Consider the following 230,686-nt stretch of genomic DNA (forward strand, 5'->3'; position numbering starts at 1 on the left):
GGCGCCCGAGTAATAGAGCAGGGCTATATCACCATTTTCGTTTGTCGCCAGAATATTACCTGCTTTATCTTGGCGTAGATTGTGCCAATTATGCTTTAAGATCTCTTGGTTGTTCTCTATCTGACGATCGTGTTTTATATTGCTGTAATACACAGACCAGCTTGTTAGCATGCCCTCGAACTCGCCGCCGCGCATACCTACGATACCAAAACCATAGCCGCCTCTTGAGAATGGGGTGGCATATGCTGATGTCACACCTTTCACCACTGGTTTGATTTTCTCCGGTGCGTGTTGTGTCCAGCAGTTTAGGGTGTCGTCAGTGGTTAAGCCGCAAACATCAATATTGTTGTATCCACCGAGCAATTGACGATATTGGCCTTCGATGTGGACAGCTTTTCCGTTCGCACCCCACTGCCAAATATCGCCATTTTGAGTCAGTGCGGCAAAGCTACCTTCTAATGCGGCTATATCAACCACACCTTGTTGCATAGCACGATAGGGCGCGAGTAATTCTTGCCAGTTCTCGGCTTGCTCTTCATGCCATTGAGCTTCTTCAATTAGGTAGCCGCCAATTTGTCTGCCTCCCCAAGTGATGACTTGGTTATTTTTGAGTAGTACCGCTGTGGCACCATGATTATGGACAACCTTGTTAACCCCATGCTCATATAAGAGCTCGAGCTCTTGATCACTAGGTTCACACCAAGGTTTAGATTGATGCACCGCGACTGTTGCCTCTCCGGACTCACGCTGGATCACCCAGCCGCAATGGCTTGGCCAAACTTGTTTGATATTAGCTTGCAGGTATTTATTACTGCCATCAAAAATCAGCGTGTGATCTTTAGGCAAAATAAATGAGCCATCTTTTAACAGTTTGCCAGAAGGTAACTTGAGCGACAGATAACGATGCTCGGCTAGCCAGCGCTTTGCTTGTTTACTGCCTTGATCCGCTGCCCGTTGATACCAAATACCTGCGTAAGCTAACTTTGACAAATGAGTTTGGTAATATTGCGCCAGTTCAATTTGTGAATCTATGTCGCCTTCAATAGCTGACTCTTTTAGCCAGAATAGGTAGTTATCTTCATCTGCTACAGATTTAGCTTGTTTTGCCACCCACACTGAAGCTTCAACGCTACCCATTTCTGCTGCCATTTTGATAAGGCGTACACGTTCATCTTTCTCGAGTTTAGCCGCAGAGTAGTGTGTGAACATTGCATCAGGATGGCCACTGACGGCTGCACGTTGCAGGTAAGCTTCAGCCTTTGCGCTATTTCTTGCTACGCCTAAACCCTTTGCGTACTGCTGATACAGTTGGTAGTAGGCCTCTGAGTCAGCGCCTGCAGATTGTGCTAAAGCCAACGCTTTTCGATACCGTTTGTGCTGGAAATAATAAGTTGCCAATTTAGTACGTAAACTTGAGGCTAATGCAGTGTCTGAGCCTATGAGTTGCTCGTACAGTGATACACCTTCAGCCTGCTGATTTGGCTTGCTTGAAGCTAACAAAAGCTCGCCCAGATACTGCTTGCTGTTTGGTACGCCAATTTCGGCGGCCTGTCGATAATAATCTATGGCCTTAGCTTGATCTTTTGTAACATGCCAGCCGTTTTCGTAAGCAATCGCAGCCCCAAGCAGTGCGTAAGGGTTTTGAGTATTGGCATTGGGTAACAGGATTTTTTCAACGCAGGTTTTATCCATGCGGTAATTGAATGTTGAAAGGCAATACCAAGCTTTAAAATCAACATGTTCTTCTGGGATATAGAGTATCGATGTTTTAGGAATAAAAGGTATTTGCAGATCATCATTGCCATCTAAAAACAGGTTGGCAACTTGAGTTTGAGCCCACTCATTATTCAAGTTCGCGGCCATGCGCAGGTAATGATAACCTTTGATTTTATCCGCATTAGGTAATCCACCGGTTAAGTGCTGATTCGCTACGTAGGCCATAGAGTTTGCAGAGAGATAACCCTCCTCAAACGCTTGCTCGTAGAGGGGCAATACTTGTGACTTATCTTGTTGGCTAGCTTCTGTTTTGTTGTACAGGTTAGCAAGGCTTGCTGTTGCCCAAGCGCTTCGAGACTCAGACTCTTCGAGTTGTTTTTTTAGGGTTTGTGTTTGCTGCTCTGTTGGAGATTCGATTTGACGATACTCTTTGAGCTCATCATCTAGAGCTTGCTCTGGGGCTACTTGTATGGCGCAGCCGGAGAGTGTAACTAAAGCTGCAGTTATCGTAAGGGCAAGTGAGCGTCGTATAAAAGTAGGTCGAGGGAATAATTGCATTGCTTGGTTCTTAGTTGTTTTGTTGAGTGTTCACGGCATTTCTATATTGCGACTAACTTTCCCTATCCCGCAGCTTCAAATCAGCGATTATAGCAGTGCGTCATCTCCGCTAGATAGCCAGTCACAATAGGAGAATGTTATTGATTCTACAGATATCTCTCTCGTGATGGGTAGCATAATGATTACCTGCTGACTTTGCTATTTTCAATCAAGTACGAGTTTGAGATTGTTTGTCACAGATACAATACAGCTTGATTTTGTTAAGCCAGTTTTGGCTATGCTGATTTGATAAATGCCTGTTAGAAAAATCGTTTATAAAGCTGAATATCTTAGGTCTACATCAGTCAAACAGTAGAATTCATTATGACTCTATGGGATATCAATATTAACTAAGGTATCTTACTGCGGTGGTTTTGTTTGAAATTATACCCATCATCTGTGTTAGTTTTGGTTCCCTTAAAGTAAAAAGGATTTTATGAACATCTTGTATAAGCTATCTGTAGCGTTAAGCCTCTTTATTTCGGTATCCGCACTCGCTGCTGAGCCAGCTAAGCGCATTGTTGCGTTGTCACCACACTCGGTGGAGATGCTGTATGCCATTGGCGCGGGAGATTCTATTGTGGCAACCACTGAATATGCAGACTTTCCCGAGGCCGCACTTAATATCCCGCGTATTGGTGGTTATCATGGCGTACAGATTGAGCGTATTTTAGAGTTAGAACCTGATTTAGTCGTGGTATGGGCAAGTGGTAATAAGCTTGAAGATATTCAGCGGATTAAAGAGCTAGGTTTCAAGGTGTTTGATAGTAACCCTAAGACTTTAGAGGCGGTAGCGGATGAGCTTGAGGCGTTAGGTGAACTGACTGGCAGTCAAGCTCAAGCGAAACAAGCCGCTGATGATTACCGAGCTAAATTGGCACAACTGCGTAGTGACAATTTTGCAAAGCCTGAAGTAAAAGTATTTTATCAACTGTGGTCGACGCCACTTCGAACAGTCGCTAAAGACAGCTGGATCCAACAAATAATAGCAGTTTGCCATGGCGATAACGTATTTGTTGATGCGGCAAGCGATTATCCGCAGGTGAGCCTAGAAACCGTGGTATTAAAAGATCCACAAGTGATTTTGCAAAGCCAAGACGAGGGCAACATTATCGGCATAAACTGGAACGAGTGGCCAGAGATCCCAGCGGTTAAAAATCAGCATATCTATCAGCTTAATGCCGATCTACTTCACCGCGCAGCACCAAGAGCATTACTCGGTGTTGAAGCATTATGTAATGCTTTAGATAAAGCCCGTTAAGCCTTCCTATCTATACAGCGGTATGTCTTGCAAAGGTTTGCCGCTTTATCATTACTGGCTAGTCCATTTCCTGAAAACGTTTGTTTTAGTATTTACCTTAATTATCACTAGGCATTTTGTTGACGACAAAATAGGTCGCGCAAACTAGTTATATCTCTAATGCTGACCAATACTTAGAAGCGGGTAACTTAGGGGAAAACTGATGAATAATCCTGTCAATGCGATGCTGAGTAAAGGTTGGAAATGGTTTGTTATGGTTGGGGCCGTGGTTACGCTAGGTGGCATTTTTGCCATTAGCTTACCGGTTGCTGTGGGCGTGACTATTACCACTATTATTGGCGCTATTTTCTTAGTGCTTGGCATAGTGCAGCTTTATCACATCTTCAGTGTTCCCAAATGGAAAGCCAATTTCTGGTATGTGATTAGCGCACTGTTCTACTTGATTGGTGGCATCATGATTATTGCCGAGCCTTATGTCGGCTTATTCACCATTACGATTATGATGATTACTATTATGTTGTTTAATGGCGTCACACGGATGTTTTTCGGTTTTAATAGTCGTAGTAATTTAGCGGGTTGGCGCTGGATTGTGGTGAGCGGCTTAATCTCAACGCTGATAGCGGGTTACTTTTTTAGCTTGATGGGCAACCCTGAATTCTCACTGTCTATTCTAGGTGTTTTCATTGGGGTTTCGTTTCTGTTTGAAGGGCTTAGCTTTATTTTTATTGGTTTGCAGATGAAAAAAGCTGTTGCTGAATAATCGTCACCGTTAGCTGTAAAGTGGGCGCGACAGGGACTTTACCTGCCGCGCCTTTTTATGTTTAAGTGGTGCACGTTAGCTATATTAGTTTTTATCAATCAATTGCTTGGGCTAGAGAAAATAATAAGAAAAGGACTTAACTATGACCACATTACTTATCTGTTTGTTTATTGCTATGTTGCTGCCCTATGCGGCTAAAGGGCCGGTGGCTGTAGCGATGGCGAAACTGGGGGGATATGACAACAATCACCCAAGGGAGCAGCAATCTAAACTTACAGGCTTTGGGGCGCGCGCTGTTGCAGGTCACCAAAATGCGTTCGAGTCTTTGCTTATTTTTGGGCTGTCGGTATTAGCAGTTATTGCGACTGGTAAGGTGAATGCGCTTGCTGAAACCGCGGCCATGGTGCACGTGATTGCTCGGGTTTTTTATCACCTTTTATATTTAATGGATAAAGGAACGCTGCGCTCTTTATCTTGGTTTGTAGCCATTTTTGCTTCATTTACCGTATTTTGGCAGGCGGTTTAAAAGAAGGTTATAGGGTTAAGATAAGGTAGGAAAAGCAAAGACGGGTAAAGCTGAGACGGTAAGAGCCGAACGGCCTACGGCCTAGGGAACGTGACGTAGTCACTACGGAACGCTGCGCTTACGGAAAAGAAAAGATAAATGGCCTGCGGCATAGAAGCGAGCGACTAGAACCTATTTTTTAGTAGGTTGTGCTTTAGCCCATCAATGTGCAAAATCAAAGCTAATAAAAAGCCACGCTATTGTTTAGCGTGGCTTTTTGCTACTAAAACCTAGCAGTTAACGCTTCATTTCTGGGTATTCAAACTCATGACACTGGTTACAGTAAACCTTACTTTCTTTGTGCTCCATATGGCAGTAAGTACAAGGTAAGTCAGTACCGTAATGTAGGCTGTCGTGTGGGTTTGGCTCTACATCATGACCTGCATCAGCTGGGCGTTTAGTTAGCTCGGCAATATCTTCAACGCTGCCGTGGCAGCTTTCACATGCACTAGCGTCAGGAATGGTTTTACGCTTTGCATCACCGTGACAGGCGCTACATTCAACTTTACCGTTATCACCTGTCATGATCTCTTGGTGGTAATCTTTAATCTTCATTGCATTGGCATTTGGGATAGCCATCAGCATTAACATGCAGATAGTCGATAATACTTTTAACATCTTTAATCCTTGTTGGGCATAGCGCCCGATAACTTGTATAACATCTTGCTTAAATCGCTGCTGCGTTGTGACACTATTGCGACTTACTCAGCGCTACCAAAGGGAGCGGTATTGGTAACGCTGAGCAAGTGCAAAAGTATCTTGCGAGTGGTACTTATTGTGCTTAGTACTTACTCTTGGTACTAAAAGTTAGTACTGGGCGATAAACGCTTTTGATGCCTTAATATCTGGTGTGAATGGACGGTCGATTTCAACGAATGGCACTTGCTTACGGAAACCTTCGTACATGGCTTTTGTTGCTTCACCTTGTTTTAAGTCTTTATTAGCAAGTTTACGTAAATCGATTGCTTGAGTTGAGTGCATTAGCTCAAGACCGTACATAACGTTCGTGTTATCAACGATTTGAATTAGTCTTTCTGAAGCAAGCTTTAAGTTAGTGAAGGTGTCTTCAATGTTACCTGCAATCGCAATACCGTCGAATGATACTGGGTTAGCTAACGCCTTGTTGCGTACTTGCATATCAACAAATGTCTTTTGGATTGCACCAAAAGCATGGCCGTTGTTACCTGGCGCGCTTAAGAAACGTGGTAAGCGAGTAAAGTGGTCATCTGACAAGTGAATCGTACGCATAGCACTGTTGTGTGATACGTGAGTCAGCGCAATGGCTAACTGCTGTACTGCAAGTGCAACAGGTAATGGCTCAAAGTTAGTTGTTGGGAACACACCGCCTTTGCCTTCAACTAAGTACTTAGATACTTGAGAGTTATTACCGTAATCAATACCTGCACCTACGATAACACCTGGGTTATCGTCTGAGTGGTTGATTTGAATATCAATCACTTGGTCAAGATCAGCAAGCGCTTTGTAAGCGCTAGCAAAAGTGTAAGCTGTAGTGCGGTAGCTTAGCGGATCTTGTAGTGGGCGCTCTGGGTTTGCATCCCATAAGTAACTACCGGTTAAGTCGTTACGAATTTCGCTGGTGGCTTCTTTTAAGAATGGGAACGGACGGATATCGTTAGTCTGTGGCAAGAATGGCGATACGTTACCGTTTAGGCCTTCAAGACTTAAGCTAAATACCGTTGGCGATACTTCTAGCAGATGCTTAGCATCGCGGTAGCCTTGCATCGCATAAGCTACACCTACAGAGTTGTTTGACAGAATCGACAGCGCATCTTTACCTACTGGATCAAGCGCTTTAATACCGGCTTTTTTCATTGCTAGCGTGCTATTCATACGCTCGCCTTTGTAGATCACATCCCACTCACCGATCATGGCTAGACCAACGTGCGATGACAGCAAGATATCCGCTTCGCCCACAGTGCCCTTAGATGGAATGATCGGCGTGATATCGTTGTTTAAGTAAGCTTGGTAAAGCTCGGCAACATAAGGTTGAACACCTGTGTGGCCAGACAAAATAGTATTTAAGCGTACAGCTAGCGCAACACGCGTTAACTTAACAGGCATAGCTTCGCCAACACCAGCGCTGTGGGCGCGTAGAGTGCTGTAGTTAAATGACTTTGAAGCTTTCATGACTTCAGGGCTAAGTTCGCCATTGGCGTCAAATAGCTTGTGGTCTTTGTTTAAGCCCACGCCTACAGTTAGGCCGTATACAGGCTTACCTAAACGCGCAGCTTCCATTAGTAGTTCATGAGACTTAACAAGTGCAGTTGCTGATTGCGCAGCAATTTTTACTTTAGCGCCATCAGCGATTTGCCACGCTTGCTCTTGAGTTAAACTTTTACCATCTAGTACTACAGTATCAGCAGCCATTGCTTGGCCTGCGGTAAGTGCTAGAGCAAGAGTTGTTAGCGCAACATTTTTAGTGGTTTTCATTTTCATCATTCCTATAATTTTATTATTAAATTTAGTAGCGACTTATTAAGCAAGTTTTAGGGTCACAGCTTGGCTGTCTGCACAGTGACGACCCGCATTACGGCCGGTTACAACGCCTTCGGCAACAGCACATGCGCCTAAGCGACTTGCACCGTGAATGCCGCCAGTGGCTTCACCAGCTGCGTATAATCCTGGAATTGGTTTGTTGGTCACTAGGTGTAGTACTTCAGATGCGGTGTTTACCTTTACGCCGCCCATGCAGTAGTGCACTTTTGGCCACATACGCACGCCATACCAAGGGCCTTTATCAAGCAGCATGGCCTTTTGCATTGGGCGACCAAACTCACTGTCATTGCCTTTAGTCACTGATTCGTTCCAGCGCTCAACTTGAGCAATTAGCGCTTTTGCCGGCATGTTGTAGATTTTTGCAAGTTCTTCTAGGGTGTCCGCTTTCTTAATAACGTTGTATTTCAAGCCCCAATCTAAAGTTTGCGCGTCTTTTGCCCCTTCAGCGTTAGTGAAGCCGATTGGGTAAACAGGGTTACCTTCAGCGTCACGACGGGTCATGATGGCATCAGCGCGAGCCTTACGGTCAGCAAGTTCGTTAAAGAAACGCTCGCCAGTGCGCACATCAACTACGATGCCGCTTGGGTAAGTCGCAATCGTGTTAAACTGAGATGCCGTGCCAAAGCCTTTTTCATCAGGAGATGCCCAAGGGCCTAATTGGATTTGATCTAAGTGAATAGGGTTAGCGCCCAGTAACATCATCTGCTTTAGGGCTTCAGATGTCGCACCTGCGTGGTTAGTCGAATCTAATTGGTTAGTGTATTCAGGCTGTTGCATTTGACGATATTCGATATCGTTACCAAAGCCACCAGTAGCCATGATGATGCCTTTACGGGCACCGATTTTAACCATTTTGCCAGTACGTTCTTTCGGGAAGTAATAGCCTTGGCGTACATCAATACCAATTACGCGGCCATTTTCATCTTTAATGAAACCTTCAAGCTTGGCTTGATTACGCATGTCGATGCCGTTCTTTTTGGCAACTTTGATCAGCGGACGGATAATGCCTGCGCCAGAGCTTTGTACGGTTTGTAGTACGCGAGGGATAGAGTGACCACCAAAGTGCTGTACAAAAGGCTTCCATTCAACGCCATGAGCAATCAACCAATCACAAGATTCAGAAGTACCGTTACACACTAGTTTAAGCATTTCGACATCGTTCATGCCACGGCCTGACTCAAGCATATCGGCAACCATTACATCAACAGAATCTTCGATACCTTCTTTCTTTTGTAGTGGCGAACCGGCAACAGCCATGGCGCCGCCGTTAATGGTTGAGTTGCCGCCAAATACTGGCATTTTGTCGATGATCATAACGCTAGAGCCGTTTTCTCTAGCTTGTAGTGCTGCTGACATACCCGCAAAGCCACTACCAACAACGATTACATCAACAATTTCATCAAACTTTGCATCAGCTTGGGTTACGCATGCTGCATTTGCAGATAAGGCTACAGTGCTACCTAGTCCTGCAACTGCCATTGCTGCACCGCCTTTTAATAGCTGGCGTCTGCCTAGGCTAACTTGTTCTTTGTCGTTCATCTCTTGGTTCCCTATCTGTATTTTATTTGGGTATCTGAGCTATCTGTGCCCAATTTGATACAGGTAAAGTTGCAGCGACTATGCCAACTCGAGATTTGATGCTTTATTCCTATTTATTTATGAACAGGAACATAAAACCACGAAATATCATGGTAAGTCGTCTTGATATTTCGTGGTTATCTTGAGATATCAATGGCATTGATGTTAAAAAATAAAGCAATGAGAGCTAGCTTTAACTATTCGCTAATAATATTTTTTGATTGAGTTTTTATTTATGTTGTTATCTTTTTTTTGTTGTTGAATATTAACTGTACGTTTTATATGTTTTTATAGTTTTTTATTTGTGATGTTTATCTTGTTTTCTTTGTTTTAGCTATGTTTTAGTTTCTATTTTTATGGTGCTGAGCGTTATTAGCTTTGCTGTTTTAAAGCTTGGTTTATTAACGTTATTATTTGCGAGTATTAGTTTTATGATGTTTTTACTAGCAAGTACCTATTTGTAATGTGCAATTAAACGGCAAGTTATAATGTGAGTTTTTAGCCCTGCATAGTAAGTCTTTGTCGGATTAAGCCTTTTGCAGACTGAGATTACCGCTGCATCATTGAATGAATGCGGGCTAGAACGAATTAAATATAACTAACCCGATTTATTTTACGCAGTTTGTTTTGCTTATTATGTTTTAAACCATGTTTTTGTGAACTTGGATTCAGTTTTATGTCTACGGAACTGAATTTTTGACTGGATAATTGTATTAGCTTTATAGAGTGTTACAGCATCACAGATATTAGTTAAATTTAAAATAATTCACATATTTTTATATATTACTGACGATGTCACATATTTGCGTTAATTTGTCGGCTAGGTAGTGCATGTTAGCTAAATAAGGATTTGTTAATTGGGACGCAGAATAGTTTGAGCGGGTAATTTAGCCACTGTTTACATTAATTTATGAACAGGGGCACAGATTCACTATATGCAATGATTTACCATCTTGAAACTTCGTGATTAACTCGAGATTTCAATGAAAGAACAATTTTATTATCAGGCGACTCATTGCTTATGCTGTAGTTTATCACTCGAAGTCGCTCTGCAACGTTATTACGAATTTATCAAACAGCATTTGCCGATAGACGGTATTTTTCTAAATATCTATCGCCCGGAGCATGGTGATATCCAGTTCCTGTCCCATGTAAATGAGCATCAAGCTGTAGCACTTGAAAAGCAGGTAAAAATTTCGCCTGAAATGGAGTCGGTTTTACAGCAGAATGACCGCCCGATAATTCGCATTATTAATGATATCGAGCACGATCAAGTGACTCACTTTGTTGCGCCGCAAGCGATCCCTGAAATCGCATCGGTGATTTTATTACGCATGGTGAGCAGCAATACGCATCTTGGTGTTGTAGGTTTTTACTCTAAAACACCTGGACAATTTAAACCAATCCATGCCGATCTTATTGAACCTCATAAAGACACTTTGTCGTTAATCACAGCCTTTAACCTGCGTGGGCGTAATTTACTTAAGGCTAATCAAGTACTCAGTCAAGAGAACGATAACCTTAAGCGCGGTGTGTTTTCCGCCGATGGTGTGGTGGGCTCAGAAGGTGGGCTGAAAAAAGTGATGGTGCAGGTTGATGCCATTGCGGGGTTAAATACTAGCGTATTAATGCAAGGTGAAACTGGCTGCGGTAAAGAGGTTATTGCCAATGCGATTCATGCCAAATCGAACCGAGCTGGTAAGCCTTTTATTAAGGTAAACTGCGGTGCGATCCCTGAAACTCTGATTGACTCTGAGCTGTTTGGTTATGAAAAGGGCGCCTTTACTGGTGCAGAAAATCGCAAAGCCGGTTACTTTGAACAAGCTAACGGCGGTACTATTTTTCTTGATGAAATTGGTGAGTTGCCATTGTCTGCACAGGTGCGCTTATTACGTGTTTTGCAAAATAGCACTATCACCCGAGTCGGCGGATTTGAAAGTGTTGATCTCGATATTCGGGTCATTGCTGCAACCCATAGAAACCTACAAGCTATGGTGCATGAAAAAACCTTCCGTGAAGATCTTTGGTATCGACTCGCGGTTTTTCCTATTGATATTCCAGCACTGCGACAACGTCGCAGTGATATTCCGCTGCTGGTACAACACTTCATTGAAACCTTAGCTGCTAAATTCAATTTAGAAAAATTACCGCGAGTGATGCCAGAGCAATTATCCGTGCTTAATAATTATGCTTGGCCGGGTAACGTACGTGAATTGATAAATGTACTGGAGCGGGCAATCATTCAAAATCCATCGGGGCCGCTTAGCTTTGACTTATTAACTGCGGCAGCTAAAGAAGAAGTGCCGACTCAAAGCGGGCAAACCATTATTGTCGATCCTAGTCATGCCAGCGATAAATTAGTACCACTTGATACTATGATCAGTAAATACATCAACCATGCAATGCGCATTACTGGCGGCAAATTATATGGCCCTGGCGGCGCAGCTGAGCTACTTGATGTCAATCCGAACACACTAAAGAGCAAGATGAAAAAGCTGGGTTTGTGTTAGTTGCTGCTGTATTGGAGCTATTGATAACTTAATAAAAAAACACTTCCGAGGAAGTGTTTTTTTATTGCAGGGAACTTATGTTACAGGGCATTGAGAATGATGAGGACTCAATGGCTTTTAGGGGATGAGCTTTATAATACTCAAACGCGCAGTAAAGGGGGAAAGCGCGTTTGAGTCATTGCGCTAAGTTAGAAGAAGTAACGAATACCTACTGAGTAGCTATTGTCTTGCAGATCTTCATAGCTCTTATCGTCCATGTCGCTAAAGTCGAATTTAGCTTCAACAAACATAATGGTGTCGTTGCTGTAGCGGTAGTGAAGGCCTGCTACTGCAAATTGACGGGTCCAATCACCTTTGATTTCAGTTGATGCATCTGTGTCTAAGTCTTGGTAAGACAACAAGAAGCTAGGCACAAAACCATTTTCATATTGGTAAGCAATCAAAAATTCACCGCCTGTAGAGTCGTAAAGCTCACCACCTACTAATTCATTTTGCTTACTCTTATGAGCATTGAAACCAACATAGAAACCATCAGCTTCGCGATTTGGTGCGTATTGGTAGAACGAGCCGTACTGGGCACCGATACCGATGATCTCATTTGTATCGTCAACTCTTTCACCCGCTAGTTCACCTTTAAAGTCACCACGGTTAATAGCTGCAAGGATCTTGAACTTGTCGCTAAAGTGATAAGCAACGTTAGCACCATAGCTAGTATCGAAATCTACGTGTGAACCGTCGTTAATAGGCATGCCATCTTTGTCATACAGTGCCACATCACCATTTTGCTTAGCAGCGTATTGCAGTGCAAAGCTTAAGTTGCCAAATGAGTTGCGGTAGATAAAGGCTGAATCGGCACGACCTGCACCAGTTAGGCCGCCGTCACCAAAGGTATAAGCACCAACAGAGTAACCGGTGTAAACGTTTAGCACGTCGGTTGTGTAGGCCACATCATAGTATACGCCCCATTGCTTACCGAACGTTAAGCTACCCCATTTGTCATTAGATAGACCCACATAACCTAGGCGGTTAAACAGAAAGTCAGAGCTCTTTTCTGCATCTAATTGACCGCCAGTATAATTTAACGAGTCATCACTGGTCACCATATTGATGCCCCACTCTGTGTGAGCAAAGCTGCGCCAGCCGTTTTTCTCTTGGCGGTCAAAGCGAAAACCTACACGAGAGAAGTTATCAACTACTGCAGTGTCGTGAGTGTCATTGATGGCAGCAAAACCCAACCAGCCCATCATTTTGATGCTGTTAGTTTGGTCATTGTAAATTTCAACCGCTTGGGCCGAACCTGCCATAAGTATGGATGGAATTAGCAATGCTAACAGTTTCTTATTCATATCATTTTCCCTATTTCTATTTTTACTAAAGCTATGTTGCTTTTGATTTATTTTTAATTACTCCCTAAAGAGCAGTTAGCATGCCAAGGCGAAAAATAAGGGGATTAGCAGGAATAAGTTGGAGCAAGATCGACCAACCACGAAATATCGTTAAAGCAGGCCTTTAAATATCGTGTTGAAAGTGAAATATCGTTGTTAATGCTTGGTTGTGGTTAAGAGGTTTTTGAGTTGAGTTTTATAAGGGGGGGGACTGGTTCAGCAATTAAAAAGCCAGCATTAGTGCTGGCTTTAGTGTCTTACCTGCTATGGTTTTAACTAAACAGGGTGTTTTTAAGTTCTGAGGCAGGGACTTTAAATGGCTCAATCAGTCTTGGTGGCCTAAGAACAAGGGCACCTTGGCAATTTTTGCAGGTGAAGTGCAGTTTTTCACTGCAGCTCTTGCAATAGGTGCACTCGAATGAGCAAATATAGGCAACGGCTTTACGTGCCAGTTTAGCTTTGCAGAGCTCGCATTCAGTTTTCATTCTTAACATATTCACTCCTTTGAATATCACGTCTATTTGTCAGCTGTTGGTTCATGCTTATAAGGCTTAATCACTTAGCTCAACAACTGTAGCAAGGCTCATCCATGATTTTGCTATTGGCTAGTGTATTAGGCTTTCATTGCATTCCAGAACATCGAAAAGCTAGCCTGTTTATGTTCATCGTTTTCCCATGTTTCGGGATGGTCGAGAAAATATCGTGTTGCCGCCAAAAACTGGCCATGACAGCTCTCTTGCATCAATGATAGTGGATAATTAGCTAGTTCGCCTGTTTTTTGCCCCTGCAAAATAAGCTCACCCATAAAGCTTAAAATGTCGTTCATAGCTTGTTGACGAATGGCGGCTGGGATCGACGGCGACATAGAGTATTGCTGGAAAAACTCTTGTTTTAGTGGGTTTTCAATCGCCCAATTTATCGCGACTTGCCACAGGTGCTGGGCATCGGATTTTATATCGCCCTTTTGACTGATTTGGTCTTTTATCGCATCAGCAAACTCTTGTTTAATGCCCAGAAACAGCTGTTTCATTAGTTCATCTTTTGAAGTGAAATGATGAAATAGCGTACCGGTTGCGACTCCAGCTTGCTTGGCGATTGATGCTGTAGAAGTTGCATGAAAACCTTGGCTAACAAATAGCGTCAGCGCTGTGTCTAACAGCGCTTGTTTTTTATCGAGACGACTCATGTCAATATCTTATCCAGACTATTTTAATTAGATTTTCGATTGTGTTTGAAACTAACGTAAAAAGAACTTCATCAGTGCACGTTGGATAAAGCCACCATATGGAGGGTGTACAAGCTTACCTGTGTTGAGGTACTTACCACGGCTTAGTACGGTTTTAGCGTGGCTTAAGGTTAAAAAGCCTTCTTTACCATGGTAATGCCCCATACCCGATGGGCCAATGCCGCCAAAAGGAGCATCATCGGCAGCCACATGGAATACGGTTTCATTAATGCATACACCACCAGAGTGAGTATGAGTCAGCACTTGCTGTTGTACTTTGCTATCAAAGCTCATTAAGTAAAGAGCGAGCGGGCGAGGGCGTTGATTAACATATTCAATCGCCTCATTTAAGCTGTCGTATGGGATCACTGGCAACAAGGGGCCAAAAATCTCATCTTGTAGCAGCAACATTTCATCTGAGGTATTTTCAATCAGCTGAGTTGGTACTTTTCGTTTATCGCTGTCAATTGCTTCACCATTGGCGCTAGTGATTTGCGCACCTTTGCTTTTGGCATCTTCTAGCACTTGCATAATACGATCAAATTGGCGCTGATTAATCACGCTGCCGTAATCAGGGTTTTCGCTGACTTTGCTACCGTACATGCTAGTAAATTTGGCTTTATAGGCTTGGATAAAGCTGCTGAGCTTTGCGCGAGGCACGAGAACATAATCAGGAGCGACACAGATCTGCCCTGCGTTGAGGCATTTACCGTAAATCATTCGTTCAACAGCAATATCCATAGCAATGTCATCGGCAATAATGACTGGCGATTTACCACCGAGCTCCAGTGTAACTGGAGTGAGGTTATCGGCTGCAGCACGCATAACATGGCGACCGACGGTTGTTGAGCCGGTAAAAAGTAGATGATCAAAGGGCAATGATGAAAACTCTGCGGCAACTTCAGCTTCACCTTCAATACACACCACATGAGTGTCATCAAAAATGCTGCTCAACATGGCTTTAATGACTTTGTTGGTTTCTGGCGTAAATTCTGACAGTTTAATCATGGCGCGATTACCAGCTGCAAGGGCTGTTATCAACGGTCCAACCGACAACATGATTGGGAAGTTCCATGGCACGATAATGCCTACAACACCTAGAGGTTGATAATGCACCTTAACTTTGGCGGGAGCCAGCAGCAAACCTGCATGGCGCGAGCTTGGTTTCATCCACTTCTTAAGGTGTTTTATGCTGTAATTAATGTTGTTAATACAGGGCATGATATCTGAAATCATACTGTCATCGACTGAGCGATTACCATAGTCGCGGTTTAATGCCTGTACCAGTTGCTCTTGGTACACCAAAATTGCAGCCTTTAAGCTCTTTAAATGTTCGACTCTGGCATCGTATTTAGCTGCGGGCTCATTGAGGTAACTCGTGCGCATTTTAACTAATACTTGGGAAAGAGGTTGCGCTGTTTGATTGTCGATGTGCATGTTCATTGACTGAGCTCCATAGGTGTTGGTTAATTGCCCGACTGATTAGTCAGTTTTACTATAATGAACTTTTTATTAAAGCGCAAATACCGATATAAGATGTGACCGAGATCAAATTTAATTCTCGTAATAGCCCTAATATTGAAGTAGAGACTAAAAGCGTACCGCACAAAAAACATGCGAGTTAAGGATTCAAAATGGCTAATGAAACACACGGGATTTCGGTGGGAATTGAACGCTGTGACAATGAGTTTTATATGACATTTGTCGCCATTGGTAAACTGACTCATGAGGATTATGAATATATGGTGCCCATGCTAGAGGCTGCAATTGCTGGGGTGGATAAGCCAGAGATTAATGTACTGGCAAATATTTCACAGTTAGAAGGCTGGGAGCTTAGGGCTGCATGGGACGATCTTAAAATTGGTATCGAGCATGGTAAAGCATTCAAAAAAATAGCCATTGTAGGCGAAGGCAAGCTACAAGAGTGGATGGCGAAAATTGCTGATTGGTTTACCCCGTATGATGCTAAGTTTTTTGAAAGCAAAAAACAGGCGCGTGAGTGGCTTAATGACTAACCTTACATATTGAACAGGAGTATTAATTAACAAGGTTACCGCGTTATGAGGCGCTTAAATAAGCGCGAATATACGCCGTAAAAAGTTTGCCATGTTGCTTAGTAATGGCAATAGTAAGTCAACGTTTGGAGGAATTAATTATGCGAACTCGTCAAATCTTATGCCCAACAGACTTTTCTGAAACTGCCTCGCATGCGCTTAGGTATGCGATTGAAATGGCAAATTTTTATCATGTAGGGTTAAGAATCGTACATGTGATAGAGCAGCCTGTTGGCGTAGATAACTATCAAATGCTGGTTGTTACACCTGCAGAGTTGGCGCAGAGTATGGAAGACAGCGCGGCAGAAAACATGAAAACCTTACTTAAAGAGCTTAATAGTGAATTATCAGTTGAGTCTGTTATTCGCCACGGTAGCGCTGCAGAGCAGATTTTAAAAGAAGCGGAAGTCTCTGAAGCTGGAATGATTGTTATCGCCAGTCACGGCCGCACTGGGCTCGCTCATTTTTTACATACCAATGTAGCAGAAAGTGTAGCAAATCGTGCTGAATGTCCGGTTTTAGTCGTTAAATAAAGCGCACTATAGTAGGGCGTTTTAATTAAATGATTTTATAGGGTTAGTAGTTGCAGTTTATTATTTAGCAGCCAAGTTAAAACCGGCTTGGTTGAGGAGAGTTTATGCGTACCCGACAAATTTTATGCCCAACCGACTTTTCTGAAACAGCATCCCATGCCATGAATTATGCCATTGAAATGGCAAACTTATATGGCGTGAGTGTAAGGCTTGTGCATGTAATGAGTGAGCCATTAAGTGAGTACCATTATGGTATTGCGATGGAATCGGCTCAGCAATTAGACCGTCAAATAGAAGCCGCAGCTGAAGGCAATTTAGACAAACTCAAATCGCAAATGCTACAAGAGCTAAATGATGGCTTAACCGTGCAAACTGTGGTGCGTAAAGGCGATACATTAGATCAGATCTTGGCCGAATCCAAAGTTGGTGAAATTGGTATGATAGTGATTGCTAGTCATGGTCATCAGGGCATTTCGCACCTGCTTAACCCTAACATTGCCGAAGGGCTTGCCAACAAGGCAAAATGCCCAGTACTTGTGGTTAAATAGCGCTAATTAAGTCATTATTTCACTCAAAGCCAGCTGCCTTTATGGGCTAAGCTGGCTTTTTTGTGAGTATTAAAAACTCGATCCCGGTTGCTGCAAGAAAGCAATTTCTTCAGCTGTCGACTCGCGGCCCAAAATTTTGTTGCGATGTGGGTAGCGGCCAAATTGGTCGATAATGGCTTTGTGCTTTAACTCAAAATCTAAATTAGCTTGAGCCGCTTCGCGATTAAATAGCCGCACGGCAACTTCATGTACAGCGCGAGATTCACTATGCATGTAAGGCATAAATAAAAACGGTACTTGCTTAGCTTTGAGCTCTGAGTCTGCGTTTATGGCAACAGCTTCTTGGGCTAAAACCAGCGCCACAGGATCGGCGGCAAAAGACTTGGGTGTATCACGGTATATATTACGGCTAAACTGATCTAACACGATAATCTCAGCTAGTCGGCCTTTGGGGCTGGCGCGCCAATGGTATAACTCGCCTTGCATGGCTTGTTCAAGTAATGCACCAAATCGCTCAGTAATAAGCTGATCAAACTCAGGATCTTTAATCCACCATTGTTTTGGCTCAATTTCTTCAAACCAAAAGTTAATAATCATGTCTGGGGTAAAAGCATGCTCTAGTGTTGAGGTTGTTGTGTTCATAGCTATATCCAGTTTCGGTGGTCGTTATGAATAAGCGCAAGCGACTGCTCTGCAATGTCTCGCGCGGCAATGACTGAAATATAAGGCAGTGTAACTGTACCACTCGCAAGACCTATTTCAAGGTTTGCTAGGCCGCTGCGTTTTTGATTCGGTGATTGCGAAATGGCAACATGCTGCACCTTACTTAACGCAATAAGTTGCCAGCTATGGCCAAGTAGCCCGGAATGAAACCACAGGTTGTCGCCCTGTTGTACATAGCCATATTGACGGTATTTTAGGTAAATTCCCACACTAAAGAGTGCAGCGGCAATCCACATAATATCGGTGAAAAGATTTAAGCCTAAAGCATAAGTATTAATCGCTGGCACTAGAAAAGGCAATAAACCACGACGCCAAAACCAACCCATATGGATCCCTTGGTAGTGGATTGGCAATAATGTGGCAGTTGCTTCAATCCCTTTAAGCTTTGGCATCAGTGCACTAATATCGGCTCGCGTCATGCTAGGAATCAGCATATTGGTATTACCGCGCCCTTCAACTTCATGGCCTTTGACTTGTTTAAAGTACACTGTCCATAGCTTGAGTAAACGACCAACTATTGGCTGATAAAACTTAATGACTTGAATGCGCTTAATGGCTAAGGCATCGTTTTGCTTAGCAATAATGCCGCCTGTGCGCTGCAAGGTATTACCGCTGCGATTGAGTTTATAGGGGAAGTATTTCAGCACAGCAGAGGCTATAGATAAAATAGAAAACAGCAGGTAAAACAGAATTAAGGCTAATGCGGCAAACAATAACTGCAATAAGATGCTCACCGCAACATTACTGTTGTACCAAGCTAAGAATGATTGCGCTAGTTGCAGGTTTTCCACTGACTCCCAATCTAGCTGGCCAAAAATAGGCCCTAAAATGACAGCAAGCCAAATGGCGTTATTTTGATAAAGGCCAAATAGCAGTAGCTCGATAAAATTCTTGCGGCTAAGGGGGCTGATTTGTTTTGACTCTATAGCACTAATATCACCGGTAGCTGAATTCTCAGCTTGGGCAATTTGTGAGTCATGCTCGGCCATTAATTGCTTTTTAAGGCTGAGTGCATCTTTATAATCGAGTGCAGACAGTTCTGCTTCATTATTTTTAGAACCCGCAGTTTCAACTATGAGCCGATAAAGCCCCATAGGGCGGAAATACAGTGGTTGTTCTAAGCGTACATTTTGGATCTTAGTAAACGGCAGTTCGTCGGCTTTTTTAAAGATAATGCCGTGGCGAATAATGAGTTTGTCTGTTTCTACTCTAAAGCGAAATTTAAGCCACTGCAGCACGCTAAAAATAAAGATAGCTGCGATTACGCCAACAATGGCCACAATCACCCAAGGGCTACTAAAACCTTGTTTCCATCCTGTATACACGACCGGAATGAGCGCGTAACCGCTGCTGAGTAACTGTTTAGCAGTGAGTAGGGTAAAGCTAATGATTGACCAAGGTGATAGCGATGACCATTGGGAGAATTTATGCGTCATTATCACTATTTCCCAAGGTTGGCTGCTCAGGCTGACTCGATGTAGTGTCTTTTTTTGGTGTTACGCTTGTTTGAGTTGAGTCTGTTTGAGCTGCGGTTGTTGGATTGGCTTTTGCGGCCTGATTTAATAGGTGCTGGCGTAACTGCTCAGCTGTTTGCTGCTCAATTCCTGGTAATTCAATTTCGGCGCTACCGCTACCGGCACTAAAACACTTTAAAGTCGCTAAGTTGAAGTGACGCTCCAGTGGGCCATGGCTAAGGCTAACGTGTTGCAATCTTGAATAGGGAAGCGAAGTGCGTTTAACCCACCAAAAGCCTTGCTGCATAATCAGTTCATGTTCACACACGGCGTAAGCTAGTGACTTAGCATGCCGATAGCGCACATAGCTCACCACACTAATGATTAATAGTGCACTTAGGCTGACAGCGAGCACTTTTGCAGGATAGAAATCGCCGGGAAGGATGAGCACTAATGAAGCGACAACCAATAATAAACAGCTAAATATTAGGCTTTCGGTATTCACTTGGGTGTAGTGGTTAGCGTGGACAGGGTCGAGCGGAACTTGCTCAAAGCTTTGCCATTGCTGCAGATCAACTCGCTGATGATTGGCTGCCGTCTGGCTAGGTTCTACTGCGCTGCTAGATTCTGCTGCGCAGCTGTGTTCTGTTGTGGCTGTGTCTGACGGCTCTGGCTTTGTTGCTAGCTCTGGTTTTGTCGCTAACTCAGGTTTTGGGCTGGGCTGTTTGGAATTGAGAGCTGGGCTGACGTCATGCTCAGTCGCTTGCTCAAGCTTAGCTGCATGTTGCTCTGAATGGAGTTGATTTAGAGCGTCATGCTCTAGTTTACTGTCCTTATGATTACTCATGTGCCACCGTTTCAGTTATCACTAATTTAAGCGTTTTGCTTAATTGACTATATCAGCATGGCAGAGGTTGCCGCTATAGCGAGACATATTTGGCAACATATTGTGTTGAATGTGCTCTGTATACACTTGTTATTTGTCGTTAATCGCGTAGTTTATCGCTAACTCTTTTTAATAATAACAATAGCGAAAAATATGAGCCTGAACCTTACTGAATCGAAACAGCAAAAAGCTTTTTTACGCAAGCTCTACATCGCCTACTTAATTGATAATGAAAGACATAACCTATTATCACTGCACAAGTTAACCAATATGCCGCGTCGAACCCTACAAGATGCCATTGCGGTATTGGGCGATTTAGCAATTGAATGTGAGTTTGTGCAAGACGGTGAGCGCAATAATGCGGGGTTTTATCGTATAAACCAGTGGGGAGCAATCAACCGTGAATGGGTTGAGTTACATCTTGCAGAGATTGAGCTGCAGTTAGTTTAAGCTGTTATTCACCCAACTAGGGCGCTATGAATGCGCCCTAATTGTTTACAAATATAGCAAGTCAGCAGAGACTCACTATAGGGTTAGTGTTTCGCCATCCAGTGGGATCAGCACTTTTTGTTGAAGTTGCTCCACGGCGAGTGCGCTGGCTAAATCAGCACGTGTTGTCGGGCAATGATTGAGTGCCTCCATATGGTTAGCAATAACTTTGCCTGGCGATAAACGAATAAACTCCATTATCTCAGTTCTCGACATTAATAGTGGTTGACCCACATCCATTTGGGCTTCGCCAGCAGCGACCACTGTAATATCGGGCTTAAACTCAGTTAATGCACGCTTAACCTCTGCTGTAAGCACTGTATCACCACTAATGTATAAGCTTGGCTCATTAGGTAGCGATAAAATAAAGCCGTAGCCATTTGCCATCAGCTTGTGGATCCAGCCGTGGCCATGCTGCGCTGGGACCGCTGTCAGTGTACCGCCGAGAAAGTCGATGCTCTCCCAAGCTTGAATGCCATTTTCAACCCGTAAACCATACTTTTCTAAGTAAGTTTTATCTTTCGCTGGAGTGGTGACAGCAACATTATTGTTAATTAAAAACTGCTCGCCACTAAAATCTAAATGATCGCTATGTTGCAGTGGTTTAAAACCAAAACTCTGACTGTGAGTTAATAAACAGTGAGTGACTTTACTAAGCAACACATCGGCATTGAGAGGTAAATCTATCGTTGGGTTTTTCTGCGCTTTAAAGCGTAAAACACTAAAAGGCGGAATAGAGCCTTTAGCGCCTAACATAGGATCAACCAAAATAAAGTGGTCGCCAGATTCAATTATAAATGTGGCACTGCGTAGATGATGTATTTTCATAGTTCGTTTCCGAGCGGTTTACTTAAGCCTATTATCTCTGGCTTACTCAATGTGTCATACTGTCCTAAAGGACACCTTTCGCTCATATTGGGTCAACTCCATGGTTCAGCCAAAACAATACAAGCTTGCACTGCTGGCATTTGATGGGATCAGTGCATTTCATCTGTCAGTGCCAAGTTTAGTCTTTAACGATGTGTTTGTTACTAAAGCCTCACCTTTTGAGGTGGTGCTGCACAGTATTGAAAAAACTGAGATGCGCAATAGCGCAGGACTGCTGTTAGCAGAGCCAGCCAGTGTCGAATCGATTGTCGATGCTGACATAGTGATCCTTCCGAGTTGGCCAGATGATGTGCCAGTGGCATCTGATTTACTGGTTGAGACATTGAAACTGGCGCATGCCAATGGCGCGCTGATAGTTGGCTTATGTCTTGGGGCATTTGTACTCGCCCAAGCAGGGCTGTTAGATGGCAAAAGAGCAACCACTCATTGGGCATACAGTGACTTATTTCAGCAACGTTTTCCTAAAGTGCTGTTTGACAGTGAGCCGTTATTTATTGAAGAGGCGCAGTTAATTACTTCGGCAGGCATAGTTGCTGCGCTGGATTGCTGCTTGCATATTTTACGGCGCTTTATGGGCAATGATGTGGCGGCAGAAATGGCAAGGTTGATGGTTGCCGCGCCCTTTAGAGCGGGTGGGCAGCAGCAATATATTCCGACACCGTTACCTGCAAAAATAAGCGGTGATACCAGTTTTGCTGCGGTAATGTCACTTATTGAAGCCGAGGTCAATCAAAGTTATAGCATTGATGATGTGGCCGAGCGCTGTGCTATGAGTCGGCGTACCTTTACTCGCAATTTTAAAGCGGTTTATGGCAGTACATTTGGTGAATGGTTGCTGCATAAGCGTTTACAGTTGAGTCAGACCTTACTGGAAACATCGACGCTATCAATCGCTAATGTGGCATCATCTGCGGGCTTTGGCTCAGAAAGTGTCTATCGTAAGCATTTTAAGCAAGCTTTTAATGTGTCGCCGTCGCAATGGCGCAGTACCTTTTGCGGATGAAGGTGCATGAGATACTGTATTAATTAACACAAAATTAAGCCTTGCTTATTAAACTGCGCGATCTTTTGTTTTTACAGGCTAACTCTTGGCTTGGTTAAGCTAACTTTTGGCTTGAGTTGCCTTGCTACACCCATAATCTTAATTTATTGCATATATAGGAGCACAACGTGCTTGCGAATGTTTCTGGCTTACAGTCAAAACTAAAAAAAATTGATAATAGTAAGTTTTTTCAAGGCTTCATTATTTTCGTTATTGTGGTTTCTGCCCTGTCTATTGGCGCGCATACCTACCATTTACCAAGCTGGATGGAGCAAAGCTTAGCGCTGTTAGATATTGGTATTACGGTGTTTTTTGCCATTGAAATTGTGATCCGCTTCTTAGCTAGCGATGGCCCGAAACGTTTCTTTAGTAACGGCTGGAACGTATTCGATACCATTATCGTGATTGGTAGTTTAGTGCCAGCGGGTGGCTCAGCTATCTTGCTGGCACGTTTGCTGCGGATCTTCAGAGTGCTGCGTCTAGTGTCGATGATTCCAGAGCTAAGAATGCTAGTGAACGCCCTGTTAAAAGCCATCCCTCGTATGGGCTATATCGCATTATTGATGTTTGTGATTTTCTATATTTATGGCGCGATTGGCAGCATGTTCTTCGCCCATGTGAATGACTTTTTATGGGGCGATGTGTCGGTTGCCATGCTGACTCTATTTAGGATCTCTACCTTTGAGTCATGGACTTCAATCATGTATGAAACTATGGCGGTTTATCCACTTAGTTGGATCTACTATCTAAGCTTTATCTTTTTAACTGCGTTCGTATTTTTGAATATGATGGTGGGCGCAGTGCTAGATGTAATGACTCAAGAAACCGCTGCAATGCGTGGTGAAGATGCGCCTGAAAATGAACAAGATAAACCTGCTAGTGCTGCTGATGTTGCGGAGTTAAAACAGCAAATTGAAGAGCTAAAAGGCTTACTAATGAGTAAAGCTAGTTAATAGGCTTGTTCCTGTTACTTGGATTCCTTTTGTTCATATTTTTTCATATTGTTGGTTTTTTAATTCATATCTACTCTCAAGGTTGTTAATAACTTGAGAGTACGCTTTACCCAATTTAGATAAAAGCTTAGATGAAACCTAGGTTGAAAGCTGAGGTAAAAAAGTAAATTAGTACAAGCTAAAGCTGGTAAGCTTAGACTAATTAATACCTTAAGTTGAATATTTAGTTTAATAACTTAGATCGAAAATATTGGGATAATGATTATGAAGTTTACACATGCACTTATGTTAGGCAGCTTAGCAATGGCAAGTGTTGGCTCTGCAGTGGCTGCAGATGACAACGAACTATTGGGCGGCCAAATTAGCGGTAACGTAAAATTTGCGACTGACTATGTTTTCCGTGGTGAATCTGAAACTATGGACGGCGATGTGCCAGTGGTACAAGGTACCTTAGGCTGGGCAAATGATGACGGCTGGTACACAGGTGTATTTGCATCAAACATTAAGTTTGCTGACCCAAATCTAGAAATCGTTACCGCGCCATACATTGGTAAAGCGGGTGCATTTGGCGACAGCGGCTTTACTTACGATGTTATGGTCTTCTCATATCTTTATCCTGGCGCTTCATACTCAAATTACACTGAGTTATGGGTGCGCGTGGCTAAGCAATTTGGCCAAGCTAACATTCAGTTAGAAGTGACTCCAACATTAGATGATTGGTTTGGCGTTGATGGTTGGCAAGGCGTGAACTATGCGGTTCATCCGAGCTATGATTTCAACAATGGCGTAAAACTATCAGGCTCATTCGGCTATCAAGATCTTGATGGTGAAGGTGCAGAAGGTTGGACACACTGGAACTTAGGTGTTGAGGCAAACTATGTCGGTCTAACGTTCGATTTACGCTACCACGGTAGTTCAGTTGACGAATCGCATCTTGTTTATGGCACTCAAACCGAAATCTTTGATGACCGCGTTGTTTTCGGTGTTAGCAAAAGCTTCTAATCTTAGCTGCTAGATAAATTATTAAAGCCAACTTAAGTTGGCTTTTTTGTATCTGGATTTTGCCTTTTATCTCTTTGACTTTGTGACGATTTATTACTTGCTACCGCAACTGCTCGCTTTACGTGCTAACTTGTGTATATTATGTGCCGCGTTTATGCAGACACTTTTATAGATAAAAGCGGTTTAGGGTTGAGGTGATATATGGCATACCGGGTACTGGTTGTTGATGATGAAGCCGTCATTAGAGCTAGGTTAAAAGGTTATTTTGAGAAAGAGGGCTATGAAGTGCTCGAAGCTCAAGATGGCGATCAAATGTGGTACGAGTTTAATCGTCAGCACATTGACTTGGTGATGCTGGATATTAATCTGCCGGGCGTTGACGGCTTAAGCTTGGCGCGCGAGTTGCGCAGTAAAAGTCATGTGGGGATTATCTTGGTGACAGGCCGAGATGAAACTATCGACAAGATTGTTGGCCTTGAAATGGGTGCCGATGATTACGTAACAAAACCGTTTGAACTCAGAGAGTTATTGGTCAGAGTTAAGAATTTACTGTGGCGCATGTCTTTAGTGAAAAAAGCCGTTGCTGATAGCGCTGAGCAAGACGACCCGAATGATAATATCATCGCATTTAACGACTATGTGTTAGAGCTTAATAGTCGCCAATTGAGCCATAACGGTGAGCAAATCAAGCTGACCAAAGCGGAGTTTGAACTGTTAACTGCATTTTCACTGCATCCGCAACAAGTGTTATCCCGTGAGCGTTTAATGATGCAAACAAGTCACCGAAATCAAGACGTTAACGACCGTACGATTGATGTAATTATTCGAAGGCTACGTAATAAGTTGTCTGCCGAGTTGTTTGTTACTGTGCACGGCGAAGGCTATTTATTTGCCGCTAAGGTTAAAGATTAAGGCTTAGTCGGTCGAATAAGCTTAATCAGTATTTACCCGATAAATAGGGTAATAGTCAGCTGGCGGTAAACTGGTTTTTAGCACATTTGGGTTGATGTGATTGGGATAAAGGCTTTGGATCTCAGGTCCTATATCGCCAAAAGGCTTTGCGCCTTGCAGCTCCCTGACAGTGATATCAACAGCCAGTTTACCTTGTAACACGACTTGATCGTCATTGCTAAACTCAACCTTGCCGCGATAAATCCCTCGAAGTACCGCAGGTGATAAATAACTGCTGATAAGCTTAACTTTATCTGTGAGTTGATATTGCCTAACAATGCTAATTCCCGCCTCAACAGCAACTGCGCTACCTAGAATATAGTCTGGTGTTTGTTTATCTAATAGCGCTTCGAGCTCATCTCGATACAGGTTGCGATTATTATCAGCATGGTGCACAGCACTAACTGTTACTTGGCTTCCCTTTAACGTATCGATAAGTCCTTGTTCAACCGAGTCGCTGCCACCTAATTTGTCTGGCCCGGTTAATAAGGCGATAGTCAGAGGTTTATTGCTCACTTGCTTAACATGTTCAGCAGCTTTTACGCCCATTTGATACCAGTTTACGCCGATCCGAGTGGTAACTTTATCGTGACTTAAACGGTTCACTAACGCTGTAATAGGTTTAGTGATTGGCTTAGAGTAATCTTTTAAAAGGTTTGGGCTTACGCTGCCAATAATAATGGCGTCAAAGTCTTGCTGCATGCAGTTATCTAGTTGGCTTAGCTGCTTATCTAAACCATAGTAACTGCCCGCTTCGTAGAGAGATAATTGTAAATCTAGCTTTTTAGCTTGCTGCACTAAACCGTAATTTATACCGGTCCAATAAGTATCTTTAAGGTGCGGCACTAACACGCAGATCCGCCAAGCTTGCTGAGCTTCTTTTAGTGGGCTTAGGCTCAGCGCTTTGCTTTGCTGAATGGTTTTTCCATAAGGGGTGCGTTGCTCTAACGACCAAGCCTTGGTTTCTACTGCGTTAACCAGCGGACTTAATATGATTAAGCCTACAAGAAATATTTGCTGCTGTAGAAGTTTGACCATGGTGAGCATCCCTATGAATCGCCAATTGGGCTTAAATTGAAAAAGTATTAGCCCATTGGAATTGATTAAATCTTTAATGCAATTGGTATAGTATTGTATCAGCTTAATAGATAACAGTGAGTGTATTGTTTTTGCTTAAATCCTCTTTGCCGAAATTGTCCTTATCAAGAAAAAGCCTGATTGGTCGACTCATGTTGGCATTTGGTTTGTTGGGCTCATTGTTATTACTGTTAGTGACGTTAGGAAGCATTAGCTTACGTGGCTTGCAAGAGGCTGATAAGTATCTATATAACCGAGCGTTACCGGCATCAGAAGCCGCAAGTCAGTTGGCGTTATCGAGTAGCGCATTGGCTGAAAACGCCAAGCAGTTAGGGCTGACAGAAGATGAATCTCAGCGGCAGTTTGTTGGCCGCAAGCTGTCAATTGAAAGTGCCACCATGTTAGGTGAAATCAAAATTTTAAAGGAGCTTGAGGTCAATTTTGACTTTAGCTTGGAGCAAAGCGCGTCTGAGATCATTGTCGATATCTCCAAGCTTGGCGAGCAGGTGGGGCGTCGTATTGCGGTGAGTCGTGATCTGCAGCAGCAAGGTAAAGCTTTAGTCGATGCGGCCAATAAAAGTACCGAGCTATTACTTGCCGAGCTAGCGATAGTCGATTCAGGTATTTTATCGAAATTGAGTTTGGCTTACCCCGATGCTGTTGGCAGCGAAAAAACTGCGCAACTGCTCGATACCCTAATTGAGCAAGATCTTGATACTCAAGAACGGTTAAATCGCGGCCTTAAAATTGTGCACAACATTGCCTTGATTGGACAGATGTTTCAGTCGCCGGAGCTTGAGTCTGGTATTTACACATTACTGGGTGATATAGGGACGAGCTCAACCCAAGTGGTTTACGACATTCCACCACAACTTGCAGCTCCAAGCGATAAAACAGCCAGTCAACATCAGCAGGATAAATTTGCTAAGGCGGTAGGCGATGTTGAAGTTCGCTATTTATCATCGCTCACTAGCTTAGCCAAAATTGTGCGCGATCCTAACCGTACCGATGCGCTATTAAAGCAATTTGGCGTACTGCAAAAGCTGCCTGAAAGTATTGCGTTGCAGCAAGAATATACTCAGTTCAACCGAGCGCAAGAGCTGCAATTACAGAAAATCACCGACAAACTCGATGTGCTAAATGAAGTGGTCGCTACAGCCATGCAGTTTCAGCGCCTTGAGGCTGAAAACGCTAGGCACGAATATTTAAAGCAATTGAGCTGGTCTAAAGCCGGGCTTTGGGTTACTGGGCTGCTTATGTTTTTAGTGATTTTTGTGGTGGTTTATAAAGTGATCTATAAAGGGATTGCTTTGAAACTCGATGCTGCCACCAAGGCGTTAGCCCAGCTGAGTTTAGGTAATACGGCAGTAACCATTGATACCCAAGGTGATGATGAGCTAGCGGCTATGGCAAGTGCCATTAAAGCTTTTAAGCAAAAAACTGATCATAACCATAAGTTACAGGCCGAGCTACGAGAGACTGCAGCAGAATTATATGAGCATAAACAAGCGCTTGAAGCCAAAGTTGAAGCGCGAACATTAGAGCTCGCAGAAGCGAATATTCAGCTCGATAAAGAGTCTAAAGGCCATGAGCTTGCCCGTGATATGGCAGAGCAAGCTAACCAAGCTAAATCATTATTCTTAGCCACCATGAGCCATGAGATCCGCACGCCGCTTAATGGCTTATTAGGCACGCTTACTTTACTCGGGCATTCAAACTTGCCACCTGCTCAGCAGCAGATGTTAGCACTGTCGCAGTACAGCGGCACCTTGCTGCAAACGGTATTGAATGACATTTTAGATTTCTCTCGCCTTGAGCAGCGCAAGCTCGCTAATGAACCACGAGCAGTGGATATTAATGAGCTATTAGATCAAGTGGTTGCGATTATGCTTGCCGGAGCAGGCCTTGCTGGTTTAACCCTAAGAGCTATTCATGAAAATCTGCCTAAATGGGTTTTTATTGATGGGCCTAAGCTTAGGCAGGTACTGCTCAACTTACTGGGTAATGCGATCAAATTTACCCCTCAAGGCCGAGTAGAGCTGATAGTTGAAGTGCAAGATAAGCAGCTGTTATTTAAAGTACAAGATACGGGTGTTGGCATTGATTCTGCCGCGATGAAAAAGCTGTTTAAAGCCTACAGCAATGAGTCGAGCAAAGGCCGAGATCGCGGTACAGGATTAGGTCTTGCCATAAGTAAGCAGCTGGTTGAACTGATGAACAGTGATAGCAGCAACTACTGTAATAGCCAAATACTGGCATCAGATGTGGTACTGAGTGACGCAGGGGTATGGGTAAACAGCGAAGTCGGTAAGGGCAGTTGTTTTGGCTTTAGTTTACCGCTAGTAATTTGTGATTGCCCCGATATTGAGTTGCAAACTCAAGCACAAAAAGTCGCGGCAAAACATGTGTTAGTTATTGAAGACAATAAAATTAATGCCATGGTCGCTCAGGGCTTCTTAGCCCATTTAGGCCACAGTTCGGAACTTGCTAAAAGCTGTGAGGCTGCGCGGCAAACTTATACTGTTGCTACTGCCAAGAAGTTTGATGCCATTATGCTCGATATTCAACTTGGTGATGGTTCAGGTGTTGAGCTTCTTGCGGAGCTGCAAACGGTTAATCAACAGGCTGGGCATCAATTGGAAATTGCCGCCTTTACCGCGCAATTACAAGCCGATGATATGCAGCATTATCAAGCAAAAGGCTTTAACTTGGTATTGATGAAACCGCTAGATATGCAGGCGTTATCAAACTGGTTAGGCAGCGCCGACCCTATCGTTGCTAAAGAGCCTTCAGCCAGCAAAGAGCCATCAGCTAGTCATGAGCCATCAGCCAGTAATGAGCCTTCAGCCAATAGAAAGCCATCAGCTAGCAATGAGCTTTCAGTTGGAGAAAAGCTTTCTGTCAGTGAAGAGCCTTTAGCCAGCAAGGAACCCTCAGAACCGCTGCTAGATACTTCTCAGCTTGAGCAAGATCTGGCTTATCTGGGAATAGAAACTGTGCAAGAGCTGGCCCAATTATTTGAACAAAGCAGCGAAGTACATTTTAAAGGTTTGCTGCAGCAAGACGCAGATGTGAAACATATTCTGCATGCATTAAAAGGCAGCAGTGCCAATATCGGCCTTAGTGCACTATCGGCAAGATGTAAGCAATTAGAGCTGCTAGGGTTAAGCCAAAGTGCGTATCAGCAAAATGAACACCAAGCGCTTGATGAGCTAAGAGCGGACTCTATTACTGCTTTGCATATGTGGATAGCACAGCAACAAAGTTAAGCGCTTTAATCCTTATTTAGGATTAAAGCGCTAATATCAGTAATTAAATCGTGGAGTTAGCAGCCGGTATCGACTGAGCTAATAACCGGTGTGCCCGCTGTTTTCCAGCGATAGATAAAAGCTGTGACTAAGCTTGTCGTGAACTAAAAGTAATACATAACAAAAATGCCGCCCATGATGATCATGGGCGGCATTTTATTTGATGCTTTTAATGCGCTAGCTTAGTGGCTTTCGCTTTCAAGCCATTCAGCGTCTGACTTCACCCAAGCATAGGTGAGGCGAACTAAGGCTTGATAAAAATTACCTGTATCAACCTCTGTCACTTTAGTTACAAAGTTGCCTAGCCAGTTAGCTAAGTTAGCCTTTATAAAGCTGAGTTGCTCGGCTTCATCACTATGAGTACAAAGGTGAGCAATATAAGCCAGAATCACAGCAATGTGGTCTGCAGGCTCTGGAAACTCACTTTGTACTTGCAGTTGACTCTGTTTTAAAAACTGAGTCATCTGCTGATGCTGTTCACCAAAGAGCAGTGGCTCATCGCCTTTCTTAGCTGGCTTATCTGTTAAATATAAGCTGGCGTAAGGTGATGCACTGTATTTAGTCCCGACTAAGAACAGACCGCAATAATCAGCAGCAAGTTCCAGTAATGCTTTATCTGTATTGAGCTTAGCAAGCTCAGCGACTAAAACATCCACGTCAGCTTTAAATTCAGCTTCGCTACCCAGTTGCGCCCAAAATTGTTTGGCTTGATCACTGGTTAAATCGTGTAGCGTTTTATGGTCAATTTCTTTGGCAAATAATGACGAAAGTAATTGATAAATCGTACTTCTAACCTGATCTACTGGGTTAACTTCAACTGTCTCTGTGTTCACAGCATCTTTTATCATAATGCAATCTCAACCGGGCCGCTAAATGAACTTACTGCAGGTACTTTACCTTGATACTTTTCGTAGTCAACAAGACAAGTATAAGCAGAACAAGCCTGTGCAAGCTTAGAGGTACCAATGTCTAAAGTTAAGGTATTTGGATCGCCGTAACTACAGATTGCACCAATTTTTGCGCCGCCTTCTTTGCTGCCGTCTTCACCCACAGGGCCGTACCAAGCACCCTCTTCGATACGGATAACGCCACGAGGGAATTTTTCCGATACCACAGCACCAGCCAGTAACTGCCCGCGGTCGTTAAACACGCGTACAATGTCACCTGATTTAATGCCACGTTTCTTAGCATCTTCAGGGTTTAGGTATACAGGCTCGCGACCGTTAACAGTGTAAGTTTCACGGAACTCTTCTGATTCACACATTTGTGAATGCAGACGCTTGTCTGGGTGGCAAGACTGCATCCAAATTGGGTGCTTGTCTGAACCTGGACCGCCATGGCTACGTTCTGCTTTTTCCATCCAAGTTGGGTGGCCTGGGCAGTCATCGTATTCATATTGAGCAATCTTACGGCTGAAGATCTCAATCAAACCTGATGGTGTACCAAGTGGGTTGATCTCTGGATCATCTCTAAATGCCGCGTGACGTACCCAAGGCTTACCTTCGCCAAAGTATACGTAACCTTCTTTCCAGAACTCTTCGAACTCAGGCATTTCAAACTTGCCGGCGTTGGCAGCTTTACAGTCGTTGTATAGCTTCACTAACCAGTCATGCTCAGTCATGCCGCGAGTGTATTCTTTCTCTTTACCCAGTAGTGCAGCAAAGCGAGTGAAGATCTCGAAGTCTGAAAGACTTTCAAATAACGGCTCAACCATTTTCTGCATTGCAAGCAAACCACGGTTTGCATATGCGCCGTAGATGTCGATGTCATTACGTTCAAACGTGGTACATGCAGGCAGTACTATGTCTGAGAAACGACAAGTTGCCGTCCAGTTCATATCGATCGATACGATGCACTCAAGCTTGTGGAACGCTTTCTTCATGCGGTTACGATCTTGGTGATGGTTCCATGGGTTGTTACCTGAGAACACCATCATCTTAATGTCTGGATACGTCACTTTAGAGCCGTTTGAGTCAATGGTTTTACCAGGCTCTAGGATTGAGTCAATCCAACGCGCAACTGGAATAGTGTTGCTCGCGCCTTTGAAATCATTGCTATCAAAAATAGGCTTCTGGCCTTCATCAAGGTTACGTGGGAACGCACCTGGCGCCGCAGCACCTGAAGATGGAACACCAATACTTGAGTAGTGGTGACCATAGCTAATACCGCCGCCTGGTAGGCCGATTTGGCCAATCATGGTTGCAAGTACCGCTGCCATCCAGTAAGGCTGCTCACCGTGTTGTTGACGCTGAATACACCAGCCCATCAACATCTGGGTGCGATCTTTAGTCATTACCTTAGCAAGGTCACGGATGATTTCTGCTGAAACACCAGTGATCTCTGCTGCCCACTCAGGTGTTTTCTCAACACCGTCAGTTTGGCCCTTAATGTAAGGTAAGAACTTATCGAAGCCTAAGCTGTAACCTTCAATGAACTTAGTGTCATGAAGGTTCTTTTCTACCATTTCGTGAGCAATACCTAGCATTAGCGCTACGTCGGTTTGCGGATTAATGTAAAGTTGCTCACAACCTAGGTATTGCTGTGTTTTCGTGACGACAGGGTCAATACTGATCACACGAATTTCGCCTTTGGCTACTTTCTCTTTTAACTGAGCAAGGTAAGCGTAAGACTCATGTGTTTCAGCGTTCCAGCCGACTTGTAGGTTCTTGTATGGATCATTCGACCATAAAATGATGGTTTTAGAATGCTCCAGAATTAACGACCAAGAGGTACCTTGAGCGTAAACTTCAGTAGAACCTAAGATGTAAGGCAAAATGGTTTGGCCTGCACCTGTTGAATAGTCACCAATCTTCTTAACGAAGTTACCGTGCATGCCTACCGCGCGTTGCATGTGGCTGGTGCTTGAGTGCAACTGACCTGTTGCGCGCCAACCTGTTTGCCCTGCGTGTAGTCCTGATGGACCATACTTAGTTTGCACTTCATCAAGTGAATCTTTAAATAGGCGTAATGCCTTATCCCAAGTCACACGTACAAAGCGGAAATCACCGCGTTGTGTGGTATCGCTTTGGTGACCTTTTAATAAAAAGTCTAAGCGTACCATTGGGTAGCGAACGCGTGATGGGTTGTAAACTAAGCCCTTAATACCGTTGATCATATCTGTTGGATACATATCGGTATCGAAAGGTTTAACTTCAGAGATCACGCCGTTCTTGCGCTTCATCTTGAACGCACCGAAGTGCGCTCCTGTGGTTAGCCAGCCGTCAGATGCATCTGCACCAGCTGCCGCTAAAGCGTTTAGTGGCGCAAGTACTGATGATCCGCTAAGTACGACATAAGATGTTCCTACTAAGCCTTTTAGAAAGTCTCTTCTGTTCATTACGCTATGTCCTATTAGTGAGCTGACTTATCGAAAGTTGATGAATGCTCTTGTAAATACTTTTGTACCAAAGCCTGTGTATCTTGATCCATGTTGACGAATGCGATCATGCCTTGGAACATACCTGGCCATGTGTTGGCATCAAAATGCGCTTCAGCTGGCTGAGTGTGACATACACTACATGCTGTGCTGTATGTGCTACGAGCGTAATCCCATAGTGGTTGCAGATCAGTTAGCAAGTAGTCAGTATCAGTCCAGATATCTGCTTCAACACGTTGCCATTTTAGGCCTGTCATTGGATCTTCTTTCTCTTCGAAAGTCTTAATCACACCTTCTTCAAGCGCAGCATCTTTAGTTAGCTGAGCCGATAGAATGTTTAAGCCAAAGTCGTAGTAGATCACGCGGCCTGCACCGATTTTCTTTCTCCAGCCAGTGATACCAATCTTAGCTCGAGTGCCTTTCACTTCTAGTACTTTTACTTTAGTCGCAATGTTAAGTGTACCTGCTTCAACGTCAGTTTTTTCGTTGAAGAATAAAGGCTTAGTTAGTGCAGTAAAGTAAGTTTGACCCACTTGAACACCGCTAACACCACGACCCACTTCTGCGATTAACTCTGGTGCACGAGCGGTACCCATTTCAGGTAGCTTGTGCGCAATACCTTTGTGGCAATCAACACAGCTTTGGTCTAGCTCTGCAGCGCGCTTCATTTGCTTAACGGCTAGCTTAGACATGCTGTCCCAGTCCATTGAATCGTACTGGTGACAGTTTTTACATGCTGCTGACTTATCACGGTCAAAACGTTTCCACTCACGGCTTGCCATTTCAAGACGCTTAGCTTCAAACTTCTCAGGCGTATTGACGGTGTTAAATAACCAACCGTATACGTCGTGAGAGGCTTCTAGTTTACGAGCAATTTTACGGCCATAGTCATGGGGTACGTGACAGTCTGGACATGTTGCACGAACGCCTGAGTGGTTTGAAAAATGCACTGTCTGCTGCAGTTCTTGGTAAGGCTTACTTTCCATGCTGTGGCAGCTGATACAGAACTCTTCAGTGTTAGTCGCTTCAAGTGCAGTGTTAAAACCGCCCCAGAAGATAATGCCCATTAGAAAGGCAGAAATACTGACACTTCCTAAGGTTAGGTATTTAGCTGGTTTAGTCAGTGTGCGCCAGATGTTAAGTAACCATCTCATAACGGCATCCTCGTAATAAATTTAAAAATGTAATTGAAATTAGTGAGACGCAACGCCACTAAATGTAAGCATGATCCAGATAACCAAGCCGTAGGCGCTAACAAATGTGGCGGCTAATGCTGGAAATAGAATGAAGATGATAAAGCCTACAGCCTTTAGTTCATCTTTCTTGTTGCTAACGTGTTCTTTTGGGGGACATTGCTCAGTCATGACTGTGTGCTCCGGCTAATCGATACTTTTTGATTAAGGTAAGTATAGTTAGTTAATGTGAATAGCGATGAGGGCATCAATGAATGAGATAAGACAACTTATGACAAAATATGAATGGATTTCTCATCATGTATTTTATTATTAATTTAGTCTTAATTTTATATCAGTTTTAGCTATATTTTTAAATGCTAAATAATGTTTCTTGCCATAAAAAAGCACCAAAAATAGTCAAGGTAGACTGATTTTTAGTGCTTAATTGTTCGGTTTGTCGAGAAAGAGGATTGCTACAAAGCCAAGCGCTTTATTGCGTAAATACGATGTAGGCGATAAAACCAATCCAACTTAGGGTGAGCAAACCCCAAGGTAGGTAAGGGCTAGCAGCTCTATCTTCAATATTGCTATGGTCTTGTTCGGCGATGTTGGCCTCGCGCGCTTTGGCACGATTTTCTTGTTTGCGTGCTTTATCACGCTCTCTGGCCTTACCTTTTTGCAACTTTTTGTATTCGGCAATGCCTTTTTCAATGCCTTGGGCAATCAACTTAGTTTGCTCTTTGGTTTGTCCAGGCTTCTGTGTCGATTTAGCGACTTGTAGTGCTTCTGTTTTGGTTTCGTCAGAAATTGCTTTTTTTGCGGCTGATGTTTGCGCGCCAGATTTTTTATTGGATGCTTGATTTGTTTGGGTTGTTGCCATGGGTATTTGAATGCTTAGCGAAGAATAAGCGCACTATATCAGCTCTGCTTAGGGATGTGCAGTGCACTGCCAGATGCAAAGATTAAACATGATTTAGAAGCAGTTGTGGATGCTTATTCAAGTGGTGGCCTAAATAAGCATCCAGACAAATATTAACTAATGATGGCAGCTAATTAGTGGCTAATCACATTTGTGTAGCAAGCTAGCTTGCAAGTGATTGTGAAGCTGCCTCTTGTGTCACTGTAATTGGGTTTTCTGCAAGGAACTCAAATAAACCGGTTTGCATATTGACGTTCCAAAAGCGTCCCGCAAGGGTTAGCGCTAAGGTGTTTTTGTGCAAGGTGGCTAAGCCATTTATTTGCCAAGCGCTAAACAGTGGCATCAGATGCTGCGTCATATTGCTGGACAATAAGTTTAACTCTAGTTTACCGCTGTCTAAGCCTCTTTTTAAAATGGCATCTAAACTGGCAGATGGATTAGGGCTCATTAACATGCCGGGTACTTGCACTGGTACTTGCACTGGTACTTGCACTGGTACTTGTACCGGAACAGATGGCGCCTGTACTGCTTGGGTTGATTTAGTTTCAAGCTCTGTTGATGCCTCATCATGAGCCAAATGCCACTGCTTTAAATCGCGAGCGTTCATACAGCCGTGACCATGAATACTGCCGCCGGCGCCAGCACCAAAGGGTAAAATCTCAATACCACTTTTAGCTAGACTGTTATATACACTGCGCTCTCGGCTATCTCGACGCCAATGGCAGCTTGACAGTCGTTGCCAGTTTTGCGATTCAAAGTGATTAGCACCACTGGCGTACATGTTGGCGCGAGCTTGGCTGTCGGCTTGATATTCACTTAATGCAGTGCCGAGGATTTTGCCTTTTTCTCGAGCATGATCAATACGGGTGCCGCTTAAGCCGATGAGTTGGTATAGATCCACGCCATGCACGCCACTATCAATAACCGCTTGTAAGTCTTGCTGCCAAATGTCTGCGGTTTGACCGGGTAGGCCGAAGATAAGGTCAATCACAATACTGGCACTTGGGTGCTGACTAAGTTGGTTTAGTCGATTAAGCAGGAAGTCTTTATCGTCAAAGCGTCCAGCAGCTTGGCGCACTTGAGTGTCAAAGCTTTGTACACCGAATGAAAAGCGATTAAAGCCGTTTGCCGTTGAGTTATGCCACTTATCGTCGTCAAAACCGTTGAGCCTACCTTCTAATGTGACCTCGGCATTTTCTATAAGCGGAAAACGGCTAATGGCTTCACCAAGCAGTTTTACTTCATTACTGCTTATATCGGTGGGCGTGCCGCCACCTACATAAACAGTATTAAACGGCTGACTTTGTGCCAGCGGCGTGTCGGCGGCAATTTTTAGCTGCTCAGTTAAGCGTTGCATATAACGGTTAATGCGCTGCGGATTAGTACCATTTTCAAAGAAGTTACAGAAAGTGCAGCGCTTGCGGCAAAACGGAATATGAATATAAAGCGCACGCTCAGTTGCTTGACTTGGTTGCTGCCACCATTGTTGCCATTGCTCAGGCTGCAGAAACACCGGTCGGCTGCCGCTTCGACCTGCATGGGGGGCACTTTTGACTTTAAAAGCATGTTGCAGGGGATCTGGGCTGGCAATACCCGTCATGGTTGGCGTTAGAATCATCACAGCTCTCAACATAAAAAGTTATTTTGATAATGATAATTATTATCAAATGGTTTTTTAGTGCGTTTGATCAATTAATTCTTCTTTGCAATGTAAAGATGAGCTTTGAAAAACGGTCGTGTCTGGCTGGAGAGTAGGGATCACAATTGCTTGCACCCTCTGTTTATGTTGCTGATAGGGCGGGATTTAACGGTATGATTTGCTTCTTATTTTTGCTGGTGTCACCAGCTTTTTAAATCTTAATAGATGAAGTGCTTGAGACTAATTAAATTAGTCATCGTGTAGCCCGCAGTGACATTTTAATCTGAGCAGGGCATAAAAAAGCCCATGAGAACTGCTCATAGGCTTAATTAGTTCACAGAAAGTGATTTAACAGCTTACAGCACGCTGGCGGATAATAAATGCTCTTGCGTGATCATAGGCAAGGTTATACAAAAAGGCGTAAATGGTAATAAATACTGTGACACCTAAGTCCATAATCAGCGCTTCAATAATACCAATATCTAGCATGTAGGCGATAACGGGTACGGTAAAAAACAGTAAGCCGATTTCAAATAAGCTCACGTGCAGCACACGTATTTTAAAAGGGCGTTTTTCTTTATTGCCAGTAACGACTTGGTCAAATAGCCAGTTAAAAATAAAGTTCCATGTCATTGCCATCGTGGCAATGATTATCATCATACCTGATAAGGAAACCACTTCATGATCAGTAAAGATTGCTAAACCAATAATGGAAAATGTAACTGCTAATACTTCAAACAAAACTGAATGAAATATCCGCTCTATAATACTCATTGTGCGCCTCGAAATACCTAGTTCAAAAAAGAACGACTCTGTAAAGGGACGCAGATTATTGCAGAAATTTGCTATAGATAAAGTTAACAGCTATCACTGTTAATGATAGTCTGCGGCGCATAATCGAATTTAGGTGATAAATATGTACAGTTTTGAGCAGCTAAAGATTTTTGTCACAGTATGTGAAAGTGGCTCTTTCTCAGCTGCAGCACGTAAATTAAAACGGGCTCAGTCGGGAGTGAGTCAAGCGGTGGCTAACTTAGAGATAGCTATCAACCAAGAGCTATTTAACCGCGATAAAAATACCCCAGTACTGACAGAAAACGGCAAAGCCTTACTGCCAATCGCCTATTCGATATTGCATCAGCAGCAGTATTTTGATCAGAAAATAGTCGCGCTGAGTCAAGAAGATGAGCATGAGCTGGTTATCGCGGTTGATGAAAGCCTAATGAGTGATGAGCTGTTGGCGATGTTGGCTCCATTGGCTGATAAGTATCCGGTGACCCATTTTGAAATCATTAGTGCCTCAACTTTTGATGTAGAAGAGCTTGTTCGTAAAGGTAAGGCGCAGATAGGCATTGTTTACGCTGATGGTGAGCTTAAAGTGGATATGGACTTTTTTACTCTTGGGCAAGCGCGTTTTTTAACGATAGCTTCGCCTCAGCACGAGTTGGCCAAACTGCCGTTAGTGCAAGACTCTGATCTAAAGTCTTATCGTCAGTGTGTACACCGTAGCGCCAAGCAGCGCGAATTATGGTTTAGTTATGCGATTAGTTCGAAGCTATGGTATGCCAACACTCATCAAACCTTAATTAAACTTGTTGAACAAGGTGTAGGTTGGGCGGTTGTGCCTGAATCATTAATTGAGGCCAGGATCTCGCGTGGAGATATAGTGCTGCTGCCTGTTGCTCACGAGTATCACGGCTGGCTAACGGCTGTGGGCTGCATAGTATCTCGCAGCCACGGTTCAGGACCTGTGCTTGATAGCGTAATAGAGGTTTTGCAGGATAAGTTTTTAACTAGTGAGCCGGTTAGTTAAGACTGCGTAGGCTGAATCTGTTCAAATAAAGCTAGTCAGATAAAGCGCTAAAGCGAGCTAAGTTAGCTTTTTCTCTATCCATAACCGATAGCTCGTGCTGCATCAATAATTGTAATTTATCAGCGTTAACCGGTGTTGTTGCCTCAAGATAACTTAAGTCTAAACTGGCAAATAGCTGGCTAAAAATTAGCTTGGCTCTAGGCATATGAAACTCTGATGTCACCACGTAAAGCTTATGGCATTTTAGCTTTTTAATAATTTCAATGGCTAAGGTCGCATCTTCAAAGGTAAAGCGGCTCAGGGCTATATCTGCAAATGCAGTTTCAGGTACGCCTTGGCTGATTAAATAGCGCTGGCCATACACTGCGTGTGGTGTGTTAGTTTGATTAAAGTGAGCGCCAAAACCACCTGTCAGTAACAATTTACTTTGCGGTGACTCTCGATAGGCTTTTAGCGCTGTTTGGCAGCGAGAAAGCGCGATATCAGATAAGTTACCTTGATCATCGTTGGGCGCACCAAGCACTATAATGACAGAATGAGCTGTTGAATTAGTTACAGAGCTAGCTGTTGAATTAATTGTTGAATTCGCCACCTGATTGCTACTCACTTTGCATTATTTCCTTATCTAGCCATTGTGGTTTTATCTTTGTCGTACAAAGGTGTTTTGCACTAAATGATCAACTAAGCGCTCAGCCTTAACATGCTTAAACTTAAGCGGTGCTGCCAGCTCCCCGAAAAGTGGAATACCGCCGCCGAGCAAAACTGGGATTGTGGTAATAATCAGCTCATCAATTAAATCATGCTGTAAGAAACCTTGAATGGTTTTGCCCCCGTCGATATAGAGGTTTTGATAGCCTTGGCTGTTCAGTGTTGCAATCACTTCTGTTAGTTCACCTTTAATCAAAAACACTTTGCCTTCGAGTCCCTCAGGGACTTTGGTTAAGGTGTTACTGAGAACAAAAACAGGCTTAGTGTATGGCCAATCAATGCCAAAGCTGAGTACTATCTCTAAGGTATTACGCCCCATTATTAGCGCATCAATCCGCGCCATAAATTCACCAAATCCAAGATCTGAACCATCAGGATTAGGAATGTCATGTAACCAATCCACTTGATTGTTTTTGTCTGCAATAAAACCATCGAGGCTGGTGGCGATATAGACGATATTGGTCATAGTAAGCTCTGTTATCACTTAGGGAAGGTTAATAAAAGAGAGTGTACTTTAAGGCGATAAAAAAGCGAGTCGTAACTGGATTAGTTGTGACTCGCACTATGGGTAATAAGGCTAGATTATTTTAAAATAGCAGCGGTGTTTGCTTGCCAGGTTCCATCACCACCACAGGATCGTAGTGCCACACTTGTCTTATTGTTTCCGCTGTTAGGGTCTCACTTGGAATACCATCACTCACAATACAGCCATTTTCCAGTACCACTAATCTGTCGGCGTAACGCGAAGCTTGATTCAAGTCGTGTAGCACCACAATAACTGCGTAATTTTGCTCATGGGCAAGGCTACGCGCTAAAGCAAGCACTCTGTGTTGCTGAGCCAAATCTAACGCTGAGGTGGGTTCGTCCAGCAACAAAATCGGCGGCAACTCTGATTGCGCTAATTGGGTTAATACTCGCGCCAGTTGCACCCGCTGCTTCTCGCCACCAGAAAGGGTTGGGTAACTGCGCTCTTTTAAGTGTGACAGTGCCACTTGTTCAAGTTGTTCACCAACCAGCCTTTTGCCCTGTTTTTGATTAAGCGATAGCGGGTAAAGTCCCATTTCAACGACTTCTCTTGCCTTAAACGGGAACGTAAGCGATGCGTGTTGTGGCAGCACGGCTAGTGACTTAGCTAATCGTTGGCGATCCCAGTGGTTGATTGCCTTACCGTAGACTTCAATCAATCCTGCTTCTAGCTCAACCTCCTGACAAAAGCTTTTCAGTAGTGTGGATTTCCCCGCGCCATTAGGGCCGAGTAATGCGGTAACTTGGCCGGCTTTTATGGTTAAATTGATGTCCGTTAGCACGGGTTTATGGCCAATGCGCACTGACAAATGGTTGACCTCAAGTACTGGCATTTGTGTGTCTGTTTGCATACTAATAACCTTAAACCAAGCGGTGACGCTGCTTTAACAGCAACACAATAAAGAAGGGGGCACCAAGAAGCGCGGTGACTAGCCCAACAGGTAGCTCAGAGGGGGCAACCAGTGAGCGCGCGCCAATATCAGCCAGTGCCAACAAGGCTGCACCTAGCATGGCGCTAAGTGGTAATAGTTGCTTGTGATCAGGCCCCACCATCATGCGCACTAAGTGCGGAACAACAAGCCCAATAAAGCCGATAATACCTGTGGCTGCCACTGAGATCCCCACACCTATGGCACATAGCACGATTAATCGCAGCTTGAGCTTATCGACATCCAAACCTAAATGACGGGCCTCAGCTTCACCGAGTAACAAGGCATTTAGCGCTTTGGCGCTGCGATTAAACTGCCAACTTACTAGCGCTAAGGCGACTAAGCTTAAAATAACATAATGCCACTGCGCGCCGGCAATTGAGCCTAGCTGCCATAAAGTGAGATCACGTAGCGCCATGTCGTCTGCCATATAGGTGAGTAAGCCTATACCTGCGCCAGCAAGTGCGGCAATCGCGACACCTGCAAGCAGCAGTAATACTACCGATGTACCACTTGGGCTACTTGCCAGACGATACACAATTAGGGTGGTAACTAGGCCTGCAATAAATGCACTTAGCGCTACCATGTATTCGCCGCCCTGTGGGATAAGCACAATGCAGATTGCCGCACCTAACGCCGCGCCTGATGACACGCCAATAATGCCAGGATCGGCTAGCGGATTTCTAAATAAGCCCTGCATAACAGCGCCACATTGGGCGAGTACTGCACCAACAGCTAGTGCCAATAATGTACGTGGCAAGCGCACATTATTTATCACTAATTGCTCGTGGGGCGCAACGCTCCCTATATCAAGCTGAGTAAGCCAATTAACCACAGCATGAAAACTGACCGTGGGGCTAATTTGCAGTGGACCTATGCTGACAGACATCAGGCTCGTTATCACCAGAGCGGCGAGTAAACTGGGCCAAAGCCAACGACGATTATCCATTTAATTATCCTGCTTTTTATCTTAGTGGGCGGACTTTATTCAGTGACAGATTGCTGAGACTAGTACTGCTTGACGTTAATAAAGTCGCTAGCTAGCTTGTCGGCTGCTTCAATAGCACTTAGACCAAGGCCACCTAGAAGTGCTTGTGGTTGTAGCGACTGGATCTGTTTGTTTTTACCTGCTGGTGTATGTTCAAGTATAGGCATCTGCTTAAGTACATCAGCGACTGGGTTTTCAATGGCTTTGTCAGAGCGATTTGAGATTAAAATAACGTCGGGTTGCAGTGATAAAATACCTTCTTGTGACACTGATTTATAACCGCTAAAACCGGCGATATTTTTACCGCCTGCTAACTTAATGATGATGTCAGCTGCAGTGTCGTCACCACCCACTCGAGCTGGTCGATCGGCTTGTAGTAGTAAAAATAACACTTTAGGTGCATCACCTTGTTTGGCTATTTGTTGCTGTTTTTGCTCGATTTGGACAAATGACTGCTTTACCTGCTCTTGTAGGGTGTTAGCTTGCTCTTCACGGTTAAGTAGCTTACCCATTTCATTAATATTGCTGAGTAATTGTGGCTGGGTATGTGCATCAGGTAGCTGGATAACATTGACTTTAGCACCGCTAAGCACATCAAGTGTGGCTTTGGGACCCATGGCGTCAGTGCCAAGCACAAGATTCGGTGATAGCGCTAAAATACCTTCAGCACTTAGCATGCGGTGATAGCCTAACTTTTCTACTTTATCAAAGCCTTGTGGCAATTGGCTGGTGGAGTCCACAGCGACTAACTCGTTACCGGCGTCTAGGGCGAGCACCAATTCTGTTACCCCTGCACCAGCGCTAACGACTCGTGCGTTAGCTGACTTGTTTGCATCGCCATGGTCATGGTCTGCATGAGCAAGTACTGATTGGCTGAATGCTAATGTCGATAGCAAGGCAACGCTGGTTAATAAGCGGTTGTGGCTGTTATTAAAAAATTTCTTACCAAGCATGGGTAACTCCAAATTAATCAAAACGATATAACAAGAATAAGTAATAAAATTAGCGTGTTGGATCGCCAATCAAAATCGAACGAAAAAAAATAAGTAAAAAAATATTGAGACGATTAAGGCTCCATTAAAATCTGCGTATTGGTAATGTTTTGGCGCTGCATTGCGGCTAACACCGTCATTAATGGTTGCACGGGGGCTGTTTTATCTGCAGCAATAATCACTTTAGCTTTGGGGTTCTCCTTAAAAGCTTGTGTAAAAGCGGCTTCAAAGGCACCAAAATCGTTATAGCTTTGGCCATCGAGGGCCCAATGCGGCTCAGTTTGCAGTACATTGATTGCAATATGTTGATCCTGAGACAGCGCGCTGAGATTTGAGTCGGCTTCAGTTGGTACATCAACCGGTAAACTCAATAACTGGGTGTTAGCGGTGAGCAGTAAAAACACCAGTACGATAAAAATAATGTCGATAAGCGGCGTCAGATCTAAACCAAAGTTTTGGCTGCTTTCATCATTGCCTGCGCTAATCATGACGTTGACCCTGCGGCTTGAGTAAATTGCGATTCGTTTTGGTTATGACAGCTTGCTTCTTTGCAGGTTGCGGCTTTTGAACATAACTGCGCGGCTGAATCTGAGCCGATACTTAAGGCCTGATCAAAGCCATCTAGCCAAAGGTTGAGAAGATTAAGTGCGTGGGCGATTTTATTGCAGCGACGCTCAGCCCAAAGCGTAAATAGGTGGGCAAGTGTTATGGCTGGAACTGCAATAATAAGACCTGCGGCCGTGGTGTTCATCGCAAGGCCCAAGCCTGATGCAAGCTGCGATGGTGTTACTGGTCCATCAGATAAACCCAGTTGATCAAACATCTCGATCAAACCTAAAACAGTACCAAGTAAACCTAAAAGCGGGGTGATAACCCCAATGATGTGCAATATCTTTAAGCCTGATAACAACTTAGATTTTTGCTTTACTAACCATAAAGATACGATTTCTTCACGCATAGCACGTGATTGATCTGCATGACTCAGAAGTAGCGCAGTCCCTTTGGCAAGCATGCTGCGGCCTTGGCTTATTTGGGCCATTAGTTCTTGTCTTTGTTCTGGGGTTGCACTGCGCGCTTGTTGGCGCAGCTCGGCTAACCAAGTATCGCGCTTTGGTAATTCAAACAGCATGAGTGCTAAACGCTCTAAAATGATCATCAAGCTGATAAAGGCGCAAATAAATAACGGCCAAGCAAGATAGCCAAGTTGCTCGATAAGTTGCTGGTATAAGGGCTGAGACATGGTGTTTCCTTGACGATGCAAGCGCATCGCATTAACTGTTAAAAAGTAATATTTGTTGCGTTGTCCCTTAAACGCACCGCAGTTAGAGCTAATTTGCTCTTGGTATTACATTCCTCGTAACACCATTTTCAGGATCTTTTGGGCTAGTTCAGCGCAAACTTTACCGGCACTCTTACAGTGTATGCGTAGGCTGTTTGTGGTGTTGGTGCGGCAAATTGCCACTTTTCTACGGCGCTGAGTGCGGCTTTATCGAGTAGACGGTAGCCAGAGCTATCAACCAAGGTGAGTGATAGTTGCTCACCCAGTTGGTTAAACATCACTTCAATAGTGGCTGTGCCTTGAAAGCCACGTTTGCGGGCTTTTTTAGGGTAATGGGGCTGACTCGGTGGTGCAGCGAAAGTTGGCTGACTGAGTGCCACTGACTCTTGGCTGACACCTTGCTTGGCATCAACCTGGTTTTGGTTGTGAGAAGGCGTTTTCGCAACCTCAGTTGTCGGCTCATCGATGACTTTATGCGGTATATCTTTTTCAACCTGCTTGCTGACCGTTTTTTCCACAGGTTGAGGTTTGTGTTCGGCGATTTGAGCGGCTTTAGGGCTGGGTTTTGCCGCAGCTGGTTTAACCTTTTTAGGCTCTACTTTTTGTGGCTTTGCTTTAGCTACTGTTTTTGTCACTGATGGCGTAGGCTGTTTTTCCGGTACTTTTTGTTTAGGTGTTACCGGCTCAGGTATTTCTGCCGCTGCAGTACTCGCTTGCATGGCAATTGACACGCTAACCGCTTGGCTTGATCCCATAGCGCTGCCTGAGCTTAGCGCTATTTCAGGCTGTGTATTTTGTGAGGCGAGCACGCCGCCTTGGATTAACACTGTTAAGCAACCAAAAACAAAATAACGTTTAGGTGTCATGGTGAAAACTCTTACCTGTTAAAAATCGGTTAACTAGTTGAATTCATAATTTTTGTGCTGCTGCGACCTAGACACCTAATCATCACTATCTTTACAAAACTGACAATTGGTGCGCTTATTTACATACTTTACAAAAGGTTATGAACAACAGAGTCATTAGTGTCTAATAAGATATATCAACTTGAATGAGATCGCAAATGATAATGATTTTCATTTGATCTCTTTTTTTATCTCAGGTAAAGTGCCCCAAAATAACAAACAACGGCCTAATTTTTGGTGTGTGCAAACTGCTACATGCCAATTAGGGCGTTATTGATACTGACCTTGAGGATTGAACCAATGATCAAGAAGCCTGTTGTAATCGCAATTGCGATGGCTCTTAGCTCTAGCGCTTATGCTGCACAAACTCAGCAAGCCAAAGAACAACAAGTTACTGAATTTGATGAAGTACTTGTTACGGCAACTCGCGTAAGCGAAAAAGCATCTGAAACTAGCCGTAGTGTGGCGGTAGTGAGTGAAGAGCAACTGCAAGAGTCACAACCTGCATCGGTTGCACAGGCACTTAAAAATGAAGCCAATATTAACGTGAGCAATGGTCCACGAGCTTCATCTCAAGGTGTTGAAATCCGCGGTCTAGGCGGTCAACGAGTATTACAAACGATTGATGGTGCTCGTCAAAACACCAACTCTGGTCACCGCGGAACATATTTTATGGATCCTGAGCTATTGAGTTCAGTTGAAGTGGTGCGTGGCCCAGCAAGTAGCTTGTGGGGGAGCGGTGCAATTGGTGGTGTGGTTGCCCAAAACACCAAATCAGCTGCGGACTTTTTAGAAGAAGAGGACACCTTTGGTGGCTACTTAAAGCAAGGTTATGAATCAAATGGCGATCGCATTAAAACGAGCGGTGCGATTTATGGCTTATCTGAAACAGACTCTGCAGGTAGTGTTGATTGGTTGGTTAACGGCAGTTACTACGATAGCAACAACATCAAAATTGGTAACGATCAAACTCTTGAAAACAGCTCGTCTGAAGGTACAAGTGGTTTAGCTAAGTTTGGCTGGGAGCCAACTGATGATCAACGCTTGCAGTTATCGGCACGTTTTTCAAATATTGACGAACTTGTACCGAGTAACCCAGCAACTCACGTAGGTAGCTCAGTGCCTTTGGTTAAGCGTAAAACAGAAGATCAAAATGTGACGTTGGATTACAGCTTAAATCCAACTGATAATGCGCTGCTAGATTTAAACGCAACGCTTTACTGGAACGGTACCAACTACGACGAAGACCGCGTCACCAAAAACCAGTTCGATAGCACTGAATATGAAACCTTAGGTTTTAGTTTAAATAACAGCTCAACCTTAGGTAATACCGTACTGACATACGGTGTTGATGGCTATAAAGATTCAATCAAAACTGTCCGTGATGACCGCGGCCAAGCTGGCGAGCGTCCTGATGATATTGACGGTGAAACCACTGTTTGGGGCGCTTATACACGGGCAGATATTGAATTGACTGACAGCTTAGCTGTTGACGCCGCAGTACGTTATGACGCGTTCAAAAATGACAGTAACAACCTTAACTTATCATCAGATGATAATGCATTTTCACCATCAGTTGGCCTAGTGTGGCAAACCACTGACTGGTTAACCTTAAGCGCACGTTACGATCAAGCGTTTCGCGCACCAAGCATGGAAGAGATGTACTCAACAGGTACTCATTACTGCATTCCTTCAATTCCAGGTTTCTTACCTAACGGCTTATGTAACACCTTTGAAATCAACCCAGATTTGAAAGCTGAACAAGCGGAAAACAAAGAGATTAAAGCCGATCTACGCTTTGCTAATCTTGCAGGTAACGACGAGTTAGCAATTACCTTAAACGTATTTAGAAACGACGTTGATGACTTTATCGAGCAGTCTGTTTCTGATCCATTAATGGGCATTCCTGGCTTTGAGCAAACCACCTCTTGGAACAACGTTGATGAAGCTAAGCTAACCGGTTTTGAGTTCAGCACTCGCTACCGCTATGAGCAAACTCGCCTAAGCGTGAACTACGGTCAAACCGAAGGTAAAGACAAAGCAACTGACGAGTACCTATCTAACATTCCAGCTAAAAAGCTCGCTATCGACCTTTCACAAGCCATTATGGAAGGCGATATGAAAATTGGTACTCGCTTTAGCTATGTCGCTGAGCAAGACCAGCTACCGCTAGATGATCTTAATCAGTATGACTCATACAAACTTTGGGATGTATACGTGGCGTGGGAACCAGCCATGGGCACATTTGAAGGCTTAAGAGTTGACTTTGCAGTTGAAAATATCGGTGATGAGGAATATCGCCAAGCGTGGCAAACCTTGTATGAGCAAGGCAGGAACTTCAAATTGTCAGCGCGTTATAGCTTCTAAGTAAGCTAATTGAAAACGAGGTCGGCTCATTAATATGCGTCGACCTCTTTGCCGTTTATTTTATAGGAGATATTCCATGTCTGTATCAGTAGAGCAAATTCGTCAACATCTAGAATCTAACCCAGCGGCTATGCCTAGCCAAGTCGCGGCAGAACTCAACATCAGTGAATTTGAAGTGGTATCGGAACTACCAAGCGAGCAATTAAGCATATTACCGCTAGAGCAGAAAGATACGCTGTTAGCTGAGCTACCAGAGTGGGGCAATATGACCACGATTATTTCAGCATCTGGCAGTATTTTCGAGTTTAAAGGCAGCTTTCCAAAGGGCAAATATGCTCATGGTTACTACAACTTAATCACCAAAGGTGATGGACTTCACGGCCACCTAAAGCTAGATGTTATTAGCGCAATTGCTTTGATTAGCAAGCCGTTTAGAGGCACTGAAAGCCACTCAATTAACTTCTTTGGCCCACAAGGTGAAGTGGTATTTAAGGTCTACCTTGGCCGTGACAAAAAGCGCGTGTTATTGCCTGAGCAAGTGGCACGTTTTACTGAATTAAAGCAAAGCGTTAATTCCGAATTGGCTTAAAGCACTAGCTTATTAAGTCGCTAAGCTAGTCATTAAATCAATAAGCATCAGAATAAGAGAGTAGAGCAATGAGCAACGAAAAAGAGCAAAGACTACGAGAGAAATTACTACCTGAAATTGAAGCGTTCAAAGCCGAGCGTTCAACGCTTCAACTTGCTACGCAAGACGCAGACGGTGTGCCAAACGCCAGTTATGCCCCTTTTGCTTTGGCTGACGACGGCTTTTATATCTTGGTTAGTGAACTTGCTCGCCACGGTACGAATCTTAAAGCGTCGAACAGCTTATCTGTGATGTTACTAGAAGATGAAGCCGAAGCTAAAAGTGTATTTGCTCGCAAGCGTCTAACCTTTGATGCAACAGCTGAGCTCGTTGACCGCGACAGCGAAACCTTTACCAAAGGTGTGGCGGCATTATCGGCACGTTTTGGTGAGATGATTGATAACCTAGCTGGGTTAGGCGACTTTAATTTGTTTAAACTAAATCCTCATCATGGCTTATATGTAAAAGGCTTTGGTCAAGCATTTAGTCTATCGGGCTCTGAGCTATTAGATGTTGACTGGAAGCGCGATGGTCACCATGGCACGCCAAAAGCGGAGCTCGTTGAAGAGGCAAGTTAAGCCGATAATTATACTGATTGGTATTAAAATTCAATAAACAATGCCCGCCTTTGCGCGGGTTTTGTTATTCTGCTGTTGTTTTCATTTTAACCTTAGTGGTTAAGGATATTGCATTGGATCAAAACGCTTCTTCAGTCGCCAAAGACGAGCCCTACTCATCGGCCTCTAAGGCTAACAGTACTAAATCATCTCAGTCCCACGTTAGCCAGCGCGCAGTATTGCCGTGGATTGGCGCATTTTTAAAACCTTATCGCGCTAAAGTGATCACTGCGATTATCTTTTTATTTATCGGTTCGCTCGCCTGGCTATCACTTGGTCAAGGCGTTCGCTTTATGGTCGATGAAGGCTTTTTAAAAGATAACGGTTCACGCTTAAATGAAATCATCATGTTGGTGATTGGTATTACGGCGCTCAGTAGTACTGCGATATTTTGCCGATTCTATTTAATGACTTGGTTAGGTGAGCGAGTCAGTGCTGACATTCGTTTAAAAGTGTACGACCATTTATTAAAACTTTCCCCCGGCTTTTACGCCAAGCTAAGAACAGGTGAGGTGATCTCCCGGTTTACTGCCGACTCCACCTTGTTGCAATCAGTGGTGGGTTCAAGCTTATCGATGGCGCTGCGCGCTAGCGTAACAGTGCTCGGCGGCATTGTGATGATGGCGATTACCAGCGTTAAAATGACAGGCTTAGTGCTACTTGCGGTGCCTATGGTACTTGGGCCGATTTTCTTTTTTGGCCGTAAGGTGCGTGATTTAAGTCGTAAAAGCCAGGATAAAGTGGGTGACTTAGGCGCTTATGTGGATGAGACATTGCATGAGATCCATACAGTGCAAGCGTACTCCCATGAAGATCAAGACCGCGCTTTATTTAATCATCGCGTTGAAGCAGTGATGGATGCAGCCAAAGGGCGAATTAAGTATCGTTCAATTCTTATCTCACTGGTGATGTTTTTAAGTATCTTAGCTATCGCCTTGGTGGTTTGGGTTGGCGCTCACGATGTAATGAGCGGGGCGATAAGTGCCGGTGAACTGTCGGCCTTTATGTTTTATGCGGTCATGGTGGCAGGCTCTGTGGCTACCATCAGTGAAGTGATTGGCGAAATCCAGCGTGCAGCCGGTGCGACTGAGCGGTTAATTGAGCTAATCGAAACGCCAATCGATATCCCGGTAGTTGCCAATCCACTTACGCTAGCATCACCGGTTCGCGGCGAGCTCTCGCTTAAAGATGTGCGCTTTAGCTACAGCAATATGAATGATAGTGCTGATATCAGCCTTGAGCGAGTTCCTTATAGCAGCCCTGAGGGTTCAGGAATTAGCCCTGAGCCAGTTTCTAACAGCGAAGTTATTCGCGGTCTCAATATTGATATTAAGCCCGGTGAGCGGGTTGCACTGGTTGGGGCGAGTGGTGCGGGTAAAAGTACGCTATTTGAACTGCTACAGCGCTTTTATGTACTTGATAGTGGCTCAATTGAACTTGATGGTGTGGATATCGCAAAGCTCAGTCCACAAACTTTACGTCAGCAATATGCGTTAGTGCCACAAGAGTCAGTTATCTTCGCCACTAGTGTATTAGAGAACGTGCGTTATGGTCGCCTTGACGCGAGCGAAGCTGAGGTAAAGCAGGCATGTATAGCTGCAAAAGCCGATGAGTTTATTAGTGAGTTTAGTGATGGTTACCAAACCTATTTAGGTGAACGAGGCGTACGTTTATCAGGCGGACAAAAGCAGCGAATTGCCATTGCTAGAGCGATTTTGGCTGATAGACCAATTTTACTGCTCGATGAAGCCACTAGCGCACTCGATGCAGTGAGCGAACAAAAGGTCAAGCAGGCGCTCGATAGTTTAATGGTGGGTAAAACCACCTTGATTATTGCCCACAGGCTAGCAACAGTTATCAATGCCGACCGCATTTTAGTGTTAGATAAAGGCCAAGTTGTGAGCAGTGGTACCCACGGTGAGTTAATGCAAAGCAGTGAGCTTTATCGCGAGTTTGCCAGTTTGCAATTATTAACTGATGATAAGGTGCAACAAGAGTAAACTAAAACAGCGTCTTAAGCGTATAGTAAGGGTATCGTTAGCTAACAGCATAGGTTTATGAGGTTGCTCAATCTCAGCTTATGCATTTAATCACAATAAGAGAGACCACCTATGCGCTTAATAACCATTGCTTGTTTATTGTTGTTATCTGCCTGTACGAGTTTGCCAAGCGGCATTGAGCCGGTTAAAGGCTTTGAGTTGCCGCGTTACTTAGGGACTTGGTATGAAGTGGCGCGTCTTGATCATAGCTTTGAGCGTGGGCTTAATCAGGTGACCGCGACTTACTCGATGAAAGACGATGGTGGAGTGCAGGTGATTAATCGCGGTTTTTCAACTGCTGAGCAAAGCTGGGATGAAGCTGAAGGTAAGGCCTACTTTGTTGATAGCCCTGATATTGGTCATTTAAAGGTATCCTTCTTCGGGCCTTTCTATGGTGCGTATGTGGTGTATGAATTAGATACTAAAGATTACCAATACGCTTTCATCACTAGCTACAATCGTGACTATCTATGGTTTTTATCGCGTACACCGACAGTGGATGACGCGTTAAAGCAGCAGTTTATCGAGCAGGCTAAAAAGCTTGGTTTTGCTACTGAGCAGATTATTTGGGTAGAGCAAAGCTAGTTAGAATAAAAAAATACCGACTAAAAAAGGAGCCTTGGGCTCCTTTTGGATTTCTGCGACTTAAACCGCTGAACTTGGCGCTACTTGCGTAACTTTTTCCTAGGTGCTACTTGCGTAGCTTTTACCTTGGAGCTACTTACGTAGCTCGCGCCTTAAGATTTTGCCGACGGTAGATTTGGGTAGGGCGCTAACAAACTCAATGATTTTTGGTACCTTATAGGCGGTAAGTTGCTCGCGGCAATAAGCTTCGATATCCACTTTAGCCGCTTCAATATCGCTATCTGGTTCGTTAAGGACAATAACCGCTTTTACCGCTTCGCCACTGTGCTCATTGCTTACGCCAATTACGGCACACTCTAAAATACTACTGTGATTTGACAGCACATCTTCAACTTCATTTGGATACACATTAAAGCCAGAGACGATAATCATATCTTTCTTGCGGTCGACAATTTTGTGGAAACCATCTTCGGTCGCAATGGCGATATCGCCGGTTCTAAAAAAACCTGCTTTAGTCATCACTTTGTCGGTCTCGCTTTGATTGTTCCAATATCCTAACATCACCTGTGGACCAAATACCGCCAATTCGCCCGTTTCACCAATAGGCACTTCATTATCATCCATATCGAGGATTTTAACTTGAGTGGCAATAACTGGTTTACCGATAGTACCGAGCTGCTCAAGTCCTGGCGAGTTGAGCGATACTACTGGTGATGTTTCAGATAGGCCGTAACCTTCTGATATGGTACAACCGGTAGTTTGCTGCCAAATAGATGCAGCGGCTTGGGTCAGTGCGGTGCCGCCTGAAATTGTGACCTTTAAATGACTGAAATCGAGCGCTTGAAACGCCGGCTGATGACAAAGGCCAACAAATAGGGTGTTAAGGCCGGCAAAACCGGTAAACGGATAGTTTGCAAGGGTTGAGATTAGGCCTGAAATATCGCGCGGATTTGGAATAAGCACTGAGCAACCACCGCGCTCATAATAAAGCACTAAGTTCACCATAAAGGCATAGATATGATAAACAGGTAACGGCGCAACGAAGATCTCTTCGCCCTCAATTATCTTGCTGCCAAGGCGCGATTTAATCTGCATAGCATTGGCAATTAGATTACCGTGAGTCAGCATCGCACCTTTTGACAATCCCGTCGTGCCACCTGTGTATTGCAGCGCGGCAATCTGTCCAAGCACGCTGATCACTGGTACGTAGTTATGTTGACTACCTTTTGCTAGCACATCATTAAATGTCACTGTGGTAAACGGCACTTCAGGCTGAGGCTGCGGCGCAATCAAGTCCATCGCATGGGTTGAAATTACGGTTTCAATATCGGTATTTGCCACCACTTCAGTTAGCGTAGGTAGCAAATCTGACAGTACCACTAATGCCTTAGCACCTGAGTCATTAAATTGATGAATAAGCTCACGTTGAGTGTACAAAGGGTTAGTGTTGACGAGCACTAGACCTGCTTTAATTGCACCATAAGCCGCGATGACAAACTGAGTGATATTGGGCAGCTGGATGGCAATTCTGTCGCCCTGAACTAGGCCAGTTTCTTGCTGCAGATAAGCGGCAAACTGGCGCGAGTATTCATTGATTTCATTGAAGCTGGTTTCTTTACCTAAACAGGAGTAAGCGGCTTTATCACCGTAGCGGGCACTGGCAAGTTCAATCAGATCGATAAGGGATGCGTAGCGCGAGAGGTCGAGGGTTGAGTCTGAATCGTAAGCCATTGAAGTACCCTTAAGCTAATGTGTTTATGATTAGTCGTTATGGTTATTATAAAATCAAACAGGCGTTTAGATTAGTGTGGTTTATGGGGGGAGGTCAATGCTTTCGCTTGAAAGAAGTTGCAATAAATTGTAGGGATGTTGCTTTTCAATGTGTTGACTATCGCTTTGTAAGATTTAGACTTTTTACTCTAAATGGCTTGGTTATATTACAGCAAGGTTAGCTAAGGCATAATAGTTTGTTTGTGACAGCAGTTAATTCAAATGCTTAAGCGCCAAATGCAATTAAGTGCAATTAAGTGCAATTTGGCGCTTCATTTGTTTAGCACTAATTTGTTATCACTAAGGCTTAAGTTACCTGTTTTAACCCCTGCTTTAAGCAATAAACTTTTGCTTAAAGCAGACAATAAGCTGGTTAAATTGGCGCAAAGAAGCTCGATTCCTGAGAGGCTTGGCTGTAGTTATGCTGCTCGGCGACTGTAAAGGTTATAGCATTGCGAGCACTGCCTAATTGCTCTGGCAGAGCAACTACTGTGACTGGGTAGTCGAGCTGTTCACCGGGGTGAATTTTTAAATCTACTTCACCCATAAGTCGATAAGCACTATTACCTGATACATAAATGCGATAAAGCCTTGTTTGCTGGGTTTTATTACGGATCTTTAACGTGAAACTGTTTTCTATGCCGTCATCTAAGGTTTCACGGTACAGCGATTGTCTATCGCGTAATACATTGAGCTCGATGTTATTACGGTTATAGATATCGACGGCGATAACGCTGATCATAATGAGCGCTGCAATACCATAAGCTAAGAATTTGTAAGACTCGTAAAAAGGCTCTGCTTTACCTGCAAGGGTATTTTCACTGGTATAGCTAATCAGGTTGGGTTGATAACCAAATTTTTGCATGGTTTGATTACAGGCATCGACACAAGCCCCGCAGTTGATGCACTCATATTGCAGACCATTTCTAATATCTATGCCAGTAGGGCAAACATCGACACATAAATTGCAATCAACACAGTCGCCTAATGCGCTAGCTTCATTACGTTTACGTGGGCCGCGACTCTCACCGCGAGCGGCATCGTAGGTAACCGTTTTGGTATTTGCGTCAAACATTGCCGATTGAAAACGCGCATAAGGGCAGCAATGTAGGCACATTTGCTCACGCATCCAGCCTGCGTTTAAGTAAGTGCATATGGCAAAGAACCATACCCAAGCCGTAATCCAAAAGCTGGCACTAAAGCTAAAAATATCGATATAAAGCTCACGGGCCGGAACAAAATAAGCAATAAAGCCACAACCTGTAAGCAAGGCGATTGCGCCCCAAGCTGTATGCTTGAGCACACGTTTTTTGAGCTTATCGCTACCCCAAGGTGCTTTATCTAATGCATATCGCTTGTTGCGATTGCCCTCAATGCGAGTTTCTATCCACACATAAATAAAGGTCCATGCGGTTTGCGGGCAAAGATAACCACACCAAATACGCCCCCAAAACACGGTGACAAAAAATAGTAAGAATGCCGCAGCAATAAATACCCAAGCTAAAATCGTAAAATCTTGTGGCCAAAGCGTCGTGCCAAAAAAGATAAATTGCTGCTGACTAAGATCAAACAAAATTGCTTGGCGACCATCAAAAGAAATAAACGGCAGTAAGAAGAACAGCGCGACCAAAAGGCTGTTCATGCCCGTTCTGAGTTGTTGAAACTGACCTTTTTGTTCACGTATATGAATTTTACGACTCGGCGTTGGTGTCGATATATTTGTTACTGGGATCCGCTGCGCTTTAGTGGCGCTATCTAGCGTGTTATTCACGTTTTTGTTTGGCATAAGGCTTCTCTAGTGGACGCGTTCTTGTTTGCAGTGGCTTTGAGTACTGCAGACGATATCTTTAGCTTGGTATTAGCAAGCCTTAGGCCAATAATTAAATGATGTAAGTTGCTGATTTTTAGTTACATTGTATGTTTTTGATTTTAAGTGTGTAACGATATATCGTGACTTGGCGATATATCGCTACTTTTACTTGGCAAAGCAGAGGAGTGTTGAATTGTGCTTGTTGTTAAATCGGTCTGCTGATAGCAAGTTTATTCATGCGTGAACGTAAGGTACTTGGCGGTAAACCTAACACCGCAGCAGCGCCGCCACTGCCTGAGATCCGCCACTGAGTTTGCTTTAAAATATTAATAATATGCTGGCGTTCAACCTGTTGCAGTGTTTGATTGTTAGTTATGGTGTTAGCGACATTTTCAACTGGAGCAGACATTGTCAGTTGGCTAAACTCCAGCACAGGTCCGTTAGCTAAAATCATTTCGCGCTCAAGTACATTTTGCAGTTCGCGAACATTACCTGGCCAGCTATTTTGCATCAGTTTTTGCATGCCTTTATGGCTAACTTGAGTCACTTTTTTACCAAGCTTACGGTTAAGATCTTCAATTAAATGACTCACTAACTCGGGAATATCGCTGTGTCGCTGTCTTAATGGCGGTACCACAATTGGGAATACATTAAGGCGATAATACAGATCCATTCGAAACAGGCCTTGCTCTACACGTTTTAGTAAATCGTGATGGGTCGCGGTGATCAGGCGAATATCAACTTTAATGGTTTGGCTACTGCCGACTCGTTCAAACTCTTGTTCTTGAATAACTCTTAATAGCTTTGATTGCGCTTCTAAACTTAGTTCAGCCACTTCATCTAAAAAGAGTGTGCCTTGATGGGCAAGTTCAAAACGCCCTTTGCGGCGGCTGGTGGCACCGGTATAAGCCCCTTTTTCATGGCCAAAAAGCTCGCTTTCTAGCAGTGCACTTGAAAAGGCGGCACAGTTAACACTGATAAGCGGTTTATCGGCACGGTTACTTAAACGGTGTAAGTTACGGGCGACTAACTCTTTACCTGTGCCATTTTCGCCGCTGATCAACACAGTGCTTTCAGTATTAGAAACCAACTTAATTTGCTGAATAAGTTGGTTAATGGGCTGGCTACTACCTGATATTTCAACGTCACCAGTGCGGTCTGCGAGTTCAAGCTGTAGGTATTGATTTTCAAAAGACAGCTTTTCAGACAGCGCTTGGACTTGTTCAAGCGCTTGTCTTAACGACTGCTCGGTTTGTTTCTGTATACTTATGTCACGAAATATCGCGACTACGCCAATCATTACACCATCTTTATAAACGGCGGTTGATGTGTAATGTACCGGAAAGCTAGTGCCATCTTTGCGCCAAAACACTTCGTGGGATATCTCACGTGCCATACCATCTATTAAGGTGTTGTAAATAGGGCAGTCGTCTTTATGATAGTGGCTGCCATCGCTATGGCTATGGTGATGACAATCATGAATATTTTTGCCTAGTAACTCAGCAGAGCGCCAACCTGTCATTCGTTCTGCTGCTGGATTAATAAAAACCGCATTACCTTCTAAATCAAACCCGTAAATCCCTTCGCTAACGGCATTTAAGATCAGTTGGTTCTCAGGCAAAAAGTTATCGTGATTGGTTTTATCTTTAAGGTTAATAGCAGACATGTTGCGCCTAGTTCTCAGCAATTTATCATTTCAGTATACGTAAAACGGCTGAGCAAAAAAATAAGGTCACGAAATAACGTGACCTTATTAATATCTTTAGCGATAAATGGCGTTAGATGCTGTTTATTGTGACTAGCCTTTAGCTTTTGCTAAGCCTTGCAGCACAGATTCCATTGTTAGCTGAGTTGGTAAGATAATGCCGTTTGGCGCACCCGGGCCGTACACTTTATTGTAGGGAGTGCCACCACGCCCTTGAGTGCGCATATAGTTTTCAACTACTGCGTTGGGCTCGGTCCAATCGCCAACCATTAAAATAATTTTGTCGTCTGAAAGTGCATTAACGATTTTTTCTCTGTGGGTTACCCCTACTTTATTTGCATAGCAGATATTGCACCAGTCAGCGGTAACATCAACAAATACGGTATAGCCTTCATCTACTAATGGCTGGATTTGTGCTGGTGTAAGAGTCTGCCAATGTAGCTTTTTATAGGCGTCGTAATCTTCACCGAAGTTGATAAAAGCAAACACACCGCCGACACTCATTGCCATAAAACCTAAAACGACAATGACACCGTTAGGAATGATTCGGCCTTTAATTTTAAGCCAGATAAGCGAAGCAATACTTAAGCAAAGCAAGGTAAAAAATATAGCGATGCTAATTGAAATCGTGTCCATCAAATCTCCAAAAGTTATTCTAATCGCTGTTGATAGTTATCAAGCTTTAATGATTTTAGGCGTGCATTACGCCAAGCTAACACTATTGTGCATCAGTTAAATGAAAATAACCTGAGTAGCAGCCACTTACTGAATCACTGATAGCAAACAGTGCAATTAAATTAAGCTTATATTGCGCTGTTTTTACGTTTTCAGTGACACAGCAAGTTGGTCAGCAAGGGGCACAATCATGTATATTATGGCCAATTTTTACTGGCCGCAGGCTAGAGTATAGTTAAGGAATATTATGACATTTAGCGCTTGGCTAGGTTTGCTAGCAATTTGCTGCTTGGGCGCCATGTCGCCAGGTCCGAGTTTGGCCATGGTTGTGCGCCATACTTTGGGCGGTGGTCGCGGCAAAGGGATTATTTGTGCTTGGGCACACTCAATTGGTATTGGTGTGTATGCACTGCTTACATTGCTAGGTTTAGCTGTATTACTTAAGCAAGCGCCAATGGTATTTAACGGTATTGCCATTATCGGTGCGCTTTACCTTGCTTATATGGGCATACAGGCATTGCGCTCAAAGGGCGGAATGTCAGACAAACTGGCTGCAGGTGAGTCTACCGATGCACTTACTGCTGCTCGTGATGGTTTAGCCATTTCACTGTTTAACCCTAAAATCATGTTGTTCTTTTTAGCGCTGTTTAGCCAGTTTGTGATGGTGGCAGACAATATGACTGGTAAGGCGTTGATTGTACTCACACCGCTAATCGTTGACGGCTTATGGTACACACTCATCGCATTAATTTTGTCCCATTCAGCGGTATTGCCAAAGCTGAGAGAAAAGTCGGCGTTGATTGATAAATTGTCAGGTGTGGTGCTGATATTACTGGCAGTACGGGTGATTGTGACCCTATAGCTCATGATTTATAGCAATAAAAAAACGCCATCATTATGATGGCGTTTTTTGTGGGTTCTATCATGCTAATGCGAGTTATCAACGCAACATGTGCGAATTACCACTGTTAACGAGAGCTGCAAATTAAGAGTTAAAAACTTGTACAGCGTCGTCTTTAGCTGGTTCTGGCTCACGTGATTGCACTGGATTCTTGATATGATCTTCAAGGTTGTCATCAAGCATGGCTTTGTATTCATCAGTAAACCATGCAAGTGCATTTTCTTTCTCGGCTGCAAGATCTGATGACTTTAAAGACGCTTCAAATGCGTTAAAGCGAGCGGCTGCAAAACGCATAGCTGTGCCGACTTTACCGACATCTTGCTCTTTACCTGCTAGTTCGTTTGCCAATGCAATGAATTGATCGGCTAGTTCAAAAATGGTGGTTTCTTTTTTAGCTTCTGACATCTTGCTTCTGCTCTTTCTTACCTAGGATAGTGTCTCGATTCTAACTTAAATGAGACATTAATGAATCATTGATATTAACTATTGGGATCTGAATCGGTAATAACGCTGCCATCTCTCGAGTCGTAATAGATAGATAGGGTTTGTTCTGCAAGGTAGAAATAGCGGCATTGGTCAGGGCCAATGTAGGTGGCAAAGTATTCTGCATCATCGGTACTAGGGTTGCTAGTCACAACTGGTGGCTCTTGCATTATGGTGCGCCAAACTGACATGCAATCAGCGACATTATTAAGCCTTGGGCTTGACTCAAACGGAGGGTAGTTTTGCGCAGGAAAGCCCCATTGGTTTATATCAAGCTGGCCATTAGTGCCGTCACCAAACACCTGTAAATTATCGGCCGGCCCTGAGCCGCCTTTAGATGCCCACTTTACATTGGCTAAAGTAATACCACCTTTAAACGCTGCGCCAGTTGCTTTAACTTCGGCAATCTGTGCATCTAGTTTAAGGTTAATAAATTTAGGCGCTGCCACCACGGCTAAAATAGCTAAAATGATGATGACAACCACCATTTCAATCAGGGTAAAACCTAGGCTTGCAGTTTTTGAGGGCATGAATAATTCCTTTATTCTGTCTATCTACGTTTTATCCTAACGAGCTACCACTTCAAATACAATATTAGCAGGATCTACTCAATCAGCTAGCTAGTTGGATCTGAATCTACCACGACGCTGCCATTGTTGGAGTCGTAAGTGATTGATAAATTCATATTATCTGAGTATTGATAGACACACACTGCGGGGATATTACGGTCATAATTTGCTTTGTAGTCGGTCTCATCTGCTTTAGCTGCATCGGAAACTGTTGGCTCATCGTTTTGGAGCACTATTTTCCATACTGAAATACAATCATCAACATTATCAAGCTGAGGTGAGGCTTCATTATCGGTAAAGTAATGCTGCGCAGGCCAGCCATTAGCATTAAAATCAACATGAGCATCATCTGACTCACCATATACTGGTAGGTTTTCAGCAGGGCCACTGCCCACTTTTACCGCCCATACCGAGCGCGCTAAATTGATACCTGACTTAAATGCACCGCCAGTATTTTTGACTTGTGCCACTTGCGCATCTTCAGATAGGTTTAAAAACTTCGGTGCAGCGATTACAGCTAAAATCCCCAATACAATAATGACAACAACCAGCTCTATCAGGGTAAAACCTGCTTGAGCTTGGCTGTGTTTTGGAGAAAATCGCGCGGTAAATGGCATTGCTAGTTGTCCGAGGCATGTAACGAGCGCACATCTTACCACTGACAATATTTAATACAAATGATTGTAGGTTGGTGCGTTTGTAGAAAATGGTGACTAAGTGGATATGTTTGTTGTTAATCGCGGTGCGTTTTTGGCCAGCAAGCTAATTATTCAGCCCTTAAATACGTCGAAGTTAAGCAATTGCACGGCCTAGATTGCAAGCGCTGCAGAGACATTTTAAGCTTGTGTCATACACAGTAAGCCAACTGAATATGGCTTGCCTTTAAATATTTAATACTATGTTGAGAACACAGATGACAGCTACAACTTGGGCAGACTTTATTGCAGAGCAACAGCAGCAGGACTACTTTAGTACTCTGCAGCAATTTGTCAGTGCCGAGCGCACCGCAGGTAAAGTTATTTTCCCGCCAGTAAATGAAGTGTTTGCCGCTTTTGATGCCACACCACTTGATAAAGTTAGAGTCGTGTTGATTGGTCAAGACCCTTATCACGGGCCTAACCAAGCCCATGGTTTATGTTTCTCGGTTAAAAAAGGCGTAAAAACGCCGCCATCTCTAGTGAATATGTACAAAGAGCTCGCCAGTGATATTGAAGGCTTTACGATTCCAGAACATGGCAACTTAAGCAGTTGGGCCGAGCAAGGCATTTTGATGCTTAATACAGTGTTAACGGTTGAGCAGGGTAAGGCGCATTCTCACGCTAAGTCCGGTTGGGAGACATTTACCGCCAATGCCTTAGAGTTACTCAATCAGCAGACACAACCGATTATCTTTGTGCTTTGGGGCGCCCATGCGATTAAAAAGGGCAAGGGGATAAAGGCGCAGCAGCATGAAGTGATATCAGGGCCACATCCATCGCCATTATCGGCTTATCGCGGCTTTTTTGGTTGTAAGCATTTCTCTCATATTAATCAGTTACTACAAGCGCGTGGCGAAGCGCCAATCAACTGGCAGGTTTAATCATTAACAGCCAAGTGAGCTTTGTTAATCTGTAAATTTAAACACAGTGCTAGGCGTAATAATCATAGGTAAGGGCACATCCCAATACTCACAGGATAAGCTTGCTACTTGCTGGCAGTCATGGCTAAAACCGATTGGATAAGGCTTACCTGATTGCTGCCAATTAGCGAGAGTGCGGTCGTAGTAGCCGCCGCCCATACCCATGCGATTGCCTTGTTTATCAAATGCCACTAACGGGGTAATGACTACATCAAGCTCATGGGTAAGTAGCATTTGCGTGATATCGAGTTTAGGTTCCCAAATCTTAAGCGAGTTTTGCACTAACTTAGTGTTTGCTGTGTAGCGTAAAAATACTAAATTGCCGGCGCTAAACGGATGTAACCTTGGCAGGTAAACCTCAATGTTTTGTTGCCAAAGCGCTTCAATTAACGGCTTAGTATCTAGCTCGCCATCGTTAGTTAAATACAGAGCAATGCGGCGAACATTGAGCCCAGATAAAGCTGATATAGCCAACTCGGCTGCAGCGCTAGCGTATAGAGTTTGTTGCTTAGTGCTTAGGCTACGACGAGCTTGACGAATACTGCTGCGCACCAGGGCACGGCTGTCTAGGCTTAGATTTGAACTGCTTGCTTGCATTGACTAGGCTCCTTTAATCACGAGTCAGTCTAACTTTCAGCAAAAGCAAAATCTAGAAAAAACGCCGCTTGCTTAAGGTAAGCAAACGGCGTAATGGGGTTAAGCCTGTCTAAGCGCTACTGTTTAGCGCTCCATATTCATCGACTTAAGTAAAACAGGGCTGTTGTAGTCCGCAACAGCAGTTTTAGCATTAAGCCAAAAGCGGCGGCGAGTTAAGAAATAACTAAACAGCACAGCCAGCAAACCAATCTCAATAAAGTTGTATTGAATATACATTAGTGCTGAGCCGACAATTTGGGCTAACCCTCTAAAGTAGTTTTCATCTGCAGGTACCGTTCCTAGCGCACCATTAAGCATGGCAAATACAAACTGAATACCCAGATATAGTGCTGCTGCAGCAATTAAACCAACAATCTTTAAGTACCATTTCTTTGGCCAACTGATGCCTAAAACCAGTAGATATAAGCCAACAAAAATTGCACCGCCAGCTAAGCCCTCAGCAAAATCTGGCCCTAAATACATCGCAGATAGCGTATTGTAATATAGGCTTAAGCAAACATGGGGCAGTAGCAAAGTGATGCCTAATGCGAGTGCATAGATTTTAGCTTTACCGATATTTTTCCAATAGCAACGTTTAACCAGCTGGTAACTAGCAAAAAATAGACCTATCGCCATGGCATAATTAGCTAAAGGGTGAATGCCAAATAGGGCAAAATCAGCACTTAACACAGCAATAACCCATTCAGGATATTGCATGATTCCCATTCTACCTGGTGCTTCGCTAGCAAAGTCAGGGAAGAACAGTGCAATCAATATTGCTAAGGTGAAGAATAGATAGCCGTACTTGGCTAACGATGCCATCATCTTAGGGATAATCCCTTTAACGCTTTGCTTTTTAAGTTGGCTAACCAAGCTATCGTAATTAGCTCCAACTGCGTCTTTGATATCCGTTGAAACCCAGTTTTCTTCAAGTAATGCAATACTGCTCTTGGTTTCTTTTGCCTCAATAATGTCTTTAATTGCAGGTGTCGCTAGTGCTTTTACATCATCACTTTTGCTGCCAGCACCAAGGTTTTGTGCCACTTTCCACACTGCAGGATCGTATACCCCGCCCGCATCATGAGTACGGTTTTGTTTACCGGCGAAGCACATTTTTGTGTCAACTTTATCTATGCTTGCGGTAAATTGCAGGGTCGGTAGTACAGCGGTAAAGCCATACACAAAGGTGCAGCCATCAAGATCGCCTTCGACATCAATTTCGTTGATATCGTTAAAGCAATGCACGATGTTTAGACCTGTACGTTTAACGAAATCGCCAGTCCATTCATGATAATCATTACTGGTATAGTACCACTTCGTGCTGCGCTTAGCTTCGCCATCAATGGTGTAGCTATAGTATAAAGTGCCGCTACCAGAACATGTGCCGCAAGTGACGTCACCGCTACCGGAGCACGTAGTGCAGGTGTGACTACCACTGCCCCAACAGCTTGAGCATGATTCAGTTGTGTAAACGGTACGCTCGCTGTAGCTGTCGTACTTACTGACACTGATACGGCCTCTGCCACCACAAGAATGGCAGTTTGTTTTACCGCTGCCACCACAGCCCCTGCATCTTACACAGCCAGTTCCGCGACAGTTACTACAAGTGTCTCCACCTATGTAGGCGCTCGGGGCTGAGTTTAAGCTAGTATTTTTGATCAAGAAGTTCTTGGAAACATCAGGTCCAAGAATTTTTAAAAAACGTTCGTTAAACAGCGGGTCTCGGCCGCTAACAAATTCTTCTGCGGCTTTATGTGCATCAGCGCTCGCTTCAGATGACGTGCCGCAGTAAGTCCCCGATGGGCGTTTACCACCGTGTGAATGACGGCTTACGCCAATTTCGACTCGCCAACCAAAATTAAACTTTAGTTGTGCATCTTTAGCCTGCTCATCGCTTAGGACTACTGGCACATCAACGCCAGTAATTTCTTCGCCATTGCTTCTAATGTAATCTTGAAACTGTTGCAATTTGCTCATGTGATACTTCCTATAAAATCACAGGTTAAAGTTTGATCGTAAATTGGGTTTGATCTGCTTTTAGATATACCCATTGACGTACAGGCTGGTGGCCAGGCGCGCTAACTTTAATGTCATATCCGCCTGGTGGAAGCAGCATGCCGGCTTGATATTTCGGTTTAATATTCATAACCGAAATTCTGGCATTGTCGACATTGGTATTTACCGTTAATGGCAGTTTTAAAGTGGGTTTAGCAGCAGTACTTTTTGCACTAGCAACCTCATCATGTTCTGGTAAAACCGCTAGATCAAAACGGTCTAATGGTTCGCTAATCGCATGGAAACCTTGGGTCATGTTAAGCGCGTTATCTATTGATGTACCAATAGGTTGTACTAAGGGCTGAGTAACCAGCAGCCATTTAAGCGCGTAGGAAACGCTGGCAGAATCGTTCTTTTCCATTTGCTCGAAAAAGTAATTCATTGCCGAGTCTTCCATGGTGTATTTATTGCCACCAATAGATAAAGGCACCACAAAAATAGCCGCTAGCAAAGTCGCAGTGATAGCCGGTTTTAGATAAGGTTTACTCGCTTTGTCCTCTTTTGGCTTTGCCTGTTTCGCTTGTACTAACTCTACTAACTTCATAGGTAGTTTCAGTACAGTAAGCAGCACTAGGGCTAAACTTATCGACATTGAAATTGGTGGAATAATGGTTGCGCGAAGCGCCGACTTACCCGTGGCTTCAAATTTACCGCCATTTGCAAACTCAGCTTGTTGCGCCTCTAATACATTGATGTATTCAGTGGTTTTACGCTGAATATTAGGTTCAATGATTTGCTGCTTAAACTGACGATTATTCCAGTCTGCTAAGGTTGGGTTGACGTATAGGTCGCCCATGCGTTTTGCTATGCGCTGCTGAATTTCGTGATGACGCTGGAACTGCTGCCAACTTAGGTTTGGTGGCATATCAGTATTTTTAGCGCGCATGTTTTTGCGCCATTCAATATCCGCTTGCTGGCGTACCTTGCTGGCTACAGCTTTATCAAAGGTTAAACGGTCGGTAATAGACCAAGCAGTAGGTAAGCTTAGGCCTTTTTGCTTTAGCTTCTTGTTTACTTTAATGCTGGTTAGCTCATGTACTCTAAAAGTGTGCAATGAGGTAATACCTAGTGGATAACCGCCAGACTCTTTAATAAAGTTAGGCTCCATTTTTACCATCAATACGTTTTTATAGTGATTCACGTCATTGGTATAAACCATGCGGTGATCTTTTAAGCCAGCATCGCCGCCGGTTGCTGCGTCAACAGCTTGCATTGCGGTGAACAAGCCAAAGGTCATTACACCTGCAATAATAGAGTTGCCGACATTTTCTGAGGTGGAGATCTCCTCGCGAATAAGCCAGTCGTCAGCAGGAATATAGGGAATACTTAGCTTTTTGATCTCGCGGTCATAGTTTTCTTGTAAGCGCTCGTAGCAGCTATTACGGCTGTTGCCTTTTCGCTCCTTACATTGGTTACGACGTTCGAAATAGTCATAAATTTTAGGAGCAATTTTTTGTGCACGTGATTCAACCCTTGCCTCATAGGCTGTTACGCCTTTTTGATATTTTTCCCAACCTTGTTTTACTTGGTTTTGGGTATCTAACCAATACTCGTCTGAACGTTCAGGCGAGCTGGCAATTGCTCGGTTATATTTAGCTGAACCATCGGCATACTCTTGATATTTGCCGCGCAGCGTTTGGCGAAACTCGTCGTAATCTTGATAATGAGTATCAAAATTCGACATGGCTCTGTCACGGACAAACTTTTCCATGATCATGCGTTTTTTCTGCGATAGATCATCGACGAGTTTATCGTCGGCATACACCAAACCACCAAACACAGATAAAAAGGCTTTTTCGGTGCTGCTGTGTGCAGTATCTGGGTCGTAATTGATGCCTTCAAACTGAATCGACTTTTCAATTAAAGCACTGCGTAACACCTGTGAAATATAAGCTTGTTGGCGCTCAGCAGGTGTTGATGCATCAATAATAAATTTATCCACTAACCACTTTTGGCCAAAAAATACAGTCGGCCACACAAGTACGGCGATTAAGCTGAAATAGCCTAAAGCCGCGCCAACTCGTGCAACACGCTTGCCTGTTAGTAACATATCAGCCAGTAGCAAGGTGACACCAATACCACTAATGGTTCGGCCAAATAGCTCGACTGCACGTAAGTCATCATGGCTTGAGTTACGCCCGCCTGCGACATCAGTTAATGCAGCGTTGAATACCGCTTCAGGGAATAGGTACACCACTGAGCAGACGAACATCGTCATCAACCACCAAAATGGTTTACCGGTAATGGCGATCTCCTGTTCGACTTTTTGCTGCTTTTGTTGCTTAGCAGCCGTAGATTGCTGCTTTTTTTGCACCTTTTGCAGCTGTTTTTCTGCTTCTGCCATTTTAGTTTGCGTTGGCGCGGCCTTGAGCAAACCTGTGGCAAATGGGCTGTGTTTTTTATCAGTCATTGTTACTACTTGGTAGGGTTAAAATAATGGTTTTGCTATTTGTGGTTTCGATTTCTTCATCAACAATGGTTGGAAAACCATGGGGATTAGTGGTGTTAGTCTTATGGCTTACTTTTTTAGGCTTAGCTTTGGCACTAGCAATCGCTTTTAGACCCGAATTTAACGAGATGTAATAGCCCTCTTGCTGGTAACCTAGCATTTCATTAAAGCGATCAAAGTCAGTGTCGCTAGGTAGCGAAGCTATATATCTGCCAGAAGCTGTAAGTGGTTGATAGCGCTTTTTAGGCACCGCAGCATTAAATAGTTTTTGGCAGATCTTATAAGGAGTCGTGTCAACGATAACGCCATCAGGTAGCTTAGGCTTAGATAAACGTTTTAACTGAGACTGATGATAATCGGTGCCGTTAATCGTATAGGTATAGACTTTCATGCCGTAACGATGAGCGCTGTTCAACACGCTAGTATTTTGCATAAAGCTGCGAATATCTAAGTGTAAACCAGAGTTACTACCCAGCTTGTGATTAAGCTTTTTAATGCCAGATAGCGAGGCGTAATTTTTATAACGAGAGCGATAGCGCTTGGTACCATACTTTCCGGCAAACTCGATATTGTTTTGGTTATCTAAGTAATAGTCATCGTTCTGCGCGCCGCGGCGTAGATCTGCAGTGACTTTATCGACACTGGTTGGGTGAGCGCCTTGGACAAAGCCTAGGTATACACGTGGATTAATTCCGCGCAGCTTCTCAAGCATTTCAAGATCTGATGCCGAATAATAAAAGCCACCCTGACCAATCGTTTGGCGTAGCATATTGTCGAGCTCAGTTAACTCATGACCATTGGCTTCAGACTTAATCTCAACGTTAAGCAGTTGATCATAAGAGCGGTAAGCTGCAAAGGTTGTGAATGCCTCATATGCCGTAATTGGCCGCATATCCAGCAAGTCATTTGAGCCTTTTTGGCGCAGCTTTAAATTGGCATATTGCTGGCGGTTCATACGCTCCAGTTTGTAGCGCTCGCCGGTGTAATAAACGGTAGCTCGACCGGTTTGGCTGTCATGGTGATTCACCCACGTGCCATCTTTTAATTGCATAACATCAATTTCGACACTGTTGTAGTTATCAAACAGTGCTGAGGCAATAGCAAGGTCGCTACTTTCAGGTAAGCGAAAGTCGCCGCGGTGGGCAGAAATATCCAGCGGACACTGGGCAATCGATACCATCTTGATATGACCATTATCGCTTAGATAGAGGTTGCGATCGCCCAAGGTCAGCTGAATATCAACCATATCTTCGCCGTCAACTTTTACATCAAAAGGTAGGTGACTTAATTGAGCTGGAATGACCTTCGCAGGAGCAGGTGGTGTATCAGGAGTTGATTTACAACCAGAAAGAGCGAAGAGTGAAATAAGCAATACCGCGTAGTAACGGCGAGGGTTTTTTATGTAACTTGCCATAATCCCTAAATTACAAGTTATTAATTATGCACGCTTTATACTCGAAATGAAGATCTAACACAATGTTGGTTATAAAGGCTGCATTGTGCAAGTTGTTGATATTAATATATTTGATCTATTTTTGAGCTATGCGCTTTTTACATAATGTGACATATGAATACTAGGTATCTGTCAAAATTGCTCGATTTGTCAGTATATTGGCTAAAAGAAATGACTTTTTACTGCAGGCATTCGCTATTAACTGCCAGTTAGTTAATAGCGACAAATTAGCTTCCATAAGATGAATTACTTGAAAATGAGTTAGGCAAATTGGATTTTATGTCCATCCATTAGCGCCATTGTAAACTCGAACTCAGTAAAGTGATAATCACTACAGGTGAATACATTTTTTGAGGGCATTTGAATAAATGCGATCAGCATTTTGGATTCAATTGTTTCGGTGGTGCTTGCAATGGGAAAAGTACTAATAAACTTGCTTGTTTATAGCGTGAGCTTCAACTTATTTGCGATCCCCTATGATGTAAGCCAAGGATATGATTGTAATAAGTTAAACGACGATCTTGCGAACCGTATTGCAATCACACCTGAGAGAAAAATTAGAGCGAGTTTGAATAATTGGCAGGAGCATAAAGGTGAAATACCTGAGCTGAAAATATCGTTGGTCAACCTTGTTTATTTTTTATGTAAAGAAGATAGAAATACCAGCCGTCAGGTTCAAGACATAGTGTTTGATATTTTGACAAAAGCACAATGGAGTGGCCGATTTAACTCTGCCTCATGTCATTAAGGCAAATGTTTGATGAGGTTAATCTATTAGAGTTAGTGTCTGTTGGACGAAAAGCTTCTCATTAAGACTCTGATGGGCGGAAACGTAACGCAAACCAAAAAAGCCACTTTGGTTGAGATGGCTTAATGTAACTTTTACTTATAAAGAATAATTGCTCCCCCGCACTCTCGTCATTAAGAGTTTTTACAGGGAGTCCGACAGGTCGGTATAACCAATGCGCAGATACAAAAAAGCCACTCTGTCATCGACAAAGTGGCTTAATGTAAGAATTAGATGTCCCCCCGCGCTCTCTTCATTAAGAGTTTTCATAGAAAGTCCGACGGGTCGGTATCACCAAATACACAAATAAAAAAACCACTGTTATTGCTAACGATGGTTTTGTAATTAGTTAGATGTTGCCCTCAATCTTTTGACTGAGAATCCGACGGGTCGGTATCACCAATGCGTAGATACAAAAAAGCCACTCTGTCATCAACAAAGTGGCTTAATAAATAGATGTTCCGCGCAATCTTTTCATAGAAAGTCCGACAGGTCGGTATAACCAATGCGCAGATACAAAAAAGCCACTTCAATCTGAAGTGGCTTATTGTAATTAGATGTTCCCCGGAATACCGACCGCCGGTGTAGCCCTTGAACCGTAGGTTCAAGGCGGGTAAATGAGTACCTCCTAAGGCTTCTCGATACGAGCCGAGCTTGCACAATGTCAGTAAAACATTCACCCTGGGTTTGTAAGTATCGGCACAGGGACATTACCAGCTAGCGAATACCCCAGGGAACAAAACTTGTGTTCGTAAACCAGTCGGGTGACTCAAATGGGCTTACGATAAAACTGTTTACAGCTTGCTTATAAAGCAACTGCGATTATAGCTATTTTTAGTCAGCTTTTGTAGCGCGATCGACTAACGCAACTTCAAGTGTTGACTGTAGCAAACCGATTTTTTCATCCATTTGCTTAATATATTCTTGATTCTTTTGCTGTTCTTCCAGCAACTCATAACCGATATTTAATGCTGCCATAATGGCAATTTCTTCACGGCTAATATTGTTAGTACGCGCCTTAAGCGAGGTTAATTGCTTTTCGAGGTTATTGGCCACATGCCTAAGCGCAGCCTCTCGTCCCTCAGGACAAGCAATAGAGTAGGTACGACCCAATAGAGTTATGTCAATCGCCTTGCTACTCATTCCGAAAAGAATCCTTTAACCGTGTACTTGAGCGGACTATATCGGTCTCATTAGCAAAGTGCAACACGATCTACGCGCAAACAGGTGCAGTTTAGATTAATTGTTGTTTAGATCGCCATTGGCGTACAAACATAGAGCGGTTAAGGGCTTTGCTCGATAAATCAGTGGCTAAAGTTAATTCTCAACTCAGTTTGCATTAAGCTAATTTTCACTCATCGATAAACAGCTTTGGTTACGATTGCAGCATTTGTGGCTCATAGCACAAAGTTTTGCCGACTTTATGGTGCCGACTATTGGTCGGCACCCGCACTTCTGCTAGCATGAAGTGAGTAAATTTTGTGATTGGAAAATACCTTATGGCTAGCCTACCTACGTTGCAGATGGACAAACTCCTTACTGCACTCAATGCCGCTGAAATTGGTCAGCACCCTGTCGAAGTTCACGGCGCACTTGTCGGACTAATTTGTGGTGGTGTAGAGCAAAAGCCATCGGGCTGGACGCAACCACTGCTTGAGCTGATGAACGACGGCCAAGCACTGCCAAAAGAATTGCAAACCCTGATTGATGATTTATACCAAGATGCAGTGACACGTTTGTCTGATACTGACTTTGGTTTTAGCCCTATGTTGCCGCAAGAAGAAGAGTCGTTACCAAAGCGCGTTGAAGCCTTATCACTGTGGGTGCAGAGCTTTTTAACCGGTATTGCGATTATTCAGCCTAAGTTAAATCAAGCACCGCTAGATGTGCGTGAAGTGATCCAAGACTTGTCTGAGATTGCTCAGGTTGAATTTGATGTCGCCGAAGACGAAGAATCTGAAGCAGCATTGATTGAGCTAATGGAGTTCACTCGCATGGCTGCACTCATGTGTTACGCCGAGTTTGGCCCTGCGATTGATGACGACGAGCCAATTGATGTAGGCGTAATGCACTAACGCCTAGTTAAACCAATTACCGCCATCGCTGTTGCTGCATGGCGGTTTTTGTATCAGCAACACCTAACTTATCTTGTTATTGGACCAATACATTCCATGGCGAACCATAACCAACACGCTGATGTAGCAAGTACCACTGAAATTAATCACGTCGATATCGCTATCGTAGGCGGTGCAATGGCGGGAGCCACCTTGGCTCTGGGCTTAGCAGAGCTTGCTAAGCAAAGCAGCTCACATCTAAAAGCGCCAATTAAAATTGCCCTTATTGAGGCACATAAGCCTAGTAGCGAACACCCTGGCTTTGACGCCCGCTCAATTGCTATTTCCCACGGCTCTATTTTCGAGCTTAAGCAGTTAGGTTTGTGGCAGCATTTAGACTCGTTGGCTGAGCCTATTCACAATATTCATATTTCAGAGCGCGGCAATTTTGGCATGACAGAGCTTAACCGCGAGTCACTGCATTTGCCGTATCTTGGCAAAGTGGTCGAGCTCGAGGCTGTCGGTAACAAGCTATTTAGCTTGCTTGAAAAAAGCGATGTTAGCCTTTATTGCCCTGCCAAGCTGCAAAGCGTAGCAGCGGGTATCGATGCACAATTGCTCAAACTCGATAATGGTCAGCAGATCTCGGCTAAATTGCTAATCGCCGCAGATGGGGTTAACTCTAAAGTACGCCAAGCCTTTAAGCAGCCGCTTGAGCAGGTGGATTTTAATCAAACTGCCATTATTGCCAACATTCATACCGAGCAGCCCCATAGTGGCTGGGCCTATGAGCGCTTTACTCAAACAGGGCCGCTGGCCTTGTTACCGATGGCGAATAGCCAAGCCGAGTCGCGTTTATCTATGGTGTGGGCGTTAGATCCGACTAATGCCGAGCGACTATTAAACGCATCTAAGGCGGAGTTTATTAGCGAGCTGCAACACGCCTTTGGTTATCGCGCAGGGCGCTTTATAGATATTGGTGAGCGTTTTAGTTATCCGTTAATGCTGTCGTATATGCCAAGGCCGATTTACCAGCGCACCATCTTTTTAGGTAACGCGGCGCAAACCTTGCACCCCATTGCAGGCCAAGGCTTTAACTTAGGTCTGCGTGATGTGGTATGTGTACTCGATGTATTAGAGCAAGTGCTTGCTAACCCAGAGCCTCAAGATATAGGCAGTGTGGCGGTCACTCATGCTTATCTTGAACGCCGTAAAGCCGACAGACAAAGCACCATGAACAACATAGAGTTTTTAGTGCGCGGTTTTTCTAACGATTATTGGCCATTAGTGATTGGCCGTAACCTTGGGCTACGACTGCTGTCATGGTTTCCGCCATTAAAAGCGCCAGTTGCGCGCCAAGCAATGGGCTGGAACAAAGGTTAATCTTCAGCAGTCACTGCGCCGTATTAAAGTCAAATTAACAATAAACATGCACACTGTCATGACGAGGCAAGCAGTCAAAGTGGTATGTTGTTGGCGTAATTCGCCATTTTTGAGTAAGGGTAAAAGATGTTAAGCACACAAACTTATGATGTCGCCATTGTTGGTGGCGGCATGGTTGGGTTAGCAACAGCCATAGGCTTAGCGATGGCAGGCATTAAAGTGGTAGTCATCGATGCAGGTCAAACTGAAGCCGTATCGGGCGAGCCCAAACTAAGAGTTAGCGCTATTAATAAGGCAAGCCAGCAGCTTATTACTAACTTAGGTGCTTGGCCTTACTTGGCTGCATCAAGAGTAAGTCCTTACCAAAAAATGCAAGTGTGGGACAAAGACAGCCTAGGTAAAATTGATTTTGACGCCCACTCGCTCAGCGAAACTCATCTTGGTTCGATTATCGAAAACGATGCCATCGCCTTTGCATTAGCCGAGCGAGCAGGGGAGCTTAGCGAGCTTACTTATATTGAAAACACTCGTTTAGAACGTATCGCCTTTGGCGAGCGTGAAGCTTGGTTAACCTTAGATAACGGTGACAGCTTAAGTGCTGCGTTGGTGGTTGCTGCTGACGGCGCCAACTCTTGGGTACGCGAGCAGTGCAAAATCCCACTGACTTTCTGGGATTATAACCACCACGCGATTGTTGCGACTATCCGTACCGAGCTGCCTCACGGCGAAACCGCAAGACAAGTGTTCGACAAAGAAGGGCCATTAGCCTTCTTACCGCTATATGAAAAAGATCTGTGTTCTATCGTCTGGTCAGTGTCACCTGAAAAAGCCCAGCAGTTATTAGCATTAGATAAAGTGGCATTTGAGCGCGCATTGACCGCAGCCTTTGATGGCCGCTTAGGTATGTGTAGCCTTGAAAGTGATCGCCAGTCATTCCCGTTACGTATGCGTTATGCGCGTCACTTTGCCCGCCCACGCTTAGTGTTAGCAGGCGATGCTGCCCACACAATTCACCCGCTTGCAGGCCAAGGGGTTAACTTAGGTTTTCTTGACGCCGCAGCGATTGTGGAAGCGGTAACTGAGCTTAAACAGCAAGGTAAAGATATTGGCGATTATAAACACCTACGTGATTTAGAGCGCTGGCGTAAAGCCGAGGCGCTGGAGATGATCACCGCAATGGAAGGCTTTAAAAGGCTATTTCAAGGCACAAATCCAGTGACAAAAGCCATTCGCGATTTAGGCTTAAATATCGTCGACAATTTTGCGCCATTGAAAACACTGTTTATTCAACAGGCGTTAGGCAACAAGAACAACCTGCCAAAGCTTTGTCGTCGTAACCAAAATTAATCATGATCAAATTTCATGCACAGCCAAATAAGCCTTTTATTTCATGTGTTTGTTTGTTTGGTTTTTTGCGTGGTTGAATGTTTGTGGTTTTTTTAACAAGTTTGCAATAAGAAAAACTAATCCAAAAACTGTTCGGATTAGAAAATTCTTTTGTATACAAAGTGACTACTCAAGGTATAATTTCGCCGCATTTTAATGCGATGACATAAATCTGGTGCCAGTACCCTACACAAGCACACTCTATTAGTGCAGGCATCAGCAGCAGACTAAAAGACCCCAAAGAAGGGATAAAAATGGCTAACAAAACTGTACTTTTTAACAAGCATCTAGAATCAAACGGCAAGATGGTAGACTTCCACGGTTGGGACATGCCACTTAACTACGGTTCACAAATTGAAGAACATCACGCAGTGCGTCAAGACGCAGGTATGTTCGACGTGTCTCATATGACAGTAGTCGACGTGATTGGTGATGACGCTTGTGCCTTTTTACGTAAGTTGCTAGCCAACGATGTCGCTAAGCTTAAAGTACCAGGTAAGGCGCTATACGGCGGAATGCTTGACCATAACGGCGGCGTTATCGACGACCTTATCACTTATTACCTATCAGATACTGAGTACCGCATTGTGGTTAACTCAGCAACGCGCGAAAAAGACCTCGCGTGGATCAACGAACAAGTTCAAGGCTTCAGCGTTGAAGTCACTGAGCGTCCAGAGCTAGCGATGATTGCCGTACAAGGCCCAAATGCTAAAGCAAAAGCGGCTACAGTATTCAACGCAGAGCAAAATGCAGCAATCGAAGGCATGAAGCCATTCTTTGGTATGCAGTCTGGTTCACTGTTTATTGCCACTACTGGTTATACCGGCGAAACTGGTTACGAAGTGATTGTGCCAGAGTCAGAAGCTGAAGCACTATGGCAAGCATTCCTAGAAGCAGGCATTCGTCCATGTGGCCTAGGTGCACGTGATACGCTACGTCTTGAAGCGGGCATGAACCTTTACGGCCTAGATATGGACGAAAGCGTTAACCCACTAGCAGCCAACATGGGCTGGACGGTTGCATGGGAGCCTGCGGAACGTGACTTTAACGGTCGCCAAGCGTTAGAAAAAATTAAAGCTGAAGGTACAGACAAATTAGTTGGCCTGATCATGGACGCTAAAGGCGTTATCCGTCACGGCATGTCAGTATTCTTTACCGACAGCGACGGCGTTGAGCAGCAAGGCACAATTACCAGTGGCACATTCTCACCAACTTTAGGTTACTCAATCGCAATGGCGCGTGTACCTAATACTATTGGTGATGTGGCTGAAGTGGAAATGCGCAAAAAGCGCGTACCTGTTAAAGTTATCGCGCCGTCGTTTGTACGCAACGGTAAACAAGCATTCTAATTTTTCTGGGTTAATGCTGGTGATTTGAATCTATTTTGTTGTCGCCAGTGCTCATTGATACTTATCAACTGCGCGCTGGCTCCTAAAACTAGAATCAAATTCCTGCGCCTTAACTTCAGAAAATGGTTTGGCGAATATAAACCTTATTCGCTTTATCAAGATAGAGCAAAATTGACGATTTCATCTATTTTTAGCTAACGCTTAATAAAGCTTAAAAATAATAGATTTGCCCCGTTGAACTAAATCAATGTGGCAAACGTCAAAAAGTAGATGAAATCACTGCACTTATGATGTAAAAAAGGTGCAAAAATTGATATAAGCCTAAACAGGCAAATCAGTGTAACGTCTTATTAAATACAGAATTAGAACATCGAATAAGGATTTAGACCAATGAGCAATATCCCAGCTGAACTTAAATATGCTTCTTCTCACGAGTGGATCCGTAAAGAAGAAGACGGTAGCTACACAGTCGGTATCAGTGAGCACGCTCAAGAGCTTTTGGGTGACATGGTGTTCGTTGAGCTACCAGAAGTAGGCGACGATGTTAGCGCGGGTGAAGACTGCGCAGTAGCAGAGTCTGTTAAAGCGGCATCAGATATCTACGCACCACTATCTGGCGAAGTGATTGCAGTAAACGAAGCACTGGAAGATTCTCCAGAGCTAGTGAACAGCGACGCATTCGGCGACGGTTGGTTCTTCCGCGTAATGCCAACAGACCTAGCTGAACTAGACAATTTGCTTGATGCCGAAGGTTATCAAGCAGTTATCGACGAAGAATAAGCGTCGATGACGAACAAAGCCCCAACTCATCGCTGAGTGGGGCTTTGTTCGTTTTATGGCTTATACCCTTGTAAAAAGTCAGGGGATTAGCGCCAATTGGCAGACATGACACAAGCAAATACTGCCAAACAATCGAATTCTAAACTAAAGAGACCGGTAGCACCGCCCCCCTACAGGCAGGATACTGGCAAATAGGAACTAGGTTACCCATGACCACAGAAACCCTTACGCAATTAGAGCAGCACGAATTATTCATTCGTCGTCACATCGGCCCAGGTGCTGAACACCAGCAAGAAATGCTTAACTTTGTTGGTGCTGAATCACTTGATGATTTAACGGCGCAAATCGTACCTAATGCCATTTTACTTAACCGTGATCTGTTAGTCGGTGATTCATGTGGCGAAGCAGAAGGCTTAGCCTATATCCGCAAAATTGCCGATAAAAACCAAGTGTTCAAAAGCTACATTGGTATGGGCTACCACGGCACTGAAGTACCAAGCGTCATTCAGCGCAACGTATTAGAAAATCCAGGTTGGTACACAGCGTACACGCCATACCAGCCAGAGATTGCTCAAGGTCGCCTTGAAGCGATTCTTAACTTCCAGCAGCTATCTATGGATCTTACCGGTCTAGACCTAGCCTCTGCGTCACTGCTTGATGAAGCAACCGCAGCTGCTGAAGCTATGGCACTGTCTAGCCGCGTCTCAAAAGCTAAAAAAGCTAACATCTACTTTGTGGCAGACGACGTATTCCCACAAACTATCGACGTGATTAAAACCCGCGCTGAATGTTTTGGTTTTGAAGTTATCGTCGGCCCTGCAGAAGATGCAGTTAATCACGAGCTATTTGGTGCGTTATTCCAGTACACCAACGTACACGGTCAAATCGTTGATCACACAGAGCTATTTGCCAAGCTGCACGAGAAAAAAGCCCTAGTATCAGTGGCTGCCGACATCATGTCGCTAGTGGTACTTAAATCGCCAGGTTCAATGGGCGCAGACGTAGTATTTGGTAACTCACAGCGCTTTGGTGTACCAATGGGCTTTGGTGGTCCACACGCTGCTTTCTTCGTGACACGTGACGCTTATAAGCGTTCACTACCGGGTCGTATTATCGGTGTATCACAAGATACTCGCGGTAACCGCGCACTGCGTATGGCTATGCAAACTCGCGAGCAGCATATCCGCCGTGAAAAAGCCAACTCAAACATTTGTACTGCGCAGGTATTGCTTGCCAACATGGCATCGTTCTACGCGGTATACCACGGCCCACAAGGTCTTAAAACCATTGCTGAGCGTATCCACCGCCTAACCGATATCGTGGCTGCTGGTTTGACTGCAAAAGGCGTTGAGCTAGTTAACACAACTTGGTTCGATACTTTATCAATTAAAGGCTTAGATGTTGCCGCAGTTAAAGCGCGCGCAGTAGAAGCGGGTCTAAACCTACGTATCGACAGCGATGGCATTGTGGGTTTAAGCCTAGCTGAAACCACAACTCGCAGCGATGTTGCCGAGCTATTTGACGTGATCCTTGGCGCTGACCATGGTTTAGATGTTGCTGCACTTGATAGTGACATTATTGCTAACGGCAGCCAGTCAATCCCATCTGAGCTAGTTCGTACCGATGCAATCTTGACGCACCCAACTTTTAATCGCTACCAAAGCGAAACAGAGATGATGCGTTACATCAAGCGTTTAGAAAGCAAAGATTTAGCCCTAAACCACTCGATGATCTCGCTTGGCTCATGCACCATGAAGCTAAACGCGGCAACTGAGATGGCGCCAATCACATGGCCTGAGTTTGGTAACATGCACCCGTTCTGCCCAACAGAGCAAGCAGCAGGTTACACTCAGCTACTTGAAGAGTTATCAGCATGGCTTGTTGATATCACTGGTTACGACGCAGTATCGCTACAGCCAAACTCTGGCGCACAGGGCGAGTACGCAGGTTTACTGGCGATTAAGCAATACCATGAGTCACGCGGCGACGCACACAGAAACATCTGTTTAATTCCACAATCTGCCCACGGTACTAACCCTGCATCAGCGCAGCTTGCAGGTATGAAAATCGTAGTTACCGCCTGTGATAAAGCCGGTAACATCGACATGGACGACCTAAAAGCAAAAGCGGCAGAAGTGGCTGATAACCTATCTTGCATCATGGTCACTTACCCATCGACTCACGGTGTGTATGAAGAGGGTATTAGTGAGATCTGTGAAGTTATTCACCAGCACGGTGGTCAGGTTTACCTAGACGGCGCCAACATGAACGCGCAGGTTGGCCTAACATCACCAGGCTTTATCGGCGCAGACGTGTCGCACCTTAACCTACACAAAACCTTTGCTATTCCGCATGGCGGCGGTGGACCAGGTATGGGCCCAATCGGTGTTAAAAAGCACCTAGCGCCATTCCTATCGGGTCACAGTGTTATTAAGCACGGCTTAGAGTCAGACAACAACGGCGCAGTATCAGCAGCACCATTTGGTAGCGCAGGTATTTTGCCAATCACTTGGATGTACATTAAGCTGCTAGGTAAAAAAGGCCTACGTCAGTCAACACAAGTGGCGCTACTAAACGCTAACTATGTGATGAAGAAACTGTCTGCTCATTACCCAGTGCTTTACTCTGGCCGAAATGATCGCGTTGCGCACGAGTGTATTATCGACTTACGTCCGCTTAAAGAAGCTTCTGGCGTGACAGAGATGGATATCGCTAAGCGTCTAAACGACTACGGCTTCCACGCGCCAACCATGAGCTTCCCTGTTGCAGGTACGCTAATGATTGAGCCAACAGAATCAGAATCTAAAGTTGAGCTAGACAGATTCATCGAGGCAATGGTGTCTATCCGCGGCGAAATCGCCAAGGTAGAAGCAGGTGAGTGGCCAGTGGATAACAACCCACTGCACAACGCGCCGCACACACTAGCAGACATTATGGATCCAGCGTTTGATGAGCGTCCATATAGCCGTGAAGAAGCCGTGTTCCCAACTAAAGCGGTTAAGGCGAATAAGTTCTGGCCAACGGTTAACCGTATTGATGATGTGTTTGGTGACAGAAATCTGATGTGTTCATGCGCGCCAGTCTCTGACTACGAATAATTGCTGCTTGGGCTTGCTACTGCGGCGTTGAACCTCGGCTCCAGTCCTCATTGACTGGAGTCAACTCCGGGCTAGAGCCTTCGGTTCGCCTAGCATTAGCATCGCCAGCGACGCAATTATGGAAACTGTGAGTGTGGTGGTTTCTGGTTGTTATAGAATTGAAAAAGCGACCTTAGGTGTTAACCTATTGATCGCTTTTTTGTTTGGGTAGTTGTTAAAGGGCTTATGCTGGTTCTAAATTTTAATAATGAAGCGAGTTGTATAAATAGGTTGCCATGCTTTTCACTCGTTCTTGAATTTCCTGTTTAGACCAATGAGCAGTTTGGGGTATTAGTACATCTGCCAATGGATAATTGATTTCTTTCAATTTCATTAGTTTTGTTATTGGATGATTGTCTTTTAAAACTTCCGTGTTTAGCTTTGAGTCAGTAAGAATTAAGTTTCCAATACTTGCTACCGAACTTTCGTTAAATTCGCTTCCAATATAGCTTTGTGGGGCAATATGTTCGATGGTTAAACTACCATAATCTATTGTTATGCCATTTTTTCCGTTAGGGAGGAGTCTATTTAAAGAATATCGTATAAGGTTTTTATACTTTGTCATATTATCTAAGTATTGGAGTTCTGCAAATTTTACAATAAATTCATCTATCTCAGGCATTTTTCTTCTTATAAATCTTGTTAGGTCATTATCAATATTTTGGAATTCATTCTTATCATTGATGTTTGATAATGATATCGCAAGTTTAGAGTAACTGGTTGCAATACTACCTGAAGAGCGTTGAGATGTTATCGCATTAAAACAGAAGTGAAAATCAACAACTTTTTGAAGACTTGATTTTAGATTCTTTAAGGAAATCAAATTATCTTCATAGCTTCTCAATAGTGATAGAACAAAAGGAAGAGGTTGTTTTACTTTAAAAATTCTTAATGCAATCAGGTGATTACGCACCTCTGCTTCTTCATTTCTCCAAAGTGCAGATTCTGGCCTGATAATTTTGACATACAATTCAGCTGAAGAGCTAAGTTCTGAAATGAGTTTGTCTGCTTGATATCCTTTAACTTCTATATGGTTCTTAACAAAGCTAAATAACTTTTTATCACTGGTATAATCGAATTTTGATATCCAGAAATGTAACAGGAAGGTATCTAAAACATCGCTGTCAGTTATATCATCAAATTTTTTTACGACTCTAGACCATGATTCTTTAGCTTTATCTATAGATATACTTCTACTTTGAAGTTTCTTTAAAAGTAAGTTTTTTACGAGATCAGGTGTCGTTAAGTCTCTTCCTCTAGCATTAAGTGTTTCAAATATTAAATATGCATCATCTTCATTTTCAAGTTGAATAAATACTAGCTTTAAAGCTAGAACCTTATCTCTAATGTGTTTTATTTTTTTTACGACGATATCATCTTCTTGAAATAATTTACCCTGTGGGTCTTTAGATTCAAGTGTTTTTAGTTCAGGTACTTCTTGGTAAAGTCTAGATGTTATTAGGTCATATGCCCTTTTAAGCTTTAATTCTTCATGGCCTACATCGCATCTAATATTGAAACCATCAAAAGATTGAATATGGTTTTGAAGGTAGGGGAAAGAAGTTTCGGCATTTAATATAAATTCGTCATCATTATCTATATTGGCTTTTTCAATATATTTATGGATGCCTATAGCTAGGTTTTTCTCTTCAATTCGAAGAAATGCATTTCTTAAGGCCGCGAGAATTAGAGTTATAGTTGTAAGGCGTTGTTGTCCATCAACAACACCGAAATAAGGCTTTCTATTTTGATATACAACCATAGAGCCGATGAAATAGTTCTCAGGATTCTCTTTGACAGCGTCAGTCCAAAAACTATCTACTTCTTCAGCTTCCCAAGAGTAAGGCCTTTGAAATCTAGGTATCTTGAAGTAACCGAGTGAAAAAATATCTTGAACTTCTTTATCGTTAGCTTCAATTTTCATCGCGATATAGCTTCCTTCTAATTGTATTCGTAAAAATTTTTATAGACACCCATCTTTTATTTGCTTTGAGTGCATAAATGTACAAACTTACAGAGGCTTACTTACGTTCAATGACTTTTATTTTTGCGTTGTGTCCGTATGTAACAACTCTGATATGATTGTCGTAATAAACTGGAATGGCGAAACCAAGAGCATCAGCTACAGCTTGTCCAACGACTTCACATACAACTTCACGATCTTTTCCGCCTATATCCAGATTGCATAATATTTTCCAGCCAATCATAGTATTCCCTTGTTTATTCGTGTTTTTATTTTGTTTTAAGAGTCAGGTTTTTCAAGTTGTGAATTTATCTGAAACAGAGCTTGCGGGATATGCTAGTACGTCACAAGTTTGTGACGAATAGATAGAGAAGGTTGATTTAAATCAATTGCTTGCGTAAATAAAAAGTGGTGAGCTTGCTGTTTGTACCTTGGGTACGTGAGTGGCGAGCTGGTTTCTTCCCTGATTGGCAGTATTTCTTGTCTTGTGCTTATCGCATTTCGACTTTCTCTTTTGAGAATAGAGTCTTGCCTGCATTTCCTTAGCTGGCGATAGATTAACCCAGAAGTGATGTGTTTTTCAACAGTGAATTCAATATCCACTTTCAAGAAAGCATCATAAAAAGAATAGGTTGCATTCATATGTGTCGTTAGTAAGTCATCTAGTAGCGATTAAAGTCACAAATTTAGAATAACCTCCTGTATTGTCGTTAAATTTAATGGTTTAGCAGCATAAATTTATGTATAAGGTCGCTCGGATTATCGAGAGATAGATAATGGATCTAAATCCGATAATGCCTAATCTATTGGAATTATTGAATAAATGCTTAAAAAGATACTTGTTGTTGCCGGCGTTTTAGCTTTGGCGTCATGCGCACAGATTAAACACACCAATCTGACTCGCACGGATGTTGGATTAGTACCAGAAAGAGCGGTATTTATCGAGATCCCTAAAGACGGTGAGTATGGGGCAATTAATTATCTGAATTCATCTTCAAAGCTTGTGAACATGCTGCGTGGAGAGTTCATTAAGCATTCTTCTGTAATTGAAGTTTGTGCTATCGAGGCTTGCAATGCTGAGCTTGATAAAAACCAAAATGCTTACCTAGTAAAGCCAAAGATTTTGCACTGGGAAGATCGAGAGACTCAATGGTCTTTTAGACCTGACGTTGTTGAAATTCAGCTTTCAGTTATCGATATGGAAACAGGTAAGGAAGTTAGAAGTATTATTTATAAAGCTAAGAGCCGTGTGATTCAGTTCTTTGCAGGTACTAGCCCAGAAGATATTTTAGAAAGACCGACTCGCGAAGCGGTAGCTTCTTTTTACTTATAAGTTAAATCAAATAAGTGGGGTCAAGTAAATAAGTGGGGTCATAAATAAGTGGGGTCATAAATAAGTGGGGTCAGAGTAAACTTTATTTTGGTTGCTTAAAATAAGTGGGGTCAGAGTAAACTTTATTTGGTAATACGAAAAAACACGCTTGCTCGTCTTCTACTTCAGGCATTACTGAAGTAGAAGGTTACTCTGCTTTATTTGTTCCGTCCTAGCAATACACTCATTAGCTTGGAATTCTCTATTTAACCAAAGTCCGTATTACCACTGTTATAATCCCTGTGGTTAGGCTTGTCTTTAAAAAGCCAAAACAATAGATTTATAATCATTGCTTTATACTTATAATCGCTGGCAGTAGAATAAAAAGGCTTAGCAATGAAACTTCCTCTTGTACCTTATGGGCAGCGACATAACGTTATCTTATTAAACCCAGCAGATCCTAGCAGCATTGCTGCGGCGCTGAATGAATACCGCCATTTACTTGATTGTAATGACGTGCTTTTTGGCGATTGTTATCCCTACCTTGATATTGAATTTAAAGTGCTTGAAGCAGGTGATATTCGCCGCTTGCAAGTCCGTGATGCGCCACTACTAAATGAGCAAACCTTTGCAGGTATGTATACCGATACGCACGATGAGCAACTTAATACGGTATTGGATTACGCCAGTTGGCAACAAGAGTACATTGAAGATGGTGACGAGGTTTTTATCTCTGAAATCATTCTGTTTGCTTTGGCAATTGGCTTTCCTCAATTAGAGGCTGATGTTGTCGCCACTGCTGAGTCAATGATTAGCTTCGCTCGCGGGATCAACGATAGCGGCGATATGTGGCGTGACAGTGAAACAATATTTGGTATTGATGCCTTGTTTTTACTTGCGTGGCATAAGCCTAAGTACAGTTACTTATTGTCACGCTTTATTATTCCGGGATGGGACATTCAAGTCTTACAGTTTTATCTGTGCTTTTTACATGCTTTGTTGGCGCGAGAGGGCTGGTCGGCAGATTTAATTAAAGCCTATGTTTATTGCGATAACCCTGCCGCTCGATTAGGTTTTTACTGCAGTTACGATAGTTGTTTAGACGAACCTGTCTTGCAAAGTCTTGGTGAGCATCTGCAGCAGCACCCTGAGGAATACCAATCTTTTGTTGCGCAAGTTAAAAGCCGTTTCTCTGAGCAAGCTATGTTGATTGATGCAGACTGCGAGCAGGGTTTTAACGCTGTTTTATCGTTGTTTCAAACCTTAATCTATCCAAATACCGACCAGTGGGATGAGCAAGAGGCTGGCTTAGTCATGCCAATGGTTGATACAACGCCATTCATGGGTAGCAGTTTGGGAGAGAAAGCTGCGCAGTTAAAAAGTGAACTGCAAACTGTGCTGCCAACCACCGCTTTAACTTTTACTTATAGTCGCAGTGCTCGTTCAGCCTTTAGAAGAGAGTGTCTCGAAAAAGGGCAAACACGTCAGCTAAGATTGGGTGAGCCTAGAGTCAGCCCTGGTTTTGCCAATGCCCAAGAAGAACAAGACTTCTACGATGATTTATAAAAGATAAGTGGGGTCAGGATAAGTGGGGTCAGAGTAAACTTTATTTTGGTTGCTTAGGAGGTCGCCCGATTTTCTGTGGTCTCATTTTTGTGCCTGTTAGTTTCTCAATTTCATCTTTAAATTTATCATTTCCGATAGCCATGCCTTTGTTGGTTGCTTGTCGAATATCCTCAACGATTTGAGTGTCTAGGTGGTGTTTAAACAGCGCTCGATAGCATGTTTGTCTGGCTTTTTCTGTAGGATGAATAGCAAGGTAAGTTGGATGAGGCGTACATAGTGCGGAGGCTTTGCCTAAGGCATTGACTTGGTAACTAGACCATTTATATTCACAAGGGTCATCGACCATATTAGCTCTAACTGGATTGAGTTCTATATAACGATACAGCTGTATTAAGTAGTCTTCTGTTTGTACTAAGCAAGACTTATATCGCCCCTCCCATAGTGTTCCAGAGCGTTTATAAGTGTAATTAAAATACCTCACATACTGTCGCCCAATAGACTGCATCATTTGGCTAATGGCATTGGTTTTTTGCGGTGTGCAAAGTAGGTGAACATGGTTTGTCATAAATACCCAAGCATGGATTTCAACCTGAAATTTCTTGGCGTAGTCCTTTAGCCATCCGGCATAGGCAATAAAGTCTTGTTCTGAAGTAAAACATGCTTGGCGGTTGTTACCGCGTTGAATGAGATGTTGAGGTATGCCTATCGGATTGGCTCTAGGTTTTCTAGGCATGTGCAAGTTCCTTTTGCAATGTTCACAATGTTAATGAGTATAGATGAATCACTTTAGTTTACTCTGACCCCACTTTTTCTTAGTTTACTCTGACCCCACTTTTTGAAGCCTACGAAGTAGTGCGTTTTCGGCCGTAAAGCATTGTTTACCTACGACTAATGTCTGAGTGTTAAATCACTTTTATTGGTCGCTATGCCTGCTTGCTTCAGATAAGGTTCATCTAATTTATTGAGTAGTCCACTTCGTTCGCGAGTGAGTAATAGGGTTTATATGAGCAGTAATTCTGAGTCTGTCGCTGCGCCAAATGGTGCTTCGAATAGTGCAGGTGATGCTAAAAGTTATCAGCAGCAGCACCGAGCGAGTTCGACATTCAATTCGAGAGAAGAATATCTAGAGCATGAGCTGACAATCATGCGGCCCAAACGCTGGCGGGCTAACCTTCCTGTACGAGATTATCGTTTTGAGGCAGAAGACTCAATTGCTGCAATGGCGGCTACCATAGGTAAAGTGGTGATGGTTGGTGCTATTGCCACCACCTTTGCTAAATCCCTAGGGTTACAAGAGAGCTTTATTCTAGAAAATGTCCGTTATGAGCTGATCATTGCCGCGTTTTTTATTGTGATTTTTTCTGGGTTCATTTTACCCACGGCCAACTTAGCGGGCACTCACGGGCCTTTGATCCCTATTATCCCTATTGTGGTCGCTGCTGGTGGGCACCCAATGGCATTTGGACTACTGATTGGGGCACTGGGATTAATATTAGCCATTAGTAAAGGTGGCAGTATGCTGGCTAACCTCACGAGTAAGGGGGTGTGCGGAGGGTTGCTGCTGTATCTCGGTTTTGTTGGTACCGCTTCGCAGGTCAAAAAGCTCTACGCTTGGGCTGAAAGTATCGACATGGCGCATATCGCTTTTGTGGTGATATTTTGCACCATCATCTTATATGCATTGCTAGAACATTGGCGTAAACGCTGGTTAGCCGTACCACTAAGTTGCCTACTAGGCGGCACTCTCGCCTTTGCTATGGGGGCGCCGTTTGAATTTCAAACTGCGCCAGGTTTACCGAATATGAACCCGATGTATTGGTGGGGGGAAGATTCTGGCTGGATGCTTGGATTACCGACCATTGAAAGCTTTATAGTGGTGTTTCCGTTTGCCATTTTAGCTGTTGCTATGTGGTCGCCTGATTTTTTAGGGCATCAAGTTTTTCAAAAGATTAACTATCCGCCGCGTACTGAAAAAGTGCACATGAACATTGATGACACCATGACGAGTGCATCTATCCGTCAAACCATAGGTTCGCTGCTTGGCGGTGCTAACTTTACCTCATCGTGGGGTACGTATATTGTGCCTGCGGCTATTGCTAAACGTCCTATCCCGGCTGGGGCGCTATTGACTGCACTGTTTTGTGTTATTGCCGCTTTATGGGGCTACCCTATGGATCTGGCTATATGGGAGCCAGTATTGTGCGTGGCATTAGTCGTTGGGGTGTTCATTCCATTACTTGAAGCGGGCATGGAGATGACTCGAGAGGGGAAAACCACGCAATCAGCTGCGATAGTGGTGTTCTCATCGGTGTTAGTAAACCCGGCATTTGGTTGGTCGCTGACCATGCTACTAGACAACTTAGGTTTGATAGGCTGCAAAGACAGAAGCGCGAAACTGACCAAAATGAACCGCTGGATAGTGCCGAGTATTATGTTTGTTATTCTTACGGGGGCAATGGCTGTCGTTGGTTTGTTGCCGGGCATTCCGGCGTTAATGTAAGCCAAACATAGACATATATGGACGCTCTTGGTTAGTTAAGACAGTGCTTCGCTAACCGAGGCTGTTTTGCCTTAGTTTCTGGTTTTTCTCGGCTCCAGTTTAGTGTTTATTGACTGACTGTTTTTGCTTTAAATCTAACTAAGACATCCATAGTTAACAGCCATAGTTAACGGCGTGCCTAGATTTCAGTTATAAAGTGTGTGCAGTGATGACAAATACACAGGTAAGAATTATGACTAGCGCGGAGGTTGGATTGAAGCGCAAATACTCAAGTTAACAGAGGTATTTGCGATAGATGTAGCTGCTTATGAACTTTTGGTGAGATAAAGGGAGCAGCCATTTACATGCTGTGCTTTATATCCACCTTGATACGGTGAATGGCTGGTCAGATTTAATATGATTGGCAGTCAAAATCTAACTGCAAGCGCTGCTTTTACCATATTAACTTATTCCCAAAGTATAAGTACCAACCACTTATGGTTAAGTTTAGATCGACTGGATTACCATATTGGTCAATTACTCGTATCGTCATAGAGTTGGAAAGTTGTTTTTTTGCTGATGATGGCCAAAAATTTTGAGGGTACTCCTTGCCGTACATTGCTGCGAGTTTAACTATTGGTTGGACTAATGTGGCGTTTTTAGTATTCAAGTTAAAGCTAGTCGTATTTTGTACATAATCTGGACGGCGATACTTTTTCGTTTCGTTTCTAAGGGCTTCAACATAGAAAAGACGATCTCCTTGTGACACTCGTAGCGGAGCTACATGCGGCATTGAGTAAACATCTCCAGCAGAATCGGGTTTTCTGATATTGATGCGTCTTGGGTCTGCTAATGTGAACTTATTCGTAGTCTTTGATGCTAATTCGTAGTATCTAATGTACAGTTTTTTGTTGAATTTATCTTGCTGTTGTTGGTGCTTTTGAGTTAAAGAAAAGGTTTCAGTCGGATAGTTCACTGGAACCAATGTACGGATGGTAACAGCGTTATTTTTCTTATCGCCATTAGTACATGTATCACGAGTTACCTCGCTAAGCGTGACTTTATTAGTAACGGTCAGCTCTACACATACATCGATTTTATCGGGGTGGCCTGTGTTATTAGTAATATAGAATAATCTAACAGGGTTGGTTCTTAGAGGCGGCTTTTTGCCTTTTCTGATTTTACCTGCAACATTGCTAATAAAGTGAGGCAGTCTGTTGAACTCATGTTCAACATCCCACCCATCACGCGGCAGTAGATTATGCGTATATCTTTCTTTGATTAAAAACCGAGGGTTGATGAAGTCGGAACCCAATTTATATTCAATAGCTAAGGGGGACTGCATCTTACCATTTGCATAAATTTTATTTTCATCAGTTAAAGGCGTTCTATGTGTTGTAATTTTTAGAACGGGGATAGCATCTGTAGGGGTTGCATAAGAAGTTGTTGCTAAAGCCTCTTTGCTGGCAAAGTTTGAAAATAATAAAAGTATACTTACCGATATTAAAGTATATTTTTTGGTATTGACGTTAATATTTCTGTTGAACATATTCATAGTACTGACTTCCATATTGTTAATATGAGATATTGATCTCTGTTAAATTAAGTGGAGCAGAGCAAACTCATTCTGCTTGTTTTGAAGGCCCCCGTTTTCTGTGAATTTTAGTAATTGGGCAGAATAAACCCGGTTTTTTTAGGGGGGAAGGGCAGGCTATTTTTTGGATTTTGTTATTTGTGCCTATTTAATTTTTTAGTCTCGCTTTTAAATTTTTCATTTACGATTGCCATGCGTTAGCGAGTATTTTGCCTGACGCCTTCAATGACTTTTCTGTTATTTCTGCTTTATATATCCTTTTTATTCGCTTGGTTTGATTAAATAAAAGTGCTTTTTTTGCTTGAGCTGAATACTAATTTTTATTTGTTTCAAATATAATTTTCGCTTTGCGAGTCAATTATGCAAACAACAAAAATCACATGGGAAGCTGGTGAAGAGCTTCACGAAGGTACGACTGAGCTGAGTGCTTGGCATGGTTTTAAGGCTTACGGCAATGTTGGCTTTCTCACTCAAGAAGACCTGTCTACTGCTGATAGCATGCAGCAATGGTTTATTGATAATGAAAAGCGTATTTATGCGCTTGTCTGCGACTACGTTAAGCAAAACTATCAAGAGTTACTTGAAGAGTCAGAGTTTCTCGACGTGTTCGATGAAGATTCAGAAACCTACCCGACACGTGTTGGTGAGGTAAGCGAAGCTGACATGCAGACTGGTGACATATTTAAGTTAATGCAGCTTTCTGCGTTTGTTTTACACCAACCAAGCAAAAATGCGCTAGGGATGATTTTTGAATGTGCGTGGGATGAAGAACATGGCTTTGGTATTGTGATCCAAGGCGATGAAGTTATCTCGCAAGGCTTTGAGCAGGTAGTGTATCGCTCGTTATAACTGCCTGTATTGCTTGGTTTTGTGTGCAATAGTGGTGTGAGTAAAAGCTGCCGGTGTTTGTAAATCTTACGGCTAATTGCAGCTAGTTTATTGTTTGCTAATATTGCTGGTGATACGTTTGCTGCGGCAATCATTTTATAGCCGTAGCTTTTTTCGGTATTGTAGACCTTGCCGTTAGCGCGGTTTTTGGACATGACTTGTTAGGTGAAACTGGCGAGAAATTAGCGACTTTAGCGGCAAATTGTTTGTTGGTTGCTGCGCATTGGCGTAACTATTCACTTTGCCGCAGTGACGCTTGTGACAATGCTAAAAGCGAGAATTAATACTTCTTCTAGTTATATTGCTTACCCCAGATAGAACAAAGCCAGTCTGTTTGCACAGACTGGCTTTTATTTTAACGATAAAAAGTTAGCGTTTAAGGCTTATTGCGGCGTTAACCCTAGCTGCTCTAGTACCAGCTTAAAGTTCTCGCGGCGCTCTTTAACGTTGTGCACATCACCGGTTGAGCAGGTTAAGTCAGGACAACCACGGTTAACAATACCAGACACATCATCAATGAATTGTGTGCCTTTCATGCCACCTTCAACATACTTTTTCAGTTCGTTGTGGTAGTTCCAGTTACCATATTGGCCGCTTTCATCCGGGTAAGCTTGTACTGACGTTACCCAGTAGAATAGACCTGCAATCCACTTGATCTCGCGGTTCTCTTCAGAGCTACAAATTAACCCTGGGTTTGAACAGAAATCTAGCTCAGCATATAGCGGATTTGCTGGTGGCGCTTCAACCGTAACACCATCAATGGTTTGGCCAACAGTTGCTGGGTCAACGTGTGAACGACCTAAGTAGTGGTTTAGGGTTCCGAAGTTTTGGCGACCAGTGGTTTGAATCACACCACGGCCCCACCAACCACAGCCTTCAACGCTTTCTTGGCTGCTGCCGTCCCAAATAAACTTACCGGCTTTTTGGTCGACGTAGGTTTTACAGTCGTCACGCTCCCACACTTGCTTAGAGGTATCAACTGCTGTTGGTACATCATTACAGTGACCGTTGTTAGTCCAACGACCCACGCTACCGTTAACCAGTAAACCACGCTCTTCAAGTACAGCGTTTGGCGCGGCGAATACAGGCGCTGGCGCACCGTACCACTTGGCATGGGTTAACGCGCTCACTTCCATCTTGTTATCACGTGGACAAGAGTAAGCATGATCTAGACCTGACTCTGGGTTAACACCGTAATCAGCATATTTTTGCCCAAGCTGACCACAACTTGCTGTCATTGGGTAATCGGCTGGTGCACCGTACTTGATTTCAGACCAGTTGTTCTCATCACAAGCATTGTAGCGAATGGTTTCTTGCATACTTTGCGCTAAGAAGGCGGCAATAGCGACTTTGGCGTATTTGATGTTAGTGGCATCATCTGCATTTTCATCAAGTAACCAGAACTTATTACCTGCCACGCCGATGTTATGCATGGCATTTAGACCATCCATAAAGTCTGCCCACTTATAAACGGTAGATGGTACCCACTGTGATTGCGGTGTTTCGTACAAAAATGCAGTGTTGTTCATCGCATCTTCTGCATCCGCTAACTCACGGTTTAGTGCTTCAATCACCGTTAGGTTGCCGCTTTCTGTGGTTTCACCCACATAGTACAAAGGCATTTTGGCAGCTTGGTATTGCTCGATTTTGCTATTTAACTGTTCTGAGTCTTGGTCAAACAAAATGGCAAATACGTTGCTAAAGGCTGCTTTACGAAGCTGTGGCTTACTTGTGTGGTTGCCCATAAAGTAGTTTGCCGCTTGCGTTGTTGGGAGCTGCGCTAGCATCGCTGGGGTGTTAATAAAGTCAGTGACTTGCTTAACGTACTCTAGCGCGTTGTGCCATTGCTCACTTGATAACGCGGCTGTTGCGTCAGATTTAGTGAAAGCAACAAAGTCGGCTTTGTTGGCTGCATCAGCTTGGTATAGTTCAAGTTTATTGAGTAAGTCTGCAGTAAATACTGAGGCTTCATCCCAAACTGATTGGCGACCAGAGTGAGTATCGAAAGCAAAATCACCAATGGTTAATGACCAACCGTAACTTGCTTGCGGTGCAAGGGTCGCAATAATTAACTGATGCGCTTGCGCCCAACCTGTTAGATCGTTGCTCAGCGCGTTAATATCATCAAGATCAATACTATTGCCAGTAATATCCATCGCCTTGATTAGCGCATCTTTCACTGCAATAGTGCTCGTTGCTAGCGCGGTATCTTGAGTGGCTTTATCAAGCACATTACTGCTGATAATGATTGATGCAGAGTCAACCTGTGTAGCCTGCTCCATGATTGACACAAAGCTAGCTGTTAGCTGGTTCACATCAGTCAGTTCAGCGCTGTTGCTGGTCTCTAGCGTCAATGTTACAGGAGCTGCAGTTGATGGGCTTGCTACCACTAAGGTATTTGGCCAGCCAGCCACTTCAAGGCGTACAGGATCCATTGGGGTTGGCAATGAAAGCAGAGGCGCAGTGCCAGGCTCGGTGCCATCACAATTTAGGTGTAGCGCCCATGAGCTATCGCTGCCAGGTAGGGTTTGCGTCCAGTAAATTGCCGAGTAAGCGATGTTGTTATGCACCATAATGTCGCCACCGGTTGCATGGTCGCCACGAGTCCAGTCTGGGTAAACATTAAAGTCAGCACACAATCCACCCGGTGGGGTTACTGGCGGGTCGATAATCTCTTCTTCAATGGTGATATTTACATTGCTTGTGGCAGAAAGACCTTCAGCATCTGTGGCGATCGCTTTTAAGGTAACACCACCTACTAGTGTCGGCTGCCAATCACAGCTAAATACTTGGCTGTTGGCCGCATCGAATGAACAGATTTGTTGGTTATTAGCCTTAACAACCAGTTTGCTTAAGTCATCATCAACGTCGGTTGCGTTAACTGAAATGGCAACAGTCTCTGTATCATTAAAGCTTGTGCCATTGCTTGGGGTGATGAACTTAACCACAGGTGCTGTGAACTCTTCTTCCGCTTCAATAGCAATGTTTACCGTTACGCTTGAAGACAGACCTTCAGCATCGGTAGCAATGGCTTTTAGGCTAACATTACCTGCTTGAGTCGGCTGCCAGTTACAGGCATAAGTCGCTGCATTGGTCGCGTTAAACGAACAAATTTGTGCGTTATTGGCTTTAATCACCAGTTTCGTTAAATCGTCATCAACATCGGTGGCATTAACTGCAATAGCAACGGTGTCTGTTTCATTAAAGATGGCACCATTATTAGGAGTCATGAATCTCACTGCAGGTGCAGTAAAATCTTCTTGCGTCTCATCTTTTACTGTTACAACAACAGATTGCTGTTCGATTTTTTGGTTATTTTTATCGAATACAAATACCTTAACCGTAGCGCTGCCTGCAGCAGTCGGTGTCCAGCTTTGTGAGTACATGTTCTGGCTTGGATTAACGGCTTTTTGCGATAGTTTTTGGTTGTTAGCCCAAAACTCGACTTTAGCTGCTAATTCACCAACAACCTTGGCTTGGATTGTTGTTGCTGTATCTAGGCTTAGTACTTGGCCTGCAACTGGCGACAGAATAGCTAGCTCGGTTGGCTCAGGATCTGGCTCGCCCGGCTCGCTTGAACACTCAGTTAACTGCCAAAACCATGAATCTGCGCTTGGGGTTTCCCATACGCCTGGATTGTTTTTAGCAATAAAGCACTGGTTAGCATAAGAGACGATATCGCCGTTGTTAACTTTAGTTTTGCCTGGAATGAAAGCGATGATCTCACCCGGTTCTGGTTCAGGATCGGGTTCTGGCTCTGGATCTGGTGCAGGCTCGCCCGAGCATTCGCTGGCATCCCAAAACCATGAGCCTGCTTGTGGTGATTCCCAAACGCCAGGGCTGTTTTTGGCGATAAAGCATTCGCCATTAAAGGCAACCATATCGCCATTTTGAACTTTTGTTTCTCCCGGAACAAAAGTGATAACACTCGATGTTAGCGTTGCCTCAGCGGCATATAAATAGCCACTGAACATTACGCTAGTTAAAGCGACAGTTATTTTATTTATTTTTATCAAGATTTAGATCTTCTTTTATTCATTTATCGCTGCAGATAAACGGACTAATTATTCAAGAGATGCGTTATAGGTGGGCTGCAAATTGATTAGCTCATAACCAACACACTCTGTTATCGATTAAAAATGTGTTACCTATAGCGCTAAAGACATAATTAAGGACGCTGGATAATTCGCCATGTGAATAGCTAATATAGGAAACACATTCCCGGCGAAGATATCAGGTAGATGCTTGTAATACACTCAGTTTTTAATGCCTTTAAGCTCAATAGAATAAATAAGAATCAGTTGCTAGTGGTTTAGTTAAGTTATTGACTTAAGTCGGAATTTTGACTTTGTTGTGGCGGGTAAGGCTCGGTTGTTATGATGAGGGGAGAGATGATGTATTGACTTATGCTTGTATGCAAGGGAGATGTTTATAAATAGCGCATATTAGCAATGAAAGTTTTATTAACTGTCGGTTTTAAAGTGGTTTTTAAAACGCTAATTTAATAAAACATTAAGTATTTAAACAAATGAATCGCCTAGTAAAGAGGCTTTATTCTGGGTGATTTTGAGCCTTAAGCATCATTGCTATTTAATACATCAATTCATTTATCTTAGGGTTATATTGAGTCAAAAAGAGGGCAGGCATCTTATGGCCAGCATAAGATGCCTATAAAACGGAATCTAGCTAATAGCATAATGCTTAGCAAGATACTCAATATGCGCTGGCACGACTAATGCCTTTGGGCGCAAAGCTTGTATCTGCGACTTAACATCTGCCCATGCAGCGCCTTGCTCTAACATTAGGATTGCAGCGACCAAACCTGTGCGGCCAGAGCCTCCGCGGCAATGAATAGCAACTGTATTTTTGTCTGCAATCAGCGCTAAAATTTGTTGCTTAGCATTGGCAAAAGCGGCGTCGAAATCAGCTGCGGGTGCGCAATCATCTTCAATCGGCAATGCAAACCAACTAAGCCCTTGAGCTTGGATCTCATCCCCCAGTTTTGGCACATCGAGCTTAATCATTTCTTCTGGTGTAACCGTTGAAATCACGGCGACCGCCCCAGCTTGCTTTAAGGTTGATACTGACTGGGTTAAGTCTGCATCTTTAGTTCCCGGGCAAGGAGTAAATATTAAGCTAGCGCCATTATCTAGTGTTAAAAGATCATATGGATGAGACATAAAAATTCCTTCGCATAGTCAGTGTATTTTTGTTTAAGTCACTCAGTGTAATTTTAGATTAGCACTTTGTTCAAGAGCAGTATCAAGATCAGTTATTAAGGCCAATTATCAAGGAGAGTAAACAGAGGCAGTTCGTTTACTTAACTCACAGAGCGAGCTAATCAGGTATTTGCTTGGTTTAGATTGAGATCTAATTACAAACCTATATTAATTAAGAGTATTATTTATCAAAATAAGTGCTCTGACCGCTAATGGTGCAAGTAATTAACGCTGGTATGGGGCTTAAGTCAGCGCAAAGGGGAGTTATGTTGAAAGAGTGGTTTTGGCTGTTTAAGAAAATAAAAACCGATGAGCAGTTCTTTGAACATCAGCAAGCATTACAAAATTTGCTCGCTGACGGACAAGATCTCCATGAACGAGACCCTAAAGGCCGCAGTGCGTTAGAGTATATTTTTGCTAAAGCATTCCCAAGTTATGCCATTGTTTTGTGGCTACTTAAGCAACCAGAATTTAAGGCTGAAAAGGAAGCGAGTCTTTACCCTTACGATGTTGATTTAGCCCAAGGCTGTTTTCAGCTGACTAAAGCCAATAACATGATGGATAAACTGGATGAGTTAATGCCGACAAAGTTATGCGATCTTACTGACCTTGCCGAAAAGCAACGCTTAGCTCAGCCCTACCTATTATTGTTAGAAAAGTTTGAAGCTGCTGGCTTAACCAATCAATTTCAATCGAGTTGTGCTGACTATAAAGCGGCGTTTATGACTAAACAGCAAAGCCTACAGCAGCTGCAACGATTAGAAGATGAATTAGAAACCCAATTTGGCGAGCTCTGCGTTGGTTTTAATATGCTTGCTGGTGAGGACTATAATGAGTTTCAAAGTCGTATTGCGGGCTCGCCTTGGCTTCCAGAACTTGATTCTGCGATAGAAAGCCAAAATCTACAGGCTTTAAAAGTCATAAGCGCCGATAGCAGTCTTAAGTTAGCGTTTCAAATAAATTTTGCTGAGCTAAAAGGGTTAAATCCTGCTTTGCCAAGTAATGGCTTGTTGCAGGTTTTTATTGCAGAGCCTGAAGATGGTGAAGAACCTGTTGGTCGCTGTGAGGCAATTTTCTGGACTGAAGCGGATATGCCGTCCGCTAACTGGCAACAGCATTTAGATAAAGCCTTAGCGACTGACTGCATAGCACCATCAGGTTTTGATGTGAGTTTTCGTAAAGCGGGCGTTTATCCCATTTGTTGGCAACCTTATAAACAATTACCTGAAAGTGAAGCTCAAATTAGGCTGGCGATTGAAAATATAGACTCAAATATTGATGCTGAGATCTACGATAACTTGCAATATGACCATGGTTTGATGCCTAGAGTTGCAGAGCTTACCCAGTTAGTGTTTAAGCAAGATGGCAGTTTTGCAGAAGAGCCATATTTACCTAAAAATCATATTGCGATTTTAAGTTATCTCTACTGTGATTCTGGTAGCTGTATATACAGCATTCCGCTAGATGCTCTGAATGGCGACAATACTGATTGGCGCCAACTTACGTATACTTATTGCCACGATTAAATCTATCGCAAGCATAGACTCACGATAGTTTTGTAGCCTCATTCAAAGTACAAGGTAGATATGCAGCAAGAATTTCCTATTACGATTACAGCGGATGGTAATTTTTCAAAGTCACTTAAACCGCTCCTTGCAGAGCTTGAGTTATGGCTTAACTTTCAGGCGCTAAAAGCTGATTGGTATGGCAATGAAGCGTGTATCTTAGCGTTCAATTTTACCTTGGTGAGAAGTCTAGATGAGACATTAGCTACTAGTTTGCAAGAGGCTGCTTACAGTGCTGAGAGAGCTGGGAGTCTAAATAGTTGGGTGGTTGAGCCGGGGTATGCTTATTACTTTGAGCAAAGCCGCCTCACGACAACAGCTTTTATTGCTGTTGACGATTTAGTTAAAGACGGCATTGGTATCGAGCAGGCAATTAAAGCAAGACTGCTTGCCGTTGCTAATGCTGTTGCGGCTGATTATGACTTGTTGGCGTTAACCTAGAGCGTTATTTTCTCGCAATATTTGGCAAGTCTATATCCAACTATTAACGCTTTTGGCTTTGCTTAAGTTGAGCGATTTCGGCACTGCTTAGCAGCGGTTCTGGAGCCACTAACATGTTGCTTGGGCATGCATACTCATTGTCTAAAAGTTTATCAAATACTTGAAAGTGGCTACCAGAGACGGTTTGATATTGACAGATAAGTAGGTTGCCATCAGCTTTTGATTTTACCAAGTTTGCGGTAACCGCGGTATTTGCTGAGGCGTATACATTGCTAGTAGAGATAAGCAATGTCAAAGCAATAGTGGTTAGTGCTTTTGCTGGTGTTTTGATTGGTTGCATCATTTGTTGCCTCTACTTAAATCATCCTAATCTGACAATTAATATAAAGACAGTATGCTGTACTGAAACTTAACCATTTGTGAACACTAAATAACCCAAAACGTAGATTGTCTATCTAACTCCTTGGTTGTTATAAATTTGTTTGAACTTGTTTGATCTTGGTTGTGAGTTGTAACCATTTATGTCGATGGTCACAAAAAGGCATGACAGCGCTTTCTTTTCTTATACGCCTGTATAGACTCCGCTTTAAGCTCAAATCAATTGAGCTAAATATAATAAATAATTAAAAGATGGGTCATATATGAAACTACTAAAAACTGCTGCAGCTTTGGCTGTTGGTGTTGCACTTCTTACCGGTTGTAATGATGACGATGTAAAGTATGTAGACCATACTGAAGTTAAAATTGCTACTTACAATCTATCTTTCGATCGTAATACATTTGAAGACTTAGTTGCTGAAATGGCACTGACTTCTGCACAGCAAGCTACGTTAGTTGAGGCTTACCTTGCAGATAAAGATGCAATGGCATCAGCAGATAAAACAACAGCTGAAAAAGTGATTCAAATCCGTAACGTAGCAGCGATTATCCAAAAGACTCGCCCAGACGTATTAATGATGGGTGAATACAACAACGATGGTACTGGTGAAGATTTAACAGCACTTAAAGGCTTCCAAACAAACTACCTGTCAGTTGCACAAAGTCTTGATGGTGCTGGCGGTGAAGCTAACCTAGAACCAATCGAATACCCATTCGCTGAAAGCTATGGCACTAACACTGGCCGCTTAAGTGGCTTTGATTTGAACAATGACGGCTATGTAGCAAAAAAGGAAGATGTTAATTCTTTCAATTATGCTAATGATTCTTGGGGCTTTGGTAAGTACCACGGTCAATATGCTTTTGCATTAATGTCTAAGTATGAAATTGATACTAAGAACACCCGTACTTTCCAAGACTTTAAGTGGAAAGATCTTGAAGGTGCTACGATCCCTACAATCACTAATTGTGAAGATCCAAAGAACCCTATTCCTGATGGTATGACATGTGGTGAAGAGTGGTATACGGCAGCAGAGTGGGAGGAGATGACACTTTCTTCTAAAAACCACGTTGACGCACCTATCTTGGTACCGACTAAGGATGGTACTGAAACTATTCACATCTTAATGTCTCACCCAACACCACCAGTATTTGATACCGGTAAAAACTTGGTGCAGAATGCTGCTGAAGTTGAGTTCTGGCACCGCTATGTGACCAATGCACAAGAATTTTACGATGACTCAGGCAAAACTGGCGCGCTTACAGAGGGTGCACACTTTGTTATTGTTGGCGATCAAAACCTTGATGCGGCAACAGGTGCAGGTGACGGCCTAACAGGAGTGATGGCTGCGTTGCATGCTGACCCTGTAGTTAATCAAAACGTGACTAACGGCAACTTGTACCCAACAAGTTATGGTGCTGCGGAGTATGCTGTAGAAGGTAGCCCTAATCATCCATACCCGAATCGTATTACAGCAGAGTTCGGAAGTGGTGGTATTACTGCTGACCACGCGATTCCTTCAGCATCGCTAAACATTGTCGATTCAGGTGTTTACTGGCAAGCAACTTATGAAGAAGGTCGCAAGCTATTTAATGACGATCGCATTGGTAAATATGGTACTGGCAAAGATATATCTTCAGACCACCGCATGGTTTGGGTTAAAGCGCAGTTTTAATTAATCGTTTGTCTCAAAGCAGCAAGCCCTGTTATTAACGGGGCTTTTTTGTTGCAGAATAAAGAACTGGTGACAGATAGGGTTAGCCAAATTCGTTATAGCCATCAGCTGCAATAAACTCTATTCCCTTTGGTTGGTGCTGCATAATTGCGTCGACAATACTTTTATGGAAAAACAATTTATCCTTCCAGCCGATATCACGAAAAATAAGTCGTTGTTGCAGTGGTATTTGTTTTAACAGATTTTGATTTAATACTAACTTGTTCATTCCTGAAATAAACTCACCGCCATTGAACTCATCATAAAAGTCGAATTCACTTTGTTGGCGCTCGATAGCTTTTATCTCGTTTTCAAATTGTAGCATCTGATAAATATGCTCGCCTTGATCAAACAATTTTATCTGAACCCAATTGGTGCCGTAGATATCGTTAAGTTTTAGTTGTTGGAATAAGGGCTGCTTAATGCTCAGCCCTGGTACTAAAAAGATATCTGCGAGTTGATGTACATCGTCACCAGTAAATTTTACGATTAACGGTACAGGCTCTGCCGGGTGAGTAAATATATTGGTAGGGACTGCGTCTGAGAACTCATCCGGAAAGTCATAAAACGGAATATTCATGTTCTCAACGGCAAAAAAGTATTCACTCATTATCATGTTCCTACAAGCATTTTAGGTTTAGCTTACTGCTATCTTAAGGCTGTTGATTGATATGTTTAATTGAGATAGTAAACAAAAGGACACCAATAGGTATCCTTTTGCTTTTTTGCTAGTGATAGCGGTTAGTCAGCAGTCATCCAATCGACTTTTACGCCTGCTTGGGCAAACATATCTTCGCTGATCTTTATCTTATCGCCCCAGCGTGATTGAAAGCCTTCGCTTGGCATTGGGCTATGCACTGTACTTAAACCAGTTTGAATGATTTTGGCAGCGCAGTTAGGGCAAGGGAAGTGGGTAACCCAGATCTCACAGCCACTTAAATCGCGCTTAGCGTAAAGAATGGCATTTTCTTCAGCGTGCAGCGTTTTAAGTAATTTCATCTCTCGATTATCGGTTTCGGCGCTATCAGATACGCCATGGGGATAGCCATTAAAACCCAAAGAAACTATGCGGTTGTTTTCAGTGATCACTGCACCCACTTGGGTTGATGGATCTTTACTCCAAGATGCAACGAGCTCAGCCATCTGTAAAAAACGTGTTGCCCACTTTGTCATCATCTCACTGAACTCCTATATCGATACGATTGAATAAACTGCTCTAACACTTGGTTATTTTCTATGTAGCGCAGCGATAAATCAACAGGATAGTAGACGGATCCGCTGTAAAGCTAACTTTTCTCAAATAAAAGAGCCAACAAGTGATGAAGTTGGGCAAATTAAAAGAGCAAATAGGTTCTAAATCATAAAATCCGTTATTCGAGCATTTCTTTGATATACACCAGCGATCTTGGCGATGAGTTGGGTTTATGATTCGACATCATTTCGTTAAAAAGAATTCAGATGACAAATATCAATCAACAAAGACTCGTTGAACATTTTATCTCACTGGTCAAAATCGACAGCGAATCAGGCAATGAAAAAGCGGTAGCAGAAGCGCTCACAGAGCAGCTTGGTCAGTTAGGCTTTGAAGTGACAAAGCTGGCAGTTCCCGGTGGGATCACCAATGGCTTTAATATTTACGCCAAGTTACAAGGCGAGCTTGATGACAGTATTGCTTTCAGTAGCCATATGGACACGGTAACCCCAGGGATTGGCATTGAGCCTGTAATTGAAGACGGTATTATCCGCTCAAAAGGCGATACCATATTAGGCGGCGATGACAAATCTGGTATTGCAGCGGTAATGGAAGCGGTGCGTAGTATTCAAGAGAGCGGTAAAGCCCATAAAACCCTTGAAGTGGCGTTTACTGTGTATGAAGAGCGCGGCATGCACGGCGCTAAAAATTTCGACATCAGTAAGATTGAGTCAAGCCAAGCTATTGTACTCGATTCTGGCGGCCCTATTGGCACTATTATCACGACTGCGCCGGGTCAGCAGAGCTTAAAAGTCACCATTAAAGGCAAACCTGCTCATGCGGGATTAGAGCCAGAAGCTGGCGTTAATGCTTTAACCGTTGCTGCTGATGCGATAAGCAAGATGCAACTTAGTCGAATCGATGCTGAAACTACTGCTAACATTGGTGTGGTACAAGGTGGTCAGGCGACCAACATTGTGATGCCTGAGCTGTATATTGAGGCAGAAGCTCGCTCACTTAATGATGATAAGTTAGCCAAGCAAGTTGAGCATATGGTTTCGACTTTTGAAACTGCGGCTGCAGCACACGGTGCTAGCGTTGAGATTGACTCTACTCGCTCTTACAATGCTTATCAAATCTTGGATGACGATGCACATGTGCTAGAAGTTAAAGCGACATTTGCCGCAATCGGCATTGATGCAATGACTAAATCTACTGGTGGTGGCTCAGACGCTAATATCTTCAACGCCAATGGCTTAAAGACAGTTAACTTGTCGACAGGTATGGCTAAAGTACACACCACAGATGAGTATATTGCGGTTGCAGATTTAGTGGCGATTACCGAGTTTGTGCACTGCTATCTAACGCGTTAATTTTTATCTAATAGCAGGAAAAAGCTCGGCTTAGGCCGAGCTTATGTTTATATCATTTTAGTCTTAACGCTTAGAACAGGTGACCATTAAGCCATAGGTGGCAAGCAATACTTGCGGCATAACCAAGGGCAATAACTGGCATCCATTTGAGATGGCCAAAGAAGGTGTATTTACCGTGAGCTGCGCCCATAAGTGCCACACCTGCGGCTGAACCGATAGATAACATACTGCCGCCCACTCCTGCGGTTAAGGTCACTAGCAGCCAGTTACCTAGGCTGAGTTCTGGTTGCATGGTTAATACTGCAAACATCACTGGAATATTATCGACAATGGCCGAGAGTATGCCGACCATCACATTGGCCCAGACTGGGTCCCACTGGTTGTACATTACATCTGACACCATGCCTAAGTAACCCAATAAACTTAAGCCGCCAACACACATTACTACGCCGTAGAAAAACAATAAGGTGTCCCACTCTGCGTGTGATACACGCTTAAATACGTCAAATGGAACCACTGAGCCTAAGCGTTTAAGTGCCGCTTCATCTTTATTGGCCATAGCAACGGCTTTCTTTTTCTCAAGTGAGCGTGGCAGAGTTTTACGTAGGTAGAAGCCAAAGAACTGCAAATAGCCTAAGCCCATCATCATGCCGATAACCGGTGGGAAGTGAACTAATGCGTGGAAGCTAACCGCGGTTGCGATAGTGAAAATAAACAGCGCAACAATGCGCTTGGCACCGCGTTTAAGCTCAACCTTTTCATTGGCGCAATTAGGTTTAGTTTTTGGTACAAAGAACGACATGATAACCGCAGGAATAATGTAGTTAACCAGCGATGGAATAAGCAGATCACTAAACTCAATAAAGCTTACTAGGCCTGCTTGCCACACCATTAGGGTAGTGATATCGCCAAATGGGCTAAATGCGCCACCTGCATTGGCTGCAACAACGATATTAATACAGGCGATATTAATAAATTTTAAATTATCACCGCCGACTTTCATTACCACGGCGCACATTAGCAGGGCGGTAGTAAGATTGTCCGCGATAGGGGAGATCACAAAAGAGAGAAAACCCGTTAGCCAAAACAGGGTTCGAAAATTAAAACCTTTACTGACCATCCAAGCTTGCAAACTATCAAATAGGCGACGTTCTTCCATCGCGCTGATATAAGTCATTGCGACTAACAAGAACAGTAATAGCTCTGAATACTCTAGCAAGTTATGCTCTAAAGCTTGTTTAGCGACTTCTATCTGGCCTTGTTGCTGGTATGCAAAGCCTATCATGAGCCAGATAATGCCGGCTGCTAACAGTACAGGTTTCGATTTACGCAGCTGTAAATACTCTTCTCCCATCACCAAGCAGTAAGCCAGAAAGAATATAATTAATGCTGCATAGCCTACGCCAGATTGGGTTAGATCTAATCCGGCCTCACTGGCAAAGGCTGGCGTTGCCAACCCCCAGGATAATATGGCTAATATTAAGTGACTGACTTTCATGTGACGACTAGGCTCCTTGCGGCATAGAGGAATGTTCAACCTATACATCAGGACTTCAACAGAGCTTGCAAAGAACGTAATGTTAAGTGTTGGTTTTAAAATTGTTGCGCATTCTAGCGTGAATGAAGAGAACAATACAGGTGAATGCTGTATTTGTAGTTAGGACTTTAGTGGATAACTTAGTTTGAACAGTTATCTACTCGTAGGTTAAAAAGACAGTTAGTTGAGATTGGCAAATAATGGCTTGAAGTCGCTTGGAATTTAAAATTGCAGAAAAGCGGGGGCATTTTAGGTTGGCGCGGTGAGGATGTAATACCAATCAGTATAAGAATTTGATCAACTCAGAACGATTTTTGGCAAACTAATTCAACGCGAATAGCTGCAATAATGGTTATTCCCTTATCAAAGCTAATCAACGCAGAAGTAGGCAGCCAAAAACGTTCCAGAATGGCGAGTTTTAGCGATTCTGATGCTGTGACTCTTAACAAACAAAGATGAAACTTGAACCTAGTTCAACTTGCTAGCTTCCCATAAACTTGGCGATAAAGTTTCCAACGTTGCCAAAGCTTGCTACGCCCATACCAATCACAATTAGCACACCCATAATTGATAGGTATACAGGGTGCTTGTAGTCACCAACAATGTCTTTGCGGCGAGTGGCGGCAAGCATAAACGCCAGTACGATAGGCAAAATTAAGCTGTTAATCAGACCTGCCAACATCAATAGTAAAATTGGCATATCCATTAATACCGTACCTGCACTGGTAATAACGATAAAGCCAATACAGCAGGCTTTTTCTTGGCGTTCAATGACCGGAAATAAGGTTTTAACCAAAGAGACTGCCATATAAGAATTACCCACCACAGAGGTAATTGAGGCAACAAATAACACTAGACCAAAAATGAAGTAACCTAAATCACCTGCACCTTGCTTGAATGCATCGGCAGCAGGGTTGCTTGTATCTAAAACACCACCAGCGGCAATAACGCCAAACACAGCTAAAAACAGCAAAATGCGAATAATTACTGCGATTGATATTCCAGCCCATGCAGCTGTTTTAATCGCGCCTATGTTGTCTTTACCTTGTAGGCCAATATCAACCAGTCTTTGCGCGCCAGTGTAGTAACCACCTACAGCACCGCCCACGATAGTAAGAGTTGGTAAGATTAAGCTGCCAATGTCTGCAGGCATCACTGCTGCCGTTAAGGTTTCTCCCATTGGCGGTAGGCTAGTCATAGCAACATAAGCGATTAGGATAATCATAAATAGGCCCAAATAGCGCGCCATCTGATCCATACGCTTTGAAGCGTTATGTAAAACAAACAATAAACAACCGACAACGCCTGTGAATAGCGCTCCCCATGTGGTATCGACACCGGTGAGCACATTTAGCCCCAGCGCTGCTCCACTGACGTTACCAAAGTTAAAAGCCACAGCGCCAAGGGCAAGCAAAATACCAATGAAGTAACCAGCGCCAGGGGCAATTTTGTTGGCAATGTCTTGAATGCGTAGGCCTGATACACCAACGATACGCCATAGGTTCATCACAATTGCAAAGGTGATAAACATAGAGGCAAAAACAGGAAACGCCATATCTATTTTGTAGATATTAGTGAATACCGCAGTTTGGGTTAAAAAGCCTGGACCAACGGAGGTCATTGCCATTAAAAAGGCAACACTAAGGATCGCTTTGTTTTTCCAAGAGCTAGAAATTGATGTGCTAGAGTTGCTGTTTATTGTTGTGGTTTGGCTGGTCATGCTGTTCTCAAAAATGGTTGTCTCTCACTTTATAAAAATAGAGAAACAACTGACCGAGATCAGCTGATGTAAAGCAAAAAACAAAGATAGGATATGCCGCAGCGGGCCGTTTTTTGCTGGGGGCGGATATTAATGACTCACTAAAAACAAGTCAACCGTTTATAGATAAAATTCAGCTGTTTATTAATAATGCTAACCAAACTAGCAAACAGTGCTACAGGCATCACGTTTTGCTTTTGGCGTTTATCGTTATAGCTCAAGTCTTATCAGCTGTTATGGATGTGCGGGTTGAATGTAGAGCGAGAGATTAAGCCGCTAGAACATAGCGGCTATTTATTACAGGCAGCTTTTTAGTTAACAGCGAGTCTAGTGAGCAGAGGTAAAGTTTGCAGCAGTGATAAATATATAGTGCTGCGGGATCTCTGCAGTCGACTTGCGAGTGGGCGAGAAACGTTGTTTGTTAACATCCATTTCAAAACCAAACTTTAGCAGGCTCTTAATCGATGGTTGGTTATCTTCGCTCACATAACAATAGACTTCGTCGAGTTGTAAGACCTCAAAGGCAACACTTAATAGCTGTTGCTTGATAAAACGGTTGAGTCCTTTACCTTGATATTGACCTGTGAGCCAAGTACCTATTTCTGCACGTTTCTCAGTAACATTGATATTCTTGAGGCGTGTAAAACCAATCACATTATGGCTTGCGCCGCACTTGACCGTGAACAATAAGCAGTCGCTATCACTCAGCACTCTGTCAAAATAGCTGTCAAAGGCGTCGGTAGTATCTTTGGGAAACCGTGCAAACCGCCAAATATCTGGATCCATTCCAATGGCCTTAAGTGCTGTAATATCTTCAGCAACTAAAGGAGAAATATAGGCATTTTGCTGCATAAATGAGCTGCACAGAGTTTGCGTGGCAGCGGCATATTTTTCGAGGTAATTATCCATAAGATGCGATAGATGATTTATTGGTTGAACATTGTTTATTAGTAAACTCCAATAATAGCAATTGATACTACTCATTAGCTAGTAAACTCAGCTCACTATACTCAGTTTGATAACTGGCGCACATTGAGCTATGAATGTAGTTATAACGAGTCGATAGCGGATGTTTTTAATCTTGCTTTGAGCATTTCTTCGCTTGAGCAAAGCCCGTGTATTGCCTACAATAGCGCACTTTTTATTTACAGCAATTTTTACTATAGGCCAGAATTATGTCTGACACTACAGCACAACCAGCTTTACCAGATCGTCTTTCAGTTAATCCACGTAGCCCACACCATGTAGAGGCTATTTTCGAGTTCGATATCGGTATTAAAGTGAACGGTAAAGAGCGTTTTGATGTTGAAGAATACTGCATCAGCGAAGGTTGGGTTAAAGTGCCATCTCACAAAGCACTAGACCGTCGTGGTCAACCGCTGATGATTACTGTAAAAGGCACTGTTGAAGCTTTTTATAAGTAATAACATGCTTAACTGAAAAGGCCGCTATTGCGGCCTTTTTTGTTGGTGTCAGTCTATGCAGTGTTTTTATAATGGCTGGTATAAATCATGATTGCCGTAGTCGTTAATATTGTCTTGCTGATATATTGCTTGATATCAAATCTCACCAGATTCAGTAGAGGGGCTTAATGTCTTTAGCCAAAATTATCGCCAGTATTATTTTAGTTGTTTCCCCTGCTGTCATTGCCAGTACTCAGCAAACATTAACTGCTAATGCACCCTTGGCTCAGCAGTTACCTCTGCCGCCGCTACAGCTGATAAAAACATACCCACAAGGTGCTGTGATTGAGCTTAACAATGCTCAAGCCTTAATGACTGAGTTTAATCAAAAAAACTATCAGCTAGAATCGGTTATTAATTCACGTCAGTTGCCACCTTATTTTGTTGAAAACTTGCCCGCGAATCTAAATGACTTACCCGTACAACAAAAAATTTCACTGTTTATTCGCTTGCTATTACCCACTATTAAGGCAGTTAATCAGCAAATACTTACCGTCAGGTCCCAAGTGATTAAACTTGCACAAAAGCCTAAATCACAGTGGTCTGCAGCTGAGCAGGACTGGTTACAAGGTTTGTTTGATAGCTATGTGGTTAAATCAACTCGAATAGACGATTTATTGTTACAGCTCGATATTGTGCCTAGCGGTATGGTACTCGCACAGGCCATTGATGAAAGCGGGTGGGGCAGTAGCTATTTTGCGGTTGCGGGAAATAATTTGTACGGCGAGCACTTATCTGCCAGTGGTGGTGAGTATTTAACAACGCCAGGCGGACGGGTAAAAGTCGCTGCATTTGCTAATTTATACCAAAGCACTGCCAGCTATATGCATAACCTTAACACAACGTTAGCCTATCAAGAGTTAAGATTGCTACGCAAACAATTACGCGCCCAAGATAAGTTAAATGGTGAAGAGTTAGTGCAAGCATTAACCCATTATTCAACTCGTGGTGAAGCGTATGTCGATAACTTAAGAGCCTTAATTAAACTACATGGTTTAGATGATTTTAATGCGGCTAAATTGACAGATACAGCCAGTATTCGTTACCGTTTTAGCACTCAAGTAAAGTAATCAGCCAAATAGTTGCTGATAGTCTGCAGTGAATATATAAGCCTACTAACAAGAGATATGTTGTGGATTCAATTACGCAAGCGGCGCTTGGCGCCACAGTTGCTGGTGCGATAGCTGGTAAACGCTGTAATGGTAAAGTATTGCTCGCTGGTGCGTTGCTCGGCACTTTGCCGGATTTAGATGTATTTATTGATTACGGTGATGATATTAGTAATACCGTAAAGCATCGTGGTTTTTCCCACTCCTTACTAATTTTATTGCCGTTTTCCCTGTTACTGGCTGGATTAATCGAACGGGTTAAACCTGTTGCTAACTGGTCTTTTTCAAGGCTGTGGTTGCTTATTGCTGCTTGCCTAATTACCCATCCATTGCTCGACAATTTCACCAGTTATGGCACCCAATTATTGTGGCCAATAGCGGGCTACTTCTCCTTGTCGAGCGTGTTTATTATTGATCCTTTGTATACTGTGCCGTTATTGATAGCGATTGCAGTTGGTCTGGCGCGAAAAGCGGCATTGAGTCGATATTGTGCTATCGCCCTATGTGTTTCATCGCTGTATCTTGGCTGGAGTTTAGCGGCCAAGGCATATATAGAGCAACGCGCTGTAGCAAGCCTCGATGCCTTGGGGATTAATGCTGAGGCGGTGTTTATTACGCCTACACCTTTTAATACCTTGCTTTGGCGTATAGTGGTACTTGATGGCGAACGTTATTGGGAGGGGCTTGCATCTGTGTTGGATGCCGAGCAAGAGGTTGAGTTTATTGCACAAAGGCGTGGTAGTTGGCCGTTGCCAGCAGAGCCTGAGCACTTACAGGCATTAAAAACCTTTACCCATGGTTTTGTTCGATTTGATCAGCAGGGTAAGCAGTTAGTGGTGTCTGATTTACGTTTAGGTATGTTTGGCAACTTAGCCTTTAAGTTTGTGTTTGCCGAGCAAGACAGCACAGGGCAATGGCAACCTATAGTGCCGACTCGTTTAGCTCAAGGGGAGCTTAAAGGTGATCTTAATAAGCTAAAAGACAGAGCCTTAGGTGATCAGCAAATTAACGCAAGTTTGGGTCTGTGCCCCTCACCTTGTGGTTTAAACGCCTCACAACTTAATGATTAGCTCACCATTATTAGCTCAACAAACGGCCGCTAACGATATAGCGGCTCGCCTTTACTTATTAGCTACTTGTCGCCTTCATTCTTGTTGATAAGCAATATAATTAACAGCATACCGAAGAATGTGACAATACTGACCTGCAAGGGCCCTGAGATCTCAAAGCCCATTTTACTGCCATTGAGAATATCGAAAATATCCTTTAGTGCACCGATAGATATTAGCGCCATTGAGCCTGAAAGGATCCGGGTAAAGCGCTTACTGTTGCGGGTGCGCAGCTTGTCATAAAGCTTAGCGGTTTCGGCAATGATCTCTTTTTGGCGGTATTGGATTTTGTCTAAGGTTTCTTGGGTGCGAGTGTGTAACTTCTCGAAATCCATATAGTGGAATACCTTTTGGATCATTCGAGTATGATCGGGAAAGGTCATCATGCTGCCAGCGCTAATTAGGTCTAATAGCCAATGAGCATCGTTAGTAAATTGCTTTAAACAGTCACCTTCATCGGTGAGCTTTTTGACATGGGATCTTAATTTAGCTGCGGAAATATCCTTATCTTTTAGGCTAGGCACCGCTTGCTCTAAGTTAATCTTTAACTGTTTATCGAGCAGTTTATTGGTTAAATGAAATAGATTGTTTACCGCCGCAGCAACTTCCATCATCTCTGCTGACTGCTCTAGCACCCAGTTTGGCTGTTGTAATAGCCCTAAAACACACTCATGGTGATTGGTAAATACAAACTCATCGTGGTTATAGCAATCACGATTAAGGTTATGTTGTTCGCTGGTAACGGTGCGCAGACACCAGTCATCAACCGCGCTGCGAAGCTCGCGCTGTGGCAGTACGAAGGCCGGGTAGGCAAAGTGTGATTTTAAGGATTTTGCAGTAACAGAATGATCGCGCCCATCAATTCTCTCAACGACTCTATCTAGCAAGGTTGAAACAAAGCGATTTTCAGAAGGATTAAAAATTAATAGGTCTTCAACTTCTTGCTGGTAATGCGGGTAGTGCGAGTTCAACAACCTGGCAAGTTCACTAAATCTTTGCTGAGCAAAGTCCTCTAACAGTCCCACCTGTTGATCATGCCAGCGCATGTCTTGATCCATAGCAAAGGGCGTACCTAAAGACATTGCATGACGCACGCCACTGGCGCTGGTATCGTCTAGCGGAGCTTTAAGATTAAGCGCAAAAATGCCCATAGGGTAATAAATCAATTCAACGTCAAAATTAAGCTGCTTATTGTTAGCGTTTCTATTACGAAACGGCATGCTCAGCCCCGGTAGTTGCCATGAATAGATATCTTCAAAGTCTTTGGCTATGCCAGCCCAAATATCGTTGAGCATGTTACTTTGTGGCGACTCGGCGCCCCAGTCTGCTAAATACAGTGGATGCACAGCTGGTGGACTAGCAACAATATTGCTTAAGGTTTGTCTTAGCTCTCGAGTAATCAGGTGATTGACGTTGGCAAAGTAAGAGATGCTGATTGAGCCTCGCTCTACATAAAGCTCACCAGATCCTGTTTGCCTGTTTTCACTGAAGAAGGTTAACGGTGGCCATAATGCTTCAAGATCTGTAGACATAATGTATTTGTCATCAGCGGTTAATGCGCTCACTGCCTGTAAAAACTTAGGTCTTAGTTCAGCCATTTGAGCGGTTAATAGCGCGGGTTCTCCCCAGCGTATTGCGTAAAGCTCGGCAATGATACTAACCCCGTCGTTAAAGTGCTGGTAGGCAGCAAATTCAGCATTCAGGTGCTCAGCGTAAAACTGTCGTTCAAATTCGTTAAACTGATGAGTGATAGCTTGCGCAGCAGCTAGGTGAGTTTCGATATTGTTTGCAGCATCAGACATTAACCAGTCTTGGCTGGTGTAAATTCCACGGTCAATGTAACAAATATCAATTTGAATGGCGGCAAACTGCTGCAGGACTTTAGTGATACCGCAATTTGGCAGCACCTCAAGGGCGGTAATACTGGAGCGAACCAAGGTTTCGGCGTGCAGGTACCAATTACTTTCTTCTACTTCGTGGCGGGCATAGCTATAACAGGCACAAAAGACTAATAGTGTTTCTGCAGCGGGAAGCGTTTCAAGCTGTTTCGCACCGATAACCGCTTGCTGCTCAAACTGATTAACGAGTGCGAATGCCGCAGATTGGCGCTGTTGTAAATTCTTTTTGGCCCAGTGGAAACCTTGCTCAAAATCTTCAGCGCGAATGTATTGAAAAAACTGTTCAAGAATAGATTGCTGCTGTGTGTCTCTATCAAGTGTCATGAGTCTTCCTTGGAGAGTATGTGGTTTCGCTGCTGTTTGAGTCTCGGATCCGTGGAGGTTAAGTAATAACTATTTATAAAAATATGTTCTACCATTTGCCATATCTGGCTTGGAGAAGGGGCTGAGCTGTGGCTTTGGACGTGATACATCAGTGCCATTGGTGCAGAGCCCATGTCATCATAATGCGGTGATAAATAATCGATATCAAAGGCGTTAAAGCCAAGTTTTTGATAAAACTTGGCCGGCCCTGTTTCAGCTTCAACTAACAATAAAATGTGTGTTGTTTGCTGCTCAATAAATTGAAACAGTTCGTCGCATAGCAGCTTACCTAGGCCTTGGCCTTGATGACTTGGGGCAATGAATAAGTAGCCAAGCAACGCAAATCCTTGCTGGGGGTAAAGCTCGGTAATTGATACGCCGTATACTTGGTTATCATCACAAAGCACAATACAGCGCGAGCTAGCGCTATCGATGGCTTGTTGTAGCTCGGCTATTGGCTCACGTTCCCAGTCGGGAAATACTTGGCAGTATATTGCCATAGCACTTTGCCACAATGAGCCACTGGCTTGGGTAAGTTGTTTTATCTGCATGATTTATTATATTTTTATGTTTGATAAATCTAAGCAAAGCTTGCCTAAATCTTCGGCTAAAAACAATATTGTGACGGGCTTTTTCTTGGATTTTGTCCACTTTGTGTTAGCTGGGCTGGCGCGCTAAGTAACCCAAATGGGGAGTGTTTATCGATTCTATATTGATTACGGTTTATATTGAAGTTAAATGCTGTTACAAGGGATCTGCTTAAATTACTTCTATTAGTTTATTACCCCTAGTTTATATTTTTCTTACTAAATTAGTTTTTATCTGTTTATTACTATTAGATGTATAAATAATAAATGTTAGCTTCAGGATGATGTTATTTTTATATCAGCATAAACTTCATTAACCTTGAAGTAATTAGTTGTAGGTTTTAGTGCTGTAATTATCCCTGTTCGATCACAGTTTATATTGAGCAAGCTGATAGTATTTCAGCCCTTTTAATATGCCTACGTCGGTTAAAACGGTTTTAGTATGTCTAATATTTCCATCAAACAATTACTTATCACGATTTTTATTAGCCTATTAATGATATTTGCCCTGTCTCTTGGGATTATCAAATACCATAGTAAGCAATTAGAAGCGCAAATATACACCTTAGAGCATGAGAACCAGACGAGCGGCTTAATCGCTCAGTTACTTAATAAGGTTTCAGGCTTGCGCCGTGAGCAATTAGGTTATAGCCTGCGCCGAGTGCAAGCTTCACCGATAAGTGAAGAATCTCGTGAGTATTTGGATCAGCAGATTATTGATATTGATGACATAATTCTTAGCGCTCAACAAACCGTTGCTACTGAAACTTTAGCGAAGATTAACCGACTTAAACCTGCTGTTAATGAGTTTAGCCAGCTACATAAGCAATTCTTAACCAGTGATAGCAATCAAGGCGCAGCTGCTGCAGGTGAAATGCTAAGCTCGATGGAAGCATGGCATATTTATAATAATATCGAGCAAGGTATTTTTGTGTTGATGGAGCAACAAGCCGCTAAAGTCGCAGCAGCTAAACACGAAGCCGATAAAGCAATGGAGTCATTAAATAGCACTACGATTATTGTGGCGATAATCTTTATTTTTGCACTTGTGAGTTCCGCTGCCTTTTTATTAAGACGTATATTATCACCACTGCTTGCGACTAAATCGGCACTTTCTATGATTGCTGCAGGTGATTTAACCGCTAATATCGACATGACAAAATTCAATAGCCGTGAGTTTAATGAAATGGCAAATGAATTACTGACAATGCGAAATCAATTGCAAGATATGATCTCACAAATTGGCGCGTCATCAATTCAACTGGCAGCGGCGGTTGAAGAGATGAGTACTATTGCTGGTGAGTCTGCTAATGGTGTGGGTCAGCAGCAATACGAGGTTGACCAAGTTGCAACGGCTATGACTGAACTGCAAACCTCTATTACCGAAATTGCCCGCAATACTAATCAAACTGCAGAGCAAGCGTTACTGGCGGTAAATGCGGCTGACAGCGGTAGTCGTGTGGTTGCCAATACTATGCTCGCTATTAATGAGTCTGAATCTGAAATTACCGCAGTAAGTGAAGTGATTAGTCAGCTACAACAAGATACTGATGCAATTTCAGTGATTGTTGAAGTGATTTCGGATATTACCGATCAAACTAACTTATTGGCACTTAATGCTGCAATTGAGGCGGCGAGAGCGGGCGAGCAAGGCCGCGGTTTTGCCGTGGTTGCAGATGAAGTGCGTACATTAGCGAGCCGCACCCAAAGTTCTGCCCATGAAATCAAAGCGACGATTGAGCTATTACAAAATCGCTCGCAAACCGCAGTTAACGTAATGAATTCGAGCCGAGATAAAATGAGGCATAGCGTTGAGCAGGCAAACTGCGCTAGCGTTGCCATTGATGATATCAACACTGCGATCACCCAAATTAATGATATGGCGATTCAAGTTGCCAGTGCCACTGAGCAGCAAACTGCAGTTACAGAAGAGCTCAGTCAGAATATTATTAATATTAGTGATGCGGCTAGCCGAGTGAGTGATGGTACAGCTCAGGTGTCTCAGTCGAGTAATGAGTTAAGCCAACTAGCAGTGAATTTAGCCGATATTATTCGTCGATTCCGCACGGCATAACTATTTGAGCACAATGTGGCTTAGCTATAGATAAGTGTTAGTAGCGGCTGAGTTCAATTGCCGATAGCCCCTTGGTGTCGGCTTTTGAGTTCGGTTTACTGCTTATATTGTTCGCTATTAAGCTCGGTTAATTGATACTTAAAATTCCTGCTTAAATCACGCATTTTTTATAGGGTTTTAAGAATAAAATCATATTCACAGCGTATTATATAGCCAGCAGATAAAAGTGAGTTCTATCGCAGGATTTTCGTCATAGTTTGTCGCTAATATAAGCAGCTGCTATGCAAGGTAACTTATTACAAGGAGTATTTATGGCCCTAAGTCATCAGCAAAAAGTGTATATACCCAAGGACGTTCGTAGTAATCAATATATCACCGCAGAAATTCTAGTCACTGATGCTCTGTTGGCACATTATCCTGATTATAAAACCTGTTATCAGACCCTAAGCCGCAGTATTTTTAAGTTGGCGGAGCAACAAGAAATTTATAACGTGCACGTTATAACTAACGACAAGTTGCCGGTGGTGCGTTTTCACACAGAAGCATACAGCTTTCCAACTGCAGAGCAGATCATCTTTTTCTACAACCCTGAATACCATCAAGCGCAAACCTTACACTGCAAAGATGATTATCGTGCCCGTAAGATAAGAATAGTGTTCTTGGCAACGGGTGAGGATATTCGCAGTAACTCTGCAAACTTCCATATTAAGGTGCAGTCATTTTTATCGACGCTAATGCCGCAACTACCTGAAAGTGAGCTTAAGGTTAAGATCCGTGATCACCAGCACCTGTCTTATGATCTCTTCGCGAAATCTAAGGGCAATAAAGAAAGCTATGGTTATAAGTTACGTTCAATCAGCAACCGCTATCAGGCGCGTGAATGCCCATTGCCTGAAGGGCATGGTTCATTGTGTTATGTAACCGTAAAGTTGCCTTTAGGTCGTAAACTTAAAAACGCCTTGCTGGCAGCAGATACTGATGACTTTACGCCTTTATATCAAAAGCTGGAAGACTGCTTTATTGCCGCCACAGCAGCTAAACAGCTTAAGCATATAGCAATGGTTGCTAATGGCTTAACGCCGCTTGTACGCAACAGTAAGTACGATCAGGTAGATGGCACCGATGAAGTGCAAATGCTCGGTTTTGATCCTAATGTTGAACAGCAACAGTTTATTCGTCACTGGGACGGTAATCGTCTAGTTGAAATGGTTAGCTTTACGATTGCAGCAGAGATTAAGGATTCAAAAGAGGGTGGTTTAGGCCGTTACTTAAACCGTGTTGAAGAAGCACTGAAAAGCTTTATTGCTGAGCTTGAGTTTGATAAGTCGCGTGAAGATTTAATCGTTCGCTTCCATCAGCACATAAGTTATCAAGCGCCAGCGCAATTGCTTGGTAAGTAAGAGTGATTTAACGATAACATATGCCTTTGCTGGAAGATTATTTAATCTTACCCTGCAAGGGCATTTTTAGTTTTTACACTCGTACTAGCAAATCTACCAAATATAGCCGTAGCTTAAGCCTATCGAGTCGGCACCATCGTTATGACTTGCCAGATCGGCATTTGAATAATGCATAAAGAACAAACCAATTCGGTGGTGCTCATTGACTATGACACCCATGCCGATCTTATCTTCAAATAACCAGTTTGAGCCTAAATTGCGGTCGAGATAAATCGAGTTTTCAACGTAAGCGGCACCAATACCCAGTTCAATGAAAATCGACATGGGTTCAAAATGCCATAAATATTGAAAAACAGGATTCAAGCTGACGATATGATTGGCTTGATGACCAACATCATCCCAACGCTGCAGCGAAGCTTCTAATCTTAACCCTATGTTATATGACTTTAAAAAGTCTTCAAACAGGGTCAAATCATGGGAGTAAGAAAGTCGCCAACTATCACCTCGACTAAAGCCATTCTCCTTCGCTGGAACAACTCCATAGGCTAATTCGAGACTGGAGTTTGCCATGCTATTCACAGAGAACATTGATAACGTCACACACAAAAATATCAGAGCGAATACTTTCACCTTAACTCCTACAGACACAAAGGTGCCATTAGTTAATCACTAGGCGAATCTGTATTAATGTTAGTTGGTTTATGCTGTTTCTGATAAAGGGAATGAGTACAGGTCTCGTTTTTATGCTGAACTGCATTTCATCTTGTGCTAAAAATGTCGTCTTAGTATAGAGTTACAAATTACTGTTGTTTACTCATCCCCAAATTCGACAAAGGGTGTTGAGCTGAATATTTAACACTGCAGGGCAGTGTTATGCATTTAATTCGGTTTATATTGAGGTTTACTTTGTCTGCTTTTTACCATAGTTGTCGCTATTTCCTTTTGCCGGTGTTGTTTGTGGCTGGCGCATTGGCAGCCGTCTCTTTTTATCAAGTCAATTTGCAACAGTGGCAGCCGATCATTGATCAACTTCCTTATTGGCTGTTAAGTGCAGCCATCATTATCGCATTGCAGTTTAATCGCAGCCGCTTAGGGTATTTGGCGCTATTACTGCTGGGATATTATTTCTATAGCACCACGCTTGCCAGCAGCGCAGAGCAACAGTTGTACGGGCAACAAATTCTACTTGGCGGCGGCTTAGTGATTAGCTGGTTTGCATTTGTTAAAGATAGAGGCGTGTTGTCTCCGCACTTTTTTGTACGCCTAGTTGGCATTACTTTGTGTATGGCTGCTGGGTTTGTCTGGGTGTGGTTTAATGCCGAGTACCAACAGCAATTGAACGATTATTTACCTGCCAATGGTCAGGTTAACTTTCGAGTCTTATTGCCTTTGTATTTATGTGTCTCTTTAGTGTGGATCCTTAGCTTATGGCGGGCAAACTTAGTTCATACCTCAATCTTTATTAGTTTGATTTTGTGGGGAGCACACTTTCTTGCACCTGAGTTAGTGACACTCTCGGTATCAATGACCTTATTGGCCGCGCTGTATATATTAACGGTATTGAGTGACTCCTATTTTTTAGCTTATCGAGATGAGTTAACCGGACTGGCATCGCGCCGAGCTTTATTTAATTTAGTGCTGTCGTTAGGGCGAAAATACAGTGTGGCTATGGTCGATATCGACCATTTTAAGAAGTTTAACGATACCTATGGTCACGATGTTGGCGATCAAGTATTGAAATTGGTTGCTAGCAAGATAGCTGCAGTTCGCGGCGGCGGTAAAGCATTTCGATATGGTGGCGAGGAGTTTACTATCATTTTTTCTCGTAAAGATGTTCAGTCGGTATTAGAGCACCTTGAAGCAGTGCGAGAAGCAGTTGAAGACTACGATATTGTGCTGCGTGATGAAAAACGTAAGAGTCAGTCTAAAGCAACCCGCAGTAAAGACCAGAGTCGAAATCAATTTAAAACGGTAAGTGTTACTATATCCATTGGGGTTGCCGAACATGAAAATGGTGAAACCTTTGAGCAAACCATGAAGCGTTCAGATCAAGCCTTATATAAGGCGAAGAAGAAAGGGCGCAACCAAGTTTGTAGTTAGTTTGAATTCATATTTATGGCAGGTAAACAATGAGCGACAACATTAGCATTGCACTGCCGTCATTAATCCACAGAATAGGTCGCGAGCCGGTAAAACATGCGCAACTTATTGCTAAGCAGTACTGCTGTGAGTTAAAGCGAGTACGTCGTTCACGAAACTGGGCGCTAACCGGAGTGCCAATGGCTGTGCAGCAATTTAACGCAGAGCTGAAGGCGTCATGCTTAACTTCCCCGCAGAACAATACAGCAGATAACCTGATGTTCAGCCCGCAGAAACTGACTTATTTAATTAAAAAAGTCGATACCGCATTACTTGGTCATGCTGAAAAATTAGAGCCCTTAGCCGCGAAGCTGGTTCGACTGATAACGGCGAATCCTAATATCACTTTAGCTGAGTTGATGCATTTAACTGATTGCAGTTTAAGTGAGGCAAGGGCTGCGCGATTTGATGCTGACTCTTGGTAGTGTTTGTAGAGCAATCCTTTTATTATTGAGACTTGAGTATCATTTGGTTTTGCACCTTTTAGTTCAGTATATCGGCATAGAGTTTGGTCACAAACTCAATAAACGCTCTTACTTTTGGGATTTTGGCGCGACTCTTTGGGTATAGTGCATAAACATCAACTCCCTTTAATCCCCACTGTGGTAGCATTTGCACTAGTTTGCCTGTCTCTACAGCTGTTTTGCATAGATACGCTGGCAATACTCCTACGCCTAAACCATCAATGATTGCTTGTTCGAGCATAGCATGATCATCAACAAGTAAGCGTGGCTTTTGCTTGATAACTTGCTGCTCCCCGTTATCTGAAACCACAGTCAGGCGTGGATCATTATTGGTTGGATTAATGACGAGTAATTGATGTTGAGCCAGCGAGTTAAGATCTACCAACTGAGTATTATTGGCAACATAGTCGGGGCTAGCATAAAAGTGGCGAGTAATGTGGCCGAGTTTTTTGGCGATTAAACTTGAGTCGTCTAACTGACCAATACGGATCACAACATCAAAGCCCTCTTCGATGAAATCGACCCGTCGATTTATCAAACTCAGGTGAAGGTTTAAATCTGGATATTGACGCATAAAATTTGCTAGAGCTGGCCGCAAAACTTGCTGGCCAGTGGCGATAGATGCGCCAATTTTTAAGTCACCTTTATAATGATTGAGTAGCTCTGATATCGATGCCGTGGCGAGCTCTTGTTCTTCCTGCACTCTTTTACAGTGAACTAAAAATCGTTTACCAGCTTCGGTTAAGTGCTGTGATCGAGTTGAACGTTCAAGCAAGGTGATATCTAATGCCGCCTCTAAACGCGAGACTTTACGGCTTAAATTAGCTTTTGGGATCCCTAGTTGGTCAGCGGCTAAGGTAAAGCTACCGCTTTCAACTACCTGTAAGAAAGCCAGCATATCGTTTAAGTCATAACTCATTATATTGTTGTTATAAATGAAATAGTAATATCAACTTATCACTATTTATCAAACAATTCAGCCAGCTTATTATTTATTTAACGCAGCAGAACTGTATAAATATTAATTAAATTAAGGTGGTATAACATGGAAGTATTAAACAGAGATTCAATTCCTTTAGGTGGTTTCGCTGGGCTAACCGAGCACCGACTCATCACTGACACACGTATTTTTGGTGATCGCAAATCACCTCACACCGTAGAAGGTTTAGGTAACTTTGTGTTTCTTGCGGATGCGATTTATAACCCGTTTGGTGAAACCCATATGCACTCCCATCATGAGATTGATGTTATTTCAGTGATGATGAGCGGGCGAGTTAAACACCAAGGTTCGCTAGAACATGGTCAAGATCTCGTGGCCGGAGAGGTTCAGGTACAACGAGCTGGTGGTGAGGGCTTTTCTCACAATGAAATTAATCCAGATGATAGTAAAAATCGTTTATTACAGCTTTGGGTACTACCTGATGAGACTGGACAAGCAGCGGGTTATAAGCATTACGTATTAAAGCCTCGTGGTATAACGCGGATCTATGGTGGTGATAAGGCGCAAACGGCAACATTTGATAGTAAAACCGTCATTGATATTGCCAGGTTAGGTAAAGGCGAGTCACTGGAGTTTCAGCAGCAAAGCTTAATTTATGTTACCGCAGGTCAAGTTAACGTTAGTGATGGCGAGGAGTCCTACCAAGCTAAAGACGGTGACTTGATAAGAACTGAGCAAGTTAGTCTTGTAGCGAATACTCAAGCAGAGTTCATTGTCGTTAGGCTTAACGCTTAAGTCGCAGCTACCAGAACTTTACAGGTAGATAAATTCTTATTGGAGCCTTATATGCAGCAGCCAAACCGCCATATTATTGCGTTTATTAATTATCTAGTGTTAGTGCCACTGGTTTATTTTATCCCTAAATGGATGAGCCCATATTTACCTGAGCAGATGTGGTTACAAGTAGCGGCGAATGTAGCGGTTATTGTGGTGATAATTTCATATTTGGTAATGCCGCTGGTGATCAAGTTAAACCTGCGCTTTCAGCCAAAGGCATAGCTCCCAACATTACGATTTAAATAGGCCTGTTGCAGGCCTATTTTTTTAGCTGATGGACTTAAATTAATTTAAAGCGAGCAACCTAAGTAGCGGGATGAACACTTAAAGTAAGTTGCTAGCAATATGCGATAAATGTTGTTCAAGCTCATTTTCAGTTGTCGGTAAAGACTCAAGCTCAAAGGTCAGTGGCTTACTACCGTTAAGCATGAATACTGAGTTTTCACCGTGATCATAGTGAAACCATTTTCCATTAACGCAAAGATCGGTATAACAATTTGGTAGCAGTTCCATAGGGCACCTTTATATTTTAGGTTTCATTAATTTCTTTTTGGGATAAAACGGCCTTTTGTGAACTCGCTTTGAAAGTTGAATTTTAATTGCGTGATCAGGCTCACCTTTATATGACCTTAAAAGCGTTAGGCACTCATTGATCTAAATCAATAGCTACCAAGTTAATGAGTTTTTGAGTCGCATTCTTCGACATTAATCTCTATTTGGGTGGGTTTTAAACTGATTTCTTAGCGTTTTATGTAAAAATTTGTAGGGATTGTAGTTAATGACACCATTTTTAAAGGTTTGAACGGTCTGCTTCACCACTTTTGCGCAATATATGCGCGTTTCTTCATGTTTAGCCTCTGGTCTGTAGCTTCTAATGAAAAGCCGGCTTGAACTCAAATATGCAAAGGAATACTCTTAGCTCGTTCGAGTTTGAGCCATAAGCCCGCGGTGATTTTGCTAATGTTTACAAGTTTCTACGCTTGGTATTATGCAGAACAGGCAGAAATAAGAAAATGAGGTTTACATGCTTAGCAGTAATATTTTCGATGGATTGGAATTAGAGGATGTTTTACGTGAATATCTTGCAGGATTAGATGATTATGACGAGCCCTATTTTATCTGTATCAAGCTAAATATTAGCAGCGAAAGCGCGATAAAAATGCTGATCCCCAAACTTGATCATCTAGATGATGATATATATGCCTTTAAACTAGATAAACAGCTGTTATTACTTAGCCTTGAGTGTGAAGTTGACGAGATCAAGTCACTTGCCAATATGTTACTTAGCGCTTTTGCTGAGAATGATGTTATCGCGCAAATCGCAGTTTTTCATCACAACTGCTTAGGTACTCCGATTGATACTTTTAAGTGGTCAACACAGCTGTTAGAAGTGTTAATTGATAAATCATCCAGTGAGTCGATTGTAGAGTTTAACGATTTTAGCGATCGTGTTAATTGGCCAGGTTTGAGTGACTATATTGAAGGACGTGATCCGGAATTCGGCGCAGATATCAGCTATCACTATGATGAAAGCGATGATGATTTTGATGAAGACGACGATGATTTTGATGATGATCGTTTTGATGAAAATGGCTTCGATGAAAACGGTTTCAATGAAAGTGGTTTTACAGCACTGATTCAAGCCATTTTAGATGACGATTGCGCCGCCGTTAGACGTCAGATCCGCGATGGTGAGGATGTGAACAAGCTTGATTGGTATAACAACACACCACTTAATCATGCTATTAAAAGTAGTACGCCCGAAATCGTGAGTTTACTACTTGAGGCGGGCGCCAATCCAAATCAAGTTGGCAGCTACGGAACCACAGCACTTTATATCGCTAGCTTTAACGGCATGTTGTCGACGATCCAGCAATTGTTATCCAAGGGCGCTGATGTAAACGGTAAAGCGGATGAAGGTGAAAGCCCGCTAATGGCTGCTGCAGGAAACAGCACGGCAGAGGTCGTGGCTGTATTACTGCAAGCTGGTGCTGATACTAATGCACTTAGCGAAAATGGTAATACTGCGCTTATTCACGCGGTTATGGCTCGCTATAGTGAACGCAAAGCGATTGTTGAACTGCTGCTTGCTAATGGTGCCGCAGAGACGATCAATCACGCGAATATGCATAATTCAACAGCAATGGATTTAGTCTTTGATTACGAGCATCACGAGCTAATCGATATATTGGCAGGTGCAATGTCAGAGGCTGGTTTGAAACCGAGTTGTTTAACGGCCGAGTTAGCTTAGCTAATATTCTAGAGTCACAGTTAGCAGGGGTAAACCAGTAACTAGGTTAACGGGTTTATCTCTGTGCTTTGAATAAATACATCTATTTGAGCCATTTGCCTTATCACTTTCCGTCAATTTCTCCGGCGAACTTTCGATTACAGCTTTAATCCTTTATTTGGGTTTTAGAGGCTAATTTTAAGGGCTAATTTTAGGAGCCAGTCATCCTTTTGCAAGATTCCCATCACGCGCCTATCAAGCTATAGCAACTGAAATTGCTCATTAGCGTTAATGATAAGTCATCCCTGAAATGAACTAGTGGCACTAGGTTGTCGTATTGAAAATGGTAAAGGCCGATTGTGTCTTAGAAAAAACTACAGTTGATTAGCAATTCATAGCGATTGCTTTGCAGCAATAGTTAATAAACAGATGAGCTATTTATGTCTTTATCAAAGCATCTTTTTGTTTTTAATTATGTCATCACCAATGGTATCAATCGAGACGGCAAATATTATTGTGATGGTTTAAGTGCGTGGCATGATCTTGATGGTTATACCTGTTATTTGGGCTATAAAGATCTCGTCATGACGTTGTTTTTTCATGGCCGCTTTGCCTATGAGTATCAAAAACGTCTGACCTACAATGACTTCAACTCACTGGTAGATAATCGCTTTAGGCAGCTTAATCAACCGCAATAACCATATGTATTTTAGCAGTGGCTGTAGATGATGTTAGTGTTTGCTGGTTGATTTTTGTTCCCTCTTATGCGAGTAAATGGGTATCTCTTTTTAGTCGTTTGATATTGAAAAAAACAGTATTTTTTCTAAAAATATAAAATTACCCGTTTGGGTAATTGTTTTGTTCCTTAAGGAGCTTCATTGTTCTGCGCTGAAATTACTCACAGAGTAATTTTGTTGTTCAGTTATTTACACATGGAGTATTTTAAATGGAATTTACACATCGTTGGCAGACGTCCGCGTTGGCTGCGGCATTGTCTCTCGCTTTAGTTGGTTGTGGTTCTTCAGATTCAGATGATACGGCTCCGGTCGTTGTTAATGTCGCCCCCGTAATCAGCTCTGCGGCAAATACTGCAGCAACTGAAGATATTGAATATTCATATCAAGTTAGTGTTACTGATCCTGATGATAGTAATAACGGTACCGATCTGAATTTTTCACTCGAAAATGCGCCAGAAGGCATGAATATTAGCTCTACAGGTCTCATTACTTGGACACCGTTAGAGGGCGTACTGACTTCAAATACAGTGACCTTAGTTGTTGCTGACGGTGGCGAAGATGGTGCAGGAGCAGCAACACAGGAGTTTGAAGTTACTGTTACGCCAGTGAATGATGCGCCAACAGTTGTGGTTGTACCGGCACAAAATGTCGAATCGGGGCAAAGCTTTACTTATCAGCTAGTCGTTAATGATATTGATGATAGCAATATTGAAGCTGATATAAATTTTGAATTGATTACAGGGCCAGACAGCTTAAGTATTAGTCCAGCTGGATTGGTTAGCTATCAGTCTGCTGCAGCGGCAACCGTTTTTACTGATATAGCGATTAAGGTTTCTGATGGCGGTGAAGATGGCGTTGAGCCGGTTATCGTCGATTTTGTATTAGAAGAGCAGTTCTTTGTTGCGGTAAATGGTACCACGCTAAATTATTTTAATGGTGAAGTGATTACTGATAGCCAAATTAGTATTTCAAATGGCACCAATATTATTGACCATGCAGTATCAGATGCAGATGGGCTATTTTCTTTTAAATTACAAGACACCTCTTTATCGCAAAGGCTGACTCTATCTGCTGATGCAAGTCATTACGCTGAGGCTGCTTTAAGTGTTTCTTTAAGCGAAGTGACTCAAGAGCATCAGTTGCTACTTCAGCCTGTCCATGCGCTGGTGAGTTTTGATGCTACACAAGAAGCTGAGTTATCAGTTGAAGGTAACGTTTTAGTTAGTCTACCAGCTAATAGTTTAGTGGATACGGCAGGTAACCTGGTTACTGATGCTGTAGCTGCGGAGCTGACTATCATTAACCCGGCAATTGATATTGAAATGATGCCTGGCGATATGACTACGCTAAATGAAAGCGGCGAAATTGTTCCAATTGAATCTTTTGGTGCAATAACAGTGACGTTTGAGGATACAGCTGGCAATCCATTACAGTTAGCGCAAGGACAAAGCGCTGATATTTTTATCCCTGCAGCAGGTGAAACTCGCCCAATGAGCGTACCACTTTATTATTTTGATGAAGTAACAGGCTTGTGGGTTGAAGAAGGCGAAGCTGTGTTAACGACAAGCGCTTCTGGGGAGCAGTTTTATGAGGGCAGTGTAAGTCATTTTACTACGTGGAATGCTGACCGAATTTATGACACTGTATTTGTTAATGGCTGTGTTGAAGACAGTAATGGCAATTTGTTAGCTGATGCTAGAATTATTTCTGACGGAAGAGACTACCTAGGTCGTTCAACTACTTACTCTCTTGATGATGGCACATTTAGCCTGCCCGTTAAAATGGACTCGACAGTGCTTATTGCCGCCACTCTAGGTTTTCAGAGTCGAACTTCTGTTATTAGTGTTGAAAGTAGTGATTTGGATTTAGATCGTTGTTTGGTGTTGTCTGAAGCCTTTACCAAAATCACACTCAATTGGGGGGAGTTACCAACAGATTTAGACTCTCATCTATACATAACCGATGTAAATGGCAATACGGAGCATGTTTATTATGCGAATGGCTCGGTTCAAATAGAAAACAGTTTGATTTACTTAGACGTTGATGATGTTACTAGCTATGGCCCTGAAGTTATTTCGATACCGGACTTTCCGGTAGAAGGTGTATATGACTATTACGTTCATAATTTCTCACGTACTCCAGCTGTCGATCCTGAAACGACTCGCGTAGAGATGATTTTTAATAATCAGCAATACTTATTCAGTCCACCGACAGAAGATATCACTTTATGGTGGCACGTCGCGAAAATTGAAAAAATGGCTGATGGTGAGCTAGTTTTTACACCGTATAATGAATGGGTTGCTGCGCCGACAACGGGCTCACAACCTCAATCGAGCGGACCATCAATTCAAGCGATTATTGCACCGAAAGCGATAGAGTCTGTAGTAAAAGGCTTAATCGAAACTAAGTACTATAGTCACTAGGCACATGCTGTAGTGAGCAAGGCACTGAAAATAGTTCAGTGCCTTATTTATTCGTTTAATCCTTTAACCTCATTCTAGAGCTGCTTTTCTAAGCTTAGTAAAAACACTTCTTACAACACCTTAATTACAGCGTTATCTAGCTTAAGCTGGTTTTACTGAATCCAAGTGCCTTTAACTCGCCATATCGTTTAAAAGACTAATCTAAATTCTATGTTGGTACGTATTAGCGCTTACCTAGTGGTTATACAGGCAAGCGCATGTTACAGCATCAAAAAGCACTCTTTTGCTTCAGCAATGATTTAAGGTTAAGCGATAACCAGGCGCTAAATTATGTGCTGCAGCAATGTGAGTCTGTTGCCTTGGTTTATATCTTCAACCCACAAGACTTTATTGCTCAGCGCTATCATCAAGCCTCGCTAGGAAAGCACCGCCTAAATTTTATTATCAATAGCCTGCAGGATCTTGAGCAGCAATTACACGCACAAGGCCACCAGTTACAGATCTTGTTGGGAGATCCTGTGACTGTATTGTCTGAGCTAATCAACAATGAAGCTTTTAGTCTGGTGGGATACACAGCATCAGTGGGGGCTGAGGAACAAAGTCGTTGGCATAAGTTAGCATCTACATGGAGTGGGGCTGAAAACAGTGATCGTAAAGTCAATTTTCTTGCCAACTGGAACAACAGTTTATTTAGTGCTGAGCAAATAAGCTCGCTTGCTGATGCGTTTAGCAGTTTTTCTTGTTTTCGTCGCAAGGTTGAAAAGTCTTTGTTAACCGTTGCCATGCCTTGTGAAACTTGGCCACAGCGCCGAGTGAAGCCATTGGACTTATCTTTGGCATCACAGCGCTTTAAAGTTAGTGATGCTTGGTTATCTGACAATAGTGCTGCGACTAGCACTCCTTTTAAAGCGGGCGAACAAGCAGCACAAGCACATTTAACTCAATACTTTTTAACCTCACTCCCTCATAGCTATAAAGCCACTCGTAATGCATTAGATGGCTTTGACAATTCAACCAAATTTAGTCCCTATCTTGCTCAAGGGAATTTATCTGCTCGGCAGATATGGAACGCACTTAAACACTTTGAATTAGAGCAAGGGCCAAGTGATTCAAGCTATTGGATAGGCTTCGAACTGCTATGGCGCGAGTACTTTCATTGGTTAGCGCTGCGTATGGGCAAAGCGCTATTTCAGTTTAAAGGTTTAGCTGCTGCAGCGCCGTTAACCAGTTATTTTCCTGAGCGCTTTACCAAATGGTGTAGTGGCTGTACGCCATATCCATTGGTTAATGCGTGTATGAAACAACTTAATGCCACTGGTTATATATCTAATCGAGGACGGCAGATCGTCGCCAGTTGTTTGGTTAATGAGTTAGGTCTTGATTGGCGCTATGGCGCTGCTTATTTCGAGCAGCAGTTGGTTGATTATGATGTGGCGTCTAATTGGGGCAATTGGCAATACATAGCTGGTGTTGGCGTCGATCCTCGCGGCGGTCGGCAGTTTAATCTACAAAAACAAACAGAGATTTATGATCCTGCAGGCGAGTTTATTGCCAAGTGGCAGGGAGAGGTTAATAGCAGTCAAGCGCTAGACTCAGTTGATGCTGCTGATTGGCCTTTGCAAGCTGAAACGCTATTGGCTAAATCGGAGGCTTAGTTGAGTCACTCAAAGCTCGAGTCAAAAGTATGCCTAGTATGCTTAAGGCCATTTAACTGGCGTAAAAAGTGGCGCAAAGATTGGGAGCAAGTGAAGTATTGCTCCAAGCGCTGTGCAGGCCAAAAATCTAGACTAGCTAACACTGAGACTGACAAGGAGAGTGCATGAGCGATCACCTGCCTGTAAAAAGGTTGCGGCTAATCTTGGGCGACCAACTCAATGCAGCTCACTCTTGGTACCAGCAGCAAGATGACGATACCTTGTATGTGATTGCTGAGCTAAAGCAAGAAACAGACTATGCCAAGCACCACGTGCAAAAGGTTTGTGCTTTTTTTGCGGCTATGCAGGCATTTGCATTAGCCCTGCAGACAGCTGGGCATAAGGTGTTGCACTTAACACTCGATGACACCACAAAGTATCAAGATTTACCTGCTTTGCTAACAGAGTTAATGAGTCAATATCAGATTAGCGAGTTTCAGTATCAGTTACCTGATGAATACCGTTTACGCCAGCAGCTATCCCTGTTTTGTCGCCAGCTACCTATTCCTTGTATGGCGTTTGAAACTGAGCATTTTTACTTGTCAGACTCTGAGTTAAAGGATTATTTCTCTCAGGGCAAAAAACATCGCTTAGAGCATTTCTATCGCAAGCTACGTGGTCGATTTAATCTATTAATGCAAGGGGATGAGCCTGCTGGTGGGCAGTGGAATTATGATGCTGAAAATAGGCAAAAACTTAAAACCGCGGATTTTGCAGCTGTACCAACGCCATTGACGTTTACTAACGATGTTAGCGATATTTTAAGCCGACTTAAGCGTCATAATGTTAAAACCATTGGCCTTGCTCATACTGCATTGTTGTGGCCGGTAAGCCGTCATCAAGCTAATGAGTTACTCCAATATTTTTGTCGTCACTGTTTAGTCAATTTTGGCCGCTTTCAAGATGCGATGACCCATGAGTTAGACACGGCCGCAGCGCCTGTTAATGGCGAGTTAGCGCTAGCGCCTGCTTCAGACGCCAAACTCGAACAAGTCACGATTGCAGAATGCAAAAAGCAGTGGAGCCTGTATCACTCGCGATTGTCGTTTGCGCTCAATGCCAAAATACTCAGCCCGCAGCACGTCGTCGACACCGCTATTGCGACTTATCAGCAAGCTGATGGCGCGATTACCTTGGCGCAAATAGAGGGCTTTGTAAGGCAAATTCTAGGTTGGCGTGAATTTATCAGAGGGGTTTATTGGGCCAATATGCCTGAGTACGCCAGCTTGAATCATCTTGGCGCTAGGCGAAAGTTACCGAGCTGGTTTTGGAGTGGTAATACAAAAATGAACTGTATGCAGCACGCGATAAAACAATCCCTTGATTATGCTTACGCTCACCACATTCAGCGCTTAATGGTAACCGGAAACTTTTGCTTGATTGCAGGTATAGATCCCGATGAGGTCGACGCTTGGTATCTGGGCATTTATATCGATGCTATCGAGTGGGTCGAGATGCCCAATACCCGTGGTATGAGTCAGTTTGCCGATGGCGGTATTGTTGGCTCTAAAGCGTATGCTGCAAGCGGTAACTACATCAATAAAATGAGTGATTACTGCAGTGGTTGCCAGTACGAGGTGAAACAAAGTCACAGCGATAATGCTTGTCCGCTGAATGCACTTTATTGGCATTTTATGCAGCAGCATATTGATGATTTTAAGACCAATCCACGTACGCGTATGGTTTATGCAAATTGGCTGAAAAAGCCAGAGCAGACACAGCAACTTATTTTACAGCGGGCTGAGCATTTGATTCGAAATATCGATAATTTATAAGGATATTGATAAATGAAACATATTAATTTTGCTGATATTGAGCAGATGGAGCAACGTAGCCGGGCACGCTTGATTAATAGCTTGTCTGGATTTAAAAGCGCCAATTTAGTCGCAACGATAAGTGAAGAGGGGCATAGCAATGTGGCGATAATTAGCTCGTGTTTTCACCTCGGTGCTAGCCCTGCATTGATGGGGATGGTTATTCGCCCCGATAGTGTGCCTCGCGATACCTTAAGCAATATTGAGCAAATGGGCTGCTATACCATTAACCATGTGTCAGCCAATATCTATCGTCAGGCGCATCAGACTTCAGCGCGTTATGCTGCAGAGGTGTCTGAGTTCGATAAAGTCGGTCTATCAGCTGAATTTGTTGCTGGTATTGAGGCGCCTTTTGTTGCGCAAAGTCAGCTTAAATTCTCGCTTGAGTTAAGAGAAATAATGCCGCTAGCAATTAACGGTACAATCTTAGTGATAGGCGAAATTACTCATATTATGGTGGATGAGTCAGGCCTAAAAGATGATGGTTATATTGATATTGAAGCGCTGGAAAGTGTTGCCGTGTCAGGGCTTGATAGCTATCACCAAACCCAAAGATTGGCGCGCTTAAGTTATGCTAAACCTGATAAAGCCTTGGTGACACTACCGATAGATGGCCATTAATCGCCAGCTTTTTAATTAGCGCTAGCTTAACTAAACTTGATCTACATCAGTTTAAAAAAACACCATGTCGCCATAATCATACATTGTCTAATGTAAAAGGCTGATTGTAGGGAGCGCATGGTGTCAGGTAGCCAAGTCACAGACCAAAAGCTGATCTTAATCCTTAAAACCTGCATTAGCATTGGGTTGTGTCTTATTATACTGGGGATCTACCTGCATAATTTTAACGCAACCGTGCATGCGATGGGCGTGCAGGGGATCGTCATTAGCGCCATGTGTGTCGCCTTTGGCATGGTGTTGTCACTGCCCACCAAAATGTACCTCACCTTTATTCTGGTTAAACGTGAATCTGAACACTAGCAGTAAGCTTTTACTGGACGGTAGAACGCTAATTTGCCTTAATCAGCGCTTTTAGTTAATTAACCCAAGACTAATGCGCCAAAAACACCGATAATTCCCCCAATACGTTTATTTAGCCTTAACAATCGTTGAGTAACATGCTCATTACTGAGCAAACAACTCATAAACTAGACTTGTTCTTTAGGCGCGCTCGCAACAAAGTGGAAATCATATTCAATGGAAATCAAAGTTAACTTTCTCGATAATTTGAGATTAGAAGCCAAGTTCGACGACTTTACCGTCACCGCCGATCAGCCAATCCGTTATAAAGGCGATGGCTCAGCACCGAGTCCATTTGATTACTTCTTAGCATCATCTGCTTTGTGTGCGGCTTACTTTATCAAGGTGTATTGTAAGGCTCGCGATATTCCAACTGAAAACATTCGTTTGTCGCAAAACAATATCGTTGATCCTGAAGATCGTTATAACCAAATTTTTCAAATCCAAGTTGAATTGCCAGACGATATTTCTGACAAAGATCGCCAAGGCATTTTGCGCTCGATTGAGCGTTGTACCGTTAAAAAAGTGGTGCAAACTGGCCCAGAATTTAAGATTGAAACCGTTGAAAACCTAGATGCAGACGCTAATGCGATGCTAATGGGGCAAAGCGACAGCGATGCTAGCACTTATATCTTAGGTAAAGACTTACCGCTTGAGCAAACCATTGCCAACATGACTGGCATGCTTGCCGATTTAGGCATGAAGATTGAGATCTCATCATGGCGCAATATCGTGCCAAATGTGTGGTCACTGCATATTCGTGATGCGGCATCACCTATGTGTTTCACTAACGGTAAAGGTGCAACCAAAGAGAGCGCACTTTGTTCAGCATTGGGCGAGTTTATCGAACGTCTAAACTGCAACTTCTTCTACAACGATCAGTTCTTTGGTGAAGAGATTGCTAACAGTGAATTTGTGCATTACCCAAATGAAAAGTGGTTCGCACTAACTGACGATGACTCACTGCCAACAGGCATTCTTGATGAATATTGTCTTGAGATCTACAACCCAGAAGGCGAGCTTGCGGGCTCTAACCTGATTGATACTAACTCGGGCAATATCGATCGCGGCATTTGCAGTATTCCATATACTCGTCACTCAGACGGCGAAACGGTTTACTTCCCATCAAACCTGATTGAGAACTTGTTCTTAAGTAACGGTATGAGCGCGGGTAACAATATTCAAGAAGCGCAGGTTCAGTGTCTATCTGAGATCTTTGAGCGTGCAGTTAAACGCCAAATCATCGAGCAAGAAATTATCCTGCCAGAAGTGCCAATGAGCGTACTTGAAAAGTACCCAAGTATTCTTGCCGGTATTAATGGTCTTGAAGAGCAGGGCTTCCCGGTTGTTGTTAAAGATGCATCATTAGGCGGTCAATTCCCAGTGATGTGTGTGACCCTGATGAACCCGAAAACTGGCGGTGTATTTGCTTCATTTGGCGCGCACCCAAGCTTTGAAGTGGCATTAGAGCGCAGCTTAACTGAACTATTGCAAGGTCGTAGCTTCGAAGGCTTAAACGATGTGCCAAAGCCAACCTTTAACAGCATGGCAGTCACTGAGCCTGAAAACTTTGTTGAGCACTTTATTGATTCAACTGGTGTGATTTCATGGCGCTTCTTCAGTAGCAATGCTGAGTTTGATTTCTGTGAGTGGGATTTCTCTGGTACTAACCAAGAAGAAGCCGACAGCTTATTTGGCATTTTGGCTGATTTAGGTAAAGAGGTGTATACCGCAGAATTTGACCAACTTGGCGCATCTGCGTGTCGTATGTTGGTACCAGACTTCTCTGAAGTGTACCCAGTTGATGACTTGATTTGGGATAACACCAACAAGGCGCTGGAGTACCGAGAAGATATTTTAAATCTGCATTCGCTTTCTGATGAAGAGCTAGTGGACTTAGTTAACCGCTTAGAAGAAAGCCAGCTAGATAACTACACTGACATCCGCACCATGATTGGTATCGTGTTTGATGAAAACACAGTCTGGGGTCAGCTAACGATTATTGAGCTTAAGATCTTAATCTATCTAGCACTGGGCGCAGCAGAAGAGGCGATGGAGCTAGTCGACAGTTTCCTACAGTTTAACGACAACACGGTTGAGCGTGGCTTGTTCTATCAAGCGGTTAGCGCAGTACTTGAAGTGGAAATGGACGAAGAGCTTGAGCTTGAACACTTTATCCATAACTTCAACCGTATGTTCGGCATCGATGTCATGCAAAACGTTGTGGGCACTGTTAGCGGTGAAGTGCGTTTCTACGGCTTAACTAAAACTAGCATGGCGCTAGAAGGCATTGAGCCACACTTACGCTTGATTGAAAGCTACAAGAAGCTGCATAGCGCTCGCGCTAAAGTGGCAAACATGGCTAAATAACATGCGTTAAGCTGTTTTAACGAGATAAGTTATTAACCATTAAAAAGCGAACCTTGCTCATTCATAGGTTCGCTTTTTTGTGGGCGTTATTATTGCTTGCCAGCAGCAATCGCTGCTCTGCAATACTAGCCCTTGAGACTAGCCCTTGAGACTAGCCCTTGAGACTAGCCCTTGAGACTAGCCCTTAACACTAGCCTTCAATCGGCAAACTTATCGGCAAAATATGCCACCAAGTAATCGATAAATGCCCGTACTCGCTGGGGTTGGTACTCACTAGCCTTGTAAACCGCATACATAGGTAAGTTAGCTGCACTATAAGCGGGTAAAACTTGTTGTAGCTCTTGGTTAGCTAGCGCTGGCTCGACCATCCAACTCGGCAAGGCGGTAATGCCTTGGCCCATTTTAGCCATAGCTAATAGCATTTCTGCACTATCACTACTAAAAGCGCTATTTACATTCACTTTGCTGACTTGTTGGTGGTTATCGGTTAATTGCCAAGTGTTAGCCTGAGCGCTTAACGAATAGTTCAAGCAGCGATGTTGAGTTAGATCTGCCGGCATATTTAATTCGGCTTGCTGAGTTAAATACTCTGGAGAGGCGACTAACAGCGCCCGATTGTTAAATAGAAAGCGTGCTTTATAGTTTGAATCGGCTAAATGGCTTACTCGCACAGCAATATCGATATTGGTTTCGATTAAATCGACTAAGCGGTCATTAACCGAGACGTTAATGCTCAGGTTCGGATGTAACTGCATAAATTGGTTTATGGGTTTGGCGAGTAAAATAGTCGCCATGGCGCTGGGCACTGACAGGGTTAACTCACCGCTGACTTGGTTCAGTTCCCCTTTTAAGCGCGCCTCGGTATAGCTCATTTCATCAAGCAGCTTATCGCAATAGCTTAGGTATTCTTTTCCTTGGCTGGTGAGGTTTACTTGCCGACTATTGCGGTGGAATAAGCTAAAGCCAATCCTATGCTCTAACCAAGCAATTCTTTTACTTACAGCACTTTGTGTCAGATTTAAATTTTCGGCCGCTGCCGTAAAACTGCCAAGCTGAGCGACGCGAATGAAAAGGCGCTGACAATCGTATTTATCCATGCTGTTACCTATTAACTGATTAGGGCTTATCTCCTTATTAGCTTACTCATTTAATTAATGCATTCCAAATAGGAATTTTTATTAGTCTAATAAAGCTATTTTTCTGCCTTGGATGGAATGGTTAAATGCAGCTCTTACTTATGCGGAGAGCAAAAAATGACCTTAACTATTTCCTCGACAATATCTGTATTACTGATGGTATTTTTTATGTTTGCAAGCTCAATAAAACTACTTGGCTGGCAGAAGTTTATATTCGAAACCCAGCTCAGTTTCTTTAAAAAGTATGGCTTAAATAGAGCGGCAATGTTTGCTGTCGGTATTATTGAGTTTACCGCCGCACTGCTGTTATTAGCTGCTTTATATTGGGGCGATCTTCAATGGCAATCTATTGGGGCGGCCTTGATAGCGGTTACTTCTGTTGGTGCACTTGGGTTTCACTATCGATTTGATAAATGCAGCGATGCAGTTCCTGCCGCTGTCACTTTACTGCTAGCGCTATCGCTGCTAACGCTTAATTTTTAATAACAAATAGCGATTATAATAACAAAAAATTATAGTAATAAGAAAATATCATAATTATTTATCTGGTTTTAATTGGCTTACTATGGCGAGCATAGACTGGTTGCTAATGAGTGGATTACACAAGCACTAGCAATGATACCGAATGTTAGATTGGGGCTGATTATGAAGTTTTTACACACCATGCTGCGTGTTGTTGATTTAGATAAATCAATTGAGTTTTATACCAAAGTACTAGGTATGAGCGTGCTTGAAACAACCGAAAATACTGAGTATCGCTATACCTTAGTGTTTGTGGGCTATGAAGCGGGCGGCACCACAATCGAATTAACCCATAACTGGGATACAAGCAGTTATGAAACAGGTACTGCATTTGGCCATATAGCGCTAGGTGTTGACGATATCTATGCAGCTTGCGATAAAATTAAAGCCCTTGGCGGCAAGGTGACTCGCGAACCAGGTCCGGTAAAAGGCGGTTCAACTCATATTGCCTTTATTACCGATCCCGATGGTTATCAAATTGAGCTTATTCAGCTTAGCTAGCTGATTGCGAATCAGATTTATCACAGTTATCAGAATTTAGCAGCGCTCAGCAGACTGCAGAAGTTTTATATTATTTTTAGGCTGAGCAGCGTCGCTTAAGAGGAATTGAAAATGAAAAACGCACTATTTCAACCAGTACAACTTGGTCGCCATACACTTAATAACCGTATTGTGATGCCACCAATGACCCGCTCGCGCGCTACTCAGCCGGGTAATGAAGCGAACGATATGATGGCCACTTATTACGCTCAGCGTGCATCGGCAGGGTTAATTGTTGCCGAAGGCACCCAAATTTCGCCAATGGGCCAAGGCTATGCGTGGACGCCGGGCATTTACAGCCCATCACAAATTGCTGGCTGGAAGAAAACCACTGACGCAGTTCACGAGAAAGGCGGGGTTATTTTTGCTCAGCTATGGCATGTTGGCCGTGTGACGCACCCTGATAATATTGGTGGTGAGCAGCCAATTTCATCATCGGCTTTAAAAGCTGAAGGTGTAAAAGTCTTTATCGATAATGGCAGTGATGAGCCTGGTTTTGTTGAAGTGGTTGAACCGCGCGAAATGACTAAAGCCGATATCGAAATGGTGATTGGTCAATATCGTCAGGCGGCGCTAAATGCAGTTGAAGCAGGCTTTGATGGCATTGAACTGCATGCTGCTAACGGTTACTTGGTGAATCAGTTTATTGATTCTGAAGCGAATAACCGTACCGACGAATACGGTGGTAGCATTGAAAATCGTTTGCGCTTTTTAGATGAAGTGGTGGCAACTATGGTAGATGCCATTGGCAGCGACAAAGTGGGTGTGCGTTTAGCGCCATTTACCTCACTCAACGGCACAGTCGATGCGACACCGGAAGAGACATATACCGCAGCGGCAGCGTTACTTAACAAGCACAATATTGTGTACCTGCACCTTGCAGAAGTGGACTGGGACGATGCGCCTGAAACTCCTGCAACATTTAAACGTGCCGTGCGTGATGCCTTTGATGGTGTGCTGATTTATGCCGGTAAATATGACGCTGATAAAGCGGCGCAAACTGTCGCAGATGGTTTAGCCGATATGATTGGTTTTGGGCGTCCGTTTGTGGCAAACCCTGATCTACCTAATCGCATTAAGCATGGATTTGAGCTTGCCACGCACGACCCTGCGACCTTGTTTGGTGGTGGCGAAAAAGGCTTAACTGATTACAGTGAATATAATCAGTAGCATTAGCTGCACTTCCTAATTTAAAATAGTCAGTAATAGCAATCCCATGTGGGTTGCTATTTTGTTTTGTGCTGTCTATTTTGATGTTGTTACTTCTCTCCATATCAAAATAACGTATCCATCTCCTTTTTAAGAGTGCTCAGAATGCGCGGAGTGTTGTATCTTTTTGTCGCCACCTTATTGGCTGCTATGGGCTGGATAGCCTCAAAAGTGGTTGTACAGTCAATGGCGGGAGAAATGTTTATTGCGAGTAGATTTATACTCGCAAGCCTGATTTTAGTGCCTTTTTGCTATAAGAGTTTGCTTAAGTTAAGCGCCAAGCAAGTGCTTTCGGCCTGCGGTGTTGGGGTGTTTTTAGGCTTAGCATTACAAGTATGGATTTATGCGGTATCGATAAGTGATGGCTTATCTGAGGGCGCATTTATCATGAGTCTAGCGATGATTATTGCCCCGCTAACCGCTTGGTTACTGTTTCAAGTTAAACCTAATCGCGCGTTTTGGATTGCACTGCCGGTCAGTGTGAGCGGCATGATGTTAATGAGCTTAACTAATGGCTGGAAGATGGAGTCGAGCCAGTTATTGTTCTTGCTCGCATCTGCTTTGCTGTCAGTACACTTTGTGATGAATAAGCGTATTAGTGGCAATTTAAAACCGCTTGTTTCTATCTGCTTGCAGCTGTTTGTGGTTGGTTTAGTTGGCTTGTTATACACGCTATACACAGAGCCTGATGCTGTGCAGTTTTCTAACCAATTGATAGTGTGGTTCGCGCTATCAACAGTCATCGCAACTTCAGTGCGTTATTTATTACAAACCATGGGGCAGTATAAAGTCAGCATGGAAACCGCGGCATTATTAATGATTTTAGAACCGGTTTGGACTTTATTACTCAGTATTAGCGTGCTGGGTGAGACGTTGGAACCGCAAAAGCTACTGGGTGGCGGGGTGATTTTTCTGTCTTTGATTATCTACATCAAGCTTTCGAGGCGCTATGCCAAGGCTGCACAGAGTAGTGCTGAACCTGTTAGGGTTGGAGAAAAGGCGGTTTAACCCCAGTTACTCACTAACAAACTTCTAGAAAGAGTGACTCAAATATTCAGTCACTATTTCTATCTCGTCTTCTTACAGTCGGCCAGCTTGCTGCTAATCAGGACTTACTTGTTTCTAGGTTTACTTTATCGCCGCAAACAGGAAGTCAGTTGCCTCTTTGGCGTGTTGCTGGATCTCTAGTGCTGTAGGGCTGATTCGTCCCATTAACACTGCAGAGCGAATAGACAACAACATGCCTGTCCATAAATTCACTAGAGATTGTGGCTGCTCAATATTGAGCCTTGCAGTAAAAAACTGCTGCAGCTTTTCATCGGTATCATCACTTCCCACAGCATAAAAATGGCTAACAATTTCAGGTGATTTAGCACTTTCGCTGATCAATAGCCTTGCCGTTGCTATATGCGCTTCACTGAGGTGAAACTCAATAAATTCCTTTGCAAACGACTCAAGCGCTTGGCGTGGATCGGCATGCTGCAAGCTGAGTAAAAAGCTATCGTTAAACTGCTCGCCCATCATTGTCAGCGTTGCTTGAAATAGCTCCAATTTAGACGGGTAGTAACGATAAACCGTTTGTTTGGTCATTTGTGCAATAGCGGCAATCTTATCCATGCTGGCAAGTTCAAAGCCTTCAGCCATAAATACTTGTTGTGCAGCCAGCAAAATCGCTTGGCGTTTCATCTGTTTATTATGTTCTAGTTTGCTCATTGCCGACCTCTTAAAATAACAAGTCATACTATACGGTATGATTTTTGTTGACACAAGTCGTTAAATATAAAATCATACTAAGCAGTATGCTTTTATTGTTGAGGTAACAGATGACTACAGCAAGTGTAAATTTTCCAGCCAATAGCGGCGCGCGCACCTTAGGGATAGTTGCCGCATTAGTGGGCGGGTTATTAATGAGCTTAGATCCGATTTTTATTCGTCTATCGGGTGTGAGTGGCTTTGATACCGCGTTTCTATTTGGTTTATTCACGGCGATATCTATGCCCATTTTCATTCAGTTACGGGATGAGCGCGGTTTAGTCAAAGCGATAACTGACAGTGGCTGGCAAGTGGTGCTCTCTGGGCTGCTAATGCTGGGAAGTGCTGCTGGATTGGTATTGAGTATCAAGTTGACCTCAGTGGCCAACACGTTTGTTATTTTGAGTGCAACGCCAGCGCTATCGGCATTGTTTAGTTGGTGGCTGCTAAAGGAGATCACTAGCAGGGCGACTTGGTTGGCAATTATTGCGGTGATCTTTGGTATCGCGATTGTGGTGTCAGGCTCGACACAAAGTGGTAATTGGACGGGGGATCTGCTCGCGTTGTTTTCAGTGATCTGTTTGTCACTAAATCAAACGCAACTGCGTAAATACCCTCATGTTAGCCGCATGGCTAGCGTGGGTTTTGGTGGTTTGTTTTTAGCGATAGTGATGTTCTTTTTAGCAACACCGTCAAGTTATAGCCTCAATACCTGGTTGATTATGGCGGTTATGGGCCTGTTTACTGCGCCATTTGGTCGGGTTCTGGCACAAGTGGCTACACGGCATATTACAGCGCCAGAGGTTGGGATGATTCTGATGATAGAAACCGTGCTAGCGCCGCTGTGGGCATTTGGATTCTTTAACGAGATCCCGCCACTGGCAAGCTTGGTTGGCGGCAGTATTATCTTTATGACTATTGCTCTGTACGCTGCGAGCGCTGCTAAAACTGATATGAAAACCGATACTAGTGCAGAGGAAACTGTTGATGACAACTAAAATAGCCAACCAAGAAGTAAGTAAGCTGAATTTTATTGGCAGGATTACTACGCCTTATCAAGATATAGCCGCTTGCCCTAATAATATTACTAGGGATGGGCCTCTATGCAGTATCGAGCTTGATTTGGAATACCAGCAAGGCTTAATCGGCCTGAATGTCGGCGATTCTGTATTGATTTTATATTGGCTTGCAGGGGCTGATAGACAAGTTAAGGTGCACGGCAATGATAGTGAGGCTAAAGGGACATTTGCTTTACGTACGCCCAATAGACCTAACCCAATAGGAGCGGCGATATTGGAGATTGTGGGTTTGTCGGATAGTGGCGTAGCACTGAGAGGACTGGATTGCTTAAATGGCACGCCTTTGCTCGATATTAAACCGGCGATTATGCAAGAGCTAAAATAGGTCGATTTATAGTGACAAAAAAGCCAGCTATTTTAGCTGGCTTTTTTACTCATATCGTTAGGGATTAACCCACAAAGCTCATAAAGCCTTTGAGGATAATCGCGTTGACGATATCGACAAAGAACGCACCTACAATTGGCACCACCATAAACGCTTGCGGTGATGGACCTGTTCTTGAAACTAGCGCGCCCATGTTCATAACCGCCGTAGGAGTGGCACCTAAGCCAAAGCCGCAGTGACCGCCTGCCATTACTGCTGCATCGTAATTACTACCCATGATCTTAAATGTCACGAAATAAGCAAATAACGCAAGTACCGCTGTTTGCACCACTAAGATGATGAGTAGTGGAATAGCAAGGTCAAAAATTTCCCATAGCTTGAGGTTCATTAGTGCCATTGATAAGAATAGGGCAAGCGAAACTGAACCCAGTACATCAACACACTCACTGTTTATTTTGTAGCTGCGAGACAGCTCAGTGCAGTTGGTAATAATCACGCCAATAAATAGCGCATAAACAAACTCCGGCATTTTTAACCAGCTTGCACCAACAACTTCAATAAGTGCGCTAGTCCATTTAGCACCAGCCACACATAAAAGCATGATAAACAGTACTTCTAGTACGCTTTTAGCAGTCACTCTATCTTCTTCAAGCTGATCATAGGTAACCAAATCTGGATGATCAGTGTGGTGATTACCTCCAATACCATAGCTAGATACGAGATTATTCTTGTTAATAAGGCGCTGGGCAACTGGGCCGCCGATAATGCCGCCCATTACCAAACCAAAAGTAGCCGCCGCCATGGCAAACTCAAGCGTGTTAATGCCGTACTCGGTTTGGAAGGTATCAGCCCAAGCTGCACCTGTACCATGGCCACCCGATAGGGTAATCGAGCCTGCAATCAAGCCCATAAAGGACTCAAGCCCTAATAGGTTAGCCAGACTGACACCAACAATGTTTTGGATAACGATGAACAGGGAGGCGACACCTAAAAAGATAAACACCTTACTGCCACCTTTTAGCAATAGCTTATAATTTGCAGCTAACCCGACTGTACTGAAAAACATCAGCATCAAGGTGTTTTGCATCGATAAGCTAAAGGCAACGGTTATATTGTTGAAGTGTAGGGCGGTGATCACTGCAGCAATAATAAGTCCACCTACGATGGGCTCGGGAATATTATATTTTTTTAAAACAGGAATGTAACGATTGACCATGTGGCCGATAAATAGCACTAAAATTGCGACTAGAAACGATTCTAGCTCGCCAATAGTAAAGACTGTATTCATATGACTCCTAGCAAAATAGATAAAGGCGTTATAAAAAAACCTTGTTTTTGTTACTAAGTTTTTATTTTTGTTTGGTTATTTTTATATTGTCATGCCTATTTGGGGGCGAGCTATACTGCCACACTTATTTATCACTGGGATATCTCTTGCTGCCTATAAATTAAGCGTTTTAGATTAATCTTTATTTATATTTGAACTGGATAGCAGCTTTTATGGAGCTGAGAGGTATGTGGGCTAAGGAAATAGTGATATATGCTGTACTACGCAAAAACTAAATATTTGCGTCTTGATTGCGCAAGTTTTAAACAGGATTTGTCAGGTAAGGGACTTTTTAGTGTAAAAAGCCAGCTGTAAATAGCTGGCTTGTTAGTGTGGCTTTATTTATTAGCTAAGCAATCTTTCAATATAAGGTCTAACACTTGCTACGCTGTCACAATGATTTGGGATCGAAACGCTGTGATAACCATCACCTGAAAAGGCTCTGTCGATTTCAATCAGTACGCCAGTTTCTGCGCCGTTATCAACAAAGGTGACTTCTAGCTCTTTAGCACCAAAGAAAGAACGAGATTCAGGTTTAAATTCGTATTCTTGATAACAAGGTAAGTGCGACGAAAAGTTTTGCGCACTGACATAGCCAACTTCAAGATCAGATTTAAATAAACGGTAGCCGCTGTTTTCTATGAGTTCTAATACCGCAAGCTGGGTATTTGACGGCACAATGATTAATGGGTCTTTATCTGAGCCATCGATGCCATTTTTAATATCTAAGCCAGTTTGCAGCCATACTTTGGCAATACGCTGACCAAATAAGTTAGAGGCGGGGATCTCTGGATGCAGATCTAACTCAAATTGCTGAGTGATAGTTTCGCCAGGCTGAATCGTGATATCTAGGCTAGGTTGCCAGCTTTGCAGTATCAGGCTTTTGTTGTACTTAACTTCATTGTCACCGACTTCTTGCTCGGCTTTAGCTTCGGCCATAATGGCAAATTCTAGACCGTTTAGCTGTTGCTCAACATCGCCGCCTTTAATGACGACTTCGATAGCAAAGGTATCACCGGCACGTAATTGTTCATCAAGTAAAATGGTATCAACGGTGGCTTTGCCAATACCAACACTGGCGAGAAGTTTTTTTAGCATTTATCTTTCCTTGGATATAAACAAGCTTGAGGCTGACACTAGCATTGCGTCTGCATAGTTTCAATTTCAGACTATTAAATATGGACTTTGAAGGTTTTTGTAAAGGCCTATTGTTATATAGGCCTTTCACCAAAGGGCTAAATAAACAGTTTTTCTCCGTTCTGAGCAATTTGCACATTTGCAAACTTGTCGACAAACTTTTCAGCACAAAGTGTATGTACAGGCACTAACCGTTTGGCATTAATGGTATTTGCAAACTCTTGCAGGTGTGTTGCATAGGCGTGTCCACTGGTGTGCGCATATTGCCACTCTAATTGGTATTGCTTAGACATGTCAGAGAAGGTTGGCTGCTTCTCTTGATAGCCTAACCACATGGAATAAATAAATTGTGGTTGCAGACCCTGTTCGATAAACCGATCAAGAAACTTTGGCATTTGAGAGGGGGAAATTCTAAATACGTAATCAGAGCCCGTTAATTTTTCAACATTGACATGACGCTGGCTATATTTGAGAAAATCAGTACCAAATTGTTGCTCTATTGCTTGGCGCTGCGAATAAGGAAATATCACTTTAAGATGATCGCCCTTGTGCGGCGGTAATCCTGGTGCGTGTTTTTTCAATGCATCGAGTAAGTAAAGCTGGTAAAGATCGATAACTAAGGTTTTACCTGTGCGCTTAGTGGCACTATATAGGCTCACTAGTCTGTCAATATTACTGCCTGACGCCGCAACAAATGCTGGACGACTAGGGTGTGATAGCATGGTGACAAGATTTTCTTCTACGCTCGCTTCTGTTGGAAAGGCCTGCGAATGTCGTTCGTCTAACGTTGTGCCTTCGATCAGCATAAGATCAGGCTGCTTAATACGTGAATATAAGTAATTATTTACTTTAGATTTACGGCCATGCCCTCGAAAATCACCAGTATAAAAAATTTGTTTGTTATTTACTTCAACAAGTAAGCTACATGCTCCAAATGCTGAGTGATCCATCATGAAAGCAGTAATTGTAAAAGGCCCTACTTGGAAAGGTTCGCCTGGTGAAAATTGCTGGCAATGCTTGAGCCGGTTAAATCTCAGTGCTTCGGGATAAAACATATTGCTTATCTGCATCATTGAGTAGCTACCATCGGATAGATAGATATTTGCCTCAGAAGGTAATGTATCAAGCAATCCATAATGGTCGGGATGCGCATGAGATAAAAGGTAGGCTAGCGGTGGATTTGGGTCCTGTTGCTGAATATCTAACAAAACGCCGTTGTTTATCGATGGCTCAGCAATAAACTCAGGTTCAAGGGGCGTACCAGTGTTATCCATTATTGGCGAACCGTAATCTAATACAATTGAGTCGTCACCATGGTTGATTTTAATACAGCTACCGCCGATAGTGTCTGCACCGCGCATTATTGTTACCGATGTATGCACCTGATTGCTATTGATTTGTTGTTCTGGCTTAAAGTTATCGAGTTCAGTTGCAGAAAGGAGAATTCGTTCACTATCAGCTGTCATCACTTGCAAGCGAATTTGGGCATCAATTAATTTTTGCTGATGAGGTAACCAGCTATCTTTTTGAGCGTTTTTGGGATTATGTAAAAAGAGTAGCCTTGGCTCAGTATCTAAACCAAGCTGCAATGTACCTTTGGCTACAGCTTCAATGGTTTTAGATACCTGTTTGCCGGCAAGCTGACAAATATGTGTTTGAACTTTACAAGCTGCAATATAAGCATTAATCACTTCTAATTGGTTTTTTTCTTCAGTCAGAAACTCCCGATATTTGCTAATCTGATTAATAACTTCAGGTTGGTCTATGCTTGAGCGACAGCGTGTGTCAGATGTTAGTTTTGCTTCCCAAAGAACTACTTTAGCTTGTTCTTGGTCTTCTTCAATAGTTACAAGGTCAATGCGGAAGCCTGAACCAGGTAAGCCCATTTCCATATCGATAATATTTTCATTAGCAGCCACAACTTGTTCTACAAATGTTTTTTCTTCACCCTTATGCTTCTTCGAACGTGCTATCCATAAGTCTAATGTTTCACTGCCAAGATACTGTGCAAAATCTTTATTGCTTTCTGGATTGATGATGCAATTGTCATCACCGATCAATTTTGTGTATTTTTGGCTGGTGGCACTTTCAAATACATACTTAATATGTTGTTCTGAACGTAGTAGGTTATTTTGAGTGAACCCTACTTTTGCAATCGCTTGACCTTGATGATAAAAGTTGAGATAGCCATCGCGTACAGCTAGCCTAAGGCCTGTTTCTCCTAGTTCCTTACCACTTGGCTTTAGCCTAATGAGTAGTTCCTCCCACCAGGCAGGGGCTTGTTGTAACTTTTCAATCGCAAATTTTCGAGCAAACTTTGTTGTCATTTTTATTGTTCTCAATCACTTTAATAAACAAAATATAATTTGTACTACTGGAGGTATAAATCTGATTTTTAAGCTATTAAATTCACCTTTTATTTTTCTCCTCCCTATATATTCAGATCAGGGCGTCAGAAATTAAGCGAGCAATGCCATATATTTTCATTTTGTGATGAGTGTTTTGTTTTACAGAGCAGAAGTTCTAGTGTTTAGAGCAAATATTGAGCTAGTTTAGATGTTGCGCATTTATTTAGTTAAAAGAGTGAACTTAATATGCCTAATAGATAGATATGTGATCAGTATCACTCATGTTTGACACTGTCAGTGCTCTACAATAGCGCCCCTTTCGTTACCTAAACCGAAATTGTTTAATCGTTATCTTCAGAATACCTATTCTGGGGATTAAGTGCGCGCGCCGCAAACGTAAAAATGGCGATAAATAAGCCATTTTTGCTGTGGCAACAGTGAAGTTAAGATGGAAATAATCTAGTTATGAGTACGCCAAGTCATACACCGCACAGCGATGTAAAAGCTGCAACAACTGCAACAACGAATAGTGCAGTAAGTTTCAGTGAAGTACCTGCAAAGTCAGGCGTGTTAGAGCGCTTTTTTAAATTATCGGCCCACAACACGAGTGTTTCAACTGAGGTGATTGCCGGTATCACTACCTTTATGACCATGGTGTACATTGTATTTGTGAACCCACAAATCTTGTCTGCAGCGGGGATGGATGCCAGTGCGGTATTTGTGGTGACCTGTATGATCAGCGCCATTGGCTGTATCGCTATGGGCTTAATTGCAAACCTGCCTATCGCCCTGGCTCCTGCAATGGGTCTTAATGCCTTTTTCGCTTTTTCTGTGGTTGTGGGGATGGGCGTAAGCTGGCAAATAGGTATGGGTACTATCTTCTGGGGCGCGGTGTGTTTTGCCATCGTATCGTTACTTGGGATCCGCTCTTGGATCTTAACTAACATTCCAAAGTGTCTGCGTATCGGTATTCCAAGTGGTATTGGTTTACTGATTGCTATGGTCGGTTTTAGTAACGCCGGTATTGTGGTGGCAAGCTCTGCAACCATGATTACTGTGGGTGACTTAAGCTCACTAGAATGTGTATTAGGTGCACTAGGCTTCTTTATTATCGTGATATTAGCCTCACGTGGTATCCATTCTGCTGTGCTTATTTCAATTGCAGTCGTGACTGCGATTGCCGCCTTGATGGGCGATATTGAGTACACTGGCATCGTGTCTATGCCGCCAAGTATTAGCAACACCTTTGGTCAGCTAGACTTAGCTGGATCACTTGATGTCGCGCTAATGGGGGTGATTTTCTCGTTTGCGCTGGTTAGCTTATTTGATAGTTCTGGCACCATGATTGGTGTAACCGAAAAATGCGGTTTTACCGACAAGCGCGGTCGTTTCCCGCGTATGAAGCAAGCCTTGATTACCGACTCAGCAACCTCTGTGGTTGGCGCTTATATGGGCACATCAACGGTTACCGCTTATATTGAAAGCTCTGCTGGTGTGGCTGCGGGTGGTCGTACTGGTCTAGCCGCGATTGTGGCGGGACTATTGTTTATCTTAGTGATCTTCTTCTCGCCATTAGCGGCAATGGTGCCGGGTTACGCGGTTGCGGGCGCGCTGGTTTATGTGGGCATTTTGATGTCTTCAGAGCTAGCTAAAATCGATGGTAAAGACTTAACAGAGTCGGCTCCAGCCTTTATCACAGCAGTGATGATGCCGTTTACTTTCTCGATTACTGAAGGCGTTGCAGCAGGCTTTATTACTTACTGCGTGCTAAAAGCGGGTACTAACCGCTGGCGTGAAATTCACCCTGGTGTTGCCTTAGTGGCACTGCTATTTATCATCAAGTTTGCCTTTGTTGATGGTCACTAAGCGCAATCGCAAATGTCCGGATGATACGTAAATTAAAAGGCTCAGCAGATTAACCTGTTGAGCCTTTTTTAATGACTTTTGTTATCGCTAAACGGTTTACTTCTCTATCACCAATTGGCCTTTAACCCACACCTTACAGATGTTTTGACGGTTATTGAGGGTAATGATTTTCTCTAGCTTGTCTTTAGCGCTGTCCATCTCATCAATAATAAAGATATTACTATCGCTAACTGCGGTATCAACCACCAAGGCATCAAACTCAAACCCAGGTTGGAACAAACCCACTTTGGCATCAATCGCTTGACCGCCACCGACGGTCGCCATCCAGTAAGACTCTAAAAATGAGATACGACTGCCACTTTCACCACGAGTATCGGCTGCTAAGTATGTTGAAGTCCCGTCTTCTCGTACGCGTGAGTGGTTAACTGCATCAAGGCAAGTGTGGAAGATTGATGGGATTGGCGCGCCTGCTAAGTCACTGCCTAGACCGCACTTTAACTCGTTATCTAAGATCTCGCGGGTCTGCATCGCCGCATTGGCAAAGTACATGTTTGATAACGGGCAGTGGGCAATACTGGCGCCGGTTTCTTTAATGATGGCGTGATCAGCTGGGGTTAAGAAAATCGAGTGTGCAAGAATGGTTTTATTGGTCATTAAACCAAAATCACGATAGATCTCAGCATCGGTTTTGCCATACATTTGTTGGCTATAATCACGCGCCCAATCGCTTTCAGAGCAATGGGTTTGTACGTGACATTGGTATTTTTGCGCAAGTTCGCCTAGACCTTGTAGCATCTCGCTGGTACAGCTTGGTACAAAGCGCGGGGTTAACACTGGCGAGACTAATTGTTGCTCATTACCTTCAAGAGCCAATACTTGTTGGATGAAATCTTCAGTTTCAACTAATGCATCAGCAGTAGAAGCTTCAATATAAAATGGCGGACACTGGCTTGCTTCATCCATATTCACCTTGCCGACAAAGCCACGTTGACCTTGCTTTAAGCATTCGCGAGCCAGCTCAACAGAGCTGTCTTTATGAATAGTGGCAAAGTACACCGCGCTGGTGGTGCCGTTGGCAAGCAGTGACTTCACTAAGCTTGGATATATTTGCTTGGTAAAGTCCATGTCAGCAAATTTGGCTTCTAATGGGAAAGTGTAGTCTTGTAGCCAATCGTAAAGCGGCAAATCTAAGCCTTTACCCGCTTGTGGGAATTGCGCCGCATGCACGTGCAAATCAACCATGCCAGGCATTAAGTACTGAGTTGAAGAGAGTTCAATTAGCTGATTGTTGCTGGATAATGTGCTGACTTGCGCTTGGAAGTCAGCATCCGTTTCGGTTGTAACTGAAACGATAGTGCCTTGGTTATTCACCTGAATTAATGCTTGTTGCGCGTACTCAAAATCACCTTTGGTTGGGCAATGAAAATATTGTCCTAGAACTGCAAATTTAATCTCAGACATCTTGCTGTATCCATCTTTTTTGTGTGTAGGGTCTATGCCGCGCGAGTATTACATGAGCACATTGAAAGTTAATAAATTAAACCGTGAAGTGTGACCAAGCTAATAGACTAAATAAGCATGCGCTTAAATTACATGCAGTTGCTTATCTCCTTGAGGGCACCCGCTGTTTTGTTATTTATGCTGCAGTCTTTTAATCTTTGGCTATGATCTGTAAAGTACGCTGCATAGTGTATACAGGGCTAAAAGCCTTGTAGTTGATGGCTTTCATAAATAGCTGTCGTAGATAGCGCAGATAAGAGTATTAACGATGAGTGACGAGCAAAACGTAATTGATAACCTAGACGACCTAAGACGCTTTTTAGTTTCAGTTGAAACCGGTGGTTTGGGTCTTCAAGGTGTGGAAGGGGTTGGCATGGCAACCAATAATGCTGATGGACGTCACTTTGTTGCCGTGTTTGATGCTAACCACAAACTATTACACGCACGTTGGGTAACCGATGAAGTGTATGAGACAGGTAAAGAGATGGTACGCGATGGCGTAATGGGCAAGCACTAAGCACTCGCTTATTGCTATTTTGATTGCCATTGAAGCCTAAGCAGTATGCTTGGGCTTTTTTATGACGATAAAGTGGGCGCAGCATACAAAACTATAATTCTGCTCTCAGTCTTTTAATCAAGGTGAGATTATACTTCTGCGCGAATTTATGGATAGAAATGTTCCCTACCAAGCAGTGCTATTCAATCCCAATATGCACCATATTAAAATTAGAAAGGTCTTTTGATGCAAACCGCTGAATACTTTATTAAACACCTTGAGTTAGAACAACATGTCGAAGGTGGTTATTTCCGCTCATCTTATCGCTCAGATCAAAACTTTGACGACACTCGTGCATTATGGACTAGCATTTATTTCTTATTACGTACTGGTGAGGTGTCGAACTTTCATCGCTTAACTGCTGATGAGATGTGGTATTTCCACGCTGGTGAGTCATTGACGATTTATATGATTGATGAGCAAGGCGTACTAACCACTGCGCAATTAGGCCTTGATTTAGCGGCGGGTGAGCGACCACAATTCTTAGTGCCTAAGGGCTGCATTTTTGGCTCTGCAATGAACAAGCCGGGCTTTTCGTTAGTGGGCTGCATGGTGTCACCGGGCTTTACTTTTGATGACTTTGAGTTGTTTAGCCAAGAGACATTGTTAACAGATTACCCGCAGCACGAAGAAGTGATTAAGCGTTTAAGTCGCTGTGGTGTTGGCAGCTAAGTTTAAATCTGTTGATAAACATAACGCCAGTAAAGACTGGCGTTATTTATAGGTAAGCATACACAGAGTCATTAAGGCTTTTTACTCAGCACTGCATCTATATCAGCTGCGCCATGGCGCTCGCTGAGTTGCTCCCATTCTTCGCCAAATGTGCGGTTTACAATGCGGCCACGCTGCACAGCATCACGCTGTTCAACTTGTTTTGCCCAGCGCAGCAGATGTTTGTAACTGCCGACATCTAAAAACTCTGCGGCATTGTATGAGTTGCCTAGCACCAAATTACCGTACCAGGGCCAGATAGCGATATCGGCAATACTGTATTCATCGCCGCCAATATATTGATTGTTAGCCAGCTGCTTATCGAGCACATCGAGTTGACGCTTTGCTTCCATGGTAAAGCGGTTGATTGGGTATTCGAACTTTTCTGGTGCATAAGCATAGAAGTGACCAAAACCGCCGCCAAGATATGGCGCAGAGCCTTGCAGCCAAAATAGCCAGTTCATCACTTCGGTTTTTGCGCTAATTTCTGTCGGCAAAAAATGGCCAAATTTTTCTGCTAGATATAACAGAATATTGCCAGATTCAAATACACGGATTGGTGTTCCGGTTGAAGTATCAAGTAGCGCTGGGATTTTCGAGTTTGGATTGATATCGACAAAACCTGAGCCAAACTGATCGCCTTCGCCGATGTTGATGGTGTAGGCGTCGTATTCTGCAGCCGTCACGCCCTTAGCCAATAATTCTTCCAGCATGATAGTCACTTTTTGGCCATTAGGCGTGGCTAATGAGTGTAATTGCAGCGAGTGTTTGCCCACGGGCAATGCTTGCTCATGCCTTGCTCCTGAATCTGGGCGATTAATACTGGCCCATTGACCACCATTTTCATTATCCATGGTCCAAACTTTTGCCGGTGTGTATTGGTTTGTCATGTCATATCCTATTGGTTTTAGCCTGTTCTTAAAATCGAGCGGTTTGCCTGTTTATGGTTTAGCTGGCTTAACAGTATAGATATCGGGTCGAAAATCGGTTTTAAAACCCCTTGAGTACTTTTATGAATATAACCCTTTAATCTGATTGATATGGATTAGCGATAAAAGTTACGCAATAAAAAATGCCAGTCAATAACTGACTGGCATTTGAGATTAATCGATGAGTATTAGCCGATTACCAAATACGTACGCGCTGATCTTCTGGAAGATACAGCTCATCACCTGGCTTAACGTCAAAGGCTTTATACCAAGCATCGTGGTTACGCGGCGCTTGTGCACGGTAACGACCCGGTGCATGAGTACCTGCACGTAGCTGATTTAACATGCTTTGTTCAGTGCGCTTTTCTTTCCAAACTTGTGCCCAAGCTAGGAAGAAACGTTGATCGCCAGTCACACCGTCAATCACTGGTGCTTCTTTACCGTTAAGGCTTAACTTGTATGCGTGGTATGCCATTGCAAGGCCTCCCACATCACCAATGTTTTCGCCTAAGCTGTTACGGCCATTAACGAAGTTATCTGGAATAGGCTCATACTTGCTGTACTGCGCAGCAAGTTGGTCGGCTTTGGCTTCAAATGCGGCGCGGTCTGAATCTGTCCACCAGTTACGCTGAATACCGTTAGCGTCAGATTTTGAACCTTGGTCATCAAACCCGTGACCCATTTCATGGCCAATTACCGCACCAATACCGCCGTAGTTTACAGCAGGGTCGGCATTAGGATCGAAGAACGGAGGCTGCAAGATAGCAGCTGGGAACACAATCTCGTTAAACGAGCTGTTGTAGTACGCGTTAACACGCTGTGGCGTCATGCCCCAACGATTACGGTCAGTCTTTTTAAGCTCTTTAGCAACACTATCTGCATGGAAGAACTGACGTAGGTTTTGAATATTACCAACGAGATCTTTGTTGGTAAGCTCTACGCCATCAAACTCTTGCCATACATCCGGGTAACCAATTTTCGGGTTAAATGCCGCTAGCTTAGCGTGAGCGTTAACTTTGGTTTCTGCGCCCATCCAGTCTAGGTCATCAATACGCTGACCCATTGCTGTGCGTAGGTTTTCAACTAGCGCTGCCATCTGCTGCTTAGATGATTCTGGGAAGTAACGTGCAACGTAAACTTTACCGATAGCAAAACCAAGAGATTGGGTACCAGACATTTCAGAGATTGCACGCTTCCAACGAGGACGCGGCTCCTGCTGACCACTTAGGGTTTTGCCATAAAAACCAAAGTTAGCGGCGTAGATATCTTCAGACAGTAAACCTGCATTGTTGCTTACTGTATGGAAAGTTAAGTAGTCCTGCCAAACCTTTAATGATTCATTGTTAACCAATTCAATCATGGCTTTAACTGGATCAGGTTGAGAGATATTTAGCTGAGGAACCTTGTAGCCAGTTTGCTCAAAATACACATCCCAATCGAAACCTGGGTACTCTTTAGCAAGATCGGTACGCTTCACTTGGTTTAGCGTTAGGTCGCGGTTACGACGCTTTTCACGTGGCCATTGGCCTTCTGCCATTTTAGTTTCTAACGCTAGAATTGCTTCGGCGCGAGCTTGGCCATCTTTAATGCCCGCGAAAGCGAGCATTTCGGCAATATGGCTAACGTATGCTTCACGGATTTTGACAAAACGCTCTGCATCTTCAAGGTAGTAAGAACGATCTGGTAAACCTAGGCCACTGGCACCAATCGACATTTCATACTGGTTAGGGTCTAAACGGTTAAACCACATGCCGCCAGCAATTGGTGAGCTTGCGCCAGTTAACCAAGATGCACCGAAGACTTTAGTTAAGTCGTCAGTTGATTTAATCGCATTGATTTGATCAAGTGTGCCTTGAATAGGCGTGATACCCAGTTTATTGATGGTATCTGTGTCCATGTAAGCTTGATAAAAATCAGCAATGAGCTGCTCTTCAGCATTTAGGTCGCTGCGGCTAGCTATGTCATCGATAATTTCTTTAACTTGCTTTTCACTGCGCTCAGCAAGGCCAGTAAATGCACCAAAGCGTGTTTTATCTGCAGGCATAACATAGTTGTCGTACCAAGTGCCGCTGGCATACATAAAGAAGTCATCACCAGGCTTAACCGCTTCATTGCGTGCGCTTAAGTCAACACCAAAGCTACCTAGTTCTGCTTTAGTTGCAGCAACTTTAGTGACTTCATTTTTGGCTTCGTTGTTTACATCTGATGCGCCACAACCCGCTAAAAATGTGGTTGCTAGAGCAATCGCTATTAATGATTTTTTCATTTTTATTCTTGCTTCCTTGTCAATTTCTTATCGTTTATTAACGAATATTATTATGATTTTTAACCGTTCTATCTTCTAGAATTGGCATAAAATGTCAACCTTTGAATTGTGTGTAAGTTTTTGGTTAATTTATTCTTACTGAGCGCAATATGGCTGCTGATGTGAAAAAGCATAAGTTATCAGACAGAGAAACTGGAAATTGCACTGTAGAGTAATAGGCTGAGATAAAAAAATAGCAGCCCTAAGGCTGCTATTTTGTGGCAATAGATAATGGGTTTAAGCCGTTGCTGCTTTGTTTACGCTCTTACTGTTCTTTTTGAATATGCGACGATAAAACGTCACTGCACTGAACAATAAAATGATGCTGCCGACTAGTGATACCGAAGTAATAAACAATGCGTAACTAAATGGCATATTCAATGCGTCGTGTAGCGGTCTAACAAACGCGGCTACTTGGCCTGATAGCGGTCTGTCGCTATGTTTAATTACATCTTTAATAATGCCTTTTTCGTAGCTCATGGTCATACGGTCTGCTTCACGAAGCCACACGCCGCTGTGACTATCAAAACGGATGCTGTAATTTAGCTCGGTAACAACTTCGCCTTTTTTAACTCGCGGTTTGCTCACCGAAACCAGATTAGCCTCAGGCCATAATTCTTGCGCTGTTTGTAGCTGGCTTTGCCAGTTGCTTGCTTGGCTCACTGGGTAGCTGATTTCAGATTTAGGCTGCTTTAATGCGCCAGTCCATAAGCCTTTATAGGTGATTAAAAAGCCACTGATACATAAAATAAATAGCGGAACCGAGATAAATAGTCCTAACTGAATATGGCTTTTTACTAAGCTACTAGAACGTGTATTGGTTGGAATGCTTTGCTTTAATCTAAAGCCTTTACGTACACGCCACCAAAGGTAAATACCCACTAAGGTTACAGCGCCACCAAGTAGTGATGCCCAAGCGTTAATGTATTTGCCGCCAATGTCTTCCAGTAAAAAGTTACGGTGTAACCAGAAAATAGTGCGGTAACCTGGAATATCACCAAATGAACTAACAGACAGCTCATTAAGCTCACTATCTAAGGCAACGGTTTTACCGCGAGTCGCCGCTTGAATGTATGGTGTGTGCTCAGTAGGAAAGCGTACCGTGCTCATTTCAGGGTAACGTTCAAATACCGCTTCTACAGTCTGGGCTTTTTGCTCAATAGAGAGTGGCGCATATTGCTGACCCTTATCATCGAGGCGCTTATACATATCGACACTACCCAGATATACACCAGTGGTGAGTACTATTAGCATGGTAATGCTAATGAAAAAGCCCACCCAGTTGTGGAACCATTTTAATGCAGCTACTGCGTTCATATTTACATTCTCAATGTCAGTCTAGGCAAATGTTGGTCCAAGACAAAAAAGGGATACCTTAAGCTTTATTCTATAAACATATTGATTTTTATATTGTTTTTAGCGAAAGGGATAAGTTAGATAAAACTTGTGAGAATGGTAATCAATCTCACTTTCAACTGCAATTAAAGAAGTGTAAAGACGCGTGATAGGGTTAACAGTTTTATTGGCTCTGTAGTCAATAGCATTAAAAGTGTTACATCATGAAGGACACATGGAGTCATTTTTATTTTTAGCTCTAAACCACCTATTTCAGTCGGTAGTTATCATCAATTAGGCTCTGCCTGGAGCATCTTCAATGAGGTTGTGGAGTAAGGTAATGTTTAAAGACTTAATAAACACGCCGACTTGTTTTGAAAGTAATGGGTCCATGGACGCTCGCTCATCTCGACCATGGGATGCGCGGCTTATAAATTCGCTTAAACATAGCTTATTAACTTAAGTGATGCGTGAGCTTTGTTAACGTACGTTAGGAAAGCTCCCTTTTAGGAAGTTCACTTCACAAAGGCTAGCAAAAGCACCTTCTTCAGAAGCTGGAGCTTTTACTAGCATCTTCTTATTGTTGAAAAGTAAGTAAGATTAATCAGACTGAATTAGCTGTAATAATTATAAGGGTTTTCAATATAAGCAGTTTAAATATTTTCAATTGCCAATATAAAATGTAATTCAGTTAAATATAAGTGATACCAATATAAGTAGATTGAATACAAGCAAGTTGAATATAAGTAGGTTAAATATGAGTGGGTTGAATATAAGCAGGTTGAATATAAGTGGGTTGAATATAAGTGGGTTGAATATTATAAGTTTGACTATTACCTTCTAGCCTATAATGGTGCTTTTATTGGTTGTCACTTTAGTCTCTTGGGGTTTATTTATTATTTGAAGCAGGTGCAGTTTAATTAAATTTATTTTTTTGCGTCAAAAAAATAACATGGTTTTAAATTATTTTACTTTTAATTCGAACGTCTGAGTGATGGGGTGTTTTTGGTTATTTACTCTATACTTGTTATAAATATTTAGATATTATCCGCCAGTTTTTTGACTTTGGTAAATGTGTGATGAAGAAATTTATATTGTTTTTATTAATCGCTCCGTTTGCAGCTAATGCGGCTGCACCATATGGATTAGAGTGGGGAAAGGAGTTTTCACAATATGGTGAAATAGTACAAAAAGGAATTTATACAGAGGTAAAGGCAACTGAATTACCAAAGGATGACTTAAGTGCTGAGTATTATCTGCTAGTAGGTAAACCGGAAGAAGGATTAATCAAAATCTCAATGAGAACTTTCGATTATTCACTTTTTGGGGCGCAGTTAGATTCAGACTATGCTGAGCTAGAAAATACATTGCAGAAAACAGGCTACCAAGCTAAAAAGTTTACGCCTAGAAATACTTCGAGTTATCAATGTATTTTCCAAGGGAACTGTATTGGTCGGAAGTTAGAACTCGAGCATGTTAGTGGTGCTTCTGCAGTTTTAGAAGTCAAAATTAAAGATCGAAATACTGCATATATTAATGTGGAGTACTTCTCAGAAGACTTTAATGCCGAATCAGATCCAATGCTAGTTAGCGGAATTTGAAAATAGCTTTAAGACCTTTGGTTGAGGTGAAAGAGCTATTGAGTTCTACTCTTGCTATTAAGTAACTAAAATTGGCGCTTAAGAGCCAATTTTAGTTATAGCTTAAATTAATTTTCTTTCGCGTTGCGAAGATCCATAATTGGCATTGCACCTTCACCCATCATGGTGCTTGGTAGTTTTCCATCCCATGCTTGCGCTTCAGTTAGTTTGACAATCAGCGGGTTATTTTTAAGTGCTTTAGCCTTTGCTTCAATCGCTTGTGCCTCTGCTTTACCTTTTAGCAAAATAGACTGGGCTTCAGCTTCAGCCACTTTCAAAATACCTTTTGCACGTGCATCTGCGGTGTTTACTGCGCGCAGCGCTTCTAGGCGTTGACGCTCAAGCTTGTGTTCTTCCGCGGCCGCGAGGTTTTTCTCTGTTTGCTTAATCTCAATCGAGTTGATGTATTTTTGTGGCAAGATAATATTTTCAATCTGAATATTATCAACAACTACAGGAAAGCCTTCCATTTCGTCAGCTAAGCGACGTTCGATACCTTGAATGGCGCTGGCTCTATCTTGAATTAACTGCTCTGCTTCAAATTGAGGGATGGTGTCTTTAGTAGCTGAACGAAAGCGTGGGTCGAGAATTCGTTGCTCGAACTGAGTTAAGCCGCCATAGCGTTTAAACAGGTCTAGTGCAGCCTCTTTGTTTACCGTCCAGTTGACACTGACTTCAATGGTAACCGGCATCTGCTCTTTAGTGCTCGATGCCATTTTTTCAGCATTTTTACGAGTACGCACTTCGATCATTTCAACGGTTTCAATAAAAGGAATTTTGAAATGTAAGCCGGGGTTTTGTTGGTCTTTGGCTTCACCGAAGCGCTTTACCACACCAACATGACCTTCAATCACGATAAAGTAAGAGTTAAAGATCGCGATGATTACTAGTGCGATTGGTAGTAGTTTTACCAATGAAAAGGATTTTGTTAGTTGAGTTAGTTTCGAGTTTTTCTGCAGCATTTTGATGTCCTTTCTAAATATGCGCGGCAAAGATAGCAATAATTGTACTTGGTTGAAATGTTTGTTTGTAAAATGATGCTAAATTGTGTTTTTTGTAGGGGTGTTTGGTTTTCTGAGGCTGGTAAAAGCTTGTTTTCGCCTGTTAACGCACTAGGTTCATGAATTAAATCGTTCACCGGGTTAGTAGTTAAGTCTATAGGGTGGATTACAATACAACTTTAGGCTTGGCTTGCTTAATACTTAGGGCGGATTCTAGTTGCGGTGAGGGTCATCATAATCTTTGCAGGTTTCTGAACATTAAGCTTTGGTCTTGGCTGTATTGGCCAAAGTACGGGGTCCAGAATACCTTTGGGAGCGTGAGTAGAGTTACTGACGTTCTTAGCGGGGTTAACAGAATTGACTGTTGGCTGATTACTATCCATTTAGGGAAAAGGGATATGAAATATACTAAGTTAGCAGCGTTCGTTTCTGCTGCGATGTTTCTTTCTAGCGCCAATGCTGCGGCAAGCCAAGATAATGTCGCAGAGATTACTCAGTCGGGAGATGATAACCAAGCTGTAGTCACTCAAACGGGTAATAGCTTAAACAATAACGCTAATGTTGCACAATCAGGATCGGCAAACCAAGCAACTGTTTTGCAATCTGACACATCTCTTAGTGATGCTCAAATAGTGCAAACAGGCGATTTAAATCAACTGTCAGTGACTCAGCAAGGTGACAGTCAAAGCGCTGCTGTGACACAGACCAGTGATTTAAGCCAATTAGTGCTAGATCAGCAGGGCGAAGCTAATACTGCTGTGGTTGTTCAGTTGGGATTATCTCAAAATGCCAGCATCACTCAGGAAGATGCATCAAACAAAGCTGATGTGAATCAAAGTGGTTTAGCTAACCAGCTAATATTGACTCAAAGCGGCAGTACGTTGGGCAATGGTAATGAAGCTACTGTAAGCCAAACCGGTGAAAATGATTTAGCGGTGATAAGCCAAGCGGGTGAGCAAAACATCGCTATCGTAGATCAAGATAATGATAGTTTTGGTAACTCGATTAGTATCAATCAAGCTGGTGAGCGTAACTTCGCTGCTGCTGGTACGCGTTTAGGTGCTGGAAGCTCGGTTGATATTACTCAGCAAGGTAACGACAACATCGTTATGGGCGGTGGCAGTACTCCGAGTAATTATGGTGGTTTGGTTGGCGCTGGTACTAATGGCTCTGATAACCAACTGATCATTGTGCAAAATGGTCAAGGCAACAGACTTTATGCTGACGCTGCGCAAGATCAATCTCGAGTTGATATTTCACAGCAAGGTGACTTCAACGAAGCAACCGTTGAATCTTGGTTAGGTGCTGAAAATGATATTAGCTTAGCGCAGACAGGTGAACTGCAATTAGCAGAAGTATATGTCGAAGGCGGCGTCAGTAACTTAGTAGCTGTTACGCAATATGATGCTAATAACATTGCTACAGTAAACGTTTTAGGTAGTAATAATAGCGCGACGATCATTCAAGGTAACTAACGTTTTAGTTAGTTTTATTGTTTGAAACAACATCAAAAAAGGGAGCATCGGCTCCCTTTCCATTAATGATTACATTTTAATACTATGCTTTGCTTGATACTGTTATTGTGCATTTAATCGATGAAAAAGCGCATCTTTAAGTACTGCGCGATCATGCTTTAATTTGTGCATAGCTTCATCATCAATTGGTGCACCTTTTAGCTCGAGAGTGCGGATCTCTTTATCCAGTGCATTGTAATGTTTAGTGTCTTTTGCAAAAGCCTCGTCACTTTGACAAAGTTTGGCAATTATATCTTGGTACTCAGGAAACTCATGAATAAGTGAGTGATCTTCGCCTAACATATCAACCCCTAAAATAGTGAATGAACAATATTGTTTCTAGGGTAAGTAAAGCTAACCGTTAGATTAAATTCAAGGTTGCAATATGAGGTTTATTGATTTTTGTCGTGACTGGATCTTTGCTCGTTCAAGAGTGGCGAGTGAGTGGTGCTTGTTATTGTCAAAAAATGCCTGCGATTAAGCAGGCATTGTTGCGGCTATATATTACAAAGCACGAATGCGTTTGATTTCTTCAACATCAATACTGAGAGACTCTAAGAACTTCTGGTGTTCTTCCGGCTCAAGTTTTTCAAATGTTTGATGCCAGCGCATCATTGCTGCTTCATCAAAACCCGCTTCAACCATAATCTCTACCCAACGTTGTTTGTTAACCATTTCATTCTCCAATAACTCAGGGGCTTTGAGTAATATCACTATGGCCCGCTGTTGCTGTCTTAGTTTGGCAACCTCTTGCTCAAGCTGATTAAAGTGCTCCTTTAGCAGTTGAGGTTGTGCGAGTTTATTGTCTTCATTTAGCAAGGTCGCAATACTGGCAACAGATAACCCGTAAGCTCGATAAGACACAATGGCGGCTAACTTCTTATCTTCAGCCTCACCATAGTATCGATAACCATTATCTGCCCGTAATGCTGGTGTGAGCAGCCCCTCTTTCTCATAATAAAGCAGAGTGGTTCGCGAGATATTGGCGCGCTTAGCGAGCTGAGTAACCGTATACATATTTCTTCCTAGCCTTGACGACAGCGTGGAGTTTCAAGCCTATACCTATAGACAGGTCAACAGCGTATTTCAATTATTTCCATTAAATGTCATTTTTCCTATGGGTTGCCTTCTTTGGCCTAGGAATAAAGCTAATAAGCATGACAAATAGTCCGATGGTTAAGCTGTTTGCAACTAGCTGCATTTGGCCTGTTTTCGTACTGGAGCTGGTTGTTAATGCAGAAATAATCGGTAGCTCTTTGAGCATAAATTGCAGCAAGATGAAGCTTATATCAATCAGTATAAGAATTTGATCAACTCAGAGCGTTTTTTGGCAAACTAATTCAAGGCGAATAGCTGCAATAATGGTTATTCTCTTATAAAGCTAATCAACGCAGAAGTAGGCAGCCAAAAACGCTCCAGAATGGCGAGTGTTAGCGATTCTGATGCTGTGTTAACGAGCTTGAACGTAGAACAACTATGCCCTTTACTCGTTGCAAACCACATGGATGTGGTGAATGTCATTAAAGCAAGGAGCACTTAATGACCTTGCCTCAAAACCGCTAAACTCTCGCTGAGTGACTAAATGTTTATACTGATTGGTATTAATAGCAAGGCATAAATAAAGTGATTAACAGCCTCTGTTTTCAAAGGTTCCTGTTAGTTTGGTACTAACGTGTTAATGTCGTTATTAACCGGTTTTGAGCCCCGCCATTGCTCTGCCAAATAAAATAATGCTGGGCAATAAACTAATATTGTTGCGATAGAAAACAGCGTACCAAAGCTTAAGCTAATCGCCATTGGGATTAGGTATTGCGCCTGCACCGAAGTTTCGAATAGCAGAGGAGCTAAGCCTATGGCAGTCGTGATTGCGGTGATAGTTACCGGCCTAAAACGAGCAAGACTTGCTTGTATTACCGCATCAATAATGGATAAACCAAGTCGTAATTGCTTTTTCAGTTCCAGCAGCAATACAAATGAGCCATTAAGGACTAAACCCGATAGCGCAATCATGCCAAATAGGCTCATTACGCTAAAGCTATGCCCAAGGACAATATGGCCGAGCATAGCGGCGGCTAAACATAGAGGAATAACACTTAATACGAGTAAAGCATCGAGACTGTTTTTGAAGTGAATAGCTAAAAAAGCAAACACTAAAAATAGCGCTAGTGCTATACCGGTAAGGAGGTTGTCATTCACCTTACGCTCAGTGCGTGCACTGCCGCCAAGCTCCAGCTCAACTTCTGGGTATTGCTGGGCAATGCTAGGCAGAATAACACCGTCAATTTGGCTTACTATCAACGATACATTAGCTTGGCTGCGAATAACGCTCGCGCTGACTTCAACCTGCTCAACACCGTCTACTCGCTCTATTTGGGTCGCAGAATACTGGGGGGTTATATTGGCTATTTGCCCGAGCAGTACCTGTTGACCGCTGGGAGAGGTTACTAATAATGCTGCTAAATTATTGGCCTTAAACTGCTCACGCTTATGGCGCATGACCCGCACTTTTAGCTCTTCGCTCTGCTGAATTTGGCGGCTGACCTCGGTGCCGTACAAGCTGCTGCGTACTAGCTCGCCTAAGCTTTGGCTGGTAAAGCCCATTTGTAGGCCGCGTTGATTAACCTCAATAGCAAACTCTCGTTGTGCATCGATTAAACCGCTATCTATATCTGTTACGCCCTGTAGTGTTTGCAGCTTGTTCATCAAGGCGTAACTGGCGTTGCTAAGTGCGGCACTGTCGGTTGAGGCGAGCTCTATAACCAGCTCTTTGCCGCCACCAGGCCCAACTTCAAAATCAAAGAAAAGTGACTTTACCCCTGCAACCTCGCCAATCTCAGTTCGCCAGCTATCGACCAGCTGACGTGCGCTATATTGGCGCTGATCTTCTGTTGGGATTTGAAAGGTACTAGAGCCTGAGCCGTCTTCGATAGACAACATAATGTGTTTATAGTTATTTGGCTCCTTGAGCTTAATGAAAGCGCGTACTCCGGCCGTTTCAATGGCTTGCATAATGCGCTTTCTATCAGCAAGAGAACTACCAGCAATAAACTCAACTTCAACGTCGATTCGCTCTGACTCAACTTTAGGCACAAAGCTACTGTCAATTCGCCCAGAACCCACCCAAGTAAAAACTAATAAATTGGCTGCGATAAAAACCACAATCACTGTCATAGGTTGTTTGAGTGAGCTTGCCAAAAAAGCTTTGAAATGATTGTCTCGAAAAGACTCAAAGGCCATAAAGCTGCGCTGCTGCAATATCGCCAGTCGAGTTAGCCTTTTAGGTTTATCTAGCTGCTTTAGGTGATAAGGTAAAATAAACAAGGCTTCGATAAGCGACACTGCAAAAATAGCAAAAATGAGCAGTGCCATAGGTTTATACATATTCCCTAGCTCGCCACTGACAAATAATAAGGGCACAAAGGCGATAATGTTGGTCGCAACTGAAAAACATACTGGTAATGCCATTTCCTGTACGCCTTGCTTTAATGCTTGGTTGATCTCCATACCTTGGTGGACTTTCAGGTAGATATTCTCAGCAACGATTACCGCATCGTCCACTAAGATCCCAAGGGTGATAATAAACGCAAATAGGGTCACCATATTCAAAGGAATATTCAGGCTCGGCATCAAGCCTAACGTACCTAAAATGGTAATAGGGATCCCCATGCATACCCAAAATGCCAATCGAGTATCGAGTAAAAGTGATAAGGCTAAGATCACCAAAACCATGCCGATTAAGCCATTATTGAGCAGTAAATTACTGCGAGTTTGATAGGCTTGGGCTTGATCATCGAGCACAATTAATTGGCTATTGCCGGGTAATAGCGCTTGATATTGGTTGATGTACTCACTGATCTCAGCGCTCAGTTCTATAGGTTTAACTTGTTGGTTTTGGTAGACAACCAGCATAACTGCAGACTTGCCGTTAACATTAAAGGGCTGTTCTTGTTGCGAGAATCCCCAATTGACATCGGCAATTTGCCCTAAGGTTAACAGAGCGCCGGAGGACCCGGAATAGATATTTATTGCACGAAATTGTTCAAGCTGCTGTTTGCGACCCAGTGTGCGGATCACGATATTGCCAGCGTTGGTGCTAATGCTGCCCGCAGAGGTGTCGTTAACCGATTGTGCAACCTTATCGGTGATTTGTGCCAAAGTGAGCTGGTGTTGCATTAGCTTATCTTGGCTGACTTCAATAACGACTTCACTGTCTCTGGCTCCCTCAAACTTAATTTGTGCGATATCAAATTTGGATAGCAAATCTTGCTTAAGTTTGATGGCTTCACTCTTTAGCTCGGTTTCAGTTAGGTCGCCATATAACCCCAGTTCAATTAATGGCTCTAACTCTTCAACTACACTAATTTGCACAGGCTCCATTGCGCTTGGAAAACCACTAATGCTGTCGACTTCATTTTTCACATCGGCAAGCATGTTATTGACATCAACACCGTCATTAAGACTTAAGGTGATTACGGCTTCGCCTGTTGTTGCGCTAGCGTGCATACGGTCTATACGGGTATTTTCCTTTAAGCGATGCTCAATGGGTAAAATAATACCCTGTTCCATCTCCTTAATTGTTGCGCCAGGAAAGCTTGCTGTTATGGCAATTTCATCGACTTTAAAAGCAGGAGAAGTTTGCTGAGTAATGTCATTAAAGCGATAAATGCCGATAGCAATAAAAACCAAGGTTAATAAGTTAACTGCAATTGGGTTATCAATCATCCAAGCGAGTAGGCGCTGCAAAGTGGAATCAGCTTGGCTGCTGGCATTGGGTATTGGCTTAGGGATATTGGCTAAATACTGCATTAGAAAGACTCCACAACATTAACGCTAAGGCCAACTTGTGGACGATGTAGCTTGCTGGTAACAATACGCTCCGACGGAGAAAATACGTTGGCTATTATCGCGTGGTCTTCATCTTGATGCACAATATCAACAGTTCTGCTTTGCAGTGTATTTGCGGGCGTTACCAGCCAAACCTGCGCATCATCAATTGCAGCAAGTGGCAGTCTGACTGTGTTAGGTATGGTCTTAAAGTCTACTTTTGCTTTAACAAAGTCGCCGATAATAAGCTCTTTAGCGTGATCTAGATGGGGGTTAGGTGAATATGGTTGATAGTGAGCGAATATTTTTTGCAGCTGCGAGCTGCTATCTAAAAACGGCACAATATGGCTGATTGTGGCCTCAAAGCTTTGGTTGGTATCAGGTTGTGATAGGGTAACTTTCTGCCCAAGTTGTAATTGCTGCGCGAGATCTCGCGGTAGATAAAATGGCACTCTCAATTGGCTTATATCAACTAAAGAGGCAATTTTGTCGCCCTTATTAAGGTAGTCGCCTTGAGTGGCATTTTTAGACTCAACAATGTAGTGCTGTTTGCTCACCCAGCGGCTGCGCTCGAGGTCTCGCTTTGCGATTGCTAACGCATTTTTAGCGATATCAAGCTCAGCTTTGGCGCGACTTAGTTGTGGTTGACGCAATAGTAAGTCGATATCAATTTGCCAATTATTGTCTTTAAAATCTTGCTGCATCATTTGGTAATCTTTTTGCGCGATTCGTTGCTCACCTTGCTCTAGTGATAACTGGGCTAGCGCTATTTGCCATTGAGCTTGGCGTTGCGATAAAAGTGCGTTGAGATCGCTGCTATCTTGCTGGTAAATAAGCTCGTTATTGAGCACAACACCACCTTCCACTATGTTGCTGCTTAGGTAATCTAGCTGGCCGTCAACCTGAGCGCTTAAGGTTAGCTTGTTGTCAGCGATAACTGTGCCATAGGCGTTATAGCTCGGCGTAAAGCTGGTAGGGTTAATACTTATGGTATTAACATTAATCGTGTTGCTTATCTCTGGTTTTACCGCGGTTGCGGGTGCGGTCACAGCAATAAGTATGCAGCCAATAATGCTTATCATCGCGATATAAAACGCAGGCCATTTACTGGCATTTTTGAAACAGTGCTTGGACGTTTTTTTTCTATTTTGCTTGCAGTCTTGTACTGTAGTTAGGTCTACTTTGGGATCAATCTTTAGGTCAGTGTTTTGCTCATTATTGGAGCTTGTATGCTGAGTCATATGGTCATTGCCTGAATTCATTAAAATGGCTATTGGAACTTAAGTCTGATTGCTTACATCCATTTGGCCTTTATTGCTGATTTATCGCGGTTTACTTTGTTTTTTGTGCCTTTAGCAATAGGTGAGCGAGCATGGTTGGCAAACAAAGCTTTGGCGTTTTAGCAATAGCTTACTGAGGCATATGTGAAGTTAATGTCGAAGCATGTTAATAAAACGCTTACGCGGCTTAGGGCGTCGTCGTGAGATTAAGGAGGCTGTTTTAGTGGATGTCTGCAGCGTCAATTAACGATTGGCGCTAGCCGTTTAAAGCGTTACAAGTTTAATGAGTAAAGGGCGCGCAGTTAGATTGCAATTTTGATGTAATCTTTATGTAGTACAGCTGTAAAAATGATACGATTGCGGCATTACTGGTTTTTTCATTGCGTGGTCAACTTGTTGTTTAAACATCAGATCTTGTTGCTAAGTTTGACTTCTAGTTTGGTATTTTGCTTAGGCTTGGATGCCGCTGCCGCCACAACATCCAGTACTACGCATACCTCCCAAAAGACTGCTCCTGCTAATTCTGCTGCAGCGAATGCAACAGCCCCAAAAAATAAGGCGGCAGAAAAAAAGCAACAACGAAACCCCTGCTACAGTGATTCACAAATGGAAAGCGCTATCGACAAGGCGCATGATTACCTCACTACCAAGTTTTGCCAGCCTGCTATCTGGTTCGATAGTTTTTTTGTTGACGACAGAATTGAAGATGACGCTCAAGCAGCTACGGTCGTGCGTCTATATAACGACTTTTCTTACTATGAAAAAGAGGGCTTTCAATATAAAGCTAACTTGAATGCGCGTTTAAATTTACCAGGGGTGACTAAAAAGCTAAAACTCATTTTAGACTCAACCGGCGAAGATGATCCTTTTGGGTTTATTAAATCTTTAGGTGACGACAATGAACGCGATATTGGTTTGCGATACGACTGGTACGCTAAGGATAGAGTCAGCTTTAATATTAAAGCAAACTTCAAACCTAAGGTTGAGGCAAGATGGCGGTATACCTATCCCATCTCTGATCGTACAGTAACCCGTTTGACGCAAAAGCTGTATCAAGAGAAAAAGGTTACAGGTGAGTCCACTGAGTTTGATATAGAGCATGCATTTAGCGAAGAATTTGTTGGCCGTTGGAGCGCAGTTGCGCAATACGAGACCCGTGATAATGGCTGGGAGTTTGGTTCAAGCGCTACGCTATATCAATACATTAATAATAAACAGGCGATAAGTTATCAGGCGAGTATTTATGGCGTAGATGAGCCTTATCACTATGTTAAAAAGGCCAGTATTAGCGCGACTTATAGACAAAATTTTGCCCGAGATTGGTTGTTTTTTGCAATTACTCCTGAATATCGTTGGAGCAAAGAAGATGAGTTTTCTGAGCGAATTAACCAAATCGTATTCACTTTTACATTAGAAGTGCTATTTCAAAATGTTTAAAAGCATGATGCCTTTTGGGGGACCCTGCCTATCTTTATTAGTCGGTTTACCTCGAGCAATTGCAACTTTTTAACCCTCTCAAAAATAAAGCCACTAATCGTAAATTAGTGGCTTGTTTATTACAGGTTAATCCTGCTTATTATTTGTTTAAATAAGCTGTCTTATTCAGCGCTAGCACTGCTGTCAGTAGTTTTGTTATCTGGCTCTGAGCTTGTTAGAGTGTCGTCAGCGATACTCGGTTGCTGCTCGATGTCATTTGCAGTATCAGCAGCCGGCTGGGCAACTTGCTCTGCTAACACGATTAAGCTGTCGGTATAAGAAAAACCATAGCCGTAACCGCCTTCTGTACTCACGCCATTACCTAATAAGTGCGGATCACTAAAGTGATCTTTAAAGGCGAAATCACCAGAGGTCACAGGGGTAATTTGCATGACTTTATAGCCTTGTTGATTCAAGGCTGTGATTGCTTGCTCAAGATCGGCATTGAGTCGTTCGCTATCAATTTTACACGTTGAATATTCAAACTCTGATGTTTTTGGCTTAGCTGCCCACATCTGCTCGCGTTTATCAGTTTCAATTTTAGCGAAATAGCTTTTTACAAATACGACTTTTTGTTTCATTCAATGCCCTTAAACAGAAAACTTGCTTCAACTCACGTGCAACTCAGGTATGAGTTACATATTAGTGAAAGATGAATTTAGTTAAAAACAGTTAAGTTAAATTTATCTTGAGCAACACTCTAGCAGAGACTCAAGCTAAATGCCGCTAACTTGTTATTATTCAAGATTGTTATCTCGTTTAGTGTGACCATTTTAGGCACTAAATATCTTGCAATATTTACGTGAAAAATTGGGTGAAAATTCTGCTATAGCCTCTATGTAACTAAGTGCTAACCTTGGGTTTTGTTGAAAAAAAGTCTTTTGATTGTTATGGTTATGTCGATAGAAGCTGAGCTTTGGCCCTATTTTAAATGGTCTAATTTGGCGACCTGGTACGGAAATGGGTACGTTAATATTAGAAATTGAGCTAGTGTAAATCTGTTGTTTAGCGATAAAGAGCCCTAAATTATGTCTAATACTTTGGAACTGAATTCTCTCGAGGAGTTGAAGTTTCATATCAAATCTTTCGACGAAAAGCTTAATGCGCAGTTTTTAACGCTGCCAGTGCAATCGCTATTAAAGAGGCGGGCTAAGCATATAGACGAAATGTTGGTATCGTTATGGAAGACTTACCAATTACATAAAACTCCCATGTCGCTTAATGCTGTTGGAGGTTATGGCCGAAGGGCATTGCATCCTAGGTCTGACATTGATTTAGCCATCATCATTGAGCAAGAGTTAACCCCGCAACAACAAGAACAACTATCGCTTTTCCTTACCCGCCTTTGGGACTTTGGCTTAGACATTGGCCAAACCGTTAGAACCCTACCTGAGTCTATCGACGCTGCAGCAACTGATATTACTATTGCCACCAATTTACTGGATATTCGTTGTTTGGTTGGCGCTAAAAAGCATTCGCAAGCGATTAAAGAGCAGCTATATCAAAATGAGCTTTGGACTAGCTTGTCTTTTTACGATGCCAAGATGGAAGAGCAAGAGCTCAGGCACAATAAAGCGCAGAACACTGCGCTGTACTTAGAACCTAATTTAAAAAACAACCCCGGCGGCCTGCGTGATGTGCACACCATTATGTGGATTGCACAGAAGCACTTCTCATTGGCTAATGCTAACGCATTAAAAACCATTGGTTTTTTACAGCAAGATGAAGTTTACGAGCTGCTAGAAGCGTATGACTTTATTTGCCGTGTTAGGTGGGCACTTCACTGTGTGACCCAGTCACCGCAAGACGTATTGTTGTTTGAGCATCAAGCCGCGGTAGCCGAGTTTATGCAGTTTGGTCAAGGTGATAATAGCCAGTTAGCCATTGAACGTATGATGCGTCAGCTATTTCGGGCTATGACTCGCGTGCGCGAGCTAAACCAAATTATCTGCGACTCTTTCAAGCTTGATACGCTTAATGAAACCGAGCGTGAAAACCTGCAATCTCTTGATAAATACTTCAGTGTTTGTAATGGCTTAATTGAGGTTAAATTTACTCAGGCCTTTATTGATAAACGCCAAGTGATACGCATGTTTAGGCTGATCGCAGAAAACGACAATATCATAGGTATTGCTCCACAAACCCTTAGATTACTGCGACAAACAAGGCGTCGTTTATTAGGTGAGTTACAAGATTATCAAGGTTGCCGTGAAGAGTTTTTGGCAATTTTGGCGCACCCTAAAGGGCTGCGCAAGTCGTTAGGCTTAATGCATCGCTATGGTGTGTTAGCCGCATACTGCTCACAGTGGCATGCAATTGAAGGGCAAATGCAGTTTGATATGCACAATGCGTTCACGGTTGATGAGCACACCTTTAAAGCCATTCAGTACATTGATAGTTTTGCGCTAAATAAGAAAAACAGCCTTACCTATAGTATTTATCAGAACTTAGGTAATCGCTTTGCTCTAGTGTTCGCCACCTTGTGTCACCATTTGTCTGGTAAGCAGGCGATTGAAAATAGCGAATTAAGTGCGATTCAGGCTAAAGAGCTGGCTGATGAACACTTATTGAAAGGCTCAACCACTACGTTGATTTATTGGTTGGTGGCTAACCAAGATGTATTGATCAGCGCGATTCAAACTCAGGATATTAACGATCCTGATGTGATTAAGCATCTGGCAAAACTGATTGGCTCTCAAGGTAAGCTTAATGCGCTGTTTTTGTTTACTATCGCCGACATGATGGCCACGAACGAAAGTTATTGGAATGACTGGCAAGAAAGCCAATTAACCCAACTTTATATGGCTATTCGCGAAACCTTAAAGCAAGGGATTGAAAATATCTTTGAGGTGCGCACCGTTATTCGTGAAAACCAAACGGACGCGCGAGCCGCACTGTTAGCCTCAGGTGTTGATGCCGAGCGACTAACTAAGTTTTGGCAAAGTTTGCCTAATAATTTCTTCAGTGGTAATTCGGTTGAAGATATTGTCGAGATAACCGCAGGTATTTTAAAAGGTGAGCCGGGTACGACTCGGGTGCTGATAGGGCAAAACGGCGATAACGGCTTTACCAGTATTTTTGTGTACACAGAGGACAGACCGAAACTGTTTGTCGACCTATTTAAAACCTTAGCTAGTTCTAAGCTTAAAGTGAAAGATGCGCAGATGATGCAGACCAAGAATGGTCAGGTATTAGAGATCATAAAAATATTGGATCACAAAGATGAGCCAATTGATGATGAGCCAAGGTTAGAGCAAATTGTTAAGCGTATTCATCGCGCCATCGATCAAAAAGATAAACCGAGAAAGCTATTACCACATAGGGCACTTAAAAACTTCGATAACCCACCAGTGGTAACAGTGCTGCATACCACCAAGAAAAACCGCGCGTTGCTTAAAGTTAATACATTGGACGACCCTATGTATTTAGAGCAGATCTGTAATCTATTATCAGAGCGAAATCTTAGTATCCATTCCGCTAAAATTAGTACTTTAGGCGAGAGCACTGAAAATGTATTTTTGGTCTCTAATGCAGATAAAACGCCTTTTGGTCACGACGAGCAATTAAAGCTGGTGGATATAATTGAAGAAGAAATTGCTTAATATTGATAGAGCCGACAGCCACTGTTAGCGCTGATACAATACTGGTTTTCAGTTAATAGGTTGAATAAATAAGCGTGAAGTTGGCTCTATTTGATTTTGATGGCACTTTAACCAATAAAGATATGTTCACTAAGTTTATCTTTTTCTCGGCTACGCCTGTGCGGCTCTTACTAGGCATAATCTTTATGTCGCCGCTTTACCTGCTTTACAAAATGGGTGTTATTCCTGCCCGTAAGCTTAGACCTTTTGTGAGTTACTGTGCGTTTGCAGGTCGCGACAAGCAAGAGGTTGAGCGGCTTGGTGTTGAATACGCTACTAAAATTATTCCACGCTATCTGCGCCCTGAAATGCAACACACCCTCAAACAGCATCAGGCTGAAGGCACAAGTATCGTTGTGGTTTCTGCCTCGTTAGATCTCTACCTTAAGCCTTGGTGTCAGATTATGGGGTTAGAGCTGATCTGCAGTGAAATGGCAACCAAGCAAATTGCTAAACAAGAGCAGATGCAAGCGCTTAATCAAGAACTAAAACAAGAACTAAAACAAGAACTAAAACAAGAACTAAATCAAGAGCTGAAAAATAGCCGTTACACCGGATTCTATGTTGCGGGCGACTGCAGTTGTGAGGTTAAGGCGTCTAAGGTATCTGAGCGTTTTAACCTTACTGATTACAGTTGCATCTACGCCTATGGCGATACTAAAGAAGATTTAGCCATGCTAGCCATTGCAGATAAGGCTTATATGCAAGGTGTGAGGCAATATTGAATCGAGTAACCAATTGTACTTATTGGCTATTAGTTAGATTAAACCCGTTGGTTACCAGATGCAGTAATTGCGTAGAATGGCTCGGCTAAAGGCTAGTCGATTGTCGATTATGGCTCGCGACTAGTTTAGTGAGTAAATTTGTAATAACGATAAGCTTAATTGGCATGGATATCGTTATTGATTAAAGTTATCAGGGAGTTTGATCATGATAGGGAAGTTTTTCATTTCATTTTTGGTTATTTGCAGTTATATGCTGATACCGTTCCCCATTGCATTGGCAATGAGAGAAATATTTTTTCTGCCAGACTCATACATTATAGGTTTAGTCATTGCGTTCGTTATTGGCTTCATTCCACTTATGCTATTTGTATCGAGTAAGGTGTTTCTGTTTCCGGCAAAGCACAGTCAATCGATATCTAAAACTGAGTTGGTGAAGCAAATTTCAAATCTTAAAGTAAAAGATTGCTTGTTTACTGTTGAGCAGCGAGACGATTGTTTGGTGCTCACGTCGCCTTATATGGATGCTAAATTTATTTCGTTATTTAAGGCGCAAAAAATCAGTAAAAGCTATTACATGAAGCTATGGTTTGATGAAAGTAAGCATCGAGTAAGGTTTAAAGATCATTTAGTTTCAAGCTCAGCGGTATTGGGTGTAGGTGGTTTCTCATTCAATATGAGCGCGCAAACCGGTTATGTAACGAGCCAAATATTTCTGTTAGACAGTAGCGCTAAACTCGTCAGATTTAGCAATGCAGAGTTACATAAAGCCTTAATCGAGGTCGTTACCGCAAATGGTTGGGATCTGAATTTAAAAATGATTTAATCATGTTAAAGCCAGTCTATGCTGGCTTTATTTTTATTACCTGATACCTGTTATTCGCTATTGCTGCTCGTCTGCTCACCTTAAATGTAAATCCATTCTTTTAGTGGTACTTATCTCTCGTGTTTATATGTAGTTTGTTGTGTATTTGATGCTATATTTTTAGCGCTGTTGCCATGTTGTTTGTTATAGGTTGTGATTGGGTGCGCATACTTTGCACGACGCAAGAGCGATACTGCGAGATAAGTCTTCCTTGCATAAAGATAAAACCGGAGGCAAGCCCGACCTTGGTATAACAAGTTGTTACTTGACCAAATTCCTTTAGTGAACAACACTCGATGCTCAACATATACCCTACAAATATGGATGATTATAAAAATGCTAATATTCTTAATTTGTATTGCAGCATTACTGCTCGCATACAAGTTCTACAGTCCCTTTGTAGAACGCCAAGCTGGAATAGATCCAAACGCAAAAACGCCACAAGCAAGATTTGAAGACGGTGTCGACTATGTCGAAGTTCACCCTGTTAAAGCTTACTTAATTCAGTTTCTTAACGTTGCTGGCGTGGGGCCTATTTTCGGGCCAATTCTGGGTGCGTTATATGGCCCCATTGCACTGGTATGGATTGTTCTTGGTAATATCATTGGCGGTGCAGTTCACGACTACTTCTCTGGTGTGTTAAGTATTAAAGAAGACGGTAAAAGCTTGCCTGAAATCGCAGGGCATTACTTTAACGTTTACTTTAAAGGAGTTATGTTAATTTTTACTGCCATGCTACTGTTTTTTGTTGGTGTGGTATTTATTATGAGCCCAGCAGGGCTGCTGAGTAACCTTGATTATTTTGAAGGCACAATCTTAGCTAACAATACCTTTTGGGTATTGGTGATTTTAGGTTACTACTTCTTAGCGACTATGCTACCTATCGACAAAATCATTACTAAGCTTTACCCAATATTTGGTTTATTAATGATTGTTATGACGGTATCAATTGCCGTGGCACTGCTAATTAGTGCACCGCAGTTACCTGAAATGGGCGATATATTTGCCTACTTTGACCATAGTCATTACAACAACGATCTATTAGAGCCAAACCCAGACGGTTTGCCAGTATGGCCTTTATTATTTGTCACCATTACTTGTGGTGCAATTAGTGGCTTCCATTCAACTCAGGCACCGATAATGGCGCGCTGTTTAACTAACGAAAAATATGTTCGCCCAGTGTATTATGGCGCAATGATGTCTGAAGGCATTGTGGCATGTGTATGGGCAACAGCGGGTATTGCAGCGTTCCCAGGTGGTTATGCTGAGCTGAAAAGCATTCTAGATGCGGGCGGCCCTGGGCTTGTGGTTAACCAAGTTGCGACAACTTACCTTGGTGTTGCGGGTGGTATTATGGCGATTATTGCGGTGGCGATTTTCCCTATCACCTCTGGCGATACAGCCTTTAGATCTTTACGTCTAACGATTATTGATGCATTTAAGATCCCGCAAAGCTTGAGAAACCGCTTATTCTTAGCAATTCCAATCCTAATCATTGCTTACTTTATGACTAAGATTGATTTCTCGTTAATCTGGCGCTACTTCGCGTTCTCAAACATGCTGCTTTCAACTAGCGTATTGTGGCTAGCAACTAAGTACCTGTTTGATAGGGGCACCTTCCATTGGATTGTGAGTTTGCCTGCTATTGTGGGGACTTGTGTCACGGTATCTTACATCGTCACAGCTGGTATCGGCTTAGGGTTACCGCAATCACTGAGTCAACCTGTTGGCATCGCCGTGGGTATTGTATGTTTGATAGCACTGATTATGGCGCACAATAAGCGTAAAGCGGTTAGTCAGCCATAGCTTTGGATATCTCTCCTGTAAATGAGGTGTTGATATAAGCCTCTGACAAGAGAGCTGGGTATTACGTCTAGGCATGATTGAATGATTGTCATCACAAAGGCTGCAGTTTGCAGCCTTTTTTATGGTCGCAGATCCATCCTAAATAACGCTACTTGTAAATCCTCTATAATTAAATTGTCACATTCAACTAGGAACAAACCTTTTTAAGTTCGTTAATACCAGTTTTTATGGCTTTACTAGAGTAATTACTTGATTTTATTTTCAAGCCAAGTAGCTTGGCATTGAAAGGTTACTCTAATATTCGACGACAAAGGCGGCTTATGGATAGACAGTATTTTTCTGTAAAACCCCAAGACGAAGGGCTGTTTGATATCAATAGTCGCCAGCGAGTATTGAAATTTATCCTCATAGTGTCACTAATAACCTTTCTTCCTCTAAGCATCAAAAACTTCGTGATTGGTGAGACATTACTTGCAAGTTTCCTGGTCGCTTTCGAGTTGGTGTTACTGATTGAAATTATTGCGGTGCTGCGCTTAAAGCACAGCCTATGGGGTTATAAACCGTCATTGTTTTTCCTGAGTATCTCAATGGTGATGACGGTAGATAGTTTTGGCACTTTAGGTACTTACTGGGTATTTCCGGTGGTGGTCACTGTGGTGTTTTTAGTGCCTCAAAAATTGGCATTAATCACCAACGGCGTGATTATTGTGGGCAGTATTTTCACGGTTATTCCTCATCAAGAGCCTATGGTGACTCTGCGCTTTATTTTAGCGCTATTGTTTAGTGTTTCTATTGCTCATTGCGTGGTTGAAACCCTACGTCAGCTGCAATCTAAACTCAGTTATTTATCGACTCGAGACTCATTAACCGGGGCGTTAAATCGGCATCAAATGGAGAACAGTCTACAAGCTGCGACAGACTTAGCTGCTCTTGGTCAGCAAACCTGTATTGCGATTATCGACATAGATTATTTTAAAAAGGTGAATGATCTACATGGTCATGATGTTGGTGACCAAGTGATTAAATCTGTGGTTGAATTGGTTAACAGTAATAGTCGCCAAACAGATTTACTATTTCGCTTAGGAGGTGATGAGTTCTTATTACTGTTTGATAATACCAAGCAAGAAAGTGCGCTTAAACTTACGCAAAATATTCGCAATAAAACCATTGCAGGTTTGGCAATACAATGTCCGCAAATAGCCGAAGTGACACTCAGCATAGGTATTGCTCAGTCAATAGCTAATGAAACAAGTGAAGTGTGGGTAAAACGTGCTGACATGGCGCTTTACGCGGCTAAAAAGGCGGGTAGAAATCAGGTTAAAGTGAGTGTGATTGGCGAATATTCCGCAGATAAATTAGTTAATATTCAGTCTGCTGCAAAATAGCTAACACTTGCCATAAGGTTAGCAGTAGTAAAATCATGATTGCAGCAAATCCTATCAGTGCTAGCAAAACAGCCTCCAGCTTATCAAATAAGGCCAGCTAGGCTGGCCTTACTGCGCAGTTTTATAAGCTAAATTCACCACGTAAGGTTAAGGCAAAGTGTCTTGGCTCACCTAAAGCCGGGGTACGGGTAAAGTTATTGGTAATGTACTCTTCATCAAATAAGTTGTTACCTTGCAGGTAAATCCCCACAGTTTGCCACTCATAACCAATTTGCATATTCACCAGAGTGCGGCTGTCGTTGTAGGGATCAAATAGCTCATCGCCCTCTTTGTAACCTTCACGGTATGGATCAACCTTAACCGGTGCGCTTTGGGCATAGTTGGCATTCACGTTAGCAAAAATACCATTGTCAGCGCTGTAAGTAGCGCCAACATTACCTGTCCACTCTGGTGCGGTAAATTGACGACCGGATAAGTCATTAACTATCGGTGTCGTTTCAGTAGGAATAGTGATCACAAAGTCAGTAAACTCGGTCTTTGACTGGCCCACTGCAGCATATAGCGTGAGCTCATCAGTGACTTGGTAGTTCAGCTCAAGCTCAAAACCTTGCACGGTTGATTGACCTGCATTGACGGTTTCATTGTCATAACGGTTAGGTGAGAGCTGCACGTTCACTTGTTGGTCACGCCAGTCGACATAAAACAGGTTAGCATTGGCAATGAGGTCGCCGTCTAACCAAGTGGAGCGCAGCGATAGCTCATAGTTATCAGTGTATTCAGGGTCGTACTCAAACACATCACCACGAGCGTTATTAATACCTACACCTCCTGAGCGATAGCCTTTTTGGTATGAAAAGCTAGTAATGAGATCTTCAGTCCAGTGATAGCTCACACCTAGCTTAGGCAAGATAGTATTAAAATCATTTTCAATTTCGGGAGTCGTTGTTGAGGCACTAGCCGCTAAATCATAAAACTGCTGGTTAATACCGGCGATTAACGGGGAAATACCTTCATAAGGTGTGCCAATATAGCTGGCTGGATCGGGTATTTTATCCGCATTTAAAATAATATATTGGGCATCATTTTGTGTTTGTTGCTTTTCATGATCAAAGCGAATACCACCAAAAACGTCCCATTTTTCCGTTATACTCCAAACAGCATCTGCAAATAACGCATAGCTTGAAATTGTCTGCTGTGACGAGGTTAACGCACTTGTGTGAGCAGGATTAAACTCGGCATATTGGCCAACCACTAAATCTGCAATAGGTTGGCTGAGCCCGTATCTTGCTTGCAATATATCGCTGGTGAGGCCTAAACGGTTTAGCTTCAAATTACTTAAACCGTTAGACTGGTCATCGACATCAGTATTGAAGTAATAAGCGCCGATAATACCGCTAAAGTCATCGTATTCAAAAGTCAGTCTTAGCTCTTGGCTGAGTGAGTCAGTGGTATTGTTGTAGTTAGAAATACTGCCAGTATCCTCAGGAAATTCACTGCCCTCTATCGCTAAGAAGTCTGAATCCCAAGTAAAGCGAGTATCGACACTAGACCAAGTTGTATATGAGCCTAGCGACCAATAATCGTTTAAGTCGTAATTTAGCTCCAATACTATTATGTCGGCATCGACGGTCTCTTTTCTTTCATCGTTATTGTAGACATAGCGATTTTCAAATGGGTTTTGACCTTGAGCAATTTCTACCGCGGTATGGCCATAATCACTATTGCTGCGGGTATAGCCTAGTTGAGCTGAAAACTCAGGCAGTGCCGATGGTTGATACAGTAACTTTAATCGATAAGTGCCGTCGTCACGATAATCGGCAGGTTCATGGCGAACTAAGTTGTCAATATAGCCGTCAGTTTCTTTCTTTTCACCACTAAAGCGGAATGAAAGCTCATCTTCAATAAGGCCACCACCAATGGCGACGCCAATTTCTCGTTGACCGTATTCGCCCACTGTTAACTGGTACTTTCCTTGCCAATCTTGAGTTGGTGCTTGGGTGGTCATGATCACCGCGCCTGCTAACGCGTTACGACCTTGCAACGTCGATTGTGGGCCGCGTAAAATTTCAACTTGCTTAGCGTCCCAAGTTGAAAACCCGCCGCCATAAATCATCCGCTCAGGCAAAGGGGCGCCATCGACATACACGCTTGCTAAAAAGCTGTTGCCACCACCTGATACATTAAAGCCATCGATACCACGAATGCTAAAGCTACGGTTACCAGTAACTTGAGCGTTTGCGGTATTGATTATTACATCGCGAAAATCATTAATATTTTCTTGCTCTAACTGCTTTTCGGTAAGCACAGCAACACTGGTTGTAGTATCTTGTACAGTGCGGGCTATTTTCTGACCAGTAACCATGATCCGCTCAATATCACTGGTATCGGTAGCATTATCTGCTGCAGCAGATAAACAGGTTAGTGAGGCCGGAATGAGTAAACCAAAGCGAATTGCGCTGGCAATAGGGGTTAAGTTAGGAGATCGCATGCTTTATTGTCCAAATGATAATGGTTGTTATTTTTAATTGCGGCGATGCTAACATAATCATCTTGTAATCTGATAAAGTATTTACGATAATTAATACAAATTATTATCATTTGTATTTATGTTGGTTGTTTTATGATTTTCGTTGGTGTGTTTTTATTGTGGCTTGGATGCTTTGCTAGCTATTTATCTTCGAATAAACAAAAGCTTATTTATAAGTCCACGTCTAAATTTGTAGCGTGGTTGGGTTATGTCATAGCGCTCAGCCTTGCGGTATTTGGCCTGACAACACATTTTGGATGGCTGGTCTCAATATTAATTAGCTTGCTATTAACCATGGCAATGTGGCTGTTGTTGGTTGTGTTGGCTGCTCACGCTAAAGAGCGCAGCATATTGGTGTTTGCAATTGGCGCAGCAATATTTCCAAGTATCTTTCTATTAGGGGGTCATTAACCATGTGGCCTAAATCTCTGACTGCCTTTTTTGGTGGTTTACTACTGTCTGTCAGTATGATGTTGAGTCTGTATTTATTGTTACCAATAGCGATAGATATCAAATTGCTGGTGGGACTATTGGCAGGTTTTAGCATCTGGGTCGCAGCAATGGTTTATTACTATAGCTTCAATAGCGCTAAGACCAGTGCTTTGGCTTGTGGCAAATTCTTACTGTTCTCTGTAGCAGTGAACTTCCTTCTTTATTGGTACCAGTCGCCCCTATGAATACTCAATCTATGTACGCTACTACAATTAAAAATCCACGAAGCCAGTGGGTAAAAAATCTAACGGAATCTCATAGCTGGATAGGGGTGATCATTTCACCTCTGCTGTTTGTCATCTTTTGGGCTGGTGCTGTTACGCTGTTTTATGAAGAAGTGAAGCAGTGGGCTGTTGTGCCGCAATTTCCGCTAGCAATAGAGCAAACAGAAATGCCGTTACAGCAAATAGTCGAAGATAAGCTGGCACAGCATGATTTTGATTATGAAGAGCACCTTATGGTGCAAATGCCATCTGAACACGACCCTTACTATAAAGTGTTCTTAGATCTCGTTCGTGAAGAGGGCATGGAAGATGAACATGGTGAAGTGGTGTCTTTGCTCATCGACCCTAATACTGGCGCTAGTGTGGCCAATAGAGATGACTTTTTTCTTGGTGATTTTATCTACCGGTTACATTACGACTTAAATTTACCTGGTGGCACCTACTTAATTGGCATCATTAGTCTGTTCTTCTTTTTTGCTTTGGTATCTGGTGTGTTTATTCACGCTAAAAAGTTATTTAAACATTTTTTCTTATATCGTAATGATAAAAACCGCCGTGACCAGTTACTCGATTTACACAATGTCGTTGGCGTGATGACGCTGCCATTTACGCTAATGTATGCATTAAGTGGCTTAGTGTTTAATTTGGCCATTGTTTACCAAATTGCCTTTGTGGTGTTTATCTACCAAGGCGATCAAGACACATTATTTAAAGATGCAGGTTTTACCTTATTTGATGAGCCTAGAATCGAGCAAAGCATTGATATGAGTAATGCATATAGGATTATTGAGCAAGCACGTCAGCAGCCTGATTTCTATTTAAGAAATGTTATCTTTTATAACTACGGCGATGAGTCAGCGATTATCCAATTACGCGGTAATGATTTAGCGAATTTTTCGCAGAAAGATGAGTTCTTTTATCGGGTAAATACAGGTGAATTACTGAATAAAACCGATATTGAAAACTACAATGTATTTCGTAAAGGCCGCGAGATTATTGCGACCCTACATTTTGGCGATTTTGCCGGTGTAGATGTGCGTATTTTGTATTTTATTCTCTCGATTGCCATATGTGCGATGATCGTTATTGGCAATATGTTGTGGCTTGATAAGCGTACCTTGCAGCAAAATGTATCGCCCCGCAGTATAAGTATTGTAAGGGGATTAACCTTAGGTGGCTGCGGTGGTTTAATTGTTGCTACTACGGTCGCTTTTTTTGTCGAGCGAGTATTACCAGCAAGTTTGCAAGCTAGAGCTGATTACTTGGTGTATAGCTTTATTGCAACCTTAGTTATGGCTATGGTGTTGAGCTACAGTATTAGCAATAAGCGTAAATACTTAAGCCAGATGATATTAACAAGCACGCTATTTTTAAGTGCCACATTAGTTGCTGATTGGTATTTGTTTGCCAGTGAGATCTCCCAATTAACCCAGCAAGGTTTCTATGGGATCATCGGTGTTGAGATTGCAATGTTATTGTTGATTATCACAGGGCTATGGCTGGTCAGTAGGCTTAATCAGCGGCAAACACCGTCAGTTAATCTTGAGCCGACAAGCTTAAAAAGCTCTTAAGTCCTTTATTGAAAGCGCAGCCTCTAGCTGCGTTTTTCGCTCTCTATTAGCCAAAAGTGGCGAAACTGCTTATTTCTGTGTTTTTTTAACTTTATTGGCGAGGTTATCGCCTAAAAACAGGGCCTAATGGATTGTTAATTCATGGGTTTTAAAGTGACTGAAATTATTTTATTTTGTGGTTATTTTTTTATATTCCAATTTCAAATTATGGTGTAAATTAGCACAACCATATCTAGTACAACTTGTATTGATAGATAGATGCCATTGTCGGCTTTGGTGATAATTAACCTAAGCCTGTGTGTTATTTATTTTGAATACTCTACACCTCCCCAAGCCACCATCTGGCCCAAGATCTTTAGAGCATTCCGTTTTATAAAGAGATCCCATTGAATATTTTATTTTTGATGTACCCGTGGTCGACGATCGTACCAGAAACCGACACCACACTGCGGTTAATCCATGAGTGCGTATTGAGGGGCCATACTGTTGCAGTAGCAACCACTAGCAATTTGACCATGCGCGACTCTGAAGCCAGTGCATTTTGCCAAGTGTTTAGTAAAGAGCAGGCAACACCGAATAATATCGTTTCTTTTTATAAAAAAGCTCAGTTTAAAAAGCTGCAGTTACCACTGGCAGGCTTTGATAGCATCTTTATGCGAGCGAGCCCGCCGCTAGACCCAATTGCACTAAACTTCTTAGATTCAGTGCGTGATGAAGTCTTCATCATGAACGATATTGACGGCCTGCGTATTGCTAACAATAAGCTTTATACCGCGTCATTTGATGACCCAAACAATACTTTTATTCCCTCTACTCATGTGTCGAAAACACCTGAATATTTAGAGCAAGTGTTGCGCGAGTCGAAAACAGACAAAATGATCATGAAGCCACTTGACGGCTTTGGTGGTCAAGGCGTTATTTTGGTAGAAAAAGCGGCGCAAAAGAGTTTTCACTCATTGCTACAGTTTTACATTAACAGTGGCAAAGGTGGTAATTACGTTATTCTGCAAGAATATGTTGAAGGCGCAGACGAAGGCGACGTACGTATTTTGATGCTAAATGGTGAGCCAATTGGTGCCATGAAACGTGTGCCAGCCGCAGGAGAAGTCCGCTCAAATATTCATGCTGGTGGCAGCGTGGTAAAGCACGTGCTAACCAAAAAAGAGAAAGAACTGTGTAAACATATTGGCCCTAAGCTAGTGCGTGACGGTTTGTTCTTTGTCGGTATTGATGTGATCAACGAAAAGTTGATTGAAGTAAACGTGCAAAGCCCTGGCGGCATTATGCGGATCAATAAATTAAACAACGTGAAACTACAGCGTAAAGTTATCGATTTTATTGAAAGTGTAATCCAAGCAAAAGAAGCGTTAAGCACCAGAAAAACAGAATTTAGAAAGGCGATTGAAGATGCTCAAGTTATCTGAAAAAGAATGTATTGCATTAATAAGTAAAGGTGAATGCTTCCACGCAGAAGTAGAAGCAGGCGCATTTACCGTAAAAATCGATGAGTACTCACCATTTGTGTGTACCGCTATTCATAATGGCCATCGCCTGCGTGAAGACTTACAAAATAACTGCCGCCTAACAGATGAAGAGCGCCGTTTTGCTGAAGCGCCATATACCGCAGACATGCTGTCATCATTCCCTATCGTACTGACGGGTAATGACTCACGTTTTGAATATGACTTGAATAGACCTAAAGCGCATTCAACCCATTACAAAACAGCGTGGAAAAAGCCATTAACCACTAAGCAGCGTAACGAAAGCCATGCTAAGCATGAGTCTTTTTATAACGTACTGAGCGCTTTAGTTGCACGTTTAGAAAAGCAGTTTAAAAACAGCATCGTATTTGACGTGCACTCATTTAACTATCAGCAGATTGAAGCTGACACGCCAACTTTCAATATTGGAACTAGTCAGATTGATATCGAGCGCTGGGGCACCACCTGCCAAAACTTTGAAAAACAGCTTAATAAAATTGAGCTGCCAAACATTGCTGTGCGCGCTGCACGCGATGAAGTATTTCAAGGTCGCGGTTACTTAATTGCCCACGTTAACGCCCATTTTGACCACACTTTAGTCTTACCACTTGAAGTGAAAAAAGTGTTTATGGACGAAACCACCGGCGAGCTATATCCACTGGTTTTAGAAGAGCTAAAAGGCGGCGTGAAACAGGCTATTTCTGAGTCTGCCGCTTACTTTATGCGCCGCTTTGGTAAGCGTAAATCAGTGCGTAATGTCGATCTACTGTCATCGACTTTACCGTCTGAAATTTTATCGCTAGATAAGAGCTTGTATAAGCTTGCCAGCAATGTCGCCACACTGAAGTACATCAACCCAGTTAATATCGCCAGTGAGCGTAAAAAGTTCTTAGCCCGTAAAGGTGCGGTAGCGCCAGAGTTTAGCTACAAGCAGTTAAACATTAATCCATATCAGTTCCGCGAGCAGCTTTATAAGCTGCCAGTGTCGAATATTATGGACGCCGATATTCAGCAACTTTACCGCCATGTGATTGATAATCTAGCGACTAAAATTGACCTACTTTGCTCGATAGGCACCGATGAATTTGTCTATAACTCATTGAAATATTATGGCCAGCCAGACAAAGAGGACATTGCCAACGCTGAATTCTTACTGCGTGCGCCAGCCATTGAGGGCGATGACGAAGAGCCTATCTATGATGCGGCTTATGCGGTTAAGTCATTCCAAAAGTATGCCGATGACTGGGGCCTAAAATGTAAGGTTGAAAAGTCATCACGCATCGTAGCTAAGGCGATGGTTAATAGTGCTCGTGGTAGCTTGATGATTAACAAAGATGCCATGTTCACCAGTAAAGAGTTAGTGGCTTTTGCTTACCATGAGCTAGGCGTGCACATGCTGACCACCGTTAATGCCCGTAGCCAAAAGCTACGAGTGATGTCACTTGGCTTAGTGGGTAATACCCATACCCAAGAAGGTGTGGCGATTTACAGTGAATACTGTTCAGGCAACTTGACCTTAAACCGTTTGAAAATTCTAGCAATGCGTGTGATCGCGGTTAACTTAATGCTAGAGCAGCGTGACTTCTCGATGACATTTGAGACCTTAAAGCGTGAATATGGCCAAACGACCGAACAAGCCTTTACTTTAACCACGCGTGTGTATCGCGGCGGCGGTTTCACTAAAGACTTCCTGTACTTAAAAGGCTTTAGAGACATTGTCAATTTAAGCAAAACCACGCCGCTAGATAACTTACTGGCAGGTAAAGCAGGCATATTAGACATGCCAATTGTCAGTGAAATGGTTGAGCGTAATATGTTAGAGCGCCCAGTGCCGTTATTTGAGCTTAAACATAAATCAACACCAGAAACCGCGGTGATTGATTATCTGATTTCGGCGATTCGATAAATCGTCATTGCTGCATGAAAACGCCTTATTTTTAACGGAATAAGGCGTTTTTTTATGTCGATTATTATTAGCTTATAAGATCGAACATGGTATAAATAATGGTCATAAGTAAAGAGTCAGTAAGGGAGGAAAGGTGATGATAATGACCAAGCGAATGAGCCTAATAGCACTAGGTATGTTACTAGTTGGCAGCGCTAACGCATTTGAGGCCGAAAAAGTGGCATCAGATCTGAAGATCCCCTGGGGGCTCGCTTATGTGGATGATAACACTATGCTGGTAAGCGAAAGGTCTGGGCTAATTAAGCAAGTGAACCTTAAAACTGGTAGCCAGCAAGTCATTGCCAAGCCAGATAATGTCTGGGCACAAGGGCAAGGCGGTTTACTCGATATTGCCATATCGCCTTTTGCAGCCAATACCCTTTACTTAACCTATAGCAAAGATATAGAAGGTGAGGGCGCGACAACGCTGGCATCAGCCACTTATCAAGATGGTGCGCTTGCCAATTGGCAAGACATATTTGTTTCAAACTCTCGCTCAGATACAGGTAGGCATTTTGGTAGCCGCATAGCCTTTGATGACAACAGTTTATATTTTTCCATTGGCGATCGTGGCGTACGCGACAATGGCCAAGATACACTTACCCATGCAGGTGCCATTTTACGCCTCAATCCAGATGGCGGCGTACCAAGTGATAATCCATTTATCGCTGACAACAAGGTTTTAGATGAGATCTGGAGCTATGGTCACCGTAACCCACAAGGCCTAGTTTATGATGCGCAAACTAAAAAACTATGGTCAATTGAGCACGGGCCGCGCGGTGGTGATGAAATTAACCTTATTAAAGCTGGTGCAAATTACGGTTGGCCAATTACTTCTCACGGCAAAGAATATTGGGGGCCGATCAGTGTCGGAGACGGCAAAGTCAAAGAAGGTATTGAGCCGCCAGTTAAAGTTTATATCCCGTCAATCGCACCGGGTAGCTTAGTCTTGTATCGCGGTGATAAATTCCCAGAGCTAAAAGGCAAGTTACTTGCTGGCGCATTAAAGCTAACTCACATTAATGTGGTCACTGTTTCTGATGCCGGAAAAGCCATTGATGAAGAAAGGATTATGGCTGAGTTAGGAGAACGTATTCGCGATATAGAGGTTACGCCAAAAGGTGATATCTATTTTAGTACTGACAGCGGTAATCTTTATAAGCTTAAACGTTAAAAAAGGTTCTAGATTTAGAGAAGGTTCTAGGCCCTAGTAAGAGCTAAGAGAGATATTAGGACCTAGGAAAAGCTAGGAAATAGCAAAGGTTGTGCTTTTTGCTTTTCCTAGCAGAGCGAAGCGTCCTAGGATCTAGGTCCTTCTTTTAAAGCGAAGCATCCTAAGTTCTATATAAAACTTTAATCACATGCCAGCCGAATTTAGTTTTGACTAAATGTGGCGTGATTAACTCACCCGTAAAACAAACCTTATCAAATTGCGGCACCATCTGACCTTTCTTAAATTCACCTAAACTGCCGCCTTTCTTGCCTGATGGACAAGTTGAGTGCTTTTTAGCAAGTACGTCGAACTTCGCGCCTTTATTCAGTTGCTTGATGATGTCTTCAGCAAGTGTTTGGTGCTTAACTAATATGTGTAATGCTGCTGCGGTGCGCGCCATGGTGGAGCCTAATATGCTTGAAACTAATTGCCAGCATTATAACGGTTATGGCTATTGGCAAGCTAGTCTAAGGGCTATTGATATCTAAATTAGCCATATAACTTTATAATCGAGGCTCTTGTATCGGTGTAAGCTGATTGACGATAATTTAAATAATTGAGGCGGGTTGAAGTGTTAAAAAGTAAAACCTATAGCCGCATCGGCCCCGACTACCGCTTTGACGAGCAAGTTAGCTTTGTTGATATCAAGCAGGTGTTTGGTCTTGGACATATACGCTTGGGCAAATGGGTTGAAAACGAAGAGCGAGATAAAGCTGCAAATCTGATTTTTGACTCATTAGCCGATTTAGCCTTTATTTTAAAACTACCACCCAAAGCACTGGGTTTGCGCGAAACCCTAAACCTTGCCTTTGGCAGTGGCGGTCAAAAAGGTGTGCAAGCCCATTATGCGCCGCATAAGCGTGAATTAGCTTTGGCCAAAAATGCTGGCGCGGGCGCGTTAGCCCATGAGTTTTGGCACGCGTTTGATCACTACATTGCGCCTAAATCTTACCGTACTTCGCCTAATGGTATCTCCTTTGCGAGTCATAGCTGGTTAGCCGATGTAAAACCAATTAAGCATCCATTAAATCAGCGCTTAGAGCGAGTTTTTGAAGTGGCATTGCTCAATGAAAACGGTGAAGATGGCCATGATTATGTCAACCGAGCAATCGCGTTGGATAAACAACATAACAGCCAATACTTTTCGCGGCCAACTGAACTAATGGCGCGGGCGTTTGAGTCGTGTATCGAGTCTTATAGCGATATCACTAACCCTTATTTAGTTGATGAAACCTTAAAGTCACCACTATTTGATGCTGGCGGATACCCAACACTTGAGCATAGAGAGCAGATCTTCGAGGCCTTGATAAACTATTTTGAGCCTCTTGGCGATGCACTTGGACGCGAGTAATAAATAGTTAGTTTAAGCCATTAAAAAAGCCCTCATGTGCGGGCTTTTTAGTTAATGCAGGTCTTCAACGCTTAAGCTGTTTTTACTTTCCAGTTTACTTCTTCACCGGCAAAGAAAGGCACAATTGGGCTACCGTTTGGCAAGATGATCTCGCTCGGTACTGTCCATTTTTCTTTTACTAGGGTTACTGTGCTGGTGTTGCGCGGCAGGCCGTAAAAATCAGGGCCGTGCTTGCTGGCAAAGCCTTCAAGCTTATCTAATGCGCCTAAGTCATCAAATACCTGTGCGTAAAGCTCTAGTGCACTCCATGCGCTGTAACAACCGGCACAACCACAAGCTGACTCTTTACGGTGCTTCTCGTGCGGCGCTGAATCTGTCCCTAAGAAGAACTTACTTGAACCCGTTGCTACTACTGCACGCAGTGCTTCTTGGTGAGTGCTGCGTTTAAGCACAGGCAAACAGAAGTTATGTGGGCGTACGCCACCGACTAACAAATCATTACGGTTAAGTAGCAAATGCTGTGGGGTAATAGTTGCTGCCACGTTGTCAGCGGCTTCCATAACAAAGTCAGCCGCATCTTTAGTGGTGATATGCTCAAATACCACTTTCAACGTTGGGAAAGACGCCACAATACGTGCTAGGTAGCGTTCAATAAACATAGCTTCGCGGTCGAAAATATCGATGTGAGATTCAGTCACCTCACCGTGAACCAATAGCAACATACCGTGCTTAGCCATGGCTTCAAAAACAGGGAATAGCGAATCTAGCGCTTTAACTGCTGCATCAGAGTTAGTTGTTGCACCCGCTGGGTAAAGCTTAGCAGCAACAACGCCAGCCGCTTTAGCATCAATGATGTCTTGCTCTGTGGTGTTGTTGGTTAAGAAAATTGTCATTAGCGGTTCAAAAGTCGAACCTGCTGGGCGCGCCGCTAAAATACGCTCACGATACTCGGTTACCATTTTGGCATCGGTAACAGGTGGTAATAGGTTTGGCATTACGATTGCGCGTTGAAACAAGCGTGCCGTTGCTGGAACGGTTTCTTGTAGCATATCGCCATCGCGAAAATGAAGGTGCCAATCGTCAGGAGTAAGTAGGGTGATTTGCGTCATTGTAGGTTCCTAAGCGTTTACGACAAAATACGTCAGCTTTTTTATAAGCTTTTACTTAGGGCGCTATTGTGCCTGAAATCGCCGGCGCTTAATAGCTGAAGATGCATAAGACACAATATATCAACGCCTAACAATACCATTTATGTTATTTTGCGGATTGTAACCGCCCATTGATAGTTATAAGTAGTTAAAAGAGACATGCGTTTAGACAAATTTATCTGTAAAAGCACAGCACTTAATCGTGCCCAGGCGAGTGAGTGTATCCAAGCGGGGCAAATCAGCGTCAATGGCAATACGGTTACCGATGTGGGCTTTCAAGTGCATGAAAGTAATTGTATAACGCTAGACGGACAAAAGCTGTTTGCGCGGCCGTCGCGTTACATCATGCTGCATAAACCTATGCATACCTTAAGCTCTAACGTGGATGGCGATTACCCCAGTTTGTTTAACTGCATTGAGCTTGATCGGGTTGAAGACTTGCATATAGTCGGCAGGCTCGATGCCGATACCACAGGCTTAGTGCTGTTGACTGACGATGGTCGTTGGTCATTTGATATTATTCGCCCCGACAAACTGTGTGAAAAAACCTACCGAGTAACGCTACGTGACCCAATCACCGCTGATAACTCGACTGAAGTCATTGCAAGATTTGCCCAAGGCTTGCAACTACAAAACGAAAAGGCATTAACCCTGCCAGCTAAGCTTGAATTCGTTACACCGACAGAGGCGTTATTAACCATCACCGAAGGCAAATATCACCAAGTTAAGCGCATGTTCGCCGCGATTGGTAACAGAGTTAATGGTTTGCACCGCGAGCAAATCGGCGCGTTAAAGCTTGATGTTGCAGTGGGGCAGTGGCGTTATCTGACGTCTGATGAAGTGATGCTGCTGGCAACGCCCACACCAACTTAAGTATCTCCATGACAATAAACAACGCCCGCTAATAAGCGGGCGTTTTGCTAGTAGAGCAATCGATGAGTAGATAAGGCTTAATCAACCCAGTGCAGCACATTGCGGATAATCGACCAGCGCGGCTCAACTTTCTCAGCGCCTTTACCTAGCATCCAATAATCGTAAATCTGCTCTTGAGTGCCATCGACTTTGCGCAGGCGCTGCCAGTTATTGATGTAGTTAAGTAGCGATTGGTTCGATTGCGCTACCGCGTAAGCCACAGGGTAATGTGATTTGTTTTCCAGCAGCGCAATACCGTAACCCGGGAAGAACAAGGTCCATGCCGAGCCCGCTTGAGCGCTAATCACTACCGCATCGTACTTATGCTTTTTCTGTCTGAAAAAGTCTTTATAGCCCTCGATTTTGACAAACTTAATGTTTGGCGCCATCTTCTTCGCATCTTCAATCGCATCACTATGTTCAACATAGGCAACGGTCATGCCCTGCATCTGTTTGATCTTGTCGTTACTCTTAAAATCGTTAACTAAGTGGTCGCTAGTCGCGATGGCAATATTGAGTTCAAGCACTGGATTGGCATAACTTAATGCATCCATTTGCTCAATATCCATTGCAAGACCCGACATAGCAATATCAAAGAATCCCGCCTTGAGCGATGCGGCTAATTTATCTTTTTTAAACGGAATAAACTCAATTTTAACTTTTAAATCTTCGGCCAGCTTATTGGCCATTGCCGTGTCAAAGCCTACTAACTGACCAGCATTGTTATAGTAACTAAAGGGCACGTTACTCGGTATGTAACCCACTCTCAATGTACCAGCATCACGAATATCTTGTACGCTACGAATAGGAGTTGCTGGCGTTTGGCCTATAACTGGGAACTGCCTTTTTACCTTAGTTGGCACTTTGTCAGCCACTTGCATATTGGCTATCACGCCACTGGTGATCTCCGGACTATGGATAAACATGCCCATTCCCACGCGGCAAACAAGTAAAGTGACCACTACGCTAGCGCCAATGCCTATGCCCATTTTAAGCAGTTGCGGCGGGCGCAGTTTGAGTGACTTTTGAAACAGTGACGCTGTCAGTAGGGTAAGTACAAATAGATTCATCACTGCGGCAATAGAGTTAAACTTACCGGTAATAAAGCCCGACATCACAAATAGTTGGAATAGATCCGCGGGCAGTTTTACCAAGTCCAACATAAATGGAATCGCCACATACACACTGCCAAATAGTGCCAACAGGCCACTAATTGATAGCGACGGAATACTGCTAATATCCACCGGCGTGCCGTTAAACCAGCCAGCAAAATACACAAATAGAATAACCGTAAGTTTGCCAATATTCGGGAAGGTAAAGGCAATGGGCACTAAGATTTCAATCAAGGTGGCGCCATCTTCACACAGGTTGTCGTGCTCGCGCATCACTTGCTTACACTCTTCAACAATTACTGGAATAACAATAAAAATGTTACCGGTGGCAAAGGCGGTCACTAAGCTAGACTTTGAAATGCGTAGCGCTTGAGCGAAGGTAATTGGGGTGAGCGAGGCCACAATCCATGGCAATACCCAAAAAGTCAGCAGCAAACACAGCACAAAATAACTGATTAAATATACCTGCATGCTGGCAAATTCATCGACTCCCATAGTGCCTGCAGCAGAGGCTGACATAGCAAAAATACCAATAGGTAGAATTTTAACTAGGCCCTGAGTAATACGAGAAAAAATCTCCGAGCTGGTGTGCATAAAGGTCAGTATTTGCTGTTTATGCTCACCTTGCATGCCAATAAGGGCAAGCCCCATGGCGATACTAAACACTACCATAGCGGGCACGTAACCGTCGGCCATCGACTCAAACGGATTAGAGGGAATATACAGTTTAAAGTAATCGATGGGCGTAACAGGTTCTATGCTACTGGTACTAAAGAAAGACGCGGATTCGATGATCGGGAACGACAGTGGCACCAGTGCAATCATTACAATCGCCAGCAACCAAAGCAATAACATGATTAAGCCTGCTCGGCTAAAAATCAGTTTTGCGGTGCTTTTTTGTAGCTTACCAATACCGCCAACTAGCGACACCACAATATAAGGCAGAACCGTCATCTGCATCAGCAAAATAACGCTGGTGCCAATGGTGCCCATCCAGCCAACAGATTCACCAAAAAACAAGCCAACGCCAAAACCAACAAACATGGCAACTAACATCTGGGTTGAGCTGGTCATCGCGAGGACTTTTTTAAGCACAGGTTCCATCCTAAATTATTGTTTTTGTCTAAATGCGCAGGCTTGTGGCTAGCAGTGAGTAACTTAAAAATAAACATGACTCGCATTTATTATAGGTTTGCTAACCATTAACTTTAAAGTGATATCGTTAAAAATACTGCATATTATTTAACAGGTTGTATTTCTCCTAGTCGCTCAGCGGCTAAATCAATAAAGGCCCTGACTTTTGGCGACAAGTGCTTACGGCTTGGATAAACCACGTAAACGTCGATTTCGGTATTGGGGCAGCTCTCAAACAGTATTTCTAAGCGATTATCATTAAGTGCCTCTTGCATGTAAAAGCTGGGTAGGCGGGCAATGCCGTGGCCAGCTAACACCATAGCCAATTGCATATCGCCGTTATTGCAGAGAATTTTTTGGCGTATATCGACAAAAAACGGCTTGCCGTCAGTATCAACATAGTCCCAACGGCTAGGCTGTTTTAAGTTGGAATAGCAAATGCCGTTGTGAGTGGCTAGCTCTCTTGGGTGATGTGGCTTACCGTGGCGCGAAATATACTCTTTCGAGGCGACCGTATATGCCTTGCTGCTGTATATTTTACGGCAAATAAGGCTCGACTCTTCGAGCTGGGCTGAGGCACGTATCGCTAAGTCATAGCCATCGGCAATCACATCAGTGCGTTGATCGCTAAGTTCAAGCTCTAAGCTAACATTGGGATAACGCTTAATGTATTCAGAAATAATATCCTGCAGATGGTTTTGGGCAAAGCCCACCGGACAACTGAGCTTTAACACCCCCTTAGGGCTAACATTGTCTTGGGTGATTAAGCCTACCGCCAGTTCAGCGTCGCTAATAAGTTGCAAGCACTGTTGATAATAGGCCTCGCCCTCAGGGGTTAAGCCTATCGAGCGGGTAGTACGGTTAAGTAAACGCACGCCAAGGCGAGTTTCCAGTTTATTGACCTCTTTACTTACATAAGAGGTGGAGTGGCCTAAGGCTTCTGCTGCTGCCGAGAAACCGCCGCTTTTCACCACTTGTGCAAAAATCACTATGCCATCAAACAGTTTATTTATTGTCACCAATGCCGCCTATTAACAGTTATATGGAAATAGTTATTATCTTTTTAGGTTATTAATCTTTATTCGTCACTAATATACACTGCTCTACATCGGGTTGTCGCTCAAAAGTTAATCTTTAGCTTGCAGCAGAGTACGGCAATTGAACCTAATATCTTTGCAGGCTTTACCTGTAATAACTGTATAGAGAGCACATTATGAAACTATTAGCCTTTGCAGCCAGCAGCAGTACTAAATCAATTAACAAGCAACTTGCCGCTTATGCTGCGTCACAAGTTGCCGGAGCAGACGTTGAAATCCTCGATATCAACGATTACGAAATGCCTCTCTTTAGCCAAGACCGCGAAGAAGAGTTAGGCCAGCCTGAGCAAGCACAAAAGTTTTTTGCCAAGTTGGGTGAAGCAGACGCCATTATTATCTCGTTTGCCGAGCATAACGGCTCATACACGGCGGCTTACAAGAACTTGTTTGACTGGACATCACGTATCGACATGAAAGTGTTCCAAAACAAGCCAATGGTATTGCTAGCTACTTCACCAGGCCCTGGCGGCGCAGCAACAGTATTAACTGCAGCTGCTGGTTCAGCGCCATATTTTGCGGCCGATGTTAAAGCGACCCTGTCTATTCCAAGCTTTTTCGATAACTTCGATATGGAAGCACAAGCGCTACGTAACCCAGAGTTACAATCAGCACTGCTTGAAGCACTAAGCAATTTGAAATAGCGCTAAAGCGTTAAGCAAAAAATAAGCCTGACATCATGTCAGGCTTATTGTTTTATCAGCAGTTTCCGTCTTAGGGTAAGCGTTATACTCTTGCCTCAGTGGTTTGGCTGCCCATGGCACTGTTAGCCTGTTTATTGCGTTTAAATTCAGCAATACCATCTGAGAATATGGTCACTCGATTACGGCCGGTTTTTTTCGATACATACATAGCATGGTCACTGTCGGCTATCATTTTATCTAGGTTTGTTCCCGACAAGCTAAAGTCTGTTACTCCAAAGCTGGCGCTAATCGCAAACTCAAAGCCCGAACCGTTACTGTCGATAGCGGCAATTAACTTACGGTACTCTTCTGCCAATTGCGCGGCGGTATTAACGTCACAACTGGGTAAGAAAATACAAAACTCTTCGCCGCCTAGGCGGGCAAACAGGTCGCTTTTGCGGCTGTGGGCTTGGCAGACTTGAGCGACTTGTTTTAACACCCAATCACCGGTGGCATGGCCGTAGGTGTCATTAATGCTTTTAAACTTATCTAAATCAAACAAAATGCAACTGGCGGCTTGTTGATTCTTGCTGCAGTAGTCAATGGCATTTAATGCCTGTTGGGTAAAGTGGCCGCGGTTATGTACCTTAGTCAGTGCATCATACTCCGCCAGCAATTTTAAGCGCTTTTGAGTGGTACGTGATTTATACACCATGCCAGCCAATAGCAGTATCGACACCGTCAGCAGTGAAATAAACAAGCGGTTATTTTCGGTTTCACTGCGGCTGAGTTTTTGCTCCAAGCGCAGTAAACGGTTTTGGTCATCCAGTAGCTTTATCTGGTTTTTTTGCTCTGTAGCCTGATGCTGCGCAAGCTGAAATGCTAAATGCTTGGTTTTAACTTCATCTAAATAGGCTTTATCGGCTGCGGCGTACTCTTGATGATATGCCAAGGCTTGCTGGTGCTCACCACGAGATTCAGCAATTTGAAATAGAATGTTATAAGCGGTGACTGACGGTTTATTTGAGCCAATACCCTTAGACTGTTCGAGTGTTTTTAACGCATAGCTTTCTGATTCAGGCTGGTTACTATTCTTATGGTGAGCATGGGCTAATAATGAATAGTAACGAGCTAGAGCTGGCGCGTATTTTGTGGCTGTTAATGATTCAAGCTGCTTTTCTAGCGTGGCTATCGCTTGTAGTGGTTGGTTGTTATCTAAATATAGTTCAGCTAAATAGCTATAAATGGCGCTTTCCATCACCACTTCGTTGCTCTGCTGGCAGGCTTGCAAGCCTTGGGCTATTTGCGGTGAGTCTTCACTGAGCTGGCCCAGTTTAAATTGGGATTCTAAGGCGAGCTGTTTAGCAAAACATAGTGTTCGTTTGTCGTCAGTTAACTTGTCTAATTTTTGGGCGTAGCTTAAACCTAATTTATATTGTCCCAGTTGGTTATAAAAAATTGCGGCAATAGCAAACGCTCTTTCATTTAGGCTGTTATCTGCAATCGTAGGTAAACTATTTAATGCGCTAGAGAGATGAGATAATCCATCAGGCCAATTTTTTGATATAGCATATGTATTCACTATTGAGAGGTTTGCTTTTAGCTTTATTTGCTCGCCAGCTTCAGAGTTTAAAAGCTGTTTATAAATCTTTAGAGCTTCATTGAATTGCCCCTTGAAAGATAAGCTGTATGCTCTTAAATATTTTAAATGGTATTTCTGCTGCTTAGACATATGTTGCTCATGTCTGTTCAGCTCCTCAATCACCTCAATAAACTTTAACGGATTCTGGCTTCTAACTTCATTCGCTTCAGTAAATAATCGTGAGAGTTCATCGTCAGGAATAGCCCAGCAATGGCTAACAAATAGATAGCTAACGAGACAAATAAATTTGCCTCGCTTTATTATATTGCTAATAGCATTAAGCATTCGCAATAAGCTTTACTTCATCAGCATCTTCTGCTGGTGACTCTTCTGATTCATCTTGTTTAGGCTCATCTTCAGCTGGAAAGAAAACGCAATATATATCAGGGCAAATATCTAATTCTTTTTTTAATTCAATCAGCTCATTTTTACTAAGGCTTTGTTTTGTTCTTTCATCTAAATTGCTTTCATTGATAGCAATTTGCTGTTGTTCAAAGCTTTGCAGACTTGCATCTTGGCCCATACGTTCCAGCAGTTGAATGATGTTTGACATACTATTTCCTTGTTGATTGTCGTTTATGGTTTTCTATTTTCTCTTTCTTCTTTCTTCTTTCTTCTTTCTTAGGAAGGACTTACCAGCTTACGGAAACCTACCTTTTAGCTTTTGTTAATCCGTTTCTTTATCTACTTCTTTATCAACTTGTTGATTTAATTCATTCACTATTTGCTTCAGCTAGCACATCATTTTGCTCAGCTAGCAGTTGGGCTTCTATTTGCGCTAGGCGGTCTAATACCGCTTGGTTAGGCTGCATCTTTTGGCTGGGCGGAATTACCAGAGTGGTGTGCATGTAAATATCAGCATCGGCCAGTTCTGCTAGGGTGAGTGTTTGCTTACGTACTGTGTCTATGGGCAGTACGGCGGCTTCATATAAAATCACCTGATGCTCAAGTGGGTAGTCTTTATTGAGAAGTTCAATCAGTACTTGGCGGTGCGCCGCACCCGTAGCAAACTTGGTTAGGCTTTTATCACCAGCAAGGCCGATTTGCCACAGCACTAGGTAACATGAGGGGTCAAAGCGGCGCTGGTAGAACATAAATTGGCTGGCTTCAAACTGCTGGCAACCATATTGGCCGGGATCTATGCCTAAATCAGCAATCAGGCAGTCTTCTGCCGATATGCCCGGTACCATGACAGCGTGAAAACCCTCAGCCTTGGCTATTTCGATTGATTTATGCGGCGCGTGGGCGAATACCCCGGGATGACCATAAAATGCACCGACGACTTTTTTGCCGGCGCGCACTTCGGTCATAATCGCATCGACCATTTCACGGTAGGTAATATGGCGAGATTTTCCTGGCTGATAAAAGCCTTGCAGTGAGCGCACGTCGGAGTGCATCTCTTGCAACCAGAGCTCAACGATGCCGTTAGACATGCCAGAAAATACCACATCGGCCTGTTCTATATAGCTTTTTGCTAACGGGCAAATATGTGCCCCTAAAGTCATTCCAATCCCAACACACGCTAAACTACCTGACATGGTTACCCTTTATTATTTTTATATATTTAACTGGCGCTCTAAAGCTCAAGGCTATGTATGTGTAGTGGCCTTTCAGAAAGAGAAGATAACAGCTTGTTGCGATATTTTAAATATTATGTTTCCAGCTGGGGTGGCTATTCGTTGAGTTTATGAATGCTGCAATAGCATGGTCACTTTGTTTATAGCAACTAGCTTGGCCTGTAGTTGGATCTAAGTTATTTATATCTATGCAGTAATTGAGTTTCTGGGCAATTCTTAAAATTGCTTTGTTCTCTGGTAGAAACATTGAATACATTTTATTGAGTTTTAGGTGTCGTAAGCCGTATTCAGTAAGCGCGCCAATTGACTCAAATGCTATGTGCTTTCTATAAGCATTAGGGATAAGCATTATTCCAAACTCTGCGTGTTGAGTGTTTTGTTTGTTTTTGCTGATGTTTTGTATGCCTAATACCTCACCTGTCTCTAGTTCTGAAATAACCCAAACCAATAGTAATGGTTTGGGCTTTTGAGTGAGTTTTAGTGTTGTGTAAAAGCATTTTTCTGCCTTTGTAGGGCTCAATGGTTGACTGATGTTTTTCATTACAATGGGATCGGTATACAAGGAGCAATACAAGTCTTTATCCCGTTCATCGAGTAAGCGCATGGATAGTCGTTCGGTTTGAAATTGATGTGCTGAGTTAGCCATGGTGTCTCTCTAATTAACGCTGTTTAGCAAAGTGGATCACGCCGGTTTGATGAGCGGAGCGGTCGAAAATCACGTAGTGATCATTCATTAGCGGTAAGCCAAGTAGCGACTGATTAGGCCAACCAGCCAGCTGTGACAATATCTTAAAGCAGGCCTTGCCCTTGGCTGGAGTGTTGGTTTGCCAGTAGTGCTCGGGCTTTATGTGAATGCTGACTTTTTCTGGGGAGTGTTGCTTGTTGTCACTGCTATGGTCACGACTATTTTTACGGCTATGGTCACAGCTATTTTCATTGGTATTTTTACTGGTATTGCCACTGCTGCTATGAGTGTGTTGGCTATGGTGGTTGCGCTCGCCGACAAAATGCAAGGTGAGCGTGGGCCATTCCTCAAGGTTTAACTGGCTCATGTCGATACCTTGATACTGCATGGCGATATCGCTAAAGGGCTTTATTAGTGCCGCAAATTTGGGGTTTAGCGCGCTGAAGTGTTCCACCATGGCGTTGTATAAGTGCTTGGTAAACACTATGCCTGAAACACCTGTGTCGATAATGGCGTTACTGCGACCACGCAGCTGTTTATTCATGCCTATGGCCGAGAGTAGGGCGTGGTCATGGCTTGCTTGGTTTTTTATGGGCTCAGAGCCTTTATTGTGCTCAAGGCTGTTATCTGGCTCAAGGCTGTTTGCAGGCTCAAGGCTGTCATCTCGCTCAGGGCTGTTATTTAGCTCAAGGCTGTCATCTCGCTCAAGGCTTTCATTTAGCTCAAGGCTGTTCTCTATCTCTTCGGTGAGTAGGCTGTCGATTTCGGCTTGGTCGCCGACTTGGATAGAGATGAGGTTTACGTTGTAATACTTGTCTTCTACCACAGAGATTGTGGTGAACTCGCCTTGATAAAGCTCGGTATGTTCTTCGCCGCCACCAATAATTAACCAGCCCTGATTGAGCGAGTCTTGGTTTAACTGTGCGAAGTGCGCTTGTTGTGCTGCCTTATCTGTTTTTTCAGCTTTATCAGCGCTCTTTTTTGCACTAAAGCTGGCTGCGCTAATATCGGTAGAAAAATGTACGCTTGAGCGGCGGCTGTAAAACGCAAACTTATTGGCGGTTAAACCATGCTGGGTGAGCTCAGTAAAGTAGGGGATAATATCTTGAGTGGGCTGCTGTTTTAAAAAGGCTTTAAACTGACGTAAATCGTGGCTGGTAAAGCGATTATCGCAATCTTGCTCAGAGTGAGCCGCCTTGTTTTCGACTTGGTTGGCATTTAAGTGGGCGTGATAATCATTACTGCAAATACTAATTTCTGTATCAAACGGCCAAGGGTAGGTGAGCGCTGGAGCGATTTGATATTTGTCGAAATAGTCTTTGAGATTGTAGCTTTTGTTTAATTGATGATAAGCAAGTCCAAGAATGCCGTCGGCGTGTAAAAATGTGCCCTCTTGTTTAATCGACGACACTATCGCCACCGGACAATCGTTAAGCACTATGGGCGCATGGGCATCTGGATTTGGCTCTAATTGATAACCGTCGCTTAGGTTGAAATCGATATCTTCTTCTCTGAGTCCGACTCGGGTATGCACTACAGGGCCGTCCCAGCCGCCCGCACCATATAACACTTCTTGAGCAAAGCTGGTGGCCACTAAGCTAGTGTCTTGCTCGTCATCATAATCACTGTCGCTCACCACTAAGGTGCTACTGCCCGTATCAATAATCAGATTTACCGGGGTTTTATTCGCGCCAAACCTAAGCTGGGCGCAATAACCTCCCATGGCGTAAACATTGGTAATGGGTACTTTTAAAGTGCGTGGAGTGATTAATGGTGTGTTATCTGACATTGATTGCGCCTGATTGTTATTGTTCTTAAAGCTTGCGAGTTAACGAGATAAAGCTGCTTTGATAGCGAAAATCACAATAGCAGAAATCGCCCTGCAGGTTAATTAATTGTTAATTGGTTGTGGAGGAGGTTTCACTTGAGTGTGCAGTTCAAGCTGAGGTAGGTTTTGCAGTTAAATGCTTGAGCGAGGTGCAAATCAAGTTGGGGGAGTATATTTGCACCTCGTTGGTTAACTATGAGGCAATGACAAACTTGCCTTGCATAATTGCCCAGTGACCAGGGAATGAGCAGAAGAAGCTGTACTCCTTGGCTGGATCGAGATCGGCAGTGCTAAAGGTGATGCTAGTACTTTCACCGCCACCAATTATATCGGTATGAGCCAGTACGCGTGGGTCATCGGCTTTGACATAGCTGTTTGCAGCGCCAGCTGCCATGCCTTCGTTAGCAACAGCTGACATATTGGCGGTTTCGGTTAACACCCAGTTATGGCCCATGGCACTTTTTGGCAATGTGCCTGTGTGGTGTAAGTTTAAGGTTACTTCAGTGCAGCCCGCTGGCAATGTTAGTTCCTTTTTGTCGAACTGCATTGCATCGGTAGCATTAATATCGAGTTGGCATGTGTTAGCGCTAGCAAAACTTGAAATACTGAGCAGCAGAGCCGCTGCGACAAATTTGATTAGGGTACGCATAGTTAACTTCTCATATAGTAAAAGATGTTAGCATCCTAAGGTAAAACCGATTAAATGAGAATGATAATCAATTGTAAATTATTTTTAAAGATAGGTGCTTTGACTAACTGCAAAGTTAAGAACAGCGCTTGTTATGGCTAAGTAATATAGATTAGCAATTGGACTTAGCAAGCTAAGCCCAATTGATCATTAGAGAGTGTTATTTTGAAGTGACCTTGATGCGCTCAACATCTGTGGTAGGGGCTTCAACTTCAAAGTCGAGTTGTACTTTTGAACCTTGAACGCCTTTAGCCGAACTCTGGTACTGCCATTGCTTTAGTGCAGTAATAGCCACTGCATCAAACACTTTCTCAGGTGATGACTTTATTACGCTAACATTGGTTACTGAGCCACTTGGGGTAATATCAAACTGCAGTTGTACAAAACCATTTTGATTAGCCTTTGCTGCTTCAATCGGGTATTTAGGTTCAACACGCATGGTTGGATATACCACTGATTGTTTATCTACGCCGCCGGCTTGCACTTGTTGATTTAGCATTAGACCGCAAAGCCCTAAAACCATGATTAATCCTATAACTGCAATGCTGCTTTGGCCTTTTTGCTGTGTTTTCATTTGCATAATACGTTCCTTGAGTATGTTTTTATTTCCGTAGTGAGTGTGTAGCAAGCCGTGCTGGGCCTGCTGTGAATAAGCCAACAGCACTTGGTTATAACTGATTTTTTGTTGCTTGCTGAGTGACTGAGTCACATAGGCATCGCAGGCTAGCTCTTGATCATTGCGAAAGCGACGGTATGCAAGCCAGCAAATGGGGTTAAACCAAAACAGACATAACACGCCATACGCCAATAAATTGCACTGTAGATCGCCACGCTGGTGGTGATATTGCTCGTGATTGATAATGGCTTGCTGCTCTTGTGCATTAAGTTGGTTGAAGTTAACTGGCAAGATGATTTTTGGGTTCACAATGCCTATAAGCATCGGCGATTGCACTTTGGGGTGAACGTAAGTCGCTAGGCGTGAAAATGGGTTGCTTACTTTTGTCGCACTGCGTGCAAGGGCTTTGATTGATATAAGCTGCAGCGCAAGCAGCATAAGCATGATAGTAATTCCGCTAAGCCATACGTAGCTAACAAATAGCCCATAGTTTGTTGTGTTTTTAGCTTGAATCACTTTACTTGCCAAAACGCTGTAATGGGCGATTTGCTGAGACTGAACTGCTGCAAATAAGTTTGGCATGGCTGTGACAATTGCTGAGCTAAGTAACACAATAGGCACTGCTAGCCAAAGATGATAAGTCTGGTGTGAGCCTAAGTATTTTTGTAGTGGCTTGTGGCAAATCAGTAAGCCTACACAAATTAGGCTTAGTAGTAGGGTTTGTTGCGCGATCCATAGCATCATGACTTGTTTTCCTTTTGCCATGTATCAATTAACTGCTGCAGCTCAGCAACATCTTGCGCATTAAGTTTGTTTTGCTTAGCAAAGCCTGCGACGAGTGGGGCAATGCGGCCAGAGAATAAGCGATCAATAAAGGATTCAGTTTCTTTTAGCTGGTATTCGCTCTGATCAATTAATGGCGAGTACAGGTATGAACGGCCTTGTTTTTCAAAACCAATGGCTTGCTTTTTGACTAATCGGTTTAGTAGCGTTTTAACGGTTTTTTCGTGCCAATCATGGCTGCGCGATAACTGGTTGATCACCTCGCTGGCACTTTGCGGTGAGGACTGCCACAAAATATTGAGAACCGATAGCTCAGCATTGCTGATCTCTTTCATGTTTAGCGCTTCCTTGTACTTATGATTACACTTGTAATTTACAATTAAGATTACAAATGTAATCAAAATGTGCAAGTATTTTCTGGCTGATTTTTAATCTTGTTTGGCTTTGTCTTTATAAGTAACTATTAATTAAGCTTATTTTGTTATGGATATTTATTTACTGCAGGGAGGGGAAAACTAATTACTTTTTTAATTACCACTTTTGCCGAAGCGCATTTAGAATGAAAAGTATAGAAAATACCCTAAACAAGGATTGTAAAGGTATGCCCTCAATGTTATCCCGTATCACATATGCTTTGTTCAGCAGTATTATATTGCTTGTGTCTCAGCCCCTTTTTGCTAATGGTGCAAATAAAGCCTCTGATGAAATTACTGCTGCTAATGCCAAAGAAACGGCGAATAATCAAACTGTTAATCAATCATCTCAGCAGTTGGTGATCTTTGAGCAGACCATTAATTTTAACTTACCGTCCGATTGGAAATTAGCGCATTCAGAGCAACAAGATACGATGTTTTCTGCTGAGTTTGTGCCTGCTAATCAAGAGCTGCAAACTTGGTCGTCTATGGTGTGTGTACAAGGCTTTAAAGGTGTGGCTGAAGATATTGAACCTGAGCTTTTTTTGGAAACGATGGCCAATGTGTACCTTGAAAATTGCCAAGGTGAAATGGTGTTTGAAACTTTACCCAGTGAACCATTAAATGGCCATGAAACGGCTAGTGCAATTATCGGCTGCACGAAAATGCCGAATTCACACATTAAGTCGATTGATAAAACTACCGCTTATGAGGCCAACCACGGCTTAGGTGAAATTGGCCACTACACTGCGGTTAAAGGTAAAGCTGATCTGTATTTGATCCATAAATCGATTAGGGGTGACAGCTTTAGTAAAGCTAATCCGCCAGTTAAATCGCAAAACTATCAAGAATTTTTGTCGAGCATTACTCCGCTAAGCCTACATTGATAAGCGCATCTATCTGTTTACTTGCTTTTTATGTTTGCTTTTAAAGCAAATATTCTAGCTTATAACAAATTAATGCGTTATCCCTGCCGCTAACTCTGCTGATTACTTACCGTTAAGTTAGACATTTAACCGTATAGACGTCTATAATGCGCGCACCCACTGGTGGCGCTTTTTTGCTCTTGAGTGGGTGCAATGCATACTACTGCAAAAAGTAGTACTTAAAATGATGTTATCCAATAATGAAAAGTGCATCTTTTGGCTTTTTGTTACTTAGCTATTTGTAAAATAGCTTTAAAAAAAACAACTCATAAAAAGAGTATTTTAGTCAACTTTGTTGGTGCCTTAGTTACCTAGTAACAGAGGATAATCGGGAAGTCAGTTAAATTCTGACACTGCCCCCGCAACGGTGAATGGTGAGAGACAGGTGCGCCTTAATGGAAAGGCGTTTAAAGCTTGTACTCGCGTATTAAATTGCTAATACAGAACCTAAGTCCGGAGACCGGCCAGTAAAGTGATTTCGATGATTTCGGCGGGCAGATCTCGAGATGCGGCATATAAACGGCTAGGCATAAAGTTAACTTTTGCTCCGGATCACCGTGACGTTTTTGCCCCGTTTTCCTTTTAGGAGTCAAAGGTAAATGGGAACACAACCATCAAAAATCGCACTGCTAGTTAGCAGTCTTTTAAGCTTATCTGCATTTTCAGTAACTGCTGAAGAAGCGACAACCCCAGCTGCAAACGTTGACGAAACCATTACGGTTACTGGTTCGCGTTTTGATAGAACGGCCGATCAACAGCTAACTGTTATCAACACCATTGAACGCGAAGAAATTGCGCGTCTAAACCCTAAATCAGTTGCAGATGTATTAGAAACATTACCGGGTGTAAGCATTTCACGTAACGGCGGCGCTGGTCAGGCTACTTCAGTGAGCATTCGTGGTAGTAACTCTAATCATGTTTTAGTGCTTATTGACGGTGTCAAAGTGGGCTCTGCGACTTTAGGTACTGTTAGCTTTAATACGTTATCGCCAGAAAATATTGAACGTATTGAAGTGCTAAAAGGTCCACGCGCCTCTGTTTGGGGCAGTGATGCTATTGGCGGTGTGATTCAAATTTTTACTCGCCAACTTAAAGGCGGTGAGTGGTTTGCTGGTGCTGAATATGGCAGCAATGATTATATTCGTGGCTCATTTGGTACTGGTATGGATCACGGTAACGGCAGCACTACGCTAACGGTTAACCACGAGCAGTCTGATGGCTACGATGTTTATAACGGTGCACCTGTTGAAAATGATGATGACGGCTATAAGCGTAATGCTATTTCGCTAAAAGGCTCTCAGCAAATCAATCAAAACTGGCAAGCGCAGTGGAATGGTCAATACGATAAAGGCAACACTCAATACGATGATGTTTATGCCTCGGGCTCTGCTGACGAATCTGACTATGCTAACTATCTGTGGAACCTTGCTACTCAATACAGCAACGATAAATTCACCAGCAAATTGGCACTCAGCCAGTCACGTGACTATAACGAAAACTTCCGCGGTGACGACATCAATGTACCAGTTTCAGAATTTGAAACTAAGCGCGATCAAGTTAACTGGAGTAACCAATATTTAGCGGCGAATGAACTGACATTTACCGGTGGTATCGATTGGTCTAACGAAGCGGTTAAAGGTGATTACGCTCAAGATGAGCGTGATGTTTTTGGTGCGTATGTTTTAGTGCAAAAGCAGTGGAGTCAGTTATTAGCTGAGGCTGCTGTACGTTACGATGACGTTGAAAACATCGATAGCGAAGTGTCTTACAATGCCAGCCTTGCTTATCAGTTTAATGATCAGTGGCGTTTAGCTGCATCAACAGGTACAGCATTTAAAGCGCCTACTTTCAATGATTTGTATTGGCCGGGTTCTGGTAATCCAGATCTGATGTCAGAAACAGCTGAAAGTTATGATTTGACTCTGCATTATCAAGCTGACGATATTCGCGCTTACATCAGCGTATTTGAAAACAGCATTGATAACCTGATTGCTTGGGCACCAACAGGCGAACAAGACGATTTTGGTTGGGATATCTGGAAACCTGCCAATATCGATGAAGCAAAAATTCAGGGTGTAGAAGTTTCAGCGAACTTTAGTGTGTTCAGTCTAGATCACCAAGTTGCTTATACTTTCCTTGATGCTGAAAACAAGCAGACAGGCGAAGAGTTAATTGGCCGCAGTGAAAACGAGTTTAACTACCAACTAAGCTATCATTGGGAGCAAATTGATGTGCTCGCTAACTACCATTATCAAGGTAAGCGTTACGCTGGTTACAGCGAGTATTTTGATGCGACTCATCAAGTTGATTTAAGCATAGGTTACCAGCTAGATGACGCTTGGAGCTTACGTTTAAAAGCCAATAATTTGTTTGATGAAGAGATTATCTCTGCGCAAAATTACTTTAGCCCAGGTAGGGAGTTCTTCTTTAGCGTGAGTTACCAAGCCTTTTAAGGCTAAGTGCTCGTAAAATAGATTGAAAGCCAGACCTTGTGTCTGGCTTTTTTTATGTTATTTTTTGAGTATGCGATTAAAAAGGCATGCAAAATGCGCAAACAACTGGGTCATTTTTTTGTTTTGGTGTTATTGCTGTTAGTGACAGCATGTTCTAAACCAACTATTCCACCACTAAGCGACAATGCGCGGATCCTAGCCTTTGGTGACAGCTTAACTTATGGGGTTGGCGCATCGAAAGGTCAAGACTATCCAAGTCAGTTAGCCAAGCTGAGCGGCTTTGAAGTGATTAATGCTGGCGTATCGGGGGAAACCACCACTCAAGGTGCTGCGCGTTTAGAGGCTTTACTTAATGCACATTCTCCCGAGTTATTGATCTTACTGGAAGGTGGTAATGATTTTTTAAGAAATCATTCCGTACAGGCCACTAAAGCAAACTTAGCCAGCATGATAGAAATGGCGCAATCATATCAAGTTCCGGTTGTATTAGTTGCGGTACCGCAAAAAAGTCTGTTTTTGTCACCCTCACCAATCTATGCCGAATTAGCAGATCAATATGAGCTAGTTTTGGTTGAAGATACCTTAAGCAACCTATTAAAAACCTCTGCAATGAAATCAGATACCATACATTTAAATGATCAAGGTTATTTAGCGCTGGCTAATGCAATTTTACAAGCGGTAATTGATGATTAGTGTTTTATAACAATTATTTATGCTAATTGGGTTGAAGAAAGCTTTACCGTTAAACAAACTTAAAACTGCGGAGTGGAAGCTAGGCTTATATAGGTAAACACTGAATTAACCTGCTTAGAAAAATTTATACACACAAAACAGTTAAAACTTACAAAGTTATTAGCTTTTATGGCTTGACCTATACAGGCATATTATGGGTTAATTTACATAAAGTTTAATGTATATAATTATTAAAAATATAATAGGGTTTAACGTTTCGCATGACAGATCTTGAGCAGCAAGTATTTACTCAAGTACGTGCCATTATCAGCAATGAAGAGCAGGTAATTGGCCGTCGGGGGATCCTTATCCCATTGAAAAAAGCCATTATTGCGGATGGTGACATTCGCAATGTAATCGATATTGTTTCTTCAGATCCTGCTTTGTCGGCCCATCTACTTTGGCGCAGCAATAGTGCTGACCATGCCGCACCGGAAGCATCTAAAAACCGCTCGCTAAAAGATGCATTGGTTCGTTTAGGACAAGTGAACATTTATCGCTATGCGTTTACTTTTTATCTTAAAGAGCGTTTAGATGAGCTGCAGGAACCCTACAAAAAGTTGGTTCAGGGCTATTGGACTTTGACTGAGAGCATCGCTATTGATGCCGTTGATCAGCTTCATCAACTTGAAGGGGTTAATATTAATCCTGATGAAGTGCAAACTTTGGCGCTATTTAGTGTATTTGGCGAGATCATTGCGTTAACGGCATTTGCATATCTGAACTCAGGTTGCAGCGAGCAGTATCCAATTGCTGCACTTAAGGCTGTGATTGAGGGGCAACAACAGACATTAACTCTTGAAGCATTTGAGTCATTAGGCTTGGATGACGAGTTACAGACAGAGTTTTTGGTTGCCCATAACTTACGTGCAACTCATAACGTTAACTCTCCGGGTTTAGTATTAAAGCGTGTGCTTGCTAAAAGAGGCTTGTTACTTAAGCCAATATGAGCGCCAGATTAAAAAGCCTGCATTTGCAGGCTTTTTTGTTTTAGCTAATTGGTATTAGTTTACTTTTTGCTTCGCCAAGCCTTCCTGCGCAACTAACTCTAACCAATGCTGAGCTAAACGAGCATTAGCACTGTTGCGACGATACGCGCCAAATAACGGACGTTTCAAACCTTCTGCACCGAGTTTCAAGCTCTTTAAGCTAAGACCATGAGCTTCGCTAATAGACCAGCTTGGCAGTGCGGCAATTCCGTCTTTACAAGCGATGCGTTGCAGCAACATCATGGTTAAATCGCATTTAACTTGTGGGCCCGCTTTTACACCTGCAGGCTCTAAGAAATGACGATGAATATCTAAACGCTCAAGCGAAACTGGATAACTGATTATGGGTAAGCCTGCTAACTGTTGTGGGGTAACAAACTCTTGTTCTGCCAGTGGGTGGTCGCTAGCTACAACCAATCTAACTTCAAAATCGAATAGGTGCTGATAAGCAATAGCCTGACCAGGCACAGGATCTGAGGTTAACACTACATCTAACTCACCTTGCTCTAATGCGTTGAGCGAATCAAACAGATGGCGGCTAGATAAGTCGAGATCCGCTTGTGGATATTGCTGACGGAATTGTTCCATTACCGGCATTAACCAACGAAAACAGCTATGGCATTCAATGCCAACACCTAGATGATTGTCGCCAATTTCTAAGCCTTTTTTTAGATCAAACTCAGTTTCAATCACCTTAGGCAAAATATCTTCAGCTAGGTTAAGTAAGCGTGCGCCTTCTTGGGTAAATGACAGCGGTTTACTCTTGCGCACAAAAATAGCGGAATTTATCCGAGTCTCCAACTCTTTAATTTGATGAGACAATGCCGACTGAGTGACGAAGCGTTTCTTAGCAGCCCCAGCGAGGCTGCCGCTTTCTTTTAGGGCAACTAAGGTACGTAAATGTCTAAGCTCTATCATTTTATCCTCACATGAAATCCGCTCATGTAGCGCTTGAATTCGTTTCGATTGCGAATCCTTAGGCTAACACAATAAACTTCTAGACGTCCAGACGCCCAGCGATCTGTTTTTGTTATATGTCATTCAGATGGGTGATAAGTCTGAATTTTACTCATCTTAACATCAAAAGATATACAATATGCAATTATTTGTTCAGAGATTTATTCGTTTTAGTTATCTAGTAGAGCTAAAACTTGTGCTAGTAAAATACTGGCAAGCTGAAGTTGAGCAATCGCAACTCGCTGAAATATCTAAAGGGATATGTGAGGCGCACTCACTATGGCAGGCATAAATACAGCTAGTAGCTTAAAACCCTCACTATCGTGGTCGTTGGTTTTTCAAGCGGTCAGATCAAAATATTGCTGAATGATGAACTATTTTTGTCAATGTCCGGTCTTATGTTGTGAACTGTATATTATTGGCTGAATTTGAATTGCAGCTAATAGCTAGGTTGTTGATAATATCAACCACCAAAGCCTTATGTGCTTTAGCGGAGTAACTATTTCTCATTTGAGCGTAAGTAAAGCAAAAACGAATTGGACTGTTATGGTGTTTTCCATAATGGTGCTTTTCTGCTTGGCGCAAAATAGTGGGGTGTTTAGCGCACTGCAACAAGTCAGTCAGCTAGCTAACGGACAGACCAAGGCGATAACTTACGATTCAGTAGACGCAGCTGCCACAGCCTCGTTAACTCAAAGTGGCGGTTCGGCTGCTAAGAGTAGTGAGTTTAAAAAGTGTGAGTTGTCTGAAAAATCGTTGCGGGTTTGCCTTGATGAACCGCCAATAATGCCACTATTGGTATTACTATTTATTTTCCCTCTTATTCCACTGGCATCTCGCCAACTACAGCGCGCCCTCGATGTGCCTGTGCTGCCTAAGCCGCGGCGAATACACCTTTCCTTGTGTCGTTTTCAAGAATAAATCTAACTGTTTATTGGCTATTAGTAATGGTTGTTACTAACAGCGATTACTAGCATTATTTGCTAATACTTAGATTTGGCGAGTGTACGAAACTAACACTTAGTTAGGCTAACATTATGCCGTTATTGTCGTTTCAAGCCGTCAGTGATAAAGGCTTGATAAGCCGTGTTTACGGAGAATAAATTGAAATTATTTACCCAGATTATTTTAGCGTGCCTATTTGCATTCACAAGTTCAGTGTTTGCCCAATCAACAGGCTGGCTAGAGAACCCAAATCATCCACCAGTTAAAGCTAAATTTATGCTTACTGGTGAGCTAGATGAAGCAACGAACACCTTGCCGGGCGTGTTAGAGGTGCAGCTTGATGGTGACTGGAAAACCTATTGGCGTAGCCCAGGAGAGGGCGGTATTGCCCCTAGTATCGACTGGAGTGGTTCTACTAACCTTGAAGAAGTCGACTGGCAATGGCCTGCTCCTGAGCAGTTTTCGTTACTTGGCTTACAAACGTTTGGTTACCACAATCAAGCGACTTTCCCGATCTCAGTTAAAGTAGATGACGCCAATAAACCGACCCATTTACAGGGTAAGTTTACGCTGTCGTCTTGCACCAATGTGTGCGTATTAACAGACTATGAAATTAACCTAGATATTGATCCTGAAACCATGACGGCCGATGTCGATGCGATGTTTGCCTACAATAAAGCGCAGTCGTTAGTTCCACAAAAAAGCACGAACGCGAGCCTGGATATCGGCTGGGACGCAGCGGCTAAACAGCTACAAATTGAGATGGATGATAGTGGCTGGGTAATGCCTAAGTTTATTATCGATGGCGAGCCTGATACCACGTTTAAGTTTGTGCGTTTTGAGCGTTTCGAAACAGAATCAGCGGCTAATAAATTGCGCGCAGTGTTTGATGCATCAAGCTGGTTGGGCGATCCTGAGTTAATTGGTAAATCACTTAACCTTACCGTCATTGGCCATGATAAATCGGCAGAGTATCGTGCCGAGGTGACAGCAACCACAGTACAAGCTAGCGCTTCATCTTTACTTCAAATCTTGCTGGTAGCGCTACTCGGCGGTTTAATTCTTAACGTAATGCCATGTGTATTGCCTGTCCTTGGCATGAAACTTAGCTCAGTGATTGCAGCGCCAAACCTACAACAAAGCCAAATCCGTAAACAATTTATCGCTTCAGCTTTGGGGATTTTAGTTTCGTTTTGGATCTTAGCCGGCTTTATTCTAGTGCTTAAATTTACCGGCCAAGCGATTGGTTGGGGCGTGCAGTTCCAAAACCCTTGGTTTATCGGCTTTATGGCTGTGGTGACTTCAGTGTTTGCCCTAAATATGCTGGGGGCATTTGAAATTAATTTGCCATCAAGCCTGCAGACCAAGCTGGCAACGACAGGCGGTAATGATCACAAAGGTCATTTTTTACAAGGCATGTTTGCTACCTTATTGGCAACCCCGTGTAGTGCGCCTTTCCTAGGCACTGCTGTTGCCTTTGCACTTGGTGCCGATGTATTGAGCCTATTTGTTATTTTTAGCGCACTGGCGTTAGGTATGGCATTGCCTTGGCTATTAGTGGCTGCATTTCCGCAAATAGCGAGTTATTTCCCGAAACCGGGTCGCTGGATGAATGTGGTCAAAATCGTGTTCTCAGGCTTACTGTTATTAACTAGCTTGTGGCTTATCAGCCTATTAGCCAACTTTGTTGCGAGTAGCTTATTGTGGGTGATTGCTGCTGTATTAACCCTTGGCTTTTTAATTGCTATGGCCAAGGTGCACGGTAAAGCTGCGGCGATTGCCAGTATCAGTATTGGTATTGCAGCTTTTGCTATTGCAGCGTTTGCCACCTCTGATAGATGGGCGCAGCCACTGCCTACAGATCTTGATTGGCAACCACTTAATGAAGCCGAAATTGCTCAGCAAGTTGCTGCGGGTAAGACCGTATTTGTGGATGTAACCGCTGACTGGTGTATTACCTGCAAAGCCAACAAGGTTGGGGTGATCTTGCAAGATCCGGTTTATAGCCAATTGAAAGCCGATGAGATGGTATTGATGGTTGGTGACTGGACTAAACCATCGAAGCCGATTACTGATTATCTGCAAAGCCACAATCGTTTTGGTGTGCCATTTAATGTGGTGTATGGCCCGAACGCACCCGATGGCATAGAGCTGCCAGTGATCTTATCAAGCAGTGATGTCATTAATGCGATAAATGCCGCGTCGGCTAAGTTCTAATCATGACTCATATGGCTTAGACGCCTTATCGTACATCTATTTATTGCAGCCTTGAGTTTAAACAGGGCTGCTGCCCCATTTTTTGAGTGGCAACAGCGGCTCGAGTGAGATTTTTATGAAAAACCAAATGAACAAAAATGAACTAACAACTGCCAATTTAACCGGTTTTGGCAAGAAGACAGCTTTGACCTTTATCGGATTACTCGGGCTAACAGCATTAGGCTTTTTAGGCAGCCAGTTGGCTACAAGTCAGTTTGTTAGCGCTAACGATTCAAGTTTGTCAGCAGCGCAGCAGCAAGAGGTTAAAGCGATAGTCAAAGAGATGTTAGTGAATGACCCAGATCTGCTAAGAGAAGCGTTTATTGCCCTGCAAACTCGAGAGATGATGAAAGAGCAAGCTGGAGTTGAGCAAATTATTGCTGCTAATCAACAGGCGTTATTTGAAACGACAACTGATCCATGGAAAGGCGCAGAAAACGGCGAGATCACCATGGTATATTTTACTGACTTTAACTGCCCTTATTGTAAACAGTTAGAGCCAGAATTAGACAAGTTAATGGCAGAGTTTCCACAGCTTAAAATCATTATCAAAATGGTGCCGCTGCAAGGACAAAGCGCAGTTGATGCTGTGGATTTTGCCCAAACCGTTTGGCTCAATGAGCCGCAAAAATATCTACAAGTAAAAGATACCTTAATGTCTGCACCGCGTAGATTAGACAGCCAAGCGATTGCTAAAGTCGCGAGTATCACTGACACCACCAACTGGCTAAATAATACTGATAGCCGCGTTGCTGAAGCGGTAGCTGCTAATTTGGAGCTTATGCGCGCACTGCGGATCGGTGGCACGCCAAGCATGGTTATTGGCGATCAAATTGTTGCCGGACTCGTACCCTTTGAGCAATTAAAGCTGCAAGTTGAACAGGCATTGGAGGCGCAAAATGGCGATAAATAACCCTGAACAACAGACTGAAAATAGTCAGCGGCAACCTTTTGCCAAAAAGCTATTTGGGTGGCTGAAACAGCTGCTATTTATGTTGGTGTTATTAACCGTGTTCTCTGCTGCACTGGATATATGGCGCAGCCGCGATATACCTAAAACCGACTTACCCAATATTCAAGCAACCACGCTGCAAGGCGAGCAAATAGAGCTGTTGGCGATGAGCCATGAGCAACCTGTGTTGCTGTATTTTTGGGGCACTTGGTGTCCGGTTTGTAGCTTTGTTAGCCCATCGGTAAATGTGATGTCAGGTAGTTATCCGGTTGTGAGCGTCGCGATGACATCGGGGCCAGATAAAAAAATGCAGCAATATTTACAACACAAAGGCTATAAGTTTGCAGTGGTGAACGATGCTAGCGGTGAAATTGCACAGCAGTGGTCGATGCAAGTCACGCCGACGCTAATGGTGATTAAAGAGGGGGAGTTAGCTTACTACACCAGCGGCTTTACGAGTTTGCCGGGGATCTGGTGGCGAATGCTGTTTGCATAATATGGCTAGCGAGGGTCTATCTGATAGAAGCATTGGCAATAACAGGATTGCTAATAATTGTGGCTCAAACCTGACTAAAACAGATGTTGTTCTATACTGATTAGCATCAATACTTGCACACTGTTGGAGTCACTATGAGTCATACCTATAAGATTATCGAACTAACAGGATCGTCGCCAATTAGTTCTGATGAAGCGATCAGAAATGCGATAGCAGCAGCGAATGAGTCATTAAAGCATTTAAGGTGGTTTGAGGTGATTGAAACTCGGGGCCATCTTGAAGAAGGAATGGTGGCACATTGGCAGGTAACCATTAAAGTCGGTTTTACTTTAGACTCCAAAGCATAAACAGTAACTTGAATGCAAAATGGGCGCTAACTGAGTTAGCGCCCATTTTTTATGCGTCTCGCGGCAGGCCTTTTTCGACACTGCGGATCACCCTTTGAGTTTTACGATTCACTGTTTCGATGGTGGACTCGCTTTGAGTCATATCGGATTGTTTAGTCGCTTGTTCGGCCAGTGCCCAGTCGATATGTTCTATCACTATTCCATCGGCTTCATCAGTCAATTTTCGAGCCTTAAGTGCAGCAATAATCGCTTTGCTATAGGGCGCATTACCTAAGGCTACGGCGATATTTCGTAGCCAACGCGCATGGCCAATACGCCGAATAGGGCTACCTTCGGTCAGCTTTAAAAATTCTGGCTCACTCCAAGCAAATAGTTCGAGCAACTGAGGTTGTTTGAGCTGCGTCCGTGTATGGAAATCGCTTTCTTCAGTGATTGGCGCTTTACTATTAACCGGGCATACCAATTGGCAGTCATCACAGCCGTATATGCGGTTACCTATGGCTTGCCTAAATTCAAGCGGAATCGCCCCTTGTAGCTCAATGGTGAGATACGAGATGCAGCGGCTTCCATCAACAATATAAGGTTCTACAATCGCGTTAGTGGGGCAAGACTTAATACAAGCAACGCAGGTTTTACACCCTTCTGCTATAGGGATATCAATCGGCAGCGGTAAATCAATTAATAGCTCACCGAGAAAGAACCAGCTACCGACGTCTTGATTGAGTAGTAAGCTGTGTTTACCTGTCCAACCAAGACCTGCTTTATCAGCAAGTGGTCGCTCTAAAATTGGCGCTGAGTCGACAAAAGGCCGTGAGTTGGGTTTAGTTACACCTAGACTTTTTAGCTCTGATTCAATTTTATCGCCAAGCTTTTTAAGGCGATTTCGAATAAGTTTGTGATAATCCCGGCCGCCGGCATAACGGGAGATATAGCCAAGATTGGGATCTTTAAGGTTAAAGGCAAAGCCGGCTTCAGGTGGCAGGTAATTCATCCGCGCTGAAATAACCCGTTGAGTCCCGGGGTGCAGCTCATGTGGACGTGCGCGCATCATGCCGTGATTTGCCATATAGCCCATTTCACCATGATAGCCATTGTCTAACCACTGCTGTAGTTTAGGCTCTTCATCTGTAAGGTCTGTGTCGCAAATGCCGATTTGCGCAAAGCCTAATTCTTGCCCCCAAACTTTAATTTTAAGGGCTAATTCGCCAAGTTGAATAGCGGTTAAGCTGGTAAGCGGAGCAAGTTGTGAAGGTGAGTCTGACATAGATCTATTTACGGCTTTAATTAACCGCTAATGATAGCAGTTAAAGGGGCAATAGGTATACGTGTGTCTAACTCATTTGAGCTTGGTTACGTCCATCAGCCTTGGCTTGATAAAGCGCTTTATCGGCTTGCTTTAATAAGCTCGACAGTTTGTCTTTGTCAGACGTTAGACTTGCTACTCCGGCGCTAATAGTTAGTTTGAAACCCTGCGGGAAAGACTTTAAGTCGGCATTACATATTTTTTGCACTAATGAGCATGCAATTTTGTAAGCATGAGTTTTATCGGTATTTGGCAAGATAATTAAAAACTCTTCACCACCGACTCGGGCTGCTTCGTGGTCACCACTCAGCTCATTACGGCAAATTTGTGCCAGTAATTTCAGCGCTAGATCACCAACCTCATGGCCAAAGTTATCGTTTATCGCTTTAAAGTTATCGGCGTCAAAACTGATAACTGAAAACGCTGCTTGTGATTTTATCGCTTGCTCTAAACACAGTTGAGCCTTGTCATAAATATAACGGCGATTAGGGAGCTGGGTTAAGTCGTCGGTTAGTGCAAGGCTAGATAGCAGCTTGTTCTTTTGACTCTGCTTATAAGCAAAGACAGAAAGAATAAGAAGAATTAGGCCGCCTAAAATAATGATAATCCACTGCTGTAACTTATTTTGCTCTAGCATGGCCAGCTCTATGTCTCTAAGCTGCTGATTTTCAATTAGGTGTTTATTTTCTCGCTCAATTTGATCGGCATTAAAGCGGGTGCGCATCTCTGTGGTATGGCTAGTGAGTAGCTTTTTATCGAGCTCATTATGCAGTTTTACATATTCGTTGAGAGCGATATAAGCTTGTTGCCAGTCGAGTTGCTTTACAAATATCTCACTTTTGAGTTGCTGCAGTTGTGCCAACCCTGTGATGTTTTTGACGCGTTCAAAGGCATGGTGGGCTTTATTAATGCTAGCTAAAGCATCATCAAGTTGATTTTCAGCTAGATAGATCTGTGCTTGAAATAGGTGTAAAAAAGCGTAAAAGCCTTCATCAGAGGCTAAAATATGCGGTGCTGCACCGTCTAAGTAATGTTGGGCTTGCTTAAATTCACCAAGCTTAATTAACGTGCCCGCGATATTTACGCCAACAGTGGCTTGACCCATTTTCTCACCTTTTTTGCCCCAATATAGATAAGCCTCACTAAAGCGTGCTCTTGCACGTTCTAAATGGCCTAGTTCCTCTTCGGCAATAGCGATGGAAACAGATATTGTATTTGCGACATCAAAATTGCCGCTGGCAATTTTGCTTTGGTGTAGTTGCTTAAAATATCTAATAGCACTTTTTTGATCGCCCAGTCGGCGATAAGCATTGGCAATTTCATACAGGTTGAGCTCTTCCCAAGCTGGTAGGTTGAGATTTTGATACATCGACTGTGCTGTGATTAAATCCTCAAGTGCTTGAGTAAAATTACCTTGGTAAGAATGTAAGTAGCCACGAATGCTGCGAGCATCTGCCACTAAGCGTAAATCTTCTATTGTGTAGGCATCATTTACCGCTTTGTTATAACTTTTTAGTGCGACTTCAACTTCACCATTTTGTTCTAAATACCAGGCTTTACACAGAGCTAAGTCAAGTTGATGGCTAGGGTATTGCGCCAATAGCGGTTTTTTTAATGCTTCTTCTACAAAGACTAGCGCCTTATCAATTTCACCGTCAGTGTATATATCAAATGACCAGCAGCGAGCACGATCTTTACGTAATTGACGCCAAGCGTCATCAGGTGCGATGAGGTTGTCTAATTCATCAATATAGGCAAGATATTGCTGATGGTCATTAATCGCAATGCCATTATCAATTGCGGTAAAAATAGCATCGGCTTTTAACGGGTTTTCAGAGTTGGCAAAGCCTAGGTTGCTGACTAAAAGCAAGCAACTAATAAGCAGAACTTTTACTACGAAAAAAGACTTTGCCATTTGTAATATTTTTGTATTGAAGTCGTTGATATACATGGCTAAGCATACACTATATTTTCTTAGCAGGGATAGCTTTTAACACACGAGTATACAGGTGTAATGATTGCTCGTTTTAATGGTCTGGTAAAATAAGTATTTGAGGTGATTTACGCTGCTTTTTTAAAGCTTGTTATGTTGCTTATATTGTATAAGCGCTGCATGGCAGCGCTTTGTGTTTTTTACAAACTGCGGACTTGGTCGCGTCCTTCTTGCTTGGCGATATAAAGTGCATCATCAGCTCTTTTCAAAAGCGGCAGTAGCTTATGATCGCTATCGCTTAGACTTGAAACTCCCGCACTGATGGTAATAGAAAATCCAGGCGGAAAGGCGCTAAAGTTGGCATTACGGGTCTGTTCAACCAAATGCTGAGCGACGATGATTGCTTGCTCTTTTTCGGTATGAGGTAACACAATTAAAAACTCTTCACCGCCAACGCGAGCTGCTGTGTATTTATCACCTAAAACCGTTCTGCAGGTATCAGCGAGTAGCTTGAGGGTATCATCGCCAACGTCATGGCCATAGGTGTCATTTACCTGTTTAAAGTAGTCGGCATCAAAAGCAATAAAAGACAGAGGCAGCTCATAAATTTTAGCTGCTTCAAAGCAGCGCTGAGCTTTACTATAAATATAGCGGCGATTTGGTAACTGAGTTAAATCATCAGTAAGCGCGAGCGCTGACAATAATTTGTTCTTTTGTGACTGCTTATAAGCAAACAGCGAGATAATGATAATAATTAGCCCACCGAGTACGATAATAATGCCTTGCTGTAGCTTGTTTTGCTCAAGCATAGCTAGCTCAAGTTCTCTGAGCTGCTCGTTTTCAATTAAATGTCGATTTTCATTTTCAATCTGATCGGTATTAAAACGGGTACGCATCTCTGTGGTGTAGCTAGAGAGTAACTTCTGATCTATTTGTTGCCTTAGCTCTATATATTTACTTTGGGCATTAAAGGCTTGTTGCCATTGATCTTGCTGGCGCAGAACTTGAGTTTCAATCTGCAATAATTGCGCTAAACCACTGGCGTTTTTCAGGCGTTCAAATGCAGCCCGAGAAAGCCCTATACTCTTATGTGCTTGCTCAAATTTGTTTTCTGCAAGATAAACCTGAGCGTAAAACAAGTGCATATAGCTGTAAAAGCCGGGGTCGTTTTCAAAAATGGTCAGCTCAGCTTCTGCTAAGTATTGTTTGGCTTGGTCAAACTCTGCGAGTTTAATTAACGTCCCGGCGATATTTACTGCCACCGTTGCTTGTAAGGCTGTATCACCTGAGCGTTGCCAGTAGCGATAGCTTTGTTCAAACAAGGCTTTAGATCGTTGTAAGTTTCCTAGCTCTTCCTCTGCAATCGCGATCGAGGCCAGCATAGTATTGGCTGAGTCGAAGTTGTTGTTTTTGCGTTTAAGTTCTTCAAGCTTTCTAAAATAACGGATGGCACTTTTAGGGTCGCCAAAACGGCGATAGGCTTTAGCTATCTCGTACAGGTTTATTTCAACAAAAATAGGTAAGTTGAGGTTGTCGTATAAGGTTTGTGCGCTAATTAAGTCTTCTAAGGCTTGGGTAAAGTTACCTTGGAATGAATGCAAATAGCCGCGCATGGCACGAGTGTCTGCAACAAGGCGCAACTCTTCAATTTCATAGGCTTTTTGCAGTATTTTATTGTAACCAGTGAGTGCGGTATCTACATCGCCATCGCGCTCAAGATACCAATTTTGGCAGAGCTCTAGCCCTAATTTGTGGTTCGGGTAATTTGATAACTCAGGGTGGGTAAGGGCATGTTTAGCATAGTTGATCGCTTTGGTAATCTGGCCCTCTTCAAAAATATTGTGTGACCAACAACGAGCACGCGCTAAGCGAAGTTTTCTCGCCACATCATCGTGGGCAATAAGAGTCTCTAACTCTGCAACTAAATTGTGGTAAAGGTGGTTATCATAAACACCCTCACCGCTATCAATACGAGTAAATAGCATATCTGCTTTGGCATTATTACTTGGTTCTGCATAACTTAAATTGCTAATTGACATCAGACTTAGCAAAAGCATTAATCTTATTAACAAAACGGGCTTGGCCATTGAGCAGACTCTATCATTGATATTCATGCGCAAGCATACACTATATCGTATAAATTATATCTCTTTTTTAACATGCTAATTTTATTGGTTTAAAATGCATTTTATAAGTTTTTTGCATTTAGCTTAAGCTGTCTGTGCAACAAGACTCTTTAATGAAATAGCGATAGCTTTAAATCAATAGTATTGCTGTTGTAGAGCAGATATTTGCTGACAAAATGGGTGTTATGCGGCTGATAAATACCAATTATGCTCACATTATTAATAGGCATGATTTTAACGCTAATGAATTTGAGCAAGGGTTGATATAATTACACCAAGAGTGCTATTACCAGCGCTAATTTTAGAGAGAAAGAGATGACTGAAGTAACTCAAGCTTATAAAGAGCGCGCCGAGCAAGTGGCACTTAATGTGTGCAATACCGTAATGCCGATGAACGATATTCCAGAGGGATTATTTGAAGCTTATGCCAACCTTTGCAATGAGCTAATTGAAGATAAAGACCTAAAGTTCAGTGCCGGTTGGGATGCCTTGCCTGCAAGTGCTAAGAGCTTACTGCCAAAAGAAGATTTCCACGGGTTCTACATTGCTAATGCATGGTTCCAGTTAAGCCGTGTTGCGCAAGATATTGCTGATATGGCTGACACTGACGATGAGATCGCTGAGAAAGAATACAATGGTATTTTCACCCGCCTATCTGATGCATCATTGAAAGAAAGTGTACGTAAGTTGAAGAAAGCACGAACTGACCGTTCGATGCTTAACAGCATTAAGGCTGTGATTGCTGGCAAATAATGTGGTTTAACTTTTTGCTAAAAAGCTTGATTTAAAAGGTTAGGTCAAAAAGGCTATGGGAGTTTTCCGATAGCCTTTTCTTTTGCGTGTAGATAACGCAATTTTCTATTCCTTCTTAGGAAGGGGGATCTCTTAAGGTGGAGAGTATCTGCCAGCAACTGTGGTTCCAATGGCCTGCGGCCAGCGTATGTGCAGACACTTCTGAGACTTGCCGCAAGCACATCCATGTGGGCTCAACGAAAACATCCCTGTTTTCGACGGTCTCAGCCGCATCTGCACTAGGTTAGACAAGCAATACTCTGAGGATTCGGAGTTAATTGTTTAGTTTACTCTGACCCCACAAATTCCCGCTTGTCTGATGCTTCGCTTAAAGAAAGCGTGCGCAAGTTGAAAAAAGCGCGAACTGACCGTTCGATGCTTAACAGCATTAAGGCTGTGATTGCTGGAAAGTAGTTTTAACTTTTTGCTAAAAAGTTAAGTCAAAAAGGCTACAGGGTTTCTGTAGCCTTTTTGTTTCTGTTTGTGGTGATTGGGTATTTTGCAATCTCGCGAAGGGGATTTAGCAATGTAAGCTTATTTAAGCACTGCTTGAAATCAACCATTAGTGGTTCCAATGGCCTGCGGCCAGCGTATGTGCAGACACTTCTGAGACTCGCCGCAAGCACATCCATGTGGGCTCAACGAAAACATCCCTGTTTTCGACGGTCTCAGCCGCATCTGCACTAGGTTAGAAAAGCACAATCTTTGGCATATGGAGTAATGGTTAAAGTCCTAGCTCATTAATGGACAGAAATCAGTTAGAGTAAGGAGTCTAAAGCTAGGTCGTAGGATAAGAAAAAGTATGGCAATCAAATAAAGTTTACCCTGACCCCACATATCTAACAATTAATAGTTACTAAATAAATCGACCTCACCTTCAAGATAGCGTTCTTTTGGCAAAGTCATAGGGTTATGATAATCCAGATCAACTAACTTGATATGATAGTTATCGATTTTTTTATAATGAATTACATATTCAGATGTTGAATAATCATCCGATATTTCGTAATAAGGAATACCGATATGATAGTGATATAAGTCATGCTTTTGAGCATATTCGACTTTTTTAAGCCAGTTGGGATCATCTGTAGGAACATTTTCTGAATGGATGTTTTTACCATTGAGAGAACCATCCCAGCCATTCGCTAGATATTCTGAAATGAATGTAACTACTTTAATCGCATCTGGCTGTTCAGATGGATAACGAAAAGGTGGCTTGGTTGAATCTAAATTTTTAAAGATTTTAACAAAATTATAACTTACGCTTACTTTGTACTGTGTTGCTTGGGTTGACATCCATTAACGCCTTAAATATATCCATAGGAGACTTTGGACCAGAAAATGTTACCGCAGTTTCTGAACCACGACCTTCAACATTCTTTTTTGCTCGCGACAAATCATAGTTAAAAGTATCTACTTTTACGTCTGCATCTCTCATTGCTACTAACATAGCACACCTCTGTTTCTGCGTTCCCTAAAGGATTCAGATAGTTAGTAAATTACCTAACATCTACATGACAAGTATATGTGCATTAGGTTGATATCGCAAGAATCAATCTAGCATTGAAAGACTTAGCCGACATTCTTGACACATAATTTGTGTAGTGCGCATGCACTTGTATTTTTGCAAAACCCGCATGCACAATAGAACTACTATTTAAGCTCACCTAAAGGAAAGCTATTGATTAATAAGCACTCGAACAGAGTAGTACTGAATAAACGAACTCGGAAAATTGAGCATTGATATAAATGTCTTATCGAAAGTAATAAGTAACAGTCATTTATCGATTAGTAAAAGTAGGTCTACTGCTTGTTTCTTAATCTGTGCTGCTTATCGCCTGAAACCAATAAAGGGGCAAAAGTAAGCTACGACACTTACAGATAACACCGATTCCCCATCGGAGTTGCCGAGGTCATTGAAGATAAATATCGTGATTGAGGCATGGATGCCGAAATAGCCTTAGGTGAGCCATGGACGGCGAATATGAGGCGATAGATATTGTCGAAAATGAGTGAGGGTCAACAACTTCGTCGGGGCGGCAGGGGAGATGCAAGAGGGGATTGCTGTTGATCCCCTCTTGCCCGTGTGTGAGCTGGAAGCTCACGACTTTAGTTGTTAGACGCAGTCTAACGATAAGGTCAAGCGCAGCTTGATAACCTAACTTCGTTAGTTAAGGTTCCGAAGCAGAACCTTAGAACGCAGTGCGTTTATAATTACGATACTCTGCCATCCAAAAGTTATCGTCAATGGCATAATTCAGCTGCTCTGGGGTCACTGGCAAGGCATGGCCTTCTTCAATGGCCATTCGTGCTACTGCAAAGGCAATATGCTTACTGACCTTATGAATGTCTTCAAGCTTAGGCAATAGTGAACCTTCACCATCAATCGCTAGCGGTGAACACTCAGCTAATGCGCGGCTTGATGCCATTAGCATTGCATCACTAACACGCTTTGCGCCTGAGGCTAATACACCTAGACCGATGCCTGGGAAGATATAGCTGTTATTACACTGGGCGATTTCATAAGTGGTGTCATCAACAATCACTGGCTCAAACGGGCTACCGGTTGCAACCAATGCTTGGCCTTGAGTCCAGTGCAAAATATCTTTTGGCGTGGCTTCAACGCGGCTGGTTGGGTTCGACAGTGGGAACACAATTGGACGCTTGCAATGGCTATGCATCGCTTTGATGATCTCTTCGGTAAAGAGTCCCGGCGCGCCTGAAACACCAATCAATACCGTTGGTTTAGCGTTGTTAACCACATCAAGTAGCGAGATGTTGTCGCTGAAGTTATCCCAGTCAGCAATATCATCGCAGTTTTGTGCCAGCTTTTGCTGGAAGGGTAGTAAGTTAGGCATGTTTGACTGCAACATTCCCCAGCGATCCACCATAAACACTTGCTTGCGAGCTTGCTCTTCGCTAATGCCTTCAGACACCATTTGTGCCACGATTGCCTCGGCAATACCACAGCCGGCTGAGCCTGCCCCTAAGAAGGTAATGCGTTGCTCGCTTAGCTTACTTTTGGCGGCTTTACATGCGGCAAGTAGTGAACCTACGGTTACTGCTGCTGTACCTTGAATGTCGTCGTTAAAGCAGCAGTATTGATCTTTATAACGCTCAAGCAGTGGCATGGCGTTCTTCTGCGCAAAATCTTCAAACTGAATTAATGCATCTGGCCAGCGGCGGCTAACTGCTTGCATAAAGGCTTCAACAAATTCAGTGTATTCTTCGCCGCCAATACGTGGGCTACGCATGCCCATATACATTGGATCTTCCAGTAGATGCGGATTATCTGTGCCAACATCTAAGGTAATTGGCAGTGTGTAAGCTGGACTAATACCACCACAGCTGGTGTATAACGATAACTTACCAATTGGGATCCCCATGCCGCCAATACCTTGGTCACCTAGACCTAAGATGCGCTCACCGTCAGTGACTACGATGATTTTTACTTTTTGACGGGTAGAGTTATTAAGAATATCGTCGATACGATCTTTGTTGGCGTAAGAGATAAACAGGCCACGGTTACGGCGATAGTCTTTAGAGAAACGCTCACAAGCCATACCCACTGTTGGGGTGTAGATGATAGGCATCATCTCGGTAATGTGATTTTGTACTAGACGGTAGTAAAGAGTCTCGTTGGTATCTTGAATATTGCGTAGATAGATATGCTTGTCGAGATCATTGCTGAAGTTTTTATATTGGTCGTAAGCACGTGATGCTTGCTCTTCAATAGTCTCAATAACGTGTGGCAGTAGGCCTTCAAGATTAAAAAAGATCCTTTCCTCTTCGGTAAAAGCACTACCTTTGTTGATCAAAGGGGCTTCTAAAATGGCTGGACCGGCAAAAGGAAGATAGAGGGGGCGTTTGTTATCGTCCATTGGAAACCTTTTCGTTGTTATTGTGGGATGGATGACGCTAATCACGGAAGACTAACACAAAGTGTGATCTTTGTTAGCGTTTGCGGCGGAATTAGGCAAAAAATTTTCACCGTTTTTGTTTAAATAACCGCTAATTTAGTGAGCTAAAACAAAGATTGTAAGGCGGGGCGCTGGGGAGGGTTTTGCGAGCGTGTTTTAAATACGAGCAACATGGCTGATTACAACAATCAACCGATATAAAAAAGCACCGCCAGTGGCAGTGCTTTCTATTCGCTTTATGCACTAATTCTATGGTGAATTAGTTAGCGTTTTCTGGACGGTGCTTAAGTGATAAGCCCATCAAGAAGTTACGTAATACTTGGTCGCCACATGGCTTATAGTGCTTGTGACCAGGCTTTCTAAATAGGGCGCCTAGCTCTGACTTGCTCATGTTGAACTCAGCTAGTTCTAGCGCTTCAATGATATCGTCTTCACGTAGTTCAAATGCCACTCTTAACTTCTTGAAGATAAGGTTGTTGGTCAATTGAGATACAGGTTCTGGCGCTTCTGCACCTGGCTTTAGGCCACGTTTGTAAATCACTAAACCGTCTAAGAAACGACACATGTTTTTGTCATTAAGAGGCGCGTAACCTTCTTCATGCTCTTTTTTTAGCATGTCGATGATTTGCTCTTGTGTCACTTCGTGCTTAGTCTTCGCAAAAATACGGATCATTTTTGCGTTGCTTAAGTCGAGGATATAGCGAACTTTACGTAAAATATCATTGTTAATCATGAGTTTGATTTCTTCTAACTTTAGGATCGCGCGGCTGCGCGATTATCGAGCGCAAGTATAGCAGAAGTTAGCCCTTAACATAGCAATTACTCTGCAGCTCTTGCTGCCGTATTCGCTGGCGCCATTGCATTTTCAACCGCGTTAATACCTGCTTGATATAGTTTGACAACTGGGCGATTTTCTAGGGCAATTAATCTGCTGCGAATACTGTTACGAATATCATCGTGTAAGCCAAAGGTTCGCTCACGGTCGCTGAGATCCCAAGAGGTATTCTCTAAAATGAGTAAACTGACTTTAGATTTAGGATAATACACTGCTAGGCTGACATAACCGGGTACATAGCCACTATGACTGTATTCGACGAGTTGTTCGTCACGGCTGATTTGTGTGCCGTAGCCGTATTCCAGCACGCCCCATCTATGCTCGCGAGTCGCTTGTGGAGAGGTCATTAATGCCAGGCTTTTTGGGCTAAGCAGTTTGCCGTTATACAGCGCATCTTGAAAGCGGGCATAGGCTTCAACTGATGCAGCCATACCGCCAAAGGCTATCATTGGTTTATCAATGTTAAGTTCTATCGGGGTTAATTGTGATAGTGAGTTTCCATCAGCATCTTCAGTTAAGGTCTCGCTGCTACCTAAGATGAAGTTAGCATGATTGGTTTTAATATTATTGATATCGCCAGTTTCGGCATATAAGCCATCAAGCTTGTTTTGTTGACTGAGTTGCTTTACTAGCTCGTTGATGGGTTGTTGGTAAACCACTTCAAGTATGTCGCCAAGTAAGGCATAACCATAATTTGAGTATTGAAACTGACTTCCGGGTTTAAAACTTGGTAGCTCGCCTAGGTTTAACAGCCCTGATGTGTGGCTGAGTAACTGCGATACCGTAACGCTTGGCGGAACATACGCCCGGGGCTTATTACCATCTTTTAATAAGTAGTGGCTGACGCTTTTATCTAAGTCAATGAGTCCAGCATCAACGGCTTGCAAAACTAATGTTGCTGTCACTTGTTTGGATAACGAACCGATTAAAAAGCTCGAGTCATTATCAATATTGTCGCCCGAGATATAGGCAAACACCGGCTGGTTATCTTGCTTAATCATTATCACACCGCTAAAAGGGCGCTCACTTTGGTTGATAATGGTCGGCAGTTGTTTGGCGAGATCGCTATTTGCTGTTCTATTTGCACTTGCTTTGTTTGCAGCCCAAAGACAGCAGCCAACAACGACTGAGCCTATTAGTGTTTTTGTTATTAGGTGCATTAAGGTGTAGGTGTCCGTTTACGTTATTTGGTTATCATCCAATAGATAAAGAGCGCGGCAAAACTGACTAAGTAAATTAATCCTAGCCATGAAAGGACTCGCATGGCGCTACCATACCTATCTGCTGGCAAAAGTGCTGTGCTGATCATCAACTTATAGTTAAGCCAAGCAAATACCACAGTTGTCATAAAGGCAAGGATCATAACAAATTCGAGTAGAGGAAGTAGAGCACCTTTAAAAAACAATATGATACAAAGACCAAAAACAGATAGCGCCAGCATTACTAGGTTTAGTCTGCGCTCACTGTTAGTTTGCTTTGTCAGTAGTTGCCAGCCCATATTTAAGGTGCGGCTGTAACCGTCAATTACGGTGACTGTGGTACTGAAAATACATAAAAACGCCACTGCGCCGATAAGGTAGCGGGTTTCATTGCCCATCACTTGGCTATAAAGGCTGATGAGCTGATTGGCAAACTTAACGCCCGATGCTGAGAACTGCTCGCCGCTACCATGCATCACTAATGCACCTAATGCGAGAAATACTACCGCTAGCAGAGCTGTCATAAGGTAGCCAAAGTTAAAATCAAACAAGGCTTGCTGCTTAGTAATGGGTTGCAGCTTTTGCTTTTCAATTAACCATAATGAGTTCCATGCGCTGACCTCAATCGGGGCGGGCATCCAACCCATCATTGCTACTAAAAATCCCACATATGCCCATTGCCAAGGTGACTCACTTACAAAACTTGGTTCAATCAGACTTGGTGCGTCAAAGGCGAGTGCTACGGCAATTAAAGTGGTTAAGGTGAGGGCGAGCATGATCACCTTGGTCAATTTATCGAGCAGGGCATAATGGCCAAAGATTAAAATAATCAAACTCGATAGCAGTACTAGCAGCGCCAGCAGATCAATGGCTAGAGGCACAAATTGAGTCAACATTGCTGCGGTGAGCATAGCAACGCCTGCGGTACTGGCGACAGCTGCAATACTGTTTAGCAGGGTAAATACTATTAAGTATTTACGTCCTTGTCTTAAATAGCCTTGTAGTAGGTTTTCACCGGTTGCAGCAGTGTAGCGTGCCCCAGCCGCAAAAAATGGGTATTTAAGTAAATTAACCGCCAAAATAACCCAAGCCAGTTGCCAGCCAAACTCTGCACCAGCACGAGTTGATGCCACTAAGTGTGAGGCGCCAATAGCGGCTGCAGCCATCAGGAGACCAGGGCCTATGCCACTTATCAGCCTAGATAAATTTATTTTTTGGTTTGATATTGCTGCGCTGTACTCGCTCATCTTGATTGATATTCTTATTTTTAATTAAGGGGGGAATTAGTTTTATTATTACTTTCAATACGTTTGAGACTATCAGATGCATCTAGCAAAAGCATGGCAACATTAGCATCATTATTTTCATCTAGTTGCTAGTCTTGCTTACTTATATTGTTTTACCCATGTCAGGCTTCGCTATTTTTCACCCGCTTACTACTTTGTTATTTCTGGCTAACAGCCGTCACGTTAGCTACTAACCTAAGCAATATCGTGCTTGATTTAAAGGCATATTATTTTGAAACAAACTCAGGCTTTCTATTGCTGTCTTCTCAGCGTAGGTTAGTTTGCAGCTAGTTTGTTTTAGATATTTACGATAAGGAAACGCATCATGATTAAGCTATTTGGCATTCCCCGTAGTCGCTCTTTACGGGTGTCGTGGACGTTAGAAGAGTTAGGGCTTGATTGGCAATATCGGCACATTAACTTTGCTAATGGCGACGCTAAGGATGCTGAGTTTTTAGCGGCCAACCCATGCGCTAAAGTGCCAGCGTTAGTTGATAATGGCGTGGCTATCTCTGAATCGGCAGCCATCGTTTTATATCTGGCTGAAAAATATGGTCAAGGGAAGTTATTGCCTGAAATGGCAACGCCAGAGTCTGCGCTGCACCATAAATGGATAAGTTTTATTATTAGTGAGTTAGAGCAGCCGCTGTGGACTATGGGCAAACACAAATTTGCCTTACCTGAAGCGCAGCGTTTACATGCAATATTGCCTGTGGCCAAATGGGAATTTGATAAAGCCGCTGCAATAGCGGAGATATGGCTACCAGAGAGTGAGTTTTTATTGGGTGAGCAGTTTACTGTGGCGGATATTTTATTGGGTCACACATTGCTGTGGGCGACCCGCTTTGAACAAGATATTCCACCTAAATTAACGGCATACCGTGACCGAATCACTCAGCGTGAAGCTATGGCAAAAGGCTTGGCGAAAGAAGAGGGTAAGCTGGAATAATTGGGTAAACTCGGTAAATAAAAAGCATCCACTATTTTTAAACAGAAAGTTTAAATAGATGGATGCTTTTTTAATGCAGGACCTAGGACCTAGGACCTAGGACCTAACGCTTATAGTTGAGTTTTAGCCCAAAGCGCGCGGTTTTCTCGGCTTTCTTTTAAGCCGTCTTTATCGCGGAACGCTTTGTATGATTCAAAGTCTAATGGCACAAGTACCACGTCAACTTCTAGCATAAGTTTGCACTCTTTCTTAATGCGGTAAGCTGAAACGTTATATAGCTCAGCAAGTGGCAATGTGCCTAAAAACTCAGGGTTGTACTGCGCATATAGTGCTTGAGTTGGATAAACCACAAAGCTTAGGGCGCGCTTTGGCTCAGTCTTAAATAACTCTTCGATACCATCGCAAGTGTTAAGCACTTGCATTTCAATCGCTTCATCAATTTCCATTAGCTTCTTTTGCACTGGCATATGTGCAGGCTTTTCGCCAGCTTCCCAAGCGATAACGTCAGCTTCTGTTACTTTGCCGATTTCAGCAACTTGCGCAGTAGTTAGTGCAAGCGAATGACGAAGATACTGCATTTCAATGGCATTTAGGCCAAGTTCTTTAGACATGTTGTTTCCTTAAATAATTTTCGTGGATTGCGTGTGCTTATACTTGTTGTATTAGCTGCGCATCCAAACTTCTTCAGCCCAATCCCAGAATGATTCCCAAGAATCGTCTTCATAGATCTCATCATCTTGCCAAAGTTGAATTTGGCCTTCTTGGCTGATGAAGAAAAAGCTATCGCCTTGCTGGCAGATTGGCACGTATTCACGCGGTAAGCCGATTGACCACGCATATGCGGCCACTTCTGGCAGGTAAGTATGCGAATTTGGGTCGCTTGCGGTTACTGGCTCTAGGCTGCCGCAAATAACATCACTGGCATAAAGTAAGTATTCTTTTAGCTCCATTGGTAGTGGGATAAGGATTTCTTCTTCCACTTCAACAATTTGTTCAAAAGTTGCTAGCTCTAACGGTACGGGTACCGTTTCGCTCATTTCTTGGAGTTGCTCAATGATATCGTTCATAAGTTCTTAGAGGCATTTGGGTCTGTTAACTATTGGGGCGGAGTATATACCCAAATCGCTAAGAAGTGCAGGTTGATGTATGAGATATCGCCACCAGATAACAAGTTGATCGTCCATCTTGGCTTTTGGTTATAGTGATTGAGATTGTTTAGCGCTAAGACACGCTAGCTGGTGGCTGATAAGCAATAAAAAAGGAGCCATATTGGCTCCTTGATTTTAACTTGTTTGTTCTCGCTTAAGCTTTGTTAACCGCGAGAGAGTTAAGCCGCGGCGCTAATGATATTAGCTTGGTCGTTGCGCTTATATTTAAGCCACGCTTTATGGTAAAGCTTGTGTGACTCTTGGCGTAGCTGAGTGATTTTGGCGGTTTCAATTTCGCTTAAATCACGTTGCTGTTTATTGGCTGATGCCTGTATTGATTGCACCTGCTGATAAACTTGATGCTCAGCGCCGCTTTTAATCTCTGCAATGTCAGCTAAATGCAGCTGCACTTCAGCAATCATTTGCGACTTTGGCAATTTGACGAGTAGGTTTAAGTCACGGTAGCCAGACTCTTTTGGCGTTGCAAAGCGGTTTTTAACCTGAATAATTTGGCTGTCTGTTTTGAGTAAATCAAACGCTTGCATCAGGTTGTGAATGTCGTTGCTAACAATACTGGCGCGCACTAGGTCGGTAAGTTGGCTGGCATCGTTATCAAGCTTATTTTGTACTTTGGCTTCAGCTCTTTCACGGCTTTTAATATCGGCAAGCACTGACTGAGTGTGAGACTCTTTGCTGATCATATTAAGTAGCTGTGCTAACTCTTGTTGAGCATCATTGGCTTGGCTGTATAGAGTGTCGAGATCGGCGCTAGTTTGTCTCGGCACTTGATATTGCATTGATTGAATAGCGGTCAGGCCATCAAGGTTTTTAGACAGAGCAAGTTTGGCGCAGTAACTGCCGTTATTTTTGGTATTGCCTTGCTGGTGATCAACTGTGTGAGCAAAGGCTGTACGGGTCGACAGTAACAGTAAGAAGATGAAAAATGTCCGTAAGATCCGGTTCATAGCTGTCCTAATTTGTGGCTGTGACTGTAATCTAACTTGATATTGCTTAAGCTACGCTGAATGGCAAATGAACATTTGTTCATAGTGTGAGCAAAAGCGTTAGAAAGCCCACAATAAACAAAAAGCCGTTGATGAAATGAGACATCAACGGCTTTTTAAGTTTTTATTTTTAGGACCTAGATCCTAGCGTTCAATTACCAAATTTTTACGCGTTTTTCAGGGGCGATATACATAGCGTCGCCCGGCTTAACATCGTAGGTGCTGTAGAACTCAGGCATATTTGATAATGCACCAACTGCACGGAACTCTGCTGGTGAGTGAGGGTCAGTTGCTACACGGTTACGCATTGATTCTTCTTTGATTTTCGCACGCCAAATTTGAGTGAAACCAATGAAGAAACGCTGATCACCTGTTAAGCCGTCAATCACTGGTGCAGGTTTGCCGTTAAGTGACTTTTTGTAAGCACGGTAAGCAATGGTTACACCTGAAAGATCACCAATGTTCTCGCCAAGTGTTAGCTCACCATTAACGTTTAAATCGTCAAATACCGCGTAGCCGTTGTATTGTTCAACTAGGGCTTTACCACGTGCGGCAAACTCAGTTAAGTCTTGCTCGGTCCACCAATCGCGCATGTTACCTTCACCGTCAAACTTAGCACCTTGGTCGTCAAAACCATGGCCCATTTCGTGGCCGATAACCGCGCCAATACCACCGTAGTTAACCGCGTCATCTGCTTGCATGTTAAAGAACGGTGGCTGCAAAATCGCTGCAGGGAACACGATTTCATTCATGGTTGGGTTGTAGTAAGCGTTTACAGTTTGTGGCGTCATGTGCCATTCCCACTTACGGATTGGGCTGCCTAGCTTTTCAAGCTCTTTAGCATGGCTCAGCTCGCTAGCACGTACATTATTGCCATATAAGTCATCGGCTTTAATAGTGAGTTTGCTGTAGTCTTCCCAGCGATCTGGGTAGCCAATCTTAGGATCAAACTTAGCCAGTTTATCTTTAGCGGCTACTTTGGTGTCTGCGCTCATCCACTCAAGTGACTCGATGCTGTCGCCGTATGCTCCGCGTAAGTTTTCAACTAGCACTTGCATGCGCTCTTTTGCTTCAGGCTTAAAGTGGCGTTTAACGTACACTTTACCCACAACTTCACCGAGTAAGCTGTTTACGGTTGAAACCCCGCGCTTCCAGCGTGGCTCTTGCTCTTGTTGACCATTTAGAGTCTTAGAGAAGAACTCAAAGTTCTCGTTATCAAGATCTTCACTTAGCGTGCTGGCTGCGTGAGTTAGCACGTGCCACTGCATATAAGTTTTCCAAGTAGCTAGATCGGTATCTTTAATCACTTGGTTTAAACCTTGAATATAGCTTGGTTGGTTGATAATGATATCGGCTTGCTTGTCGGCGCCGAGTGTTGCTAAGTAACCGTCCCAGTTAATATCTGGCGCTAGCGTTGGCAGATCTTTGATTTGGTACTTGTTATAAGTCTTGGTGCTGTCACGTGTTTCAACCACATCCCAGTGCTTTTTGGCAATTTCAGTCTCAAGCGCCAAAACAGCTGCTGCGCTCTCTTTTGGATTTGGCAGACCCGCTAAGCTGTACATCTTTTCAATGTGCTCAAGATAGGCTTTACGAATGTTCACAAAGCGCTCGTCTTGATTTAGGTAGTAATCTTTTTCTGGCAAGCTTAAGCCATATTGCCAAATATGAGTGGCATAGCGGCTTGAGTCTTTGGCATCGACGTTAATATAAAATGCCATTGGCGTGCCGCCGCCTTGAATTTGGCTGCGAGCAAAATAAGTAACTAGCTCATCTTTTGATTTTATCGCGTTTACTTTTTCAAGCTCGCTAGCAATAGGTGTTACGCCAAGCTTGTTTAGGGTATCGACATCCATAAATGAATTATATAGCGCCGCCACTTTTTGTTCGTCGCTGCCATCTTTTAGATTTGGCATTGCAGCAACTTCTTCGATAATGACTTTTACGTCATCACGTGATTTCTCTCGTAGATCGTAAAAGGCACCTGAGCTGGTGCGATCGCTTGGAATGACGGTATCTTTAATCCAAGTACCGTTAACGTATTCGTAGAAGTTATCTTGCGGACGAACTGATTTATCGAAATTGGCAAAATCAATGCCTGATGTGAGCGCTTGCTCTACCGCGACTGCGGTTTCTGTTTTGCTTGCCTCAGGTGCCTTTACTTCGGTTGGTTCACTATTACATGCACTAAGGCCAACGATAAGGGAAGCGCAGAAGCCCCCAACGAGTACTTTTTTCATTTGTTCTTCCTTTAGTCTGTATCGTCAATTGTTATTATTGTGTCTAGTCAGTTTTATCAATTACGACTAGCAGAGCAGCTATATTGCTGCGCTTTAATTACCGATTGTTTTATGTCTACAAATATACATACGGTTACTTATGTTAATGTTTTTGGCGTGCCTCGAACAAGCGGCAGTTTGTAACTAATTGCTATGTGAAAAAAATCATCAATAGGAAAAGGTTTATTACTAACCTTTATGATTAAAAAGGTCACTAGCACAGAGGTTTAGTTGTTTTGGTGTCGATATTGAAGTGACGGGCTTGCAGCCTAAGCTTGCTGTTTGTTTGCAGTCAAAGTACGCAAAACTTTGCCCTTTAGTCACACTGGCCTCATAATGTCGGCCATTATGGTTATATAAGCTGAGTTCTGCCTGTGCGTTTAGATAAATTTATTTGTGAGTCAACTTCACACTCTCGTGTTTCTGCCAAAAAAGCACTACATCGTGGCGATGTAACCTGTAATGGCGAAGTGGTTAAAAACTCAGGCTTTAAGGTCACTGATGAGCATGAGATCCGCCTAGAGGGCGAGCTGCTAACTATTATCGGCCCGCGCTTTATCATGCTAAATAAGCCTGTTGATACGATTTGCTCAACAATTGATGAAGAATACCAGTCAGTTATTAGCTTGCTGGATGTTATCCGCCCTGAAGATTTACACATTGCTGGCCGTTTAGATGCTGACACAACAGGTCTAGTGCTAATTACGACTGATGGTCAGTGGTCACATAAAATCACTTCGCCAAAGAAAGAGTGCGGCAAGCGTTATTTATTAGAAACGGCAGAGCCACTGACTGACGATTTAGTGCAGCAGTTTAGAGACGGTGTACAACTTAACAATGAAGATGGTCTAACTAAGCCTGCAGAGCTTGAAATCTTAGGCTCGAATCAAGCACGTTTAACCATTACTGAAGGTAAGTACCATCAAGTAAAGCGTATGCTGGCTGCTGTGGGTAATAAAGTGACTAAACTGCACCGTGAAAGTGTGGGTGCCATTGAACTTGATGCTGAGCTTGAACTAGGTGAATGGCGCTATTTAACCGATGCAGAGATTAAGTCTGTTAAATAAAGCTTTTATCGCGACAAAGATTAGTAAGTCAGTTAATCGTTCTCGTGCTAAAAAAAAGGCCCTCATTTGAGGGCCGAAGAAAATAAGGTTAAGCGTTGTGAAAACAATGAAAACGTTTACTTAACCTTAGTACTCTAAAAATCTTGGTATTAATGCAGTTTTTTACGACCAGCTGCAAATAAGCCAAGTAATGCAAGACCTAAGAAACCTAAACTACCACCACTTGAATCCGTCTCAGGTGCAGGCTCTGCCACCTCTGGTTGTGGGGTACTTGTTGTCGGTTCGGTTCCGTCAGAATTAACGGTAAGCATAAAGCTTGTGCTAACCGCATCATTCGGGAAAGCCATATCGTGGGCTGTTACGCTCACCATAGTTTCACCATGCCAATCAGCATCAGGAGTTAGTGTCACCATGTTGCCTTCAACCGTTGCAGTCACGTTGTCTGCAGCTACTTGAATGCCATTAGCGGTGTTCTCTTTGTCCTGTACCATGACTTCAAAGCTGATGCTGTTGTTCTCATCAACGCTCATATTACTCAGTGCACCAATCGCAAGGTTTGATGGCACGTTAAGTGAAGTACTGGTAGTGATGCTGTCGCTACCTGTGTAGTCGCTATCTACATCAATTTGTAGATCTTGACCTACGCTGGCTGCACCAACACGTACAGAGAATGACAGATCAATGGCTGTTTGCTCAGGACCGAAGTAGTTAGCACAAACCACTAGACCTTCTGAGATTTTTTCATCGACATCATCAAAAGCAAAACTTGAACCACTATAACCGTATGCTGGACCAAAGGTGCCGCGTGGACCATGGAAACCATGCAGACCGATTGAGCCTAAGTGCGACTTCTGACCACTGATTTTATCGTAGGCAAAAATAAACTCATGCTCACCTGCTGCAAAGTTAAGCTCTGTAGAGGCAAGTAGCTCAAAGCTATAACGCGCATCGTAGTCAGGGTCGAAGTTAACACCAAAGGCAAACTCTTGACGCATGTTGTCCCACTCAACGATTAAGTAACGACCGTCAGTTGTCGAGGCAAGCGATACACCATCGTAAGACTCTGTGTCCATGTTGAACTCTGGCATGATCATGCCATCGCCTCGCCAAAGTGGCGCTATAACTGTATCTGGGAAGAATTGCCCATCCATTGGGAAGTGCAATGACCAGAACAGTGGCATGCTGTCTAACTGAATGAAACCACCTGGTGAAATAGATAAAACATCTTCTTCCATGTAGTCAGGGTTGTTGTTATAAAGCGGGATCCTATCGATACCAAATAGACTAAGTGGAATAGTTAAGATCTCATTGGCACGGCCGCTAATTGCAAACTCTGGCTCAATATTAGCTTCTTTATACAAGTCTAAGTAATACGGATTTGACCCTACAGGAACGCGACAGGTTAAGTCATTTTCACTGGTAGTAAATTGATACTCTCGGGCTTGTGTATTACTGGCTTGCTGCATAGTGGCAAGGTTGATTTGGTTACCTTCAACTGTCAGCGAATCAGCCAAGTCTTGGTTATTACTGCTAGCCATTACTGAATCAGCTACTAGCTGTAAGCCGTCAGGTAGGGCTATCTGCATGTTGGCATCACGCTCAAGACCTAACATGTTTGGTGCCAATTGCACGTTTACTTGAACAATGTCACCTTCTTTCGCTTGCTGCTGGCTGGTGCTAATCATCAGGTCATCACCGGCATGGACTAAGTTAAGCGCCATCTTGCCAAGGTTACCGACATTGTCAGCGCTATTACCTACTTCAACTAAACCGTAAAAACGATCACCTTTTTTAGCGCCATCTAGCGACCAGTTGATTGCTAGGTTATATGGATCAATACCATTAGTGGTTTGTGGGCCTGTTACGCTAAGGTCACCACTATCTGCACTTGGGATCACAGCTAAGCTAGTTGTGATGGTATCAAGGGTATCTTCTTCAATATCACTCCATGGACGTTTGAAGTTACCTAGCATTGCCCAATAACGGCCTGGCATCGGATTATTAATCGCACAATAATCTTGCACATCGGTAAATGAATAACAAATCGCTTCGTCATACCATTCAACCATGCCATTATCGTTGAGATCCATACCGATATCGAGTGAGCTTGCAGCAGCTTTATCTTGCGATACCTGCTCCCAGACTATACGTGCTGTGCCTTCTGGTACGTCAAAGAAATGCAGTTTAATACCTGGGTTATCCATTAAGGTTTCAGGATCATTAAAGTCGATATAAGCAGCACTTAGCTGGCTTTCAATGACCTCTCCAGCTGTTAAGCCATGAACTTTAACGTTCAGCTCAGCGACTTCTTTAGTCATGAGTTCAGGCGTTAGCATAGTGCCGTTATCACGGTGGATTAGACCTGATACGATTTCAGGTAGGGTTGAGCCGCTAAAGCTGGCAATAACCGGTAAGTACTGATCTGGAATCGCTGTATTTGCAGGGGTTAGATTGACCTTGCCAAATAGGTCTAGATTAGCAGAACTTGCATTTACTGAGGTTACATCAAGTACTTTTGCCGTGACCATGATGCTCTGTGTTTCACCCGCTTTTACCGTAAAGGTTTTTGGGTGAACATCTAGCTCTAAGAACGGCGCGCCATCCATATCTAGGACTTCGGTATCAACGGTCCATTCGCCGTCTTGAGTCGCGGTAAAGGTACGCATCCAAGTACAAGTGCTCTTACACTCTGCATTGACTAGATATGGTACGTTTAGTGCCGTGACATCACCGCCTTCCATAGGGTTAGCTGCGCGGTAGTTGTCACCATTTTCATCCATTACTAGACCGGCTTTTACAGCACGGGCGACATTGATAACACCGCTACCCATTTGGTGGAAGGTCGCAGTTTCAAGTGTTGGTGGATAGTCATTGTTATAAGCTTTACCTGACTGCGCCGTCATCATTAATGCAGACTGGATCATTGCGGGTGTCCACTGAGGGTGCGCTTGGGTCAGCAAGGCTAGGGCACCGGCGACATGAGGGCCAGACATTGAGGTACCACTAATAGCGACATAGTCACTTGGTGCTGGGTACAGGCTAAATGGCATTTCATCTGAGTAAGCTGCAAATACATCGACCCCAGGTGCTGATACATTCGGTACCATAGTATTAGGGTTGGTTGTACTTGGGCCACGAGAAGAGAAGTTAGCTAAAATATCGGCTTCGCGCTCGCTTGCTGCTATTTCTGATTCATAAATACTGATTTGCGGGGTGGCAGTTGAATTGGCAACCCAATCAACTAATGCATTACCTGCATCATAATCGACGTGGATACCCGGGATTGGGAACGGGTTTAAGTTCAGGCTGTTGCCGCCTTGACCGTCATCCCAAGAGATAGCGTTATAAAGGATTACGCCACCTGCGCCGCCTTCTGCAACATTGATTCCCTTTTGTACACGGGCAATGTCGCCACGTTTACAAAGCACAATGTCGTTGCTATCGAATGTACCTTCAGCAAATGGCTCTAAACAAAGACCATCGCCAAAGTTTGCTGCATCGACTAAGTTACCGGTAAAGTCGCCTGTGATGCCGTAACCTTCAATATCATCAGGGGCATTGTCGCCAACATAATCACTAATTCGGCCTGCGATAGGCTCAATTTGACGGCCATGAGTGCTGGCCGCAACTGAGGTTAACCAAGGTGATACATGGTCAATATAAGATGGACCATACTGGCCCCAGTTACCTGCTGACGCAGCAACAGAGATACCGGCTTCACGGGCTGAGAGAAACGCCATTTCAATGGCATCGTACCAAGGTAGTGATTCAAGGCCACCAATTGAGAAGTTGATAACATCAACGCCATCAACAATGGCATCTTCAATTGCTGCTACGAGCGCATCAC

At 43.1% G+C, this 230,686-nt stretch carries 193 protein-coding genes, 1 other RNA gene, 2 pseudogenes and 1 riboswitch (2 of these 197 cut by a window edge); of the genes and pseudogenes, 96 read left to right on the forward strand and 100 right to left on the reverse strand.

The window, feature by feature from the left end:
- A protein-coding gene (locus tag MSG37_RS06310; RefSeq protein ID WP_248469734.1) for a hypothetical protein crosses the window boundary here: on the reverse strand, positions 1-2,274 show its 5' portion. It extends 42 nt beyond the left edge of the window; 2,274 of the gene's 2,316 nt are visible here — the first part of the coding sequence; it begins with the start codon at positions 2,272-2,274; the stop codon falls past the left edge of the window.
- Positions 2,275-2,749: 475 nt separating this feature from the next.
- On the opposite strand from MSG37_RS06310, the gene MSG37_RS06315 reads away from it, so the two are divergent.
- The 3 genes from MSG37_RS06315 to MSG37_RS06325 all read left to right on the forward strand — a co-directional run bounded on the left by MSG37_RS06315 (position 2,750) and on the right by MSG37_RS06325 (position 4,860).
- Complete coding sequence (locus MSG37_RS06315) at positions 2,750-3,574, forward strand: cobalamin-binding protein (protein WP_248469735.1); 825 nt, start codon at positions 2,750-2,752, stop codon at positions 3,572-3,574.
- 202 nt (positions 3,575-3,776) lie between these two features.
- A complete protein-coding gene (locus MSG37_RS06320; RefSeq protein WP_248469736.1) occupies positions 3,777-4,334 on the forward strand; it encodes a DUF308 domain-containing protein in 558 nt (185 codons plus the stop codon).
- A 142-nt stretch (positions 4,335-4,476) separates the two neighbouring features.
- Positions 4,477-4,860, forward strand: coding sequence for an MAPEG family protein (locus MSG37_RS06325; protein WP_248469737.1), 384 nt, complete (start codon positions 4,477-4,479; stop codon positions 4,858-4,860).
- A 276-nt stretch (positions 4,861-5,136) separates the two neighbouring features.
- Here MSG37_RS06325 and MSG37_RS06330 read toward each other — a convergent pair whose 3' ends face one another.
- The 3 genes from MSG37_RS06330 to MSG37_RS06340 all read right to left on the reverse strand — a co-directional run bounded on the left by MSG37_RS06330 (position 5,137) and on the right by MSG37_RS06340 (position 8,955).
- Positions 5,137-5,517 (reverse strand): cytochrome c3 family protein, encoded by a 381-nt coding sequence (locus MSG37_RS06330; RefSeq protein WP_248469738.1) that lies wholly within the window; start codon positions 5,515-5,517, stop codon positions 5,137-5,139.
- A gap of 189 nt (positions 5,518-5,706) precedes the next feature.
- Positions 5,707-7,350 (reverse strand): aromatic amino acid ammonia-lyase, encoded by a 1,644-nt coding sequence (locus tag MSG37_RS06335; RefSeq protein WP_248469739.1) that lies wholly within the window; start codon positions 7,348-7,350, stop codon positions 5,707-5,709.
- A gap of 45 nt (positions 7,351-7,395) precedes the next feature.
- The gene (locus MSG37_RS06340) at positions 7,396-8,955 is read right to left on the reverse strand and encodes a flavocytochrome c (RefSeq protein WP_248469740.1); all 1,560 of its coding nucleotides are present in this window, start codon (positions 8,953-8,955) and stop codon (positions 7,396-7,398) included.
- Positions 8,956-9,977: 1,022 nt separating this feature from the next.
- On the opposite strand from MSG37_RS06340, the gene MSG37_RS06345 reads away from it, so the two are divergent.
- Positions 9,978-11,504 carry a sigma-54 dependent transcriptional regulator gene (locus tag MSG37_RS06345; protein WP_248469741.1) on the forward strand — a complete coding sequence of 509 codons (1,527 nt, stop codon included), beginning with the start codon at positions 9,978-9,980 and terminating at the stop codon, positions 11,502-11,504.
- 188 nt (positions 11,505-11,692) lie between these two features.
- On the opposite strand, the gene MSG37_RS06350 is transcribed toward MSG37_RS06345, so the two are convergent.
- From MSG37_RS06350 to MSG37_RS06360, 3 genes are all read right to left on the reverse strand, one after another.
- The gene (locus tag MSG37_RS06350; protein ID WP_248469742.1) at positions 11,693-12,850 is read right to left on the reverse strand and encodes a porin; all 1,158 of its coding nucleotides are present in this window, start codon (positions 12,848-12,850) and stop codon (positions 11,693-11,695) included.
- A 652-nt stretch (positions 12,851-13,502) separates the two neighbouring features.
- Positions 13,503-14,075 (reverse strand): TetR/AcrR family transcriptional regulator, encoded by a 573-nt coding sequence (locus MSG37_RS06355; protein ID WP_248469743.1) that lies wholly within the window; start codon positions 14,073-14,075, stop codon positions 13,503-13,505.
- 51 nt (positions 14,076-14,126) lie between these two features.
- Positions 14,127-15,557, reverse strand: coding sequence for a coniferyl aldehyde dehydrogenase (locus MSG37_RS06360; protein WP_248469744.1), 1,431 nt, complete (start codon positions 15,555-15,557; stop codon positions 14,127-14,129).
- A 191-nt stretch (positions 15,558-15,748) separates the two neighbouring features.
- Here MSG37_RS06360 and MSG37_RS06365 point away from each other — a divergent pair, with 191 nt between their 5' ends.
- The 3 genes from MSG37_RS06365 to MSG37_RS06375 all read left to right on the forward strand — a co-directional run bounded on the left by MSG37_RS06365 (position 15,749) and on the right by MSG37_RS06375 (position 17,249).
- Positions 15,749-16,129 carry an STAS/SEC14 domain-containing protein gene (locus MSG37_RS06365; RefSeq protein ID WP_248469745.1) on the forward strand — a complete coding sequence of 127 codons (381 nt, stop codon included), beginning with the start codon at positions 15,749-15,751 and terminating at the stop codon, positions 16,127-16,129.
- 140 nt (positions 16,130-16,269) lie between these two features.
- Positions 16,270-16,701: a universal stress protein gene (locus MSG37_RS06370; RefSeq protein WP_248469746.1), complete on the forward strand. Its 432-nt coding sequence runs from the start codon at positions 16,270-16,272 to the stop codon at positions 16,699-16,701.
- Between the two features lie 104 nt (positions 16,702-16,805).
- Positions 16,806-17,249: a universal stress protein gene (locus MSG37_RS06375; protein WP_248469747.1), complete on the forward strand. Its 444-nt coding sequence runs from the start codon at positions 16,806-16,808 to the stop codon at positions 17,247-17,249.
- A gap of 69 nt (positions 17,250-17,318) precedes the next feature.
- On the opposite strand, the gene MSG37_RS06380 is transcribed toward MSG37_RS06375, so the two are convergent.
- Genes MSG37_RS06380 through MSG37_RS06390 form a run of 3 tightly spaced genes read right to left on the reverse strand, consistent with a single transcriptional unit; the run spans position 17,319 to position 20,273 of the window.
- The gene (locus tag MSG37_RS06380) at positions 17,319-17,891 is read right to left on the reverse strand and encodes a DUF924 family protein (RefSeq protein ID WP_248469748.1); all 573 of its coding nucleotides are present in this window, start codon (positions 17,889-17,891) and stop codon (positions 17,319-17,321) included.
- 2 nt (positions 17,892-17,893) lie between these two features.
- Entirely contained in the window at positions 17,894-19,408 is a 1,515-nt protein-coding gene (locus MSG37_RS06385; RefSeq protein ID WP_248469749.1) for a PH domain-containing protein, read from the reverse strand.
- Complete coding sequence (locus tag MSG37_RS06390; RefSeq protein ID WP_248469750.1) at positions 19,398-20,273, reverse strand: PH domain-containing protein; 876 nt, start codon at positions 20,271-20,273, stop codon at positions 19,398-19,400. Before MSG37_RS06390 ends, MSG37_RS06385 begins: the two co-directional genes overlap by 11 nt.
- Before the next feature lie 192 nt (positions 20,274-20,465).
- On the opposite strand from MSG37_RS06390, the gene MSG37_RS06395 reads away from it, so the two are divergent.
- Positions 20,466-20,762 carry a winged helix-turn-helix domain-containing protein gene (locus tag MSG37_RS06395; protein ID WP_248469751.1) on the forward strand — a complete coding sequence of 99 codons (297 nt, stop codon included), beginning with the start codon at positions 20,466-20,468 and terminating at the stop codon, positions 20,760-20,762.
- Between the two features lie 75 nt (positions 20,763-20,837).
- Here the strand turns inward: MSG37_RS06395 and MSG37_RS06400 are convergent, their stop codons facing one another.
- The gene (locus tag MSG37_RS06400; protein WP_248469752.1) at positions 20,838-21,629 is read right to left on the reverse strand and encodes an MBL fold metallo-hydrolase; all 792 of its coding nucleotides are present in this window, start codon (positions 21,627-21,629) and stop codon (positions 20,838-20,840) included.
- Between the two features lie 100 nt (positions 21,630-21,729).
- Between MSG37_RS06400 and MSG37_RS06405 the strand changes: the two genes are divergently transcribed.
- The 4 genes from MSG37_RS06405 to torR all read left to right on the forward strand — a co-directional run bounded on the left by MSG37_RS06405 (position 21,730) and on the right by torR (position 25,598).
- Positions 21,730-22,692: an AraC family transcriptional regulator gene (locus tag MSG37_RS06405; RefSeq protein WP_248469753.1), complete on the forward strand. Its 963-nt coding sequence runs from the start codon at positions 21,730-21,732 to the stop codon at positions 22,690-22,692.
- Between the two features lie 167 nt (positions 22,693-22,859).
- Positions 22,860-23,684 carry an ion transporter gene (locus MSG37_RS06410; RefSeq protein WP_248469754.1) on the forward strand — a complete coding sequence of 275 codons (825 nt, stop codon included), beginning with the start codon at positions 22,860-22,862 and terminating at the stop codon, positions 23,682-23,684.
- A 285-nt stretch (positions 23,685-23,969) separates the two neighbouring features.
- On the forward strand, positions 23,970-24,686 hold the full coding sequence (locus MSG37_RS06415; protein WP_248469932.1) for a TorF family putative porin: 717 nt from the start codon (positions 23,970-23,972) through the stop codon (positions 24,684-24,686).
- A 201-nt stretch (positions 24,687-24,887) separates the two neighbouring features.
- On the forward strand, positions 24,888-25,598 hold the full coding sequence (gene torR, locus MSG37_RS06420; RefSeq protein ID WP_248469755.1) for a two-component system response regulator TorR: 711 nt from the start codon (positions 24,888-24,890) through the stop codon (positions 25,596-25,598).
- A gap of 21 nt (positions 25,599-25,619) precedes the next feature.
- Here torR and torT read toward each other — a convergent pair whose 3' ends face one another.
- Positions 25,620-26,675, reverse strand: coding sequence for a TMAO reductase system periplasmic protein TorT (gene torT, locus MSG37_RS06425; RefSeq protein WP_248469756.1), 1,056 nt, complete (start codon positions 26,673-26,675; stop codon positions 25,620-25,622).
- 116 nt (positions 26,676-26,791) lie between these two features.
- Between torT and torS the strand changes: the two genes are divergently transcribed.
- Positions 26,792-29,983, forward strand: coding sequence for a TMAO reductase system sensor histidine kinase/response regulator TorS (gene torS / locus MSG37_RS06430; RefSeq protein ID WP_348984455.1), 3,192 nt, complete (start codon positions 26,792-26,794; stop codon positions 29,981-29,983).
- Positions 29,984-30,204: 221 nt separating this feature from the next.
- On the opposite strand, the gene torD is transcribed toward torS, so the two are convergent.
- The 7 genes from torD to MSG37_RS06465 form a co-directional block, all read right to left on the reverse strand.
- The gene (gene torD, locus MSG37_RS06435; RefSeq protein WP_248469758.1) at positions 30,205-30,870 is read right to left on the reverse strand and encodes a molecular chaperone TorD; all 666 of its coding nucleotides are present in this window, start codon (positions 30,868-30,870) and stop codon (positions 30,205-30,207) included.
- Positions 30,867-33,359 carry a trimethylamine-N-oxide reductase TorA gene (gene torA, locus MSG37_RS06440; RefSeq protein WP_248469759.1) on the reverse strand — a complete coding sequence of 831 codons (2,493 nt, stop codon included), beginning with the start codon at positions 33,357-33,359 and terminating at the stop codon, positions 30,867-30,869. The genes torD and torA overlap by 4 nt, the downstream gene beginning before the upstream one ends.
- Before the next feature lie 14 nt (positions 33,360-33,373).
- Positions 33,374-34,552, reverse strand: a complete 1,179-nt coding sequence (gene torC, locus MSG37_RS06445; protein ID WP_248469760.1) for a pentaheme c-type cytochrome TorC — start codon at positions 34,550-34,552, stop codon at positions 33,374-33,376.
- A 39-nt stretch (positions 34,553-34,591) separates the two neighbouring features.
- Positions 34,592-34,762 (reverse strand): periplasmic nitrate reductase, NapE protein, encoded by a 171-nt coding sequence (locus MSG37_RS06450; RefSeq protein WP_248469761.1) that lies wholly within the window; start codon positions 34,760-34,762, stop codon positions 34,592-34,594.
- A gap of 301 nt (positions 34,763-35,063) precedes the next feature.
- A complete protein-coding gene (locus MSG37_RS06455) occupies positions 35,064-35,453 on the reverse strand; it encodes a DUF2956 domain-containing protein (RefSeq protein ID WP_248469762.1) in 390 nt (129 codons plus the stop codon).
- A 202-nt stretch (positions 35,454-35,655) separates the two neighbouring features.
- Positions 35,656-37,110 (reverse strand): heme anaerobic degradation radical SAM methyltransferase ChuW/HutW, encoded by a 1,455-nt coding sequence (hutW, locus tag MSG37_RS06460; RefSeq protein WP_248469763.1) that lies wholly within the window; start codon positions 37,108-37,110, stop codon positions 35,656-35,658.
- A gap of 369 nt (positions 37,111-37,479) precedes the next feature.
- Positions 37,480-37,905: a PACE efflux transporter gene (locus MSG37_RS06465; RefSeq protein WP_248469764.1), complete on the reverse strand. Its 426-nt coding sequence runs from the start codon at positions 37,903-37,905 to the stop codon at positions 37,480-37,482.
- A gap of 142 nt (positions 37,906-38,047) precedes the next feature.
- Here MSG37_RS06465 and MSG37_RS06470 point away from each other — a divergent pair, with 142 nt between their 5' ends.
- Positions 38,048-38,944: a LysR family transcriptional regulator gene (locus MSG37_RS06470; protein WP_248469765.1), complete on the forward strand. Its 897-nt coding sequence runs from the start codon at positions 38,048-38,050 to the stop codon at positions 38,942-38,944.
- Positions 38,945-38,975: 31 nt separating this feature from the next.
- Here the strand turns inward: MSG37_RS06470 and MSG37_RS06475 are convergent, their stop codons facing one another.
- The 8 genes from MSG37_RS06475 to MSG37_RS06510 all read right to left on the reverse strand — a co-directional run bounded on the left by MSG37_RS06475 (position 38,976) and on the right by MSG37_RS06510 (position 45,231).
- Positions 38,976-39,551, reverse strand: a complete 576-nt coding sequence (locus MSG37_RS06475; RefSeq protein WP_248469766.1) for a YdcF family protein — start codon at positions 39,549-39,551, stop codon at positions 38,976-38,978.
- 33 nt (positions 39,552-39,584) lie between these two features.
- Positions 39,585-40,118, reverse strand: coding sequence for a dihydrofolate reductase family protein (locus MSG37_RS06480; RefSeq protein ID WP_248469767.1), 534 nt, complete (start codon positions 40,116-40,118; stop codon positions 39,585-39,587).
- 121 nt (positions 40,119-40,239) lie between these two features.
- Positions 40,240-41,028, reverse strand: coding sequence for a heme ABC transporter ATP-binding protein (locus MSG37_RS06485; RefSeq protein WP_248469768.1), 789 nt, complete (start codon positions 41,026-41,028; stop codon positions 40,240-40,242).
- A 10-nt stretch (positions 41,029-41,038) separates the two neighbouring features.
- Entirely contained in the window at positions 41,039-42,055 is a 1,017-nt protein-coding gene (locus MSG37_RS06490; RefSeq protein WP_248469769.1) for an iron ABC transporter permease, read from the reverse strand.
- Between the two features lie 59 nt (positions 42,056-42,114).
- Positions 42,115-43,047 carry an ABC transporter substrate-binding protein gene (locus MSG37_RS06495; RefSeq protein ID WP_248469770.1) on the reverse strand — a complete coding sequence of 311 codons (933 nt, stop codon included), beginning with the start codon at positions 43,045-43,047 and terminating at the stop codon, positions 42,115-42,117.
- A 113-nt stretch (positions 43,048-43,160) separates the two neighbouring features.
- Positions 43,161-43,574, reverse strand: a complete 414-nt coding sequence (locus MSG37_RS06500; protein WP_248469771.1) for a biopolymer transporter ExbD — start codon at positions 43,572-43,574, stop codon at positions 43,161-43,163.
- Complete coding sequence (locus tag MSG37_RS06505) at positions 43,571-44,326, reverse strand: MotA/TolQ/ExbB proton channel family protein (RefSeq protein WP_248469772.1); 756 nt, start codon at positions 44,324-44,326, stop codon at positions 43,571-43,573. The genes MSG37_RS06500 and MSG37_RS06505 overlap by 4 nt, the downstream gene beginning before the upstream one ends.
- Positions 44,327-44,469: 143 nt before the next feature.
- The gene (locus MSG37_RS06510; RefSeq protein ID WP_248469773.1) at positions 44,470-45,231 is read right to left on the reverse strand and encodes an energy transducer TonB; all 762 of its coding nucleotides are present in this window, start codon (positions 45,229-45,231) and stop codon (positions 44,470-44,472) included.
- Between the two features lie 339 nt (positions 45,232-45,570).
- Here MSG37_RS06510 and MSG37_RS06515 point away from each other — a divergent pair, with 339 nt between their 5' ends.
- From MSG37_RS06515 to MSG37_RS06535, 5 genes are all read left to right on the forward strand, one after another.
- On the forward strand, positions 45,571-47,637 hold the full coding sequence (locus MSG37_RS06515) for a TonB-dependent hemoglobin/transferrin/lactoferrin family receptor (RefSeq protein WP_248469774.1): 2,067 nt from the start codon (positions 45,571-45,573) through the stop codon (positions 47,635-47,637).
- 76 nt (positions 47,638-47,713) lie between these two features.
- Positions 47,714-48,226, forward strand: a complete 513-nt coding sequence (hutX, locus tag MSG37_RS06520; protein WP_248469775.1) for a heme utilization cystosolic carrier protein HutX — start codon at positions 47,714-47,716, stop codon at positions 48,224-48,226.
- Positions 48,227-48,294: 68 nt separating this feature from the next.
- Positions 48,295-48,843, forward strand: coding sequence for a heme utilization protein HutZ (gene hutZ, locus MSG37_RS06525; protein WP_248469776.1), 549 nt, complete (start codon positions 48,295-48,297; stop codon positions 48,841-48,843).
- A 113-nt stretch (positions 48,844-48,956) separates the two neighbouring features.
- Positions 48,957-50,882 carry an ABC transporter transmembrane domain-containing protein gene (locus MSG37_RS06530; protein WP_248469777.1) on the forward strand — a complete coding sequence of 642 codons (1,926 nt, stop codon included), beginning with the start codon at positions 48,957-48,959 and terminating at the stop codon, positions 50,880-50,882.
- A 111-nt stretch (positions 50,883-50,993) separates the two neighbouring features.
- Entirely contained in the window at positions 50,994-51,506 is a 513-nt protein-coding gene (locus MSG37_RS06535) for a lipocalin family protein (protein WP_248469778.1), read from the forward strand.
- Positions 51,507-51,638: 132 nt separating this feature from the next.
- Here MSG37_RS06535 and MSG37_RS06540 read toward each other — a convergent pair whose 3' ends face one another.
- The 4 genes from MSG37_RS06540 to MSG37_RS06555 form a co-directional block, all read right to left on the reverse strand.
- Positions 51,639-53,237 carry an AMP-binding protein gene (locus MSG37_RS06540; protein ID WP_248469779.1) on the reverse strand — a complete coding sequence of 533 codons (1,599 nt, stop codon included), beginning with the start codon at positions 53,235-53,237 and terminating at the stop codon, positions 51,639-51,641.
- 412 nt (positions 53,238-53,649) lie between these two features.
- Positions 53,650-55,062 carry a cytochrome c oxidase accessory protein CcoG gene (gene ccoG, locus MSG37_RS06545; protein WP_248469780.1) on the reverse strand — a complete coding sequence of 471 codons (1,413 nt, stop codon included), beginning with the start codon at positions 55,060-55,062 and terminating at the stop codon, positions 53,650-53,652.
- A gap of 229 nt (positions 55,063-55,291) precedes the next feature.
- Positions 55,292-56,752: a sigma 54-interacting transcriptional regulator gene (locus MSG37_RS06550; protein WP_248469781.1), complete on the reverse strand. Its 1,461-nt coding sequence runs from the start codon at positions 56,750-56,752 to the stop codon at positions 55,292-55,294.
- A gap of 132 nt (positions 56,753-56,884) precedes the next feature.
- Entirely contained in the window at positions 56,885-57,427 is a 543-nt protein-coding gene (locus MSG37_RS06555; protein WP_248469782.1) for a thioredoxin family protein, read from the reverse strand.
- Between the two features lie 286 nt (positions 57,428-57,713).
- Between MSG37_RS06555 and MSG37_RS06560 the strand changes: the two genes are divergently transcribed.
- Complete coding sequence (locus MSG37_RS06560; protein ID WP_248469783.1) at positions 57,714-58,328, forward strand: LysE family translocator; 615 nt, start codon at positions 57,714-57,716, stop codon at positions 58,326-58,328.
- 123 nt (positions 58,329-58,451) lie between these two features.
- Here MSG37_RS06560 and MSG37_RS06565 read toward each other — a convergent pair whose 3' ends face one another.
- From MSG37_RS06565 to MSG37_RS06575, 3 genes are all read right to left on the reverse strand, one after another.
- Positions 58,452-58,772, reverse strand: coding sequence for a DUF3144 domain-containing protein (locus MSG37_RS06565; RefSeq protein WP_248469784.1), 321 nt, complete (start codon positions 58,770-58,772; stop codon positions 58,452-58,454).
- Positions 58,773-58,846: 74 nt separating this feature from the next.
- Entirely contained in the window at positions 58,847-59,380 is a 534-nt protein-coding gene (locus MSG37_RS06570) for a prepilin-type N-terminal cleavage/methylation domain-containing protein (RefSeq protein WP_248469785.1), read from the reverse strand.
- A gap of 86 nt (positions 59,381-59,466) precedes the next feature.
- Positions 59,467-60,036, reverse strand: coding sequence for a prepilin-type N-terminal cleavage/methylation domain-containing protein (locus MSG37_RS06575; RefSeq protein ID WP_248469786.1), 570 nt, complete (start codon positions 60,034-60,036; stop codon positions 59,467-59,469).
- Positions 60,037-60,332: 296 nt separating this feature from the next.
- Here MSG37_RS06575 and ung point away from each other — a divergent pair, with 296 nt between their 5' ends.
- Entirely contained in the window at positions 60,333-60,998 is a 666-nt protein-coding gene (gene ung, locus MSG37_RS06580) for a uracil-DNA glycosylase (RefSeq protein ID WP_248469787.1), read from the forward strand.
- 24 nt (positions 60,999-61,022) lie between these two features.
- Here ung and MSG37_RS06585 read toward each other — a convergent pair whose 3' ends face one another.
- The 4 genes from MSG37_RS06585 to MSG37_RS06600 all read right to left on the reverse strand — a co-directional run bounded on the left by MSG37_RS06585 (position 61,023) and on the right by MSG37_RS06600 (position 67,591).
- Positions 61,023-61,634 (reverse strand): 5-formyltetrahydrofolate cyclo-ligase, encoded by a 612-nt coding sequence (locus tag MSG37_RS06585; protein WP_248469788.1) that lies wholly within the window; start codon positions 61,632-61,634, stop codon positions 61,023-61,025.
- Between the two features lie 123 nt (positions 61,635-61,757).
- Complete coding sequence (locus tag MSG37_RS06590) at positions 61,758-63,650, reverse strand: hypothetical protein (RefSeq protein WP_248469789.1); 1,893 nt, start codon at positions 63,648-63,650, stop codon at positions 61,758-61,760.
- Between the two features lie 25 nt (positions 63,651-63,675).
- Positions 63,676-66,138, reverse strand: a complete 2,463-nt coding sequence (locus MSG37_RS06595; RefSeq protein ID WP_248469790.1) for a hypothetical protein — start codon at positions 66,136-66,138, stop codon at positions 63,676-63,678.
- Positions 66,131-67,591: a glycerophosphodiester phosphodiesterase family protein gene (locus MSG37_RS06600; RefSeq protein WP_248469791.1), complete on the reverse strand. Its 1,461-nt coding sequence runs from the start codon at positions 67,589-67,591 to the stop codon at positions 66,131-66,133. Before MSG37_RS06600 ends, MSG37_RS06595 begins: the two co-directional genes overlap by 8 nt.
- A gap of 451 nt (positions 67,592-68,042) precedes the next feature.
- Between MSG37_RS06600 and MSG37_RS06605 the strand changes: the two genes are divergently transcribed.
- Positions 68,043-68,378, forward strand: a complete 336-nt coding sequence (locus tag MSG37_RS06605; RefSeq protein ID WP_248469792.1) for a hypothetical protein — start codon at positions 68,043-68,045, stop codon at positions 68,376-68,378.
- 596 nt (positions 68,379-68,974) lie between these two features.
- On the opposite strand, the gene ssrS is transcribed toward MSG37_RS06605, so the two are convergent.
- A non-coding RNA gene (gene ssrS / locus MSG37_RS06610) (6S RNA) lies at positions 68,975-69,156 on the reverse strand.
- Positions 69,157-69,251: 95 nt separating this feature from the next.
- Positions 69,252-69,560 (reverse strand): cell division protein ZapA, encoded by a 309-nt coding sequence (locus MSG37_RS06615; protein ID WP_028766250.1) that lies wholly within the window; start codon positions 69,558-69,560, stop codon positions 69,252-69,254.
- A 356-nt stretch (positions 69,561-69,916) separates the two neighbouring features.
- Here MSG37_RS06615 and MSG37_RS06620 point away from each other — a divergent pair, with 356 nt between their 5' ends.
- From MSG37_RS06620 to gcvP, 6 genes are all read left to right on the forward strand, one after another.
- Positions 69,917-70,492 carry a UPF0149 family protein gene (locus tag MSG37_RS06620; RefSeq protein WP_248469793.1) on the forward strand — a complete coding sequence of 192 codons (576 nt, stop codon included), beginning with the start codon at positions 69,917-69,919 and terminating at the stop codon, positions 70,490-70,492.
- 96 nt (positions 70,493-70,588) lie between these two features.
- Positions 70,589-71,854: a 2-octaprenyl-6-methoxyphenyl hydroxylase gene (gene ubiH, locus MSG37_RS06625; RefSeq protein WP_248469794.1), complete on the forward strand. Its 1,266-nt coding sequence runs from the start codon at positions 70,589-70,591 to the stop codon at positions 71,852-71,854.
- Between the two features lie 126 nt (positions 71,855-71,980).
- On the forward strand, positions 71,981-73,201 hold the full coding sequence (locus MSG37_RS06630; RefSeq protein ID WP_248469795.1) for an FAD-dependent monooxygenase: 1,221 nt from the start codon (positions 71,981-71,983) through the stop codon (positions 73,199-73,201).
- 293 nt (positions 73,202-73,494) lie between these two features.
- Complete coding sequence (gcvT, locus tag MSG37_RS06635; protein ID WP_220781230.1) at positions 73,495-74,589, forward strand: glycine cleavage system aminomethyltransferase GcvT; 1,095 nt, start codon at positions 73,495-73,497, stop codon at positions 74,587-74,589.
- Between the two features lie 390 nt (positions 74,590-74,979).
- The gene (gene gcvH, locus MSG37_RS06640) at positions 74,980-75,369 is read left to right on the forward strand and encodes a glycine cleavage system protein GcvH (protein WP_239891950.1); all 390 of its coding nucleotides are present in this window, start codon (positions 74,980-74,982) and stop codon (positions 75,367-75,369) included.
- A gap of 209 nt (positions 75,370-75,578) precedes the next feature.
- Positions 75,579-78,467: an aminomethyl-transferring glycine dehydrogenase gene (gcvP, locus tag MSG37_RS06645; RefSeq protein ID WP_248469796.1), complete on the forward strand. Its 2,889-nt coding sequence runs from the start codon at positions 75,579-75,581 to the stop codon at positions 78,465-78,467.
- A gap of 241 nt (positions 78,468-78,708) precedes the next feature.
- Here the strand turns inward: gcvP and MSG37_RS06650 are convergent, their stop codons facing one another.
- Positions 78,709-80,430: a DUF262 domain-containing protein gene (locus tag MSG37_RS06650; protein WP_248469797.1), complete on the reverse strand. Its 1,722-nt coding sequence runs from the start codon at positions 80,428-80,430 to the stop codon at positions 78,709-78,711.
- A gap of 97 nt (positions 80,431-80,527) precedes the next feature.
- Positions 80,528-80,713: a hypothetical protein gene (locus MSG37_RS06655; protein WP_248469798.1), complete on the reverse strand. Its 186-nt coding sequence runs from the start codon at positions 80,711-80,713 to the stop codon at positions 80,528-80,530.
- 579 nt (positions 80,714-81,292) lie between these two features.
- Between MSG37_RS06655 and MSG37_RS06660 the strand changes: the two genes are divergently transcribed.
- Both MSG37_RS06660 and MSG37_RS06665 read left to right on the forward strand, forming a co-directional pair.
- Positions 81,293-81,802: a DUF4823 domain-containing protein gene (locus MSG37_RS06660; protein WP_248469799.1), complete on the forward strand. Its 510-nt coding sequence runs from the start codon at positions 81,293-81,295 to the stop codon at positions 81,800-81,802.
- A gap of 375 nt (positions 81,803-82,177) precedes the next feature.
- Positions 82,178-83,347, forward strand: a complete 1,170-nt coding sequence (locus MSG37_RS06665; RefSeq protein ID WP_248469800.1) for a hypothetical protein — start codon at positions 82,178-82,180, stop codon at positions 83,345-83,347.
- A 40-nt stretch (positions 83,348-83,387) separates the two neighbouring features.
- Here the strand turns inward: MSG37_RS06665 and MSG37_RS06670 are convergent, their stop codons facing one another.
- Entirely contained in the window at positions 83,388-84,080 is a 693-nt protein-coding gene (locus MSG37_RS06670; RefSeq protein ID WP_248469801.1) for a transposase, read from the reverse strand.
- Between the two features lie 270 nt (positions 84,081-84,350).
- Between MSG37_RS06670 and MSG37_RS06675 the strand changes: the two genes are divergently transcribed.
- Entirely contained in the window at positions 84,351-85,847 is a 1,497-nt protein-coding gene (locus tag MSG37_RS06675; protein ID WP_248469802.1) for a DUF3360 family protein, read from the forward strand.
- A gap of 198 nt (positions 85,848-86,045) precedes the next feature.
- Positions 86,046-86,238: pseudogene (locus MSG37_RS06680) on the forward strand (transposase); the annotation flags it as partial.
- A gap of 42 nt (positions 86,239-86,280) precedes the next feature.
- Here MSG37_RS06680 and MSG37_RS06685 read toward each other — a convergent pair.
- Positions 86,281-87,381, reverse strand: coding sequence for a hypothetical protein (locus tag MSG37_RS06685; RefSeq protein WP_248469803.1), 1,101 nt, complete (start codon positions 87,379-87,381; stop codon positions 86,281-86,283).
- 399 nt (positions 87,382-87,780) lie between these two features.
- Between MSG37_RS06685 and MSG37_RS06690 the strand changes: the two genes are divergently transcribed.
- Together MSG37_RS06690 and MSG37_RS21305 are read left to right on the forward strand one after the other, a co-directional pair.
- The gene (locus tag MSG37_RS06690; protein WP_248469804.1) at positions 87,781-88,269 is read left to right on the forward strand and encodes a hypothetical protein; all 489 of its coding nucleotides are present in this window, start codon (positions 87,781-87,783) and stop codon (positions 88,267-88,269) included.
- Between the two features lie 197 nt (positions 88,270-88,466).
- Complete coding sequence (locus MSG37_RS21305; protein ID WP_282446588.1) at positions 88,467-88,592, forward strand: hypothetical protein; 126 nt, start codon at positions 88,467-88,469, stop codon at positions 88,590-88,592.
- 99 nt (positions 88,593-88,691) lie between these two features.
- Here MSG37_RS21305 and MSG37_RS06695 read toward each other — a convergent pair whose 3' ends face one another.
- Together MSG37_RS06695 and MSG37_RS06700 are read right to left on the reverse strand one after the other, a co-directional pair.
- Positions 88,692-92,324 carry an Ig-like domain-containing protein gene (locus tag MSG37_RS06695; protein ID WP_248469805.1) on the reverse strand — a complete coding sequence of 1,211 codons (3,633 nt, stop codon included), beginning with the start codon at positions 92,322-92,324 and terminating at the stop codon, positions 88,692-88,694.
- Between the two features lie 666 nt (positions 92,325-92,990).
- Positions 92,991-93,488: a tyrosine-protein phosphatase gene (locus MSG37_RS06700; protein ID WP_248469806.1), complete on the reverse strand. Its 498-nt coding sequence runs from the start codon at positions 93,486-93,488 to the stop codon at positions 92,991-92,993.
- Between the two features lie 305 nt (positions 93,489-93,793).
- Between MSG37_RS06700 and MSG37_RS06705 the strand changes: the two genes are divergently transcribed.
- Both MSG37_RS06705 and MSG37_RS06710 read left to right on the forward strand, forming a co-directional pair.
- Positions 93,794-95,053, forward strand: a complete 1,260-nt coding sequence (locus tag MSG37_RS06705) for a DUF1963 domain-containing protein (protein WP_248469807.1) — start codon at positions 93,794-93,796, stop codon at positions 95,051-95,053.
- A 60-nt stretch (positions 95,054-95,113) separates the two neighbouring features.
- Complete coding sequence (locus MSG37_RS06710) at positions 95,114-95,533, forward strand: hypothetical protein (RefSeq protein ID WP_248469808.1); 420 nt, start codon at positions 95,114-95,116, stop codon at positions 95,531-95,533.
- Positions 95,534-95,576: 43 nt separating this feature from the next.
- Here MSG37_RS06710 and MSG37_RS06715 read toward each other — a convergent pair whose 3' ends face one another.
- Positions 95,577-95,876 (reverse strand): hypothetical protein, encoded by a 300-nt coding sequence (locus tag MSG37_RS06715; RefSeq protein ID WP_248469809.1) that lies wholly within the window; start codon positions 95,874-95,876, stop codon positions 95,577-95,579.
- Between the two features lie 298 nt (positions 95,877-96,174).
- On the opposite strand from MSG37_RS06715, the gene MSG37_RS06720 reads away from it, so the two are divergent.
- Entirely contained in the window at positions 96,175-97,584 is a 1,410-nt protein-coding gene (locus tag MSG37_RS06720; RefSeq protein ID WP_248469810.1) for an endonuclease/exonuclease/phosphatase family protein, read from the forward strand.
- Between the two features lie 82 nt (positions 97,585-97,666).
- Here the strand turns inward: MSG37_RS06720 and MSG37_RS06725 are convergent, their stop codons facing one another.
- Positions 97,667-98,233 (reverse strand): hypothetical protein, encoded by a 567-nt coding sequence (locus tag MSG37_RS06725; RefSeq protein WP_248469811.1) that lies wholly within the window; start codon positions 98,231-98,233, stop codon positions 97,667-97,669.
- Positions 98,234-98,364: 131 nt separating this feature from the next.
- A complete protein-coding gene (locus tag MSG37_RS06730) occupies positions 98,365-98,799 on the reverse strand; it encodes a cytidine/deoxycytidylate deaminase family protein (RefSeq protein ID WP_248469812.1) in 435 nt (144 codons plus the stop codon).
- Between the two features lie 282 nt (positions 98,800-99,081).
- Here MSG37_RS06730 and MSG37_RS06735 point away from each other — a divergent pair, with 282 nt between their 5' ends.
- Entirely contained in the window at positions 99,082-100,188 is a 1,107-nt protein-coding gene (locus tag MSG37_RS06735) for a M20/M25/M40 family metallo-hydrolase (protein WP_248469813.1), read from the forward strand.
- 70 nt (positions 100,189-100,258) lie between these two features.
- On the opposite strand, the gene nhaD is transcribed toward MSG37_RS06735, so the two are convergent.
- The 3 genes from nhaD to MSG37_RS06750 form a co-directional block, all read right to left on the reverse strand.
- Positions 100,259-101,686: a sodium:proton antiporter NhaD gene (gene nhaD, locus MSG37_RS06740; protein WP_248469814.1), complete on the reverse strand. Its 1,428-nt coding sequence runs from the start codon at positions 101,684-101,686 to the stop codon at positions 100,259-100,261.
- Positions 101,687-102,206: 520 nt separating this feature from the next.
- Positions 102,207-103,445 carry an NRAMP family divalent metal transporter gene (locus MSG37_RS06745; RefSeq protein ID WP_248469815.1) on the reverse strand — a complete coding sequence of 413 codons (1,239 nt, stop codon included), beginning with the start codon at positions 103,443-103,445 and terminating at the stop codon, positions 102,207-102,209.
- Between the two features lie 366 nt (positions 103,446-103,811).
- Complete coding sequence (locus MSG37_RS06750) at positions 103,812-104,393, reverse strand: GNAT family N-acetyltransferase (protein WP_248469816.1); 582 nt, start codon at positions 104,391-104,393, stop codon at positions 103,812-103,814.
- 266 nt (positions 104,394-104,659) lie between these two features.
- Between MSG37_RS06750 and MSG37_RS06755 the strand changes: the two genes are divergently transcribed.
- The 3 genes from MSG37_RS06755 (at position 104,660) to MSG37_RS06765 (ending at position 107,126) form a co-directional block, all read left to right on the forward strand.
- The gene (locus tag MSG37_RS06755; RefSeq protein ID WP_248469817.1) at positions 104,660-104,908 is read left to right on the forward strand and encodes a DUF3297 family protein; all 249 of its coding nucleotides are present in this window, start codon (positions 104,660-104,662) and stop codon (positions 104,906-104,908) included.
- A 167-nt stretch (positions 104,909-105,075) separates the two neighbouring features.
- On the forward strand, positions 105,076-106,017 hold the full coding sequence (locus MSG37_RS06760) for a glucosaminidase domain-containing protein (RefSeq protein WP_248469818.1): 942 nt from the start codon (positions 105,076-105,078) through the stop codon (positions 106,015-106,017).
- 62 nt (positions 106,018-106,079) lie between these two features.
- On the forward strand, positions 106,080-107,126 hold the full coding sequence (locus MSG37_RS06765; protein ID WP_248469819.1) for a metal-dependent hydrolase: 1,047 nt from the start codon (positions 106,080-106,082) through the stop codon (positions 107,124-107,126).
- Positions 107,127-107,188: 62 nt separating this feature from the next.
- Here the strand turns inward: MSG37_RS06765 and MSG37_RS06770 are convergent, their stop codons facing one another.
- Positions 107,189-109,387, reverse strand: a complete 2,199-nt coding sequence (locus MSG37_RS06770; protein ID WP_248469820.1) for a hypothetical protein — start codon at positions 109,385-109,387, stop codon at positions 107,189-107,191.
- Positions 109,384-109,977, reverse strand: a complete 594-nt coding sequence (locus tag MSG37_RS06775; RefSeq protein WP_248469821.1) for a GNAT family N-acetyltransferase — start codon at positions 109,975-109,977, stop codon at positions 109,384-109,386. Before MSG37_RS06775 ends, MSG37_RS06770 begins: the two co-directional genes overlap by 4 nt.
- 478 nt (positions 109,978-110,455) lie before the next feature.
- On the opposite strand from MSG37_RS06775, the gene MSG37_RS06780 reads away from it, so the two are divergent.
- Together MSG37_RS06780 and MSG37_RS06785 are read left to right on the forward strand one after the other, a co-directional pair.
- Positions 110,456-112,087: a HAMP domain-containing methyl-accepting chemotaxis protein gene (locus tag MSG37_RS06780; protein WP_248469822.1), complete on the forward strand. Its 1,632-nt coding sequence runs from the start codon at positions 110,456-110,458 to the stop codon at positions 112,085-112,087.
- A gap of 311 nt (positions 112,088-112,398) precedes the next feature.
- Positions 112,399-113,487 (forward strand): DUF3083 family protein, encoded by a 1,089-nt coding sequence (locus MSG37_RS06785; protein ID WP_248469823.1) that lies wholly within the window; start codon positions 112,399-112,401, stop codon positions 113,485-113,487.
- 93 nt (positions 113,488-113,580) lie between these two features.
- On the opposite strand, the gene MSG37_RS06790 is transcribed toward MSG37_RS06785, so the two are convergent.
- Complete coding sequence (locus MSG37_RS06790) at positions 113,581-114,117, reverse strand: acyloxyacyl hydrolase (RefSeq protein ID WP_248469824.1); 537 nt, start codon at positions 114,115-114,117, stop codon at positions 113,581-113,583.
- 327 nt (positions 114,118-114,444) lie between these two features.
- On the opposite strand from MSG37_RS06790, the gene MSG37_RS06795 reads away from it, so the two are divergent.
- Positions 114,445-115,587 carry a GGDEF domain-containing protein gene (locus tag MSG37_RS06795; protein ID WP_348984456.1) on the forward strand — a complete coding sequence of 381 codons (1,143 nt, stop codon included), beginning with the start codon at positions 114,445-114,447 and terminating at the stop codon, positions 115,585-115,587.
- 29 nt (positions 115,588-115,616) lie between these two features.
- On the forward strand, positions 115,617-116,051 hold the full coding sequence (locus MSG37_RS06800) for a ribosome recycling factor family protein (protein ID WP_248469826.1): 435 nt from the start codon (positions 115,617-115,619) through the stop codon (positions 116,049-116,051).
- Between the two features lie 58 nt (positions 116,052-116,109).
- Here MSG37_RS06800 and MSG37_RS06805 read toward each other — a convergent pair whose 3' ends face one another.
- Positions 116,110-117,009, reverse strand: a complete 900-nt coding sequence (locus tag MSG37_RS06805; protein ID WP_248469827.1) for a LysR family transcriptional regulator — start codon at positions 117,007-117,009, stop codon at positions 116,110-116,112.
- A 126-nt stretch (positions 117,010-117,135) separates the two neighbouring features.
- Here MSG37_RS06805 and MSG37_RS06810 point away from each other — a divergent pair, with 126 nt between their 5' ends.
- On the forward strand, positions 117,136-117,825 hold the full coding sequence (locus MSG37_RS06810) for a pirin family protein (RefSeq protein WP_248469828.1): 690 nt from the start codon (positions 117,136-117,138) through the stop codon (positions 117,823-117,825).
- Positions 117,826-117,876: 51 nt separating this feature from the next.
- The gene (locus MSG37_RS06815; RefSeq protein WP_248469829.1) at positions 117,877-118,089 is read left to right on the forward strand and encodes a hypothetical protein; all 213 of its coding nucleotides are present in this window, start codon (positions 117,877-117,879) and stop codon (positions 118,087-118,089) included.
- Between the two features lie 102 nt (positions 118,090-118,191).
- Here the strand turns inward: MSG37_RS06815 and MSG37_RS06820 are convergent, their stop codons facing one another.
- Positions 118,192-118,380, reverse strand: a complete 189-nt coding sequence (locus MSG37_RS06820) for a hypothetical protein (RefSeq protein WP_248469830.1) — start codon at positions 118,378-118,380, stop codon at positions 118,192-118,194.
- A gap of 511 nt (positions 118,381-118,891) precedes the next feature.
- Here MSG37_RS06820 and MSG37_RS06825 point away from each other — a divergent pair.
- From MSG37_RS06825 to MSG37_RS06865, 9 genes are all read left to right on the forward strand, one after another.
- Positions 118,892-120,118 (forward strand): ankyrin repeat domain-containing protein, encoded by a 1,227-nt coding sequence (locus tag MSG37_RS06825; RefSeq protein WP_248469831.1) that lies wholly within the window; start codon positions 118,892-118,894, stop codon positions 120,116-120,118.
- A 419-nt stretch (positions 120,119-120,537) separates the two neighbouring features.
- Positions 120,538-120,795 carry a DUF3081 family protein gene (locus MSG37_RS06830; protein ID WP_248469832.1) on the forward strand — a complete coding sequence of 86 codons (258 nt, stop codon included), beginning with the start codon at positions 120,538-120,540 and terminating at the stop codon, positions 120,793-120,795.
- A gap of 248 nt (positions 120,796-121,043) precedes the next feature.
- The gene (locus MSG37_RS06835; RefSeq protein ID WP_248469833.1) at positions 121,044-123,257 is read left to right on the forward strand and encodes a putative Ig domain-containing protein; all 2,214 of its coding nucleotides are present in this window, start codon (positions 121,044-121,046) and stop codon (positions 123,255-123,257) included.
- Between the two features lie 257 nt (positions 123,258-123,514).
- Positions 123,515-124,912, forward strand: coding sequence for a DASH family cryptochrome (locus MSG37_RS06840; protein WP_248469834.1), 1,398 nt, complete (start codon positions 123,515-123,517; stop codon positions 124,910-124,912).
- Positions 124,913-125,080: a DUF2256 domain-containing protein gene (locus MSG37_RS06845; RefSeq protein WP_220779219.1), complete on the forward strand. Its 168-nt coding sequence runs from the start codon at positions 124,913-124,915 to the stop codon at positions 125,078-125,080. It abuts the gene before it with no gap.
- Positions 125,077-126,726, forward strand: coding sequence for a cryptochrome/photolyase family protein (locus MSG37_RS06850; protein WP_248469835.1), 1,650 nt, complete (start codon positions 125,077-125,079; stop codon positions 126,724-126,726). Before MSG37_RS06845 ends, MSG37_RS06850 begins: the two co-directional genes overlap by 4 nt.
- Positions 126,727-126,738: 12 nt before the next feature.
- On the forward strand, positions 126,739-127,386 hold the full coding sequence (locus MSG37_RS06855) for a flavin reductase (RefSeq protein WP_248469836.1): 648 nt from the start codon (positions 126,739-126,741) through the stop codon (positions 127,384-127,386).
- A 120-nt stretch (positions 127,387-127,506) separates the two neighbouring features.
- A complete protein-coding gene (locus MSG37_RS06860) occupies positions 127,507-127,746 on the forward strand; it encodes a hypothetical protein (RefSeq protein WP_248469837.1) in 240 nt (79 codons plus the stop codon).
- Positions 127,747-127,962: 216 nt separating this feature from the next.
- Positions 127,963-130,155 (forward strand): OsmC domain/YcaO domain-containing protein, encoded by a 2,193-nt coding sequence (locus tag MSG37_RS06865; RefSeq protein ID WP_248469838.1) that lies wholly within the window; start codon positions 127,963-127,965, stop codon positions 130,153-130,155.
- 197 nt (positions 130,156-130,352) lie between these two features.
- On the opposite strand, the gene MSG37_RS06870 is transcribed toward MSG37_RS06865, so the two are convergent.
- Positions 130,353-131,252 (reverse strand): LysR family transcriptional regulator, encoded by a 900-nt coding sequence (locus MSG37_RS06870; RefSeq protein WP_248469839.1) that lies wholly within the window; start codon positions 131,250-131,252, stop codon positions 130,353-130,355.
- A 156-nt stretch (positions 131,253-131,408) separates the two neighbouring features.
- On the opposite strand from MSG37_RS06870, the gene MSG37_RS06875 reads away from it, so the two are divergent.
- The 4 genes from MSG37_RS06875 to MSG37_RS06890 all read left to right on the forward strand — a co-directional run bounded on the left by MSG37_RS06875 (position 131,409) and on the right by MSG37_RS06890 (position 134,570).
- Entirely contained in the window at positions 131,409-131,774 is a 366-nt protein-coding gene (locus MSG37_RS06875; protein WP_248469840.1) for a DoxX family protein, read from the forward strand.
- A gap of 162 nt (positions 131,775-131,936) precedes the next feature.
- Positions 131,937-132,314 (forward strand): lactoylglutathione lyase, encoded by a 378-nt coding sequence (gloA, locus tag MSG37_RS06880; RefSeq protein WP_248469841.1) that lies wholly within the window; start codon positions 131,937-131,939, stop codon positions 132,312-132,314.
- 111 nt (positions 132,315-132,425) lie between these two features.
- Positions 132,426-133,523, forward strand: a complete 1,098-nt coding sequence (locus MSG37_RS06885; protein WP_248469842.1) for an alkene reductase — start codon at positions 132,426-132,428, stop codon at positions 133,521-133,523.
- Between the two features lie 144 nt (positions 133,524-133,667).
- The gene (locus tag MSG37_RS06890; RefSeq protein WP_248469843.1) at positions 133,668-134,570 is read left to right on the forward strand and encodes a DMT family transporter; all 903 of its coding nucleotides are present in this window, start codon (positions 133,668-133,670) and stop codon (positions 134,568-134,570) included.
- A gap of 120 nt (positions 134,571-134,690) precedes the next feature.
- On the opposite strand, the gene MSG37_RS06895 is transcribed toward MSG37_RS06890, so the two are convergent.
- Positions 134,691-135,275 carry a TetR/AcrR family transcriptional regulator gene (locus MSG37_RS06895; RefSeq protein ID WP_248469844.1) on the reverse strand — a complete coding sequence of 195 codons (585 nt, stop codon included), beginning with the start codon at positions 135,273-135,275 and terminating at the stop codon, positions 134,691-134,693.
- Between the two features lie 110 nt (positions 135,276-135,385).
- On the opposite strand from MSG37_RS06895, the gene MSG37_RS06900 reads away from it, so the two are divergent.
- Entirely contained in the window at positions 135,386-136,312 is a 927-nt protein-coding gene (locus MSG37_RS06900) for a DMT family transporter (RefSeq protein ID WP_248469845.1), read from the forward strand.
- Complete coding sequence (locus MSG37_RS06905; protein WP_248469846.1) at positions 136,302-136,718, forward strand: TrmO family methyltransferase; 417 nt, start codon at positions 136,302-136,304, stop codon at positions 136,716-136,718. Before MSG37_RS06900 ends, MSG37_RS06905 begins: the two co-directional genes overlap by 11 nt.
- A gap of 64 nt (positions 136,719-136,782) precedes the next feature.
- Here the strand turns inward: MSG37_RS06905 and gltS are convergent, their stop codons facing one another.
- The 3 genes from gltS to MSG37_RS06920 form a co-directional block, all read right to left on the reverse strand.
- On the reverse strand, positions 136,783-138,006 hold the full coding sequence (gene gltS, locus MSG37_RS06910) for a sodium/glutamate symporter (protein WP_248469847.1): 1,224 nt from the start codon (positions 138,004-138,006) through the stop codon (positions 136,783-136,785).
- A gap of 384 nt (positions 138,007-138,390) precedes the next feature.
- Positions 138,391-139,143 (reverse strand): sporulation protein, encoded by a 753-nt coding sequence (locus MSG37_RS06915; RefSeq protein WP_248469848.1) that lies wholly within the window; start codon positions 139,141-139,143, stop codon positions 138,391-138,393.
- Between the two features lie 137 nt (positions 139,144-139,280).
- A complete protein-coding gene (locus tag MSG37_RS06920; RefSeq protein WP_248469849.1) occupies positions 139,281-141,509 on the reverse strand; it encodes an MBL fold metallo-hydrolase in 2,229 nt (742 codons plus the stop codon).
- A 588-nt stretch (positions 141,510-142,097) separates the two neighbouring features.
- Between MSG37_RS06920 and MSG37_RS06925 the strand changes: the two genes are divergently transcribed.
- Complete coding sequence (locus tag MSG37_RS06925) at positions 142,098-143,396, forward strand: NCS2 family permease (protein ID WP_248469933.1); 1,299 nt, start codon at positions 142,098-142,100, stop codon at positions 143,394-143,396.
- A gap of 96 nt (positions 143,397-143,492) precedes the next feature.
- Here the strand turns inward: MSG37_RS06925 and guaD are convergent, their stop codons facing one another.
- The gene (guaD, locus tag MSG37_RS06930; protein ID WP_248469850.1) at positions 143,493-144,857 is read right to left on the reverse strand and encodes a guanine deaminase; all 1,365 of its coding nucleotides are present in this window, start codon (positions 144,855-144,857) and stop codon (positions 143,493-143,495) included.
- A gap of 307 nt (positions 144,858-145,164) precedes the next feature.
- Here guaD and MSG37_RS06935 point away from each other — a divergent pair, with 307 nt between their 5' ends.
- Together MSG37_RS06935 and MSG37_RS06940 are read left to right on the forward strand one after the other, a co-directional pair.
- A complete protein-coding gene (locus MSG37_RS06935) occupies positions 145,165-145,413 on the forward strand; it encodes a hypothetical protein (protein WP_220779182.1) in 249 nt (82 codons plus the stop codon).
- A 225-nt stretch (positions 145,414-145,638) separates the two neighbouring features.
- Complete coding sequence (locus MSG37_RS06940; RefSeq protein WP_248469851.1) at positions 145,639-146,124, forward strand: cupin domain-containing protein; 486 nt, start codon at positions 145,639-145,641, stop codon at positions 146,122-146,124.
- A gap of 71 nt (positions 146,125-146,195) precedes the next feature.
- On the opposite strand, the gene yghU is transcribed toward MSG37_RS06940, so the two are convergent.
- From yghU to MSG37_RS06955, 3 genes are all read right to left on the reverse strand, one after another.
- Entirely contained in the window at positions 146,196-147,053 is an 858-nt protein-coding gene (yghU, locus tag MSG37_RS06945; RefSeq protein WP_248469852.1) for a glutathione-dependent disulfide-bond oxidoreductase, read from the reverse strand.
- A gap of 235 nt (positions 147,054-147,288) precedes the next feature.
- Complete coding sequence (locus MSG37_RS06950; RefSeq protein ID WP_248469853.1) at positions 147,289-149,358, reverse strand: M13 family metallopeptidase; 2,070 nt, start codon at positions 149,356-149,358, stop codon at positions 147,289-147,291.
- 276 nt (positions 149,359-149,634) lie between these two features.
- Positions 149,635-150,714, reverse strand: a complete 1,080-nt coding sequence (locus tag MSG37_RS06955; RefSeq protein WP_248469854.1) for a PepSY-associated TM helix domain-containing protein — start codon at positions 150,712-150,714, stop codon at positions 149,635-149,637.
- 1,094 nt (positions 150,715-151,808) lie between these two features.
- On the opposite strand from MSG37_RS06955, the gene MSG37_RS06960 reads away from it, so the two are divergent.
- On the forward strand, positions 151,809-152,333 hold the full coding sequence (locus MSG37_RS06960) for a hypothetical protein (RefSeq protein ID WP_248469855.1): 525 nt from the start codon (positions 151,809-151,811) through the stop codon (positions 152,331-152,333).
- A 107-nt stretch (positions 152,334-152,440) separates the two neighbouring features.
- Here the strand turns inward: MSG37_RS06960 and MSG37_RS06965 are convergent, their stop codons facing one another.
- Entirely contained in the window at positions 152,441-153,334 is an 894-nt protein-coding gene (locus MSG37_RS06965; protein ID WP_248469856.1) for a prohibitin family protein, read from the reverse strand.
- 437 nt (positions 153,335-153,771) lie between these two features.
- On the opposite strand from MSG37_RS06965, the gene MSG37_RS06970 reads away from it, so the two are divergent.
- Positions 153,772-154,848 carry a hypothetical protein gene (locus MSG37_RS06970; protein WP_248469857.1) on the forward strand — a complete coding sequence of 359 codons (1,077 nt, stop codon included), beginning with the start codon at positions 153,772-153,774 and terminating at the stop codon, positions 154,846-154,848.
- 102 nt (positions 154,849-154,950) lie between these two features.
- Here MSG37_RS06970 and MSG37_RS06975 read toward each other — a convergent pair whose 3' ends face one another.
- The 4 genes from MSG37_RS06975 to MSG37_RS06990 all read right to left on the reverse strand — a co-directional run bounded on the left by MSG37_RS06975 (position 154,951) and on the right by MSG37_RS06990 (position 160,952).
- On the reverse strand, positions 154,951-155,190 hold the full coding sequence (locus MSG37_RS06975; protein ID WP_248469858.1) for a YdcH family protein: 240 nt from the start codon (positions 155,188-155,190) through the stop codon (positions 154,951-154,953).
- A 201-nt stretch (positions 155,191-155,391) separates the two neighbouring features.
- A complete protein-coding gene (locus tag MSG37_RS06980) occupies positions 155,392-155,904 on the reverse strand; it encodes a MerR family transcriptional regulator (RefSeq protein ID WP_248469859.1) in 513 nt (170 codons plus the stop codon).
- A gap of 639 nt (positions 155,905-156,543) precedes the next feature.
- Positions 156,544-159,693, reverse strand: coding sequence for an efflux RND transporter permease subunit (locus MSG37_RS06985; RefSeq protein WP_248469860.1), 3,150 nt, complete (start codon positions 159,691-159,693; stop codon positions 156,544-156,546).
- Positions 159,693-160,952 carry an efflux RND transporter periplasmic adaptor subunit gene (locus MSG37_RS06990; RefSeq protein ID WP_248469861.1) on the reverse strand — a complete coding sequence of 420 codons (1,260 nt, stop codon included), beginning with the start codon at positions 160,950-160,952 and terminating at the stop codon, positions 159,693-159,695. The genes MSG37_RS06985 and MSG37_RS06990 overlap by 1 nt, the downstream gene beginning before the upstream one ends.
- Before the next feature lie 645 nt (positions 160,953-161,597).
- Between MSG37_RS06990 and MSG37_RS06995 the strand changes: the two genes are divergently transcribed.
- Positions 161,598-162,428 (forward strand): hypothetical protein, encoded by an 831-nt coding sequence (locus tag MSG37_RS06995; RefSeq protein WP_248469862.1) that lies wholly within the window; start codon positions 161,598-161,600, stop codon positions 162,426-162,428.
- A gap of 161 nt (positions 162,429-162,589) precedes the next feature.
- On the opposite strand, the gene MSG37_RS07000 is transcribed toward MSG37_RS06995, so the two are convergent.
- Positions 162,590-163,048, reverse strand: coding sequence for a hypothetical protein (locus MSG37_RS07000; protein WP_248469863.1), 459 nt, complete (start codon positions 163,046-163,048; stop codon positions 162,590-162,592).
- Between the two features lie 447 nt (positions 163,049-163,495).
- Here MSG37_RS07000 and glnD point away from each other — a divergent pair, with 447 nt between their 5' ends.
- The 5 genes from glnD (at position 163,496) to MSG37_RS07025 (ending at position 170,886) form a co-directional block, all read left to right on the forward strand.
- A complete protein-coding gene (gene glnD / locus MSG37_RS07005; protein WP_248469864.1) occupies positions 163,496-166,069 on the forward strand; it encodes a [protein-PII] uridylyltransferase in 2,574 nt (857 codons plus the stop codon).
- Positions 166,070-166,143: 74 nt separating this feature from the next.
- Positions 166,144-166,833 carry an HAD-IB family phosphatase gene (locus MSG37_RS07010; protein ID WP_248469865.1) on the forward strand — a complete coding sequence of 230 codons (690 nt, stop codon included), beginning with the start codon at positions 166,144-166,146 and terminating at the stop codon, positions 166,831-166,833.
- Positions 166,834-167,038: 205 nt separating this feature from the next.
- The gene (locus MSG37_RS07015; protein ID WP_248469866.1) at positions 167,039-167,656 is read left to right on the forward strand and encodes a hypothetical protein; all 618 of its coding nucleotides are present in this window, start codon (positions 167,039-167,041) and stop codon (positions 167,654-167,656) included.
- Between the two features lie 375 nt (positions 167,657-168,031).
- Positions 168,032-169,501, forward strand: a complete 1,470-nt coding sequence (locus MSG37_RS07020; RefSeq protein ID WP_248469867.1) for a carbon starvation CstA family protein — start codon at positions 168,032-168,034, stop codon at positions 169,499-169,501.
- A 320-nt stretch (positions 169,502-169,821) separates the two neighbouring features.
- A complete protein-coding gene (locus MSG37_RS07025; RefSeq protein WP_248469868.1) occupies positions 169,822-170,886 on the forward strand; it encodes a GGDEF domain-containing protein in 1,065 nt (354 codons plus the stop codon).
- Positions 170,887-171,007: 121 nt separating this feature from the next.
- Here the strand turns inward: MSG37_RS07025 and MSG37_RS07030 are convergent, their stop codons facing one another.
- Positions 171,008-173,374 carry a TonB-dependent receptor gene (locus MSG37_RS07030; protein ID WP_248469869.1) on the reverse strand — a complete coding sequence of 789 codons (2,367 nt, stop codon included), beginning with the start codon at positions 173,372-173,374 and terminating at the stop codon, positions 171,008-171,010.
- Between the two features lie 132 nt (positions 173,375-173,506).
- Between MSG37_RS07030 and MSG37_RS07035 the strand changes: the two genes are divergently transcribed.
- The 6 genes from MSG37_RS07035 (at position 173,507) to MSG37_RS07060 (ending at position 180,300) form a co-directional block, all read left to right on the forward strand.
- Positions 173,507-173,824: a hypothetical protein gene (locus tag MSG37_RS07035; RefSeq protein WP_248469870.1), complete on the forward strand. Its 318-nt coding sequence runs from the start codon at positions 173,507-173,509 to the stop codon at positions 173,822-173,824.
- Between the two features lie 2 nt (positions 173,825-173,826).
- Positions 173,827-174,090: a hypothetical protein gene (locus MSG37_RS07040; protein ID WP_248469871.1), complete on the forward strand. Its 264-nt coding sequence runs from the start codon at positions 173,827-173,829 to the stop codon at positions 174,088-174,090.
- A gap of 11 nt (positions 174,091-174,101) precedes the next feature.
- The gene (locus MSG37_RS07045; RefSeq protein ID WP_248469872.1) at positions 174,102-175,700 is read left to right on the forward strand and encodes a PepSY-associated TM helix domain-containing protein; all 1,599 of its coding nucleotides are present in this window, start codon (positions 174,102-174,104) and stop codon (positions 175,698-175,700) included.
- A 386-nt stretch (positions 175,701-176,086) separates the two neighbouring features.
- Positions 176,087-177,124, forward strand: coding sequence for a glutathione synthase (gshB, locus tag MSG37_RS07050; RefSeq protein WP_282446591.1), 1,038 nt, complete (start codon positions 176,087-176,089; stop codon positions 177,122-177,124).
- Entirely contained in the window at positions 177,108-179,087 is a 1,980-nt protein-coding gene (locus tag MSG37_RS07055; RefSeq protein WP_248469873.1) for a flavohemoglobin expression-modulating QEGLA motif protein, read from the forward strand. The genes gshB and MSG37_RS07055 overlap by 17 nt, the downstream gene beginning before the upstream one ends.
- Before the next feature lie 142 nt (positions 179,088-179,229).
- A complete protein-coding gene (locus MSG37_RS07060; RefSeq protein WP_248469874.1) occupies positions 179,230-180,300 on the forward strand; it encodes a PQQ-dependent sugar dehydrogenase in 1,071 nt (356 codons plus the stop codon).
- 160 nt (positions 180,301-180,460) lie between these two features.
- Here MSG37_RS07060 and ppiC read toward each other — a convergent pair whose 3' ends face one another.
- The gene (gene ppiC, locus MSG37_RS07065; RefSeq protein ID WP_012156435.1) at positions 180,461-180,739 is read right to left on the reverse strand and encodes a peptidylprolyl isomerase PpiC; all 279 of its coding nucleotides are present in this window, start codon (positions 180,737-180,739) and stop codon (positions 180,461-180,463) included.
- Between the two features lie 171 nt (positions 180,740-180,910).
- Here ppiC and MSG37_RS07070 point away from each other — a divergent pair, with 171 nt between their 5' ends.
- Positions 180,911-181,690, forward strand: coding sequence for a CLCA_X family protein (locus MSG37_RS07070; protein WP_248469875.1), 780 nt, complete (start codon positions 180,911-180,913; stop codon positions 181,688-181,690).
- Between the two features lie 71 nt (positions 181,691-181,761).
- Here the strand turns inward: MSG37_RS07070 and pyrC are convergent, their stop codons facing one another.
- Positions 181,762-182,799 (reverse strand): dihydroorotase, encoded by a 1,038-nt coding sequence (gene pyrC / locus MSG37_RS07075; protein WP_248469876.1) that lies wholly within the window; start codon positions 182,797-182,799, stop codon positions 181,762-181,764.
- A 198-nt stretch (positions 182,800-182,997) separates the two neighbouring features.
- On the opposite strand from pyrC, the gene MSG37_RS07080 reads away from it, so the two are divergent.
- Positions 182,998-183,711, forward strand: a complete 714-nt coding sequence (locus MSG37_RS07080) for a pseudouridine synthase (protein ID WP_248469877.1) — start codon at positions 182,998-183,000, stop codon at positions 183,709-183,711.
- A 77-nt stretch (positions 183,712-183,788) separates the two neighbouring features.
- Here MSG37_RS07080 and MSG37_RS07085 read toward each other — a convergent pair whose 3' ends face one another.
- Both MSG37_RS07085 and MSG37_RS07090 read right to left on the reverse strand, forming a co-directional pair.
- Positions 183,789-185,936, reverse strand: a complete 2,148-nt coding sequence (locus MSG37_RS07085) for a cation:dicarboxylase symporter family transporter (RefSeq protein WP_248469878.1) — start codon at positions 185,934-185,936, stop codon at positions 183,789-183,791.
- Positions 185,937-186,100: 164 nt separating this feature from the next.
- Positions 186,101-187,015, reverse strand: a complete 915-nt coding sequence (locus MSG37_RS07090; protein WP_248469879.1) for a LysR family transcriptional regulator — start codon at positions 187,013-187,015, stop codon at positions 186,101-186,103.
- A 194-nt stretch (positions 187,016-187,209) separates the two neighbouring features.
- Here MSG37_RS07090 and MSG37_RS07095 point away from each other — a divergent pair, with 194 nt between their 5' ends.
- The gene (locus tag MSG37_RS07095) at positions 187,210-187,734 is read left to right on the forward strand and encodes an NAD(P)H-dependent oxidoreductase (protein WP_248469880.1); all 525 of its coding nucleotides are present in this window, start codon (positions 187,210-187,212) and stop codon (positions 187,732-187,734) included.
- Positions 187,735-187,816: 82 nt separating this feature from the next.
- Here MSG37_RS07095 and MSG37_RS21380 read toward each other — a convergent pair whose 3' ends face one another.
- From MSG37_RS21380 to MSG37_RS07135, 8 genes are all read right to left on the reverse strand, one after another.
- Positions 187,817-189,295 carry a GGDEF domain-containing protein gene (locus MSG37_RS21380; protein ID WP_248469881.1) on the reverse strand — a complete coding sequence of 493 codons (1,479 nt, stop codon included), beginning with the start codon at positions 189,293-189,295 and terminating at the stop codon, positions 187,817-187,819.
- Between the two features lie 337 nt (positions 189,296-189,632).
- Positions 189,633-189,908: a hypothetical protein gene (locus tag MSG37_RS07105; RefSeq protein WP_248469882.1), complete on the reverse strand. Its 276-nt coding sequence runs from the start codon at positions 189,906-189,908 to the stop codon at positions 189,633-189,635.
- 160 nt (positions 189,909-190,068) lie between these two features.
- Positions 190,069-190,893, reverse strand: a complete 825-nt coding sequence (locus MSG37_RS07110; protein ID WP_248469883.1) for an SAM-dependent methyltransferase — start codon at positions 190,891-190,893, stop codon at positions 190,069-190,071.
- 106 nt (positions 190,894-190,999) lie between these two features.
- Positions 191,000-191,578, reverse strand: coding sequence for a GNAT family N-acetyltransferase (locus MSG37_RS07115; RefSeq protein ID WP_248469884.1), 579 nt, complete (start codon positions 191,576-191,578; stop codon positions 191,000-191,002).
- Between the two features lie 13 nt (positions 191,579-191,591).
- On the reverse strand, positions 191,592-193,406 hold the full coding sequence (locus MSG37_RS07120; protein ID WP_248469885.1) for a hypothetical protein: 1,815 nt from the start codon (positions 193,404-193,406) through the stop codon (positions 191,592-191,594).
- A 232-nt stretch (positions 193,407-193,638) separates the two neighbouring features.
- Positions 193,639-194,094, reverse strand: a complete 456-nt coding sequence (gene azu, locus MSG37_RS07125; RefSeq protein WP_248469886.1) for an azurin — start codon at positions 194,092-194,094, stop codon at positions 193,639-193,641.
- A gap of 199 nt (positions 194,095-194,293) precedes the next feature.
- On the reverse strand, positions 194,294-195,493 hold the full coding sequence (locus tag MSG37_RS07130) for a M56 family metallopeptidase (RefSeq protein WP_248469887.1): 1,200 nt from the start codon (positions 195,491-195,493) through the stop codon (positions 194,294-194,296).
- Positions 195,490-195,867, reverse strand: a complete 378-nt coding sequence (locus MSG37_RS07135; RefSeq protein ID WP_248469888.1) for a BlaI/MecI/CopY family transcriptional regulator — start codon at positions 195,865-195,867, stop codon at positions 195,490-195,492. The genes MSG37_RS07130 and MSG37_RS07135 overlap by 4 nt, the downstream gene beginning before the upstream one ends.
- Positions 195,868-196,142: 275 nt before the next feature.
- Between MSG37_RS07135 and MSG37_RS07140 the strand changes: the two genes are divergently transcribed.
- The 4 genes from MSG37_RS07140 to MSG37_RS07155 all read left to right on the forward strand — a co-directional run bounded on the left by MSG37_RS07140 (position 196,143) and on the right by MSG37_RS07155 (position 201,006).
- The gene (locus MSG37_RS07140; RefSeq protein WP_248469889.1) at positions 196,143-196,832 is read left to right on the forward strand and encodes a hypothetical protein; all 690 of its coding nucleotides are present in this window, start codon (positions 196,143-196,145) and stop codon (positions 196,830-196,832) included.
- A 318-nt stretch (positions 196,833-197,150) separates the two neighbouring features.
- Positions 197,151-197,355: riboswitch (cobalamin riboswitch) on the forward strand.
- Between the two features lie 115 nt (positions 197,356-197,470).
- On the forward strand, positions 197,471-199,324 hold the full coding sequence (locus MSG37_RS07145; RefSeq protein ID WP_248469890.1) for a TonB-dependent receptor: 1,854 nt from the start codon (positions 197,471-197,473) through the stop codon (positions 199,322-199,324).
- 93 nt (positions 199,325-199,417) lie between these two features.
- Positions 199,418-200,017, forward strand: a complete 600-nt coding sequence (locus MSG37_RS07150) for an arylesterase (RefSeq protein ID WP_248469891.1) — start codon at positions 199,418-199,420, stop codon at positions 200,015-200,017.
- A 260-nt stretch (positions 200,018-200,277) separates the two neighbouring features.
- Positions 200,278-201,006, forward strand: coding sequence for an HDOD domain-containing protein (locus MSG37_RS07155; protein WP_248469892.1), 729 nt, complete (start codon positions 200,278-200,280; stop codon positions 201,004-201,006).
- 54 nt (positions 201,007-201,060) lie between these two features.
- Here MSG37_RS07155 and MSG37_RS07160 read toward each other — a convergent pair whose 3' ends face one another.
- Complete coding sequence (locus MSG37_RS07160) at positions 201,061-201,963, reverse strand: LysR family transcriptional regulator (protein WP_248469893.1); 903 nt, start codon at positions 201,961-201,963, stop codon at positions 201,061-201,063.
- A gap of 178 nt (positions 201,964-202,141) precedes the next feature.
- Here MSG37_RS07160 and MSG37_RS07165 point away from each other — a divergent pair, with 178 nt between their 5' ends.
- The 6 genes from MSG37_RS07165 (at position 202,142) to MSG37_RS07190 (ending at position 206,998) form a co-directional block, all read left to right on the forward strand.
- Positions 202,142-202,294 (forward strand): hypothetical protein, encoded by a 153-nt coding sequence (locus MSG37_RS07165; protein ID WP_248469894.1) that lies wholly within the window; start codon positions 202,142-202,144, stop codon positions 202,292-202,294.
- Between the two features lie 254 nt (positions 202,295-202,548).
- Complete coding sequence (locus MSG37_RS07170; protein ID WP_248469895.1) at positions 202,549-202,923, forward strand: hypothetical protein; 375 nt, start codon at positions 202,549-202,551, stop codon at positions 202,921-202,923.
- A 183-nt stretch (positions 202,924-203,106) separates the two neighbouring features.
- Positions 203,107-205,164 carry a protein-disulfide reductase DsbD domain-containing protein gene (locus MSG37_RS07175; RefSeq protein WP_248469896.1) on the forward strand — a complete coding sequence of 686 codons (2,058 nt, stop codon included), beginning with the start codon at positions 203,107-203,109 and terminating at the stop codon, positions 205,162-205,164.
- Between the two features lie 115 nt (positions 205,165-205,279).
- Complete coding sequence (locus MSG37_RS07180) at positions 205,280-206,116, forward strand: DsbA family protein (RefSeq protein ID WP_248469897.1); 837 nt, start codon at positions 205,280-205,282, stop codon at positions 206,114-206,116.
- A complete protein-coding gene (locus MSG37_RS07185) occupies positions 206,103-206,651 on the forward strand; it encodes a protein disulfide oxidoreductase (RefSeq protein ID WP_248469898.1) in 549 nt (182 codons plus the stop codon). Before MSG37_RS07180 ends, MSG37_RS07185 begins: the two co-directional genes overlap by 14 nt.
- A 134-nt stretch (positions 206,652-206,785) precedes the next feature.
- Positions 206,786-206,998, forward strand: coding sequence for a dodecin (locus tag MSG37_RS07190; protein WP_248469899.1), 213 nt, complete (start codon positions 206,786-206,788; stop codon positions 206,996-206,998).
- A gap of 49 nt (positions 206,999-207,047) precedes the next feature.
- On the opposite strand, the gene queG is transcribed toward MSG37_RS07190, so the two are convergent.
- From queG to MSG37_RS07205, 3 genes are all read right to left on the reverse strand, one after another.
- Positions 207,048-208,262, reverse strand: coding sequence for a tRNA epoxyqueuosine(34) reductase QueG (queG, locus tag MSG37_RS07195; RefSeq protein ID WP_248469900.1), 1,215 nt, complete (start codon positions 208,260-208,262; stop codon positions 207,048-207,050).
- Between the two features lie 67 nt (positions 208,263-208,329).
- Positions 208,330-210,216: a GGDEF domain-containing protein gene (locus tag MSG37_RS07200; protein WP_248469901.1), complete on the reverse strand. Its 1,887-nt coding sequence runs from the start codon at positions 210,214-210,216 to the stop codon at positions 208,330-208,332.
- A 218-nt stretch (positions 210,217-210,434) separates the two neighbouring features.
- Positions 210,435-212,273 carry a diguanylate cyclase gene (locus MSG37_RS07205; RefSeq protein ID WP_248469902.1) on the reverse strand — a complete coding sequence of 613 codons (1,839 nt, stop codon included), beginning with the start codon at positions 212,271-212,273 and terminating at the stop codon, positions 210,435-210,437.
- 402 nt (positions 212,274-212,675) lie between these two features.
- Between MSG37_RS07205 and MSG37_RS07210 the strand changes: the two genes are divergently transcribed.
- Both MSG37_RS07210 and MSG37_RS07215 read left to right on the forward strand, forming a co-directional pair.
- Positions 212,676-213,113 carry a DUF3069 domain-containing protein gene (locus MSG37_RS07210; RefSeq protein ID WP_248469903.1) on the forward strand — a complete coding sequence of 146 codons (438 nt, stop codon included), beginning with the start codon at positions 212,676-212,678 and terminating at the stop codon, positions 213,111-213,113.
- Between the two features lie 345 nt (positions 213,114-213,458).
- Positions 213,459-213,566, forward strand: a pseudogene (locus tag MSG37_RS07215) (DUF3069 domain-containing protein); the annotation flags it as partial.
- A 432-nt stretch (positions 213,567-213,998) separates the two neighbouring features.
- Here MSG37_RS07215 and MSG37_RS07220 read toward each other — a convergent pair.
- From MSG37_RS07220 to MSG37_RS07245, 6 genes are all read right to left on the reverse strand, one after another.
- The gene (locus MSG37_RS07220; protein WP_248469904.1) at positions 213,999-214,448 is read right to left on the reverse strand and encodes a hypothetical protein; all 450 of its coding nucleotides are present in this window, start codon (positions 214,446-214,448) and stop codon (positions 213,999-214,001) included.
- A complete protein-coding gene (locus MSG37_RS07225; protein ID WP_248469905.1) occupies positions 214,405-214,602 on the reverse strand; it encodes a hypothetical protein in 198 nt (65 codons plus the stop codon). Before MSG37_RS07225 ends, MSG37_RS07220 begins: the two co-directional genes overlap by 44 nt.
- A gap of 742 nt (positions 214,603-215,344) precedes the next feature.
- Positions 215,345-217,033: an NAD-dependent malic enzyme gene (locus MSG37_RS07230; protein WP_248469906.1), complete on the reverse strand. Its 1,689-nt coding sequence runs from the start codon at positions 217,031-217,033 to the stop codon at positions 215,345-215,347.
- Between the two features lie 298 nt (positions 217,034-217,331).
- Positions 217,332-217,805: a DUF1456 family protein gene (locus tag MSG37_RS07235; protein WP_248469907.1), complete on the reverse strand. Its 474-nt coding sequence runs from the start codon at positions 217,803-217,805 to the stop codon at positions 217,332-217,334.
- A gap of 86 nt (positions 217,806-217,891) precedes the next feature.
- A complete protein-coding gene (locus tag MSG37_RS07240) occupies positions 217,892-219,067 on the reverse strand; it encodes a serine hydrolase domain-containing protein (protein WP_248469908.1) in 1,176 nt (391 codons plus the stop codon).
- 23 nt (positions 219,068-219,090) lie between these two features.
- Complete coding sequence (locus MSG37_RS07245; RefSeq protein ID WP_282446593.1) at positions 219,091-220,353, reverse strand: Nramp family divalent metal transporter; 1,263 nt, start codon at positions 220,351-220,353, stop codon at positions 219,091-219,093.
- 364 nt (positions 220,354-220,717) lie between these two features.
- Between MSG37_RS07245 and MSG37_RS07250 the strand changes: the two genes are divergently transcribed.
- Positions 220,718-221,341: a glutathione S-transferase family protein gene (locus MSG37_RS07250; RefSeq protein ID WP_248469910.1), complete on the forward strand. Its 624-nt coding sequence runs from the start codon at positions 220,718-220,720 to the stop codon at positions 221,339-221,341.
- Positions 221,342-221,451: 110 nt separating this feature from the next.
- On the opposite strand, the gene MSG37_RS07255 is transcribed toward MSG37_RS07250, so the two are convergent.
- The 4 genes from MSG37_RS07255 to MSG37_RS07270 all read right to left on the reverse strand — a co-directional run bounded on the left by MSG37_RS07255 (position 221,452) and on the right by MSG37_RS07270 (position 225,733).
- The gene (locus tag MSG37_RS07255; protein ID WP_248469911.1) at positions 221,452-221,952 is read right to left on the reverse strand and encodes a DUF4447 family protein; all 501 of its coding nucleotides are present in this window, start codon (positions 221,950-221,952) and stop codon (positions 221,452-221,454) included.
- A gap of 51 nt (positions 221,953-222,003) precedes the next feature.
- Positions 222,004-222,408, reverse strand: coding sequence for an SMI1/KNR4 family protein (locus tag MSG37_RS07260; protein WP_248469912.1), 405 nt, complete (start codon positions 222,406-222,408; stop codon positions 222,004-222,006).
- A 260-nt stretch (positions 222,409-222,668) separates the two neighbouring features.
- A complete protein-coding gene (locus tag MSG37_RS07265) occupies positions 222,669-223,454 on the reverse strand; it encodes a RelA/SpoT domain-containing protein (RefSeq protein ID WP_248469913.1) in 786 nt (261 codons plus the stop codon).
- Between the two features lie 194 nt (positions 223,455-223,648).
- Positions 223,649-225,733 carry a M13-type metalloendopeptidase gene (locus MSG37_RS07270; RefSeq protein ID WP_248469914.1) on the reverse strand — a complete coding sequence of 695 codons (2,085 nt, stop codon included), beginning with the start codon at positions 225,731-225,733 and terminating at the stop codon, positions 223,649-223,651.
- Positions 225,734-226,146: 413 nt separating this feature from the next.
- Between MSG37_RS07270 and rsuA the strand changes: the two genes are divergently transcribed.
- Positions 226,147-226,839 (forward strand): 16S rRNA pseudouridine(516) synthase RsuA, encoded by a 693-nt coding sequence (rsuA, locus tag MSG37_RS07275; RefSeq protein ID WP_248469915.1) that lies wholly within the window; start codon positions 226,147-226,149, stop codon positions 226,837-226,839.
- A 149-nt stretch (positions 226,840-226,988) separates the two neighbouring features.
- Here the strand turns inward: rsuA and MSG37_RS21315 are convergent, their stop codons facing one another.
- A protein-coding gene (locus MSG37_RS21315; protein WP_282446594.1) for a S8 family peptidase crosses the window boundary here: on the reverse strand, positions 226,989-230,686 show its 3' portion. It continues 1,213 nt past the right edge of the window; the window shows 3,698 of its 4,911 coding nt (coding positions 1,214-4,911); its start codon lies off the right edge, out of view; it ends in the stop codon at positions 226,989-226,991.

The sequence above is a fragment of the Shewanella sp. 1CM18E genome, from assembly GCF_023161665.1.
Lineage (GTDB): Bacteria > Pseudomonadota > Gammaproteobacteria > Enterobacterales > Shewanellaceae > Shewanella.

Excerpts from the sequence above, each read along its gene's own strand:
- MSG37_RS06360 (WP_248469744.1), bottom strand. The coding sequence starts at position 15,557 with ATGAACATGCACATCGACAATCAAACAGCGCAACCTCTTTCCCAAGTA.
- MSG37_RS07105 (WP_248469882.1), bottom strand. The coding sequence starts at position 189,908 with ATGTCAAACATCATTCAACTGCTGGAACGTATGGGCCAAGATGCAAGT.
- MSG37_RS06950 (WP_248469853.1), bottom strand. The coding sequence starts at position 149,358 with ATGAAAAAATCATTAATAGCGATTGCTCTAGCAACCACATTTTTAGCG.
- MSG37_RS07085 (WP_248469878.1), bottom strand. The coding sequence starts at position 185,936 with ATGACCAGCTCAACCCAGATGTTAGTTGCCATGTTTGTTGGTTTTGGC.
- MSG37_RS06330 (WP_248469738.1), bottom strand. The coding sequence starts at position 5,517 with ATGTTAAAAGTATTATCGACTATCTGCATGTTAATGCTGATGGCTATC.
- MSG37_RS06710 (WP_248469808.1), top strand. The coding sequence starts at position 95,114 with ATGCAGCAAGAATTTCCTATTACGATTACAGCGGATGGTAATTTTTCA.
- MSG37_RS07240 (WP_248469908.1), bottom strand. The coding sequence starts at position 219,067 with ATGCACCTAATAACAAAAACACTAATAGGCTCAGTCGTTGTTGGCTGC.
- MSG37_RS06650 (WP_248469797.1), bottom strand. The coding sequence starts at position 80,430 with ATGAAAATTGAAGCTAACGATAAAGAAGTTCAAGATATTTTTTCACTC.
- MSG37_RS06735 (WP_248469813.1), top strand. The coding sequence starts at position 99,082 with ATGACAAATATCAATCAACAAAGACTCGTTGAACATTTTATCTCACTG.
- MSG37_RS06935 (WP_220779182.1), top strand. The coding sequence starts at position 145,165 with ATGAGTGACGAGCAAAACGTAATTGATAACCTAGACGACCTAAGACGC.
- MSG37_RS06385 (WP_248469749.1), bottom strand. The coding sequence starts at position 19,408 with ATGACGCATAAATTCTCCCAATGGTCATCGCTATCACCTTGGTCAATC.
- MSG37_RS06855 (WP_248469836.1), top strand. The coding sequence starts at position 126,739 with ATGAAACATATTAATTTTGCTGATATTGAGCAGATGGAGCAACGTAGC.
- MSG37_RS06600 (WP_248469791.1), bottom strand. The coding sequence starts at position 67,591 with ATGGCAAGTTACATAAAAAACCCTCGCCGTTACTACGCGGTATTGCTT.
- MSG37_RS07255 (WP_248469911.1), bottom strand. The coding sequence starts at position 221,952 with ATGTCTAAAGAACTTGGCCTAAATGCCATTGAAATGCAGTATCTTCGT.
- MSG37_RS06345 (WP_248469741.1), top strand. The coding sequence starts at position 9,978 with ATGAAAGAACAATTTTATTATCAGGCGACTCATTGCTTATGCTGTAGT.
- torR (WP_248469755.1), top strand. The coding sequence starts at position 24,888 with ATGGCATACCGGGTACTGGTTGTTGATGATGAAGCCGTCATTAGAGCT.
- hutZ (WP_248469776.1), top strand. The coding sequence starts at position 48,295 with ATGAGCAACGAAAAAGAGCAAAGACTACGAGAGAAATTACTACCTGAA.
- azu (WP_248469886.1), bottom strand. The coding sequence starts at position 194,094 with ATGCGTACCCTAATCAAATTTGTCGCAGCGGCTCTGCTGCTCAGTATT.
- MSG37_RS06700 (WP_248469806.1), bottom strand. The coding sequence starts at position 93,488 with ATGTCTCATCCATATGATCTTTTAACACTAGATAATGGCGCTAGCTTA.
- MSG37_RS06825 (WP_248469831.1), top strand. The coding sequence starts at position 118,892 with ATGCTTAGCAGTAATATTTTCGATGGATTGGAATTAGAGGATGTTTTA.
- MSG37_RS07265 (WP_248469913.1), bottom strand. The coding sequence starts at position 223,454 with ATGAACCGGATCTTACGGACATTTTTCATCTTCTTACTGTTACTGTCG.
- MSG37_RS06685 (WP_248469803.1), bottom strand. The coding sequence starts at position 87,381 with ATGAATATGTTCAACAGAAATATTAACGTCAATACCAAAAAATATACT.
- MSG37_RS07140 (WP_248469889.1), top strand. The coding sequence starts at position 196,143 with ATGTTATCCCGTATCACATATGCTTTGTTCAGCAGTATTATATTGCTT.
- MSG37_RS06705 (WP_248469807.1), top strand. The coding sequence starts at position 93,794 with ATGTTGAAAGAGTGGTTTTGGCTGTTTAAGAAAATAAAAACCGATGAG.
- MSG37_RS06975 (WP_248469858.1), bottom strand. The coding sequence starts at position 155,190 with ATGTTAGGCGAAGATCACTCACTTATTCATGAGTTTCCTGAGTACCAA.
- MSG37_RS06320 (WP_248469736.1), top strand. The coding sequence starts at position 3,777 with ATGAATAATCCTGTCAATGCGATGCTGAGTAAAGGTTGGAAATGGTTT.
- torC (WP_248469760.1), bottom strand. The coding sequence starts at position 34,552 with ATGAGATGGTTACTTAACATCTGGCGCACACTGACTAAACCAGCTAAA.
- MSG37_RS06400 (WP_248469752.1), bottom strand. The coding sequence starts at position 21,629 with ATGAAAATACATCATCTACGCAGTGCCACATTTATAATTGAATCTGGC.
- MSG37_RS07025 (WP_248469868.1), top strand. The coding sequence starts at position 169,822 with ATGGATAGACAGTATTTTTCTGTAAAACCCCAAGACGAAGGGCTGTTT.
- MSG37_RS06405 (WP_248469753.1), top strand. The coding sequence starts at position 21,730 with ATGGTTCAGCCAAAACAATACAAGCTTGCACTGCTGGCATTTGATGGG.
- MSG37_RS06785 (WP_248469823.1), top strand. The coding sequence starts at position 112,399 with ATGGCCCTAAGTCATCAGCAAAAAGTGTATATACCCAAGGACGTTCGT.
- MSG37_RS06585 (WP_248469788.1), bottom strand. The coding sequence starts at position 61,634 with ATGCAAGCAAGCAGTTCAAATCTAAGCCTAGACAGCCGTGCCCTGGTG.
- MSG37_RS06760 (WP_248469818.1), top strand. The coding sequence starts at position 105,076 with ATGTCTTTAGCCAAAATTATCGCCAGTATTATTTTAGTTGTTTCCCCT.
- hutW (WP_248469763.1), bottom strand. The coding sequence starts at position 37,110 with ATGATTCTAACGCCAACCATGACGGGTATTGCCAGCCCAGATCCCCTG.
- MSG37_RS06375 (WP_248469747.1), top strand. The coding sequence starts at position 16,806 with ATGCGTACCCGACAAATTTTATGCCCAACCGACTTTTCTGAAACAGCA.
- MSG37_RS06325 (WP_248469737.1), top strand. The coding sequence starts at position 4,477 with ATGACCACATTACTTATCTGTTTGTTTATTGCTATGTTGCTGCCCTAT.
- MSG37_RS06535 (WP_248469778.1), top strand. The coding sequence starts at position 50,994 with ATGCGCTTAATAACCATTGCTTGTTTATTGTTGTTATCTGCCTGTACG.
- MSG37_RS06605 (WP_248469792.1), top strand. The coding sequence starts at position 68,043 with ATGGGAAAAGTACTAATAAACTTGCTTGTTTATAGCGTGAGCTTCAAC.
- MSG37_RS06500 (WP_248469771.1), bottom strand. The coding sequence starts at position 43,574 with ATGATTAGCGCAGGCAATGATGAAAGCAGCCAAAACTTTGGTTTAGAT.
- MSG37_RS06840 (WP_248469834.1), top strand. The coding sequence starts at position 123,515 with ATGTTACAGCATCAAAAAGCACTCTTTTGCTTCAGCAATGATTTAAGG.
- queG (WP_248469900.1), bottom strand. The coding sequence starts at position 208,262 with ATGTCAGACTCACCTTCACAACTTGCTCCGCTTACCAGCTTAACCGCT.
- MSG37_RS07145 (WP_248469890.1), top strand. The coding sequence starts at position 197,471 with ATGGGAACACAACCATCAAAAATCGCACTGCTAGTTAGCAGTCTTTTA.
- MSG37_RS07200 (WP_248469901.1), bottom strand. The coding sequence starts at position 210,216 with ATGGCAAAGTCTTTTTTCGTAGTAAAAGTTCTGCTTATTAGTTGCTTG.
- MSG37_RS07270 (WP_248469914.1), bottom strand. The coding sequence starts at position 225,733 with ATGAAAAAAGTACTCGTTGGGGGCTTCTGCGCTTCCCTTATCGTTGGC.
- MSG37_RS06780 (WP_248469822.1), top strand. The coding sequence starts at position 110,456 with ATGTCTAATATTTCCATCAAACAATTACTTATCACGATTTTTATTAGC.
- MSG37_RS07165 (WP_248469894.1), top strand. The coding sequence starts at position 202,142 with ATGCAATTATTTGTTCAGAGATTTATTCGTTTTAGTTATCTAGTAGAG.
- MSG37_RS06885 (WP_248469842.1), top strand. The coding sequence starts at position 132,426 with ATGAAAAACGCACTATTTCAACCAGTACAACTTGGTCGCCATACACTT.
- MSG37_RS07040 (WP_248469871.1), top strand. The coding sequence starts at position 173,827 with ATGTGGCCTAAATCTCTGACTGCCTTTTTTGGTGGTTTACTACTGTCT.
- MSG37_RS06965 (WP_248469856.1), bottom strand. The coding sequence starts at position 153,334 with ATGCTGCAGAAAAACTCGAAACTAACTCAACTAACAAAATCCTTTTCA.
- MSG37_RS06350 (WP_248469742.1), bottom strand. The coding sequence starts at position 12,850 with ATGAATAAGAAACTGTTAGCATTGCTAATTCCATCCATACTTATGGCA.
- MSG37_RS06490 (WP_248469769.1), bottom strand. The coding sequence starts at position 42,055 with ATGGATAATCGTCGTTGGCTTTGGCCCAGTTTACTCGCCGCTCTGGTG.
- ppiC (WP_012156435.1), bottom strand. The coding sequence starts at position 180,739 with ATGGCGCGCACCGCAGCAGCATTACACATATTAGTTAAGCACCAAACA.
- MSG37_RS06450 (WP_248469761.1), bottom strand. The coding sequence starts at position 34,762 with ATGACTGAGCAATGTCCCCCAAAAGAACACGTTAGCAACAAGAAAGAT.
- MSG37_RS06865 (WP_248469838.1), top strand. The coding sequence starts at position 127,963 with ATGGAAATCAAAGTTAACTTTCTCGATAATTTGAGATTAGAAGCCAAG.
- MSG37_RS06990 (WP_248469861.1), bottom strand. The coding sequence starts at position 160,952 with ATGACTCAGCATACAAGCTCCAATAATGAGCAAAACACTGACCTAAAG.
- MSG37_RS06920 (WP_248469849.1), bottom strand. The coding sequence starts at position 141,509 with ATGACAACAAAGTTTGCTCGAAAATTTGCGATTGAAAAGTTACAACAA.
- MSG37_RS06970 (WP_248469857.1), top strand. The coding sequence starts at position 153,772 with ATGAAATATACTAAGTTAGCAGCGTTCGTTTCTGCTGCGATGTTTCTT.
- MSG37_RS06675 (WP_248469802.1), top strand. The coding sequence starts at position 84,351 with ATGAGCAGTAATTCTGAGTCTGTCGCTGCGCCAAATGGTGCTTCGAAT.
- MSG37_RS06830 (WP_248469832.1), top strand. The coding sequence starts at position 120,538 with ATGTCTTTATCAAAGCATCTTTTTGTTTTTAATTATGTCATCACCAAT.
- MSG37_RS07060 (WP_248469874.1), top strand. The coding sequence starts at position 179,230 with ATGACCAAGCGAATGAGCCTAATAGCACTAGGTATGTTACTAGTTGGC.
- gcvT (WP_220781230.1), top strand. The coding sequence starts at position 73,495 with ATGGCTAACAAAACTGTACTTTTTAACAAGCATCTAGAATCAAACGGC.
- gcvH (WP_239891950.1), top strand. The coding sequence starts at position 74,980 with ATGAGCAATATCCCAGCTGAACTTAAATATGCTTCTTCTCACGAGTGG.
- MSG37_RS06985 (WP_248469860.1), bottom strand. The coding sequence starts at position 159,693 with ATGCAGTATTTAGCCAATATCCCTAAGCCAATACCCAATGCCAGCAGC.
- MSG37_RS06660 (WP_248469799.1), top strand. The coding sequence starts at position 81,293 with ATGCTTAAAAAGATACTTGTTGTTGCCGGCGTTTTAGCTTTGGCGTCA.
- MSG37_RS06335 (WP_248469739.1), bottom strand. The coding sequence starts at position 7,350 with ATGAAAACCACTAAAAATGTTGCGCTAACAACTCTTGCTCTAGCACTT.
- MSG37_RS06315 (WP_248469735.1), top strand. The coding sequence starts at position 2,750 with ATGAACATCTTGTATAAGCTATCTGTAGCGTTAAGCCTCTTTATTTCG.
- ung (WP_248469787.1), top strand. The coding sequence starts at position 60,333 with ATGACAGCTACAACTTGGGCAGACTTTATTGCAGAGCAACAGCAGCAG.
- MSG37_RS06900 (WP_248469845.1), top strand. The coding sequence starts at position 135,386 with ATGACTACAGCAAGTGTAAATTTTCCAGCCAATAGCGGCGCGCGCACC.
- MSG37_RS06380 (WP_248469748.1), bottom strand. The coding sequence starts at position 17,891 with ATGAACACAACAACCTCAACACTAGAGCATGCTTTTACCCCAGACATG.
- MSG37_RS07035 (WP_248469870.1), top strand. The coding sequence starts at position 173,507 with ATGATTTTCGTTGGTGTGTTTTTATTGTGGCTTGGATGCTTTGCTAGC.
- MSG37_RS06365 (WP_248469745.1), top strand. The coding sequence starts at position 15,749 with ATGGCTAATGAAACACACGGGATTTCGGTGGGAATTGAACGCTGTGAC.
- MSG37_RS07225 (WP_248469905.1), bottom strand. The coding sequence starts at position 214,602 with ATGTTAGTAGCAATGAGAGATGCAGACGTAAAAGTAGATACTTTTAAC.
- MSG37_RS07230 (WP_248469906.1), bottom strand. The coding sequence starts at position 217,033 with ATGGACGATAACAAACGCCCCCTCTATCTTCCTTTTGCCGGTCCAGCC.
- MSG37_RS06485 (WP_248469768.1), bottom strand. The coding sequence starts at position 41,028 with ATGCAAACAGACACACAAATGCCAGTACTTGAGGTCAACCATTTGTCA.
- MSG37_RS06875 (WP_248469840.1), top strand. The coding sequence starts at position 131,409 with ATGACCTTAACTATTTCCTCGACAATATCTGTATTACTGATGGTATTT.
- MSG37_RS06755 (WP_248469817.1), top strand. The coding sequence starts at position 104,660 with ATGTCTGACACTACAGCACAACCAGCTTTACCAGATCGTCTTTCAGTT.
- MSG37_RS06745 (WP_248469815.1), bottom strand. The coding sequence starts at position 103,445 with ATGACCAGCCAAACCACAACAATAAACAGCAACTCTAGCACATCAATT.
- MSG37_RS07095 (WP_248469880.1), top strand. The coding sequence starts at position 187,210 with ATGAAACTATTAGCCTTTGCAGCCAGCAGCAGTACTAAATCAATTAAC.
- MSG37_RS07030 (WP_248469869.1), bottom strand. The coding sequence starts at position 173,374 with ATGCGATCTCCTAACTTAACCCCTATTGCCAGCGCAATTCGCTTTGGT.
- MSG37_RS06620 (WP_248469793.1), top strand. The coding sequence starts at position 69,917 with ATGGCTAGCCTACCTACGTTGCAGATGGACAAACTCCTTACTGCACTC.
- MSG37_RS07160 (WP_248469893.1), bottom strand. The coding sequence starts at position 201,963 with ATGATAGAGCTTAGACATTTACGTACCTTAGTTGCCCTAAAAGAAAGC.
- MSG37_RS06455 (WP_248469762.1), bottom strand. The coding sequence starts at position 35,453 with ATGGCAACAACCCAAACAAATCAAGCATCCAATAAAAAATCTGGCGCG.
- MSG37_RS06775 (WP_248469821.1), bottom strand. The coding sequence starts at position 109,977 with ATGCAGATAAAACAACTTACCCAAGCCAGTGGCTCATTGTGGCAAAGT.
- MSG37_RS06340 (WP_248469740.1), bottom strand. The coding sequence starts at position 8,955 with ATGAACGACAAAGAACAAGTTAGCCTAGGCAGACGCCAGCTATTAAAA.
- pyrC (WP_248469876.1), bottom strand. The coding sequence starts at position 182,799 with ATGACGCAAATCACCCTACTTACTCCTGACGATTGGCACCTTCATTTT.
- MSG37_RS06540 (WP_248469779.1), bottom strand. The coding sequence starts at position 53,237 with ATGGCTTACGATTCAGACTCAACCCTCGACCTCTCGCGCTACGCATCC.
- MSG37_RS06820 (WP_248469830.1), bottom strand. The coding sequence starts at position 118,380 with ATGGAACTGCTACCAAATTGTTATACCGATCTTTGCGTTAATGGAAAA.
- MSG37_RS07205 (WP_248469902.1), bottom strand. The coding sequence starts at position 212,273 with ATGTCAATTAGCAATTTAAGTTATGCAGAACCAAGTAATAATGCCAAA.
- nhaD (WP_248469814.1), bottom strand. The coding sequence starts at position 101,686 with ATGAAAGTCAGTCACTTAATATTAGCCATATTATCCTGGGGGTTGGCA.
- MSG37_RS07185 (WP_248469898.1), top strand. The coding sequence starts at position 206,103 with ATGGCGATAAATAACCCTGAACAACAGACTGAAAATAGTCAGCGGCAA.
- MSG37_RS06725 (WP_248469811.1), bottom strand. The coding sequence starts at position 98,233 with ATGAGTGAATACTTTTTTGCCGTTGAGAACATGAATATTCCGTTTTAT.
- MSG37_RS06835 (WP_248469833.1), top strand. The coding sequence starts at position 121,044 with ATGGAATTTACACATCGTTGGCAGACGTCCGCGTTGGCTGCGGCATTG.
- MSG37_RS06655 (WP_248469798.1), bottom strand. The coding sequence starts at position 80,713 with ATGATTGGCTGGAAAATATTATGCAATCTGGATATAGGCGGAAAAGAT.
- MSG37_RS06555 (WP_248469782.1), bottom strand. The coding sequence starts at position 57,427 with ATGGACACGATTTCAATTAGCATCGCTATATTTTTTACCTTGCTTTGC.
- MSG37_RS07235 (WP_248469907.1), bottom strand. The coding sequence starts at position 217,805 with ATGATTAACAATGATATTTTACGTAAAGTTCGCTATATCCTCGACTTA.
- MSG37_RS06480 (WP_248469767.1), bottom strand. The coding sequence starts at position 40,118 with ATGACCAATATCGTCTATATCGCCACCAGCCTCGATGGTTTTATTGCA.
- MSG37_RS06595 (WP_248469790.1), bottom strand. The coding sequence starts at position 66,138 with ATGACTGATAAAAAACACAGCCCATTTGCCACAGGTTTGCTCAAGGCC.
- MSG37_RS06995 (WP_248469862.1), top strand. The coding sequence starts at position 161,598 with ATGGAAAGCGCTATCGACAAGGCGCATGATTACCTCACTACCAAGTTT.
- MSG37_RS07210 (WP_248469903.1), top strand. The coding sequence starts at position 212,676 with ATGACTGAAGTAACTCAAGCTTATAAAGAGCGCGCCGAGCAAGTGGCA.
- ubiH (WP_248469794.1), top strand. The coding sequence starts at position 70,589 with ATGGCGAACCATAACCAACACGCTGATGTAGCAAGTACCACTGAAATT.
- guaD (WP_248469850.1), bottom strand. The coding sequence starts at position 144,857 with ATGTCTGAGATTAAATTTGCAGTTCTAGGACAATATTTTCATTGCCCA.
- MSG37_RS06670 (WP_248469801.1), bottom strand. The coding sequence starts at position 84,080 with ATGCCTAGAAAACCTAGAGCCAATCCGATAGGCATACCTCAACATCTC.
- ccoG (WP_248469780.1), bottom strand. The coding sequence starts at position 55,062 with ATGCCAAACAAAAACGTGAATAACACGCTAGATAGCGCCACTAAAGCG.
- MSG37_RS06800 (WP_248469826.1), top strand. The coding sequence starts at position 115,617 with ATGAGCGACAACATTAGCATTGCACTGCCGTCATTAATCCACAGAATA.
- MSG37_RS06770 (WP_248469820.1), bottom strand. The coding sequence starts at position 109,387 with ATGACACTTGATAGAGACACACAGCAGCAATCTATTCTTGAACAGTTT.
- MSG37_RS07110 (WP_248469883.1), bottom strand. The coding sequence starts at position 190,893 with ATGTCAGGTAGTTTAGCGTGTGTTGGGATTGGAATGACTTTAGGGGCA.
- hutX (WP_248469775.1), top strand. The coding sequence starts at position 47,714 with ATGTCTGTATCAGTAGAGCAAATTCGTCAACATCTAGAATCTAACCCA.
- MSG37_RS06390 (WP_248469750.1), bottom strand. The coding sequence starts at position 20,273 with ATGAGTAATCATAAGGACAGTAAACTAGAGCATGACGCTCTAAATCAA.
- MSG37_RS07080 (WP_248469877.1), top strand. The coding sequence starts at position 182,998 with ATGCGTTTAGACAAATTTATCTGTAAAAGCACAGCACTTAATCGTGCC.
- MSG37_RS06575 (WP_248469786.1), bottom strand. The coding sequence starts at position 60,036 with ATGCCATTTACCGCGCGATTTTCTCCAAAACACAGCCAAGCTCAAGCA.
- MSG37_RS06905 (WP_248469846.1), top strand. The coding sequence starts at position 136,302 with ATGACAACTAAAATAGCCAACCAAGAAGTAAGTAAGCTGAATTTTATT.
- MSG37_RS07120 (WP_248469885.1), bottom strand. The coding sequence starts at position 193,406 with ATGTCAGATAACACACCATTAATCACTCCACGCACTTTAAAAGTACCC.
- MSG37_RS06890 (WP_248469843.1), top strand. The coding sequence starts at position 133,668 with ATGCGCGGAGTGTTGTATCTTTTTGTCGCCACCTTATTGGCTGCTATG.
- MSG37_RS06730 (WP_248469812.1), bottom strand. The coding sequence starts at position 98,799 with ATGATGACAAAGTGGGCAACACGTTTTTTACAGATGGCTGAGCTCGTT.
- MSG37_RS06630 (WP_248469795.1), top strand. The coding sequence starts at position 71,981 with ATGTTAAGCACACAAACTTATGATGTCGCCATTGTTGGTGGCGGCATG.
- MSG37_RS07220 (WP_248469904.1), bottom strand. The coding sequence starts at position 214,448 with ATGTCAACCCAAGCAACACAGTACAAAGTAAGCGTAAGTTATAATTTT.
- MSG37_RS06415 (WP_248469932.1), top strand. The coding sequence starts at position 23,970 with ATGTTAGGCAGCTTAGCAATGGCAAGTGTTGGCTCTGCAGTGGCTGCA.
- MSG37_RS07150 (WP_248469891.1), top strand. The coding sequence starts at position 199,418 with ATGCGCAAACAACTGGGTCATTTTTTTGTTTTGGTGTTATTGCTGTTA.
- yghU (WP_248469852.1), bottom strand. The coding sequence starts at position 147,053 with ATGACAAACCAATACACACCGGCAAAAGTTTGGACCATGGATAATGAA.
- MSG37_RS06720 (WP_248469810.1), top strand. The coding sequence starts at position 96,175 with ATGAAACTACTAAAAACTGCTGCAGCTTTGGCTGTTGGTGTTGCACTT.
- MSG37_RS07155 (WP_248469892.1), top strand. The coding sequence starts at position 200,278 with ATGACAGATCTTGAGCAGCAAGTATTTACTCAAGTACGTGCCATTATC.
- MSG37_RS06470 (WP_248469765.1), top strand. The coding sequence starts at position 38,048 with ATGTACAGTTTTGAGCAGCTAAAGATTTTTGTCACAGTATGTGAAAGT.
- glnD (WP_248469864.1), top strand. The coding sequence starts at position 163,496 with ATGTCTAATACTTTGGAACTGAATTCTCTCGAGGAGTTGAAGTTTCAT.
- MSG37_RS07020 (WP_248469867.1), top strand. The coding sequence starts at position 168,032 with ATGCTAATATTCTTAATTTGTATTGCAGCATTACTGCTCGCATACAAG.
- MSG37_RS06355 (WP_248469743.1), bottom strand. The coding sequence starts at position 14,075 with ATGAGTCGTCTCGATAAAAAACAAGCGCTGTTAGACACAGCGCTGACG.
- MSG37_RS06590 (WP_248469789.1), bottom strand. The coding sequence starts at position 63,650 with ATGAGCAAATTGCAACAGTTTCAAGATTACATTAGAAGCAATGGCGAA.
- MSG37_RS06915 (WP_248469848.1), bottom strand. The coding sequence starts at position 139,143 with ATGCTAAAAAAACTTCTCGCCAGTGTTGGTATTGGCAAAGCCACCGTT.
- MSG37_RS06505 (WP_248469772.1), bottom strand. The coding sequence starts at position 44,326 with ATGTCTCAGCCCTTATACCAGCAACTTATCGAGCAACTTGGCTATCTT.
- MSG37_RS06870 (WP_248469839.1), bottom strand. The coding sequence starts at position 131,252 with ATGGATAAATACGATTGTCAGCGCCTTTTCATTCGCGTCGCTCAGCTT.
- MSG37_RS06850 (WP_248469835.1), top strand. The coding sequence starts at position 125,077 with ATGAGCGATCACCTGCCTGTAAAAAGGTTGCGGCTAATCTTGGGCGAC.
- MSG37_RS07245 (WP_282446593.1), bottom strand. The coding sequence starts at position 220,353 with ATGAGCGAGTACAGCGCAGCAATATCAAACCAAAAAATAAATTTATCT.
- MSG37_RS06565 (WP_248469784.1), bottom strand. The coding sequence starts at position 58,772 with ATGTCAGAAGCTAAAAAAGAAACCACCATTTTTGAACTAGCCGATCAA.
- torT (WP_248469756.1), bottom strand. The coding sequence starts at position 26,675 with ATGGTCAAACTTCTACAGCAGCAAATATTTCTTGTAGGCTTAATCATA.
- MSG37_RS06560 (WP_248469783.1), top strand. The coding sequence starts at position 57,714 with ATGACATTTAGCGCTTGGCTAGGTTTGCTAGCAATTTGCTGCTTGGGC.
- MSG37_RS07130 (WP_248469887.1), bottom strand. The coding sequence starts at position 195,493 with ATGATGCTATGGATCGCGCAACAAACCCTACTACTAAGCCTAATTTGT.
- MSG37_RS06810 (WP_248469828.1), top strand. The coding sequence starts at position 117,136 with ATGGAAGTATTAAACAGAGATTCAATTCCTTTAGGTGGTTTCGCTGGG.
- MSG37_RS06515 (WP_248469774.1), top strand. The coding sequence starts at position 45,571 with ATGATCAAGAAGCCTGTTGTAATCGCAATTGCGATGGCTCTTAGCTCT.
- MSG37_RS06665 (WP_248469800.1), top strand. The coding sequence starts at position 82,178 with ATGAAACTTCCTCTTGTACCTTATGGGCAGCGACATAACGTTATCTTA.
- MSG37_RS06465 (WP_248469764.1), bottom strand. The coding sequence starts at position 37,905 with ATGAGTATTATAGAGCGGATATTTCATTCAGTTTTGTTTGAAGTATTA.
- gcvP (WP_248469796.1), top strand. The coding sequence starts at position 75,579 with ATGACCACAGAAACCCTTACGCAATTAGAGCAGCACGAATTATTCATT.
- gloA (WP_248469841.1), top strand. The coding sequence starts at position 131,937 with ATGAAGTTTTTACACACCATGCTGCGTGTTGTTGATTTAGATAAATCA.
- MSG37_RS06815 (WP_248469829.1), top strand. The coding sequence starts at position 117,877 with ATGCAGCAGCCAAACCGCCATATTATTGCGTTTATTAATTATCTAGTG.
- MSG37_RS07170 (WP_248469895.1), top strand. The coding sequence starts at position 202,549 with ATGGTGTTTTCCATAATGGTGCTTTTCTGCTTGGCGCAAAATAGTGGG.
- MSG37_RS06550 (WP_248469781.1), bottom strand. The coding sequence starts at position 56,752 with ATGTCTGCTATTAACCTTAAAGATAAAACCAATCACGATAACTTTTTG.
- MSG37_RS07180 (WP_248469897.1), top strand. The coding sequence starts at position 205,280 with ATGAAAAACCAAATGAACAAAAATGAACTAACAACTGCCAATTTAACC.
- MSG37_RS06395 (WP_248469751.1), top strand. The coding sequence starts at position 20,466 with ATGAGCCTGAACCTTACTGAATCGAAACAGCAAAAAGCTTTTTTACGC.
- MSG37_RS06690 (WP_248469804.1), top strand. The coding sequence starts at position 87,781 with ATGCAAACAACAAAAATCACATGGGAAGCTGGTGAAGAGCTTCACGAA.
- MSG37_RS06615 (WP_028766250.1), bottom strand. The coding sequence starts at position 69,560 with ATGAGTAGCAAGGCGATTGACATAACTCTATTGGGTCGTACCTACTCT.
- MSG37_RS07250 (WP_248469910.1), top strand. The coding sequence starts at position 220,718 with ATGATTAAGCTATTTGGCATTCCCCGTAGTCGCTCTTTACGGGTGTCG.
- MSG37_RS06940 (WP_248469851.1), top strand. The coding sequence starts at position 145,639 with ATGCAAACCGCTGAATACTTTATTAAACACCTTGAGTTAGAACAACAT.
- torA (WP_248469759.1), bottom strand. The coding sequence starts at position 33,359 with ATGAACAGAAGAGACTTTCTAAAAGGCTTAGTAGGAACATCTTATGTC.
- MSG37_RS07015 (WP_248469866.1), top strand. The coding sequence starts at position 167,039 with ATGATAGGGAAGTTTTTCATTTCATTTTTGGTTATTTGCAGTTATATG.
- MSG37_RS07115 (WP_248469884.1), bottom strand. The coding sequence starts at position 191,578 with ATGGCTAACTCAGCACATCAATTTCAAACCGAACGACTATCCATGCGC.
- MSG37_RS07190 (WP_248469899.1), top strand. The coding sequence starts at position 206,786 with ATGAGTCATACCTATAAGATTATCGAACTAACAGGATCGTCGCCAATT.
- MSG37_RS06895 (WP_248469844.1), bottom strand. The coding sequence starts at position 135,275 with ATGAGCAAACTAGAACATAATAAACAGATGAAACGCCAAGCGATTTTG.
- MSG37_RS06715 (WP_248469809.1), bottom strand. The coding sequence starts at position 95,876 with ATGATGCAACCAATCAAAACACCAGCAAAAGCACTAACCACTATTGCT.
- MSG37_RS07135 (WP_248469888.1), bottom strand. The coding sequence starts at position 195,867 with ATGAAAGAGATCAGCAATGCTGAGCTATCGGTTCTCAATATTTTGTGG.
- MSG37_RS06980 (WP_248469859.1), bottom strand. The coding sequence starts at position 155,904 with ATGTATACGGTTACTCAGCTCGCTAAGCGCGCCAATATCTCGCGAACC.
- MSG37_RS06495 (WP_248469770.1), bottom strand. The coding sequence starts at position 43,047 with ATGCTTGGTAAGAAATTTTTTAATAACAGCCACAACCGCTTATTAACC.
- gltS (WP_248469847.1), bottom strand. The coding sequence starts at position 138,006 with ATGAATACAGTCTTTACTATTGGCGAGCTAGAATCGTTTCTAGTCGCA.
- MSG37_RS06805 (WP_248469827.1), bottom strand. The coding sequence starts at position 117,009 with ATGAGTTATGACTTAAACGATATGCTGGCTTTCTTACAGGTAGTTGAA.
- MSG37_RS06570 (WP_248469785.1), bottom strand. The coding sequence starts at position 59,380 with ATGCCCTCAAAAACTGCAAGCCTAGGTTTTACCCTGATTGAAATGGTG.
- MSG37_RS07000 (WP_248469863.1), bottom strand. The coding sequence starts at position 163,048 with ATGAAACAAAAAGTCGTATTTGTAAAAAGCTATTTCGCTAAAATTGAA.
- torD (WP_248469758.1), bottom strand. The coding sequence starts at position 30,870 with ATGATAAAAGATGCTGTGAACACAGAGACAGTTGAAGTTAACCCAGTA.
- MSG37_RS06955 (WP_248469854.1), bottom strand. The coding sequence starts at position 150,714 with ATGAACGCAGTAGCTGCATTAAAATGGTTCCACAACTGGGTGGGCTTT.
- MSG37_RS07055 (WP_248469873.1), top strand. The coding sequence starts at position 177,108 with ATGCTCAAGTTATCTGAAAAAGAATGTATTGCATTAATAAGTAAAGGT.
- MSG37_RS06750 (WP_248469816.1), bottom strand. The coding sequence starts at position 104,393 with ATGGATAATTACCTCGAAAAATATGCCGCTGCCACGCAAACTCTGTGC.
- MSG37_RS07045 (WP_248469872.1), top strand. The coding sequence starts at position 174,102 with ATGTACGCTACTACAATTAAAAATCCACGAAGCCAGTGGGTAAAAAAT.
- MSG37_RS06370 (WP_248469746.1), top strand. The coding sequence starts at position 16,270 with ATGCGAACTCGTCAAATCTTATGCCCAACAGACTTTTCTGAAACTGCC.
- MSG37_RS06510 (WP_248469773.1), bottom strand. The coding sequence starts at position 45,231 with ATGACACCTAAACGTTATTTTGTTTTTGGTTGCTTAACAGTGTTAATC.
- MSG37_RS07260 (WP_248469912.1), bottom strand. The coding sequence starts at position 222,408 with ATGAACGATATCATTGAGCAACTCCAAGAAATGAGCGAAACGGTACCC.